The sequence below is a fragment of the Brevundimonas sp. FV1ye28 genome, assembly GCF_058681135.1.
Map to the genome: position 1 here is coordinate 1,745,706 of NZ_CM178731.1, position 226,686 is coordinate 1,972,391.

Annotated in this window: 222 protein-coding genes, 1 pseudogene and 1 riboswitch (2 of these 224 running past the window's edge); of the genes and pseudogenes, 106 read left to right on the forward strand and 117 right to left on the reverse strand. The window is 67.6% G+C overall.

All coding sequences use genetic code 11. The features are described from left to right. Positions 1-548: the 3' portion of an alpha/beta hydrolase family protein gene (locus tag ACW171_RS08605; RefSeq protein ID WP_492092762.1), read on the forward strand. It extends 424 nt beyond the left edge of the window; only the last 548 of its 972 coding nucleotides appear in the window; its start codon lies off the left edge, out of view; its stop codon occupies positions 546-548. A 336-nt stretch (positions 549-884) separates the two neighbouring features. Here ACW171_RS08605 and ACW171_RS08610 read toward each other — a convergent pair whose 3' ends face one another. The 8 genes from ACW171_RS08610 to ACW171_RS08645 all read right to left on the reverse strand — a co-directional run bounded on the left by ACW171_RS08610 (position 885) and on the right by ACW171_RS08645 (position 6,811). Then, the gene (locus tag ACW171_RS08610; protein ID WP_492096609.1) at positions 885-1,139 is read right to left on the reverse strand and encodes a hypothetical protein; all 255 of its coding nucleotides are present in this window, start codon (positions 1,137-1,139) and stop codon (positions 885-887) included. A 170-nt stretch (positions 1,140-1,309) separates the two neighbouring features. Continuing rightward, positions 1,310-1,585, reverse strand: coding sequence for a nucleoid-associated protein GapR (gene gapR / locus ACW171_RS08615; RefSeq protein WP_492092763.1), 276 nt, complete (start codon positions 1,583-1,585; stop codon positions 1,310-1,312). Between the two features lie 149 nt (positions 1,586-1,734). Further along, a complete protein-coding gene (ykgO, locus tag ACW171_RS08620) occupies positions 1,735-1,860 on the reverse strand; it encodes a type B 50S ribosomal protein L36 (RefSeq protein WP_008263184.1) in 126 nt (41 codons plus the stop codon). A gap of 160 nt (positions 1,861-2,020) precedes the next feature. Next, positions 2,021-2,680, reverse strand: a complete 660-nt coding sequence (gene scpB / locus ACW171_RS08625; protein WP_492092764.1) for an SMC-Scp complex subunit ScpB — start codon at positions 2,678-2,680, stop codon at positions 2,021-2,023. Continuing rightward, the gene (locus ACW171_RS08630) at positions 2,677-3,495 is read right to left on the reverse strand and encodes a segregation and condensation protein A (protein ID WP_492092765.1); all 819 of its coding nucleotides are present in this window, start codon (positions 3,493-3,495) and stop codon (positions 2,677-2,679) included. The genes scpB and ACW171_RS08630 overlap by 4 nt, the downstream gene beginning before the upstream one ends. Before the next feature lie 243 nt (positions 3,496-3,738). After that, complete coding sequence (gene nagZ, locus ACW171_RS08635) at positions 3,739-4,788, reverse strand: beta-N-acetylhexosaminidase (RefSeq protein ID WP_492092766.1); 1,050 nt, start codon at positions 4,786-4,788, stop codon at positions 3,739-3,741. Positions 4,789-4,792: 4 nt separating this feature from the next. Continuing rightward, positions 4,793-5,551, reverse strand: a complete 759-nt coding sequence (locus ACW171_RS08640) for an SPOR domain-containing protein (protein ID WP_492092767.1) — start codon at positions 5,549-5,551, stop codon at positions 4,793-4,795. 78 nt (positions 5,552-5,629) lie between these two features. Beyond that, positions 5,630-6,811 carry a deoxyguanosinetriphosphate triphosphohydrolase gene (locus tag ACW171_RS08645; RefSeq protein ID WP_492092768.1) on the reverse strand — a complete coding sequence of 394 codons (1,182 nt, stop codon included), beginning with the start codon at positions 6,809-6,811 and terminating at the stop codon, positions 5,630-5,632. A 59-nt stretch (positions 6,812-6,870) separates the two neighbouring features. On the opposite strand from ACW171_RS08645, the gene erpA reads away from it, so the two are divergent. Further along, the gene (gene erpA / locus ACW171_RS08650; protein WP_492092769.1) at positions 6,871-7,251 is read left to right on the forward strand and encodes an iron-sulfur cluster insertion protein ErpA; all 381 of its coding nucleotides are present in this window, start codon (positions 6,871-6,873) and stop codon (positions 7,249-7,251) included. Here erpA and ACW171_RS08655 read toward each other — a convergent pair. From ACW171_RS08655 to ACW171_RS08665, 3 genes are all read right to left on the reverse strand, one after another. After that, positions 7,248-8,006 (reverse strand): 3-oxoacyl-ACP reductase, encoded by a 759-nt coding sequence (locus ACW171_RS08655; protein WP_492092770.1) that lies wholly within the window; start codon positions 8,004-8,006, stop codon positions 7,248-7,250. The two genes, erpA and ACW171_RS08655, sit on opposite strands and share 4 nt — an antisense overlap. Positions 8,007-8,013: 7 nt before the next feature. Beyond that, entirely contained in the window at positions 8,014-9,348 is a 1,335-nt protein-coding gene (locus ACW171_RS08660; protein WP_492092771.1) for a dihydroorotase, read from the reverse strand. A gap of 135 nt (positions 9,349-9,483) precedes the next feature. Continuing rightward, positions 9,484-10,473: a glycosyltransferase family 9 protein gene (locus ACW171_RS08665; RefSeq protein WP_492092772.1), complete on the reverse strand. Its 990-nt coding sequence runs from the start codon at positions 10,471-10,473 to the stop codon at positions 9,484-9,486. 83 nt (positions 10,474-10,556) lie between these two features. Here ACW171_RS08665 and ygfZ point away from each other — a divergent pair, with 83 nt between their 5' ends. The 4 genes from ygfZ (at position 10,557) to rnhB (ending at position 13,781) form a co-directional block, all read left to right on the forward strand. Beyond that, on the forward strand, positions 10,557-11,336 hold the full coding sequence (gene ygfZ, locus ACW171_RS08670; protein WP_492092773.1) for a CAF17-like 4Fe-4S cluster assembly/insertion protein YgfZ: 780 nt from the start codon (positions 10,557-10,559) through the stop codon (positions 11,334-11,336). A gap of 145 nt (positions 11,337-11,481) precedes the next feature. Further along, positions 11,482-12,456: a ferritin-like domain-containing protein gene (locus ACW171_RS08675; protein WP_492092774.1), complete on the forward strand. Its 975-nt coding sequence runs from the start codon at positions 11,482-11,484 to the stop codon at positions 12,454-12,456. A gap of 79 nt (positions 12,457-12,535) precedes the next feature. After that, positions 12,536-13,141 carry a DNA-3-methyladenine glycosylase I gene (locus ACW171_RS08680; RefSeq protein WP_492092775.1) on the forward strand — a complete coding sequence of 202 codons (606 nt, stop codon included), beginning with the start codon at positions 12,536-12,538 and terminating at the stop codon, positions 13,139-13,141. 1 nt (position 13,142) lies between these two features. Then, on the forward strand, positions 13,143-13,781 hold the full coding sequence (rnhB, locus tag ACW171_RS08685; protein WP_492092776.1) for a ribonuclease HII: 639 nt from the start codon (positions 13,143-13,145) through the stop codon (positions 13,779-13,781). Here rnhB and ACW171_RS08690 read toward each other — a convergent pair. From ACW171_RS08690 to ACW171_RS08705, 4 genes are all read right to left on the reverse strand, one after another. Next, positions 13,778-14,059, reverse strand: coding sequence for a hypothetical protein (locus ACW171_RS08690; protein ID WP_492092777.1), 282 nt, complete (start codon positions 14,057-14,059; stop codon positions 13,778-13,780). The two genes, rnhB and ACW171_RS08690, sit on opposite strands and share 4 nt — an antisense overlap. Before the next feature lie 56 nt (positions 14,060-14,115). Then, the gene (locus ACW171_RS08695; protein WP_492092778.1) at positions 14,116-15,150 is read right to left on the reverse strand and encodes a DNA adenine methylase; all 1,035 of its coding nucleotides are present in this window, start codon (positions 15,148-15,150) and stop codon (positions 14,116-14,118) included. 165 nt (positions 15,151-15,315) lie between these two features. Next, positions 15,316-16,749 (reverse strand): pyruvate kinase, encoded by a 1,434-nt coding sequence (pyk, locus tag ACW171_RS08700; RefSeq protein WP_492092779.1) that lies wholly within the window; start codon positions 16,747-16,749, stop codon positions 15,316-15,318. 102 nt (positions 16,750-16,851) lie between these two features. Next, positions 16,852-18,549 carry an alkaline phosphatase family protein gene (locus ACW171_RS08705; protein ID WP_492092780.1) on the reverse strand — a complete coding sequence of 566 codons (1,698 nt, stop codon included), beginning with the start codon at positions 18,547-18,549 and terminating at the stop codon, positions 16,852-16,854. 125 nt (positions 18,550-18,674) lie between these two features. Between ACW171_RS08705 and ACW171_RS08710 the strand changes: the two genes are divergently transcribed. After that, positions 18,675-19,109 carry a c-type cytochrome gene (locus tag ACW171_RS08710; protein WP_492092781.1) on the forward strand — a complete coding sequence of 145 codons (435 nt, stop codon included), beginning with the start codon at positions 18,675-18,677 and terminating at the stop codon, positions 19,107-19,109. A 161-nt stretch (positions 19,110-19,270) separates the two neighbouring features. Here the strand turns inward: ACW171_RS08710 and ACW171_RS08715 are convergent, their stop codons facing one another. The 4 genes from ACW171_RS08715 to ACW171_RS08730 all read right to left on the reverse strand — a co-directional run bounded on the left by ACW171_RS08715 (position 19,271) and on the right by ACW171_RS08730 (position 24,378). Then, positions 19,271-20,779, reverse strand: a complete 1,509-nt coding sequence (locus ACW171_RS08715; RefSeq protein WP_492092782.1) for a UxaA family hydrolase — start codon at positions 20,777-20,779, stop codon at positions 19,271-19,273. 34 nt (positions 20,780-20,813) lie between these two features. After that, positions 20,814-21,995, reverse strand: a complete 1,182-nt coding sequence (locus ACW171_RS08720) for a TMEM43 family protein (RefSeq protein ID WP_492092783.1) — start codon at positions 21,993-21,995, stop codon at positions 20,814-20,816. Between the two features lie 104 nt (positions 21,996-22,099). After that, a complete protein-coding gene (locus ACW171_RS08725) occupies positions 22,100-23,068 on the reverse strand; it encodes an NAD-dependent epimerase/dehydratase family protein (protein ID WP_492092784.1) in 969 nt (322 codons plus the stop codon). Between the two features lie 5 nt (positions 23,069-23,073). After that, entirely contained in the window at positions 23,074-24,378 is a 1,305-nt protein-coding gene (locus tag ACW171_RS08730) for a UDP-glucose dehydrogenase family protein (protein ID WP_492092785.1), read from the reverse strand. A 131-nt stretch (positions 24,379-24,509) separates the two neighbouring features. Here ACW171_RS08730 and ACW171_RS08735 point away from each other — a divergent pair, with 131 nt between their 5' ends. Further along, entirely contained in the window at positions 24,510-25,376 is an 867-nt protein-coding gene (locus ACW171_RS08735) for a WecB/TagA/CpsF family glycosyltransferase (protein ID WP_492092786.1), read from the forward strand. On the opposite strand, the gene ACW171_RS08740 is transcribed toward ACW171_RS08735, so the two are convergent. The 5 genes from ACW171_RS08740 to ACW171_RS08760 form a co-directional block, all read right to left on the reverse strand. Continuing rightward, positions 25,373-26,182, reverse strand: coding sequence for a metallophosphoesterase family protein (locus ACW171_RS08740; protein WP_492092787.1), 810 nt, complete (start codon positions 26,180-26,182; stop codon positions 25,373-25,375). The genes ACW171_RS08735 and ACW171_RS08740 overlap by 4 nt on opposite strands. 31 nt (positions 26,183-26,213) lie before the next feature. Continuing rightward, on the reverse strand, positions 26,214-28,517 hold the full coding sequence (locus ACW171_RS08745) for a glycoside hydrolase family 3 N-terminal domain-containing protein (RefSeq protein WP_492092788.1): 2,304 nt from the start codon (positions 28,515-28,517) through the stop codon (positions 26,214-26,216). Positions 28,518-28,660: 143 nt separating this feature from the next. After that, complete coding sequence (locus ACW171_RS08750) at positions 28,661-29,821, reverse strand: glutathionylspermidine synthase family protein (protein ID WP_492092789.1); 1,161 nt, start codon at positions 29,819-29,821, stop codon at positions 28,661-28,663. A gap of 11 nt (positions 29,822-29,832) precedes the next feature. Continuing rightward, the gene (locus ACW171_RS08755) at positions 29,833-30,573 is read right to left on the reverse strand and encodes a PspA/IM30 family protein (protein WP_492092790.1); all 741 of its coding nucleotides are present in this window, start codon (positions 30,571-30,573) and stop codon (positions 29,833-29,835) included. A 17-nt stretch (positions 30,574-30,590) separates the two neighbouring features. Then, positions 30,591-31,028, reverse strand: a complete 438-nt coding sequence (locus ACW171_RS08760) for a YjfI family protein (protein WP_492092791.1) — start codon at positions 31,026-31,028, stop codon at positions 30,591-30,593. Between the two features lie 378 nt (positions 31,029-31,406). On the opposite strand from ACW171_RS08760, the gene ACW171_RS08765 reads away from it, so the two are divergent. The 3 genes from ACW171_RS08765 to ACW171_RS08775 are packed head-to-tail and all read left to right on the forward strand — an operon-like array spanning position 31,407 to position 33,139. Continuing rightward, a complete protein-coding gene (locus tag ACW171_RS08765; protein WP_492092792.1) occupies positions 31,407-32,069 on the forward strand; it encodes a YjfK family protein in 663 nt (220 codons plus the stop codon). Positions 32,070-32,099: 30 nt separating this feature from the next. Further along, a complete protein-coding gene (locus ACW171_RS08770; protein ID WP_492092793.1) occupies positions 32,100-32,510 on the forward strand; it encodes a DUF350 domain-containing protein in 411 nt (136 codons plus the stop codon). An 8-nt stretch (positions 32,511-32,518) separates the two neighbouring features. After that, on the forward strand, positions 32,519-33,139 hold the full coding sequence (locus ACW171_RS08775) for a DUF1190 domain-containing protein (protein WP_492092794.1): 621 nt from the start codon (positions 32,519-32,521) through the stop codon (positions 33,137-33,139). A 75-nt stretch (positions 33,140-33,214) separates the two neighbouring features. Here the strand turns inward: ACW171_RS08775 and ACW171_RS08780 are convergent, their stop codons facing one another. The 13 genes from ACW171_RS08780 to ACW171_RS08840 all read right to left on the reverse strand — a co-directional run bounded on the left by ACW171_RS08780 (position 33,215) and on the right by ACW171_RS08840 (position 47,392). Then, on the reverse strand, positions 33,215-34,723 hold the full coding sequence (locus ACW171_RS08780; RefSeq protein ID WP_492092795.1) for an MFS transporter: 1,509 nt from the start codon (positions 34,721-34,723) through the stop codon (positions 33,215-33,217). 211 nt (positions 34,724-34,934) lie between these two features. After that, positions 34,935-35,621, reverse strand: coding sequence for a TorF family putative porin (locus tag ACW171_RS08785; RefSeq protein WP_492092796.1), 687 nt, complete (start codon positions 35,619-35,621; stop codon positions 34,935-34,937). Between the two features lie 80 nt (positions 35,622-35,701). After that, complete coding sequence (locus ACW171_RS08790) at positions 35,702-37,147, reverse strand: ammonium transporter (RefSeq protein ID WP_492092797.1); 1,446 nt, start codon at positions 37,145-37,147, stop codon at positions 35,702-35,704. Between the two features lie 192 nt (positions 37,148-37,339). Continuing rightward, positions 37,340-38,440: a 3-isopropylmalate dehydrogenase gene (gene leuB, locus ACW171_RS08795; protein ID WP_492092798.1), complete on the reverse strand. Its 1,101-nt coding sequence runs from the start codon at positions 38,438-38,440 to the stop codon at positions 37,340-37,342. Beyond that, positions 38,440-39,045 carry a 3-isopropylmalate dehydratase small subunit gene (gene leuD / locus ACW171_RS08800; protein ID WP_492092799.1) on the reverse strand — a complete coding sequence of 202 codons (606 nt, stop codon included), beginning with the start codon at positions 39,043-39,045 and terminating at the stop codon, positions 38,440-38,442. Before leuD ends, leuB begins: the two co-directional genes overlap by 1 nt. Continuing rightward, positions 39,038-40,447, reverse strand: coding sequence for a 3-isopropylmalate dehydratase large subunit (gene leuC / locus ACW171_RS08805; protein ID WP_492092800.1), 1,410 nt, complete (start codon positions 40,445-40,447; stop codon positions 39,038-39,040). The genes leuD and leuC overlap by 8 nt, the downstream gene beginning before the upstream one ends. Next, positions 40,434-41,669 carry a 2-isopropylmalate synthase gene (locus ACW171_RS08810; protein ID WP_492092801.1) on the reverse strand — a complete coding sequence of 412 codons (1,236 nt, stop codon included), beginning with the start codon at positions 41,667-41,669 and terminating at the stop codon, positions 40,434-40,436. Before ACW171_RS08810 ends, leuC begins: the two co-directional genes overlap by 14 nt. Beyond that, complete coding sequence (locus ACW171_RS08815) at positions 41,666-41,932, reverse strand: ACT domain-containing protein (protein WP_492092802.1); 267 nt, start codon at positions 41,930-41,932, stop codon at positions 41,666-41,668. The genes ACW171_RS08810 and ACW171_RS08815 overlap by 4 nt, the downstream gene beginning before the upstream one ends. Continuing rightward, positions 41,932-43,656, reverse strand: coding sequence for an acetolactate synthase 2 catalytic subunit (gene ilvG / locus ACW171_RS08820; protein ID WP_492092803.1), 1,725 nt, complete (start codon positions 43,654-43,656; stop codon positions 41,932-41,934). Before ilvG ends, ACW171_RS08815 begins: the two co-directional genes overlap by 1 nt. Positions 43,657-43,689: 33 nt before the next feature. After that, the gene (gene ilvC / locus ACW171_RS08825) at positions 43,690-44,700 is read right to left on the reverse strand and encodes a ketol-acid reductoisomerase (RefSeq protein WP_492092804.1); all 1,011 of its coding nucleotides are present in this window, start codon (positions 44,698-44,700) and stop codon (positions 43,690-43,692) included. 3 nt (positions 44,701-44,703) lie between these two features. Then, positions 44,704-46,443 (reverse strand): dihydroxy-acid dehydratase, encoded by a 1,740-nt coding sequence (gene ilvD / locus ACW171_RS08830; RefSeq protein WP_492092805.1) that lies wholly within the window; start codon positions 46,441-46,443, stop codon positions 44,704-44,706. Between the two features lie 99 nt (positions 46,444-46,542). Further along, on the reverse strand, positions 46,543-46,695 hold the full coding sequence (locus tag ACW171_RS08835; protein WP_492092806.1) for a hypothetical protein: 153 nt from the start codon (positions 46,693-46,695) through the stop codon (positions 46,543-46,545). 124 nt (positions 46,696-46,819) lie between these two features. Then, positions 46,820-47,392, reverse strand: a complete 573-nt coding sequence (locus ACW171_RS08840; protein ID WP_492092807.1) for a TetR/AcrR family transcriptional regulator — start codon at positions 47,390-47,392, stop codon at positions 46,820-46,822. Between the two features lie 162 nt (positions 47,393-47,554). On the opposite strand from ACW171_RS08840, the gene ACW171_RS08845 reads away from it, so the two are divergent. The 8 genes from ACW171_RS08845 to ACW171_RS08880 all read left to right on the forward strand — a co-directional run bounded on the left by ACW171_RS08845 (position 47,555) and on the right by ACW171_RS08880 (position 64,022). Further along, positions 47,555-48,769, forward strand: a complete 1,215-nt coding sequence (locus tag ACW171_RS08845; RefSeq protein ID WP_492092808.1) for an efflux RND transporter periplasmic adaptor subunit — start codon at positions 47,555-47,557, stop codon at positions 48,767-48,769. A gap of 10 nt (positions 48,770-48,779) precedes the next feature. Then, complete coding sequence (locus tag ACW171_RS08850; protein WP_492092809.1) at positions 48,780-52,052, forward strand: efflux RND transporter permease subunit; 3,273 nt, start codon at positions 48,780-48,782, stop codon at positions 52,050-52,052. Next, on the forward strand, positions 52,049-53,488 hold the full coding sequence (locus ACW171_RS08855) for an efflux transporter outer membrane subunit (protein ID WP_492092810.1): 1,440 nt from the start codon (positions 52,049-52,051) through the stop codon (positions 53,486-53,488). The genes ACW171_RS08850 and ACW171_RS08855 overlap by 4 nt, the downstream gene beginning before the upstream one ends. A 120-nt stretch (positions 53,489-53,608) precedes the next feature. After that, complete coding sequence (locus ACW171_RS08860; RefSeq protein ID WP_492092811.1) at positions 53,609-55,039, forward strand: NAD(P)-dependent oxidoreductase; 1,431 nt, start codon at positions 53,609-53,611, stop codon at positions 55,037-55,039. 159 nt (positions 55,040-55,198) lie between these two features. After that, positions 55,199-59,710 carry a glutamate synthase large subunit gene (gene gltB, locus ACW171_RS08865; protein ID WP_492096610.1) on the forward strand — a complete coding sequence of 1,504 codons (4,512 nt, stop codon included), beginning with the start codon at positions 55,199-55,201 and terminating at the stop codon, positions 59,708-59,710. A 36-nt stretch (positions 59,711-59,746) separates the two neighbouring features. Beyond that, entirely contained in the window at positions 59,747-61,000 is a 1,254-nt protein-coding gene (locus ACW171_RS08870) for an ammonium transporter (RefSeq protein WP_492092812.1), read from the forward strand. Positions 61,001-61,084: 84 nt separating this feature from the next. Further along, positions 61,085-63,565, forward strand: coding sequence for a helicase-related protein (locus tag ACW171_RS08875; RefSeq protein WP_492092813.1), 2,481 nt, complete (start codon positions 61,085-61,087; stop codon positions 63,563-63,565). A 151-nt stretch (positions 63,566-63,716) separates the two neighbouring features. Beyond that, on the forward strand, positions 63,717-64,022 hold the full coding sequence (locus ACW171_RS08880) for an RNA-binding S4 domain-containing protein (RefSeq protein ID WP_492092814.1): 306 nt from the start codon (positions 63,717-63,719) through the stop codon (positions 64,020-64,022). A gap of 6 nt (positions 64,023-64,028) precedes the next feature. Here ACW171_RS08880 and ACW171_RS08885 read toward each other — a convergent pair whose 3' ends face one another. Further along, positions 64,029-64,658, reverse strand: coding sequence for a YceI family protein (locus tag ACW171_RS08885; protein ID WP_492092815.1), 630 nt, complete (start codon positions 64,656-64,658; stop codon positions 64,029-64,031). Between the two features lie 198 nt (positions 64,659-64,856). Here ACW171_RS08885 and fdxA point away from each other — a divergent pair, with 198 nt between their 5' ends. Next, positions 64,857-65,198 (forward strand): ferredoxin FdxA, encoded by a 342-nt coding sequence (gene fdxA, locus ACW171_RS08890; RefSeq protein WP_271085209.1) that lies wholly within the window; start codon positions 64,857-64,859, stop codon positions 65,196-65,198. Between the two features lie 311 nt (positions 65,199-65,509). Then, positions 65,510-66,070 carry a CarD family transcriptional regulator gene (locus ACW171_RS08895; protein ID WP_492092816.1) on the forward strand — a complete coding sequence of 187 codons (561 nt, stop codon included), beginning with the start codon at positions 65,510-65,512 and terminating at the stop codon, positions 66,068-66,070. Between the two features lie 100 nt (positions 66,071-66,170). On the opposite strand, the gene ACW171_RS08900 is transcribed toward ACW171_RS08895, so the two are convergent. Beyond that, positions 66,171-66,638, reverse strand: coding sequence for a DUF3617 domain-containing protein (locus tag ACW171_RS08900; RefSeq protein WP_492092817.1), 468 nt, complete (start codon positions 66,636-66,638; stop codon positions 66,171-66,173). A gap of 228 nt (positions 66,639-66,866) precedes the next feature. On the opposite strand from ACW171_RS08900, the gene rpmB reads away from it, so the two are divergent. From rpmB to ACW171_RS08915, 3 genes are all read left to right on the forward strand, one after another. After that, complete coding sequence (gene rpmB / locus ACW171_RS08905) at positions 66,867-67,163, forward strand: 50S ribosomal protein L28 (RefSeq protein ID WP_492092818.1); 297 nt, start codon at positions 66,867-66,869, stop codon at positions 67,161-67,163. 222 nt (positions 67,164-67,385) lie between these two features. After that, entirely contained in the window at positions 67,386-69,146 is a 1,761-nt protein-coding gene (locus ACW171_RS08910; protein ID WP_492092819.1) for a M1 family metallopeptidase, read from the forward strand. An 8-nt stretch (positions 69,147-69,154) separates the two neighbouring features. Then, entirely contained in the window at positions 69,155-70,864 is a 1,710-nt protein-coding gene (locus ACW171_RS08915; RefSeq protein WP_492092820.1) for a M1 family metallopeptidase, read from the forward strand. Here ACW171_RS08915 and ACW171_RS08920 read toward each other — a convergent pair. Next, positions 70,825-71,643, reverse strand: coding sequence for a transglutaminase-like domain-containing protein (locus tag ACW171_RS08920; RefSeq protein WP_492092821.1), 819 nt, complete (start codon positions 71,641-71,643; stop codon positions 70,825-70,827). The two genes, ACW171_RS08915 and ACW171_RS08920, sit on opposite strands and share 40 nt — an antisense overlap. A 211-nt stretch (positions 71,644-71,854) precedes the next feature. On the opposite strand from ACW171_RS08920, the gene ACW171_RS08925 reads away from it, so the two are divergent. Beyond that, entirely contained in the window at positions 71,855-73,993 is a 2,139-nt protein-coding gene (locus ACW171_RS08925; RefSeq protein WP_492092822.1) for a TonB-dependent receptor domain-containing protein, read from the forward strand. 52 nt (positions 73,994-74,045) lie between these two features. Here the strand turns inward: ACW171_RS08925 and ACW171_RS08930 are convergent, their stop codons facing one another. From ACW171_RS08930 to ACW171_RS08945, 4 genes are all read right to left on the reverse strand, one after another. Next, complete coding sequence (locus tag ACW171_RS08930) at positions 74,046-76,628, reverse strand: TonB-dependent receptor domain-containing protein (RefSeq protein ID WP_492092823.1); 2,583 nt, start codon at positions 76,626-76,628, stop codon at positions 74,046-74,048. Positions 76,629-76,703: 75 nt separating this feature from the next. Next, positions 76,704-77,264: an HNH endonuclease gene (locus ACW171_RS08935; protein WP_298162368.1), complete on the reverse strand. Its 561-nt coding sequence runs from the start codon at positions 77,262-77,264 to the stop codon at positions 76,704-76,706. Positions 77,265-77,384: 120 nt separating this feature from the next. Next, positions 77,385-78,059 carry a trimeric intracellular cation channel family protein gene (locus ACW171_RS08940; RefSeq protein WP_492092824.1) on the reverse strand — a complete coding sequence of 225 codons (675 nt, stop codon included), beginning with the start codon at positions 78,057-78,059 and terminating at the stop codon, positions 77,385-77,387. A gap of 33 nt (positions 78,060-78,092) precedes the next feature. Further along, the gene (locus ACW171_RS08945) at positions 78,093-78,740 is read right to left on the reverse strand and encodes a DNA-3-methyladenine glycosylase family protein (protein ID WP_492092825.1); all 648 of its coding nucleotides are present in this window, start codon (positions 78,738-78,740) and stop codon (positions 78,093-78,095) included. Between the two features lie 135 nt (positions 78,741-78,875). On the opposite strand from ACW171_RS08945, the gene gluQRS reads away from it, so the two are divergent. Both gluQRS and ACW171_RS08955 read left to right on the forward strand, forming a co-directional pair. Further along, positions 78,876-79,721 (forward strand): tRNA glutamyl-Q(34) synthetase GluQRS, encoded by an 846-nt coding sequence (gluQRS, locus tag ACW171_RS08950; protein WP_492092826.1) that lies wholly within the window; start codon positions 78,876-78,878, stop codon positions 79,719-79,721. A 220-nt stretch (positions 79,722-79,941) separates the two neighbouring features. Beyond that, positions 79,942-80,850 (forward strand): DMT family transporter, encoded by a 909-nt coding sequence (locus tag ACW171_RS08955; RefSeq protein WP_492092827.1) that lies wholly within the window; start codon positions 79,942-79,944, stop codon positions 80,848-80,850. Positions 80,851-80,881: 31 nt separating this feature from the next. On the opposite strand, the gene ACW171_RS08960 is transcribed toward ACW171_RS08955, so the two are convergent. Continuing rightward, positions 80,882-81,085 carry a cold-shock protein gene (locus ACW171_RS08960; RefSeq protein ID WP_077356590.1) on the reverse strand — a complete coding sequence of 68 codons (204 nt, stop codon included), beginning with the start codon at positions 81,083-81,085 and terminating at the stop codon, positions 80,882-80,884. A gap of 192 nt (positions 81,086-81,277) precedes the next feature. Beyond that, positions 81,278-82,054 (reverse strand): extensin-like domain-containing protein, encoded by a 777-nt coding sequence (locus tag ACW171_RS08965; protein ID WP_492092828.1) that lies wholly within the window; start codon positions 82,052-82,054, stop codon positions 81,278-81,280. Positions 82,055-82,203: 149 nt separating this feature from the next. Between ACW171_RS08965 and ppk2 the strand changes: the two genes are divergently transcribed. Beyond that, the gene (ppk2, locus tag ACW171_RS08970; RefSeq protein ID WP_492092829.1) at positions 82,204-82,950 is read left to right on the forward strand and encodes a polyphosphate kinase 2; all 747 of its coding nucleotides are present in this window, start codon (positions 82,204-82,206) and stop codon (positions 82,948-82,950) included. Here the strand turns inward: ppk2 and ACW171_RS08975 are convergent. After that, positions 82,947-83,306 carry a hypothetical protein gene (locus ACW171_RS08975; protein ID WP_492092830.1) on the reverse strand — a complete coding sequence of 120 codons (360 nt, stop codon included), beginning with the start codon at positions 83,304-83,306 and terminating at the stop codon, positions 82,947-82,949. The two genes, ppk2 and ACW171_RS08975, sit on opposite strands and share 4 nt — an antisense overlap. Before the next feature lie 114 nt (positions 83,307-83,420). On the opposite strand from ACW171_RS08975, the gene uvrC reads away from it, so the two are divergent. After that, positions 83,421-85,340 (forward strand): excinuclease ABC subunit UvrC, encoded by a 1,920-nt coding sequence (uvrC, locus tag ACW171_RS08980; protein WP_492092831.1) that lies wholly within the window; start codon positions 83,421-83,423, stop codon positions 85,338-85,340. Between the two features lie 35 nt (positions 85,341-85,375). Continuing rightward, positions 85,376-85,684, forward strand: a complete 309-nt coding sequence (locus ACW171_RS08985; protein ID WP_492092832.1) for a YdeI/OmpD-associated family protein — start codon at positions 85,376-85,378, stop codon at positions 85,682-85,684. Between the two features lie 4 nt (positions 85,685-85,688). On the opposite strand, the gene ACW171_RS08990 is transcribed toward ACW171_RS08985, so the two are convergent. Then, positions 85,689-86,060, reverse strand: coding sequence for a PIN domain-containing protein (locus tag ACW171_RS08990; protein WP_492092833.1), 372 nt, complete (start codon positions 86,058-86,060; stop codon positions 85,689-85,691). A 9-nt stretch (positions 86,061-86,069) separates the two neighbouring features. Beyond that, positions 86,070-86,306, reverse strand: a complete 237-nt coding sequence (locus ACW171_RS08995) for an antitoxin (RefSeq protein ID WP_492092834.1) — start codon at positions 86,304-86,306, stop codon at positions 86,070-86,072. A gap of 68 nt (positions 86,307-86,374) precedes the next feature. Here ACW171_RS08995 and ACW171_RS09000 point away from each other — a divergent pair, with 68 nt between their 5' ends. From ACW171_RS09000 to ACW171_RS09020, 5 genes and pseudogenes are all read left to right on the forward strand, one after another. After that, complete coding sequence (locus tag ACW171_RS09000) at positions 86,375-86,998, forward strand: carbonic anhydrase (protein WP_492092835.1); 624 nt, start codon at positions 86,375-86,377, stop codon at positions 86,996-86,998. A 27-nt stretch (positions 86,999-87,025) separates the two neighbouring features. Next, positions 87,026-87,289, forward strand: a complete 264-nt coding sequence (locus ACW171_RS09005; RefSeq protein WP_492092836.1) for a type II toxin-antitoxin system ParD family antitoxin — start codon at positions 87,026-87,028, stop codon at positions 87,287-87,289. Further along, positions 87,286-87,591 carry a type II toxin-antitoxin system RelE/ParE family toxin gene (locus ACW171_RS09010; RefSeq protein ID WP_492092837.1) on the forward strand — a complete coding sequence of 102 codons (306 nt, stop codon included), beginning with the start codon at positions 87,286-87,288 and terminating at the stop codon, positions 87,589-87,591. The genes ACW171_RS09005 and ACW171_RS09010 overlap by 4 nt, the downstream gene beginning before the upstream one ends. Positions 87,592-87,595: 4 nt before the next feature. Next, positions 87,596-88,222: pseudogene (pgsA, locus tag ACW171_RS09015) on the forward strand (CDP-diacylglycerol--glycerol-3-phosphate 3-phosphatidyltransferase); the annotation flags it as partial. Positions 88,223-88,383: 161 nt separating this feature from the next. Then, positions 88,384-89,121: an SIMPL domain-containing protein gene (locus ACW171_RS09020; RefSeq protein WP_492092838.1), complete on the forward strand. Its 738-nt coding sequence runs from the start codon at positions 88,384-88,386 to the stop codon at positions 89,119-89,121. Positions 89,122-89,136: 15 nt separating this feature from the next. Here ACW171_RS09020 and ACW171_RS09025 read toward each other — a convergent pair whose 3' ends face one another. The 3 genes from ACW171_RS09025 to ACW171_RS09035 form a co-directional block, all read right to left on the reverse strand. Beyond that, complete coding sequence (locus ACW171_RS09025; RefSeq protein ID WP_492092839.1) at positions 89,137-91,188, reverse strand: S46 family peptidase; 2,052 nt, start codon at positions 91,186-91,188, stop codon at positions 89,137-89,139. 163 nt (positions 91,189-91,351) lie between these two features. After that, entirely contained in the window at positions 91,352-91,669 is a 318-nt protein-coding gene (locus ACW171_RS09030; RefSeq protein WP_492092840.1) for a GIY-YIG nuclease family protein, read from the reverse strand. Between the two features lie 114 nt (positions 91,670-91,783). Next, positions 91,784-93,862 (reverse strand): S46 family peptidase, encoded by a 2,079-nt coding sequence (locus tag ACW171_RS09035; RefSeq protein ID WP_492092841.1) that lies wholly within the window; start codon positions 93,860-93,862, stop codon positions 91,784-91,786. 214 nt (positions 93,863-94,076) lie between these two features. Between ACW171_RS09035 and ACW171_RS09040 the strand changes: the two genes are divergently transcribed. Genes ACW171_RS09040 through ACW171_RS09050 form a run of 3 tightly spaced genes read left to right on the forward strand, consistent with a single transcriptional unit; the run spans position 94,077 to position 97,071 of the window. Beyond that, on the forward strand, positions 94,077-95,249 hold the full coding sequence (locus tag ACW171_RS09040) for an ABC transporter permease (RefSeq protein ID WP_492092842.1): 1,173 nt from the start codon (positions 94,077-94,079) through the stop codon (positions 95,247-95,249). Continuing rightward, positions 95,246-96,028 (forward strand): ABC transporter ATP-binding protein, encoded by a 783-nt coding sequence (locus tag ACW171_RS09045; protein ID WP_492092843.1) that lies wholly within the window; start codon positions 95,246-95,248, stop codon positions 96,026-96,028. Before ACW171_RS09040 ends, ACW171_RS09045 begins: the two co-directional genes overlap by 4 nt. Positions 96,029-96,048: 20 nt before the next feature. Beyond that, a complete protein-coding gene (locus ACW171_RS09050) occupies positions 96,049-97,071 on the forward strand; it encodes an efflux RND transporter periplasmic adaptor subunit (protein ID WP_492092844.1) in 1,023 nt (340 codons plus the stop codon). Positions 97,072-97,293: 222 nt separating this feature from the next. Here ACW171_RS09050 and ACW171_RS09055 read toward each other — a convergent pair whose 3' ends face one another. Next, positions 97,294-97,446 (reverse strand): hypothetical protein, encoded by a 153-nt coding sequence (locus ACW171_RS09055; RefSeq protein ID WP_492092845.1) that lies wholly within the window; start codon positions 97,444-97,446, stop codon positions 97,294-97,296. Between the two features lie 151 nt (positions 97,447-97,597). Here ACW171_RS09055 and ACW171_RS09060 point away from each other — a divergent pair, with 151 nt between their 5' ends. Together ACW171_RS09060 and ACW171_RS09065 are read left to right on the forward strand one after the other, a co-directional pair. Further along, on the forward strand, positions 97,598-97,813 hold the full coding sequence (locus ACW171_RS09060) for a DUF1289 domain-containing protein (RefSeq protein ID WP_492092846.1): 216 nt from the start codon (positions 97,598-97,600) through the stop codon (positions 97,811-97,813). A gap of 92 nt (positions 97,814-97,905) precedes the next feature. After that, on the forward strand, positions 97,906-98,439 hold the full coding sequence (locus ACW171_RS09065; RefSeq protein WP_492092847.1) for a TIGR02281 family clan AA aspartic protease: 534 nt from the start codon (positions 97,906-97,908) through the stop codon (positions 98,437-98,439). On the opposite strand, the gene ACW171_RS09070 is transcribed toward ACW171_RS09065, so the two are convergent. From ACW171_RS09070 to cysD, 7 genes are all read right to left on the reverse strand, one after another. After that, complete coding sequence (locus ACW171_RS09070; protein ID WP_492092848.1) at positions 98,428-99,411, reverse strand: sensor histidine kinase; 984 nt, start codon at positions 99,409-99,411, stop codon at positions 98,428-98,430. The genes ACW171_RS09065 and ACW171_RS09070 overlap by 12 nt on opposite strands. Positions 99,412-100,030: 619 nt before the next feature. Then, positions 100,031-100,513, reverse strand: coding sequence for a hypothetical protein (locus ACW171_RS09075; protein ID WP_492092849.1), 483 nt, complete (start codon positions 100,511-100,513; stop codon positions 100,031-100,033). Between the two features lie 225 nt (positions 100,514-100,738). Further along, positions 100,739-101,563, reverse strand: a complete 825-nt coding sequence (locus tag ACW171_RS09080) for a sulfite exporter TauE/SafE family protein (RefSeq protein WP_492092850.1) — start codon at positions 101,561-101,563, stop codon at positions 100,739-100,741. A gap of 38 nt (positions 101,564-101,601) precedes the next feature. Continuing rightward, on the reverse strand, positions 101,602-102,279 hold the full coding sequence (locus ACW171_RS09085; protein WP_492092851.1) for a hypothetical protein: 678 nt from the start codon (positions 102,277-102,279) through the stop codon (positions 101,602-101,604). A 46-nt stretch (positions 102,280-102,325) separates the two neighbouring features. Next, positions 102,326-103,336 carry a tRNA dihydrouridine(20/20a) synthase DusA gene (dusA, locus tag ACW171_RS09090; protein ID WP_492092852.1) on the reverse strand — a complete coding sequence of 337 codons (1,011 nt, stop codon included), beginning with the start codon at positions 103,334-103,336 and terminating at the stop codon, positions 102,326-102,328. A gap of 35 nt (positions 103,337-103,371) precedes the next feature. Beyond that, complete coding sequence (cysN, locus tag ACW171_RS09095) at positions 103,372-105,195, reverse strand: sulfate adenylyltransferase subunit CysN (RefSeq protein WP_492092853.1); 1,824 nt, start codon at positions 105,193-105,195, stop codon at positions 103,372-103,374. After that, positions 105,195-106,112: a sulfate adenylyltransferase subunit CysD gene (cysD, locus tag ACW171_RS09100; protein ID WP_492092854.1), complete on the reverse strand. Its 918-nt coding sequence runs from the start codon at positions 106,110-106,112 to the stop codon at positions 105,195-105,197. Before cysD ends, cysN begins: the two co-directional genes overlap by 1 nt. A gap of 374 nt (positions 106,113-106,486) precedes the next feature. Here cysD and thrC point away from each other — a divergent pair, with 374 nt between their 5' ends. Continuing rightward, a complete protein-coding gene (gene thrC, locus ACW171_RS09105) occupies positions 106,487-107,890 on the forward strand; it encodes a threonine synthase (RefSeq protein ID WP_492092855.1) in 1,404 nt (467 codons plus the stop codon). Between the two features lie 195 nt (positions 107,891-108,085). Next, a complete protein-coding gene (locus ACW171_RS09110; RefSeq protein WP_492092856.1) occupies positions 108,086-108,577 on the forward strand; it encodes a phytanoyl-CoA dioxygenase family protein in 492 nt (163 codons plus the stop codon). Here the strand turns inward: ACW171_RS09110 and thrB are convergent. The 3 genes from thrB to ACW171_RS09125 all read right to left on the reverse strand — a co-directional run bounded on the left by thrB (position 108,566) and on the right by ACW171_RS09125 (position 111,494). Next, positions 108,566-109,510 (reverse strand): homoserine kinase, encoded by a 945-nt coding sequence (gene thrB, locus ACW171_RS09115; protein WP_492092857.1) that lies wholly within the window; start codon positions 109,508-109,510, stop codon positions 108,566-108,568. The two genes, ACW171_RS09110 and thrB, sit on opposite strands and share 12 nt — an antisense overlap. A gap of 3 nt (positions 109,511-109,513) precedes the next feature. Next, positions 109,514-111,253: an amino acid kinase family protein gene (locus tag ACW171_RS09120; protein ID WP_492092858.1), complete on the reverse strand. Its 1,740-nt coding sequence runs from the start codon at positions 111,251-111,253 to the stop codon at positions 109,514-109,516. A 106-nt stretch (positions 111,254-111,359) separates the two neighbouring features. Beyond that, positions 111,360-111,494: a hypothetical protein gene (locus tag ACW171_RS09125; RefSeq protein WP_492092859.1), complete on the reverse strand. Its 135-nt coding sequence runs from the start codon at positions 111,492-111,494 to the stop codon at positions 111,360-111,362. A 190-nt stretch (positions 111,495-111,684) separates the two neighbouring features. Next, a riboswitch (SAM riboswitch) is annotated at positions 111,685-111,802 on the forward strand. A 78-nt stretch (positions 111,803-111,880) separates the two neighbouring features. Here ACW171_RS09125 and metX point away from each other — a divergent pair. Together metX and metB are read left to right on the forward strand one after the other, a co-directional pair. Then, positions 111,881-112,915 carry a homoserine O-succinyltransferase MetX gene (gene metX / locus ACW171_RS09130; RefSeq protein ID WP_492092860.1) on the forward strand — a complete coding sequence of 345 codons (1,035 nt, stop codon included), beginning with the start codon at positions 111,881-111,883 and terminating at the stop codon, positions 112,913-112,915. Further along, positions 112,912-114,093 (forward strand): cystathionine gamma-synthase, encoded by a 1,182-nt coding sequence (metB, locus tag ACW171_RS09135; protein WP_492092861.1) that lies wholly within the window; start codon positions 112,912-112,914, stop codon positions 114,091-114,093. Before metX ends, metB begins: the two co-directional genes overlap by 4 nt. 113 nt (positions 114,094-114,206) lie before the next feature. Here the strand turns inward: metB and ACW171_RS09140 are convergent, their stop codons facing one another. Continuing rightward, entirely contained in the window at positions 114,207-114,425 is a 219-nt protein-coding gene (locus tag ACW171_RS09140) for a DUF5961 family protein (protein WP_492092862.1), read from the reverse strand. Between the two features lie 349 nt (positions 114,426-114,774). Beyond that, complete coding sequence (locus ACW171_RS09145; RefSeq protein WP_492092863.1) at positions 114,775-115,629, reverse strand: LD-carboxypeptidase; 855 nt, start codon at positions 115,627-115,629, stop codon at positions 114,775-114,777. Positions 115,630-115,697: 68 nt separating this feature from the next. Between ACW171_RS09145 and ACW171_RS09150 the strand changes: the two genes are divergently transcribed. Then, the gene (locus ACW171_RS09150) at positions 115,698-117,104 is read left to right on the forward strand and encodes a UDP-N-acetylmuramate--L-alanine ligase (RefSeq protein ID WP_492092864.1); all 1,407 of its coding nucleotides are present in this window, start codon (positions 115,698-115,700) and stop codon (positions 117,102-117,104) included. A 72-nt stretch (positions 117,105-117,176) separates the two neighbouring features. Beyond that, positions 117,177-119,198 (forward strand): TonB-dependent receptor, encoded by a 2,022-nt coding sequence (locus ACW171_RS09155; protein ID WP_492092865.1) that lies wholly within the window; start codon positions 117,177-117,179, stop codon positions 119,196-119,198. 174 nt (positions 119,199-119,372) lie between these two features. On the opposite strand, the gene ACW171_RS09160 is transcribed toward ACW171_RS09155, so the two are convergent. The 4 genes from ACW171_RS09160 to ACW171_RS09175 all read right to left on the reverse strand — a co-directional run bounded on the left by ACW171_RS09160 (position 119,373) and on the right by ACW171_RS09175 (position 124,259). Beyond that, on the reverse strand, positions 119,373-120,053 hold the full coding sequence (locus ACW171_RS09160) for a Fe2+-dependent dioxygenase (RefSeq protein WP_492092866.1): 681 nt from the start codon (positions 120,051-120,053) through the stop codon (positions 119,373-119,375). Between the two features lie 25 nt (positions 120,054-120,078). Continuing rightward, positions 120,079-122,346, reverse strand: coding sequence for a TonB-dependent receptor (locus ACW171_RS09165; protein ID WP_492092867.1), 2,268 nt, complete (start codon positions 122,344-122,346; stop codon positions 120,079-120,081). A gap of 147 nt (positions 122,347-122,493) precedes the next feature. Beyond that, entirely contained in the window at positions 122,494-123,555 is a 1,062-nt protein-coding gene (locus ACW171_RS09170) for a phospholipase C/P1 nuclease family protein (RefSeq protein WP_492092868.1), read from the reverse strand. A gap of 29 nt (positions 123,556-123,584) precedes the next feature. After that, entirely contained in the window at positions 123,585-124,259 is a 675-nt protein-coding gene (locus tag ACW171_RS09175; protein WP_492092869.1) for a nitroreductase family protein, read from the reverse strand. Positions 124,260-124,358: 99 nt separating this feature from the next. Here ACW171_RS09175 and ACW171_RS09180 point away from each other — a divergent pair, with 99 nt between their 5' ends. After that, positions 124,359-125,717: a M28 family metallopeptidase gene (locus ACW171_RS09180; RefSeq protein ID WP_492092870.1), complete on the forward strand. Its 1,359-nt coding sequence runs from the start codon at positions 124,359-124,361 to the stop codon at positions 125,715-125,717. Positions 125,718-125,748: 31 nt separating this feature from the next. On the opposite strand, the gene ACW171_RS09185 is transcribed toward ACW171_RS09180, so the two are convergent. Then, a complete protein-coding gene (locus ACW171_RS09185) occupies positions 125,749-126,336 on the reverse strand; it encodes a glutathione S-transferase family protein (RefSeq protein WP_492092871.1) in 588 nt (195 codons plus the stop codon). A 339-nt stretch (positions 126,337-126,675) separates the two neighbouring features. Between ACW171_RS09185 and ACW171_RS09190 the strand changes: the two genes are divergently transcribed. Further along, positions 126,676-127,113 (forward strand): 3D domain-containing protein, encoded by a 438-nt coding sequence (locus ACW171_RS09190; RefSeq protein WP_492092872.1) that lies wholly within the window; start codon positions 126,676-126,678, stop codon positions 127,111-127,113. A gap of 70 nt (positions 127,114-127,183) precedes the next feature. Here the strand turns inward: ACW171_RS09190 and ACW171_RS09195 are convergent, their stop codons facing one another. From ACW171_RS09195 to ACW171_RS09205, 3 genes are read right to left on the reverse strand one after another with little or no spacing between them, the layout of a single operon-like run. Next, the gene (locus tag ACW171_RS09195; protein WP_492092873.1) at positions 127,184-127,504 is read right to left on the reverse strand and encodes an Mpo1-like protein; all 321 of its coding nucleotides are present in this window, start codon (positions 127,502-127,504) and stop codon (positions 127,184-127,186) included. Positions 127,505-127,541: 37 nt separating this feature from the next. Further along, positions 127,542-128,348 (reverse strand): undecaprenyl-diphosphate phosphatase, encoded by an 807-nt coding sequence (locus ACW171_RS09200; RefSeq protein WP_492092874.1) that lies wholly within the window; start codon positions 128,346-128,348, stop codon positions 127,542-127,544. 25 nt (positions 128,349-128,373) lie between these two features. Next, positions 128,374-129,555, reverse strand: a complete 1,182-nt coding sequence (locus tag ACW171_RS09205) for a citrate/2-methylcitrate synthase (protein ID WP_492092875.1) — start codon at positions 129,553-129,555, stop codon at positions 128,374-128,376. Between the two features lie 140 nt (positions 129,556-129,695). Here ACW171_RS09205 and ACW171_RS09210 point away from each other — a divergent pair, with 140 nt between their 5' ends. Beyond that, entirely contained in the window at positions 129,696-130,664 is a 969-nt protein-coding gene (locus tag ACW171_RS09210; RefSeq protein ID WP_492092876.1) for a cation diffusion facilitator family transporter, read from the forward strand. Between the two features lie 36 nt (positions 130,665-130,700). Beyond that, a complete protein-coding gene (gene fzlA, locus ACW171_RS09215; RefSeq protein WP_492092877.1) occupies positions 130,701-131,381 on the forward strand; it encodes an FtsZ-binding protein FzlA in 681 nt (226 codons plus the stop codon). A gap of 122 nt (positions 131,382-131,503) precedes the next feature. On the opposite strand, the gene ACW171_RS09220 is transcribed toward fzlA, so the two are convergent. The 4 genes from ACW171_RS09220 to ACW171_RS09235 form a co-directional block, all read right to left on the reverse strand. Continuing rightward, positions 131,504-131,701, reverse strand: a complete 198-nt coding sequence (locus ACW171_RS09220) for a hypothetical protein (RefSeq protein WP_492092878.1) — start codon at positions 131,699-131,701, stop codon at positions 131,504-131,506. 102 nt (positions 131,702-131,803) lie between these two features. Beyond that, complete coding sequence (locus ACW171_RS09225; protein ID WP_492092879.1) at positions 131,804-132,334, reverse strand: BA14K family protein; 531 nt, start codon at positions 132,332-132,334, stop codon at positions 131,804-131,806. Between the two features lie 55 nt (positions 132,335-132,389). Then, positions 132,390-132,587 carry a hypothetical protein gene (locus ACW171_RS09230; RefSeq protein ID WP_492092880.1) on the reverse strand — a complete coding sequence of 66 codons (198 nt, stop codon included), beginning with the start codon at positions 132,585-132,587 and terminating at the stop codon, positions 132,390-132,392. 9 nt (positions 132,588-132,596) lie between these two features. Beyond that, positions 132,597-133,103, reverse strand: a complete 507-nt coding sequence (locus ACW171_RS09235; protein ID WP_492092881.1) for a hypothetical protein — start codon at positions 133,101-133,103, stop codon at positions 132,597-132,599. Positions 133,104-133,272: 169 nt separating this feature from the next. On the opposite strand from ACW171_RS09235, the gene ACW171_RS09240 reads away from it, so the two are divergent. Further along, entirely contained in the window at positions 133,273-134,475 is a 1,203-nt protein-coding gene (locus ACW171_RS09240) for a threonine ammonia-lyase (RefSeq protein ID WP_492092882.1), read from the forward strand. Beyond that, positions 134,456-134,989, forward strand: coding sequence for a BamJ family beta-barrel-assembly machinery protein (gene bamJ / locus ACW171_RS09245; RefSeq protein WP_492092883.1), 534 nt, complete (start codon positions 134,456-134,458; stop codon positions 134,987-134,989). The genes ACW171_RS09240 and bamJ overlap by 20 nt, the downstream gene beginning before the upstream one ends. An 81-nt stretch (positions 134,990-135,070) precedes the next feature. On the opposite strand, the gene queG is transcribed toward bamJ, so the two are convergent. The 4 genes from queG to rplU form a co-directional block, all read right to left on the reverse strand. Next, on the reverse strand, positions 135,071-136,261 hold the full coding sequence (queG, locus tag ACW171_RS09250) for a tRNA epoxyqueuosine(34) reductase QueG (RefSeq protein WP_492092884.1): 1,191 nt from the start codon (positions 136,259-136,261) through the stop codon (positions 135,071-135,073). Positions 136,262-136,352: 91 nt separating this feature from the next. After that, positions 136,353-136,886 carry a GNAT family N-acetyltransferase gene (locus tag ACW171_RS09255; protein ID WP_492092885.1) on the reverse strand — a complete coding sequence of 178 codons (534 nt, stop codon included), beginning with the start codon at positions 136,884-136,886 and terminating at the stop codon, positions 136,353-136,355. Between the two features lie 165 nt (positions 136,887-137,051). After that, positions 137,052-137,339 carry a 50S ribosomal protein L27 gene (gene rpmA / locus ACW171_RS09260; RefSeq protein ID WP_492092886.1) on the reverse strand — a complete coding sequence of 96 codons (288 nt, stop codon included), beginning with the start codon at positions 137,337-137,339 and terminating at the stop codon, positions 137,052-137,054. Between the two features lie 58 nt (positions 137,340-137,397). Continuing rightward, positions 137,398-137,961, reverse strand: coding sequence for a 50S ribosomal protein L21 (rplU, locus tag ACW171_RS09265; protein WP_492092887.1), 564 nt, complete (start codon positions 137,959-137,961; stop codon positions 137,398-137,400). A gap of 448 nt (positions 137,962-138,409) precedes the next feature. Here rplU and ACW171_RS09270 point away from each other — a divergent pair, with 448 nt between their 5' ends. The 17 genes from ACW171_RS09270 to ACW171_RS09350 all read left to right on the forward strand — a co-directional run bounded on the left by ACW171_RS09270 (position 138,410) and on the right by ACW171_RS09350 (position 156,382). Next, complete coding sequence (locus ACW171_RS09270; protein ID WP_492092888.1) at positions 138,410-140,002, forward strand: hypothetical protein; 1,593 nt, start codon at positions 138,410-138,412, stop codon at positions 140,000-140,002. Between the two features lie 23 nt (positions 140,003-140,025). Further along, a complete protein-coding gene (locus tag ACW171_RS09275) occupies positions 140,026-140,685 on the forward strand; it encodes a hypothetical protein (RefSeq protein ID WP_492092889.1) in 660 nt (219 codons plus the stop codon). A gap of 9 nt (positions 140,686-140,694) precedes the next feature. After that, the gene (locus tag ACW171_RS09280) at positions 140,695-141,657 is read left to right on the forward strand and encodes a cation diffusion facilitator family transporter (protein WP_492092890.1); all 963 of its coding nucleotides are present in this window, start codon (positions 140,695-140,697) and stop codon (positions 141,655-141,657) included. Between the two features lie 60 nt (positions 141,658-141,717). Then, positions 141,718-142,866, forward strand: a complete 1,149-nt coding sequence (locus tag ACW171_RS09285) for a CobW family GTP-binding protein (protein ID WP_492092891.1) — start codon at positions 141,718-141,720, stop codon at positions 142,864-142,866. Positions 142,867-142,881: 15 nt separating this feature from the next. Next, on the forward strand, positions 142,882-143,562 hold the full coding sequence (locus ACW171_RS09290; RefSeq protein WP_492092892.1) for an SDR family NAD(P)-dependent oxidoreductase: 681 nt from the start codon (positions 142,882-142,884) through the stop codon (positions 143,560-143,562). A gap of 63 nt (positions 143,563-143,625) precedes the next feature. Beyond that, positions 143,626-143,817 carry an AbrB/MazE/SpoVT family DNA-binding domain-containing protein gene (locus ACW171_RS09295; protein ID WP_492092893.1) on the forward strand — a complete coding sequence of 64 codons (192 nt, stop codon included), beginning with the start codon at positions 143,626-143,628 and terminating at the stop codon, positions 143,815-143,817. A 150-nt stretch (positions 143,818-143,967) separates the two neighbouring features. Continuing rightward, complete coding sequence (locus ACW171_RS09300) at positions 143,968-144,933, forward strand: WD40 repeat domain-containing protein (protein WP_492092894.1); 966 nt, start codon at positions 143,968-143,970, stop codon at positions 144,931-144,933. 56 nt (positions 144,934-144,989) lie between these two features. Continuing rightward, positions 144,990-145,115: a hypothetical protein gene (locus tag ACW171_RS09305; RefSeq protein WP_492092895.1), complete on the forward strand. Its 126-nt coding sequence runs from the start codon at positions 144,990-144,992 to the stop codon at positions 145,113-145,115. A 13-nt stretch (positions 145,116-145,128) separates the two neighbouring features. Next, positions 145,129-145,836, forward strand: a complete 708-nt coding sequence (mtgA, locus tag ACW171_RS09310) for a monofunctional biosynthetic peptidoglycan transglycosylase (RefSeq protein ID WP_492092896.1) — start codon at positions 145,129-145,131, stop codon at positions 145,834-145,836. 92 nt (positions 145,837-145,928) lie between these two features. After that, positions 145,929-147,593, forward strand: a complete 1,665-nt coding sequence (locus ACW171_RS09315) for a TadE/TadG family type IV pilus assembly protein (RefSeq protein ID WP_492092897.1) — start codon at positions 145,929-145,931, stop codon at positions 147,591-147,593. Continuing rightward, entirely contained in the window at positions 147,590-147,799 is a 210-nt protein-coding gene (locus ACW171_RS09320) for a flagellar basal body rod C-terminal domain-containing protein (RefSeq protein ID WP_492092898.1), read from the forward strand. Before ACW171_RS09315 ends, ACW171_RS09320 begins: the two co-directional genes overlap by 4 nt. 39 nt (positions 147,800-147,838) lie before the next feature. Continuing rightward, positions 147,839-148,330 (forward strand): VOC family protein, encoded by a 492-nt coding sequence (locus ACW171_RS09325; RefSeq protein ID WP_492092899.1) that lies wholly within the window; start codon positions 147,839-147,841, stop codon positions 148,328-148,330. 125 nt (positions 148,331-148,455) lie between these two features. Continuing rightward, complete coding sequence (locus ACW171_RS09330; RefSeq protein ID WP_492092900.1) at positions 148,456-148,803, forward strand: DUF1428 domain-containing protein; 348 nt, start codon at positions 148,456-148,458, stop codon at positions 148,801-148,803. 689 nt (positions 148,804-149,492) lie between these two features. Continuing rightward, a complete protein-coding gene (locus tag ACW171_RS09335; RefSeq protein ID WP_492096611.1) occupies positions 149,493-152,732 on the forward strand; it encodes a TonB-dependent receptor domain-containing protein in 3,240 nt (1,079 codons plus the stop codon). A 223-nt stretch (positions 152,733-152,955) separates the two neighbouring features. After that, positions 152,956-155,118: a TonB-dependent receptor gene (locus tag ACW171_RS09340; RefSeq protein ID WP_492092901.1), complete on the forward strand. Its 2,163-nt coding sequence runs from the start codon at positions 152,956-152,958 to the stop codon at positions 155,116-155,118. A gap of 5 nt (positions 155,119-155,123) precedes the next feature. Beyond that, positions 155,124-156,206 (forward strand): PepSY-associated TM helix domain-containing protein, encoded by a 1,083-nt coding sequence (locus ACW171_RS09345; RefSeq protein WP_492092902.1) that lies wholly within the window; start codon positions 155,124-155,126, stop codon positions 156,204-156,206. Beyond that, a complete protein-coding gene (locus tag ACW171_RS09350; RefSeq protein WP_492092903.1) occupies positions 156,203-156,382 on the forward strand; it encodes a hypothetical protein in 180 nt (59 codons plus the stop codon). The genes ACW171_RS09345 and ACW171_RS09350 overlap by 4 nt, the downstream gene beginning before the upstream one ends. Here the strand turns inward: ACW171_RS09350 and ACW171_RS09355 are convergent. Continuing rightward, entirely contained in the window at positions 156,379-157,833 is a 1,455-nt protein-coding gene (locus ACW171_RS09355; RefSeq protein WP_492092904.1) for an alpha/beta fold hydrolase, read from the reverse strand. The two genes, ACW171_RS09350 and ACW171_RS09355, sit on opposite strands and share 4 nt — an antisense overlap. Positions 157,834-158,048: 215 nt before the next feature. Here ACW171_RS09355 and ACW171_RS09360 point away from each other — a divergent pair, with 215 nt between their 5' ends. Continuing rightward, on the forward strand, positions 158,049-159,392 hold the full coding sequence (locus ACW171_RS09360; RefSeq protein ID WP_492092905.1) for a LytTR family transcriptional regulator DNA-binding domain-containing protein: 1,344 nt from the start codon (positions 158,049-158,051) through the stop codon (positions 159,390-159,392). Positions 159,393-159,410: 18 nt separating this feature from the next. On the opposite strand, the gene ACW171_RS09365 is transcribed toward ACW171_RS09360, so the two are convergent. From ACW171_RS09365 to dnaG, 7 genes are all read right to left on the reverse strand, one after another. Next, entirely contained in the window at positions 159,411-161,558 is a 2,148-nt protein-coding gene (locus tag ACW171_RS09365; protein WP_492092906.1) for an amylo-alpha-1,6-glucosidase, read from the reverse strand. Between the two features lie 109 nt (positions 161,559-161,667). Then, complete coding sequence (locus ACW171_RS09370; RefSeq protein WP_492092907.1) at positions 161,668-162,780, reverse strand: glycosyltransferase family 4 protein; 1,113 nt, start codon at positions 162,778-162,780, stop codon at positions 161,668-161,670. Positions 162,781-162,985: 205 nt separating this feature from the next. Next, positions 162,986-164,011 (reverse strand): DUF2971 domain-containing protein, encoded by a 1,026-nt coding sequence (locus ACW171_RS09375; protein ID WP_492092908.1) that lies wholly within the window; start codon positions 164,009-164,011, stop codon positions 162,986-162,988. Between the two features lie 89 nt (positions 164,012-164,100). Continuing rightward, entirely contained in the window at positions 164,101-164,781 is a 681-nt protein-coding gene (locus ACW171_RS09380) for a hypothetical protein (protein ID WP_492092909.1), read from the reverse strand. A 358-nt stretch (positions 164,782-165,139) separates the two neighbouring features. Next, complete coding sequence (rpoD, locus tag ACW171_RS09385; protein ID WP_492092910.1) at positions 165,140-167,107, reverse strand: RNA polymerase sigma factor RpoD; 1,968 nt, start codon at positions 167,105-167,107, stop codon at positions 165,140-165,142. A 91-nt stretch (positions 167,108-167,198) separates the two neighbouring features. Continuing rightward, the gene (locus ACW171_RS09390) at positions 167,199-167,465 is read right to left on the reverse strand and encodes a hypothetical protein (protein ID WP_492092911.1); all 267 of its coding nucleotides are present in this window, start codon (positions 167,463-167,465) and stop codon (positions 167,199-167,201) included. A 90-nt stretch (positions 167,466-167,555) separates the two neighbouring features. Beyond that, entirely contained in the window at positions 167,556-169,421 is a 1,866-nt protein-coding gene (gene dnaG / locus ACW171_RS09395) for a DNA primase (RefSeq protein WP_492092912.1), read from the reverse strand. A gap of 198 nt (positions 169,422-169,619) precedes the next feature. On the opposite strand from dnaG, the gene ACW171_RS09400 reads away from it, so the two are divergent. Then, positions 169,620-169,886, forward strand: a complete 267-nt coding sequence (locus ACW171_RS09400) for a hypothetical protein (protein ID WP_492092913.1) — start codon at positions 169,620-169,622, stop codon at positions 169,884-169,886. Positions 169,887-170,113: 227 nt separating this feature from the next. Here the strand turns inward: ACW171_RS09400 and ACW171_RS09405 are convergent, their stop codons facing one another. The 3 genes from ACW171_RS09405 to ACW171_RS09415 all read right to left on the reverse strand — a co-directional run bounded on the left by ACW171_RS09405 (position 170,114) and on the right by ACW171_RS09415 (position 173,141). Then, complete coding sequence (locus ACW171_RS09405) at positions 170,114-171,067, reverse strand: hypothetical protein (protein ID WP_492092914.1); 954 nt, start codon at positions 171,065-171,067, stop codon at positions 170,114-170,116. Between the two features lies 1 nt (position 171,068). Then, positions 171,069-172,226, reverse strand: a complete 1,158-nt coding sequence (carA, locus tag ACW171_RS09410) for a glutamine-hydrolyzing carbamoyl-phosphate synthase small subunit (protein ID WP_492092915.1) — start codon at positions 172,224-172,226, stop codon at positions 171,069-171,071. Positions 172,227-172,319: 93 nt separating this feature from the next. Further along, on the reverse strand, positions 172,320-173,141 hold the full coding sequence (locus tag ACW171_RS09415) for an SDR family NAD(P)-dependent oxidoreductase (protein ID WP_492092916.1): 822 nt from the start codon (positions 173,139-173,141) through the stop codon (positions 172,320-172,322). Here ACW171_RS09415 and ACW171_RS09420 point away from each other — a divergent pair. The 5 genes from ACW171_RS09420 (at position 173,140) to ACW171_RS09440 (ending at position 179,011) form a co-directional block, all read left to right on the forward strand. Continuing rightward, positions 173,140-173,835 carry an HAD family hydrolase gene (locus ACW171_RS09420; protein WP_492092917.1) on the forward strand — a complete coding sequence of 232 codons (696 nt, stop codon included), beginning with the start codon at positions 173,140-173,142 and terminating at the stop codon, positions 173,833-173,835. The genes ACW171_RS09415 and ACW171_RS09420 overlap by 2 nt on opposite strands. Before the next feature lie 137 nt (positions 173,836-173,972). After that, positions 173,973-174,275 (forward strand): hypothetical protein, encoded by a 303-nt coding sequence (locus ACW171_RS09425; protein WP_492092918.1) that lies wholly within the window; start codon positions 173,973-173,975, stop codon positions 174,273-174,275. A gap of 12 nt (positions 174,276-174,287) precedes the next feature. Further along, positions 174,288-177,725 carry a carbamoyl-phosphate synthase large subunit gene (gene carB / locus ACW171_RS09430; RefSeq protein ID WP_492092919.1) on the forward strand — a complete coding sequence of 1,146 codons (3,438 nt, stop codon included), beginning with the start codon at positions 174,288-174,290 and terminating at the stop codon, positions 177,723-177,725. Positions 177,726-177,746: 21 nt separating this feature from the next. Next, entirely contained in the window at positions 177,747-178,199 is a 453-nt protein-coding gene (locus ACW171_RS09435; protein ID WP_492092920.1) for a hypothetical protein, read from the forward strand. Between the two features lie 419 nt (positions 178,200-178,618). Next, positions 178,619-179,011, forward strand: coding sequence for a hypothetical protein (locus ACW171_RS09440; RefSeq protein WP_492092921.1), 393 nt, complete (start codon positions 178,619-178,621; stop codon positions 179,009-179,011). A 33-nt stretch (positions 179,012-179,044) separates the two neighbouring features. Here ACW171_RS09440 and ACW171_RS09445 read toward each other — a convergent pair whose 3' ends face one another. The 7 genes from ACW171_RS09445 to ACW171_RS09475 all read right to left on the reverse strand — a co-directional run bounded on the left by ACW171_RS09445 (position 179,045) and on the right by ACW171_RS09475 (position 186,175). Continuing rightward, positions 179,045-180,349 carry a dicarboxylate/amino acid:cation symporter gene (locus ACW171_RS09445; protein WP_492092922.1) on the reverse strand — a complete coding sequence of 435 codons (1,305 nt, stop codon included), beginning with the start codon at positions 180,347-180,349 and terminating at the stop codon, positions 179,045-179,047. 55 nt (positions 180,350-180,404) lie between these two features. Next, a complete protein-coding gene (locus tag ACW171_RS09450; RefSeq protein ID WP_492092923.1) occupies positions 180,405-181,184 on the reverse strand; it encodes a proteasome-type protease in 780 nt (259 codons plus the stop codon). A gap of 88 nt (positions 181,185-181,272) precedes the next feature. After that, positions 181,273-182,115: a transglutaminase family protein gene (locus tag ACW171_RS09455; RefSeq protein WP_492092924.1), complete on the reverse strand. Its 843-nt coding sequence runs from the start codon at positions 182,113-182,115 to the stop codon at positions 181,273-181,275. A gap of 1 nt (position 182,116) precedes the next feature. Further along, positions 182,117-183,055 carry an alpha-E domain-containing protein gene (locus ACW171_RS09460; protein ID WP_492092925.1) on the reverse strand — a complete coding sequence of 313 codons (939 nt, stop codon included), beginning with the start codon at positions 183,053-183,055 and terminating at the stop codon, positions 182,117-182,119. Between the two features lie 144 nt (positions 183,056-183,199). Next, a complete protein-coding gene (locus tag ACW171_RS09465; protein WP_492092926.1) occupies positions 183,200-184,606 on the reverse strand; it encodes a circularly permuted type 2 ATP-grasp protein in 1,407 nt (468 codons plus the stop codon). Between the two features lie 127 nt (positions 184,607-184,733). Further along, complete coding sequence (locus ACW171_RS09470) at positions 184,734-185,270, reverse strand: group I truncated hemoglobin (protein WP_492092927.1); 537 nt, start codon at positions 185,268-185,270, stop codon at positions 184,734-184,736. A gap of 2 nt (positions 185,271-185,272) precedes the next feature. Continuing rightward, the gene (locus ACW171_RS09475; protein ID WP_492092928.1) at positions 185,273-186,175 is read right to left on the reverse strand and encodes a DUF3034 family protein; all 903 of its coding nucleotides are present in this window, start codon (positions 186,173-186,175) and stop codon (positions 185,273-185,275) included. A 175-nt stretch (positions 186,176-186,350) separates the two neighbouring features. Between ACW171_RS09475 and ACW171_RS09480 the strand changes: the two genes are divergently transcribed. The 15 genes from ACW171_RS09480 (at position 186,351) to ACW171_RS09550 (ending at position 201,717) form a co-directional block, all read left to right on the forward strand. Beyond that, positions 186,351-186,965: a cupredoxin domain-containing protein gene (locus ACW171_RS09480; RefSeq protein WP_492092929.1), complete on the forward strand. Its 615-nt coding sequence runs from the start codon at positions 186,351-186,353 to the stop codon at positions 186,963-186,965. Beyond that, positions 186,962-189,274 carry a putative bifunctional diguanylate cyclase/phosphodiesterase gene (locus ACW171_RS09485; protein WP_492092930.1) on the forward strand — a complete coding sequence of 771 codons (2,313 nt, stop codon included), beginning with the start codon at positions 186,962-186,964 and terminating at the stop codon, positions 189,272-189,274. Before ACW171_RS09480 ends, ACW171_RS09485 begins: the two co-directional genes overlap by 4 nt. 54 nt (positions 189,275-189,328) lie before the next feature. Then, positions 189,329-189,661, forward strand: coding sequence for a YerC/YecD family TrpR-related protein (locus ACW171_RS09490; protein WP_492092931.1), 333 nt, complete (start codon positions 189,329-189,331; stop codon positions 189,659-189,661). A gap of 7 nt (positions 189,662-189,668) precedes the next feature. Then, positions 189,669-190,550 (forward strand): ATP phosphoribosyltransferase, encoded by an 882-nt coding sequence (gene hisG, locus ACW171_RS09495; RefSeq protein WP_492092932.1) that lies wholly within the window; start codon positions 189,669-189,671, stop codon positions 190,548-190,550. Further along, complete coding sequence (gene hisD, locus ACW171_RS09500) at positions 190,550-191,857, forward strand: histidinol dehydrogenase (protein ID WP_492092933.1); 1,308 nt, start codon at positions 190,550-190,552, stop codon at positions 191,855-191,857. The genes hisG and hisD overlap by 1 nt, the downstream gene beginning before the upstream one ends. A 148-nt stretch (positions 191,858-192,005) precedes the next feature. Beyond that, positions 192,006-193,433 carry an imidazoleglycerol-phosphate dehydratase HisB gene (gene hisB, locus ACW171_RS09505; RefSeq protein WP_492092934.1) on the forward strand — a complete coding sequence of 476 codons (1,428 nt, stop codon included), beginning with the start codon at positions 192,006-192,008 and terminating at the stop codon, positions 193,431-193,433. A gap of 148 nt (positions 193,434-193,581) precedes the next feature. Beyond that, complete coding sequence (gene hisH / locus ACW171_RS09510; protein ID WP_492092935.1) at positions 193,582-194,178, forward strand: imidazole glycerol phosphate synthase subunit HisH; 597 nt, start codon at positions 193,582-193,584, stop codon at positions 194,176-194,178. Continuing rightward, positions 194,175-194,909, forward strand: coding sequence for a 1-(5-phosphoribosyl)-5-[(5-phosphoribosylamino)methylideneamino]imidazole-4-carboxamide isomerase (hisA, locus tag ACW171_RS09515; RefSeq protein WP_492092936.1), 735 nt, complete (start codon positions 194,175-194,177; stop codon positions 194,907-194,909). The genes hisH and hisA overlap by 4 nt, the downstream gene beginning before the upstream one ends. Then, on the forward strand, positions 194,906-195,673 hold the full coding sequence (hisF, locus tag ACW171_RS09520; RefSeq protein ID WP_492092937.1) for an imidazole glycerol phosphate synthase subunit HisF: 768 nt from the start codon (positions 194,906-194,908) through the stop codon (positions 195,671-195,673). Before hisA ends, hisF begins: the two co-directional genes overlap by 4 nt. Further along, a complete protein-coding gene (hisIE, locus tag ACW171_RS09525; RefSeq protein WP_492092938.1) occupies positions 195,670-196,296 on the forward strand; it encodes a bifunctional phosphoribosyl-AMP cyclohydrolase/phosphoribosyl-ATP diphosphatase HisIE in 627 nt (208 codons plus the stop codon). Before hisF ends, hisIE begins: the two co-directional genes overlap by 4 nt. A gap of 38 nt (positions 196,297-196,334) precedes the next feature. Beyond that, a complete protein-coding gene (gene zwf, locus ACW171_RS09530) occupies positions 196,335-197,792 on the forward strand; it encodes a glucose-6-phosphate dehydrogenase (protein ID WP_492092939.1) in 1,458 nt (485 codons plus the stop codon). After that, on the forward strand, positions 197,789-198,499 hold the full coding sequence (pgl, locus tag ACW171_RS09535) for a 6-phosphogluconolactonase (RefSeq protein WP_492092940.1): 711 nt from the start codon (positions 197,789-197,791) through the stop codon (positions 198,497-198,499). The genes zwf and pgl overlap by 4 nt, the downstream gene beginning before the upstream one ends. After that, positions 198,499-200,373, forward strand: coding sequence for a phosphogluconate dehydratase (gene edd, locus ACW171_RS09540; RefSeq protein WP_492092941.1), 1,875 nt, complete (start codon positions 198,499-198,501; stop codon positions 200,371-200,373). The genes pgl and edd overlap by 1 nt, the downstream gene beginning before the upstream one ends. Further along, a complete protein-coding gene (gene glk / locus ACW171_RS09545) occupies positions 200,370-201,341 on the forward strand; it encodes a glucokinase (RefSeq protein ID WP_492092942.1) in 972 nt (323 codons plus the stop codon). The genes edd and glk overlap by 4 nt, the downstream gene beginning before the upstream one ends. 97 nt (positions 201,342-201,438) lie before the next feature. Then, entirely contained in the window at positions 201,439-201,717 is a 279-nt protein-coding gene (locus ACW171_RS09550) for a hypothetical protein (RefSeq protein ID WP_492092943.1), read from the forward strand. Between the two features lie 63 nt (positions 201,718-201,780). Here the strand turns inward: ACW171_RS09550 and ACW171_RS09555 are convergent, their stop codons facing one another. The 6 genes from ACW171_RS09555 to ACW171_RS09580 form a co-directional block, all read right to left on the reverse strand. Further along, a complete protein-coding gene (locus ACW171_RS09555) occupies positions 201,781-202,590 on the reverse strand; it encodes a DUF1295 domain-containing protein (protein WP_492092944.1) in 810 nt (269 codons plus the stop codon). A gap of 41 nt (positions 202,591-202,631) precedes the next feature. Then, positions 202,632-202,988, reverse strand: a complete 357-nt coding sequence (locus ACW171_RS09560; protein WP_492092945.1) for a hypothetical protein — start codon at positions 202,986-202,988, stop codon at positions 202,632-202,634. 9 nt (positions 202,989-202,997) lie between these two features. After that, a complete protein-coding gene (gene hmgA, locus ACW171_RS09565) occupies positions 202,998-204,296 on the reverse strand; it encodes a homogentisate 1,2-dioxygenase (protein ID WP_492092946.1) in 1,299 nt (432 codons plus the stop codon). Positions 204,297-204,514: 218 nt separating this feature from the next. Then, a complete protein-coding gene (locus ACW171_RS09570; protein ID WP_492092947.1) occupies positions 204,515-205,636 on the reverse strand; it encodes an acyl-CoA dehydrogenase family protein in 1,122 nt (373 codons plus the stop codon). Positions 205,637-205,640: 4 nt separating this feature from the next. After that, positions 205,641-206,834: an acyl-CoA dehydrogenase family protein gene (locus tag ACW171_RS09575; RefSeq protein WP_492092948.1), complete on the reverse strand. Its 1,194-nt coding sequence runs from the start codon at positions 206,832-206,834 to the stop codon at positions 205,641-205,643. A 228-nt stretch (positions 206,835-207,062) separates the two neighbouring features. Continuing rightward, positions 207,063-207,317: an Lrp/AsnC ligand binding domain-containing protein gene (locus tag ACW171_RS09580; RefSeq protein ID WP_309629906.1), complete on the reverse strand. Its 255-nt coding sequence runs from the start codon at positions 207,315-207,317 to the stop codon at positions 207,063-207,065. 45 nt (positions 207,318-207,362) lie between these two features. On the opposite strand from ACW171_RS09580, the gene ACW171_RS09585 reads away from it, so the two are divergent. The 3 genes from ACW171_RS09585 (at position 207,363) to ACW171_RS09595 (ending at position 210,533) form a co-directional block, all read left to right on the forward strand. After that, a complete protein-coding gene (locus tag ACW171_RS09585; RefSeq protein WP_492092949.1) occupies positions 207,363-208,181 on the forward strand; it encodes an alpha/beta hydrolase in 819 nt (272 codons plus the stop codon). Positions 208,182-208,246: 65 nt separating this feature from the next. Further along, positions 208,247-210,109 carry a monovalent cation:proton antiporter-2 (CPA2) family protein gene (locus tag ACW171_RS09590; protein WP_492092950.1) on the forward strand — a complete coding sequence of 621 codons (1,863 nt, stop codon included), beginning with the start codon at positions 208,247-208,249 and terminating at the stop codon, positions 210,107-210,109. Positions 210,110-210,221: 112 nt separating this feature from the next. Next, positions 210,222-210,533 carry a hypothetical protein gene (locus ACW171_RS09595; protein WP_492092951.1) on the forward strand — a complete coding sequence of 104 codons (312 nt, stop codon included), beginning with the start codon at positions 210,222-210,224 and terminating at the stop codon, positions 210,531-210,533. On the opposite strand, the gene ACW171_RS09600 is transcribed toward ACW171_RS09595, so the two are convergent. After that, positions 210,508-211,170: a DUF4126 domain-containing protein gene (locus tag ACW171_RS09600; protein WP_492092952.1), complete on the reverse strand. Its 663-nt coding sequence runs from the start codon at positions 211,168-211,170 to the stop codon at positions 210,508-210,510. The genes ACW171_RS09595 and ACW171_RS09600 overlap by 26 nt on opposite strands. Positions 211,171-211,267: 97 nt before the next feature. Between ACW171_RS09600 and ACW171_RS09605 the strand changes: the two genes are divergently transcribed. After that, positions 211,268-212,257: an SDR family oxidoreductase gene (locus ACW171_RS09605; protein ID WP_492092953.1), complete on the forward strand. Its 990-nt coding sequence runs from the start codon at positions 211,268-211,270 to the stop codon at positions 212,255-212,257. Positions 212,258-212,424: 167 nt separating this feature from the next. Here the strand turns inward: ACW171_RS09605 and ACW171_RS09610 are convergent, their stop codons facing one another. The 7 genes from ACW171_RS09610 to ACW171_RS09640 all read right to left on the reverse strand — a co-directional run bounded on the left by ACW171_RS09610 (position 212,425) and on the right by ACW171_RS09640 (position 216,100). Beyond that, positions 212,425-212,712, reverse strand: coding sequence for a GNAT family N-acetyltransferase (locus tag ACW171_RS09610; protein ID WP_492092954.1), 288 nt, complete (start codon positions 212,710-212,712; stop codon positions 212,425-212,427). A 68-nt stretch (positions 212,713-212,780) separates the two neighbouring features. After that, positions 212,781-213,170, reverse strand: coding sequence for a hypothetical protein (locus ACW171_RS09615; protein ID WP_492092955.1), 390 nt, complete (start codon positions 213,168-213,170; stop codon positions 212,781-212,783). A 9-nt stretch (positions 213,171-213,179) separates the two neighbouring features. Beyond that, on the reverse strand, positions 213,180-213,827 hold the full coding sequence (locus ACW171_RS09620; RefSeq protein ID WP_492092956.1) for a DUF4870 family protein: 648 nt from the start codon (positions 213,825-213,827) through the stop codon (positions 213,180-213,182). A 72-nt stretch (positions 213,828-213,899) separates the two neighbouring features. Next, positions 213,900-214,424, reverse strand: a complete 525-nt coding sequence (locus ACW171_RS09625; protein ID WP_492092957.1) for a 6-pyruvoyl trahydropterin synthase family protein — start codon at positions 214,422-214,424, stop codon at positions 213,900-213,902. Positions 214,425-214,499: 75 nt separating this feature from the next. Continuing rightward, positions 214,500-214,874: a dihydroneopterin aldolase gene (gene folB, locus ACW171_RS09630; RefSeq protein WP_492092958.1), complete on the reverse strand. Its 375-nt coding sequence runs from the start codon at positions 214,872-214,874 to the stop codon at positions 214,500-214,502. 8 nt (positions 214,875-214,882) lie between these two features. After that, complete coding sequence (locus tag ACW171_RS09635; RefSeq protein ID WP_492092959.1) at positions 214,883-215,635, reverse strand: SDR family oxidoreductase; 753 nt, start codon at positions 215,633-215,635, stop codon at positions 214,883-214,885. 120 nt (positions 215,636-215,755) lie between these two features. After that, the gene (locus ACW171_RS09640) at positions 215,756-216,100 is read right to left on the reverse strand and encodes a hypothetical protein (RefSeq protein WP_492092960.1); all 345 of its coding nucleotides are present in this window, start codon (positions 216,098-216,100) and stop codon (positions 215,756-215,758) included. A gap of 54 nt (positions 216,101-216,154) precedes the next feature. Between ACW171_RS09640 and arsC the strand changes: the two genes are divergently transcribed. The 6 genes from arsC to ACW171_RS09670 all read left to right on the forward strand — a co-directional run bounded on the left by arsC (position 216,155) and on the right by ACW171_RS09670 (position 219,955). Beyond that, entirely contained in the window at positions 216,155-216,562 is a 408-nt protein-coding gene (gene arsC / locus ACW171_RS09645) for an arsenate reductase (glutaredoxin) (protein WP_492092961.1), read from the forward strand. Between the two features lie 9 nt (positions 216,563-216,571). Next, positions 216,572-217,042, forward strand: a complete 471-nt coding sequence (locus ACW171_RS09650) for an NUDIX domain-containing protein (RefSeq protein ID WP_492092962.1) — start codon at positions 216,572-216,574, stop codon at positions 217,040-217,042. Between the two features lie 11 nt (positions 217,043-217,053). Next, positions 217,054-217,503, forward strand: a complete 450-nt coding sequence (locus tag ACW171_RS09655; protein ID WP_492092963.1) for a DMT family transporter — start codon at positions 217,054-217,056, stop codon at positions 217,501-217,503. Positions 217,504-217,566: 63 nt separating this feature from the next. Continuing rightward, positions 217,567-218,022, forward strand: coding sequence for a YkgB family protein (locus ACW171_RS09660; protein WP_492092964.1), 456 nt, complete (start codon positions 217,567-217,569; stop codon positions 218,020-218,022). Positions 218,023-218,074: 52 nt separating this feature from the next. Continuing rightward, positions 218,075-219,094, forward strand: a complete 1,020-nt coding sequence (locus ACW171_RS09665; RefSeq protein WP_492092965.1) for a UbiA family prenyltransferase — start codon at positions 218,075-218,077, stop codon at positions 219,092-219,094. A 15-nt stretch (positions 219,095-219,109) separates the two neighbouring features. Then, positions 219,110-219,955 (forward strand): DUF3298 and DUF4163 domain-containing protein, encoded by an 846-nt coding sequence (locus tag ACW171_RS09670; RefSeq protein ID WP_492092966.1) that lies wholly within the window; start codon positions 219,110-219,112, stop codon positions 219,953-219,955. A 4-nt stretch (positions 219,956-219,959) separates the two neighbouring features. Here ACW171_RS09670 and ACW171_RS09675 read toward each other — a convergent pair whose 3' ends face one another. Genes ACW171_RS09675 through ACW171_RS09685 form a run of 3 tightly spaced genes read right to left on the reverse strand, consistent with a single transcriptional unit; the run spans position 219,960 to position 221,548 of the window. Continuing rightward, positions 219,960-220,904, reverse strand: a complete 945-nt coding sequence (locus ACW171_RS09675) for an alpha/beta fold hydrolase (protein ID WP_492092967.1) — start codon at positions 220,902-220,904, stop codon at positions 219,960-219,962. A 45-nt stretch (positions 220,905-220,949) separates the two neighbouring features. Continuing rightward, entirely contained in the window at positions 220,950-221,147 is a 198-nt protein-coding gene (locus ACW171_RS09680) for a helix-turn-helix transcriptional regulator (protein ID WP_492092968.1), read from the reverse strand. Continuing rightward, a complete protein-coding gene (locus ACW171_RS09685) occupies positions 221,147-221,548 on the reverse strand; it encodes a hypothetical protein (protein WP_492092969.1) in 402 nt (133 codons plus the stop codon). The genes ACW171_RS09680 and ACW171_RS09685 overlap by 1 nt, the downstream gene beginning before the upstream one ends. Before the next feature lie 182 nt (positions 221,549-221,730). Between ACW171_RS09685 and ACW171_RS09690 the strand changes: the two genes are divergently transcribed. The 5 genes from ACW171_RS09690 to ACW171_RS09710 all read left to right on the forward strand — a co-directional run bounded on the left by ACW171_RS09690 (position 221,731) and on the right by ACW171_RS09710 (position 226,199). Beyond that, positions 221,731-222,381: a class I SAM-dependent methyltransferase gene (locus tag ACW171_RS09690; protein ID WP_492092970.1), complete on the forward strand. Its 651-nt coding sequence runs from the start codon at positions 221,731-221,733 to the stop codon at positions 222,379-222,381. Between the two features lie 72 nt (positions 222,382-222,453). Beyond that, on the forward strand, positions 222,454-222,795 hold the full coding sequence (locus ACW171_RS09695; RefSeq protein WP_492092971.1) for a hypothetical protein: 342 nt from the start codon (positions 222,454-222,456) through the stop codon (positions 222,793-222,795). Positions 222,796-222,876: 81 nt separating this feature from the next. Beyond that, a complete protein-coding gene (gene ypfJ / locus ACW171_RS09700; protein ID WP_492092972.1) occupies positions 222,877-223,728 on the forward strand; it encodes a KPN_02809 family neutral zinc metallopeptidase in 852 nt (283 codons plus the stop codon). Between the two features lie 57 nt (positions 223,729-223,785). Continuing rightward, entirely contained in the window at positions 223,786-224,940 is a 1,155-nt protein-coding gene (gene proB / locus ACW171_RS09705) for a glutamate 5-kinase (RefSeq protein ID WP_492092973.1), read from the forward strand. Beyond that, complete coding sequence (locus ACW171_RS09710) at positions 224,937-226,199, forward strand: glutamate-5-semialdehyde dehydrogenase (protein ID WP_492092974.1); 1,263 nt, start codon at positions 224,937-224,939, stop codon at positions 226,197-226,199. The genes proB and ACW171_RS09710 overlap by 4 nt, the downstream gene beginning before the upstream one ends. On the opposite strand, the gene ACW171_RS09715 is transcribed toward ACW171_RS09710, so the two are convergent. Further along, positions 226,196-226,686, reverse strand: the 3' portion of a protein-coding gene (locus ACW171_RS09715) for an aspartyl protease family protein (RefSeq protein ID WP_492092975.1). 529 nt of this gene lie beyond the right edge of the window; the window shows 491 of its 1,020 coding nt (coding positions 530-1,020); its start codon lies beyond the right edge, outside the window — the gene reads right to left on this strand; its stop codon occupies positions 226,196-226,198. The two genes, ACW171_RS09710 and ACW171_RS09715, sit on opposite strands and share 4 nt — an antisense overlap.

Genomic DNA, 226,686 nt, shown 5'->3' on the forward strand with positions numbered 1-226,686 from the left:
GCGCCGGGGTGGACATGGACCGCGTCGGTGCGTTCGGCTTCTCGGCCGGCGGCTTCACGGTCCTGGCGACGGCGGGGGGCGAGCCCGACCTGTCGCGACTGGTCGACCACTGCCGCGTCAACAGAGACTTCTATGACTGCCGCTTGATCGGCCAGCACCCGGAAACCCTCCGGAACGGCGCCCTCGCACCAGCCCTGCATCACGACAGCCGCCTGAAGGCCCTCGTCGTGGCCGCCCCCGCGCTGGGGTTCACCTTCACCCGCGATGGCCTCGCCCGTGTGACGCAGCCGATCCTGCTCTGGCAGGCGGGGGACGATCAGATCCTGCCCGCGCCCTTCTATGTCGAACCCGTCCGCGACGCCCTGCCTGTCCTGCCTGACTACCGGCCGGTCGAAGGCGCCGCCCATTTCGATTTCCTGGCTCCGTGCGGACCTGAACTCGCCGCGGCCGCACCCATGATCTGCACGGCGACGCCCGGCTTCCATCGCGCGGCATTCCACGAGGTCTTCAACCGCGAGGTCGTGACCTTCTTTGAACGGAGTCTCTAGACGTCGTGACAGGGCGGCGAGAAGGCCATCCTCTCTCTCGTCGCCCTGTGGTGAGCTCCCAACTGCGGCCTCTAGGAAAACCTGCGCCAAGTAGGATTTTTTTCTCCTTTGGCCCTTGCGCCCACGGCGGTCGTCTCCCACCTGTCGAGCGGGTCTTTGAAAAACGGAGTTGGGCCGGACCGTCGGTTCGGCGCCCGGCCGTCGAAATCCCTCGGGTGACAAAAGCCGGCCGCCGGATCATTGAATTCAAATAATTTTTTGCGCCGAAAAGTCGTAACGTCCGTAATGTCCGTAATGTCACCCAATTTTGCGTCAGGGTGACAAAGCTGGAAAGGCCTACTCTGACGGCGGCGTCTTGCGCCCCCATCGGCGCTTCGGCTCCTCGCCGTTGGCCTTGGCCGTGATCTCTTTCAGCTTGCGGCCCTGCATGGAAGACAGCGCCTGGCCCGGCGCGCCCTTCTCCGGGTCGCCGAACGCCCGGCCATAGGTCTGGATTCGTTCGGAGACGCCCTCGATGAACTCGCCCTCCCAGTCGCTGAGGGCGATTCCGGCCTTGTCGGCGGCCCGCCTGGCGCGCTTGAGGGCGTTCAGCGCCTTGCGGCGCGCGGCCTCCCGCTCGGCCTCGAACGGGCTGACGGGGGCCTTGTCTTTCTTCTGGAAGCCCGAGCCGGGCTTGAGCCCGGTCGAGCGCTTGAGTGAGCCGCCCCCCTCGTTCCGGGGTTGGCTCTTCGGACCGCCCGTGATGGGCGTCCGCTTCAGGATCAGATCTCGCCGAGCGCCGACAGATACAGGTCCAGGATCGCGTCCTCTTCCTGGCGCTTGGCCTTGTCCTGCTTGCGGATGCGGATGACCTTGCGCAGGATCTTGACGTCGTAGCCCTCGCCCTTGGCCTCGGCGAAGACCTCCTTCTGGTCGGCCATGATCGCGGCCTTGTCCTCTTCGAGGCGCTCGATCCGCTCGATGATGGTGCGCAGGCGGCCTTGAGCCGAGGCGTTCAGGACGTCCGAGCTGGCGTCGAAGTTGGCGTCGTCGGCCATGGGAGGTCTCCGGGTAGGCGAATATATAAGAGCGGAACGCTAACCATGCCGGACAGGCTGGCTCAACGCTGGGCACGAAAAAGGTCGCGGACTAAAGCCCGCGACCTGTGGGTAGTTCTGCCGACCGCCGAACGGCCGGAGAAAACCTCTTAGCCCTGCTTCGCCTTGAAGCGCGGGTCCGTCTTGTTGATCACGAAGACGACGCCCTTGCGACGAACGACCTTACAGTCGCGGTGACGGGTCTTGAGCGACTTGAGCGAGCTGCGGACCTTCATGGTCGGAAATCCTTGGTGGCGCTGACGCTCGCCGCTCGGCGGCTCGCTGCTCAGCGCAGGCTAGGGGCAAAACAAAAAGAAAAGCCGCGCGGAAGCCCGGCGGCGGAGGCGTGCGTATAGCCAGACACCCCAATGACGTCAACCCGAGTCGCGCGGGCCTTCAGTCTCCACTGACGAAGTCCTGGGCGAACTCCGGCGCGTCCCCGTCCTCGATCGGGTCCTCTTCGTCCGGTCCGGACCGCGACGGATCCGGCACCTCGAACCCGACCGGCAACGACAGGTCCAACAGCCCTGCCGCCTTCATCTCCGCTGCGCCGGGCAGATCGTACAGGCTGGCCAGCCCGAAATGCTCCAGGAACCGGTCCGCCGTCGCATAGGTCACCGGCCGCCCGGGCGTCCGCCTGCGCCCCCTCAGCCGGACGAAACCCATCTCCAGCAGCAGATCCAGTGTGCCCTTGGAGATCGACACCCCCCGCACGCTCTCGATCTCGGCCCGGGTGACCGGCTGGTGGTAGGCGATGATGGCCAGGGTCTCCAGAGCCGCCTTGGACAGGCGGCGCGGCTCCTCCCGCTCCTCGGTCATCAGGAAGCCGAGGTCTCCCGCAGTCCGGAAGCTCCACCGGTCGGCGACGCAGACCAGCTCCACCCCCCGCCCTTCATAGCGGGCTCGCAGGCCCGCGATGGCCCGCCCCGCGTCGGCGCCCTCCGGCATTCTCCGGGCGATGTCGGCGGCCGAGAGCGGTCCTGCGGCGGCGAACAGCAGGGCCTCGACCCGCCGCTCGATCTCGCCGTCGTCGGGCTCGAATCGCAGATCGGTCACGGCGTCAGCTCCAGAGCCTGGCCCTGCCCGCGCCGCTTCAGCCAGACCGCGTCGAAAGCCTGGTCCTGGCGCACATCCATCGCCCCTTCCTTGACCAGCTCCAGACTGGCCGAGAGGGTCGAGGCGGTCAGGCTGGCCTGGCTGGGCCCCTCCCCGTCCCGGACCGGCGCGACCCGCTCCAGCGGCGTCCACTCGGCCAGCCGGGGCAGGACCTGTCGCAGCCAGTCCCGCGCCTCTTCCAGCGCATAGGCCTCGACCCGCTGGCCCGGATTGTAGTGCCGCGCCTGCTCCCGCCGACGCTGGCCGACATAGGCCGCCATCAGCTCATACAGGCTGGCGTCGATCCGGTCCGACGGGACGATGACCGTCGCCTGGGGGTCGCCGCGGGTGAACACGTCCCGCTTCAGCTGCGGCCGGGCCAGCAGGGCGTCGGACGCCTTCCGCATCGCCTCCAGCTTGTGCAGCCGGAAGGCCAGGGCCGCGGCCATCTCCTCCGCCGGCGGTTCGTCGCCCTTGCCCTTCTCGGTCCGGGGCAACAGCAGCCGCGACTTCAGATAGGCCAGCCATGACGCCATCACGAGATAGTCGGCCGCCATGGCGAAGTTCCGCCGCCGCGCCTCGTGGACGAAGGCCAGGTATTGCTCCGCCAGCTTGGTAATCGACAGCTTAAGCAGATCGACCTTCTGCGTCCGCGCCAGGGCCAGCAGGACATGCAGCGGCCCCTCGTAGCCTTCCAGATCGACCACCAGAACATCGCGCGCATCGACCTCCTCGGCCGCCGTGAAGTCCAGGTTTGGCTGGAAGGCTTCAGACACGTCGCGCTCGCTTCAAAAGCACATATAGCCAACCGAACGTCCCGATCAGGCTTCCGACACCCATCCCATAAGCCAGAGGCGGATCGACAAAGAACACCGACGCTACCAGCATCGAACCTCCGCCGATGGCAGCTCCCCATCTCGCGGCCGTGGCGTCGCCGAGCGGTCGCAGGACCCTGAACAAGCAGGTTACGCCGAACACAGAAAAGACTGTGCCTAGAACGAAGTAAAACAGGACGTCGTTCACGCCTGCGCCTCGCCCACGTCAGGACCTCGCGACGCATCAAGCCGGCCGCCCAGCAAGGCGTCGAACCGATCCCGCGCCTCACGCACGTCGAGCGGCTCCGGCGTATGGACGATGCGCGCCAGCGCCGCCTCGGCCCGCTTCTTCGCCCCGCCCTTCAGCTTGCCGACGCCCTCGGCCACCTGACGCATCTCGGTCATGTCGCCGGTCCAGTGGATGACCAGATCGCAGCCGGCCTTCAGCGACGTCTCGGCGCGCTCGGTGAGCGTCCCCTTGAGGGCGTTCATGCACAGGTCGTCGGACAGCAGCAGCCCGCCGAAACCGAGCTGTTCCCGGATGACCTTGATCGCCTTCTTCGACTGGGTCGCAGGGCGCTTCTTGTCGATCGCCGTGAAGACGATGTGGGCCGTCATCCCGATCGGCATGTCGGACAGGGCCTTGAACGGCGCGAAGTCCCATTGGTCGAGCGCATCCAGACCGGCATGGACCGTCGGCAGCTCCTTGTGGCTGTCGGCGAAGGCGCGGCCGTGGCCCGGCATGTGCTTGATCACCGGCAAGACGCCGCCGGCCAGCAACCCTTCCGCCACCGCCCGGCCCAGCTGGGCCACCGCCGCCGGATCCTGCGCGTAGGCGCGGTCGCCGATGATGTCGTGGGCGCCCGGCGTCGGGACGTCGAGCACGGGCGCGCAATCGATGTTGATGCCGACGGCCTTCAGATCATGGGCCATGAGCCGCCCGCCCAACCGCGCCAGTTCACGCGCCGCCAGCGGATCGTTCGTCGCCTTCAGGAAGGCCTCGCCCGGCGGGTATTTCGACCAGTGCGGCGGCCCCAGACGCTGGACCCTGCCACCCTCCTGATCGACCAGCACCGGCGCGTCCCAGCCCACGGCGTCACGCAGATCTGAGGTCAGTTTCAGGACCTGCGCCGGGCTCTCCACATTCCGACGGAACAGGATGAAGCCCCAGGGCCGGACGTCGGCGAAGAAGGCGCGCTCCTCCGCCGTCAGGATGGGGCCCGAGCAGCCGTAGATGGCGGCGCTGTTGCTCAAGTCCCTATCGCACCAGGCAGTCGCCGCCGCCGCTCTCGATGGCGGAGCAGAAGGCGCGGGCATCCTCGCGGCTGAGGCCCGTGAAGGTCGTGCGGTAGACGGTGGAGCCGTTCGACGCCGTCACTTCCTGGACCCGCTTGGTGGCGTTGCGGGCGAACTGCGGGAAACGGGCGGCGACAGAGGCGTATTCGCGATCGGCGATGGCCGTGGAAGAGAAGGCGCCGATCTGGACCGCGGCGGCTCCGCCGGCGCCGTTTGCGACCGGCCCCGGGGCCGTGGCGACAGGGGCCGTCGGGCGCGCGGGCGCCGGCGTCGCGGGACGCGGGGGCGGCAGGGCCTCGGCGGTCTCGATCGGACGTGGCGCGGGGCGAGGCAGCGGGGTTTCGGGTGGGGCGGTGAACTCGGGCGCCGTCGCCGCGTCCTCGGCCTGATCGTAGAGGCCGACCCCGGCTTCCGGATCGACGGGTTGAGCCTCCAGCGGAGCTTCGACCTTCAACTGGGCGATCGGCGTGCCGACGGCGGGCGGGGCGTCGGTCGAGGAGCGCAGGCCCGAGCGATAGAAGAGGACCACCGCGATGATCAGGACCAGCAACACACCCGCGCTGACGATCAGGGTGACCGGCGGGGCCTTGGCGGGCGGGCCGCGACGCGCGTCGAAACCGCCGCGCTTGAACGGCAGGTCGTCATCGGTCGGGGGCGTATAGGCGCCGCGGTCCCTCTGCCCGTGATCTCTGGGGCGGTTGTCGTTGTCGTCGTAGGACATGGTCTTCGCCTTCTCGGGGTCCGTGCGCGAATCGACGCGTCGGCCTGACAGTCTAACCCCCGCAGCGCTTCTTTCGAATCACAGATCGATTCCGGCGTCGAGGTTGAACAGCTTCCTGTGCTCCGACACGGCGTAGCGGTCCGTCATGCCGGCGATATAGTCGCAGACGGCGCGCGACCGTTTGTGCGGGTCCTGGCTTGCGGCGCGCGCGCCCCACTCGGTCGGCATGACCTCGGGCTCGGCCATGAACAGTTGGAACATCTCGGCCAGGATGCGGCGGGCCTGACTGCGGGTCCGGTTGACGCGGTAGTGGCGATACATCCGTTCGAACAGGAAGCGCCTCAGCACGCCGAGGTCCGCCATCATCGGATCGGAGAACTGGATCAGGGTGCGGCGGGCGGTGCGGACATCCTCCACCGATTGGATCCCGTCATCGGCGAGCCGCCGCTCGGTCTCGGACAGAACGTCGTCGATCATAGCCCCGATCATGCGGCGGACGGCCTCAAGCCGGATCATCCGCTCGTTCAGGTCGGGCCAGTCGCGACGGGTCTGATGCAGGATCGGGCCGATCATCGGCACATCGGCAAGGTCGGTCAGGGTGAACAGGCCGGCCTGGACTCCGTCGTCGACGTCATGATTGTTGTAGGCGATGTCGTCGGCGATGGCGGCGGCCTGGGCTTCGAGCGACGCGAAGCTGTCCAGCCGCAGATCCCAATCCTTGGCGTAGTCGGCGATGGCGCGCCAGGACGGCCGATCCAGCATGTGGCTGACCGGACCGTTGTGCTTGACCACCCCCTCGACGGTCTCCCAGCTGAGGTTCAGCCCGTCGAAGGCCGGATAGCGGGTCTCCAGCTTGGTCACGACGCGGAAGGTCTGGACGTTGTGATCGAAGCCGCCCCACGGCTCCATCTGGGCCTGAAGCTCGTCCTCGCCGGCATGGCCGAAGGGCGGATGGCCCAGGTCGTGCGCCAGGGCGACGGTCTCGGCCAGTTCGCCGTCCAGTCGCAGCGCGTGGGCCAGTGAGCGGGCGATCTGGCTGACCTCGAGGCTATGCGTCAGGCGGGTGCGAAAGTGGTCGCCTTCGTGGGCGACGAAGACCTGGGTCTTCTCCTTCAGGCGGCGGAAGGCGGTTGAATGGATGATCCGGTCGCGGTCGCGGGCGAAGGCGTTGCGGGTGCGGCTCGGCGCCTCGGGGAACAGCCGTCCGCGCGAGTTCGAGGCCAGTTCGGCGTAGGGAGCGCGGGCGTCGGTCTGGCTCAAACGCAAAAGTCCTTGAGCGGCCTTTGCGAACGGGCCTGTCCGGTCTCATATAGGTGGGCATGACCTCCGTCCAACCCGCCCCGCTTGAACTGAAGATCGCCAGGCGCGCGCCCGAGGGCATCGTGCTGGCCGAGAGCGCGGCCAGGCGGCTGGCCAAGCTGAGCGAGGCCGAGGGTCATCCCGTCCTGCTGCGCGTCGCGGTCGAGGGCGGCGGCTGTTCCGGCTTCCAGTACCAGATGGACCTGGTCGAGGCCGGCGAGCCCGATGACCTGCGTATCGAGACCGACGGTCAGGCGGCGCTGGTGGATCCGGTCTCCGTCCCCTTCCTGAAGGGTTCGGAGATCGCCTGGATCGACGAGCTGGCCGGTGCGCAGTTCGTGATCCGCAATCCGAACGCGGCGACCAGCTGCGGCTGCGGCGTCAGCTTCTCGATCCTCTAGTCCCGAACAAGCCCTCCATCGACGACGAGATTCTGGCCGGTCACGGCCCGGCTCCAAGGCGAGGCGAAAAACAGGACGGCGTCGGCGAACTCCTCCGGCGTCGTGACCGAGCGCAGGGGCGTCATGCCGGCGATCAGGTCGAAGACGGCGTCGGGCGTCGCGGCTGAGGCATCAGTGGTCCTAAGCAGACCGCCCGAAACCATGTTCACCGTGATCCCCATCGGCCCCAGGTCGCCCGCCGCCGTGCGGGTCAGGGACAGCAGGGCGGCCTTGGCGGCGGTGTAGTCGTGATAGGGCACGACCGGGTTCTGGAACAGGTTGGTGCCGATGTTCACCACCCGGCCGCCGCCCGCGCGGGTCATGCCGGGGACAGTCGCCTGGATCACGTTCAGGGCACCGCGCACGACGGTCGAGAACTGGCTCTCCATCTCGGCCCAGCCGATGTCGGCCAAAAGCGAGCGGGCGTCGCCGTTGAAGCTGTAATCGAGCGCGTTGTTGATCACGGTGGTGATCGGCGCGCCGAAGGCGGCTTCGGCACGGGCGATCATGGCTTCGACAGCCGGCCTGTCGGCGACATCGGCCTGTATGGCGATGACGCGATCGCCGAGTTCGGCCGCGAGCGCCTCGGCCTTGTCCCCGCTGGCACGCCAGTTGATGACGACGCGAGCTCCCTGCGCGGCGAAGGCGCGGACGACGGCGGCGCCGACGCCCCTCGCCCCGCCGGTGACGAGAACGATCTGATCGGTGAAGTTCATGGGCATCCTAGACCGACAAGGTTTCCTGGAACCGCACCGGGCGGCCGTGGGCCGTGCCGACCAGTTCGCCGTCCGACATGACGACCCGGCCGCGCACGATGGTCTTCATGGGCCAGCCCCTGGCCTCGAAGCCGTCGAAGGGGGTCCAGCCGCAGCGGCTGGCCTGGTCCTCGTGGCAGATGGTGCGGGTGGCCTTGAGGTCGATCAGGGTCAGGTCGGCGTCCCAGCCCTCGGCCATCCGGCCCTTGCCGGCGATGTTGAAGATGCGCTGGGCGCCGGCCGAGGTCAGGTCGATGAACCGCTCCAGCGACAGGCGGCCCTCGGCGACATGGGTCAGCATGACGGCGGCCAGGGTCTGGACACCCGGCATGCCCGAGGGCGAGGCCGGATAGGGCTTGGCCTTCTCCTCCTTCGTGTGCGGGGCGTGGTCGGAGCCGAGGACATCCACGACGCCCTGCTGAATGCCGCGCCACAGGCCGTCGATGTGGGGACGGTTGCGGATCGGCGGGTTCATCTGGGCGTAGCCCTTCAGCCGCTCATAGGCCTCGTCGCCGTCCAGGGTCAGATGCTGGGGCGTGGTCTCGACCGAGGCGATGTCGCGGTGGTCGGCCAGGAACTCGATCTCTTCCGCCGTCGAGACGTGCAGGACGTGGATCCGCTTGCCGACCTCGCGCGCCAGGCGGACTAGGCGGCGGGTGGACAGGATGGCGCTCTCGGCGTCGCGGACGTCGGTGTGGCTGGTCCAGTCGCCGGTGCGGGCCAGTTCGCGGCGTTCGGCCAGCCGATATTCGTCCTCGGAGTGGAAGGTGGCGCGGCGGGAGACGGCGTTCAGAACCTCGCGCACGCCGTCGTCGTCCGCGATCAGAAGGTCGCCGGTCGAGGCGCCCATGAAGACCTTGACCCCGCAGCAGCCCGGCAGACGCTCGAGCTCGCCCAGATGGGCAGAGTTGCCGTGGGTGCCGCCGATGTAGAAGGCGTGGTCGGTCCACATCCGGTCGCGGGCGCGGTTGAGCTTGTCCTCCAGCGTGGCCGGATCGGTGGTGTTGGGGTTGGTGTTCGGCATCTCGAACACGGCGACGACGCCGCCGAGGGCCGCCGCGCGCGAGCCCGTCTCCAGGTCTTCCTTCCACTCCAGGCCCGGCTCGCGGAAGTGGACCTGGGTGTCGATGATGCCGGGGATGACGGTCAGGCCGGAGGCGTCGACGATCTCGCCGGCCGAGGCCTGGCCCAGGTCGCCGATGAAGGCGATCTTGCCGTCGCGGACGCCGACATCGGCCGGGCCGCGCCCGGAGTGGTTGGCGACCTTGCCGCCACGGACGATCAGGTCAAAGGTCTGGGTCATGGGCGGTCCGGTCCGTGAAACACAGCCCGATGCGTCCGAAGCGTCCGAAGCGTTCGGTTGCGGGTGGAGGTGAAAACACCGTCCGAAGCGTCCGAAGCGTTCGAAGCGTCCGGATGATCGGACCCTCTGGCCCCATTATACGTCAGGTTTGGAGGGCGCCTGTTTGTCGGACACAGTTTTTTTCGCGAGCAGCCCCTTGGCGGCGCGCAGCACCCGGTCGGCGGGCAGTCCGAGCATGTGGTGGATGGCCTGGTTCAGGCGCGGATCAACGGCCTTGAACTCGTCCATCGACCGCTCGCCCCGGATCGAGACGCCCTGCCAGGGGCCGACGAGACGGTCGTCCGATGGTCCGAAAACGGCGACGGAGGGCACGCCGGCCGCGACGGCCAGCTGGGTCCAGAGCGAGTCGTTGCCCACGTAGAGCGCCGCGCGCGACAGGGCGGCGGCGGTCTGGAGCCGGGTCAGCTTGCCCTGGAGTTCGATGACGCGGTTGCGGGGGACGGCCAGGCGAATGGTGTGGGCGGCGTCGCGGTCGGCGTCCTCGCCGACGATCATCAGGCGACCGCCGGCCAGCGGGCCGTCGTCGGCGAGAAGAGCCGCCGCGACCTTGGCGAAGCGTTCGGAAGGCCAGCGCTTGCCGATCCAGTCGGCGCCGGGGCCGACCGCCAGAAGCGGGGTAGTGTCGGGACCGATCAGGGCGTCGGCGGCCGCGTGGCTTTCCTCGCCGAAGAAGAGGTGCGGCGCGGGGATGTCGTCGAGCTGGAGGATGCGGGCGGCCTGTTCGACGCAGTGCAGGCCCGGCAGGTCCGCGTCGCGCACGGCCCGCTTCTGGCGCCGCAGCCGCTCGGAGAATTTGGTGCCGCGCATGTCGACGACGAGGCCCCATTTGGTCTCGCGGACCTGGTTCCACAGGGCGATCCAGTCCCAGCGGCCGGTCTTGTCCAGCACGATCAGGCGACGCAGGCGCGGCGTGTCGGCGAACAGGGGGGCGGAAGCGGCGGATCCGACGATGGTGAACTCGGCGTGCGGCACGGCATCGACCAGATGGGCGAGCGCGCCCGAGGACAGGACGGCGGCCTCCGCCTCGGCCTCGGCGATGTAGAGAATGGGAAAGCGGGCAGTCATGGGTGCACCGTATACGGATTCTCTCGTGGCGGGTGTGAGGCGGGGCCCTCCCCTTTTCCACTGTCGCGCCCTATCTGTCCCGCATGACCGAACGCATCGCCCGCCTCGACAGTCGCGCCCTGATCCGGGCGAGCGGACCGGATGCCAAACCCTTCCTGCACAATCTGCTGACCCAGGACGTCGAGACCCTGTCGAAGGGCGACCTGAGGTTCGGAGCCCTGCTGTCGCCGCCGGGACGGCTGTTGTTCGACCTGTTCCTGTGGGGCGAGGATGAGGCGGTGGTGCTGGACGTGGCGGCGGACAGGCGTGACGCCCTGATGCAGCGGCTGTCGATGTACAGGCTGCGCGCCAAGGTCGAGGTTGCGGCGGACGACCGGCCGGTGTTCGCCAGTTGGCCCGGCGTGGCCGAGGGGTTCGTCACCGATCCGCGCACGGCCACGCTGGGCGGGCGTGCGATCGGCGCGGGCCTGGCGACCGCGAGCGAGGACGACTGGAGCGCGCACCGGCTGGCGGTCGGGGTTCCCGATCCGGCCCGCGACGCCGACGAAGGGACCTATCCCATCGAGGCCAACTTCGACCTGCTGAACGGCATAGACTTCGCCAAGGGCTGTTTCGTCGGCCAGGAAACGACTTCGCGCATGAAGCGGCGAGGAGAGATCAAGAAGCGGATGCTGCCGCTGACGTTCGACGGGCCGGCCCCCGAAGCGGGCGCCGAGGTCCTTAACGGAGAGCTCAGGGCGGGCGAGGTGCTGACGGGTCGCGACGAGGCCGCGATGGCCCTGGTTCGGCTTGATCGTCTGGACGGAATTCTGACTGTCGGCGGGCGTACAGTCCAGGTTGGGCGTCCGCCGTTTCTGCCGTGACCCGCTCAAATGAAGTGAAGGCTGAAACTTTCAGCCTCGACTAATCCCCTTAGAAATAAGGAGAATCTGTGTCGCGCGGTGCAACCGTCGCGGCCCTGCCGAGTATCTTCCTGCGGAACGGGCTCTTCGACGCAGGATTTTCAGCATGTCTAAAAACGATCAGATCATGGACGCCCTCGACCAGCGGGTCGAACGTCGCAACGACCGACGCAACTTCTTCAAACTGGGTGGCGGCTTCGCCGTCGGCGCCGTCGGCGGCGCGGTTCTGGGCGCCTGCTCCAGCTCCAGCGACACGGCCGTGGCGCAGAACCCGCCGGCCGGCGCGGTCAATCTCGACGTCGAAATCCTGAACTTCGCGCTGCAGCTCGAGTATCTGGAAGCCCAGTTCTACTCCTATGCAGCCTTCGGAACCGGCCTGCCGCAAAGCTCGTTGGGCGGCGCAGGCACGCAAGGCGCGGTGACCGGCGGACGTCAGGTGAACTTCACCGACCCCCTGGTCCGTCGCTACGCCAACGAAATCGCGGCCGATGAAATCGCCCACGTCAACTTCCTGCGCACCGCCCTGGGCAGCGCCGCCGTGGCCCAACCGGCCATCGACGTCGGCACCAGCCCGACCGGCGCCTTCTCCAACGCCGCCCGCGCCGCCGGTCTGGTCGGACCCGGCCAGGCGTTCGACCCCTATCTGAATGACAACAACTTCCTGCTGGGCGCCTTCATCTTCGAAGACGTCGGCGTCACGGCCTACAAGGGCGCATCGCCCCTGGTGACCTCCAAGGTCTTCCTGGAAGCCGCCGCCGGTCTGCTGGCCGTCGAGGCCTATCACGCCGGTCTGGTCCGCACCGTCCTGACCGCCAAGGGCCTGGAGACGCCGACCCTGGCCATCTCCAACGCTCGCGACAGCCTAGACGGGTCGAGCGACCTCGACCAGGGCATCACCGCGACGGGCACGGGCAATGCCGCGGCGTCCAACATCGTCCCGACCGACCCCAATGGTCTGGCCTACAGCCGCAGCGTCGGACAGGTGTTGAACATCGTCTATCTGAACGCCGTGGCGGGCACGACCGCCGGGGGCTTCTTCCCCGCAGGCCTGAACGGCCCGGCCGCGTTCCGCACGACCTAGATCGCTGTCACGACCAAGGGAGCCCGTCTGTGGAAACGCAGGCGGGCTTTCGCTTGTCCGGAGCGTGGTAGGCTGGGGCATGACCGAATCTCTCGGACGCTGCGCCTGGTGCGGGACCGACCCGCTGTATGTCGAATACCACGACACAGAATGGGGCGTGCCGGAGCATGACGCTCGCGCCCTGTGGGAGAAGCTGGTGCTGGACGGGTTCCAGGCCGGGCTGGCGTGGATCACCATCCTGAGGAAACGCGAGACGCTGAGGGCCGCCTTCGCCGACTTCGATCCCGATGTGGTGGCGAAGTTCGACGATGCAGACCGGGAACGCCTGATGGCCGATCCCGGCATCATCCGCTCGCGCGCCAAGATCGAGGCGGCGATCAAGGGCGCGCGAATTTTCGTCGAGATGCGAGACAACGGCGAGGACTTCTCCGCCTGGCTCTGGTCGTTCGTGGACGGGGCGCCGGTGCAGGGCGAGCGGGTCGGCGGCGACATTCCGACCCAGACGGAGGCGTCGGTCGCCATGGCCAAGGCGCTGAAGAAACGGGGCTTCAACTTCTGCGGCCCGGTGATCGTCTATGCCTTCATGCAGGCGACGGGAATGGTGAACGATCACGTCGCAGGCTGCTTCCGCTGTGAAGAGGTCCGGGCTATGGGCGGGGCCTTCGCCGGGGTGCACGGTGAGTAGAGTGAAGAGTGCCAGGAGACCCGCCAAGGCGTTCCCGACGCTGACGCTCGAGACCCTGCTGGCCCAGCGGGTCGGGGGGCTGGTGTGCGGTGTGGACGAGGCCGGGCGCGGGCCGTGGGCCGGGCCGGTGTCTGCCGGGGCGGTGATCCTGTCGGCGGACGACATTCCCCAAGGCATCGACGATTCCAAGGCATTGACCGCCGGGCGGCGCGAGGCGCTGGCGGTCGAGATCAAGCGCTGCGCCGTCGCCTGGGGCGTCGGGTTCGCGTCGCCGGAAGAGATCGAGGAGTTGAACATCCTGCAGGCCACCGGCCTGGCCATGTGCAGGGCGATCGAGGCGATGAGCGTCCAGCCCAAGGCGGCCCTGGTGGATGGAAACTACCGCTTCAAACTGCCCTGCGACGTCGAGACGGCGGTGGGCGGCGATGGGCTGTCGCTGTCGATCGCGGCGGCCTCGATCCTGGCCAAGACGGCGCGGGACGAGATCATGATCGCCATGGATGCCGAATACCCCGGCTACGGCTTCGCCTCGCACAAGGGGTACAATGCGCCGGTGCATCAGGCGGCGCTGAAGGCCATGGGTCCCTGCCCCATTCACCGGAAGAGCTGGGCGCCGATCAGGGCCTTGCTCGAAGCCTAGACGGCGAGGGCGCCGCCCAGAAACACGCCAAGCAGGGCGGCGAACAGGCCTCCGACCACGACGACGATCCAGCCCGGCATGGGCTCGGCTGCGACCGGCTCGGCGCGATAGGTCGGGGCGATGCCTTCGGCGCGCGACAGGAAGTCATTGGCCAGACGGCTGTCGAACCGGGTCTGGCCCGGAGCGCGCCAGGCGGCGGTCTGGTAGGCGTTCAACGCCCGGCTTCGGGCGTCGCGAATGGCGCCGGGACGCGTGGTGATACCTTGGCCCTGGGTCATGATCAGCTCTTCCATGCCGCTTTAACGACACAATGAGCGCCGCGTTCCCGGAACCGTCAAGCTGCGATCGCGACGGGCCTTTCGGTGACGACGAACAGGTATTCGACGTTGCGCAGACGCCCCACGGCCCCGACCTTCTCGCCCTTGGGGTTATGGATGCCGATGCGGGCGCCGACATAGCGGGGGCGCGGGATCTCGACCACCTGCACATGGCCGCGCGCCGACAGCATCTCCACCAGCTGATCGCGGCTCAGATAGCCCTCGTCGTTGAAGGAGACGATCAGGTTGGGGGCGCGGATGGCCTCGATCACGGATTGCAGCGCCGGGCCGATGCCGGGGCGGGAGTTGAAGGCGCTCTTCCTCGTCTTCACGTCGATCCGCTTGTTGGCGATGCCATAGGTCTCGGGCCGGTCCCACAGGATCAGGCTTTCCCAGACGTGGTAGTTCCCCAGGTAGGAGTGCTGGTTGTAGGGCGGGTCCAGATAGACGAGGTCGCCGTCGAAAGCCGCCGCCGTTTCCAGCGCATCGGCCTGGGTCGCGCGGCAGGGTCCGGCGGCGGCGGCGGGCTGGAGGGCCGGCATGCGGAGTTCCAGGGGCTTGAGCGCCCGCGCGGCCCAGGACTTCATGTAGGCCATCTGCAAACCGGCCGTGGAATCCACCCGGTCGGCGGCCTCCATCAGGCTGACGAGGGCGATGGCCTTGAGTTCGGGTTCGAGCCCCATGGCCTCGATCCGTTCGCGCATCGCGTCGATGCGGGCACCGTTCTCCGGCGTGAAATAGCGGGCGTCCTCGCAGAAGGCCTTTGTGAACCAGCCGGGGGACGCGGGCGTGGCGGAGAGATCGGCGAGGACGGCGGCGGCCTTGTCGGCCCAGACGTTACGGTCGGCCTGGACATAGGCGGTGGCCAGGGCATGGGCGTAGGCGTTGTGGTCGTTGGACCAGACCTGGAAGCCGGCGCCTTTCAGCGCGTGACCGACCCGGGCGGTGCCGGAGAACAGGTCGCAGACGTGGCCTCCGTCAGGCAGCAGGCTGCGGACGGCGGCGGCGATCGGATCCAGCAGGGCCCGCTTGGAGCCGAGGTATTTGATCATCGAGATACGGGCCTTCTCCCCTCGGGGGAGAAGGTGGCTCGCGGAGCGAGACGGATGAGGGGGCTGTGAAATCACATTCCCGTCTGACCCGAGATCACGCCGGCTGAACCAGACCCCTCATCCGAGCGGCTCCGCCGCCCACCTTCTCCCCCGAGGGGAGAAGGGTCACCGCTTCGCCTTCTTGGCCGGAGCATGCGCCAGTCGCAGGAGATTCGCAGCCCCCGGCGCGCCGAAGGGGGTGCCGGCCAGGATCAGGATGCGCTGGCCGGGTTCGGCGAGACCGTAATCCATGGCCGAAACGACCGCGTCCTCGGTGACATCCTCCAGGCTGGTCGGCTCCTTGCCGAGACGGGGCTCCAGACCCCAGACGAGGGCCAGCCTGCGCGCCGTCTCCGGCTTGGGCGTCAGGGCGAGAATGGGCTGGAGCGGGCGTTCGCGGGACATGCGCCGCGCCGTGCCGCCAAGCGTCGTGAAGACGACGATACAGCCCGTCGACTGGGCCTCGCCGGCCTTCCTGGCCGCGGCGACCAGGGCATCGGCGTCGAAACCCTCCATGCCGGCGTGTTCGGCGTCCATCAGGCTGGGCCACAGGGGATCGCTTTCGACCCGCTCCATGATCCGGTTCATGATGCCGACGGATTCCAGCGGATAGTCGCCCGACGCCGTCTCGGCCGACAGCATCAGGGCGTCGGCGCCCTCATAGACCGCGTTTGCGACGTCGGAGGCCTCGGCGCGGGTGGGCGCGGGCGAGGACGTCATGGATTCCAGCATCTGGGTCGCGACGATGACCGGGACGCCGCGCTGGCGGGCGGCGCGGATGATGCGCTTCTGGGCGACGGGGACCTCTTCGGCCGGCATCTCCACGCCCAGGTCTCCGCGCGCGACCATGACGCCGTCGCAGTAGTCGAGGATGCTCTCCAGATCCTCGAGCGCCTGAGGCTTTTCGATCTTGGCCAGACAGGCGGCGCGACCTTTCACGATCGACTTCAGCTCGGCCATGTCCTCCGGCTTCTGCACGAAGCTGAGCGCGACCCAGTCGACGCCGATGCGCAGGGCGAAGTTCAGGTCCTCGCGGTCCTTAGGCGTCAGGGCCGAAACGGGAATGATCGCTTCGGGCACGGCGACGCCCTTGCGGTCGCTGAGTTTCGAGCCGCTCTCGACCGTGACGTCGCACCACTCGTCGGAGCGCTTGCCGACGCGCAGACGAACCCGGCCGTCGTCGAGCAGCAGCAGCATGCCCTCGCGAAGGGCCTTGAAGATTTCGGGGTGAGGCATCTGCACCCGCGTCTCGTCGCCCGGCGTCGGGTCGAGGTCGAAGCGCATCTGATGGCCCGGCTTCACCGAGATCTCGACATTGGCGAAGCGGCCGAGGCGGAGCTTGGGACCCTGGAGGTCGGCCAGCACGCCCAGCGGGCGTTTCAGCGCCAGCTCGGCGCCGCGCACGGCCTTCAGGTTGGCGGCATGATCCTCATGCGAGCCGTGGCTGAAGTTGAGGCGAAAGACATCGACCCCGGCCTCGGCCAGAGCCTTGACCATGCCGGGCGTGCGGCTGGCCGGTCCAAGCGTCGCGACGATGCGCGCGCGGCGTTGTCTGATCATGATTGTCCCGTTGGCCGGTCGCGTTTCCCTGACGCTGTTGTGCCAACGAAACGCGGCGAGGGTAAGGGCGGCTCCCTGCGGGAAACAGGAAGTGAGTCTCTGTTACCGGGTCGAGGCGGGCACCGGGCAGGCGGAAGCATCGAACACGCCCAGATCCATGCAGCGTCCTTCGAGCCCGTCCGGCGTCGCGACACCGATCAGATTGGCCAGGGTCGGGGCGATATCGATGGTGCGAGCGGGGAAGAACCGCTCCTGGCCCGCCGGCAGGTCCGGCGACCAGAAGATGATCGGCACGCCGCGATCATAGTCCCAGGGCGTGCCATGGGTGGACAGGGTGCCGGTGGCGCGGCCGGGCACGGTCGTGGTGTTGGGCCACTGGGCCACGACGATGTCAGGCGAACGGCCCTCGACGGCGCCGAGGCGGTGACGCTCCAGCAGGGTCAGCTCCTGCGGGCTTTGGGTCGGGCGCGGCAGGGGTGAGGCCAGGACCTCCTCGATCGTCCAGGCTCCGGCGACGTTCGCCTCTGCGCGCAGCAGTTCGACGGCGGCGGCGGCGATCTCGTCGCGACGCGGATCGGCCAGTTCCCTGTTGCCCTCGCCGACGACCATGAGACCGGAGCCGCCGTAGGAGATGGGATTCACCGTCAGAGCGAAGCGGCCTTTCAGCGTCGTGTTCAGGCGGCCCAGCAGGGCCGGGTCGCCACGCACGGCGTCATGATAGCCGCGCTCGTGCATCCGCTCGGGGAAGTCGGACCCGCCGTGGTCGGCGGTCAGGACCACGACGACGCCCGGCTGTTGTGCCAGACGGTCGAGGAAGGCGCCCAGCGCCACGTCGAGCCGGTACATCTGTTCGCACATCTCCGGCCCCTGGGTGCCGAAGGAGTGGCCGATCCGGTCGGTGGCCGAGAGGCTGACGCCCAGCATGTCGACGACGCCGCGACGACCCAGGGCCTGGCTGTTCAGAAGCTCGGTCGCCGCCTCCAGGGTCAGTTCGTCCAGCAGGGGGGAGGTGTCGATCTCGAAACCCCGCACCGGCGGCAGGGTCGCGCGGAAGGTCTGGCCGCTGACCGTCCATTCGCCTTCGAGTGCCCGGCATTCCGGCCGGGTGTAGGTCCAGTTCGGGGCCGAGGCGGCGAACCGGGCGTTGATGCGGCGGTTCAGGTCGGCGACCGGGCGAAGCTTGTCTTCAGCGCTTTTGCCCGGCTCGACATAGGTGGTGAAGCCGAAGTCGTCGGTCAGCCAGAAGACGCCGTCGCCGTGGTGGCCTGCCAGATTGATGGCGCCCCGGTCCTTGCCCGAGACGGCATAGACGCGGCTGGTCGGGCTGTCGGCCTTGACCCAGTCGGCCAGGGTCGTGGCACGCAGCTGGCCGGGACCGACCGGACCGTTGTCGGTGTTGCGCCCGTGGGCGAGCGTGTTTTCCGGCGCGGCGAGGCAATAGACTTCTTGACCCGTCGCGCGATCGATCCAGTCATTGGCCGGGATGCCGGTGCTGGCCGGATTCATGCCGGTCAGGATGGTGGAGTGACCCGGGCAGGTCTCGGTCATCGCATGCTGCTGGAAGCCGTTGGCGTAGACGAGGCCGTGGTCCGTCAGGGTGTGCAGGCCGCCGGTGAACCGATCGCGGTACTGGTTATAGAGGTTGGAGCTGAACTGATCGACGACGATGGTCACGATCAGGGTCGGCTTGGTCGGTGCGGCCGTCGCCGGGGTCTGCGCCGAGACCGTCGAGGCCATCACACCGCTCGCCAGAGCGCAGGTCGTGACAAGGGCGGCGAGGCGGACGATCGGTCTGGACATGGTTTCACCGTGGCTCTTCGGGCGCCCGCCTTAGACCGGGTTCGTTACGGCACCAAGACGCTCATCGGCCGCGTTGACAGGATGATCGGCCGGGCCTAGCTCGCGGCTCGACCATGGGGACGCCGATGACCGCCTTGAAAGTCCTGACGCCGGCGCTCGCCGCCCTGACGCTCGCCGCCTGTTCCGGCGAGCCTGCACGGCCGGATAAGCCCGAAACACCCGTCGTCCAGGTCGCCGACGTGTCCCAGCTGACCGGGGACGTGGAGGCGGGGCGCGTCGCCTTCGGCCAGTGCCGCAGCTGTCACACCGTCGAGGCCGGCGTGAACCGGGTGGGGCCCAGCCTGCATGCGATCGTGGGGCGACCGGTCGGGACCGTGGCGGACTATCGCTACTCGACCGCGATGGCGGCGGTGGGCGGCGTCTGGGACGAGCAGCACCTGTATGACTTCCTGGAGAAGCCGCGCGAAGTCGTGTCCGGCACCAAAATGACCTTCCTCGGCATCAAGGACGGCCAGCGACGGGCGGACCTGATCGCCTACCTGAAGACCCAGGCGAACTAGGGTCCGCGTCGCCTTCCCTCTCACCGTGCACCCCGGCGAAGGCCGGGGTCCAGATCACGGATGCGTTTCGCCGGGATAAGGCACCGAGACCGACGCCGCCCGCCAGAGTCAGCCATCTGGACCCCGGCCTTTGCCGGGGTGCACGGGCGATAGACTATGGCCTACATCGTCGCGCCGAGGCGCCAGGGCTGGATCTCGTCCTCGCCGAAGCCGAGGGCTTCGGAGGCCGTGATCTTGCCCGAGGCGGTGGCGAGGATGGTCTCGAAGATCTCGGCGCCGAGGGCGTCGAGCGACATGCCCTCGTCCAGCACCCGGCCGCAGTCGATGTCGATATCGTCGGGCATGCGACGGGCGAGCGCGGAGTTGGTCGCCAGCTTCAGACTGGGGGCCGGCTTGGCGCCGAAGACCGATCCCCGGCCAGTCGTAAAGCAGATCAGGGTGGCCCCGCCCGCGATCTGGCCCGTGGCCGAAACGGGGTCGTAGCCGGGCGTGTCCATGAAGACGAGGCCGTGGGCCGTGACCGGCTCGGCGTATTCATAGACGGCGGAGAGGGGCGCGGAGCCCGCCTTGGCCACGGCGCCCAGCGACTTCTCGAGGATGGTCGTCAGGCCGCCGGCCTTGTTGCCGGCCGAGGGGTTGTTGTCGAGCGAGCCGCCGGTGGTCTCTACGTGCTTTTCCCACCAGGCGATGCGGCGCATCAGCTTGGCGGAAACCTCGGGCGAGGCGCGGCCGGTCAGCAGATGTTCGGCGCCGTAGATCTCGGGGGTTTCCGACAGGATGGCCGTGCCGCCCTGGGCGACGATCAGGTCGACGGCGCAACCCAGCGCCGGGTTGGCGGTCATGCCGGAATAGCCGTCGGAACCGCCGCACTGCAGGCCCACGACCAGTTTCGACACCGGCTGGGGCGTGCGCGTCAGGGAGGCGGCGCGGTCGGCCATTTCCATCATCCGGTCGATGCCGCGCTGGATAGTGGAGGCGGCACCACCCTCGTCCTGAATGGCCATGACGCCGAGATCGGCGGAACCCTCCATGCCCTCGGCCTCCATCAGGCTGGAGATCTGGTTGGTCTCGCAACCGAGCCCCAGCATCAGGACACCGGCGACATTGGGATGGCGCGCATAGCCCGACAGGGTCCGGCGCAGCATGTCCATGGCCTCGCCTTCCGACGCCATGCCGCAGCCCGAGCCGTGGGTGATGGCGACGACGCCGTCGATGGTCGGGTGGCTGTCGCCGAGCCGGGCCTCGACCTCGCGGGCGATGCGGCGGGCGACCATGGCCGAACAGTTCACCGAGGTGACCACCGCCAGATAGTTGCGGGTGCCGACCCGGCCGTCGGCGCGCAGGTAGCCGTCGAAGGTGCGGGGCTCGGCGGGCGCGGCGGAGACGCCAGCGACGACACCGGTGTCAGCGCGGGCCGAAATATCGCCGACGCCGAGGTTGTGGACGTGGACCCAGTCGCCGGGCGCGATGGAGGCGCTCGCCGCGCCGATGACCTGTCCGTACTTGCGGACCTGGCCGCCGACGGCGACGGGCTTGAGTGCGATCTTGTGTCCTGCGGGGACGTCGGTCGTGGCGGTGACGCCCTCGACGGTCTCGCCGGCGGACAGGGGACGGACGGCGACGGCGACGTCGTCATTGGGATGGAGGCGGAGAATGGTCGGGGAGGACATGGCCCTCCCCGCCTAGCATGTCGCGATCAAAACGTCAGGCCGCCGCGGTCTCGGCCGCCAGCTTCTTCTTCGAACGGCCGCGGCCGAACCGGTAGACGGCGAAGGCGATGGCGCCACCGATGGCCAGGATGATGATCGTCGTGATCGGACGGAAGGCGAGCCAGGCCAGGGCGATGGTCACCGTGCCCACGATCAGGCCCAGCACGAAGCCGATCAGTCCCGTCCCCATGCGAACGATGGTGCCGGCCAGGGGCAGGACATCGGCCAGCACGCCGAACGGGGCCAGGATCAGGCCGAAGCCCACCATCAACAGGATCATGCCGACGACGCGGATGATCCAGGCGACGACGTTGTTGGCGTCCTGCGCGGACTGGAACATGTCTCCGGCCGGCACGTCGCCGTCAGCGACAAGCAGGAACTCCGAGCCGTTGCGGGCGCGGTAGTCGAGGAAGTTGTCGCCGTTCTGACGGGCGACGACGCTGATCTCCGACGCCGGCGTGACTTCATAGGAAATGCGCACATCGCCGATGACGGGGACGCGGGCATTCTCGCCCATGAAAACGGTCCCGCCCGAGACCTCGTGCTCCGGAGCTTCGCCGATCGCAGCGGCGATGGACTCGGCCTGATCCGTCAGATTGAGGGGCTGGGCACCACCGACCTGGCCGAGGACGTTCTCTTCCAGCTGATAGTCGCCCAGGGTCGCGTCGGTCGCATAGATCTCGGTGCCCTCGAAGGGCGGGGTCGGGTTCTCGTGACCGGCCGGGGTGTTGAAGGCGCTGGAATCGATGGCGGTCGCGGACCAGACCTTCGTGTAGGTGTAGGTGGTGACCGTCTCTTCGCCGCCGCCCAGCTTGGTGCGGCTCTCTGACTTGGATTCCTCCTGCCACTGGTACATCTCGGCCGTCCGCGCCAGCTTCAGGCCGGTGGCGGAGACGCCGAACTCATTGTCTTCGATCGGCGCGGTCACGGCGGTCTGGCCGGTGACGTGAATCAGCTTCTGATCGTTCGACGGATCGATCGGGGACGCGGGTGCCTCGACCACCGCGCCGGCGCCCTCGGTCAGGCCGCGCGCGACCTTGACGGCGTTGCCCTCGTTCCAGGCCAGGCCCCAGACGCAGGCGAAGATCAGGACGATGCCGACCAGGACGCCGGCGAAGGCCGAGCCGATCCGGCTGAACCAGCCCTGTTTGGTGGTGACGGTGACTTGATCCGGCATGACGCTCCCCCGAGCTCACGGTCGAAACCCGACCGCCAGGGGCGCAGATATAGCACCGCTTGGCCGGTGCGACAGCGAGGCGAAGCTTACAGAAACTGACGGCGCTACAGCCCGCGCCAGCCCCGCCACCAGGTCACGAACCGGCCCAGCCCCTCGGCGAGGGCGACCTTCGGGGCATAGCCGGTCAGGGCGTTCAACTTCGACACATCGGCATAGGTGGCGGTGACGTCGCCGGCCTGCATCGGCCGCATGATCTTGACCGCCTCGCGGCCGAGCGCCGCTTCCAGCGTGGAGATCATGTCCATCAGGCCGACAGGGCTGGAATCACCGATATTGTAGACCTCGTGCCCGCCATGAGGCGGCGGGTTGTCCAGCACGCCGACCACGCCATCGACGATGTCGTCGATATAGGTGAAGTCGCGGGCCATCCTGCCCTCGCCATAGACCTCGATCGGGTCGCCCCGCATGATCTTTTCAGTGAAGCTGAAGTAGGCCATGTCCGGCCGGCCCATCGGTCCGTAGACGGTGAAGAAGCGCAGACCCGACTGGGGGAAGCCGTAGAGCGAGGCGTAGCTCTGGCTCAGCAGTTCGCAGGCCCGTTTGGTGGCGGCGTAGAGGGAGACCGGCGACACGGTCGGGTCATCCTCGCGGAATCCCTCCCCCGCCAGCGGCCGATCACCATAGACCGAGCTGGAGGACGCATAGACCAGATGCTCGACGCCGTTGTGGCGGCAGGCCTCCATGATCGACAGGTGGCCCTGAAGATTGGAGCGCTGATAGGCGAAGGGGTTCTCGATCGAGTAGCGGACCCCGGCCTGGGCCGCGAGATGCACCACCCGCTTCGCGCCAGAAGACCGGACTAGCTCGTGCATGGCCTCCGCATCGGCGATGTCGGCGCGGACCATGCGGAGTGCCGGATAGGCCGCCAGGCGCTCGGCCCGCAGGTCCTTCAGGGCGACGTCATAATAGGCGTTGAACTCGTCCACGCCGATGACGCTCTCGCCCCGCTGCAGCAGACGTTCGGCGACATGCATGCCGACGAAGCCGGCCGCACCGGTGACGATGACGGTCACGCCGCTCAGCCCCGGCCGATGCTGGTGTAGGCGAAGCCGCGCGCGCGCATCTCGGCCGGACGATAGACGTTCCTCAGATCGACGATGACCGGGGCGCGGGCCAGGAGCTTGATCCGGTCCAGATCGAGCGCGCGGAACTGGTCCCACTCGGTCAGGATGACGATGGCGTCGGCACCTTCCGTCGCTGCGTAGGCGTCGTCGCGATAGTCCACGTCGGGCAGAAGCTTTCCGGCCTCGTGCATGCTTTCGGGATCATAGGCCTGAACCTTGACGCCTGCGGCGATCAAGGCGGGGACGATGTCGAGGCTGGGCGCGTCACGCATGTCGTCGGTATTCGGCTTGAAGGCCAGCCCCAGAAGGCCGACCGTCTTGCCCTGCCCCGAGCCGCCGAGAGCCGCGATGACGCGGTCGGCCATGGCCTTCTTGCGCGCATCATTGACCTCGACGGTCGTTTCGATCAGGCGCACCGGCGTACCGTACTGCTGGGCCGTGCGGACCAGGGCGACGGTGTCCTTGGGGAAGCAGGAGCCGCCATAGCCGGGGCCGGCGTTGAGGAATTTCGAGCCGATCCGCCCGTCCAGACCGATGCCCTTGGCCACTTGCTGCACATCGGCGCCGACCTGTTCGCACAGGTCCGCGATCTCGTTGATGAAGGTGATCTTCAGCGCCAGGAAGGCGTTGCCCGCGTACTTGATCAGCTCGGACGTGCGACGGGCGGTGTAGACCACGGGAAAGTCGTTCAGGCTGAGCGGGCGATAGACCTCGGCCATGACCGCCTTGGCGCGTTCGTCCTCGGTGCCGATCACGACGCGGTCGGGACGTTTGAAGTCCTCGATGGCGGCGCCTTCGCGCAGGAACTCGGGGTTGGAAACGACGGCGAAATCGGCGTCCGGATTGACGCGGCGGATGATGGCCTCGACCTCGTCGCCCGTACCGACCGGCACGGTCGACTTGTTGACGATTACGGTGAAGCCTTCGACCAGGCCGGCGATCTCTTCGGCTGCGGCGTAGACGTAGGACAGATCGGCGTGGCCGTCGCCGCGGCGGGTCGGGGTGCCCACGGCGATGAAGACGACATCGGCCGAACGGATGGCCTCGGCACCGTCGAGCGTGAACGACAGGCGACCGGCACGGACGTTCTCGGCGACCAAGGCTTCGAGACCGGGCTCGAAGATCGGAATCTCTCCGGCGTTCAGCCGCTCGATCTTGGAAGGATCCTTGTCGACGCAGACGACCGTATGGCCGAAGTCGGCGAAACAGGCGCCGGACACCAGGCCTACATAGCCGGTGCCAATCATCGTAACGCGCATCGAGTTCTCCCCCAGCGACAGCCGACAAGCTGTAGCTCAGCATATGGTGCGGTGCAAAACGTCACGAATGCACGGCGCGTTAAGCCTGTCCTCTTACCCGATCTTGAGTGTCTTCGCCGCAGGATCGGGCGATGACCGACACGTCGCCCTACCTTTTGCCGGAAGCCGCCGTCGATCGGCGACAGCGGGCGCGCGCGCCGTTCCGCAAGGCGAGACGCCAGCGCGAGCGCGTCCGCCTGCTGGGCCAGACCGTGGATCTGGTGCGTCCCGAAGAGGTTCTGCATCACGTCGAAACCTGGGTCGATGCGCGTCGCAAGGTCGTCATCGCCAACCACAACCTGAACAGCCTGGCCCTGCTGCAAAAGGAGCCGAGGCTTCAGCGGTTCTACGACCGGGCCGATCTGGTGGAGGTCGATTCCACCCCACTGATCTATTTCGCGAAGCTGTTGGGGCTGCAGGGCAAGGCGTTTCATCGCTGCACCTACCTGGACTGGCGCGACCATTTCTGGAGCCTGGTGAACCGCAAGGGCTGGCGCGTCATGTATATCGGCGGCGAACCCGCCGTCGTCGAGCAGGCACGCGAACGCCTGAGCAGCGAGTTTCCCAACGCCGACATCAAGGTCCGCAACGGCTTCTTCGTCGCCACGCCCGGATCGAGCGACAACGCGGCGGTGGTCGCCGAGGTGAAGGCGTTCGACCCGCATATCCTGTTCGTCGGCATGGGCATGCCGCGCCAGGAACTGTGGATCCTCGACAACCTGGACGCCCTTCCCGACTGCGCCGTCTTCTCGGTCGGCGCCGCCTTCGACTATGAGGCCGGAGAGCAGAAGGCTGCACCCCGCTGGATGGGTCCAATGGGCGTCGAGTGGCTGTTCCGCCTCGTCCATGATCCCAGGCGGCTGGCGCGTCGCTATCTGATCGAGCCGTGGAGTCTGAGCCACCTGATCGCGGCCGACCTGCGGACCGCCTTCAAGAGCCGTCTGGCGGGTCGAGCCTAGGCTATCGCCAGGGCGCCGGTCGTGATCGCCACGCGTCCGGCCCGACCGGTCGCCTGAAGCAGGACACGGGTCTCGCCCTCCAGCCGAACGGCCGACAGCACATTGGTGGCATAGGCGCCCGTGTCGACGCCGATGCGGCGCGCGTCGGAATGCACCGCCTCGGTCGGCGTATGGCCATGTACGACCACCTGCTCGAACGGAGCCGGATGGTCGAGGAAAGGCTGGCGGATCCACAACAGGTCTTCCGGCGACTGGGCCGGCAGGGCGATACCGGGCCGGGCACCGGCGTGGGCGAAGAAATAGTCGCCGATCGAGACCGACAGTTCCTGTGACGCCAGAAGGTCGTGATGCGATTCAGGCAGGGCCTCGGCGAGCGCGCGCGACGCCTCCGCCCAGGCCTGGGCGTCGCCCCGCATCGGCGGCGGGTTCACGCCGTAGGAGACCAGGGTGTCGCGCCCGCCGTAGTCGCACCAGGACGGGCCGACCATGGGGTCGTGCAGGAAGGCCTCCATCCGTTCCTCATGGTTGCCCTTGATGAAATGGACTTCCAGCGCCGGGTCGGCCGCCAGGTTGCACAGCTGATTCAGCACGCCCTTGGAATCGAGACCCCGATCCACGTAGTCGCCGAGAAAGACCACGACCTTGCGCGTAGCCTCGGCCGCGTGCAGGTCGGCGCGGAGGGCCTGGATCAGCCGGTCGGCGAGATCGGACCGACCATGGATATCCCCGACCGCCCAGACGACACAGTCAGCGGGCGTGCGAGATGTCCTGCGGGCCGGTCGATTGGGAAACAGGCGAGACAGCATGTGATTCCCATGCCCGCTCGCCTCACCGGGTTCAAGCGGAACGCGGCCCCAGTGTCAGACTCGCCGGCTCGCCCGCCTGGGCCGATGACGTCAGCCACACGTCGAACGCACCGGGCTGGACCGTCGGACGACCGTCGGCCCCGATGTATTCCAGCTGCTCGCGACGCAGGGTGAAGGTCACCGTCTTGGTCTCGCCTGCGGCCAGTTCGACCTTCTTGAAGTCGCGCAGGCGACGGCCCGGCTGGGTCAGGTCGGCGACCCGGTCGCGGATATAGAGCTGCACCGTCTCCTCGACAGAGCGGTCGCCGGTGTTGGCGACCTCGACCGAAAGCTCGACCGCGCCGGACCAGTCCAGGGTGGCCTGCGCCGGGGTCACGTCGCCATGGGTCACCGTCCCGTAGGTCAGGCCGTGGCCGAACGGATAGAGGGCGGTGTTGGTCGTCTCGCGATAGCGGGCGACATACTCCTGCGACGCCAGGGCGTTGTTGGCCGGGCGGCCGGTGATCTTGTGGTCATAGCTGTAGGGTTGCTGACCCGAGCGGTGCGGGAAGCTGACCGGCAGGCGACCAGACGGCGAGGCCTTGCCGAACACGACGTCGGCGACGGCGTGGCCCATCTCTCCGCCCAGGAACCAGGTGACGACGATGGCGCCGGCGTCCTTGATCGGACCGGCCAGTTCCATGGCCCGCCCGTTGCGCAGCAGGACGACGACGGGCTTGCCGGTCGCGGCGACGGCGTCGGCGAGGGCGCGCTGAGGCGCGGGGATGTCGATCTCGGTGCGCGACTGGGCCTCGCCCGACATGCGCGCGCTTTCGCCGATGGCCAGGACGACGACATCGGCCGCCTGGGCCGCAGCGACCGCAGCCTCGATACCGCCGGGGACGCCGGTCTCGACGTCGGAGCCCTTGACCACGGTCAGGGCAGCCTCGTACTTCAGGACGGCGCGGAAGCCGGCCTCCAGAGAAATCCGGCGGGTTTCGTCGCCCCAGATGGTCCAGGGACCGAAGATGTTTTCGACGTCGTCGGCGAAGGGACCGATCAGGGCGATCTTCTGGCCTTCGGTCTTCAGCGGCAGGAGGCTGTCCTCGTTCTTCAGCAGGACGATGGATTTGACCCCGGCCTCGCGGGCCAGGTCGCGGTGTTCGCGCGAGCCGACGACCAGACGTTCCCGTTCCGGGTCGCAGCCGCGATAGGGGTCGTCGAATAGGCCGAGCGCCGCCTTGGTCATCAGGACGCGACGCACCGCCTGATCCACGCGGGCCAGGGGGACGTCGCCCTTCTCGACCAGATCGGGGATGTGTTCGAGGAACAGACCCGAGACCATCGACATGTCCATGCCGGCCATGAGGGCGATGCGTGCCGCGTCGCGCCCGTCGACGGCAAAGCCGTGGGCGATCAGCTCCTGCTCGGCCGTGTAGTCCGAGACGACGAAGCCGGTGAAACCCCATTCGTCCCGCAGAATCTCGGTCAACAGATAGGGGTTGCCGGAGGCCGGCACGCCGTTGAGGTCGTTGAAGGCGGTCATGACCGACAGGGCGCCCGCGTCGAACGCGGCCCGGAACGGCGGCAGGAAGGTCCCGCGCAGCGTCGCCTCTGACATGTCGGTCGTGTTGTATTCCATGCCAGCAATACCGGCGGAATAGGCGGCGAAATGCTTGGGCGTGGCCAGAAGAGCGTCGCGGTCCGCCAGGCCTCTTTCGCCCTGGAAGCCCCGCACGCGGGCGACGGCCAGGACTTCGTTCAGCCAGACGTCCTCGCCCGCGCCCTCGACGCCGCGACCCCAGCGCTGATCGCGCGCCACGTCGACCATGGGGGCGTAGGTCTGATGGATGCCGGAGGCCGCGCCTTCCAGAGCCGCCGCCCGCGCGGTGCGTCGGGCCAGGTCGGCGTCGAAGGCCGATGCCTCGGCCAAGGGCACGGGGAAGACGGTCTTCAGCCCATGGATGATGTCGGCGGCGAACAGGAGCGGGATGCCCAGCCGGCTTTCCTCGACGGCGATCTTCTGGATACGACGGCCCGCCTCGGCGCCCACGCCGTTGAACAGGTTGCCGACGGCGCCGTCGCGAATCATCTGGGTGACGCGCGCGGGGTCGCCCTGGCCGTCCAGCGGGTTCACGTTCATGGGCCGGAAGCGGAACGGATCGCCCAGCAGGTTCAGCTGGCCCGCCTTTTCCTGGATAGTCATGCGGGCGATCAAGGCGTCGACGCGGTTCAGATCCGCCGCCTGTTTGGCCTGAGCGCCACGGGGGGCCGCCACCATGGCTGCGCCCAGCGTCGCCAGTCCGGCGGCTGCGGCCAGGATGGAACGGCGGTCGGTCGCACGCATGTCGATCATGGTCTGCTCTTCACTCATGGCCCATCCCATAAGGGGTCATAGGGACGAAGTCAGGTCGCGACATGCATCATCGACGCATCGTCAGACCCTCGGTGGAGAGCCTTGTAACCGGTTACGCGGCTGCGTGCATCTCCCGATGCGGATCAATCGCGAATGAAATGGGGAACGAACTGCGACGTGTTGCGGGTGATCCGCCCGTGGTCTTCGCGCACCGACATGCCCGCCGCCTCCTCGCCCACGACCCAGGAGCCGATGATGGCGTGGCGGCCGTCGAAGACCGGCGGGGCGTGGATGGCCTGAAGGATGGCGCGCCCGTCGTAGCCGCCGTCATCGCCGCGTTCCGTGCCGGACGGCTCCACGATCGAGATGTTGTCGCCCTCGCGCGAGAACAGGGGCTTGCGCACATGGGCCGACGACAGGGCCGAGGCCTTGGGGTCGTCCTCGAAATAGGCCTCGAGCAGGTTCGGGTGCCCCGCGTGCCGTTCCCACAGCAGCGGCAGGATACCCTTGTTGGACAGAAGCGACTTCCACGCCGGCTCCAGCACAAGCACATCGGCGCTCGGCAGAGGCTGGGCGTAGTCGTCACGCAGCATCTGTTCCCAGGGGTATAGTTTGAACATGGCCTGGATCAGCCAGTTCTCCTCGTCCACGAACCGACCGTCGGCGTTCAGGCCGATGTCGCCGATGGCCACGAACTTGGGGTCCAGCCCCGCCTGTTTCGCCAGATCCTCGAGATAGAGGACCGTCTGGCGATCCTCGATGAAGTCCCGGACCGACGAGAAATGCACGAAACCTCCATCGGGGAAGATGGAGCGGAAGCGCGCGACCAGCTTCTCGTGCAGGCTGTTGAACTGGTCGGCGTCGGCCGGGATCGAGCCGTCCGCCATCCGGTCCTCCAGCCAAAGCCACTGGAAGGCTCCGCTCTCGTAGATCGAGGTCGGGGTGTCGGCGTTGTATTCGTAGAGCTTGGCCGGACCCGTCCCGTCGTAGGCGAAATCGAAACGGCCATAGAGGGAGGGATCGCCCCGCTTCCAGCTGTCGGCGACGTAGTCGCGGAGCGTTTCCGGGATGTCGAGCTGCGCCATCAGCCGCTCGGACTTCACCGCCTCATCGACCAGGTCGAGACACATCTGGTGCAGTTCGGCGGTCGGGGTTTCGATCCCCTCCTCCACCTCCTGAAGGGTCAGGGCGTAGGCGACGTCGTCGGTCCAGTAGGGTTCGCCCGACATATGGTGCCAGGTGAAGCCGAGGCTGTCGGCCTTGGCCTGCCAGTCGGGACGTTCGGGAAGGATGAGGCGTTGCATGGTCGCGGCGTTCAGGCCGGATCTTTGTCCGGCGTGGCCTGCCCGATGCGCGGCGTGACCACGGTCACGTCCGACTGCGTCAGGCGCGCCAGCACGTCGTCGGCCGACGAATGCCCGGGCAGGATGCCCGCCTCCTTCAGCTTGGCGTCGAGGTCGGCACCTGTGCGCTTGTCCTCGAACTCCTGACCGACGCGCAGGCGTTCTTCCTGAACGGCCTGGCGCTGCTTGATGCGCTGCAGGCTGTCGGCGGCCGAACCGATGCGCGAGTGGGCGCCGGCCGATTGCAGGGCGACCGAGGTCTGGGCGCGCTGCACCGACTCGTTGACCTTCACGATGTCGATCTCGCGACGCAGGGTCTCGATCTTCTGGTCAGTCGAGGCGATGGCCTGGCGCAGGCGCGTCTCGGCGGCCTTCATGTTCTCGATGACCGGCTCGCGCTCGCTGATCTGGGATTCCAGCTCGGCGATACGGCCGGCGACTTCGCGAGCGAGGTCGGTCTTGCCCTGGCCCAGGGCGGCGCGGGTCGAGCTTTCGTACTTGCCGATCTGGTCGCGGAACGAGGCCATCTCGTTTTCGGCCATGCGACGGCGAGCCACGAGGCCGGCGAGGTCGTCGCGAGCCTTGCCTTGGGCGGTGTCGGCGTCGCGGATTTCCTGATCGAGGATCTTCAGCGCGTTCTGGTCGACGACGCCTTGCGCGGCGTCATGGGCCGTGCCGCGGAACAGGGCGGAGAGTTTGGACAGCATAGACATGGTTCTCGGTCTCCGGTTCAGGCGGCGAAGTTATCGCGAAGTTCGGTCGCGTCGATGGCGTTCTCGGCCAGGGTGCGCAGTTCGATCAGTATGGTCTGCAAGGTCGTCTTGGACGACAGCTCTCCCATCAGCTCATAGACGTCCTGGTCGCCGACGGTGGTGATGGCGAAGTTCGACAGGGGCACCACGCGCTGGGCCTTCAGCAGGAACTCGTTGAAGCGGGCGGTGTCGGACTGTTCCGCGACCGGCCACAGCAGGACTGAACAGACGATCTGGGCGCCGCCGACCGACAGGTAGATCGGCAGGTCGCCATACTCGTGCATGGTCGCCAGCAGGACGGGGTCGGCCCCCTCCAGCACGCGCAGGGTCATTTCCCCCTCGCGGATCAGGGTCGAGGCGTCCAGTGCCGCCTTGATGGCGAGGACGGTCCAGGCGGTTTCGATAACGGCGTCCATGTGGGGGTCGGCTCCGGTTGACGAAGAAGAAGTGGTGCGATGACGGCGGGGCGCAAGCTGGGTCTTCAGTAAAGCGGGACCGCGCGTCGAGTCGGTGACGATGGCGTGCACGGCGGCGCGCACATCGTCGCGGCAGCCCTGGGGAACCCAGAACTCCAGCTTGACCTGGCCGGCATCACGACGCGCCTTTCGCCAGGCACGGATGCGATCCGTACCAGTAGCGTTGGGCCCAGAAGCGTTGGGGCCTGACGCAGGCGGGGGAATGTCGGCGACGTCCGTCATGTTTCATGTAACGCGTAACATGAACGGTTGACGTGCGACAAGCGGGATGCGAATTTCACTCGTGGTCGCGACCCTCGCGGCGTAAAGACATGGATCATGTTCAAGCGTCTCTTCGGCGGAAAGCCTGCGGCGGAACCCGTCAATCGACTGGCGGTGGTGCGCAACATCACCCTGGGCCGGACGGTGTCGCTGGACCCGTTGGCCTGGCGACGGCTGCAGCCCGAGACGGTGTTCACCCTGGACCGCGATGCGCTGGAGATCACGGCGCAGGGGACGATCACCCTGGACAGCGGCCAGACCGTGCATCGCTTCTACACCGAAGACCACGTCATGCTTCAGGCCATGAGCGACGACCCGACGGGCGCCGAGGCCTACGACTTCTCTCTCTTCATTCCGTGGACCAGCGCCTATCCGCCTGGTCCGCGCGAGCGCCGCACCTGGACCGACCGTCTGTCCGAACCCGTATTCGACGGGACGCCGGAAGACCTGCCCTCCTACCCCCGCTTCTGGTTCGCCGAGAGCGATGCGCGTCAGCCGCCGGTGACGATGTGGGAATCGATCTGGGACGACCGCACCGCGACCGTTCCCTATGGCCGGATCTTCCAGACCTGCATGCTGTATGCGCGCGAGCTGTCCGGCGGGCGCGAGATGATGCTGGCCCTGGAAATGGAGCCGGAGAAGGCGCCCGGAAAGTCCGCTGACATCAGCCACGAAATCATGGTCGGCATCCCCCTGGAAGTCGGCGAGTTCACGGCGTGAGCCGCTCCGCAACGAAGGAATAGAGACACGATGGATTGGTTCGCATTCCAGACGGGGGCCACGGCCTTCGTCATCGCGTTCGCTCTGGCGGGCGTCTTCACCGTGGCCTTCAAGCTGATCTATCAGTGGGTCACGCCCTATCATGAGCGGACCCTGATCCGGGACGGCAATCCCGCGGCGGCCATCGCCCTCGGCGGCGCCCTGATCGGTTATGTCCTGCCCCTGGCCTCGGCCCTGTCGCACACCGTCAGCCTGATGGAGTTCGCCGCCTGGGCGACCCTGGCCGGCGTGATCCAGATCGTGGTCTTCGTGATCGTGTCGAAGCTCGCGTTCAAGAACCTGGCCGAGCGGATCGAGCAAGGCGAGATCGCCTCCTCCATCTACCTCGCTTCGATTTCCATCTGCGTCGGCTTGCTGAACGCCGCCTGCATGACGACGTGAGGGAGACGATGACCGATACCCCCTCCCCCGCCGCGCCCGAGACCACGACCATCCGCCGGATGAAGCGGTCCAGAACGCTGCAGATCACCAGCCTGATGGCGACGGCCTCCTTCTCGCTCGCCGCCTGTGGTGCGCCCCAGGTCGCCGTGCCCGATCCGGAACCGGCGCTGGCCTACACCTCGCTGGACGAGTGCAAGGCGGCCAACGACATCTCCGACACCGAGTGCGATGCGGCCGAGGCCAATGCGCGGACCCAAGCCGAACAGACTGCGCCGCGCTATGCGACCCAATCGGAATGCGAAGGCGCCTGGGGTCCGGATCAATGCCGGCCGAACGGATCGGGCGGGTCGTTCTTCACGCCGCTGCTGACCGGTTTCGTCATCGGCCAGCTGCTGAACGGCGGCGGCTATCGCGGCGGCGGTGCCCTGTACCGCGACCGGGACGGCAACTACCAGAACGGCTACGGTGGCGGCTATCTGAGCCGCGACTATCGCACGGGCCGTCAGGTCGCCAACGGGCGCGACTACGGGACCGATGTCGCGCGTCAGGCCCCGAGCCGGGTGCAGAGCCGCACCACCGTCGTCTCGCGCGGCGGCTTCGGCGGCGGCGGGCGGGGCTACGGGGGGTAAGCACCCTTTCGGCTAGCGCATCGCTGTCGCCCTACGAGCCTCAAGCCCTCTCCCACCGGGAGAGGGCTTTTTGCGTCAGTGCCCGCTCGTCGTCGGCGCGGCGCCGATGGCATGGACCTTGGCGCGCGAGGCGGCCACCGCGAACACCACCAGCAGGATGTAGCCGACCAGGGGTACATAGAAGGCCGGGTTGATCGTGCCCGCCGTGTCCGCGACCTGTCCCGCCAGCAACGGCAGGATCGCCCCACCGATGATACCGAAGACGAGAAGTCCCGACGTAGCGGACGCCGGGGCCGAGGATCGCTCCAGGGTCAGTGTGAAGATGGCCGGGAACATGATGGAGTTGAACAGGCCGATAGCCAGTGCGGCGAAGGCGGCCGTCGCTCCACCGGTCTGGGTCACCACAGCGCAGAGCACGGCGGCCAGGGTGGTGAACACGATCAGCAGGGTGGCGGCCGGAATGCGGGTCAGTAGCGCGCTGCCCGCGAAACGACCCATCAGAGCGCCCGCCCAGTAGAGGGCGACCAGACGACCCGCATCGGCCGGCGACAGGCTGAGGATGTTCCCGGCTTCGAGGAAGTTGGTCATCAGGCTGCCGATGGCGACCTCGGACCCGACGTAGATGAAGATGCCGATGGCGCCGAAGACCGCCCAACGCGACTTCAGGGCCGCGAACGGCGACGCGCCCTTTTCGGTCGAGACCGTGGCGGCCGAGAGCTTGGACCGGATCATCCAGATGAAGCCGCCCAGGAGGGCGAAGAAGACGGCCAGGCCGATGAAGACGGTGTCGATATTGGCCAGGGTCTGGGCGCGGAGCGCCGGATCCAGAGCGGCGGGCGGCGCTTCGACCGGGGCGGCGGGCGCAATCGAGGGCGCCAGGCCGCCGATGTAGTTGTGCAGGAAGATCAGCCAGCCGACCGCCAGACCGATGGCGGCGCCGAGCGGTATCCAGGCCTTCAGGTCACGACGCAGACCGCCCAGAAGCGCGCCGGCCACGATGCCGAAGACCACGCCGAGCCCCAGAAGGATCAAGGCGCTGAACGAACCGAGCGCCGTCACCCCGCCCGCGACGAAGATGCCGCCCGACAGCATGACCGTCGCGCCGAGCAACGGCCCGACGACGGTGCCGAGCGAGTTGAACGCCTGGGACAGGACCAGCCGGAAGTGAGAGCCCTTCTCCGATCCGAGCGCGGCGGCAAGCGGGTTCGCGGCCACCTGCAACAGGGTCACCCCGCCGCCGATCACGAACAGGGCCACGAGCACGCCGGGATAGAAGTCGAGAATGGTCGACAGCGGCACGATCAGGGCGCCCAGCACCATGACGCCGAGCGCGCCCACGATGGACCTGGCATAGCCCAGCCGCGCCAGGACGAAGGCGGCGGGAAGAGCGAAGACGCCATAGGCCGTGAACCAGGCGAACTGGGTCAGCAGGGCCTCGGTGAAACTCAACTCGAACACGCCGCGCACCGCTGCGACCAGCGGGTCGATCAGAGAGGTCGCGAACCCCCAGGCGAAGAACAAGGTCGTGACATAGGCGAACGCCAGGTTCGTGCCCTTTGCCGGCGTTGTCGTGGTGTCTGTCATTCTGGCCTCGTTTCCCGTCGGACGTGGATCGCCCGTAACGACTTATCGCGCATGGGTCACGCGGATCGTTGGCCGCGTCCAGCCCCAACAGCGACAGCGTAACCAAAAGTGGCCTGAACGGGGCGGACCGACATAGCCATGCCTGCATCCGCACATCCAAACGCCGCCCCGGATCGCTCCGGGACGGCGCCTGTTGCGAACGACCGCCGGACTAGAAGGCGAGCTTCAGGGTGGCGTTGACGCGGCCGTCATAGAGAGGCGCGTTGTCGACGTCGGTGTCGTGGTAGCGGACGTCGAAGGCCAGGTTGTCGGTCAGGGCATAGGCCGCGCCGACGTTCCAGGTGATGTAGTCGCCGGTCACGTCCAGCCATTGCTTGCCGACGGCGCCGGAAATCGTGACCTTGTCGATCGGGGTGACGGCGGCATTGGCCTCCAGATAGGTCGCGGTCTCGTCCACGCCGAAGAAGTCGGGCGAATAGTAGACGGCGACGCCGGCGGTCAGCGGGCCGATCGCGCGAGAGGCGGCCGCCTTGTATTCCACGTAGTCATAGTCGCCGGCCGAAGGGGCGTCGGTGTAGAAATAGCCGATCACGCCGAAGTCCAGGGCGTAGCCGGCGGCCTCGACGCGATAGCCGCCGTAGGTGTCGATCTCGGCGGAGGTGTCGTCGCCGAAATCGACCTGCGAGGCCCAGCCGCCGACATAGAAGCCGCCGTAGGTGGCGTCGACACCGCCCGAGAGCGCGAAGTTCTCGTTCGACTGGCTGGCGCCGCGGAAGACGTAGTCGCTGGTGGCGGCGGCGTTGAAGGCGACGTCCCATTCTTGCGCCGAGGCCGCACCGGCCATGGCCAGGGTGGCAATTGCGGCGGCCAGGGCCGCGCAGGAAGCTTGCAGTCTCATCTCGATATCCCCGTTTATTCTGTTTGATTGTCAGATTTGGCCGCCGGGCGCGAGGAGAGCCGCGCCCGACGTACCGATCGTCAGTGTTCCAGGGCTTCGCCGTGGAGGGTGGTGTCGAGCCCTTCGGCTTCCTGGGCATCCGTCACGCGCAGACCGGTCGTGAACTTGCAGATGATCAGGATGATGAAGGTGCCGACCGCCGAGTAGGCGATGGTCCAGGCCAGGCCAAGGGCCTGGGTCGGGATATTGGCGCCTTCGCCCAGGCTATTGATCGCGGTCGAGGCGAACACGCCGGTCAGCAGGGCGCCGATCAGACCGCCCGCACCGTGGATGCCGAAGGCGTCCAGGCTGTCGTCGTAGCGGAGCAGTTTCTTGATCCACACCGAAGAGATGTAGCAGACCGGTCCGGCGATCAGGCCGATGATGACCGCGCCCTTGGGATCGACGAAACCGGCGGCCGGGGTGATGGCGACCAGGCCGGCGACGACGCCCGACAGCATGCCGATCAGCGAGACCTTCTTCTTCTCGATGACCTCGATCAGCTTCCAGGTCAGGGCGGCGGCGGCGGCGGCCAGGATGGTATTCAGCAGAGCCACGCCCATCAGGTCGTTGGCGGCGCCCGCCGAACCGGCGTTGAAGCCGATCCAGCCCACCAGCAGCAGCGAGGCGCCGATCATGGTCAGGACGGGGTTGTGAGCGACGATCGGCTCGGCGCCGTAGCCCTTACGGCGACCCAGGAAGATGGCGCAGACCAGACCGGCCACGCCCGAGTTGACGTGAACGACCGCGCCGCCGGCGAAGTCCAGCACCCCGGCGCCGCCGAGGAAGCCGCCGCCCCAGACCCAGTGGCAGATCGGCGCATAGACCAGCAGCGACCACAGGGCGGTGAAGAGCAGCAGGGCCGAATACTTGAAACGCTCGGCGAAGGCGCCCGTGATCAGGGCGGGCGTGATGATGGCGAAGGTCATCTGGAAGGAGATGAACAGGAACTCAGGGATCCCCGGCAGAAGGCTGTTGGCCGTCTGCAGGGACACCCCGTTCAGGAACAGGGCGTCGAAGCCGCCGACATAGGGCTGGAGCGCCTCGTTCGGGTTGGCGCTGAAGGCGATCGAATAGCCGGCGACGAACCAGACCAGGCTGACGACGGCGAAGACGCCGACCGACTGGGTGATGGTAGCGATGACGTTCTTCTTGCGGACCATGCCGCCATAAAACAGTGCGAGACCCGGCAGGGTCATCAGCAGAACGAGAGCGGTCGAGGTACCCAGCCAGCTGGCGCCGGCCGCGTCGAGCTCGAGTGCGGCCTGGTGAGCCAGAAGCGCCGGAGCAGGCGTTTCAGGAGCGACGGTCTCCTCGACGATTGCGGCGGCTTCGGCGACGGTGTCGGTCACCGGAGCCGAGGCTTCGGCCACTGTCGTGACGGGAGCGGCGGCCTCCTGGGCGAAGGCCCCGCCCGCATAGAATAGCCCGATGGTTAGACAGATAAGGGCCAGAAGCCCCGGTAGACGGTTAAGCACCTGCGACATGAAAGCATCCCCTGTGTGATCTCGCAGTTGCGAAGTGTTTACCGCAATGTCACATCACGCAAGGGGGATATCCGGGTTCGTCGCAATTTTCGTGCCTGTGTCGTGCGTTACACACCCGTCATCGGCAAAATATAACCTTGACCATAGCTGCGGCGCACAATCCTTCTGCGCGCCGCATTCATGACCAAAAGATTAACCCCAGTGCATCTGGACCCGATGAGCGGCAGCCCAGTGGATGGCGCGGATGGCGTCGATGATCGCCTCGGACGCCGCGCGTGTCCCCAAGGCCCCGCCCAAATCGGCGGTTGTGGCGCCCGCCGCCAGGACCGCCGCGACCGCGGCTTCGATCGACGACGCCTCATCCTCCAGGTTCAGGCTGTGACGCAGCATCATCGCGGCCGACAGGATCGTTCCCACCGGGTTGGCCAGGTCCTGGCCCGCGATGTCGGGCGCCGAGCCGTGAATCGGCTCGAACAGGCCCGGACCGCTCTCGCCCAGCGACGCCGACGGCAACAGGCCGATCGAGCCGCCCAGCACCGAAATCTCGTCGGACAGGATGTCGCCGAACATGTTCTCGGTCAGGATGACGTCGTACTCGCGCGGCTTCCGGATCAGGTGCATGGCCATGGAGTCGACCAGGGCGTGCTCAAGCTGGACTTGCGGGAACTCCTCGGCATGGATGCGGGTCACGACCTCGCGCCACAGCCGCGACGTCTCCATGACATTGGCCTTGTCGACCGAGGTCACCTTGCCGCGCCGCTGCAGGGCGGCCTTAAAGGCAGCCCGCGTCACCCGTTCGATCTCTGGCACGGTATAGATGCACAGGTCCGAGGCCATGGTGTCGGTGCGGGTCTTTTCGCCGAAATAGACGCCGCCGGTCAGCTCGCGGAAAACGATCAGATCGACGCCCTCCACGATCTCCTTCTTCAGCGGCGAGCGGTGCGCCAGAACCGGCGAGACCTGCAGCGGACGCAGGTTGGCGAACAGGCCCATGGCCTTGCGGATGCCCAGCAGGCCCTCCTCCGGACGCCGCTTCTGCCCATCCCATTTCGGACCGCCGACCGCGCCCAGCAGCACGCCGTCGGCCGCCAGACAGGCGGCCGTCGTCTCAGGCGGCAGGGGGTCGCCCGTGGCGTCGATGCCGGCGCCGCCGATCAGATGCTCGGAGAAATCGAACCGGTGACCATAGAAGTCGGCGATGACGCCCAGCACATCCCTGGCCGCCGAGATGACCTCCGGCCCGACACCGTCACCGGGCAGCAGGACGATCTTGTAGGTCTGGGTATTCGGCATCACGCGGGCTCCGGCGCCAAGGCTTGTTGAGACTGGGTACGTTCGTAGGCTTCGATGTCAGGCATGTGTTTCTGGAGCCAGCCCAGAGTGTCGACGCCGTCCAGCAGGCACTGGCGGGCGAAGGGCTCGACGGAGAAGGCGACCGGCGCATGGTTGCCCCGGCGCACCTCTCCGGCCTCCAGGTCGATGGTCACGACCTGTTCGGGATTGGCGACCAGATCGTCCCAGGTCGCCTGATCGACGACGACAGGCAGGAAACCGTTCTTGAGCGCGTTCGAGGTGAAGATGTCGGCGATCGAGGTCGAGATCACCGCGCGGAACCCGTAGTCATACAGCGCCCACGGCGCATGCTCGCGCGACGAGCCGCAGCCGAAATTGTCGCCGGCCACGAGGATGCGATGCTCGGCCGGATCGATCCGGTTCAGCACGGCCTCGGGCCGAGCCGACCCGTCGGCCTCATAGCGCCAGTCGTAAAAGGCCTTCTGGCCCAGACCGGTCGTCTCGGTCGTGGTCAGGAACCGCGCCGGTATGATCTGGTCGGTGTCGATATTGGCCTGGGTCAGGACCAGCGTACGAGATGTCAGGACCTTCAACGGTTCAGGCATGCGCGGCCTCCCCCAGATACACACGCGGATCGGTCAGCACCCCGGCGATGGCCGAGGCCGCCGCCGTCGCCGGACTGGCCAGGATGGTGCGGGCACCCTTGCCTTGACGGCCTTCGAAATTTCGGTTCGAGGTCGAGACGGCCAGTTGGCCCGGCGCGACGAAATCCCCGTTCATGGCGATACACATCGAACACCCAGGGATGCGCCACTCTGCGCCCGCCTCGGTGAAGACCGTGTGCAGGCCCTCGGCTTCGGCGTCGCGACGCACGGCCTCCGATCCCGGCACGACCAGCATCCGCACGCCCGCCTTTACCTTGCGGCCACGCAGCACATCGGCGGCGGCGCGCAGGTCTGGCAGACGCCCGTTGGTGCAGGAGCCGATGAAGACCACGTCGACGGCCTGGGTCGTGGTCGTCTCGCCCGCCTCGAAGCCCATATAGGCGAGGGCCTTGCGGTCGCTGTCCGACTTCGGCTCGGGCACGCGGCTGCCGATCGGCGAACCCGCATCCGGCGTGGTGCCCCAGGTCGCCATCGGCCGAATCGCGGCACCGTCGATCACGACCTCGGCGTCGAACGTCGCGCCCGGATCGGTCGCCAGCGTCAGCCATTCGACAGCCGCAACCTCGTAATCGGCGGGCACATGCTTGCGTCCGCGCAGCCAGTCGATGGCCACGGTGTCCGGCGCGATCATGCCCGCCCGCGCGCCCGCCTCGATCGACATGTTGCACAGCGTCATCCGCCCTTCCATGTCGAGCGACCGGACGGCCTCGCCGGCGTACTCGATGACGAAGCCGGTGCCACCTCCGAAGCCCAATTCGGCGATGACGGCCAAGGCCACGTCCTTGCCCGACACGCCCGGCTCCAGCGCGCCGTTCACGGTCACGCGCATGGCCTTGGACTTGCGCTGCAACAGGCACTGGGTCGCCAGAACATGTCCGACCTCCGAGGTGCCGATCCCGAACGCCAGGGCTCCGAAGGCGCCGTGGGTCGCCGTGTGACTGTCGCCGCAGACGACCGTCATGCCCGGCTGGGTCAGGCCCAGCTCCGGCCCCATGACATGGACCACGCCGCGATCGGGCGAACCCCATCCGGCCAGGTCGATGCCGTGACGGGCGCAGTTCTCTTCCAGCCGCGTGACCTGGGACCTGGCCTCGGCCGTCACATAGGGCCGCTCGCCGTCGACGGCCGGCAGGGTCGGGGTCGAATGGTCCAGGGTGGCGAAGGTCTTGTTCGGACGACGGACCTTCAGGCCCCGCGCCTCGATCTCGGTGAAGGCCTGAGGGCTGGTGACCTCATGAACCAGATGCAGGTCGATGTAGAGGACACCCGGCGTCTCGGCCGTTTCCGGCGTGACGACGTGACGGTCCCAGACCTTGTCGAACAGGGTCCTAGGCCGCGACATGCGCTTCCCGTTCGGCGGTCGCCGTGCAGATGGCGATCAGCTCGGCGTCGTTGATCTCGCCGATCTCGTCGGCCCGCGTCTTGAAGGCGGCGAAGGCGTCATTCAACCGGTCGCCGACCAGCGGATAGCCCAGGACCTCGGCCCGCTTCTGGACGGCCGTCCGGCCCGAATGCTTGCCCAGGACGAAGAAGCTGCCCGAGAAACCGACGTCCTCGGGACGCATGATCTCATAGGTGCGGGCGTCGGCGTACATGCCGTGCTGGTGGATGCCCGCCTCGTGGGCGAAGGCATTGATGCCGACGATGGCCTTGTTGCGAACGATGGGCGAGTGGGTGACCTCGCTCAGCATGCGGCTGGTTTCCAGCAGCTTCGTCGTGTCGATGCCGGTCGTGACGCCATAGCGTTCGGCCCGGACCCGCAGGGCCATGACCACCTCTTCCAGGGCGGCGTTGCCGGCGCGCTCGCCGATGCCGTTGATGGTCGATTCGACCTGACGCACGCCCGCCTCGATCGCCGACAGGCTGTTGGCGACGGCCAGGCCCAGGTCGTTGTGGCAGTGGGTGGAGAAGATCACGTTCGGGAAGCTTGGGCGGATCCGGGCGATCAGGAACCGGTACAGGCTGGCGATCTCGTCCGGGGTCGCATAGCCGACCGTGTCCGGCACATTCAGGGTCGAGGCCCCGGCGCCGGCGGCCGCTTCCAGCACCTCGGCCAGGAACTCGGGCTCGGTGCGGATCGCGTCCTCGGCCGAGAACTCGACGTCGTGGAAATGGGTGCGGGCGTATTCGACCGAGCGCACCGCCTGGGCCAGCACCTGGTCGGGCGTCATCCGCAGCTTGGCGGCGCGGTGGATCGGGCTGGTGCCGATGAAGACGTGGCAGCGTCGACGCTTGGTCCCGCGCAGCGCGCGGTAGGACGCGTCGATGTCACCCTCGTTGGCGCGCGACAGGGAGCAGAAGACCGGGCCGGAATCATCCTCGGCCATCTCGCCGACGACCGCGCGGATGCAGTCCTCGTCGCCCGGAGACGCGGCGGCGAAGCCGGCCTCCATGACGTCGACGCCCAAGGCCTTCAGGGTGCGGCCCATGCGGACCTTGTCGTCGGGCGACATGGAGAAGCCCGGCGCCTGTTCGCCGTCGCGCATGGTGGTGTCGAAGACGATGACCCGGTTCGGGTCGCCGATAATCGAGGGTGCTACTCGGTCGATGATGGAGGCGGTCATGCTGCGGCTACGCTCTGATAGGCGAAGGTGGATGGTGCGTATCCGACGCGGGTCGCGCCGATCAGCTTGTCGATCTGGCGGCCCAGGTTCTCGGTGCAGCGTCCCTCGTCACGGCCACGGATCTGCAGCTGGACGCGGCGCATGGCGCCCTCGTCCGACAGGCTCATGCCGTCGATGTGGAAGCCGCGACGCTCCACGAGGCCGATCAGGCGCTGGAGCGAGCCATCGGCCCGGTCGATCTGGATCTGGATGGTGTCGGTCATCACATGTCTCCTTCGAAGCGCGTGTCGTGCATCATTTCGGCGTTGTTCTTGCCCGGCGGGACCAGAGGCCAGACGTTCTCTTTGGGGTCGATCAGGACGTGCATCAGGCACGGACCGGGCGCGGCCAGCAGACGGGCGATGCCGTCGGTGACCTGATCCCGCTGGTCGATCATGAAGGCCTCGATGCCGAAGGCCTGGGCCACGGCGACGAAGTCGGGATTGTCCGACAGATCGACCTCGGAATAGTTCTCGGCGAAGAACAGCTCCTGCCACTGGCGCACCAGGCCCAGCGAAGAGTTGTCCAGCAGCACGATCTTCAGGGCGACGCCGTAGCGGCGCAGGGTCGCCAGCTCCTGGATGTTCATCATGAAGCTGCCGTCGCCCGAGATGGTGACGACGTGAGCGTCGGGTTTGGCCAGCTTGGCGCCCAGACCGGCCGGCAGGCCATAGCCCATGGCGCCCAGACCGCCCGAGGTCAGATGGCTTTCGGGACGGGCGAACTCGCAGTGCTGGGCGACCCACATCTGGTGCTGGCCGACGTCGCAGGCGGCGATGAAGCTGTCGCCGGCTGCCTTGGACAGCTGGTTCAACAGGGCCGGAGCATAGACCCCCTCGCCCGGCGCGTCATAGCGGAAGGCGTTGCGCCTGGCGTTCGAGGTCGAGCGGATGATCCACGGATCGATGGCCAGAGACGCGCTCGCCATCCGGGCGGTCAGGGTCTCGATGCCCGCCTTCAGGTCGCCGACGACCGGGACGTGGACGGCGCGCAGCTTGCCGATCTCGGCCGGATCGATGTCGAAATGGACGACCTTCGCATGCGGAGCGAACTCGTTCAGCTTGCCGGTCGCGCGGTCGTCGAACCGGGCGCCGAAGACGATCAGCAGGTCGCTCTCCTGCACCGCCTCGTTCGCGGCCTTGGTCCCGTGCATGCCCAGCATGCCCAGGAAGCCCGGCGCATCCGTGCGGATCGAACCCAGGGCGTTCAGGGTCGAGACCGAAGGAATGCCGGTGCGCTCTGCGAAGTCGCGCAGAGCCTCGACGGCGCCGGCGATCTTCACCCCGCCGCCGATGTAGATCAGCGGACGCTCGGCGGCGCGGATCAACTGCTCCGCCTCCGCGATCGCGGCGTGATCGATCGGAGCGGTCTCGTTCGGAATGTGGAAGCCGAAGTCCTCCGACGTCGTCCCGACCTGAACGTCCTTGGGCAGATCGACCAGCACCGGACCGGGGCGGCCCGAGCGGGCGACGTGGAAGGCTTCCTCGATCACCGCCGGAACATCGGCCGGGTCGCGAACGACCCACGAATGCTTCACCAGCGGCAGGGTGACGCCCAGGATGTCGATCTCCTGGAAGGCGTCGGTGCCCATCAGGTGGGTGGCGACGTTGCCGGTGATGCAGACCATCGGCACCGAATCCATCATCGCATTGGCGATGCCGGTGATCAGGTTGGTCGCCCCCGGACCCGATGTCGCCATACAGACGCCGACCTTACCCGTAGCCCGGGCATAGGCGTCGGCGGCGAAGGCCGCGCCCTGCTCGTGGCGGACCAGGATGTGCTTCACGCCCGCGCCGGTCAGGGCGTCATAGACCGGCATGATCGCCCCGCCCGGATAGCCGAACACCACATCGACGCCCAGCCGATCCAGGGTCTGGACGAGCAGGCGTGCACCGCTCTGGGGAGCGGTTGCGGCTTTGGCGCTGATGGCGGCGGCGACGGCGGTCATGGCGGTTCTGAGGCTTGTTTTTCTGCAGTTCGACTATGCGGCTTCGGCGGTCTTGGGCGCATGCAGCCAGGCCATCCGCTCGCGCAGGTTCGTGCCGACCGACTCGATCAGCTGCTCGCTGTCGGCCTTGAGCAGGGCGTCGTAGGCGCCCTTGCCGGCCTCGTTCTCGGCGATCCATTCGCGGGCGAAGGTGCCGTCCTGAATCTCGGTCAGGATTTCCTTCATGCGCGCGCGGGTCTCGGCGTTGATCACGCGCGGGCCGGACGAGACGGACCCCCATTTCGCCGTCTCCGAGATGAACTCGTTCATCTTGGTGATGCCGCCTTCGTAGAACAGGTCCACGATCAGCTTCAGCTCGTGCAGGCATTCGAAGTAGGCGATCTCGGGCTGGTAGCCGGCCTCGACCAGGGTGTTGAAGCCGCTGATGACCAGTTCCTTGGCGCCGCCGCACAGGACCGCTTGCTCGCCGAACAGATCCGTTTCGGTCTCTTCGCGGAAGGTGGTTTCCAGCAGGCCGCCGGTCGCGCCGCCGTTGCCCTTGGCGTAGCCCATGGCCCGGTCGCGCGCCTTGCCGGTGACGTCCTTCTCGATGGCGAACAGCGAGGGTACGCCACGACCGCGCTGGAACTCGCGGCGGACCAGATCGCCCGGCCCCTTGGGCGCAACCAGGATGACGTCCATGTCGTCCCGCGGGACCACGCGTCCGTAGATGATCGAAAAGCCGTGGGCGAACAGCAGGGCCGAACCCTTCTTGGCGTTCGGCTCGATGACGGTCTTGTAGACCTCGGCCTGGGCCATGTCGGGCGTCAGGATGGCGATGATGTCGGCGCCCCGGACTGCCTCGATCGGCTCGGCGGTGGCCAGACCATCGGCCTTGGCGTTCTTCCAGCCCTTGCCGCCCTCGCGGACGCCGACGATCACGTCGTGGCCCGAGTCCTTCAGGTTCTGGGCATGGGCGCGACCCTGAGAGCCATAGCCGATGATGGCGATGCGCTGGCCGGTGATGACGCCGGGACGGATGTCGTCGTTGGTGTAGATTTCCATGGCCTAGGCTTCCTGCGTCTGACGAGTTTCCGCACGGACCTGGGCCGGCGGGGGATTGGGAATGGTGACGGCGCCTTGCGCGGCCGAGGCCACCGAAGCGCGGTATTTGGCGAAGACGCCGGTGGCCGCGTTCAGCGGCGGGGCGACATGGCCGGTCCGGCGCGATGCCAGGTCGGCGGCGACGTCGATCCGGCGCGCGGTGACGTCGATGGTGATCCTGTCGCCGTCGCGGATCAGGCCGATCGGCCCGCCCGCCGCCGCTTCCGGCGACACGTGCCCGGCGACGAAGCCGTAGCTGGCGCCCGAGAACCGGCCGTCGGTGATCAGGGCCACATCATGGACGCCCCTGCCCTTCAGCGCCGCCGTGACCTGCAGCATCTCGCGCATGCCCGGACCGCCCTGCGGACCTTCGTAGCGGATGACGATGACGTCGCCCTCGCCGACCGAACCGTCCTGGACGGCGTGGAAGGCGTCTTCTTCCGAGTCGAACACGCAGGCCGGGCCTTCGAACCGGTCGACCTTGTGGCCGGTCAGTTTCAGGACCGCGCCGTCCGGAGCGATGTCGCCATAGATCACGGCATAGGAGCCACGCGGGCTGAAGGGCTCGGCGACGGTCGAGACGACCTGCTGGCCCGGCGTCTCCTCGGCCTCGGCGGCCTCGGCGAACAGGCTGCGGCCCGAGACGGTGGGCGCGTTGACGATCTTGCCGGCCTGGGCCAGCCGCTGGGTCACCAGGCGCGTGCCGCCCGAGGCGAACAGGTGGGACGCCAGGAACCGGCCGCCGGGCTTCAGGTCGCAGATGACCGGCGTCTCTTCGCAGGCCGTGTTGCAGTCCTCGACCCCGAACTCGATCCCCGCCTCGATGGCGATGGCGGTCAGGTGCAGCACCGCATTGGTCGATCCGCCCGAGGCCGAGACGGCGGCGGCGGCGTTCTTCAGCGAGGCGCGGGTGATGTATTTGCGCGCCGTGTCGCCGGCGAAGACCCGCTCGACGATCAACTCGCCACAGCGATGGCCTTGTGCGCCCTTCATCGGATCCACAGCGGGGACGTCGTTCGCGCCCATCGGCGACAGGCCCATGACCGACAGGGCCATAGCCATGGTGTTGGCCGTGAACTGACCGCCGCAGGCCCCGGCGCCCGGACAGGCCGCGCTCTCGACCATCTTCAGCTGTTCGTCGTCGATGGTCCCGGCGCCGCGCGCGCCGATCGCCTCGAACACCTCCTGGATGGAGATCTCCTTGCCGCCGATGACGCCCGGCATGATCGTGCCGCCGTAGTAGACCAGACCCGGGATATCCATCCGAGCCAGCGCCATGGCGGCGGCCGGGATGGTCTTGTCGCAACCGACGATGCAGACGACGCCGTCCAGCTGATGGCCCTGCACCGCCAGTTCGATCGAATCGGCGACGACTTCTCTGCTGATCAGCGAGGCCTTCATGCCCGGCGTGCCCATCGAGATGCCGTCGGTGACGACGATGGTGTTGAAGTCGATCGGATAGCCGCCGGCCGCGACGATGCCGGCGCGCACGTCCTTGGCCAGACGGTCCAGGTGCATGTTGCACGGCGTCACCGACGACCAGGTGTTGACCACCGCGATCATCGGCTTGTCGAAGTCGGCATCCTGCATGCCGGCGGCGCGCAGATAGCTGCGCGCCGCCGCACGGTTGGCTCCAGCGGTTACGACGGCGCTTCTTCGCTGAGGCGAAGGCGCGGTGTCTTCCGGGGTGAAATCTTGCGTCATTGTCTTAAGGCGTTCCGAGAGGGTCCCGGATCGGCGCAACAAAAAACCCGCTTCCTTTCGGGAGCGGGTGGCTGCGGTCGATCCTGATTTTGCTTGGGTTCAGGTCAGTTGCATCCACGCCGCTCCGGAGAGCAGGCCAAGGAGTACGGTGAGAATAAGGGTGGTCAGGGCCGCAGGCGTGAGGGCAGGACGCGTCACGGCGACGGCGCGGGCCGTGCGGCGGATCGGGGTGTTGCGGTACGACTGGCTCACGGCCAACTCCTGGTTACCGCGACATAAAGCCAGAGATCGCTGCGTCGCACAACCCGGTTTGGAAAAAACTTCCAACTTCGGGCACAGCGGGCGTCCTACGGGGCAATTTCCACCGTTCGGCGCTTCAGCCGTCGATCAGACCCTGCAGTATGATGGCGATGCGCGCCTTCATCCGCTCGCATTGGTCCTCGGGCAGGTCGAGACCGCCCGTCAGGTCGCGACCCACGGCGACACCCATCATCAGACCGGCGGCGATACGGACCCTCAAGGCAGCGTCGGGACCACCCACCCATTCGGTGAACGGCTGATAGAAGCCTTCTCGTGAGGCTCGCTGGATGATCTCGGCGGCCTTGGGCGATGTCGCCGAGCGCAGCATGAGCAGCAGCCAGGCCAGCTTGCCTTCCTTAGGCGGGCCATAGACCAGATCGTGCGCCACGCGCTCGCCGAAGCTGGTCCGGTCGCCTTCCATGAGCTCGGCGCCGTTGCCGCAATCGTCGAGGACCGCGCGGAATAAATCTTCCTTGGAGCCGAAGTACCGCGAGATCAGGGCCGGATCGACGCCAACGTCCTTGGCGATGTCGCGCATCCCCACCTGGTCGTAACTCTCGCCGGTGAAACGCTTGCTGGCGGCGTCGAGGATCGCGCCCCGGGTGGCGGCGGCGTTTCTGGGGCGCTGGCTGCAGACGGCGAAACTCAACGTGATCTCCGATAACCCTAAGAACGGTATGGCCATGTCATCGGCTGTTGACAAGCCCGACCGTTCCACACAAATAAGTCATCAGGCGATGACCGGGACCTCCTCCCCCGTGATACTGGTCGCGCCCGACAGGGAATTTGCCCCATCAGGGAGATTGCGCGCATGCGCAGGCTGAAGATCATCGCCGTGTCCGTCCTTGCGACGGGCGCGCTATACGGCTGTTCACAACGTTCGGAAGCGCAGGGGCCACCCCCCGCCGCGCCGGTCACAGTGGCGGTCCCGCTCGCTGAGCGCGTCGTCGACTGGGACGACTTCACCGGCCGGTTCGAGGCCACTTCCTCCGTGGAAGTGCGTGCCCGCGTCGGCGGTTTCATCCAGTCCGTCCACTTCCGCGACGGCGACTATGTCTCGCGCGGCCAACTGCTGTTCACCCTGGACCAGCGTCCGGCGCAGGCCCAACTGGCTGCGGCCCGCGCCACCCTCACCCAGGCCCAGGCTCAGCTGTCACTCGCTCGTACCAACCTGACCCGCTCGGAAGGCCTCTTGGCCAGCCAGGCCGTCAGCCAGGCCGAAGTCGACACCAACTCCGGCGCCGTCCAGACGGCCGAGGCTGCCGTCGCCTCCGCCCAGGCCGCCGTCCGCGCCCGTCAGCTGGAACTTGAGTTCACCCGCGTCACCGCTCCGGCCTCGGGCCGCGTGTCGGACCGCCGCGTCGATCCGGGCAATGTCATCGCCGGCGGCTCGTCGGCCGCAGACGTCCTGACCACCATCGTCTCGTCGTCGCCGATCTACTTCGTCTTCGAAGGCTCCGAGGCTCTGCTGCTGAAGTATCAGCGCGACGCCCGCGCCGGACGCTCGGCCCCGGTCCGCATCCGCCTGCAGGACGAAAGCGCGTTCACCCGTTCGGGCACGCTCGACTTCACCGACAACGCGGTCGACGCCGCCTCGGGCACCATCCGCCTGCGCGCCGTCATCCCGAACGGCGACAACTTCCTGAAGCCCGGCATGTTCGCCCAGGCCCGCGTCGCCGGCGCCGGCGCCTATGACGCCCTGCTGGTCCCGGATTCGGCCATCGGCACCGATCAGGCCCGCCGCGTGGTCTCGGTCGTCGCCCAGGACGGTTCGGTCACCCAGACCCCGGTCCAGCTCGGCCCGCTCGTCGACGGCCTGCGCGTCATCCGTTCGGGCATCCGCCCGACCGACCGCATCATCATCGACGGCCTTCAACGCGCCATGCCCGGAACCAAGGTGGCCCCCACCAACGGCCGCATCCAGCGCCAGACAAGCCAGGAATCCGTCCCGACCACCTATGCGCCTCCGGCCGCGACCGCCACTTCGGCCGCTGCCCTGACGCAGTCCGTCACCGTCGGCGACTGAGACCGAGCGCATGAACATCTCTCGCTTCTTCATCGACCGGCCCATCTTCGCGATGGTCCTGTCGGTGTTCATCACCCTGATCGGGGTCTTCGCCTTCCCGCTGCTGCCGCTCGCGCAGTATCCGGAGATCGCGCCGCCGACGATCACCATCAACACCGCCTATTCCGGCGCCTCGGCCGAGACCCTGGCCGAGACCGTCGCCGCCCCGATCGAGCAGGAGGTCAACGGCGTCGAGGGGATGCTGTACCTGTCCTCGTCCTCGACCTCGGACGGCGCGGTCTCGATCACCGTCACCTTCCAGCCTGGCACGGATCTGGATGCCGCCCAGGTTCTGGTTCAGAACCGTGTGGCCCTGGCCGAACCCCGCCTTCCCGCCGCCGTCCGTCAGGTCGGCGTGATCGTGAACAAGCAGGAATCCGGCTTCCTGATGATCCTGGGCCTGACTTCGCCCGGAAACGTCCTGAATAACGACTACGTCGGCAACTACGCCAACTCGACAATCCGCGACCGCCTGCTGCGCATCGAGGGCGTGGGCAACGTCACCATCTTCGGCGGCGGCAACTATTCCATGCGCGTCTGGATCGACCCGGCCAAGGCTGCGGCTCGCGGCCTGAACGCCTCGGACATCACCACCGCCCTCGCCGGCCAGAACATCCAGGCGGCCGCCGGCTCCATCGGCCAGCCGCCCTTCGCCACCAACGCCTCCGCCTTCCAGCAGCCGATCCAGGTCCAGGGCCGTCTTTCGACCCCGGAAGAGTTCTCCGACATCGTCATCAAGACCGACGCCGAGGGCCGGGTTACCCGCATCCGCGACGTCGCCCGTGTCGAGCTGGGCGCTCAGGACTATGGCATCCAGGGCTATTTCGACGGCGAACGCGGCGTCGGCATCGCCATCGTTCAGCAGCCGGGCGCCAACGCTCTCGGCACCGCCGAACGCGTCATGGCCGAAATCGAGAACATGAAGGCCGATGCCCCCGCCGGCCTGAACATCTCCGTCGCCTACAACCCGACGGAGTTCGTCGAGGCGTCGGTCAAGTCGGTGGAACACACCCTCATCGAGGCGATCATCCTGGTCGTGCTCGTCGTCTTGATCTTCCTGCAGTCGTGGCGCGCGGCCATCATCCCGATCGTCGCCATCCCGATCGCTCTGGTCGCCACCTTCGCGGTCCAGCTGGCGCTCGGCTATTCGATCAACTCCCTGTCGCTGCTGGCCCTGGTGCTCGCGGTCGGGATCGTGGTCGATGACGCCATCGTCGTGGTCGAGAACGTGGAACGCTACATCCGCGAAGGACTGTCGCCGAAAGAGGCCGCCTACAAGTCCATGCAGGAGGTCTCCGGCGCCCTGATCGCCATCGGTCTGGTGCTGGTCTCTGTCTTCATCCCGACCATGTTCGTGCCGGGCATCCCGGGCATCTTCTACCGTCAGTTCGCCGTGACCATCGCCGCCGCCTCCGTGGTGTCGCTGTTCGTGTCCCTGACCCTGTCGCCCGCCATGGCCGCCTTGTTGCTGAAGCCGCACGCGCACCACGACGACGCCGCCAAACGTCCGACCACCCTGCTCGGCAAGGCCAAATACTATGGCGGCTGGGCCGGTCGTAAGTTCAACGAAGGCTTCGACTGGCTTTCGGGCAAATATGGTCGTCTGACCGCACGCCTGGTGCGCACCGTCATGCTGGTCCTGATCGTCTACGCCGGCCTGCTGGGCCTCACCGCCTGGCGCCTGATCGACACCCCGTCGGGCTTCATTCCCGAACAGGATCAAGGCTTCCTGATCGGCGTCGTCCAGCTTCCGGCCGGTTCCTCGCTCGAACGCACCAACGCAGTCATGCAGCAGGCGCGCGAGATCATCGAAGGCACCGAGGGCGTGGAGGGCACCGTGGCCTTCGCCGGCCTCGACGGCACCAGCTTCTCGTTCGGTTCCAACGCGGCGACCCTGTTCATTCGCCTCAACGACTACAGCGACCGCACGTCGCGTGACACGACCGCCGCAGCCTTGGCCGGAGCCATCACCGGCGCCGCGCAAGGGATCCAGAACGCCAACATCTTCGTCATCGCGCCTCCGGCCATTCAGGGTCTGGGCACCGGCAACGGTTTCGCCATGATGATCCAGGACACGTCCGGCGCGGGCTATGGCGCCCTCGAAGGCGCGACCTTCGCGATGATGGGGGCCGCGGCCCAGGCGCCGACCGAGGTCACGCAGGTCTTCTCGACCTACAACACCGCCTCGCCGCGCGTCGAAGCCGACGTCGATCGCGACCGCGCCCTGATGATGGGGGTCCAGCCCTCCGACGTGTTCAACACGATGGGCATCTATCTGGGCTCTTCCTACGTCAACGACTTCAACATGCTGGGCCGCACCTTCCGGGTGACGGCGCAGGCGGAGCCGGCCTATCGCGACGACATGGCCGATATCGCCAACCTGAAGGTCCGTTCGTCCTCCGGCGCCATGGTGCCGCTGGGCTCGGTGGCGACCCTGCGCGAAAGCGCCGGACCGTCGCGGATCGTGCGCTACAACCTGTTCCCCGCTGCCGAACTGCAGGGCCAGGGTGCGGCGGGCGTCTCGTCCGGTCAGGCCCTGGGCATCATGGAGAACATGGCGGCCCAGGCCCTGCCGCCGGGCTTCTCCTACGAGTGGACCGGCCTGGCCTATCAGGAGAAACAGGCGGCGGGCGGTGCGACGATCATCTTCGTGGTCGCCGTGGCCCTGGTCTTCCTGGTGCTGGCCGCTCAGTACGAGGCGTTCACGCTTCCCCTGGCGGTGATCCTGATCGTGCCGATGTGTCTGCTCGCGGCGATGCTGGGGGTGAACGCCCTCGGCCTCGACAACAACATCCTGGTCCAGGTCGGACTGGTGGTGCTGATCGCCCTGGCGGCCAAGAACGCCATCCTGATCGTCGAGTTCGCCAAGCAGAACGAGGAAGAAGAGGGCATGGATCGCTGGGACGCCGCCGTCCACGCGGCCCAGACGCGCCTTCGCCCGATCCTGATGACCTCCTTCGCCTTCATCCTGGGGGTTCTGCCCCTGGTGCTGGCGGACGGGGCCGGCGCCGAGATGCGTCGTTCCCTGGGGGCCGCCGTCTTCTTCGGCATGATCGGGGTGACTGTCTTCGGTCTGCTGTTCACGCCGGTCTTCTACGTGATCTGCCGGGGCCTCGCCGCGAAGATCCCGCAGCGGGACGGCAAGCCCAGCCAGACCCCGACGACCGGTTCGCCCTCGGACGAAGCCATCCACTCACAGCCCACGCAGGCGCTCGCAGCGCCGCGCTCGGGAGACGCCGCATGACCCTCCGCCTCACCCCCCTCCTGACCGCCTGCGCTGCTGCCGCCCTGTTGGCAGCGTGCGCGGTCGGGCCGAGGGCGCCCGACGCCTCTCCCCCCCCCCTCGCGTCGGGCGCCTTCGTAAGTTCGCCGCTCGGGTCCGCCAACGGCGCGACCTCGACGGCGGAGGCCCGCAGCGACTGGTGGCGGCTCTATGCCGACCCGACGCTGGACGGCCTGGTCGAACAGGCCTTCGCGCAGAACAACGAGCTGGAAGCCGCCGTCGCCAATCTGCGCGCCGTCCGGGCCAGCCTGTCGGAAGCGCGCTCCGGCCTGTTCCCCACGACCAACACCTCGGCCTCGGCCCAGCGCAGCCAGGCCTCGTCCGCGACCACGGTCGGCCTGCCAGCCGGTCAGGACGCGCCGGAGATCGACGTCTATGACGTGGGCCTCGACGCCTCCTACGAGATCGATCTGTTCGGCCGGGTCGCCTCGACCATCCGCGCCGCCCGCGCCGACGTCGACGCTCAGGCCGCCGCCCTCGACGTGATCCGCGTCAGCGTGGCCGCCGAAACCGCCCGCGCCTATGCCGACGCCTGCTCGGCCAACGCCCAGATCGCGGTCGCCGAGCGCACCCTCGGTCTGCAACAGAACACCGCCGACCTGACCCAGCGCCTGCTGGAGGGCGGCGCCGGCACCGGTCTCGACACCTCGCGGGCCCAGGCCCAGCTGGCCTCCACCCGGGCCCAGCTGCCCAGCCTGCGCGCCCAGCGCGACGGCGCCCTCTATCGTCTCGCCACCCTGACCGGCGTCACGCCGGCCGAGGCCTCCCAGGCCGCGCGATCCTGCATGCGTCCGCCGCAACTCAGCCAGCCGATCCCGACCGGCGACGGCGCGGCCCTTCTGGCCCGTCGTCCCGACGTCCGTCAGGCGGAGCGCGCCCTCGCCGGCGCCGCCGCCCGGGTCAACGTCGCAACCGCATCGCTCTTCCCCACCATCTCGCTGGGCGGATCGATCGGCTCGACGGCGCTGGACGCTTCGGACCTGAGCGACGACACCTCGTATCGGTTCTCCTTCGGTCCGCTGATCAGCTGGAGCTTCCCCAATATCCTGGCGACCCGCGCCCGGATCGAGGCCGCGGACGCCCGCACCGATGCGGCCCTGGCGACCTTCGACCAGACCGTCCTGCTGGCGTTGCAGGAGACGGAAACCGCACTGTCGAGCTACGCCAACGAACTGGACCGCCGCGCGGCCCTGACCGAGGCGCGGGACCAGGCCGCCAACGCCGCACGCCTGGCCCGCCTGCGCTTCGACGCCGGCGCCGACAGCCTGTTCACCGTGCTGGACGCTCAGCGCACCGAAGCCGCCGCCGACGCCGCCCTGGCGCAGTCGGACGCGCTGGTCACCACCTACCAGATCGCCCTGTTCAAGGCGCTGGCAGGCGGCTGGGATCAGGGCTGAGGCGAACAAAACCGCGAACGACTCTCAGACTGGGGTCATTTCATGCTCGTGACGCATGATCTGACCCCGGAATGGGGAAATCATTTGCGCTGACCGCTTGGCATCGCTTTATATGTTGCCATGCAACAGAAAGGCCCACCGCAGCCGCAAGGCTTCGTCGTTCAACCGCGCCGCCTGCCCAAGGCGGAAGCGTCCGTGCGCGTGCAGGATTTCGGCGAGATCATCGTCAAACCCACAACCGAGAACGTCGAGGTCCAGGCCGGACGCTGCACCGACTGCGGCGTGCCCTTCTGTCAGAACGCCTGTCCGCTCCAGAACAATATCCCCGACTGGCTGGGACTGTCGGCCGAAGACGAGATGCGCGAGGCCTGGCGCATCGCCTCGGCCACCTCGACCATGCCCGAGATCTGCGGCCGCATCTGTCCGCAGGACCGGCTGTGCGAGGGCTCCTGCACCCTGAACCAGTCCGGCTGGGAGGCCGTGACCATCGGCTCGGTGGAGGCCTTCATCGGCGACACCGCCTTCGACAACGGTTGGGTCGAGCCGATCCGTCCCCTGCATGAGCGCGGCCAGTCCGTGGGCATCATCGGCGCCGGTCCCGCCGGCATGGCCGCCGCCGATCGCCTGCGCGGACAGGGCTATCAGGTCACCGTCTACGACCGCCACGACCGTCCGGGCGGCCTGCTGACCTACGGCATCCCCGGCTTCAAGCTGGAGAAGCGCGTCGTCCAGCGCCGCGTCGACCGCCTGATCGACGGCGGCGTCCAGTTCGTCACCGACTGCGACGTCGGCACGGACGTGACCCTCGCCGAACTGCGCGAGAAGCATGACGCCGTCCTGCTGGCCATGGGCGTCTATCAGGCCCGCGCGCTCCAGGCACCGGGCGTCGGCCCCGGCTCGACCATCCCGGCGCTGGAATTCCTGATCCACCAGAACCGCCGCGACCTGGGCGAGAGCGACAACGACACCTGGCACCATGCGAAGGGCCGCAACGTCGTCGTCATCGGCGGGGGCGACACGGCCATGGACTGCGTCCGCACCGCCATCCGTCAGGGCGCCGCCTCGGTCACCTGCCTCTACCGTCGCGACCGCGAGAACATGCCGGGCTCGGCCCGCGAAGTGTCCAATGCCGAGGAGGAAGGCGTCGTCTTCGAATGGCTGGGCGCGCCCAAGGCCCTCATGAGCCGCGACGGCTCGACCTCCGCCGTCCGCGCCGCCCGCATGACCCTATCCGAGCCTGAGTTCGGCAAGCGCCGCGACATCGTCGCCGTCCCCGGCGGCGACTTCGACCTGCCTGCGGACATGGTCATCGAGGCCCTCGGCTTCGAGCCGGAAGCCTTCGCCGCCCACCACGACGACCTGTCGGTGACCCAGTGGAACACCGTGGCCGTTGCCCGCTCGGGCTTCGCCACCTCCCTGCCCGGCGTCTATGCGGCGGGTGATGCCGTGCGCGGTGCCTCCCTCGTCGTCTGGGCCGTCCGCGACGGCCAAGACGCCGCCGCCGAGATCGACCGTTACCTCAAGGCTCAAGCCGACACGGTGGCGGCATGATTCATTTCTCTTCCGCTCATCCCCGCGAAAGCGGGGACCCAGTGCTTTGGGCGGTGACTGTCGCCAAGGACCTCCGAAAACCCAATCCCGGACATCGTGCCTCACGAAAGAACTGGGTCCCCGCTTTCGCGGGGATGAGCGGATTGGGAAGTGACTGAAATGACTTGGCTCCAGAAATACGAAACAGACCGCCAGCGCCTGATCGACGCCCACGCCTACCAGCCGTCGTCGGAGAAGGACGCGTGCGGCGTAGGCCTCGTCGCCGCCATCGACGGTGTGCCGCGCCGCGAGGTCGTCGAGCTGGCCATCAAGTCGCTGAAAAACGTTGCCCACCGGGGCGCGGTCGATCCCGACGGCCTGTCGGGCGACGGCGCCGGCCTGATGGTCGAGGCGCCGCAAGCCTTCTTCGCCGAACAGGTCCGCGTCATCGGCCAGACCCTGCGTCCCGGTCCGATCGCCATCGGCCAGATCTTCCTGCCGCGCACCGACCTGGGCGCCCAGGACCGCGCACGCGCCATCGTCGAGACCGAAGTCCTGCGCGCCGGGTTCACCATCTACGGCTGGCGCCAGACCCCGATCGACCTCAGCGTCGTGGGCTCAAAGGCGGATGCCACCCGGCCCGAAATCGAACAGATCATGCTGGCCGTCCCCGCCGACCTGGCCGAAGACGGAGAGGCGCTGGAGCGCGAACTCTATCTGGTCCGCCGCCGCATCGAGAGCGCGGTCGCGGCCGAGAGCGTGCCCGGATTCTACATCTGCTCCTTGTCGGCGCGGTCGCTGATCTACAAGGGCATGGTCCGCGCCGAGCTGCTGGACCAGCTCTATCCCGACCTGCTGGATCCGACTTTTCAGTCCGCCTACGCCATCTTCCACCAGCGCTATTCGACCAACACCTTCCCCGAGTGGCGGCTGGCCCAGCCGTTCCGGATGCTAGCTCACAACGGCGAGATCAACACGCTGAAGGGCAACCTGAACTGGATGCGGTCGCACGAGATCCGCATGACGGCCCAGGCGTTCGGCGACCATGACGAGGCCGTGAAGCCGGTCGTCCAACCAGGCGGCTCCGATAGCGCCGCTCTGGACAACGTCTTCGAGGTCCTGGTCCGCGCTGGCCGTCCGGCGCCCATGGCCAAGGCCCTGCTGATCCCCGAGGCCTGGGCCAAGGACGAGGGCCTGATGAAGCCCGAGCACCGCGCCCTCTACGCCTACTGCAACGCCGTGATGGAGCCATGGGACGGCCCGGCCGCCATCTGCGCCACCGACGGCCGCTGGATCGTCTGCGGCAAGGACCGCAACGGCCTGCGTCCGCTGCGCGCCATGGAGACCCATGACGGCCTGCTGCTGGCCGGTTCCGAAGCGGGCCTCGCCGGACTGCCGGAAAGCCGCATCAAGCGCCGCCTGCCCATCGGCCCCGGCCGCATGATCGTGGCCGATCTCCAGAACGGTGTCCTGCTCGACGAGATCGAGACCATCGACGCCCTGGCCGCCGATCATCCGTACACGGAGTGGCTGGCGAACATGGTCGATCTGGAGCCGATCATCGGCCCCGGACCCGAGCCGCGCGCCGCCACCGGCGAGGTCCTGACCCGCCGTCAGATCGCGGCGGGCTACAGCCGCGAAGATCTCGACATGCTGCTGGATCCGATGATCCGGGACGGCAAGGAGGCGGTCGGCTCGATGGGCGACGACACGCCACCGGCGGTCCTGTCCGCCCTGCCCCGGCCGCTGGCGCACTACTTCCGTCAGAACTTCTCCCAGGTCACCAACCCGCCCATCGATCCGCTGCGTGAAGCGGGGGCCATGAGCCTGAAGACCCGGTTCAAGAACCTCGGCAACATCCTCGCAGAGGAAGAGGCCCAGACCGACGTCTTCGTCCTCGACAGCCCGGTCCTGACCACCGGCATGTTCGACAGGCTGCTCGACGTCGTGGGCGCCGGATCGACCGTGACGATCGACTGTTCCTATCCGATGCCGGCAGAAGGCGACCGGCCCGGCCAGGGCCTGCGGACCGCGCTGGACCGCATCAAGGAAGAGGTCGAAGCCGCCGTCCGCGACGGCTCCAACCTGATCGTCCTGACGGATGACCAGGCCTCCGACACGCGTCTGTCCGTGCCGATGATCCTGGCGACGGCGGGCGCCCACGGCCGCCTGACCGACACCGGCCTGCGCAGCTTCGTCTCCATCGTCGTGCGCTCGTCCGAGGTGCTGGATCCGCACGGCTTCGCCGTCCTCGTCGGCGTAGGCGCCACGGCCGTCAATCCCTGGCTGGCGCAGGAGATGTTCCAGGAACGTCTGGATCGCGGCGCCTATCCGGGCCTGTCGCTGAACCGCGCCTGCCTGAACTACAAGGGCGCGCTCGAGGCCGGCCTGATGAAGACGCTCGCCCGCAAGGGCATCAGCGTCATCTCCGCCTATCGCGGCGGCTGCGAGTTCGAGGTGCTGGGCCTGAGCCGCGCCGTCACGGCCGAGTTCTTCCCCGGCGCCCCGTCGCGCATCTCCGGCATCGGCCTGGCCGGTCTGGAGCGCGCCGCGATCGAGCGCCACACCGCCGCCTGGACCGAGGCCACCCCCTCGCCCGCAGTCGGCGGCTTCTTCCGCATCCGCGCGGGCCAGGAAAGCCACGCCCACGACGCCAAGACCATCCACCTGCTGCAGGACGCCTGCAATCGCGGCGACTACAAGCGCTTCAAGCAGTACTCCGAGGCCGTCCGCGAACAGCCGGATAACGCCCCGCGCGACCTGCTCGACTGGCGCGAAGGCCTGAAGCCGGTCCCTGTCTCCGAGGTCGAAAGCGTCTCGGATATCCGTAAGCGCTTCCTGACCCCCGGCATGTCGCTGGGTGCCCTGTCGCCTGAGGCCCACGGCGTCCTCAACGTCGCCATGAACCGTATCGGCGCCCGCTCGGTCTCGGGCGAAGGCGGCGAGGATCCGGACCGCTACGCCACCCGCCCGGACGGCGACAACATGAACTCGGCGGTCAAGCAGATCGCGTCGGGCCGGTTCGGCGTCACCGCCGAATACCTGAACCAGTGCCGCGAGATCGAGATCAAGGTCGCCCAGGGCGCCAAGCCCGGCGAGGGCGGCCAGCTGCCCGGCTTCAAGGTCACCGAGTTCATCGCCCGGATGCGCCACTCGACGCCCGGCACGACCCTGATCTCGCCGCCGCCGCACCACGACATCTATTCGATCGAGGACCTGGCCCAGCTCATCTACGACCTGAAGTCGATCAATCCCGACTGCCGCGTCACGGTGAAACTGGTCTCCGCCTCGGGCATCGGCGCCATCGCCTCGGGCGTGGCCAAGGCCAAGGCGGACGCCATCCTGATCGCCGGTCACAACGGCGGCACGGGCGCCTCGCCCCAGTCGTCGATCAAGCACGCGGGCCTGCCGTGGGAGATCGGCCTGGCCGAGACCCATCAGGTTCTCAGTCTCAACAACCTGCGCAGCCACGTCGTAGTCCGCGCCGACGGCGGCATGCGGACCGGCCGCGACATCGTCATCGCCGCCATCCTGGGCGCCGAGGAGTTCAACATCGGCACGGCGTCCCTGATCGCCATGGGCTGTCTGATGGTGCGCCAGTGCCATTCCAACACCTGCCCCGTCGGCGTCTGCTCCCAGGACGAACGCCTGCGCGAGAAGTTCACAGGTACGGCCGACAAGGTCGTCAACCTCTTCTCCTTCATCGCCGAGGAGGTCCGCGAATACCTGGCCATGCTGGGCGCGCGGTCGCTGGACGAGATCGTCGGTCGCACCGACCTGCTGCGTCAGGTCCGTCGCGGCGGCACCCATCTGGACGACCTCGACCTCAACCCTCTCCTGGTCCGCGTGGAGGCGGCCGAGAAGAAGATGTGGGCCGAAAAGGGACGCGCCGAGGTTCCGCCGACGCTCGACGCCCGCGTCCTCAACGACGCCTGGGCCTTCCTGGATCGCGGCCAGACGTCGGAGCTGACCTATCCGATCTCCAACGTCATGCGCACCATCGGCGCGGGCGTTTCCTCGGCCATCGTGCGCCGCTGGGGCCCGACCGGCCCGACCGGCGTCCTGACCCTGAAGCTGCAGGGCTCGGCCGGCCAGTCCTTCGGCGCCTTCGCAGCCAAGGGTCTGAAGCTTGAGCTGACCGGCGAGGGCAACGACTATGTCGGCAAAGGCCTGTCCGGCGCCGACATCGTGGTCAAACCCATCGAGTGGCGCGAGAACCAGCCCGCCATCGGCAACACCACCCTCTATGGCGCCACCTCCGGCCGCCTGTTCGTCGCCGGTTCGGCGGGCGAGCGGTTCGCGGTCCGGAACTCCGGCGCCGAGGCCGTGGTCGAGGGCGCCGGCGCCCACGCCTGCGAATACATGACCGGCGGACGCGTCGCGATCCTGGGTCCAGTCGGCTGGAACCTGGCCGCCGGCATGTCGGGCGGGGAGTTGTTCGTACTCGACGAGGCGGGCCGCACGGGTCTGGCGCTCAACGGCGACCTGGCGTCGTTCGCCCCGGTCACTCAGGCGGCCGGCGAACGCCTGAAGACCCTGATCGAAGCCCACCTCGCCGCGACCGGGTCACCGCTTGCCCGCCGTCTGCTGGGGTCGTGGAGTGAGAACCTGAAGCGGTTCGTGCGCATCGTCCCGACCCCGGTGGCCGAGGCCGAGCGCAAGCTTGACCAGGGCGAAGCGGTCCCAGCATGATCCGTCTGTACTGACGTTCCTGAGGCCTCCCCGCCGATGACCCTCGCCGCGCCCACCCTCCTCGCCCATCAGGCGCCGCTCGTCATCGACGGCGCGGCGACGGCCTGGATCCTCGTCTCGACCGCCTTCGTCCTGATGATGACCCTGCCCGGGCTGGCGTTGTTCTACGGCGGCATGGTCAGGAAGAAGAACATCATCGCCACCATCGCGGCCTCGACGGCCTCCCTGATGGTGGTGACCATCCTGTGGTTCATCGCCGGCTACAGCCTGTCGTTCGGCTCATCCGGCCAACTGACCAACGGCTTTATCGGCGGCTTGCAGGCGGTCTTCCTCGACGGCGTGCGGATCAATACGGCCCACAGCCTGGCCCCCGCCCTGCCCGAATATCTCTGGATCGCCTACCAGCTGACCTTCGCCATCATCACCCCGGCCCTGATCGCCGGCGCCTTCGCCGAGCGGATGAAGTTCTCGGCCTCCTTGCTCTTCTTCGCCCTGTGGCACCTGATCGTCTATGCCCCGATCTGCCATCAGGTCTGGGGCGGCGGATATCTCGGGTCCTGGGGCGTGCTCGACTTCGCGGGCGGCGCGGTCGTCCACGTCAATGCGGGCGTCGCAGGCCTCGTCTGCGCCCTCGTGCTGGGCCCGCGCCACGGGTTCGGGCGAGACAATATGGCCCCCGCCAACCTCGCCTACACCGCCATCGGCACGGGCCTGCTGTTCGTCGGCTGGCTGGGCTTCAACGCCGGCAGCGCCTGGGCCGCCGACGGCATCGCCGCCGTCGCCGCGCTCAACACGATCATCGCACCCGCAGCCGCCGCGCTCGGCTGGATGGTCATCGAGTGGATCGACAAGAAGCGTCCGACCCTCTTGGGCCTGTTGTCCGGTATCGTCGGCGGCCTCGTCGCCATCACACCGGCGGCCGGTTTCGTCGATCCCAAGGGCGCCTTCCTGATCGGCCTGATCGGCGGGCCTGCCTGTTACGCCGGCGCGGTCTGGCTCAAGCACGCCCTGAAGTACGACGACAGCCTGGACGCCTTCGGTATCCATGGGGTCGGCGGCATCGTCGGCGCGATCCTGACGGGCGTCTTCGCGACCACGGCCATCAACGGCGTGGCTGAGGGCGCCGACATCGTGAAACAGATCGTCGGCCTGGTCGCCGTCATCGCCTGGAGCGCGATCGGCACCTTCGTGGTCCTGATGGTCTGCAAGTTCACCACCGGCCTGCGCCCGACCAAGGACAGCGAAGTCGAGGGCCTCGACTACTCCCAGCACGGCGAGAGCATTCACTGATCGATCCGTCCCCTCCCCGGGCAGGGGGAAAGACATCCGACGCCGCTTGAGGAACCGTCGGCGAATCGCCACCTTATCCTTACCATGAGCGACCGCCCCACCGGCCTCGCCCCATCCCGCGTCGTCGCGGTGCTGGGGCCTACCAACACCGGCAAGACCCACCTCGCGGTCGAGCGGATGCTGGGCCATGCGTCCGGCATGATCGGCCTGCCGCTGCGTCTCTTGGCGCGCGAGATCTACGAGCGGATCGTCAAGCTGCGGGGCGCCAACGCCGTCGCCCTGATCACCGGCGAGGAAAAGATCATCCCGCCCCGCCCCCACTTCTGGGTCTGCACGGTCGAGGCCATGCCGCTGGAGCGCGAAGTCGAGTTCCTGGCCATCGACGAAATCCAGCTCGCCGCCGACCCCGAGCGAGGCCACGTCTTCACCAGCCGCCTGCTGCACGCGCGCGGCCGGTTCGAGACCATGTTCCTGGGCGCCGCGACCATGGCCCCCCTGATGCGCCGCCTGATCCCCGATCTGGAGATCATCACCCGCGAGCGATTGTCGAATCTGACCTATGCCGGCTCCAAGAAACTGACCCGCCTGCCCCGCCGCAGCGCCATCGTCGCCTTCAGCACCGATCAGGTCTACGCCATCGCCGAACTGATCCGGCGCCAGCGCGGCGGTGCCGCCGTGGTCATGGGTTCGCTCTCGCCCCGCACCCGCAACGCCCAGGTCGGACTGTTCCAGTCGGGCGAGGTCGACTTCCTGGTCGCCACCGACGCCATCGGCATGGGTCTGAACATGGACGTCGACCATGTCGCCTTCGCCGGGATGCGCAAGTTCGACGGCCGCCGCACCCGCTGGCTCCATGCCCACGAGATCGCCCAGATCGCCGGCCGCGCCGGACGCCACATCCGCGACGGCACCTTCGGCGTCACCGGCGAGGCCGAGGAGCTGGACGAAGACCTGGTCGAACAGGTCGTCGAGCACCGCTTCGATCCCATCCAGGCCATCGAGTGGCGGAACGCCCGTCTCGACTTCGACACCCTGCCCGACCTGCTGCGCTCCCTGGTTCAGACGCCGGGCGTCCCCGGCCTTAAGCTGACCGGACAGGCCCTGGACGAAACCCTGCTGCGCCGGGCCATGCAGGACGACGAGGTCAAGCGCATCGGCCGGTCGCGCGGGACCATCATGCGGTTATGGGAAGCCTGCCAGCTGCCCGACTTCCAGAAGACGACGCTGGAGGAGCATGTCCGCCTGTCGCGCGACGTCTTCCACGCCCTGACCGGCAAGCGCGGCCGCCTGACCGACGACTGGTTCGCCCCCCGCTTCGCCGAGGTCGACCGCGACGACGGCCAGATCGACCAGCTCTCGGCCCGGCTCGCGGGCGTCCGCACCCTGTCATACATCGCCAACCGCCCCGACTGGCTGGAGGGGAACAAGGGCTGGCGCGACCGCACCCGCGCGCTCGAGGACCGGCTGTCCGACGTCCTGCACGAACGCCTCACCGCCCGGTTCGTGGATCGCAAGACCACCGCCCTGATGCGCTCCCTCCACGACCGCGAAGGCACGATGGCCGAGGTCGCCGACGACGGGGTCGTCACCGTGGACGGCGAGGCCGTGGGTCATCTGGAGGGCGTCCGGTTCGCCGCCGCCGCCGGAGGTTCGGCCCTGGCCGACCGCACCCTGAAGACCGCCGCCCTCCGCGCCGTCGGCCCCGAGATCGCCCGCCGCCTCGGCAAGCTGGCCTCAGACGCCGACGACGCCTTCTCGGTTACGCCCGAGGGCGATGTCCTGTGGTCCGGCGCACTCGCCGCGAAGGTCACGAACACCGACCCCTTCAGCCCTCGCGTCCGCCTGATCGGCGACCTGGGCCCCCAGGCCGCCCGCGACCGAGCCCAACGCCGTATCGAGGCCTGGCTGGCGGCCGAGGCGGGTCGGGCGTTGCGCGACCTCCGCCGCCTGAAACAGGCCATCGAATCCGGTGCCATCAAGGGCCTGCCGCGCGGCATCGCCTTCCGGCTGCTGGAGGCCGGCGGCGTCATCGACCGCCGCGACGTCGAACGCGACCTCGCCGCCCTCAGCCAGGTCGAGCGCCGCACCATCAAGACCTTCGCCATCCGCGTCGGAACCCATTCCGTCTGGCTACCCGGCGCGCTGAAGCCGCGCGGCCGTGCCCTGTCCCAGGCCTTCGCCGCCGCCGAGCCCTTCCGCGCGAAAGCGGAGGGCCTGACCCTCCTGCCCATTCCCGCCCCGTCGATGCGCGCTTTGTCCGCCTTCGGCGTCCGCCCCGCCGGTCGGTGGGCCGTGCCTGTGGAGGACCTCGAACGCGCCTCCGACCTGCGCCGCGAGAATAAGGGAAACCTCTCCGACGAGGCCCTGAAATCCCTCGGATGGGCCGCCGGCGACGCCAAGGCCATCTGGTCCGCCCTCAAGACGGTCCGCGCCCAGATGCCCGACCGCGAGGGAAAACCCGTCGTGGTTCGTCCCGATTCGCCCTTCGCCAAGCTCGCCGAACTGACGGCGCCTGCCCAGCCTGCCCGCCGTAAGCGCCCGAGGCGGAAGAAGGCCGCGACTTGAGCGCCCACCCACAATGCCGGCTTTGCCGCCTCGGCGAGAGGATTGGCGCTGTTGGCACTTCACCACGGATAATTTTGGCGGTTCGCCAAGCCTGCGATATCGGCAATCAGCCTGACGTTTCCGAATCGGCAATCCCTGCCGTCGGGCTCCGATGAGCGACGACAGCGTCCGCGTGGATATCTGGCTGTGGCGCGCGCGCTTCGTGAAGACGCGGGGGCTGGCCGCCGACCTGGTCGAGCGCGGCGCGGTCCGCCTCACCCATCGCGGCAAGCAGACCCGCCTCGATAAACCCAGCCGATGCGTCCATCCGGGCGACGATCTGACCTTCGCCCAGAACGGCCGCGTCACATCCCTTCGGATAGAGGCCCTGGGCGAACGGCGCGGACCTCCGGCGGAGGCCCGCGCCCTCTACTCTCCCCTCGGGGAGACCGAGCCCGCCTCAAGCGGCGAGCGGTAGGCGTCTTCAGGGCTGTTTGACGAACTCGCCTTCGATGTGAAGCTCGACCTCGTCGCCGATGGCCGGCAGGCCGTAGCTCATGCCGAACTCCGAACGGCGGATGGTGGTCTCGCCGTCGAAGCCGACCTTGTAGGTGTTGCCCATCGACGGGCCGGCCTGGTTGAACTCGACCTCGAGCGTCACCGACCGGGTCACGCCGTGCAGGGTCAGGTCGCCGATCACATCGGCCTCGGTCGGATCTTCACGGTCCACCACGATCGACTTGGCGACGAAGGTCGCGGTCGGGAACTCGGCCGTATTGAAGAAGTCAGGCGTCTGCAGGTGCGCCTTCAGGCCGTCGTCGTTCGGCGCCACGTCGGCCAGCGGCACCGTGGCCGTCAGGGTCGAGTTGGCCGGATTGGAGGGGTCCAGCGTCAGGTCGGCCGACACGTTGATGAACTGGCCGATGTAGGTCGAAAAGCCCAGGTGATTGACCTTCCAAGTGATTTTTCCGTGGCCGGGATCCAGCTTGTAGGTCCCGGCCTGAACCTCGGCGGGGACGCGCGTGGCGGCGGTCTGGGCGGTCACGACCCCGCCGACGAGGCTGAGCGTCAGGGCGCCCGCGACGGCGGTGCGAGCGAGCAGGCGGCGGTTCATCATGGGTGGACTCCGGTTGAGGATAGGGATGGCATAACTGCAATCAGCACTGATGCAAATAAGACGTCTGGTCGCAGACACAAGTGTCGAACACCGTTCAGGGTTCACTTCGGTTGACACCGGACCCCGCCGGGGTCATGTCCCGCACGCTCGCAAGAGCCCTCCCGCTCCCCTCGCAAAGCCGACCTTCGCCCGCCCATGACCTACATCGTCACCGACGCCTGCGTGAAATGTAAGTTCATGGACTGCGTCGAGGTCTGCCCGGTGGACTGCTTCTACGAGGGCGAGAACTTCCTGGTCATCGCGCCCGACGAATGCATCGACTGTGGCGTCTGCGAACCCGAATGCCCGGTCGACGCCATCGTCCCCGACACCGAGGACGAGCCCGACGGCAAGTGGCTGCAGGTCAATGCCGAATACGCCAAGGTCTGGCCGAACATCACGGTCAAGGGCACGCCGCCCGCCGACAAGGAACAGTTCGAGCGCGAGACGGGCAAGTTCGAGAAATATTTCTCACCCAAGCCCGGCAAGGGCTCCTGACGCCTTTCGACCTGCGGCCGAGTTCCGGGTCAGGAATAGCGACGGTTCGTCAACCGGCGCACGCGACGTTTTGAAATTGCCTCGTTTTGTGATATGTTCCTTCACATTGGGTCGGGCGGAATGCGTTTAGGCGCGCCGCCCGCGTTTGCGACAGAACCTCGTCCATGAAGACGAGGTCGGCCAGAGGTTGGGTGATCCGTTTCCACGTTTGACGACTGCATCATTCCGATCGGCGACCCCCGTCGCCGGTCTGGAAGCAATTGTTATTCGCGCCTTCGATGCCCTGCCCCTGCGTCCGGGAAAGGAATGACATGACCACCAAGAGCGTTCTGGAATTCAAGGTTGGCGACGCTGTCGTCTATCCGGCTCACGGCGTCGGCAAGGTCGCCGCAGTCGAAACCCAGGAAGTGGCCGGCATGTCGCTGGAAGTCTATGTCGTGACCTTCGACCACGAGAAGATGACCCTGCGCGTCCCGACCAAGAAGGCCAAGACGGCCGGTCTGCGCACCCTGGCCGCCGAGGACACCGTGTCCAAGGCCCTGACCGTCCTCAAGGGCCGCGCCCGCATCAAGCGCACCATGTGGTCGCGTCGCGCCCAGGAATACGAAGCCAAGATCAACTCGGGCGACCTGATCTCGATCGCCGAAGTGGTCCGCGACCTGCACCGCGCCGACTCGCAGCCGGAACAGTCCTATTCGGAGCGTCAGCTCTATGAATCGGCCCTGGACCGGATGGCGCGCGAAGTCGCCGCCGCCAACCGCATCGACAAGGACGCCGCCGTCCAGCTTCTGTCCAAGTCGCTGAGCGCCAAGAAGGCCGTCATCGCCGCCGCCGAGGCTGCTGAAGCGGAAGAAGAAGCAGAAGCCGCATAATCCCTCGCGGATCACTGCGCGAAAAAGGCCCCGGAGCGATCCGGGGCCTTTTTTTATGCCTCTCTCCCCCTCGCGGGAGGGAGAGCGCCGCAACCTGCCCTCAGAAATACTCGGCGCCGGCCGGGCAGACCGCAGCCACCCGACGCGCTGTGATGCTCGCCGGCAAATAGGGCGTCCCGCGCGCCAGCTGCGCACCCCCGGTGAAGCGGAAGTTTTCCTGCTGGTAGGAGCCGCCGAGCCGCACGTTCACACGACGTCCGCGAGGGTCGGTGCAGGTTCCCTCGAACCGCGCCGTGCCGCCTCCGACCACCCGTGTGGGATAGACGCACTGCCAGCGACGCGTCGACAGACCCCCGAAGAAGCGGTTGATCTCGGAAGGACGCACGCATTTCGTCTCCGTCGACCGGATGCCCACTGCGCTGGTCGTGTATTCCCAGTAGCCCGGCAGGACCTCGGTCGCCGCGGCCTGGGCCTGTGATGGAGACGATGGCGCGGCCAGCAAGATTGCTCCGGCCAATGCAGGAGCGGCGACGGCGACGGCGCGCATCAGGACGGAAGGCAGGGTCATCGTGGATCTCATCCTCGGGACAGTCCCGAACACCTTAAGCATTGAAACGCGGCGTTTGAACGACGCATGAACGCTGGAACCGGAAGAGTCGCTTCGACGCCTCCAAACCCTTGACGTCTCGGGATCGCTTCCTCTATACGGCCCCCTCTCGCGCGGGGGTCCACCTCGCGCGCATTTGTTTCATGCGCCCTCCACGGTTCGGAACGGCGCCACCTCAAGGATCAAACGATGTCGCGTCGTTGCGAACTCACCGGTGTCGGGCCGATGGTCGGCCACTCGGTCAGCCACTCGAACATCAAGACCAAGCGTCGCTTTCTGCCGTCGCTGAAGAAGGTCAAGCTGGCTTCCGAAGCCCTGGGCCAGTCGTACTCGCTGCGTATCTCGAACGCCGCCCTGCGCACCCTGGACTTCAAGGGCGGCCTGGACGCCTTCATCGTCAAGGCCAACGACGAGAAGCTGTCGCTCACGGCCCAGCGCATCAAGCGTCAGATCAAGGCCAAGCTGGCTGAGCAAGCCGCCGCCTAAGTTGTGACGGACCACGAAATCTGAGCGAGGCCGGTGGAAACACCGGCCTTTTTCTTTGCTCCAGATCTCCCCGCGCACCCCGGCGAAGGCCGGGGTCCAGATCACCGATGCCGTCGGCTCGGATCAAAGTCCGGGACTCCGCTCTGAGACTGCCTTTTCCATCTGGACCCCGGCCTTCGCCGGGGTGCACGATGAGGGTGGTTCTGACGAGGGGAGTGGCCCATGGCCCGATCGATTTTGCTGACAGCGAGCCTGACTGTGATTGCATGCCTGCTGGCATCTGGTCCGGCCTTGGCTCAGGACACGCCGGCGCGACAGCCCACCGCCTTCACTCTCGAGACCGACAACCCGCGCTCGCCCGAGCAGGAGGCCGTCCGCTTCGACAAGGCCGATGTCTCCATCAAGATCCTGCCGGAGACCAAGTCGATCGAAGGCGTCTCGGTCCTCGACTTCACCGTCCTGGCCCCCATCCAGCGGCTGGCCGTCGAACTGGACACCCTGTTCACCATCTCGGAGGTCCGGCTGGACGGACAGGTGGTCCCCGCCGATCGCTGGTCCAATCCTGAGGGCCGCCTGACGGTCGAGGTTCCCGCCGGTCTGGCCGAGGGCGCCACCCCGACCCTGACCATCGCCTACGCCGGTGCCCCCCGCGTCGCACCGCGTGCGCCCTGGAACGGCGGCTGGGTCTGGTCGACCGCCCCGACCGGAGAGCCCTGGATCGGCACGGCGGTCCAGCTGAACGGCTGCGACCTGGTCTGGCCCTGCATCGACAACTCCAACGCCGAGCCCGGCCAGCTGGACATGCATGTCACCACCCCGGGCAATGTCTCCGCCCCCGGCCCCGGCGTCTTCACCGGCATGACCGAGAACGCCGACGGCACCAAGACCTGGAGCTGGAGCATCAAGACACCGAACATCTACGCCGGGATGATCAACGTGGGTCCCTACGAGGAGGTCACGGCTCCCTACGAAAGCCGGTTCGGCAACACCATCCCGATGCACTACTGGCACCTGCGTTCGGACGACCCGGCCAAGGTCGCCCGGCTGTTCGCCGAGTTCGCCCCCATGCTCGACTTCTTCGAATCGACCATCGGCCCCTATCCGTTCGGCGAGTCCAAGATGGGGGTGGTCGAGACGCCCTACCTCGGGATGGAACACCAGACGATCAACGCCTACGGCAACGAGTACCGCATCTCGGCCCAGGGCTACGACACCCTGCTGCAGCACGAGTTCGCCCACGAGTGGTTCGCCAACCAGCTGACCAATCGCAACGCCGACGACATGTGGCTGCACGAGGGGCTGGGCACCTATATGCAGCCGCTCTACGCCCGGTTCCTGCACGGCGAGCGCTACATGCAGGCCGAACTGAAGGGGCAGCGCGAGGGCCTGGCGAACCGCTTCGCCGTGGTCTCCCAGACCAACCGCACGGTCAATCAGGTCTATGGCGGCTCCGAAGGTCCCGGCGGCGACATCTACAACAAGGGCTCGCTGATCGCTCACACGCTGCGGATGACGATCGGCGACGAGGACTTCTACGAAGTCATCCGCCGTCTGGTGTACGGACGCCCCGACCCGCGTCCCGGCAACTTCACGCCCCAGCTCAGCTCGACGCGCGAGATGAACGCCATCGTCAAATCGGTCACGGGCCGCGACTACGACTGGTTCTTCGACGCCTATCTGTATCAGGCCGCCCTTCCGGTCCTGAACCAGACGCGCGAGGGCGATCAGCTGACGCTCAGCTGGACCACCGGCGACGGCGGTGCCTTCCCCATGCCGGTCGAGATCGAGGTCGATGGCCAGCTTCAGACCGTGGCGGTCCCGAACGGCGGCGCGACGGTTCCGGTCCCGGCCAAGGCGACCCTGCTGATCGATCCCGAGAACAAGCTGCTGCGCCAGCTGGACGTCATAGACGACCTTCAGGCCTACAACCGTGCCGAACGGGAGCGCGCCGCCGCCGAACGCGCCGCTCGCTCCGCCAACTGAGACCCGACATGCGCACCGCCCTGACCGCCGCCGCCCTCCTTGTGGCGGCGAGCCCCGCCCTCGCCCAGGAGCCGACGGCGCCCCAGTCGACGCCCTTCACCCTGGCGACCGACCAGCCGCGCACGCGCGAGCAACTGGCGGTCCGGTTCGACAAGGCCGACCTGTCCATCAAGGTCATCCCCGACGACAAGGCGATCGACGCGGTCGCCGTGCTGGACTTCACCGCCACCGCCCCGGTCTCGGCCTTGGTGGTCGAGCTGGATACGGTCTTCACGGTGTCCGAGGTGTCGGTTGGCGGTCAGGCCGTGACCGGCTGGACCAATCCCGAGGGGAGGATGACTGTCCCCCTCGTCACCCCGCTCGCTGCGGGCCAGTCGGCGACCCTGACCATCGCCTATTCCGGCCACCCCCGCGTCGCGCCGCGCGCGCCCTGGAACGGCGGCTTCGTCTGGTCGACCGCGCCCGGCGGCGAACCCTGGATCGCCACGGCGGTACAGGGCGAGGGCTGCGACCTGTTTTGGCCCTGTATCGACAGCCCGCTGGCCGAGCCCGGCCGCGTCGATCTGCACATCACCGTCCCGACCGGCCTGTCCGCCCCGTCCAACGGCCGCTTCTTGGGAACCCAGGATCACGGCGACGGCTGGACCACCTGGAACTGGTCGGCGGCCCAGCCCAACACCTATGCCGTCGCCCTCAACATCGGGCCTTACACAGAGCTGAAGACCGACTACCGCAGTCGCTTCGGCAACAGCTTCCCGATGTCCTTCTGGCATCTGAACTCCGACGACCCGGCCCGCGCCGCCGCCCTGTTCGCGGAGTTCCCGCAGCAGATGGACTTCTACGAGGCCACGGTCGGCCCCTTCCCGTTCTCGGACGAGAAGATGGGCGTGGTGGAGACCCCGCACCTGGGCATGGAGCACCAGACCATCAACGCCTACGGCAACAGCTATCGGCTGGACGGCAAGGGCTATGACTGGCTGCTGCAGCACGAACTGGCCCACGAGTGGTTCGGCAATCAGATGACCAACTCGAACGCCGACGACATGTGGCTGCACGAGGGGCTGGGTTCCTACATGCAGCCCCTCTACGGCGCCTGGCTGCACGGCGACCGCTATATGCAGACCGAGCTGGCCGATCAGCAGGCGGGCCTGATCAACCGCTTCCCCGTCGTCTCGGGCGAACTCAAGAGCGAGGGCGAGGTCTATGACGGCCAGGTCGGGCCCGGCAACGACATCTATTCCAAGGGCTCGTTGATCGCCCATTCCCTGCGGATGCTGATCGGCGACGAGGCCTTCTTCCGCTCGGTGACCACCCTGGTCTACGGCCGCCCCGATCCGCGCCCGGGCAATTTCGAGCCCATCTACCGCTCGACGCCCGACTTCCTGCGCATCGTCAACGACGTCACGGGCAAGGACTACAACTGGTTCTTCCGCGGCTACCTCTATCAGGCGGCCCTGCCGGTCCTGAACGAGGCGCGCGAGGGCGAGACCCTGACCCTATCATGGACGACCGGCGACGGCGGCGACTTCCGCATGCCGGTAGAGGTCTCCGTCGATGGCCGGGTCGAAACGGTCGCCATGACCGGAGGTCGCGGCTCCGTTCGCGTCCCGACAGGCGCCCACGTCGTGATCGACCCGCAGAACAAGGTCCTGCGCCGCCTCGACTTCATCGAGACCTATCAGGCGCGCAGAAGGTCCGATCGCGCCTCGACGGAATAGTCCTCCACCGCCTCGGCCGTGATCGACTGAGAGACCATCTCGCAGGTCCCCTGGGTGGACAGGAAGGCGATGTCCGCCGCGTCGCGCCCGCACGCGATCCGCACCAGCCCCTCGATCGGCGCCAGTCCCGTCGGATCGACCAGCCACCAGCCGTTCGACAGCCAGACCTCGAAGATGGCGTGGAAGTCCGGCGGATTCAGCTGGTGCGCATAGGCGCTGACCGCCCGAGCCGGAATCCCCGACGCGCGGCACAGGGTGATGCCCATATGGGTGAAGTCGCGGCACACCCCGGCCCGGTCGATGAAGGTCCGCGCCGCCGTCGTCTCCGAGTCCGACACGCCGCGCTCATAGTCGAGGTTCTCGGTGATCCAGTTCAGGATCGCCAGCACCCGCTCGCCGCCGTTGGTCTCGCCGAACTGGCGCTCGACGAACCGGCCGAATTGGTCCGACGGGCAGTAGCGGCTGGGCCACAGATAGGTCAGCACCTCCGCCGGCAGGTCGTTCCAGTCGTGCTGCGTCACCCCCGGCGGCAGGCCCAGCAGCCGGCCGTTATCAACCACCGCCTCATAGGTCAGCCTGACCTCGTCGGCGAGACGCGCACGCAGCGTACGGGCGCCGAACTCGGTGTCCTCGTCCTCGTGCAGATCCTGAGGCGGCGTGACCGTCAGCCGCTCTTCCAGGATGTCCTGACCCGGCCAGTTCGCGACCTGAATCTTGTAGATCGCATCCGTCGGAGGATCGAAGCGATAGACGAGTTCGGCGCGGACGCGGATTTTCATGGACGACCTAATGTGAGGGGCGAGCCGACAACGCCGCCCAAGGGCGCCCGTTCCAGACCATGCAGAGACCTCTAGCGGCCCTCAGCGGCGGAAGCGAGGCGCTCTGCTGCAAGGCCGCACGGCCAGCGGTGGATTGTCGCGCCCCCGCCGCAAGCCTTGCCTTTCCCAGTTGCGAAATAGATTGAGACGCACTCGCAACTAGGGGATCAAAGTGCGCCACCGTCATCTGTTCGTTTCCACCGTTCTCGCCGCCGGCGCCTTCGCCCTGCCGGCCCTGGCACAGTCGGTCGCCCCCGCCCGCGAAGACGCCGCCGAGGTCGAGGATGTCGTCGTCACCGCCTCCGGGTTCGAACAGCGGATCGAACAGGCCCCTGCCTCCATCAGCCTGATCTCGGGCGAGACCATCCGCAGCCAGCGCGCGGGCTCTATCGCGGAGATCCTGTCCGACGTCCCCGGCGTCGATGTCGGCGCACCCGTCGGCAAGACCGGCGGCCTGACCATCAACATGCGCGGCCTGGGCTCGGACTACACCCTGATCCTGATCGACGGCCGCCGCCAGAACACGGCCGGCAGCGTCACCCCGAACGGCTTCGGCGAAACCTCGACCAGCTTCCTGCCGCCCGTCTCCTCCATCGAACGGATCGAAGTCGTGCGCGGCCCGGTTTCGACCCTCTACGGCTCGGACGCCATCGGCGGCGTGGTCAACATCATCACCAGGAAGGTCAGTGACACCTGGCAGGGTTCGGTCTCCACCAACGCCACGCTGCAGGGTGACGACGAGTTCGGCAACCTCTACGGCGGCGACGTCTACGCCAACGGCCCTCTGGTCGCCGACGTCCTGGGAGCCGCCATTCGTGGCTCCTACCTGACCCGCGAACAGTCGGCCCTGACCTATGAGACCGTCAACGGCGTCACCAGCCCGGTCACCGGCTTTGGCCGCAGCTCGACCGAAAGCGAGATCTGGACCCTGGGCGGCCGCCTCAGCCTGACCCCCAATCCCGACCACGATCTGTGGCTGGACGTCGATGTGTCGCGTCAGTGGTACGACAATGCCAACGGTCAGCTCGGCACAAACACCCTGGCCGGCGGCTATTCCGACGCGCTGGAGTTCAACCGCGATCAGGCGGTCCTGGCCCACAACTGGCGTCTCGGCTTCGGCGAGCTGCAAAGCACCCTCTCCTACGGCCAGACCTCGACCGACGGCCGCATCGTACCGCCGGGCGTCCCGGGCGCCGGCACGGCCCGCACGCTGGAAACCGAGAGTGTCATCTTCGACACCAAGCTGTCCTCGCAGTGGCGCAACCACACCTTCACCCTGGGCGGCCAATATTGGGACGCGACCATGACCGACGGGGTCGCCCCGACGGACTTCGAGTTCACCCAATGGGCCGTATTCGCCGAAGACGAATGGCGCTTTACCGATACGCTCGCCCTGACGCTGGGCGGTCGCTACGACAACCACTCCACCTTCGGCGACCACTTCAGCCCGCGCGCCTATCTGGTCTGGAACGCCAACGCCTACTGGACGGTCAAAGGCGGCGTCAGCCAGGGCTTCAAGACCCCGCGCCTGGAACAGCTGGCCCCCGGCATCAACGGCTTCGGCGGCCAGGGCCGCATCCCGCTCCTGGGTTCGCCCGGCCTGACGCCGGAGACCTCGACGGCCACCGAGGTCGCCGTCTTCTATGACAACCGCGACGACTTCCGCGCCAGTTTCACGATCTTCGACAATCAGTTCGAGGACAAAATCGCCTCGGGCCCGGCCCTGACCAACTGCGCCTTCGGCGTCACTGCCGCCAACTATGCGGCGGGCAACTACAACAAGACGGGCTGCACCGACGTCGGCTTCTTCCCGAGCTCGGCGACCTTCGGCCAGAGCGTCAACATCGACGAGGCCGTGACGCGCGGGGCCGAGGCCGCGGTCCGCTGGGGCTTCGCCACCGACTGGAGCGTCAGCGCCAACTACACCTACACCGAGAGCGAACAGAAGTCGGGCGCCTCGGCCGGCCAGCCTCTGACCGACACGCCCGAACACATGTTCAACGCCCGCCTCGCCTGGCAAACCACCGACCGTCTCTCGACCTGGATCCGGGGCGAGTACCAGTCCGAACGCTACCGGGGCGAAGGCGCCGCCCGCGTCGCGCTCGGCGACTACAAGGCCTTTGAGCTCTTCCACCTCGGCGGCTCGTATGAGGTCAACGACCGGGTCACGCTCAACGCCGTGGTCTACAACGTCTTCGACAAGGACTTCGTGACCCTGATCCCCTATGGCGCGCCCGTCGCCTACGGCACGGAATACGCCAACAACCAGGAGCCGCGCCGCCTCTGGCTCTCGGCACGCGTCGACTTCTAGAGGCTGAAACCAACAGCCCCCGGACCGCGACGGTCCGGGGGCTTTTCGCTGTCTAGAAGGTCCGCTTCAGGCCGACGCTGAACACCCGCCCGCGCGGATCGGCGACGACGGGATCATAGCCCAGGGTGAACTGGGCCAGCGGCGGATCGCGATCCGTGGCATTGACCACCCCCAGCGACAGCTCTAGCGCCTCGCCGATCGACCGGCTATAGAGCAGGTCCAGCGTGGTCTGGCTGGCGATCGTCGTGTCGGTGATGCCGCTGCGATCATTGTTGTAGCCGGCCGTGTAGTGAACCAGCGCCGTCACGCTCTGGACCGCATCGCTCCACCCCAGACCGAACTCGCCACGATCCGCCGGCAGGGACCGGCCGATGTTGGCCAGGTTGGTCGAACCGACGCCCGACACCACGGCCGCGCCCGCCGCCAGCCGCACGTCATAGCGGTCCACATGGGTCCAGTTCGCCGACAGCGTGGCCCGTCCGCCGAACAGATCCCGCCCGTAGCGCGCCGCCAGATCCAGCCCCTCCGTCTCGATCGAGGAGGCATTGATGAAATAGAGCTGCACGAAGGTCAGGGCGCCGCTGGCCGAACGGGTGATGCGGCCTTGAGCCGGCGTGCCCGTCCGCCCCGCCGCCTGATCCGCCGCGGCCTGGTCGAGGATCGCCTGCGCGGCCTCCTTCACCACCAGGTTCTCGTAGTCGAACCGCCAGGCGTCGACGCTGAGCTCCAGCCCCTCGATCGGCTGCCAGACGGCCCCCAGCGTCAGGCTCCGCGACTCTTCCGGCCGCAGGTCCGCGTCACCCGAAGTCAGGGTGTTGACGAACACGAAGGCCCCGCGATCGAAGACCGACGGCTGCGACGCCTGCGCCCCCGTCAGGGCATAGACCGACGGCGCCCGGAACCCCTGGCTCCAGGCCGCGCGCACCGCCAGCGTCTCGGTCGCATCCCACCGCACCGCCACCTTGGGGCTCAACTCGCCCTCATCGCCGTCATAGGTCTCGTAGCGTCCGGCGAACTGCGCCTCCATGCGGCTGCCCAGTTTCAGTCGGGCCTCGGCGAAGGCGGCCAGCGTCTCCTGGTCCCGCTCGAAGTCCGGCGAGAAGCCCGCGGTCAGCAGGTCGCCCGCATTGACCAGATCGCTCCAGTCGTGACGGAAGCTGCGCTTCCGATACTGCCCCCCCATCGCCAGCGACAAAGACCCGCCTGACCAGGCCAGGGCCTCGCCTCCGACCGAGGCATCCAGGGTGACCAGCCCGGCCGCTCCGCGCAGTCCGGTGTAGCCGATCAGACTGTCGATCAGCTCGGCGCTGTTCGCCGTCCCGGTCCCCAGGGCCGCGCTACCGAACGGATTGAAGTATCGGCCGCCCACACCGTTCAGCGCATTCTGCAGCGCGCTGCCGATGGTGTCGGGCTTGTCATAGGCGACATGCTGGCGGCTCGCCGTCGCCGACAGGTCCCAGGTCCATCCGTTCTCGAAATCGCCCGACGCCCCGCCCGCCAGACGCCAGGTCTCATAGGCGAACTCCGCCTGCGACGCCCCGGCCTCCGCGCCCAGGATGCGTCCCCGGAACAGCACCGTCTCGCCGAACGGATTGTCGGGATGGGTCGCCGGCACGCTGAGCGACCGCGCCAGGATCGGCAGGGACGGCGACTGCCGCGCCACCGTCTCGGTCGAGGACCACGCCCCCTGCAGCCAGACGTCGACCGTCCCCACGGCCTTGCGATAGTCCGCGAAGCCCTGCGTCCGCGTCTCCTCCGGCACCAGGTCGAAAAAGTCCGAATAGTCCAAGCGACAGAAGCTGTCCGTCGCGCTGTTGCGATAGGCCTCGGAGAAGGCCGGATTGCCGCACGCCGGATCGGGCGCGAACCCGTTGGTGCTCGGCCGGAAATAGGACCCCGGCTGGCCATAGCTGGTCACCGCCGTCCAGGCCGCCCGGCCGTACCGCCTCGCCTGGGTGAAGTCGCGCTCGTCCGAGCCCAGGGCCGAGCGATGCAGATGCGACGCCGCCAGGGTCAGGTCGCCGCCGAACACCTCCAGCCCGCCGATCGCCTGAACCGTCGTCTGGTCCGACCCGTCGGCTGCGGAATAGTTGACGCTGACCTCCGGCCGCTCGACCCGGCGACGCGTGACGAAGTTCACCACGCCCGCCACCGCGTCCGACCCGTAGATGGCCGAGGCGCCGTCCTTGACCGCCTCGACCCGCTCCAGCGCGATCATGGGGATCAGGGAGTTGATGTCGACATAGGCCGAACCGTCCGTCGCCACGACCGCGCTGTTGGTCCAGCGTTGTCCGTCCACCAGCACCAGGGTCGAACCGAGCCCCAGGTTCCTCAGATTGAACTGGGCCGTGCCGGAGCTTTGCGGCTGGTTCAACTGGTCGATCTGGGCTTCGGAGCCCGAGTTGGCGGTGAACAGGGCCAGCATCCGCGACGCGTCGTCGACGCCCGCCGCCTGAAGCGTCCGCCGATCCAGCACCTCCACCGGGGCGATCCGGTCCGCCCCCGCCAGCCGAGATCCGGTGACGACGACATCCTCGACCTGCTCGGTCGCCTGCTGCGTCTGGGCGTATGCGCCCCCCGCCGTCAGCACGGTTGAAACGCAGGCTCCGGCCAGAAGGCGCGAACGGAAACGCATGAAATCGACCCAGACAGCACGGCCTTGCCGCGGAAGGCCCGCCGTATGACACGACCCGACCCCTGCCTGCCAATGCTAAGGTTCGAGCTCGATGTCCCAGTACAGATAGTCCAGCCAGCTCTGGTGCAGATAATGCGGCGGAAACCGGCGTCCCGCGTCCTGCAGCTGGAAGGCGTTCGGCCGGTGCGGCGCACGGCGTATGGGCATATGCGCCTGCTGCGGCGTCCGCCCGCCCTTCCTCAGGTTACAGGGCGAACAGGCGGCGACGATGTTTTCCCACGTCGTGCGCCCGCCCCGGCTGCGCGGGATCACATGGTCGAACGTCAGCTCGGCCGTGTCGCCGCAGTACTGACAGGTGAAGCCGTCGCGCAGGAAGACGTTGAACCGGGTGAAGGCCGGGCTGCGGTTCTGGTCGACGTAGCTCTTCAGCGCGATGACGCTGGGGATCTGCATCTCCATCGACGGGCTGCGCACCACCTTGTCGTAGACGGAGACCACGTCCACGCGATCTTGATAGACCGCCTTCACCGCCTCTTCCCACGGCCAGAGCGACAGCGGGTAATAGGACAGAGGGCGGAAGTCGGCGTTCAGCACCAGGGCCGGAAAGCCGGACGGCGGCTTGTGAAGGACCTGCATCAGACCCTCCCGCTCACGCCGGAAATCGAGGAAATCGGACTGAAGACGTCTCTCCTTCTCTCTAGTGCAGACAGACTATTCCCGATTCGCACGCACCGCCATGACGACCGTGCAGCGATTTCATGACGCGCCCTTTTTGATGAGCCCGCCAGGGAAGGCCGGCAGGCTCCAGCCCCAGGCCAGGGCCCCGGCCCGGAGCGCGAACCCGATGGGCGCCGCGATCAGGGCCGCCGGCCAGTGCGCCAGTCCCAGCTCCCGCGCCACGACATAGAGGGTCGCCGCCGTCAGGGCTGCCGAGATGGTGATCTCCCGTCGCAGCAGGATCGACGGCTGCCCCGCCAGGATGTCCCGCACGATCCCGCCGAAGCAGGCCGTCAGCGCCCCCATGACGATACAGATCAGCGGCGGCACGCCGAATGCCTCGGCCTTGGCCGCGCCCAGCACGCCGTAAGCCCCAAGCCCGATCGCATCGAGCCAAAGCAGCGCCCGGAACCGCCACTCCCCCGCACCCACCAGCCAGACCGCCAGCGCTCCGGCCAGGCAGACGGCGATGTATCGCCAGTCCTGCACCCAGAAGACGGGCGCCCCGATCAGCAGGTCTCGCAGCGTCCCCCCGCCCACACCGGTGATGGCCCCGAAGAAGGCGAAGGTGACCAGGTCATGCTTCTCGCGCGCGGCGGCCAGCGCCCCCGTCGCCGCGAACACCGCCACACCCGCGAAGTCGAGCGCGCCCAGCACCGTCTCCGGGTGGGCGAGCGCCGGGCTCAGCAGTTCGGGATTCACAAGACCGGTCACGAACTTCCTGTCTTCTGCGCGCGCTGCGCTTGTCTAGTCGAGCGGTGGGTCTAGCACGATCTCGCCCGCCTTCACCCCAAGGTACCACGCCCACAGCAGATGGACGGCCACCGCCCGATGCGGACGCCACATCTCGGCCCGCGCATAGGCGGCCTTCGTATCCGGCCGATGCTCGAGCCGATCAGCCCACTTGATCGCCTCCTGCAAGGCGATATCGCCGCCGGGAAACACATCCGTCCGCCCGTCGCAGATCAGCAGATAGGCCTCCGCCGTCCACAGCCCGACGCCTTTCAGCGAGACCAGCGCAGAGATCGCCGCCTCGTCGTCCAGCGTGGACAGGTGTTCGAGGTCGATCGTCCCGTCTAGCTGAGCCCGGGCGATCCCCTGGCCATAGGTCGCCTTCTGCCGCGACAGCCCCATGCCCCTCAAACTGTCCAGGTCCTGCGCCAGCAAGGTCTCCGGCGTGATCTCCCCCAGCCCCGCCTGCAGCCGCGCCCAGACCGACGCCGCCGAGGCCAGCGACACCTGCTGATCCACGATCATGCGGAACAGGCCGAGAAACCCCCGATCCCCGACGCGCCAGTCGAACACCGGCGTCTGGGCGTGGGCCCGCTCCAGCGCGGGATCGAGACGAACCAGCGCCGCCCGCATTTCGGCGACTTCCTCAGGCGTGAACGGCATGGGTATCCTTCGTCTCGACAGGGGCGGCGGGCGAACCTAGCCTTCCGCCATGCCCAGTCTGAACCAAGTCTTCGCCGGGAACATCCCCGCCGACCGCGGGCCCGATGACCACAGCCGATTTCCGCCGGAACCGGCATGAGCCTCGTCACCCGTTTCGCGCCGTCGCCGACGGGCCTCCTCCATCGCGGCCACGCCTTCTCGGCCCTGACGGCCTGGACGGCGGCCCAGGACGCCGGCGGCCGCTTCCTCCTTCGTATCGAAGATACCGATTTCACCCGCTGCCGCCCCGAGTACGAGGCGGCCGTCCTCCACGACCTGTCCTGGCTGGGCCTCGACTGGAACCAGCCGGTGCGCCGCCAGTCCGAACACCGCCCCGACTATGACGCCGCCCTCGACCGCCTGCGCCAGATGGGCGTCCTCTACCGCTGCTTCCGCACGAGGAAGGAGCTGATGGCGCTCGCCGGCATGGCCCCTCACGCCGACGATCCCGCCGACACCCACGCCTTCGCCGGCGGTCCGCTGTCTCCCGACGAAGAGGCCGAAAAGCTCGCCACCGGCCAGCCCTTCGCCTGGCGCCTGTCCCTCGCCGCCGCCCGCGACCGCCTCGGCGGCTTCGACACCCTGACCTGGATCGAGGAGACCGCCGATCCCGGCCTCAAGACCGCCGCGCCAGAGCGGCTCGGCGACATGGTTCTGGGCCGCAAGGACATCGGTGCCGGCTACGTCATCGCCTCCGTCGTCGACGACGCGCTTCAGGGCGTCACCAATGTCATCCGGGGCGAGGACCTGATCGAGACCACCTCGATCCAGCGCGTCCTCCAGGCCCTGCTGGACCTGCCGACGCCGGTGTATCGGCACCACCGACTGCTGCTGGGGCCGGACGGCAAACGCTACGCCAAGCGGGATGGATCGGTGACGCTGGCGGCCTTGCGAGAAGCGGGGGTCACGGCGGAGGAACTGCGGGCAGAGCTGGGGTTCTGACTTCCCTCTCCCAGCGGGAGAGGGATTGAGCGTCCAAGAGCGCCAGCGATTGGAAACGCGAAAGGGTGAGGGGTTGGCCTGTCAGTCGGCGTGAGCCGTCGCACCGTCACGGCTTCGCCGACTTCCGCGCCAGCCTCTCACCCTTTCGGTTTGCGGATCGCTCCGCTCTCCGAACCTCAAGCCCTCTCCCGTGGGGAGAGGGAAGCGGTTATGCGACATCATGCCTCCCGCTCCCTCACGCCTGATCCCCCTGATCGTCGTGCTGGTTTCCGCCAGCATCCTCGGCCTCGCGCCCATCCTCGTGCGCCTGACCGAGACCGGCCCGGCCGCGGCGGGTTTCTGGCGGCTGTTGTTCGCCCTGCCCCTCCTGCTGATCCTCGTCGGACGCCCCGGCGGCGAAGGCTTCGGGCGGCCGTCGAAATGGATGATCCTGGCCGGCCTGTTCTTCGCGATGGACCTCAGCTTCTGGCACTACGGCATCGTCATGACCTCGGTCGCCAATGCGACGGTACTCTGCAACCTGACGCCTGTCGTCGTCACCCTGGTCGGCTGGCTCGTCTTCAAGGAACGCCCCGCCCGCCTGTTCATCCTGGCCCTCGCCCTGGCCATGGGCGGCGCCTTCGCCATGGCGGCGGGCGCCGCGCCCGGTCAGGGGACCAACCCCATCCTCGGCGACATCTTCTCGGTCTCGGTCGCCCTCTGGTACTCCGGCTATTTCCTGACCGTGAAACAGGCGCGGACCACCGCCGGAGCCCTGCGCGTCACCTTCTGGGCCACGGTCGCCGGCGTGCCGGTCATGGGCGCCGCCGCCCTCCTGCTTGGCGAGGACATGATCCCGGCCACCGTCGCCGGTTGGGCCGCCTGCGTCGCCATGGGCGTGATGCACGTCGCCGGTCAGGGCGGCGTCGCCTGGGCGCTCGGCAAGCTGCCCGCCTCGATCACCGCCGTCACAATCCTGATCCAGCCGATCGTCGCCGCCATCCTCGGCTGGCTGATCTTCGGGGAGACCCTGGCGCCGGTTCAGGCTTTGGGCGGCGCGCTCGTGATGGCCGCCATCGTCCTCGCCCAGTGGTCCAACAGGGCCAAAAGCAAAACGGGCGCGGCTCCCGAAGGAACCGCGCCCGCCTGAGTATCGCTTCAGCGACCCCGATCCGTTCGGATCAGAGAAGCTTCAGGTCCACGGCCGAGGTCTTGCCGCGCTGGGATTCCAGCTCGTAGGACACCTTGGCGTTTTCATCGAGGCCCGTCAGGCCAGCCTTTTGAACGGCCGTGATGTGAACGAACACATCAGCGCCGCCGCTTTCCGGCTGGATGAAGCCGAAGCCTTTCGTGGGGTTGAACCACTTGACCGTACCGGTCGCCATTGTTGCGTCTCCATAAACGCGCTTTTCCAGGCGGACGCCCTTTCAGAGGGGCCCGACAATCCATCTGGACAGCTCGTTCAGTGAAGGAGCGAAACGCAGGTTTGGACCCCACGCGAAATCCGGATTGCGCGGGTGTTTTCCCTCAGGCGCAAAGCCCGGTCAACCGGAAACGATTCGTGCGTCAGGCGAGCCCTATGGACGCGGTGCGGTCACACATAACCCACGAGGGGCTCCATCGAGGTGAAGATGATCCTTGTGCGCATCATTGTAGTCGGGCGTCAGCACCGTGGAGAAGACCCGGCAGGCACCGTCGCGGATGCGTCTCAGAAACCCGGAACCCTCTGTTCCGTTTGAACCTTGTCCGTCCCAGTCGTTCAGAACCGACACCGTCCGACCGTCCGCCATGGTGACCGACGCGACGTCCAGGGCATTGGCGCGCGCATGCTCGCTGGGCCGGTCCTGAACGTCGGTCGAGCCATAGATTCGACGGCAGGAATAGGTGCCCATGTTGTTCACAGAGGCCACCCGCGACCCATAGATCGCCTCCGCCGCGGGCTGAAGAACCTGCCGATCCCAGATCACATAACGGACCGCCAACGGACATTGCATGGTCAGGCCGCCGGGCCGCAGAGGCGTCACCGCCCCGCCCGTGATCGTCACCGCCCCCTGAACCCGGCAGAACTCGCCATCATCCTTGTCCTCGGCGCGCCGGACCTCGACGCCCGCGTCCCGCAATGTCTGCATGCAGGCGTCGGTCGCGCCCTTCACCTGTTCCGGGGGGGCGGCGAACGGGACTTCGAAGTCCGCGACCTTGGCCTCGGTCGCCTGACCGACCGGATGGTCCAGGTTCAGCGGCTTCCACGGCAGGTCCTGCGGCGGCGCAAAGGCGTTCATCAGCGCGAAGGCCGCGCAGACGCCCAGCGTCAGCTCCCACATCAGGTTCCAGAAATCGGCGAAATCGCGCTTCATGCCCCACGACAATGAACGGGAGCGGTGAAGGTAACAATGCGCGCCTCCCTTTATCACCGTGCATTCCGGATCCTGGTTTATCCTCGGGCCGGGATTGCCGGGCCTGGGAGCCGGGGTGCACGGTGCGGGAAGTAACGGAGACGACACCCATGGCCAAAAAAGACAACTACGACGACGCCCTCGAGGCGCTCCAGATCGAACTGGTCGCGACCCAGGCCTGGGCGATCGAGAAAGGCGTCAAGCTGCTGGTCGTGTTCGAAGGCCGCGACACCGCAGGCAAGGACGGCGCGATCAAGCGGATCACCGAATACGCCTCCCCGCGCCAGACCCGCGTCGTCGCCCTGCCCAAACCCACCGAGCGCGAAGCCGGCCAGTGGTATTTCCAGCGCTACGTCCCGCACCTGCCGGCCGCCGGGGAGTTCGTCCTGTTCAATCGCTCCTGGTACAACCGGGCCGGCGTCGAGCCGGTCATGGGCTTCTGCACCCCCGAACAGCACGAACAGTTCCTCGACGACGCGCCCAAGTTCGAGAAGATGCTCACCGCCTCGGGCATCATCCTGATCAAGCTGTGGCTCGACATCTCAAAGGACGAACAGGCCAAACGCCTCGACGCGCGGACGACCGATCCCCTGAAACGCTTCAAGGTCTCATCCCTCGACGCCGAGGCCCAGACCCGCTGGGACGCCTACACCGCCGCCCGCGACCGCATGCTGGCCGAGACCCATTCCAGGGCCGCGCCATGGACCGTCATCTCGACCGACGACAAGAAGACCGCCCGCCTCAACATCATCCGCCACATCCTGCATCGGCTGGATCGGCCGGGAATGAGCGCCCGGAAACCGGACAAGGACGTCGTCTTCCACCCGGACCACGCCCAGGCAAGGCTCAACGATTAGTCGGGGCGGGGCGTGCTCAGATAGGGCGTCGCGGTCGATTCGTTGGCTCGGCGCGTCGCTTCGGCCGCGGTCGTCGCGGGAGCCGGAGCCGCCGGTTCGGGCGACGGGGTCCGGACCGGCTGGGCCTCGACCTCCGCCGTCTCCTCGGCCTCCGGCTCGCTGTCCTCTTCGGGTTCGTCCGCCTTGGCGGCCGGTTCGAGCTGAACCACAGGCGCGGGCGCGTCCTCGTCGATCGGCACGGCGTCGATATAGTCGAGCTCCCCGACCGGCGCGCCCGCCTCCGTCCCGGCCCCGGACTGTTGTCCGCACGCGGCCAGAAGGCCTGACAGGACGACGGCGATGACCAAACGCTGCATTGGAGTGCCCCTCGAAACCGGCAACGCAGGGCCGGTCGCGGTGAAGCTCCTCCATTCTCCGAGGCCGATCAAGCCGCTCTGACAGATCGCCGCCAGACGCCTATATTCCCCGCAATGCCCGCCGACGCCCCGCCCCTTGATTCGCCCGCCTCCGAAGAGGCGATCCCCCTCGTCGCCGCCGACCTGATCCGCGACGAGGCCCGGCGCGCGCCCGACAAGCCGGGCGTCTATCGCATGTACGGCGAGGACGGGACCTGCCTCTATGTCGGCAAGGCCAAGTCGATCAAGAAGCGCATCCTCCAGTATGCGCAGGGGCGGTTCCACACCCAGCGCATCGGCCTGATGGTGTCGCTAACCCGCTCGATGGAGCTGGTGGTCACGGCCTCCGAGACCGAGGCCCTGCTGCTCGAATCCAACTTCATCAAGAAGCTGAAGCCGCGCTTCAACGTCGTCCTGCGCGACGACAAGTCCTTCGCCGAGCTGATGATCCGTAAGGACCACCGCGCGCCTCAGGTCCGCAAGCATCGCGGTTCGCACACCACCGACGGCGAGTATTTCGGCCCCTTCGCCTCGACCTGGGCGGTGAACCGCACGCTGAACACCCTGCAGAAGGCCTTCCTGCTGCGGTCTTGCTCAGACAGCGTCTACGAGACCCGCACCCGCCCCTGCATGCTGCACCAGATCAAACGCTGCTCGGCGCCCTGCACCGGCCTGATCTCGCTCGAGGACTACGGCGACCTCGTCGAGGAGGCTTCGCTGTTCCTGCGCGGCAAGTCGCGCGCCGTCATCGGCCGCCTGTCGCAGGAGATGACCACGGCCGCCGAGGCCATGGACTTCGAACAGGCCGCCCGCGTCCGCGACCGCATCCGCGCCCTCTCGGCCATCTCGATGGAGAATTCCGTCAGCGCCGACAGCGTGGCCGAGGCCGACGTCTTCGCCCTGTTCTCCGAGGCCGGTCAGGCCTGCGTCCAGGTCTTCTTCTATCGCGGCGGCCAGAACTGGGGCGGCCGCGCCTACTTCCCCCGCGTCGACAAGTCCGACACCGACGCCGAGATTCTGTCCGCCTTCCTCGGTCAGTTCTACGAGGACAAGCCGGTCGCCCGCCTGATCCTGTCCAACATCGTGCCGTTCGAGAAGGAACTGCTGGAAGAGGCCTTCTCGATGAAGGCCAAGGAGGCGGACGGCCGCCGCGTCGTCTCGATCGAGCGGCCGATGCGGGGCGACAAGAAATCCCTCGTCGACCACGCCCACACCAACGCCCGCGAGGCGCTCGGCCGCAAGATGGCGGAGGGCTCGGCCCAGGGCAAAATCCTCGCCGAGGTGGTCGAAGCCTTCGGTCTGGAGGGCACGCCCGAGCGGATCGAGGTCTACGACAACGCCCACATTCAGGGGACGAACGCCGTCGGCGGCATGATCGTCGCCGGGCCTGAAGGCTTCCTCAAATCCCAGTACCGCAAGTTCAACATCCGCGGCGTCGACCTCACCCCGGGCGACGACTACGGCATGATGCGTGAGGTCATGCGCCGCCGCTTCTCCCGCCTGGTCAAGGATGAGGAGGAGGGCACGGAAGACGTCGTCCGCCCCGACCTCCTGCTCATCGACGGCGGCGCCGGACAGCTGGCCGAGGTCCAGGCCGTGCTGGCCGATCTCGGTCTGGACGACATCCTCGCCGTCGGCGTGGCCAAGGGGCCGGACCGCGACGCGGGGCTAGAGCGCTTCTTCGTCCCCGGCAAACCGCCCTTCATGCTGCCGCTGAAATCGCCGGCCCTCTATTACATCCAGCGCCTGCGCGACGAGGCCCACCGCTTCGCCAACGGCGCCCACCGCACCCGCCGCTCGATGGACATCAAGAAGAACCCGCTCGACGAGATCGAGGGCGTTGGGCCGGGCCGCAAGAAGGCCCTGCTCCACGCCTTCGGCTCGGCCAAGGGCGTCGGTCGCGCCGCCGTCGTCGACCTGGAGAAGGTCGACGGCATCAACCGCGCCTTGGCCGAACGGATTTACGGCTTCTTCCATCCCGAGCCCCGGCGCTAGGATAGGCCGACGGACCAAGGACCGGGAGACATCGGGTGATCGCACTGGCACAGGGGACGGTCCACCACGTCGGAGCCGATCTGGAATCCGCCCTGCGGTCTGACCCAGAGGTCCTGGCCCGGTGGCAGGGGCTGACGCCGCTGGGCCGCAACGAGTTCATCTGCTGGGTCGAAGACGCCAAACAGGCCAAGACCCGCGAACGTCGCATCGGCCGAACCCGCGAGGAACTGCTGGAGGGCAAGACCCGCCCCTGCTGCTGGGCCGGCTGCATCCACCGCACCGACAAGGCCCCGAGCCGATGGCAGCAGGCCGTGCTGATCGACGCCAAGGGGCGCAAGGGCTGACGGCCTACCACTCCACCAGATCGAGCCCCGGGATGTCGCGGAAGTCGGCGCCGTTCAGTGTGATGATCCCGACGCCCATGACGATGGCCTGGGCAGCGATCATGCGATCCAGCACCTTGCGCCGAGAATAACCGCAGGCCGCGACGATGCGGCCATAAGCGCTGGCTTCCGCCAAACCAAAGGCCCTGACCTCCAGCTGCTCGGTCAAAAACTTCAAGCCGGCCCGTCGGATTTCGGCTTCTGGTCCGATTGTTCCAGCCTCGAGTTCAACGACCGTGATGATGGACACCGCCAGTCGTTCCTCCGTTTCCGAAACACGGCGCCGAATGATCGGATCACCGTCACGCAAAGGTATGACGATGCTGGTGTCCAGCAAGAAAGCCAATCAGAGGCCCTTGCGAATGGGCGCGATGAAGTCCGGGCGTTTCTGGATCGTGGACGGTTTGGGCATGGCGTCGAGTTGCTCGATCATTTCACGGTTCGTCATCCGCTTACGGGTCATCGTAACGACGTCGCCGTTGCGTTCGATCTCAACCTCGACGCCGGGCCCAAAGGTAATCTCTTTGGGCAGCCGCACCGCGTCACTGTTGCCGCTCCGATAGGTCTTGCTGGTCACAGCCATACCCGCCTCCGTGTTGATACACGTATACACGGTTTTACGGCCCATCTCAAACGCCTAGAAGCGACGCCATGTCCGACGATTCCAACGACCCCCTGATCTCCGGCTACCGCCGTTTCCGTGCCGATCATTGGCCCGAAGCGCGTGCAGACTATGAAGCCCTGGCCGCCGGCCAGACGCCGCACACCCTGATCGTCGCCTGTTCCGACAGCCGCGCCGATCCGGCCCTGATCTTCGACGCCGCGCCGGGTCAGCTGTTCGTCGTCCGCAACGTCGCCAACCTCGTCCCCCCCTACGAGCCGGACGGTCTGCTGCACGGCGTCTCCGCTGCGCTCGAGTTCGGGGTCAAGGTGCTGAACGTGCGCCGCATCGTCGTCATGGGCCACGCCCACTGCGGCGGCGTCGCCGCCATGCGCGACGGCGCGCCCGACAGCGTCCAGGACTTCGTCGCCCCCTGGATCGCCCAGGGCACCCCCGTCGTCCGCCACGTCGCCGAGACCGTGGAGGCGGGCGAAGTCGAACAGGCCTCAGAAGAAGCCGTGGTCCGCCTGTCGCTCCGCAACCTGCGCACCTTCCCCTGGATCGCCGAACGCGAGGAAGCCGGAACCCTGGAACTGGTCGGCCTGCATTTCGGCATCGCCGAGGGCATCCTGCGCAAGCTGACCTCGGCGCCGAGGTTTGAACCGCTGGCCTGATATATCAATCCTTGATATGATGTTGGCATGGGAACCAACGTCCATTTGACTCCTGATCTGGAAAACTTCGCCCGCGAACGCGTCAGCTCCGGTGGCTACAACAACGTCAGCGAAGTGGTTCGCGAGGGCCTGCGACTGCTCCAGAACCGCGAAGAGCGCCGGCGGGCCTTCAATGCCTCGTTGATCGAAGCGGTTCGCGAGGCGGAGGAACTCGGCACCTACTCGGCTGACGAAGTGCTCGCGGAAATGGACGCCATCATCGCCGCCGCCGAAGCGAAATCGTCCGGGTGACGCCCGCGCGTCTCTCTCCGAAAGCGAGGCGCGATCTGCTGTTGGCCTCGGCATGGATCGCTGAAGACAGTCCGGCTGCAGCGCGAGATTTCCGAAACTCGGTCGATCGTTCGCTGACGCGCTTGGCCGATTACCCCGAGTCAGGCGTTGTGCGACCAGAGTTGACCGATGAGCCGGTTCGATTCATGCCGATGCGACGTTTTCCATATGTGCTCATCTACGATCCGAACCGCAATCCGCCTCTGGTCGTTCGCATCCTGCATGGCGCGCGCGACCTCGCCGAAATCCTGAGAGACATCTGACCTCATGTCCCCGACCCACCACCTCAACCCGATCCCCAACATCCTGACCGGCCTGCGCCTGGTCGCCGGGGTGGTGATGTTCCTGATCCTGGCGGGCGCGACCGGCGGTGTGCCGATCCTGTCGTCCTATCTGAGCCCGGAGGATCAGTTCGGCCTCTACCGCGCGGCCTTCTACATCTTCGTCGTCGCCGCCTCGACCGACTGGGTCGACGGCTACCTGGCGCGCCGGTGGAACGCCACCAGCCGGTGGGGCGCCATCCTCGATCCCATCGCCGACAAGATCCTCGTCACCGGCGCCATCCTCGGCGTCCTGACTTCGGGCTCCGTGCCCCAGATCGCCATCCCCTGCGGCCTCATCCTGTTCCGCGAATTCGCCGTATCGGCCCTGCGCGAGACCATCGCCGGCCGCGTGACGCTGGAAGTCACTCTGCTGGCCAAGTGGAAGACCACCGTCCAACTCGTCGCCCTCGGCTGCCAGCTGTTCGCCCGCAACTGGGACGGCTTCGGCCTCGACTTCGAGTATCTGCCCTGGTTCCAGCTCTTCGCCGACAGCCTGATCTGGTTCGCCGCCATCGCCACGGTCTGGACCGGCTGGCAGTATTTCGACACCGCCCGCCGCTCGCTGGCCGAGCCGGATGCAGCGCCGGCTCCCGCCCCGGTCAAGCGGACCGCCGCGCCGCGCACGCCCGCGACGATCCACGCCGCCCCGCCCCCGGAAGGCGAGGACCACTCGCTCGATCTGCCCTCGCCCGACGACCAACGGGGCTGACCTTCCCCTTTAGGAGTTCCGCAATGCCGATCTTCCGTCTGACCGTTCTGACGCTCGTCGCCTTTGCGTCCTCTGCCTTTGCCCAGGAGTCCGGCTTCGACGGACCGGTAATCGTGGTGGAGGGGCGCGGCACGGCCGAACGCGTCCCAGACGACTTCTTCATCTCTGGCGAACTCCGCTCCGAAGGGGCCGACCAGCTCGCCGCCCTTCGAGCCATCGCCGCCGCCCAGTCGCGCCTCAGCGAAGGTCTCGGCGACATGGACGGGCTGACCGCCGGACGGCTGCGCACCCAGAATTTCGCCGTGAACCCGATCAGCCGCGACGACTGTTCCGAGACCCGTCGCGACGAAGACGCCTGCGCAATCGGTGCCTATTCCGCCAGCATGCGGTTCACCTTCAAGGGGCGTCCGGTGGACCAGGCGGGCAACGCAGCCTCTCTCGCGTCCGAGCTCGGCGCCATCTCCGTCGGTGTGTCGGGTGTCGAGGTCGAGGACCGGGCCGCCCTGCGCGCGGAAGCTAACCGCCTCGCGGTCGCCGACGCCCGCCGACAGGCGACAACCCTGGCCGAAGCCAGCGGTCAAAGGATCACCGGGATCGTCCGCATTCAGGACCGAAACGCCCGCCTCGACGGCAACGAGTCTGGAAACGTCGAAGACATCGTCGTCACCGGCTCGCGGATCCGGCCCACTGTCGCCATCCCGTTGGCCCAGCCTCCGGTCGAGGTTCAGGCGAACGTGACGGTCGTCTTTTCGGTCGAATAGGAAAGGGCGGGGTCCTCAGCGGACCCCCAGCTCCTCCGCCAGCCGGCCCATGTCATAGACGTCACGCAGGGCCACGGTCACCGCGCCCGTGGTGACGATCACGCTGCGGTTCACATTCCGATCGTAGCCATAGGCGTTGCGCTGGGTCAGCACGGTCGAGTCGAAGTTCGCCCCCAGGATTTCGCCCGCCGCATTGACCACCGGCGATCCTGACGAGCCGCCGATCGTGTCCGACGACAGCGTCATGTTCAGCACCGTGTCGGCGTCGATCCGGTCGCGCGCGGCCAACAGCTTCGGCGCCACGTCGAACGGCGCGGCGCCCGTCGCCCTGTCCCACAGACCGCCGAAGGTCGTGAACGGCCCCCAGCGCTGGCCGGGCACGTCCGAGCCTTCGATCTTGCCGTAGGTCAGGCGCAGCGTCCCGGTCGCATCCGGATAGACGCTGTCGCCATAGGCGGCGAACCGCGCGGCAGCCAGGCGTTCGGCGGCCTGGTCGGTCGGCGCCTGCACCTGCGTTTCCCACGCATCCCGGATCGCGCGGGTCTCGTCCTGGATCGACAGCAGGTACTGGATCATCGGATCGTCCGAGGCCTCGATGGCCGCCAGCCCGCCTTCCCACAGGGCCCGCCGCACGGCCGGATCGGCCAGTTTCGTGCCCTCGACCAGACGCGCCGACAGCTGTTCCGGGCTCTCGCGCCCCAACAGGCCGCGCACGGCCGCATTGTCGACGGTCAGCCATTCGCGGGTCTTGGACAGCCACCATTCCATCCGCACCTGTTCCAGCGCCGGATAGGTCGGCCGCTCGGCGAACAGGGACGACTGCACGCCCGACAGGCGCGCATCGCCGAACTCCGGCAGACGCTCGGCCGAGGGCTTGGCCCGCTCCTGCGCGCCCCGCACCAGGGTCCGCGCCCACGCGAACAGCTGCGATCCGCCCGCCACCGGCGTCGTCCCCATGCCCGTCCCGCCTTCCAGCAGGGCCATGGCCGGATACAGTTCGCGCGCGATCGGCTGGATGGCGGTCAGGTCGTCAAAGATACGGTTGTCGGCCTTCTGCCGGAAGTCGAGCTCGGCCATGGTGCGCGCCGTCATGAAGCCCGGATCGGTCAGTGCCCGCATCCGGCCCAGACCGCGCTTGTAGGTGTTTTCCAGCCCCACGATCGGGTCCATGGCGATGAAGGCGTTCTCCTCGCTCTCCTCCGAGAACCGGATCAGCCGCCCGCGCAGCTCCGACGCGATCAACTGATCCATCGGCAGGACCACGTCGCGCACCGTAAACAGCTGGTCCTGGGTCAACAGGCGCTGGGTCGCACCGGGGCTGCCGGTCACGAAGACGGGCGTCCCCTCGACCGGCGTGTCGGCGTTCCACACGAAGTGGGTCGCGGTCACCGCCGGCGCGTCGTTCTCGTACAGCCGGATGAAGGCCGCATCGATGGCGAAACGCGGGAAGCTGAAATTGTCCAGGTCCCCGCCGAAGGTCGCCGCCCGATCCTCCGGCGCGAAGGCCAGCCGGACGTCGGTGTATTTCTTGTAAATATAGAGCTTGAACTGACCGCCCCGATACAGGGTCACCACCTGGCACCGCTTGTCGGTCGCGTCCCCGCAGGCCTCCTGTTCGATCCGCCCGATCTCGGCGTCGCGCGCCCGGTTGAAGGCCTGACCCGTCAGGCCCGCACCCGCCGCCCGCACCCGCTCCGTCACATCGGAAATATCGGTCAACACCTCGGCAGTCCCGCCGGGGCATTTCAGCTCGTCCTCGCGATTGCGCGGCGTGAACCCGGTCTCGGCGTAGTTCACCGCCTGGGTCGACAGGTTGGCCACGCAGGTCGCCACGCAGTGGTTGTTGGTCATGACCAGGCCTTCGCCCGACACGATCCCGGCCGAGCATCCCCCGAACTTCACCGACGACAGCCGCACCCGATCCAGCCACGCCTGATCGATGTTGGTCCCCAGCGTCTGGTTCGCCCGCGCGATCGGGAAGTTGTCGAACGTCCACATCCCTTCCTCGGCCCGCGCCGTCGAGGCGAGCGAGAGGGCGATGACGGAGGCGGTGAGGAACAGACGCATGGGGGGACTCCAGAAGTTCGGCGACAAGGGAAAGGAGCAGCGCCGTCAGGTCAAGCGCATGGGCCTCTTGTCATCCCAGACGCAGCGAACTTGTCATCCCGGACGCAGCGAAGCGGAGATCCGGGACGGGACACTCAGTTTCCCTCACCGCCCGGACAGCCCCTCAGGGCTGATCCGGGCGCCGTCCGGCGACAAAGGCCCCGTAGAGATCGAGCCACCTCGGATTGTCCGTCTCGACGAGCGCAAACTTCCAAGGCCGCTTCCAGCGCTTCAGCCGCTTCTCTCGCAGGATGGCCTGATCCACATATTGATGCCGCTCGTACCAGACCAACTGGTCGATACCCCGCTCGCGGGTATAGCCGTCGAAACAGCCGCTCTTGTGCTCGTCGACGCGACGGACAAGATCATTGGTCATCCCGACATAGAGCCAGCCGCACGGGCCGTCGGCCAGAATATAGACCCAGTACTCGTGCGTGTGCATGGCAGGCTCCCGGACAATCGCTGCGCGATTTCCGGGAGATCGTCAACGCCGGGTCGAGCGTCCCGGCCCTTCGCTGCGCTTCGGCCGGGATGACAAAAGAAGTACGGTGACCTCCTACTCCACGCCCAGTTCTTCCAGCAGGCGCGGCTGGCGGTACACACTCCGCAGGCTTTCCGTGATCGCGGCCGTCGACACGCTGACCGTCCGGTTCAGTTCGCCGTTGTAGCCATAGGCGCCGCCCAGCGAGTGGATATTGCCGTCGAAGGCCGCACCGATCACTTCGCCACGCGCGTTGATCACGGGCGAGCCGGAGTTGCCGCCGATGATGTCGTTGGTCGAGGCGAAGTTGTAGACGACGTCCTTGTTCACATCGGCCTCGCGCGCCGCGAACTGGTCCGCCAGAACGAAGGGATCCGACCCCGTGGCGCGGTCATACAGGCCGCCCATGCGCGTGAAGGCCGGAACCTCGGTTCCGCGATAGGTCCAACCCTGGACCGACCCGTAGGACAGACGCAGGCTGAAGGTCGCATCCGGATACTGGTTGTCGCCGAAGGCCGCGAACCGGGCCTGAGCCACCTTCTCCGCCGCGCGGGCGGTCGGACCGGACACGGTCGCCTCCCACTGGGCGCGCAGGGCCTGGGCCGCATCGTCGTTCTTCAGGACCAGGTCGATCATCGGATCGCCCGCCGCCGCCAGCTGTTCCGGCGTCATGGCGAACAGCTCGGCCCGACGCGCCGGATCGGCCAGCCCCGTGCCCTCGACCAGCCGTTCGGCCAGGGCTTCTGGGCTCTCGCGACCCAGCAGGCGCTGAACGTCCGCATTGTCGACCGTCAGATACTCGCGGGTCTTCGACAGCCAGAAGGTCAGGTAGATTTCTTCCAGGTCGCCCTCAATGGGGGCCGTGGCGGCCAGACGGCGGCCCAGGCCGGCCAGGTCGGCGTCGGCATAGCCCGCGCGCCGATCGGCCGCCGGCTTGGCCCGCTCCTTGGACGCCCGCACGATGGCGCGCGCATAGGCATACAGCGACGACCGCTGGCCCGCCGCCGCCTCCAGCTGACGATAGGGCACGAACAGTTCGGACGCCTGGCCCTCGATCCGCTCCAGATCGCCCCACGGATCGCCGATGCGTTCGGCCAGGGCCGGGTCGGCGGCGACGCGGGCGCGCAGATCGGCCTCCTGCTGGCGCTTCGTGGCCATGAAGGTCGGATCCAGCAGCGCCTGCTCCTGACCATAGTTGGCCTTGAAGACGTTCTCGACGCTGGCGATCGGATCGACCGAGATCCGCTCCGCTTCTTCGCCGGTGAAGGAATACTGCAGCAGCCGGCCGCGCAGTTCGGAGTTCTGCAGCAGGCCCAGCGGCATGGTCTGATCGCGGATCCGCTCCAGCTGCGACATGGTCAGCAGCCGCGAGGTCGAACCCGGATTGCCGGCCACGAACACCGGCTCGCCCGCCGTCGGGGCTTCGGCGTTCCACACCAGGTGGTTCGGCGTCTCCACCGGCTTGCCGTCCTCGTAGATGCGCAGCAGGCCGAAATCGAGCGCGTAGCGGGGGAAGTTGAAGTTGTCGGGATCGCCGCCGAAGGCCGCGGCCTGGAACTCCGGCGCGAAGGCCAGACGGACGTCCTCGTACTTGCGGAACTTGTACAGGGCATAGCGGCCGCCGCGATAGAAGCTGATCACCTGGCAGGTCAGCTTGACGTCGTCGCCGCAGGATTCCTGCTGGATCGCCTGCTGGGCGGCGCCGCGCGCCTGGACGAAGGCCGAGCCTTCAAGTCCGATCCCGGCTCCCAGCACCCGGTCGGTCACGTCGGTGATCTCGGTCAGTATCTCTGCGGTCTGGCCGGGGCACTGGCGCTCTTCCTCACGCGTGCCGGGCATCCAGCCGTTCTTCACATAGTCGTTCTGGGCGTCCGACAGATCGGCCACGCAGCCGACGACGCAGTGGTGGTTGGTCAGGACCAGGCCTTCCCCCGACACCAGCGACGCCGAGCAACCGCTGATACGCACGGCGGCGCTGCGCACCCGGTCCAGCCAGGCCTGATCGATCTGGATGCCGTAGAGGCTGTTCACCGTCTGGATCGGGAAGTTGTCGAAGGTCCACATCCCCTCCTCGGCCTTGGCCGGACCGGAGGGCATGGCGGCGCAGGCGAGGGCCAGCACGGAGGCGGCGGCGACGAGGGACCGTGACGACATGAAGAGGTTCTCCTGATCCGGATATTCTGTCCGGGGCTGTCTTGTGACGAGCGCTGCGTTTGCGGCGCGCGTTTGCGCGGCATTTCCACGCCCTGCGCCGCTCCCCGTCAAGCGCGGATATCGGGACCGGCGTTTCGCCTTACCCCGATTTAACTTGGAGCGAGCCCGACCGCAGGTCACATAACGTCGCAAGTCAGGGACGAAAAAGACACAAATGTCGCTCGCGCTTTCCACGCTGCTCTTCGAGTGGCGCCGCTACATGGCCGCCGTCATGGCCCTGGCCCTGTCCGGCCTGCTCGTCCTGTCCATGACCGGTGTCTTCATCGGCATCGGCAAGGGTTTCACCGCGACCATCGAACGCTCCTCGGCCGACGTCATCGTCATGCAGCCGGGCGCCAAGTCGCTGATCGGCGGCCCTTCGGGCGTGCCGCGCCGCTTCATCCCCCTGGTCTACAACAACCCTCAGGTCGTCGAGGTCCAGCCGCTGGACGGCGCCGGCGGCTCCTTCCAGTCGATCAAGGACGTCGATCCGACGATGTCCCAGGCCGAGCGCGCCAAGATGGGTGCCCCGCGCCAGCAGTTCGTCCAGGCCTCGATCATCGACACCACGCCCGGCTCCGTGACGATCCCGACCGACTATTCCCAGGAACTGGTCGATGCCCTGCGCCAGCCCTACACCGTCGCCATCGACGAGACCGCCGTCACCAAGCTGGGCGTCAAGCTCGGCGATCGCGCCCTCTACAACGGCCAGACGGTCACCGTCGTCGGCATCACCCGCGGCTATCCCAACATGATGCAGTCCACCGTCATCATGTCGCGCGACACCCTGCGCATGGTGGGCCAGGCCGATACCGGCCCGCGCGTCGGCCCCCTGATGGTCAAGCTGCGCGACCCCACCCAGGCCCAGCGCGTCGCCGCCGAGCTGAACGTCCAGGGCGATGGTCAGTGGAAGGCCTGGACGCGTCAGGAACTGGCCGACGCCAACGCCGGCGCCATGTTCGAGGAAGGCATCCTGGTCATCATCATCGGCGGCTGCGTCGTCCTGGGCACCATCATCGGCGTGGCCATCACCTGGCAGACCCTGCGCGGCGCCATCATGGCCAACATCAAGGAGTTCGCCTCCCTGCGGGCGCTGGGCGTCGGCATGGGTTCGCTGAACCGCATCGTCATGGAGCTCAGCTTCTGGGTCGGCTGCGTCGGCGTCATCGCCGCGATCCTGCTGACCATGGGCTTGCAGGCCCTGGCCCTGGCCGGCGCCGTCATCATCGCCCTGCCGCCCGTGCTGCTTCTGGTCGTCGGCGGCGGTCTGATCATCATCGCCATGGTCTCGGGCGCCCTGTCGCTCGGCATCCTCAAGAACAGCCAACCGGCGGACCTTCTGCGATGATCGACTTCACCCAGGACACCGCCCCCTCCCACACCAAGGTCCACGGCAAGCATGGCGATTTCGCCATCGAGGCCAAGGGTCTGGTCAAGCGCTTCAAGTCCGGCAAGTCCTTCGTTCAGGTGCTGAAGGGCGTGGACTTCGACGCCCGCCACGGCGACCTGACCATGGTCATGGGCCCCTCGGGCTCCGGCAAGTCTACCCTGATCGCGGCCCTGTCCGGCCTGCTGCGTCCCGAAGAAGGCCGCGTCGACGCCCTCGACGTCGACGACCTGTGGAAGCTGTCGCTCGGCAAGATCGACAAGTTCCGCCTCGACCACTGCGGCTTCATCTTCCAGGGCTTCAACCTCTTCCCCGCCCTGACCGCCCTGCAGCAGGTCGAGATCGTGCTCAAGTTCCAGGGCCTGTCGCCCGACAAGGCGAAGAAACGCGCCACCGAGGCCCTGACCGAAGTGGGTCTGGCCCACCGCCTGCATCAGCGCCCCGCCATCCTGTCGGGCGGCGAGAAGCAGCGCGTCGCCATCGCCCGCGCCCTGGCCAAGGATCCCAAGATCCTGTTCGCCGACGAACCGACCTCCGCCCTCGACGGCGAGAACGGCCAGGTCGTCATCCGTCTGCTGCGTCGCGCCGCGACCGAACACGGCGCGGCCGTCATCTGCGTCACCCACGACCCGCGCCTTGAGGCCTGGGCCGACCGGGTCATCAAGATCGAGGACGGCGTCATCGTCTCCGACGAGCGCCACACGCCCAATCCCGACGCGACCCTCGCGTCCCACCACTAAGCCTGCCCGAGGACTTCTCCATGCCCGCCTTCCTGAAGAACAAATGGCTCTGGATCGGCATCGTGCTGATCATCCTGATCGTGGTGGGCTTCACCTTCGTTCAGCAGGGCAATGCCGCCAAGAAGGCCGAGGCCGAGAAGGCCGAAGCCAACAAGGTCGAAAGCCCCTACGCCGCCATCGCCAACGGCAAGATCGACATCGAGGGCGGCATCATCCAGATCGCGGCCCGTCGCGGCGGCATCGTCCGCGAAGTCCTGGTCCAGGAAGGCGATCAGGTCGTCGCCGGCCAGATCCTGGCCCGTCAGGAGGACGACGAATCCCGTCTGGCGCTCCAGACCGCCAACGCCGACCTGGCCTCCGCCCAGAGCCAGCTCAACCTGATCCAGGTCGATATCCGCACCGCTCAGCGCGAGTTCGATCGCCTGCAGAGCCTGGTGGCCACCAACTTCGTCGCCGCCCAGCGCCTCGACCAGGCCCGCGATTCCATCGCCCAGGCCCAGGCCCGCCTCGGCTCGCAGCAGGCCGCCGTTCAGACCGCCCGCGCCCGTCGCGATCAGGCCGCCTACAATGTCGAACTGACCGTGATCCGCTCGCCCGCCGACGGCCGCATCGTCCGCCGCTACGCCAACCCCGGCGCCGGCGCCTCGACCCTGAACGTCTCCAACATGTTCGATCTGGAGCCCAACGCGCCCCGCATCGCCCGCGCCGAGATCGTCGAATCCGACATCCCCAACATCACCTCGGGCCAGGCCGTCGAGGTCACGCCCGAGGGCGACCCGTCCAAGGTCTATATCGGCACCGTCCTTCGCCGCGCCGCCGTCTTCGGCGCCCGCAAGCTGGCCTCTGACGACCCCTCGCAACGCTCCGACGAGCGCGTCGTGGAAGTGGTCGTCACCGTCGGCGACGCGCCTCTTCTGATCGGTCAGCGCGTCCTGGTGAAGTTCATGAAGCCCGGCCAGACCGCCGGCGCCGCCCGCACCCCCACCACCGGCGTCCCCGCGACCCGCTCGATGCAGACGCCGGAGACGAGGGCGGCGAGTTGACGACAAAAGACCCTCTCCCGGCGGGAGAGGGCTTGAGCGCCTGAGAGGCGCAGCCGATCAGAGTTGCGCGAAAGGGTGAGGGGTTGTCCTGTCAGTCGGCGTGAGCCGCCATTCAGTCACGGCTTCGCCGACTTCGACGTCTGCCCCTCACCCTTTCGGCTAAGAACGCATCGCTTCGCTCTGCGAGCCTCAAACCTTCTCCCGCCGGGAGAGGGGATGATTTCAGTCTTTCTTCGCGTACCGGAACGGCACGAAGTTGGACGGGTGGCTGACCACCCGCTCGCTTTGGCGAGGCGGTCGGTTGCCCACCAGCATCCCGCCCCACAGGGCGAAGGACATCATGGCGTGCTGGAGGTTCTTGTCCTTGTCGTTCATCCTGGCGTCTCCTTTCGCTGAACGATGAAAAGAGACGCGTCGTGCTCGCAGGGGTTTTCACCCTCTCAGTCGTTTCGCGTCGTCTTCAATGTGTCACACTGAGCGCGAGATGCAAGTTTTTTAGTCCGGCTTCGGAGTAGTTTTCGCAATGATGTCGTCCGCTGTAGCACCGCCGCCACGCTCCATCGCCACCCCATGCGTGCAGGTCTGCATCGTCGATGGCCCGTCCGGCCTGTGCCTGGGCTGCTACCGCACGCTCCAGGAGATCGGCGGCTGGTCCCGCCTGACCGACGCACAACGCGCTGAAATCATGGCGGAACTCCCCGCCCGCGAGACCAAGATCGACCCGGCCAAGCTGGGCCGCTGACCCCTTAACCCTTCGTCAGCCACGTCGCTTCACCGCATCCCAACACAGCTCATCCACTGTGAGACCTGCCGCAGAAGCGGTCAGTCGCGAAGGTGTCTGCGTTGCGTATCGATATTCAGTCCGCGATCGTCATGACCGTCGCGACCGCCTCCTCGCTCAGCGTCGCCTGGTGGCTGACCCACCAGGAACCCCGCACGGCCGAGGCCGCGGTGATGATCGCGCCCGCCTATGCGCCCGCCCTGCCCCGCGCCGTTCCCGGACAACCGGCCCAGATCGCCCGCGCCGCCGACGGACACTACTGGGCCGAGGCCGACATCGACGGCCGCGCCATCCGCGTTCTGGTCGACACCGGCGCCAGCGTCGTCGCCCTGACCCGCGAAGACGCCCTGCGCCTGGGCCTTCGCCTGACCCCCGCCGACTTCACCCAGACGGTCGAGACCGCCTCCGGCCCGGTCAAGGCCGCCGCCGTCGAGCTTGACCACGTCGCCGTCGCCGGCGCCCGCGTCGACAGCGTCAGCGCGCTGGTCGTCGAAAAGGGCCTGCCCCATTCCCTCCTCGGCATGAGCTACCTCGGCCGCCTCTCCGCCTTCGAAGCCCGCCCGACGGGTCTGACGCTACGGCCGTAAAGCGCGGCTTGGCCAGCACAGCTGGGCCTGGGTGCCAGGGTCTGCCGACCGAAGCGACCATGTTCCGCCCAGCTGTCGCGCGAGCGCCGTAATGATCTTGAGCCCCAGGCTGGCGGGTTCGGCGGGCGCCTTTTCGGAAACGCCCACGCCATCGTCCGCGATGACCAGGGTTCGGACGACACCGTCGTCGCACAGCTCGATGGCGATCTGGCCGGGACGGTCCGGGAAGGCGTGCTCCAATGCGTTGTTCACGCATTCCAGCATGATCAGAACGACCGGCGTGGCTTCCTCGGCCGACAGCGCCACCTCGCCGCTGGAGATGGAGACCACGACATCGTCTCGCGCGGCCGCCTCAAGCGCGTCATCGACGATGGAGCGCGCCAGGGCCTCGAACGCGGTGGCCTGCTGCTCGGCGTCCGCCAGGCTTCTTTGAATGCGGGCGACCAGGCCGGTGCGGGCGGAGGCATCCGCAAGGGCCTTGCGAGCGCCCGGATCGACGGCGGCTCGCGCTTCCAGGCTCAACAGCGCGCTCACCACCTGGATGTTGTTGGACACCCGGTGCTGCACTTCACGCATCAGGATGTCGCGGCTTTCCGCAAGGGCGGCATTGCGCTCGACCTCGCGGGCCAGCCGGCGCGACGCGCCGTCCATGCCGACGATGAAGAAGATGTCGACCGCCGCGACGAAGATGTAGAACCCCAGGGCGACCAGGGTGGCGGCAGCGAGATCGAAGCCCGGCGGGCCGATCCAGAACCACCAGGCGGCCAGGCCGGACAGGGTCGCGGTCAGGATGGCGGGACGCAGACCGGCATAATAGGCCACCAGCACAACGGCCGGGAAGAATGTCAGATAGGGAAAGCCCGGCGGAAACCAGTGGCCCAGGCCATAGCGCACGGCGAAGGCGGCGCCCCATGCGACCAGGGCCAGCAGGTAGCCGCGCCACGCGACGCGTCGGAAGAAATCCTGATCCATGCGATCCCCGGCAAGCGCGCGAAACGCGTCTGCTCGCTCCAACTATCGAAGCGGCTGCGGAGGAAGTCCAGTCGAGAGTCCACAGTGATCGATGCCCGACGCTGGACGGGGCGGAGGACGGGTGTCCGCAACGGATCGAACAACGACATCAACGTCAGGGCGAAAACCAGCCATCGACCGCTAGGCCCCAAAGCAGACCTTTCGAACCGCCGCAATGGGTGGGAAGCGGACCTCCCGTCAGCCCCATCCCCCGTCCAACTCGGCGATGGCTCCGACCCCGAAACCTGCTCCCACTAAGGCAATGAACATCCCTGCCGAAATCAGGGACCACTTAATGTGTTGGCGTTCAGGCTTGCGCTTCCGCGCCAGTGCCCACCAGACCGGTAGGAAATGGGCTGCGCCCACGAACCATGTGACTATCGCTGCGATCCAGATCGCAATGAATGCGTATTCCATGGCTTGAGCGACGGGGGTCATCACCTGTTGTCGGCCATCTCCCTAACGGCTGCAACGGGTCGTTTTGCGATGTAGTCATCCGACCCGAAGCCGGACCTCGGCCTACCGGGCCCTGGCCCGGACGCCTCCAACTTCCGCTATGGGTGGAAAGCGGACATTGGCTTCATGGCCAAGCAGCCTTTGTGGATGGCTCATCCTCTTCGACTTCTTCGCTAAACCGGCCTCGCCTGAGCATCTCGTCCAGCGCAGCCCGCGCGAGTGGCATGATCCGGTCAGGCCAACCAGTAGCTATGAGGTTGGCATTCGACACCCTTTTCGGCATGTCGTGATATGCCTCGTCCAAAGCAGTTTTTACTTTAAAGATGAGAGAGGCTTCATCCGGTGTCAGCGCGCTGTTTGGCGGAACGCCATCGCCAGTGTTGGGCACCCAGTCATAGAAGGCTTGGAAGAATTCTCCTGCCCCTATCTGGCGAACATTCTCGTCGCCTTCTGCCAGCCCGAGCAGTTCTTCCATGATCCTGTTTCGGATGCGTTGGTCTATGATCCGACGTGAAGGGGTCGCTTCCATGAGGTCATTTGGCATCGCAGTTTCAATGTCTGCAATGGGTCGACATCCGTCGTAGCCTGCCAAGAAGAAAGCGGACACTCGATCTCTCTCAGGGTCGCCGAGGGATCGTCGGCGGTCATTGGCTCCACGCCGGAAAGCGGCCCCCGCGCCCCCCGGTCAGGCAAAGGCTTTGACTGCACAATTCCTGCAGTTTTTGTGCAGCAATCGCATAGCCGCCATCACCGAACTCACCGAGTTCTGCAGTCATGGCCTAGCCGACATCACCACGAACTCACCGGTCGGGCGGTAAACTGCAATCCGCGGCTAGAACGCCTTCACCATCACGGAGATCGCGGTCACCAGCATGTAGATCGCGAACACCCGGCGCAGCATCCTCTTGTCCAGCCGGTGTGCCAGTCGCGCGCCATAGGGCGCGACCAGGGTCGTCAGCAGCCCCATCGCAATGGCGGCGGGCACATTGACGTATCCCAGGCTCAGCGGCGGCCGCCCTTCCGCCCCCCAGCCGAACGCCACGAACCCCAGGGTCGCCGCCGATCCGATGGCCAGTCCGAACCCCGACGCGGTCGCCACCGCCTGATGGATCGGCCGCCCGCACAGAGTCATCACCATACCGCCAAGACTGCCGCCGCCGATCCCCATCATGGCCGACAGCAGCCCGACCACGCCGCCGACCCCGCGCCGCCACCATCCGGTCGGCATCTCGCGCCTCAGGGTCACATGCTCGGGCAGCAGCCCCAGTTGCGCCGCCACCAGGATCAGACAGGCGCCATAGACGATGGCGAGCCCCTCCATCGACGTGAACCCCGCGATCGCCGCCCCGATCAGCGCCCCGCCCGCCACCCAGGGCGTCCAGGTCTTGAGGACCTCCTCGTCCACCGCCCCGTGCTTGCGATGCGCCCCCAGCGACCGCCAGCTGGTCGCGACGATGGTCAGAAGGGAGGTGCCGATGGCGACGTGCAGGTTGCCTTCCCCGCCCAGCCCCAGCACTGAAAACGCATAGAAAAGCGCGGGCACCAGCACCGTCCCGCCGCCGACCCCGAACAGGCCGGCGATCAGTCCGCCCGCCAGCCCCGCCGCGAGCACAGCGGCGGCCAGCAGGGCCAGTTCATTCATTGAGAGCGCGGACACAGGCGGGGTCTAGCCCACGCCGCCCCGCTTGTCCGCCTCTAGAAGCGCGCCGTGACGCCCAGTTGCACCACGGGGAAGAAGGCCTTGTCCTCGGCCTCCTCCTGGATGTCGCGGGCTTCCTGTTCCAGCCGCGCGCGGAAGGCCGGATCGTTCGACAGGGTCCCGCCCGAGGCCGACAGCCCGACCTCCGGCGTCTGGCTCCAGGCCACGCCGACGATGCCCCGGAAGCCCCACCGCCCTTCGCGATAGAAGCTGTCGTCATAGCCCACGCCCACGAAAGGCGCGGTGTCCGACAGCTTGATCCGACCGCTCAGCGTCCCGACCTGCTCCGGCGTGAACGTCGCCCCGCCGATCTCGACCGGCGCGTTCGGCCGCCCGTTGAGATTGATCGTCCGGTCCCCCACATAGGCTCCGCCGGAGATGAGCCAGCCATTCAGGAACGGATGCAGATCGACGAACCCCGACACCGTGTCGAAGTCGAACCGACCCGAATAGTCCACGTCCCCGTAAGACTCGTCGAAATCGTACCCCAGCGAATCCACCCCGCCCCGCACTACAAACACTGGACCCAGCGAAAGCTGCACTTCGGCGCCCACCCCCGTCGTCCCGGCGTTCAGGGCGGCCGTGATGGGCGAGCGCGGGTGCCGGCTCTGCGCCTCCGCGACGCCCGCCGTGCAGGCCAGGAAGGACAGGGCGATCAGGGCTGTGCGGGTCATGCCGCCAGCCTTGTACCGGCTACGCTTAACGGAGCGTTGACCCTGTTCAGGCGGCTTCGCGCCGCGCCTCGGCCTCGCGGACGGCATCCACGGCCCGGTCCACCACCTCCAGGCCCGCGCCCGGCCGGATCGCCTCGACCGTCAGGATGCGACGGAAGGCCCGAGCCCCCGGCCGCCCATGCATCAGCCCCAGCATGTGCCGCGTCATGGCATGCAGGCCCCAGCCCTCCTCCAGCCGCGCCGCCAGGTAGGGCTTGTACCGCTCGACCGCCTCGAACGGGTCCACGTCGGCCGTTCCCGCCCCGAACACCCGCCGGTCGACCTGCCCCAGCAGCGCCGGCTCATGATAGGCCGCCCGCCCCAGCATGACGCCGTCCAGTTGCACACCATCCGACGCATCCAGATGCGCCTCCGCCTCGTCCAGCGAGGCGATGCCCCCGTTGATGCAGACGGTCAGCTCCGGCCGCTCCCGCTTCAGCCGCCGCACCAGGGCATAGTCGAGCGGCGGCACGTCCCGGTTCTCCTTGGGCGACAGGCCCTTCAGCCAGGCCTTGCGCGCATGGACGATGAAGGTGGTGACCCCCACGGCCGCAGAGGCGTCCACCGTGGCGAACAGGCTGACGGCCGGCTCCTGGTCGTCCACCCCGATCCGACACTTGACCGTCGCCGGCACGTCCACCGCCTCCCGGATGGCGGCCATGCATTCGGCCACCAGCTCCGGCTCCCGCATCAGACAGGCCCCGAACTGTCCCGACTGCACCCGGTCCGACGGGCAGCCGACGTTCAGATTGACCTCATCATACCCCATGGCCGCCCCGATCCGCGCCGCCTCCGCCAGCTGCACCGGATCGGACCCACCGAGCTGCAAGGCCACCGGATGCTCGACCGCATCGAAGCCCAGCAGCCGCTCGCGGTCGCCGTGGATCACGGCCGGCGCCGTGACCATCTCGGTATAGAGCAGGGCCCTCGTCGACAGGGCGCGGTGAAACGCCCGGCAATGCCGGTCGGTCCAGTCCATCATGGGCGCGACGGACAGTCTGTGGGCGGGATGGGTCATCGTCGGCGACCCCATAGGCGCAAAACCCCCGAAAGTCAGCCCAGCCCCAGCCGCTTGACGATGACCTCGACCGCCTCCACCGCACTGAGGGCCGTGGTGTCGATGACGATCTCGGCGGCTTCGGGCGCCTCATACGGGCTGTCGATCCCGGTGAAGTTCTTCAGGTCGCCCGCCCGCGCCTTGGCGTACAGCCCCTTCACGTCCCGCGCCTCGGCGACCGCCAGAGGCGCATCGACGAACACCTCCAGGAACTCCCCCGGGGTCATCATCTCCCGCGCCATCCGCCGCTCCGCCCGGAACGGAGAGATGAAGGCCGTGATGACGATCAGGCCCGCATCCGCCATCAGCCGCGCCACCTCGGCGACCCGGCGAATGTTCTCGACCCGGTCCTCCTCGGTGAAGCCCAGATCCCGGTTCAGACCGTGACGGACGTTGTCCCCATCCAGCAGATAGGTATGCCGCCCCAGGGCATGCAGCCGCTTGTCCACCAGGTTGGCGATGGTGGATTTGCCGGCCCCGGACAGTCCGGTCAGCCAGACGACGGCGCCGGTCTGGCCCTTCATCGCCGCCCGCGCATCGCGGTCCACGTCGATGGCCTGCCAGTGGATGTTGTCGGCGCGGCGGAGCGCATAGCGGATCATCCCCGCCCCTACCGTCCGGTTGGTGATCCGGTCGATCAGGATGAACCCGCCGAGATCCCGGTTCGTCTCATAGGGTTCGAAGGCGATCGGCCGATCCAGCGACAGATTGCAGACCGCGATGTCGTTGAGCTCCAGCCGCTTGGCCGCCAGCTTCTCCAGCGTGTTGACGTTGACCCGGTGCTTGATCGCCGTGACCTGGGCCGTCGCCGTGCGCGCCCCCACCTTCAGCAGGTAGGACCGGCCGGGCGACAGGGTCTCCTCGTCCATCCAGACGACGGTCGCCTCGAACTGGTCCGCCACCTCGGCCGGGCTGTCCCCCGCCACGATCACGTCGCCGCGCGAGACGTCGATTTCGTCCCCCAGCGTCAGGGTGACCGACTGGCCCGCCGCCGCCTCGGCGAGGTCGCCAGGCAGGACCACGATCCGCGCGATCCGACTCTCGCGCCCGGCGGGCAGAACCCGCACCCGATCGCCGGGCCGCACGGTCCCGGCCGCGATCTGCCCCGCATAGCCGCGAAACTCCGGGCTCGGACGATTGACCCACTGCACCGGCATCCGGAACGGCTGGGCCGCCGCATCGTCGCCGACCTCGACGCCTTCCAGCCACTCCAGCAAGGTCGGCTGATCGAACCCGTCCGGCGACGGCGCCACGACGCCCTCCCCCGTCAGTCCCGACAGGGCGATCGGCGTCACATCATCCAGCCCGATGCTGTCTGCGAAGGCGCGATAGTCCTCCACGATCTCGCCGAACAGGCCCTCGTCCCAACCGACGAGGTCCATCTTGTTGACCGCCAGCACGACCTTCCGGATGCCCAGCAGGGCGCACAGGTACGAATGCCGCCGCGTCTGGACCAGCACCCCCTTCCGCGCATCGATAAGGATCACCGCCGCGTCCGCCGTCGAGGCGCCCGTGACCATGTTGCGCGTGTACTGCTCGTGCCCGGGCGTGTCGGCGACGATGAATTTCCGCCGCTCTGTGGCGAAGAACCGATAGGCCACGTCGATCGTGATCCCCTGTTCCCGCTCGGCCGCCAGCCCGTCGACCAGCAGGGCGAAGTCGATATTCGCCCCTTGCGTCCCGACCCGTTTCGAGTCGGCCTCCAGCGCAGACATCTGGTCGTCGAGGATGGTCTTGGTGTCGTAGAGCAGCCGCCCGATCAGGGTCGACTTGCCGTCGTCGACCGAGCCGCAGGTGATGAAACGCAGCAGGGATTTCATCAAAAATACCCCTCCGCCTTCTTCTTCTCCATCGAGGCGGCCTGGTCGTGATCGATGACCCGACCCTGACGTTCGGAGGTGGTGGAGGCCTTCATCTCGGCGATGATGTCGGCGACCGACGCCGCTTCGCTCTGGACCGCGCCCGTCAGCGGATAGCAGCCCAGGGTCCGGAACCGAACCGACCGCATCGACGGCGTCTCGCCGGGCTTCAACCGCATCCGATCGTCATCGACCAGGATCAGCGCCCCGTCCCGCTCGACCACCGGCCGCTCCGCCGCGAAATACAGCGGCACGACAGGGATCGACTCCTGCTCGATGTATTGCCACACATCCAGCTCGGTCCAGTTCGAGATCGGGAAGACGCGGATGCTCTCCCCCGCCCCGATCCGCGTGTTGTACAGCCGCCAGAGTTCCGGCCTCTGGTTCTTCGGATCCCAGCGATGCCCGGCCGAGCGGAAGGAGAAGATCCGCTCCTTGGCCCGCGACTTCTCCTCGTCGCGCCGGGCCCCGCCGAACGCCGCCTGGAAGCCGTGGTGATCCAGCGCCTGCTTCAGCCCCTCGGTCTTCCATAGGTCGGTGTGCAGCGAGCCATGATCGAACGGATTGATGCCCCGCGACCGCGCGTCCTCGTTGACCCAGATCTTCAGATCGACGTCACCGGCGGCCGCGACCTGGTCACGCAGGGCGTACATGTCCCGGAACTTCCACGTCGTATCGACATGCATCAGGGGGAATGGGATCGGCCCGGGGAAGAAGGCCTTGCGCGCCAGATGCAGCATCACGGCCGAGTCCTTGCCGATCGAATACAGCATCACCGGCCGCTCGATCTCGGCCGCTACCTCCCGCAGGATATGGATGGCCTCGGCCTCCAGCGACTGGAGGTGGGTCAGGCGAGCGGAAGGGTTCGGGTCGGTCACCTGCGTCCGATAGCAACAACCGTGGCGGCGCGCACCCTCTCCCCGTCTCGTCGTCTTCCACGAGCAGGACTGGCAACACTCCGCACAGAAACGGTCGTCTTTATATCTAACGCTCTCCGCGGCGGGGTTATGATGCCGCTGCGGGTATTTGGAAACAGCCCGACCGGCGCTCGGGACGACCCGGACTGGGTTGTCGCTCAGGTCTGATGGTCCCGTATCGAGGGAGATGCAGTGAAAGGTCGGAACGGGCGCCTTGTCGGAGTGGACGCTTCGGACGCTTCGGACGCTTCGGACGGTGTTTTTGAGTCCGGCCGCCGGATTCCAGGCCTGAAAACAGGTGACGCCAAAGGCCGCGCTGACTAACCAGAATAACCATGATCTCCTCCCCCGACCGATACATCTCCACCCGAGGCGACGCTCCTGTCGCGGACTTCGCCGAGGCGCTCCTGCGCGGCATGGCCCCCGACGGCGGCCTCTACATGCCGAACGCCTGGCCGACACTCTCGCCCGACGCCTGGGCGCCCGGACGCAGCTATTCGGGCATGGCCAGACAGACCATGTCGCCCTTCATCGGCGACGCCCTCCCCGCCGGCGCCCTCGACCGCGCGCTCGAGCGTCTGATCGGCGGCTTCGCCCCGGTCGAGGTCACCCCGCTGCGCCGGCTCGAAGACGGCCTCTACATGCTGGAGCTGTTCCACGGCCCCACCGCCGCCTTCAAGGATCTGGCCATGCAGCTGGCCGCGACCCTGTCGTCGGAGGCGCTGAAGGCCTCGGGCGAACGGCTGACGCTGGTCACGGCGACCAGCGGCGACACCGGCGCCGCCGCCGTCGCCGCCTTCGCCAACACCGACCGCGTCCGCCTGATCGTGCTGCATCCGCACGAACGGGTCTCCCCCGTCCAGCGCCGTCAGATGACCACGGTCGATGCGCCCAACGTCCTGAACCTCGCCGTTCGGGGTGACTTCGACGACTGCCAGCGTCTGGTGAAGGGCCTTCTGTCCGACGAGAGCCTGCGCGCCCACGGCCGCTTCTCCAGCGTCAACTCGATCAACTGGGCCCGCCTCGCTGGCCAGATCCCCTACTACGTTTCGGCCGTGTCCCAACTCGCTGCCATGGGCGAGACCCGGGCGCCGGTCTTCGTCGTCCCTACCGGCAATTTCGGCGACGCCTTCGCCGGCATCGCGGCCCAGAAGATGGGTCTGCCGGTCGCCGGCTTCGTCGCCGCCGTGAACCAGAACGACGCCCTCGCCCGCGCCATCAACGACGGCGTCTACGCCAGGAAGGCCGCCGTCGAGACCGCCTCGGTCAGCATGGACGTCCAGGCCCCGTCGAACTTCGAACGCCTGGTGTTCGAGGCCTCCGGGCGTGACGCAGCCGCCACCCGCACCCTCTTCGAGACCTTCGCCGCCGAGGGCACGGTCACCCTGCCCCCCGCACTCCTCGCCGCCGTCCGCGCCCAGGTCTCCGCCGTCTCCGTCGACGAGCCGACCACCCGCGCCGAGATCGCCCACGCCCATGCGACCTGGGGCCAGGTCGTCTGCCCCCACACCGCCGTCGCCCTTTCAGCCGCACGGGGCATCGACCGCTCGCGCGGCCCGGTGATCGCCCTCTCCACCGCCCACCCCGCCAAGTTCGGCAAGGACGTCGCCCCCGTCCTCGGCTTCGATCCCGACCCGCCCAAGGTCATCCGCGACCTCGGCGACCGCGCCGAGCGTTTCGAGGTGATCGAGGCCGATGCGCAGGCTGCCCTGGCGGCCGTGCGCGGCTTCGCGGGCTAGCTTTTGACCAACGCTCCGGATCGCCAGGACTTCATCACGCGCGGCGCGGTTCGGGTTCACAACGGCCTGTCGGAACAAGACCTCCGGGCGATTGAAGCCGCGCTCTCGAACGTCCCCACGGACACGGCAGGCGTCCGGCTGGCTGGCAACCTCGCCTTGCGCGCGCAACTCGCGCCCCAAAAGGGCCCTGCGGTCTTGACCGCCGCCGCGCTGGGCGCCCCGACCTTTCCGGTCCGGGCGGTCCTGTTCGACAAGGGGGCCGAGAACAACTGGGGCCTTGGCTGGCATCAGGACCGAACGATCGTGGTCAAGGGTCGAAGCGACGCCGACGGCTTTGGGCCGTGGTCGATCAAGGCCGGCATGCAGCACGTCACCCCGCCTTTCGAGATTCTCGAGGCCATGGCGACGGTTCGAATCCACCTCGATCCCGTGGATGAAGACAACGCCCCGCTGCTGTTCCTGCCGGGTTCGCACCGGATGGGACGGCTTTCCGAAGCCGATGTGAAGCTGGTCGCCGAGCAGACCCCGGAAAGCACATGTCTTGCCGAGCGTGGCGACATCTGGATTTATTCGACTCCCATCGTCCATGCCTCCCGCCCCGCGACAAAGCCGTCTAGGCGGAGGGTGCTCCAGGTGGATTTCGCCACAACCGCCCTTCGCGGAGGTCTGGATTGGCTAGGCGTATGAGGCCTTCCGCCACCACGCCGCCCGGCGGAAGAAGGCGCCTGGATCCTTGGGCGTCACCAGCTTGGTCGGGTCATGGAAGATGCGGTCGTGCAGCCGGGTCAGGGTGAAGCGGATCGCGGCGGCCTCGCCCAGTCTCGGCAGGGCGGCGGTTTCGGCCCGGTTCAGGGGGCGGACGGCCTCATAGCCCCGCCGGAAGGCTTCGACCGCGCCGGGAATCGGGACGCCGGAACCGTCGAAGCCCCAGGCGCTCAGGGCGATGGCCAGGTCGTAGGCCAGAAGGTCCGTACAGCCGAAATAGAAGTCGATGACCCCCGAAACCTCGCCCCCGTCGAACAGGACATTGTCGGGAAAATAGTCGGCATGGATCGGCCCACGCGGCAAATCCTCCGCCCACGGATCACCCAACCGTGCCAGGGCGGCCTCGACCCCCTCCAGTATCTCGCGATCCTCACCCACCGCCGCCGTCGCCGACCGATCCGCCAGCGCCCTCCACACCACAGGCCCGACCGGATTGGCCCGCTCCACGGGGAAATCCTTCGCCTCCAGATGCAGCCGCGCCAGCATCGCACCCGCCGCCTCGACCTCGTCACCCAAAGGAGCCCGCAGCCAAGCCCCCCGCAACCATTCGATCACCGCCGCCGGCCGCCCGTTCAGCGTCCCGACCCAGTCGCCATTCCTGTCCCGCACCGGCCTCGGTGCCGGAAAGCCCCGCCCGGCCAGATGGTCCGTCAGCCCGAGGCAGAACGGCAGAGAGGCCGCATCCGTCCGTGCCTCAAACAGGGTCAGCACGTGGCGAGCCCCTTCCGTCTCAAGCCGATAGTTGGTGTTCTCCACCCCCTCGGCGATGGGATGCAGCGAGCCGAAGCCTCCCAGCGGATAGTCCGCCAGGAAGGCCCGGGCCTCGTCGTCGGTGACGGGAGTGAAGACGGCCAAGGGCTAGTGGTGTCCCAGCGACGCGTGGCGCGCCCGCACGATGTCGGCGAGGTCCGCCAGCACGCTCTCGGTCGTGGGCCAGCGGCCAGCGCCCCGTCCCTTGCAGGACCACACCCGCCCATCCTCGCCATAGACCTTCAAGCCGTTGCGCTCCCCGTTCAGGCTCTGGAAGAACGGGTCGTCGAGGCCGACGTCAAGCGAAACCGACGCCTTCAGGCCATCGCCGTCGCGCGCGCAGGCGCCGATCTGACGCACCGGGCCGGCGGGCTTGAAGGCGTCGGACAGAACGGCGCAGGGCACATCGGCCTCCGCAGGCGTGCGACCGAAGGCCTCGAAGGCCAGGAGGCGAACCTTCGCGGCCGAGTCGCGGCCTTCCAGATCCGACGACGGGTCCTCTTCCGCGAAGCCTGCGACACGCGCATCGGCCAGGGCATCGGCGAAGTCGGCGCCGGCCTGGAGCCGCGTCAGCATGAAGTTGACCGTGCCGTTCAGCACCGCCTCGAAGCCCTTCACCGGCCCCGCCGCCTTGGCCGCGCGCAGGGTCTCGATCATCGGTGCCCCGCCGCCGACCGCCGCCGAATAGGCCAGCTGCGAGCCGTGGGCGCGGGCGGCGTCGGCAAGGCCTGCGGGATCGCGGCTGATCGCCTGTTTGTTGGCGCTGGCGACATCGATGCCGCGCTCCAGCGCCGCCTTGATCAGGTCGTGACCGGCGCCGCCCTCGGACAGGGCCTCGAGCAGGATGTCGGGCTGAAGATCCAGCAGCGCCTCGCGGTCTGCGGTGAACAGTCCGGCCGGAGCCTCGACGTCGCGGGCCTTCGACGGATCGCGGACCAGGACGCCGACGACCTCGAACCTGGCGTCCTTCCGCAGCCGTTGCAACAGGCCGCCGCCGACCACGCCGCAGCCCGCGATCGCGACCTTCAGCGGCGCGTCCGGCACGGACGGTCCCGGAGGTGCGGAGTGGTCGCCGACCACGGTGCAGTCGGCGCGGCCGAGGGCGGCCACCTCGATCTCGACCGCGCGCTCGTGGGCCATGTCGATGGCGTCGTGCTGGACCAGTGTGCCGCCGTGGCGACGCGCATCGTCCCAGCTGGCCCGGCGATAGCGCAGCGGCTTGCCCGAGGCCGAGGCCGGGTCGCGGTCGTAGAGCCCGTCCACATCCTTCACCAGACGCACCCGGCTGAGGCCGAGCTCAGCGGCCAGGAAGACCGCCGTCAGGTCCGACCCTCCGCGCCCCAGCAATACGACCTTGCCGTTGTCCCCCACGGCGCCGAAGCCCGGAACCACCACCACCTGATGGTCCGCCAGCGCCTTCCACAGGGCGTCGCTGCGCAGCGAGACGGGATGCGCGTGCTCCGACGGACCGTCGGCGACGATGCCCAGTTCGCGTACGGACAATGCGGCCGCGTCGAGGCCAATCCGGTCACAGGCGATCGCCACCAGAGCCGCCGCCTTCTCCTCGCCCAGCGCCACATAGCCTGGAAGAAGATCGTTCTCGTGATCGAGGCCGAGGGCGCGGGCGTCGGCCAGAAGCCGGTCGGTGTGTCCTCCGAGCGCCGAGACCACGGCGATGACCTTCCGGCCCGCGCGGACATGGCCGTAGACCTCGGAGGCGACGGCGGGGGCGCAGGATTGGTCCTGGAGGATGGAGGAGCCGAACTTCAGGACCACCACCTCGGCGGCGGGGGAAGGTTCGGCGAGCGGTTTCTCGACGACGGCGAGGCGGGCGTTGGAGTGGGGCATTGGAGGGTTCCGTTCGGGGAGTGGGGTTTGATTTCGGGCAATAGAAAACCCGCCGGGCCGGGGCCGGGCGGGTCTGGGTTGGCTGAGGTGTTTGTCGACCTGCGCGCTAACCTGTTCCCGCCCGCGAGGGGCCGGTGATGGTCATACCGGTGGTGGTCGAAATGAGGGTGACGAGCGTCATCGACCCGCCTGCGAGTGCGGCGGTCGAGGTCGAAACGGCGATGCGGCCGAGACGGGACACGGGCGAAACCTCTGGAAAATCGTTGATCTCAGGGTGTCGGCAACACAGACCGCCGTCAACCCGGTTCGCGCATCTTTTTTGCGCCCGGCCGCTTCCGCGCGCCTTTTCGGTCACGGAGCGTCCGAGAGACCGAGCCATTGAGGTAGAATTTTCCTCTTGACCGGCGCCGCTCGTGGTCGCAACGTAAAGTCACTCATCAAGACCGACCGAGGGATAGGCCCTACGACGTCGGGGCAACCATCGGTTTCCAGCCGAACGGTGCCAACTCCTGCGAGGACCCGTTTCGGCGGTTCCGCGAGAGATGAGTGGAGCGTCGACGAGGCGACGTCTCCACGATCTGTCATCGCATCCGGAGCCTTGCTGGGCGGGACGATGCAGACGACACCATGGCTTTCGACACTCAACAGATCACCGCAGAACCCCTCTGTCGGCCGGCCCCTTCGATTGCTCGCAAGGGCAATGGCGCGGTCGATATCGCGGTGGAGATTCCCGCCGACTTCCGCCTCAAGTCCGGCGAGCGGCTGGGCCAGCGCAAGATCGTCGGGCGGCTGCATGGCCGGGCCGGGGCGCCGCTGGTGGTCGTGGCCGGGGGCATCTCGGCCGGTCGGTTCGTGCACCGGACCGAGACCAACGGCCTGGGCTGGTGGTCGGGCGCGGTGTCGATCCGGGGTCCGATCGACCTGAGCCGCTTCCAGGTCCTGGCCTTCGATTATGCGCCGGAGGCCGCCGACGGCTCGAAGCCCGTCACCATCACCACTCACGATCAGGCCCGGCTGCTGGGGCTGATCCTGGATCAGATCGGCGATCCGACCGTGGCGGCCTTCGTCGGCTGCTCCTACGGCGGCATGATCGGCCTGGCCTTTGCAGAGCTGTTCCCCGAGCGGGTCGAGCAGTTGATCGTGGTCTCCGCCGCCCACCGCGCCCATCCGCAGGCGACGGCCTGGCGCGGCATCCAGCGCCGCATCCTGCAACTGGCCGAGGCGGCCGGGCGGCCGGAGGATGGCGTCGCCCTGGCCCGCGAGCTGGCCATGACCACCTATCGCACGGCCGAGGAGTTCGCCGAGCGGTTCGAGACCGAGGCCCCGACCTCGGCGGGCCAGGCCTATCCCGTCTGCGAATACCTGACCGCGCGCGGCAAGGCCTACCGGACCCACACGACGCCGGCCCGGTGGCTGTCGCTGTCGGACTCGATCGACCGCCACCAGGTCACGCCCGAGGCCATCAGGACGCCCGTGACCCTGGTCGGCTTCACCTCCGACCGGCTGGTGCCGATCGACGACATCCGCGAACTGGCCGCCCGGCTGCCCGCCCTGTTCCGGCTGGTCGAGGCTCCGTCCCTGTACGGCCACGACGCCTTTCTGAAGGAGGACGAGGCGGTCGCCGCCATCCTCCGTTCCGCGCTCAAGGAGATCGACCAATGACCAAGCGCCCGCACGACGTCCGCACCACCTGCGCCCGCTCCGGCGTCGATACGGACACGGCCCACGGATCGGTCATGCCGCCGCTCTATCTGTCCTCGAACTATTCGTTCGCGGGCTTCGAGCAGAAGCGAAAGTACGACTACTCGCGTTCGGGCAATCCGACCCGGGACGTGCTGGCCGAGACCCTGGCCGAGCTGGAAGGAGGGGCGGGCTGTGTGGTCACGGCGACGGGCATGGCGGCGGTCGACCTGCCGCTGTCGCTGCTGGAGCCCGGCGACCTGCTGATCGCACCGCACGACTGCTACGGCGGGACGCACCGCCTGCTGTGCGCCCGCGCGAAGAAGGGACATTTCGAGGTGCTGTGGGTCGATCAGGGCGACACCGTCGCGCTGGAGGCCGCCCTGGCCCTGAACCCCAAGCTCGTTCTGGTCGAGACGCCGTCGAACCCCCTGCTGCGGGTGGTGGACGTGGCCGATATCTGCACCCGCGCCCACCGCGTCGGCGCCAAGGTGGTGGCGGACAATACCTTCCTGTCGCCGGCGTTGCAGCGGCCGATCGAGCTGGGCGCCGACATCGTGGTCCACTCCACGACGAAGTACATCAACGGGCATTCGGATGTCGTTGGAGGCGCGGTGATCGCGGCGGATCCGTCGGACCACGCGGAGCTCGCCTGGTGGGCCAACTGCCTGGGCGTGACCGGGTCACCGTTCGACGCCTATCTGACCCTGCGCGGGGTGCGGACCCTCTTTGCACGGATCGAGCGGCAGCAGACGACGGCAGGACGGGTGGCTGAGTTGCTGGAGGCCCATCCGTCGGTGTCTGCGGTCCACTATCCGGGGCTGAAGTCGCACCCGAACCATGCCCTGGCCGCGCGCCAGCAGCAGGGGCCGGGCGCCATGCTGAGCTTCGAGCTGGCGGGCGGGGTCGATGCGGTCCGTCAGCTGGTCGAGACGCTCGACGTCTTCACCCTGGCAGAGTCGCTGGGCGGGGTGGAAAGCCTGATCGCCCACCCGGCGACCATGACCCACGCCGCCATGACGCCGGAGGCCCGCGTCGTCGCCGGGATCACCGACGGCCTGCTGCGGTTGTCGGTCGGTCTGGAGCACGAGGACGACCTGATCGCCGATCTGGTGCAGGCGCTGGACGCCCTGGCCACGGTGCGGGCGGAGGCGGCCTGATTGGACTCCGGGGACACCGAGTCCAGAGAGTCCAAAACCTGAGACCGGCTCAGAGGAGATCGATCCATTCCGCTGAGGGAAAAGGAATACGTTCTCTTATCCCGAATAGGGCTCTAGGCGCAGGCCTCGACGTCGTCCGCGTGCAGGTGCACGACGAAACAGTGTTCCGGCCCGCCGTCCTCGGCCTGGACGATGACACGCAGGGCGTCGTTCTCGGCCCAGGGCGAGTGGGCCTCGGCGAAATGGAGCGCGGCGTCTTCGAAGCTTCGCGCCTCGAGGATGTGGCAATGGCCGGTTTCGGTGTGGGCGAGATAACGGGCGGCTTGGGGCATCGGGGCTTCCTGGCTGCTGTCCGACCGCTTGAACGCTTCAGTCGCGAAATGGATTCAACCGGCGTTACGCGGGCTGTGGACGACTCACCGCCCAGGCCTGACTAGGGCCCGCCTCCAGATCGTGAAGGCGGGCCCCGTCGGAAATGATGGGGATACGGTTTTCAACCGCCGCGATCGCATCCCCCGATACGACCGTCGCTCCAGCGAGAACGGCTCCGCCCATCGCGCCGACCATGACCGCCCGTGTCCATGTCGGCAGGGTCGGACACCCGTTACGCCCCATCACGGGCATCTGACGCAGACCCGCGTTCGATGTCGACAGGGTTCGCCGGAGACGGGAGCGATAGGGTTAAGACCGTGGCCCGAACGGCACGACCTTGTTGCGGCTGTCATGGGCGATGTCGGCGAGGCCCAGGTAGGGAATGCCGGAGCGTTCGCACCAGTATTTGACGATCTGTTCGCCGGTCAGGCCGAAGTCGGGCTCGTTGACCGTTACGTCGGTGAAACGGCCCGCGCGGATGCCGGCGAGGCGGCGCATCGAGGGCTGGCTGGTCAGGTGGAACATCATCCGGTCGATGCGATAGGCGGCCTCCGACACATCCTCGATCATCAGGACGTGGCCGGTCAGATCGGGCTCCAGCGGGGTGCCCAGAAGCTGGTCGAGGACGGTCAGGTTGAAGGCGACGGCCGGGCGGGGGTCGGCGGCCAGAGACGGTTCCAGCCAGGGCGTCCGGCCCGTGACCAGCCAGGACAGAGCGCCCTCGGCCGTCTGGTCGTTGCGGACCGAATCCGACGCCATCGGACCGTGGGCGACATGGGGGAAGCCCGCCTTGTAGAGGGCGGCCATCAGGCTGCCGGCGTCGGAATAGCCGAGGTAGCGTTTGGCGCGGGCGACGTCGGTCAGACGCGGGATGATGCTTTCGGCCACGCGGCAGGAGCCATAGCCGCCGCGCGCGAACCAGACGGCGTGGATGTGCGGATCGTTGGCGTATTCGACGAAGGCGTCGGCGCGGGTCTGGTCGTCGCCGGCGAAATGGCCGGACTTGGCGAAGCTGTCGGGGTGGAAGAGGACGCGGATCGGCCCGTCCGGATAGTGTTCGGCCATCCAGGCCTCGACCGCCTCGGCGCGGGCGGGGTTGAAGCGCGAACTGACGCAGACGGCGCCGATCTTGAAGCCGTTGGTGAGCTTGGCGAGATCGGTCACGGACGCTCCGGTGGGCAGGCGGACAAAAGACAGTGGCGCGGGGCCCCGAACCTCTGTTCTAAGGCGGAATGGCCAAAGACGTCTCCTATTTCTTCTGCGGTATCGGCGGCTCGGGCATGCTGCCCCTGGCCATGATCGTCCAGGCGCGGGGCGCCGCGATCGAGGGCTCGGACCGGGCGCTCGACCAGGGCCGGACGCCGGAGAAGTTCGACTGGCTGAAGGCGCACGGCGTGACGTTGCATCCGCAGGATGGGTCGGGCGTGCGCGGCGACCAGATCGTTGTCGCGACCGGCGCGGTCGAGGACACGGTGCCGGACATCGGGGCGGCTAAGCGCGTGGGTGCCGAGATCGTCACGCGGCCCCAGTTGCTGAGCCAGATCTTCAACGCGGCACCGACCTCCGTCGGCGTAGCGGGGACCAGCGGCAAGTCGACGATCACGGGGATGATCGCCTGGATTCTGAGTGAGGCGGGCAAGGCACCGACCGTGATGAACGGGGCGGTGATGCGGAATTTCGCCGACGCGGACCATCCGTTCGCCAGCGCCCTGGTGGGCGGCGCCGACCTGTTCGTGGCCGAGGTGGACGAGAGCGACGGATCGATCGCGCGCTATGATCCGACGGTGGCGGTGGTGTCGAACATCTCGCTGGATCACAAGTCGATGGAGGAACTGCGCGACCTGTTCGGCGGCTTCACCGGGCGGGCGCGGACCGCGGTGCTGAACCTCGACAACGTCGAGACGGCGGCACTGGCGCAGACGATGGTCGACGATGGGCGGGCGGAGGCGGTGCTGACCTTCGCGCTCGGGAACGAGGCGGCGGACTATGCGGCGCACGACCTGGCCCCCCTACCCGCCGGCATGACCTTCGATTTGACCGAGCGGTCGAGCGTGACGCGGATAGCGGCGACCCTGAACGTGCCCGGGGCGCACAATGTCGCCAATGCGCTGGCGGCGCTCGGGGCCGTGCGGGCGCTGGGCGTGTCGCTGGAGGAGGCGGTGAAATCGCTGGAGACATTCGCGGGGATCAAAAGGCGGATGGAGGTGGTCGGCACCGCGAACGGGATCACCGTGCTGGACGATTTCGCCCACAACCCGGACAAGATCGCCGCGACGGTGAAGACGCTGCATGCCTTCGACGGGCGGCTGCTGATCCTGTTCCAGCCGCACGGGTTCGGGCCGCTGAAGCTGATGAAGCGGGAGTTCATCGAGACCTTCGCCGGATTGCTGAAGCCCGACGACGTGCTGCTGATGCCCGAACCCGTCTATTACGGCGGCACGACGGATCGCAGCGTGGGGTCGGAAGACATCGCCGCCGGCGTGCGCGCCGAGGGGCGGAATGCGGAAGCCTTGCACGACCGCGCGGCCTGTGGCGACCGGATCGTGGCGCTGGCCAAACCGGGTGACCGTATCATCGTCATGGGGGCGCGGGACGATACGCTGTCGACCTTCGCAGGCGACCTGCTGGGCCGCCTGTGACCTGAAAGCGCAGGCGAAGGAAAGTTCGCTTTGAGCAGGCAACCGTAGCGGTTGCGGAGTATTCGGTCGGGCATGTTCCAAGACGCCCCCGCCGACCTTCCCGACATCGTCGTCACCGCCGCTCGCCTGCCGCCCGCCGCCGGGGACGCCGCCTTCTCGGTGATCCGGCTGGATGAGCGGATCCTCGGTCGGGCGACGCGGATCGACGAGGCCTTGCAGACCGTGCCGGCCGTCAGCCTATTCCGGCGGACGTCGAGCCTGGCGGCCAATCCGACGACCCAGGGGATTTCTCTGAGGGCCATCGCGCCGTCGGGGGCCGGGCGGACGCTGGTGACGCTCGACGGCGTGCCGCTGAACGACCCGTTCGGCGGCTGGGTGCTGTGGTCGCAGGTCGCGCCGGAGAGCCTGTCGGGGCTCGACATCGTTCGCGGCGCCGGGGCCGGGCCATATGGCGCGGGAGCCCTGACCGGCGTGATCCAGCTGCGGGAGCGGGACACCGACGGCGGGGCGCTGGACGTGTCGGGCGGCGAGTATGGGGGTCAGAGACTGGCGGTCGCGACGACACTGAGCGCGGGCCGGTTCGCCCTGACCGGGGCGGTCCAGCGGGAGCTGAGCGATGGCTATGTGCCGGTGCGCGGGCCGGCGGCGGGGGCGGCCGATACGCCGCTGGATCTGGCGACGCTGAGCGGGTCGTTGCGGGCGGACGTGGCGCTGAGCGATGCGACGGCGCTGTCGCTGCGGGCCTCGGCCTATGAGGAGGATCGCGGGTCGGGGCTGGCGGGCGCGCGGTCGTCGGCGACGGGACAGAGTTATTCGGCGACCGTGTCGCGCACGCCTTCGGCCGAGCGGCTGGGCTGGCGGGCGCAGGTGTGGCGGCGGGAGAGCGACTTCGCCAACACCTCGGCGGCGGTGGCGGCCGGGCGTGGATCGACGACCCCGGCGAACAATCAGTTCGCGACCCCGGCCGAGGGCTGGGGCGCCAATCTCGCGTTGCGGCGCGCGGCGGTCGATCTCGGCGGTGGGTTGCTGGAGTGGGAGCTGGGCGCGGACGCCCGCTTCAACGAGGGCGAGACGCGCGAGCTGTTCCGCAACATGGGGGGTGCCTTCACCCGGTCCCGGGTGGCGGGCGGCGAGACGTCTGTGATGGGCGCTTACGGCGAGGCGTCTTGGACGGCGGGGGCGTGGCTGGTCGCGGGCGGCATGCGGCTCGACGGTTGGGAGAACTCGAACGGGCAGCGGATCGAGCGCGATCTGGCGACGGGCCTGCCGACACTGGACGAGAGCGATCCCGAGCGGTCGGGCGAGGTGGTGTCGGCGCGACTGGCGGCGCGGCGTGAGTTGGACGGCGGACTGGCGGCGCGGGCGGCGGCCTATTCCGGGTTCCGGCCGGCGACGCTGAACGAACTGCACCGGCCGTTCCGGGTCGGCAACGATCTGACCGAGGCCAATGCCGGGCTGGTTCCCGAGGAATTGCAGGGTGTCGAAGCCGGACTGGCCTGGGAGGACGATACATCGTCCGTGGGCGGAACGGTCTTCTGGAACCGGATCGAGGACGCCATCGTCAACGTCACCATCGGCGCCGGGCCGGGCACCTTCCCGAGGGCGGGCTTTGTGCCGGCGGGCGGGGTTCTGCGCCAGCGCCAGAACGCGGGAACGATCGAGGCGGTCGGCGTCGAGCTGACGGCGGGGCATCGGATCGGAGATCGGTTGAGGTTCGACGGGGCGCTGTCGTGGACGGATGCGGAGGTCGATGGCGGGACGGCGGCGGCGCAGCTGACGGGGCTGCGCCCTGCCCAGGCGCCGGAGTGGAGCGCATCGGCCGGGGCGGACTGGCGGGTGGTCGATCGGCTGACCCTGGTCGGGCGGGTGCGGTACGAGAGCGCGCGGTTCGAGGACGATCTGAACAGCCGGGTGCTGGACGAGGCCGTCACGATGGATGCGCGGGCCGAGTACGAGGTTCGCACCGGGGTCGTGGCCTATCTGGCGGCCGACAACCTGTTCGACGCCGAGGTCGAGGTGTCGGAGACCGGCGACGGGGTGGCAGGATACGGGCCGCCGAGGACCGTGCGGGCGGGGCTGTCGCTGAGCTGGTAGCTACCCTTAAGCCCTTTCATCCGTGCACCCCGGCGAAGGCCGGGGTCCAGATGGAAGACTGTGCGCGAAGAACAAAAGACCGGTGCGCTATCCCGGCCGTCCGCGTCCGCAATCTGGACCCCGGCCTTCGCCGGGGTGCACGGGGAATTAAAGGATTGGGGGATTTGGGGACCGTCAGACCTCGGACCACCGCCTCAGCAGGTTGTGATAGACGCCGGTCAGTTCGAGGACTGCCTGATCGGTCGGGCCCTTGTCCACGGCGACGCGCTGGGTGGCGATGTCGAGCTGGAACAGGGTCTCGCGGTCCTGATCGTCGGCGATCAGGGACTGGATCCAGAAGAAGCTCGAGACGCGGGCGCCGCGGGTGACGGGGGTCACGTGGTGCAGGCTGCGCGAAGGATACAGCACCATGTCGCCGGCGGGCAGTTTCACCGTCTGAGGACCGTAGGCGGTCTGGATGGTCAGTTCGCCGCCGTCGTAGTCGGAGGGCTCCGACAGGAAGAGGGTCGCCGACAGGTCGGAGCGGATGCGCAGGCCCGACGGGTGGACGCGGATGGCGTTGTCGACATGGGCAGCGAAGGCCTGGCCGCCTTCGTAGCGATTGAACAGGGGCGGAAAAACCGTGTGCGGAAGGGCCGCCGAGACGAACATCGGGTTGGCGGCCAGGGCCTGCTGGATCAGGGCGCCGACCTCGCGGGCGGCGGCGGAGTCCTCGGGCAGCTGGGCGTTGTTCTTGGCACGGGCGGACTGGTGGCCCGAGGTGACGTTGCCGTCGGTCCAGGGGCCGTCGTCGAGGATGGCGCGGAGGCGGGAGACCTCGTCCTTGCTGAAGACGTCGGGGATGTGCAGCAGCAAGGACGAACTCCTCTCCAGCGAGTCTTCAGAAGCGCAGGTTCAGCGCGAGCGTGGCCGAGCGGGCCGGGGCGACGTCGGCGTGGTGAACGCCGTTGGTGCGCAGGATATACTCTTCATCGCCCGCGTTCTGAACGTTCAGTTGCAGGGCGGCGCGATCGGTCAGGTCGTAGGAGGCGAACAGGTCCACGCGGGTGTATTCCGGGGCGAAGACGCGGTTGCCGCCGCCGCCCGCGCCGCCCTGGTTGCCGCCGAAGCTGTCCGACACATAGTAGATCCCGCCGCCCGCCGAGAAGCGGTCCGTCAGGTTGTAGGTCGAGAACACGCTGAACGAATGCTCGGGCGTATTGGCGAGGGGATCGCCGACATTGACGCTGTTGTAGGCGCCGCGAACCAGCTCTGAGTCCATATAAGTGTAGCCGCCGAAGACCTGCCACCGGGGCGTGATATTGCCCGAGGCCGACAGTTCGACACCCTGAACCTCGACCTCGCCCGCCTGTTCGTAGACGCCCGGGGCGACCAGGATGGCGGCGTTCGTGCGCTCGGTGCGGAACAGGGTCGCGCTGAGCATCAGCTGCTGATGGAACAGGTTCGCCTTGGCGCCGATCTCGTAGCTGGCGGTCTCTTCGGGATCGAGGATCTGGGTCGCGAAGTTGCCCTGGCCATTGGCGGGCGCGCCGTTCTGGTCGCCGCTCGAGATGGTCGGCGGCGTCGAGGAGGTGGCGTATGAGGCGTAGACGCTGGTGTTGCGGGTCGGCTTGAAGACCAGGCCGGCTTGGTAGTTGAAGAAGTCCCAGCTGGCCTGACGCGGGGCCGTGCCGGTCGCGCGCGGGTTCTCGACGCTGTAGTCGTCGTATCGGACGCCGAGGTTCACGATCCACTGCTCGCCGATGGAGATCGAGTCGAAGGCATAGAGGCCGGTCGTCTCGGTCAGGGTCGAGGACACCGCGCCCTTCACGATCGTGCCGGTCCAGGGATCGGACGGGTTCGGATCGTATAGAGGCGTGCAGTCGAAGCCGGTCAGGGGCGCCGGGCAAGCCGAGCCCGAGGTGGTGGTGACCGTGTATGAGGCGTTGTTGTTGCGCTCGCGCGTCAGCTCCAGCCCGACGTCGTAGGAATGCGACAGGCCGCCCCAGTTCAGCGTGCCGAAGATGTCGGTGACGTTGGCCAGGGTCCTGGTCGGGTTCCAGCGCGACTTCAGGCCCCGCTTCATCCAGTAGGTCCCGTTGATCAGGGCGACGCCGTTGTTGGTGATATTGCCGCCGTCGCCCGGGTTGGTGACGACATAGTCGCTGAGGGTCTCTGCATAGCGGGTGACGTTGCGGATGGTCAGGGCGTCCGAGACCCGGTGCTGGAAGTCCAGGGTGAAGGCGTCGCTCTCGCTGACCAGATAGTCACGCGCGGTCAGGCCGTAGAAGCTGTCGTAGGGCACATCCAGAATCCCGCTCTCGGTCGTGCGTACGCCGATCTTGGTGAACAGCGGGATGCCGTAGTCGGGCATCTGGTTCAGGGTGAAGTGGTAGTAGCTGGCGGTCAGGCTGGTGTCGGTTCCCAGGCCCACGCCGGCCGAGACCAGGACGCCCCACTTGTCGTAGTCCACGGCCTCGCGGCCGGCGACGTCGGCCTGGGCGCCCATGAGGTTGATCCGCAGGGCCGAGGTCTCGCCGATCCGGGTATTCCAGTCGACCGCGCCACGGGCATAGGAGTCCGTACCGGTGCCCAGCGAGACATTGGTGAACTCTTCCAGGCGCGGACGCTTGGTCGACAGGTTGATCGAGCCGCCGCCCGAACCCCGGCCGGAATAGACCGAGTCCGGCCCCTTGATGACCTCGACCTGTTCCAGGGCGAAGACGTCGCGCTGGCCGCCGCCGGTGTCGCGAATGCCGTCCAGGAAGATGTTGTTGCCCGACGACTGGCCGCGAATGAACGGGCGATCCGACAGGGGCTGGCCGCCTTCACCGGCGCCGAAGGTGATGCCCGGCGAGGTGCGCAGCAGGTCCTGAAGCGAGGTCGCGCCAGTCTGTTCGATAATCTGCTGCGGGATCACGGTGACGGCGCGCGGCGTGTCGATCGGGTCCGAGGTGAACTGTGGCGAGTTGGGCTCGCGCCGCACGCGACGGCCCTCGACGTCGACGGTTTCGAGCGTCGAGGCCTGGGCCTGCTGCGGTTCGGCCACCGGGTCGGACGCCGTCGCCGACGTCGGTTCGGCCGCCAGGGCGGGAACCGCGCACAGCATGCCGGCGGCGGTGGAGGCGCCGAGAAGGGCGCGGAGGGCATTGGCGTTGGGGAGGGACACTGTGGCGATCCGGTGTTGAAACTGAGATGCGATCGCAATAGACAGTTTGTCGCAGGCCGCAAGTGAAATTGCGAACCATTCTCAGTTTTAACGCCGCCACCGGGTCTCAGACGGCCCTACCCTCTCGGAGCAGTGGGTCCCGGTCGGTCAGTCCTCGCCGATCATGGCCAGCCAGGGATCCGCCGTTCCGGCCTCGACCTCGGCCACCTTGACCGCCGGCCAGCCGATCGACTGTTCGCCGGCCGCGCGCCAGGCCAGGGTGATCAGGTCGCGCAGTTCGGCGGCGCCGGCCGCCAGACGCGCATTGGCGAAGGCCGCGCCCGGCGCGAGGACAGAGGCTTCCGCATTGGCCGCGAAGGCGCCGGTCTTCTCCAGCCGATAGAAGGGCACGACCTCGGCCAGGGTGGCGTTGAGATAGGTCGCCATGCGCGCACGCATCTCGAAGCCTTCCAGGTTCGGCGCCGGCATGGCCGCCTCGACCGCGTCGAGCCGCATGTTGCGGCGGATGAAGGCCCCTTCGAAGGCGCCGTGGGTCTGGCGCGAGTTGGTGAAGCCTTCCGGGTTCGGATGGTCGCCCCAGCCGTTGTAGTGGATCGACATGTGGTGCGGCTGGGCGCCGTCGCCGATGTAGTGCGACAGGAAGCCGATATCGCGCAGGATCAGCGCCTCGCGACGCAGACGGTCCTCGCGATACCAGGCGCGCTTGCCGGCGTCCTGTTCGCGCGCCTCGGCGGCGTTCAGCACGCGCCAGGTGGCGAAGTCGCGGCCAAGCTGCTGCCAGGCGTCCATGATGGCATAGGGCAGGTAGCCCGCGTCGTTGACCTCGATGCCCGCGGCCAGAAGCTGGGCGTCGTATTCGCTCTTCAGTTCCGGCAGTTCGGACAGGGTCGGGCCGCGCGCGTTCATGACGTGGCCGTCGTCGTCCAGATCGACGAAGTGGGCGGTGTCGCGCTCGCGGTCGTGCGGCTGGCCGGCGCCCTTGGAGCGGTCGGGCTCGCGCGACAGCTCGCCCACCTCGGCGGCCGCGCCGGGCTCGCGCAGGAAGGCGGGAAGTTCATCCGGCAGGGCGCGCATGGCGGCGACGCCGACGAAGCGGTGGCCGGTCGAGCCCCAGGCGTCGACCTGGGTCGCGGTGAACAGGCCGCCCGCTCCGACGATCAGGGCGGCGGCGGCGACGAGCGCCATGCGTTGGGAGGATGGACGCTTCATGGCAGGGCTCCGGCTGGGATGATCCGCCGTTAAATCCACGCCGCGACGGCGTCCAGCGGCTTCTTGTCCAGCGCCGCCAGCGGCACGGTCGCGCCCGCCGCCGGGTGACCCGCCACCAGCAGCAGGAAGGGCTTCTCGCCCTCGGGCCGGCCGCAGATCTCCGCCAGGAAACTCATGGGCGCGGGCGTATGGGTCAGGGTCGCCAGGCCGGCGTGATGCAGGGCGGCGATCAGGAAGCCGGTGGCGATGCCGACGCTTTCGGGAACGTAGTAGTTCTTCTTGGCATCGCCCGGTCGCGGGCCGCCGCGTTTCTGGCCGAAGACGGCGATCAGGACAGGCGCGACCTCCAGAAAGCTTTTGTCCGGATCGGTGCCCAGGGGCGCCAGGGCGTCCAGCCATTCCTGGGGCGCCTTGGACGCATAGAATTCGCGTTCCTCGGCCTCGGCCGCCGCACGGATACGGGCGCGGGCCTCAGGGCTTTCTATGACCGAGAAGAACCACGGCTGGTGATTGGCGCCCGACGGCGCCGATGCGGCGGTCAGGATCGCCTTTTCCACCACCGTCCGATCCACCGGGCGGTCCGAGAACTCCCTCACGGTCCGGCGTCGGGTCATCAGGTCGTGGAACACGCAGGCCCTGGACAGGCTCTCGGCGTCGGAGACCTCGGCATAGCCGGTCAGCGGTGTCGCGGGATGATCCTTCATGGTCCCGACCCTAGGGCGGGATCGACCGATGTTCCATCCGGCTTGACGGCACGGCGACCCGCCCCCTACGCCTGCGTGCCTGTTCTGTCGGAGCCCGTCATGAAGCGCCTGTCCCTCGCCGCCGTCTCCCTTATCGCCCTGCTGGCGGCGCCGGCGCTCGCGCAGCAGTCAGCGCCGGTGATCGAACAGAACTCGGTCGCGGCCCACATCGGCTTCCTGGCCGGCGAGGAGCTTCAGGGTCGGGGCAGCGCCACGCGGGACGAGGCGATCGCGGCCGCCTATGTCGCGGCTCAGTTCCGGCTGGCGGGGCTGACCTCGGTTCCGAGCATGGACGGCTTCATCCAGCGCGCTCCGGTGGTGAAGACCACGCCATCGGGCGCCGCCACCCTGACCGTCGGCGGCGTCGCCGTCTCGCAGGGGGCCGACCTGTCGATCCTGTCGGGCGCGACCCGGACGGCGTCCGGCGCCGCCGTCGTGGCGGAAGGGTCGGACGCCGCCGCCATGCCGACCGGCGAGGTCGTCCTGATCGCTCCACCCGAAGGCGCCGGATTCCGTGCCCTGGTCGGCGCGGCCGCCCAGAAGGGCGCCAAACTGATCATTCTTCGCCGGACCGAGGCGCTCGCCGCCCTGGCGGCCGGCGGCGGTCAGGCCCGCACCGCCATTCGCCTGGCCGATGCGCCGGAACGAGGCGGCGCGGTCATCGTCGTCGTCTCGCCCGACGCCTTCGACCGCATGGCTGCCGCAGGCGGCGCGGCCGAGTTCGCCCCAGGCGAGCCGACCGTCGAACAGGGCGTCACCACCAACGCCATCGGCTGGCTGCAGGGGACCGATCCCGACGCCGGCGTCCTGATGATCTCGGCCCACCTGGATCACATCGGCGTTCGGCCGGACCGGGTGGTCATGTACGGCGCCAACGACGACGCATCCGGCACGGTGGCCGTGATCGAACTGGCCAATGCCCTGGCCGCCAGCGGGCCGCACGAGCGCAGCATCCTGTTCGTCGCCTATGGAGCCGAGGAAGCAGGCCTGCTGGGCTCGCGCTATTTCGTCGACCATCCGCCGATACCGCTGGAGGAGATCGCCGCCAACCTGGAGATCGAGATGATCGGCGACCAGGATCCGCAGCTGCCCGCCGGGGTGATGATGATGACCGGGTTCGAGCGGTCGAACTTCGGTGCGGCGCTGAAGGAACGCGGCGCCCTGATCGGACCCGACCCCTATCCGGAACAGAATTTCTTCCAGCGGTCGGATAATTACGCCCTCGCCCTGAAGGGGATCGTCGCCCACACCATCTCAGGCTGGGCCACCATCCCGACCTATCACACGGCCGAGGACACGATCGAGAACCTCAACATCCCCTTCATGACCAACGCCATCCAGTCCCTGGTCGAACCGCTGAAGGCCATGGCCGACGGGGCGTTCATCCCGGAATGGGCTGAGGGTGGACGGCCGGAGTAGATACTTCCCTTCTCCCGTAGGGAGAGAAGGATCAGGTTATTCCGAACGCCGCTTCCACCCGCGCCACCCAGCCCCGGATGTTCGGATAGCCTGCCAGATCGAACCCGCCCTCGTCGGCGACGCGCGTGTAGGCGACCAGCGCGAGATCGGCGAGCGTCGCCCCCTGCCCGCCCGCCAGCCAGTGCGTTTCGGCAAGCGCCGCCTCCATCCGCGCCAGGGCGATGTTCCCGCGCTCGATCAGCCGCGGCTCGACCTCGTCCGCCGTCCGGCCGGCATAGACCCGCTGGAACCGCGCCACAGCGACATAGGGTTCGTGGCTGTATTGTTCCCAGAACAGCCATTCCAGCATCTTCGCCCGTTCCCAGGCGTCGCTCGGAATCCATTCCGTCCCCTCCGCCACATGCAAGAGGATCGCGTTCGACTGGGCCAGGGCGCGGCCGTCCTCGAACACCACGAGCGGGACCTGACCGAATGGATTCAAAAGGAGAAATTCCGGCGTCCGGCTTCCGCCCGACATGATATCGACCTCGACCCAGCGATAATCACGCCGCATGGCGTCGAGCATCCACTTGACCTTCAAGCAGTTACCCGACCGAATATCTCCATGGACAGTAAGCATCGCATTCCAGCAAAGGATTTCTGATCAGCCTATACTGCTATCGCGATTTCCGCCGTTGCCCAAGCCCGGCTCCGCTTGTCTCAGGCAACGGTTGACTGATCCATTCACACTGGGGACGAACGGTCACAGCGGAACGACTGGACACAATTCCGCCCCAGCCCCCAACGATATGCCGACCTGCCGGTACAGTCTTGAGGACCGGTGCCACTACGAGTCTGACCTGTGTTCGATACCCTCGCGGCGTTTGCCATGCTTTGGGCTGCAGCCTTTTCGGCTGGAGATCCGGTACCCTACGAAACGGCCGTCGCGGCCGATCCCGTGGTAGCGATAAGCCCTGAGGTGACGGACGGTTCCAGCGAGGGTTCCGCAGATCTGACCGCCGAACAGGCCGCCCTGATGGCGGCAGACCCCGACTGGAACGCACACGCCAGCCTCTATCATGCAGGCGGCGGCGGCGCGACGGGCAACGATTCGCTCGGCTGCCGTCCGATCCCGATGCGTACCCTGGCCACCGACCCGCGCGTCATTCCCCGTCGCACCAAGCTGTTCATCCGCGAGACGGTCGGCATGCGGATGCAGGACGGCACCATCCACGACGGCTACTGGTATGCCTCGGACACCGGCGGCGCGATCCGCGGCCAGCGCGTCGACCTCTATACAGGCAACGGCCGCGGCTCGATGCAGCCGGTCCTGCGCTTCAATCAGCGGCGCCTGACCATCACCAACGCCGGCCGCTTCGACGGCTGCCCCCCCGCCTGGAACACCGCCTCGAACTGAGGCCTCCTCCAGTCGAACAGACCAAGAGGCGCACGATCGATCGTGCGCCTCTTCTGCGTTCTGGCGCCGACTAGAACCGACGCTTGCCGATGATCGTCTCGAAGAACATGCGCCAGTCGCCCATCAGGCTCCACAGCGGATATTTGAAGGTGGCGGGCCTGTTCTTCTCGAAGAAGAAATGCCCGACCCAGGCGAAACCGTAGCCGATCACCGGCATGGCGACGAACCACCAGGCGCTGACGAAGATCCCCAGCACGGCCGCGACCAGCACCAGGGCCGAGCCGACGATGTGGATGCGGCGGCAGACGCGGTTGGAATGCTCGTGGATGTAATACGGATAGAAGGCTTCGAACGAGGCGAAGCGTTCGCCGTCGGCGGGCATCTGGGTCATGGCGTCAACTTGCCTCCGAAAGCCGGCGGCTGACAAGTCAGGCGCCGACGCCGGCCCACAGCAGGGCCAGACCGAGCGTCCCGATCGCGATCCGCCAGTAGGCGAACGGCGCGAAGCCGTGCTTCGAGATGAAGTTCAGCAGGAACCGCACGACCACCAGCGCCGTCAGGAAGGCCGTGACGAAGCCGACGGCGATCAGGCCCACGTCGGTGAAGTCCAGATCGTTACGGCTCTTGAACAGGTCATAGGCCACCGCCCCGCCCATGGTCGGCAGGGCGAGGAAGAAGGTGAACTCCGCCGCCGACCGCTTGTCGGTGCCCAGCAGAAGACCGCCCGCCACCGTCGCACCCGATCGCGACACACCGGGCACCAGGGCCAGACACTGGAACAGCCCGATCAGCCCATAGACCCGGAACGGATAGGTGTTCACGTCCAGGTATTTGGGGACGGTCTTCATCCGGTCGAGCAGCAGCAGCAGCACGCCGCCCACGATCAGGGCGATGCAGATCACCAGGGGGGTTTCGAACAGGACCTGTTTGATGATGTCGTAGAGGAAGACGCCGGCGAAGGCGGCGGGCAGGAAGGCAATGACAACGCCGATGATAAAATGCCGCGCCTGGGCGTCGTGCGGCCAGCGGGTCGCCAGCTGCCACAGGCGCTGGAAATAGACGCTGATGATGGCCAGGATCGCGCCCAGCTGGATGACGATCTCGAAGGTCTTGCCCTCGCTTTCAAAGCCGATGAAGTGGCCCAGCAGCAGAAGATGGCCCGTGGAGGAGACGGGGATGAACTCCGTCAGTCCCTCGACCAGCCCCAGGATGATCGCCGCAATCCAGTCCGACATGTAGTCCCCGCCCCCAGGTCCGCGCTCAGTCGCCTGCCTGCCTCGGACCGACATAGCGCAGGCGCGCCCGGATAGGCGAGCCGTCGATGATCTGATCCAGCGCATGGGCCATCAGACCGGACAGCCGGCCGATCAGCAGGACGTCGGACGCGCCGTCGCGCGGCAGGTCGAGCCTGCGCGCCATGATCGCGAGCGCCGCCGTGAACCCCGCCCTCTGACCGCTGGCGCCTTCCGCCTCTCGGATGACGGCGGTCAGATCGGCCGGAAGCTCCGCCAGGGCCAGCAGGGCCTCGGCGCGCGGGTCGCCGTGGGCGAAGACATCGCTGCCGAAGCCGGGAATGCCGCCCTCGCTCTCCATCCGCCGCTGGGCCGCGCCCGCCGGATCGCGCCTCGCCTCGACGACATAGGTGATGGCCTGGGCCAGGGTCCGCGCGGTCTGCGAACCCGCCGCCGTGGTCAGGCCGGCGAAGGCCGCGCCTGCCGGAGACGCGCCGCCCGAGGCCGCAGCCCGCGTCGCCAGAACCGCCGCATCCATATCCAGATCGGCCGCCAGGACCAGGGCGCGCCGCAGATGCACGCTGTCCCGCTCCAGCATCTTCCAGCCCCGCGCCAGACGCTGGTGGAAGAACAGGCGCGGGCCAGGCCCGGAGACTGCGTCGACCACCTCGTTCATCGTGGAGGCTGCTTCGGCCTTGAGCGCTTCAGCCGCGCGGCCGGTGGACGACGGGTCCTCCTCCGCACGCCGCGCCAGGGCGGCGAACAATCGCGCCCGGTGCGAGCCGCCGCCCGCTTGGTCCACGCGCACGCCGAGCCCCGCGAACGGATTGACGTCTTCGGCCGCCCACAGCAGACGCGCCGTCTCCTCCAGCGTCGCGTTCTGGGCCCACTGGGCGACGTCGCGGCCGCGGTAATAGAGCCGCCCGTCGGAGATCAGGCTGACCGTCGACTGAATGAGGGCCTCGCCCTTTACCGCCGGCGGCTCGAAAGGGACCACGACACCGGGCGCCTCGCCCGAGCTCGCCCCCTTCAGTCGGGCCACGTCGGCGGCGGCATAGAGGCTGCGGCGGGGATCGGCGGGATCCGGGCGGGCCGTGATCCGGCCCCGGCTGACGTAGGCGTAGAGGGTCTGGGTCTTCACCCCCAGCAGCGTCAGGACCTCGGCCCGGGGGATCCACCGATCCCTCGTCGCATCATCCCGCTCGCTCACGCCAGGCGTCATCGCAAGTCCCCGCACCGTCACGGTTAATCGGCGCTCACCATGGGGCCGTTTGATGACCGCAAGCCTAACGGCGGTTCCTGACGTGTCCTTCCTTGGCAACCGGCAGGCGATAAGCGAAAAGGCGGTTAATGACCTCCCCCGTCACGCCGTCGCCCTCCCCCGATCGAGAACCTGGTCCCAAGGCCGGCCCCTGGGGGTCCGCCGCAACCCTTTCGACGAACCAGATCACCCGCTTGTCGGTCGGGGTCGCCGTCCTGCTGATCGCGCTGAAGGCGTTCGCCCTCGGAGCCTCAGGCTCGGTGTCGATCCTGGCGTCGCTGGTGGATTCGTCGCTGGACCTGATCGCGTCCCTGGCCACCTTCTATGCCGTGCGCTGGGCGGCGGCCCCTGCCGACGCCGACCATCGCTATGGCCACGGCAAGGGTGAGGCCATGGCCGCCCTGGTCCAGGCCGGGCTCGTCTTCGCCTCCGCCGTCTTCATCGGCTGGGAGGCGCTGCAGCGGATCTTCGACCCGCGTCCGGTGACGGGCGGGACCTGGGCGACCGGCGTCGTCGTCATCTCCATTCTCGTGACCGGCCTTCTGGTGTGGCTCCAGACCCGGTCCGTCAAGGCCTCGGGCAGCCTGGCCGTATCGGCCGACCGCGCCCACTACGCCGCCGACCTGGCTTCCAGCCTGGTCGTCCTGATCGGCGTGATCTCCGGCGCCTTCCTGGCCGCGCCGGGCCTGGACGCCGCGGCCGGTCTGGTCGTGGCGGTCTGGCTGTTCTGGGGGGCGTTCGGGATGCTGAAGGGCGCGGGCGACCAGTTGCTGGACCGCGAGGCCTCCGACGCCGACCGCATCGCCCTGACCAACGCCGTCCTGTCCGATCCGCGCGTCGGCGGGGTGCATCAGCTGCGCACCCGGATGTCGGGCGCCCGGCTCATCGCCCAGATGCATATCGATCTGGACCGCACCCTGTCGTTCGAGGCGTCCCACGACATCGTCGTCGCGGCCGAGGATCGGGTGAAGGCCGCCTTCCCCGGCGCCGACGTCCTGATCCACGCCGATCCGCGCGGTCCGGCCACCTCTTCCGTGCCCGCGACGCCCGCACCGTAAACGAGACTTTAACGGCGCGCGGTGCAGGACAGGCCGATGTCGGCGAACGTCCTGTTTCATTTCCCCTTCGATCCCGGCAGCCGCGCCGCGCGTCTGGCCCTGGGCGAAGCGCGCATCGAATGGACCGAGGTCCTGGTGCGGCCCTGGGAAGACGACTGCCCCGTCGGCGACCTGAACCCGTCCGGCATGCCGCCCGTGCTTCAGGTCGAGGGCAAACCCTCGCTGACCCTGTGCGAGGCCGGCGCCATTCTCGGCTGGATCGAGGACAATCAGAAAGGGCCGCTGCTGATGCCCGCCGACGCCGTCGAGCGCGCCGAGGTGCGCCGCCTGACCGCGTGGTTCGACCGCCGCTTCACCGACGAGGTCAACGCCGTCCTGCTGCACGAGCGGATGGAGAAGCCCCTGCTCCGCCTCGGCCCGCCCGAGGCCCGGATGCTGCGCGAGGGCCGCGAGGCGCTGAAGCATCATCTGGCGGTGTTCGAAGCCCTGCTGGCCCGTCGCGACTGGTTCGCCGGCCGTCGCCTGTCGCAGGCAGACATCGTCGCCGCGGCGCATCTGTCGACCCTGGACTATTTCGGCGAGGTGTCCTGGGCCAACTGGCCGGGGCTGAAGACCTGGTACATGAAGATCAAGTCGCGCCCCTGCTTCCGCCCCCTGCTGGCGGACCGGTTCCAGGGCCTGGCTCCGGCACCGCATTACGCGGACCTCGATTTTTAGGTTTCGCCCCTCTCCTCTTGCGAAAGAGGGGAGATCGCGCCCGGCGGAGCAGCCGCCGTCCGCCGCCTCAGCCGTCGGTCTTCGACGGCCACCGTCTCCCGCAAGGGGGAGAGCGATCGAAACTAGCCGCCCGCCAGGCCAGGCCCGAACGCCGCCACGGCCGCGATCACTCCGCCGACCACGGCCGCACAGGCTCCGGCGACGAAGGCGAAGACCGTGCGCGTCTGGCGACGCCGCATGCCGCCGGTGCGGACGCTGCGGATGATGACGAAGGGCGAACGGTCGAAGGCTTCCGAACCGATGATGTTGTGCTGGGACACGGACCTACTCCCCGACTGATTGAGGTCGAGGAAAGCGGGGCTGGTGCGTCCGAAAAAAGGCGAACGGCGTTCAGGCGCGAACCTGTGATCGACTGACCATGGTTATCCGCAGAAGACCAGCCGTCCGGAGTAGGCGCGGTAGTAGCCGCTGTGGGGATCATAGGAGCGATACCGCGAGGCGCAGTAGGAGGATCGGCCCGGATCGCGGCCATTCGAGTAGCCGGCGCCGTAATAGGCCTGCGCCTGCCCGCCGTAGCCCGAGCCGGGATAGACCTGATCCGGACGTCCGTAGGCGCCGTAGTACTGGGTCCCCTGATTGTAGGGCTGATAGACGTAGCCGCCGCCGTCGCGTTCGTGGCCATAGCGGCCGTAGCGATGGCCCGAGCCGTATGAGGTGTAGGACCGGAACGGCCGCTGGTCGCGCCAGCGCGCGTCGCAGTCGTCGCGAGCGCGATCCCAGTAGGCGTCGCAGCGATAGTCGCCTGGCCGATCCCGCTGGCCGTTATAGTCGTAGCCGGTGCGGCCGTAGCTTGAGTGCGACCGGGACTGATCCGGATAGCTCCAGTTCTGGGCGGCAGCCGGGAGGGCGACCGAGGCAGTCAGGAGGGCGGCGGCAACGGTAAGGGCCTTCATGGTTAACGCCTCAGGCTGAGCGGGACCGACCCGCCGGTTGAAAGGAACTCAACACCTACTTTTTGGCAGTCACATCTTTCGGTGCCGATCGCTCGGCATGGCGTCGCTCGATCTCGGTCATCTTGGCATCCATCAATGACACGGGACGCACGATTATGCCCTTCGCCGTCAATCTTTGCGAGATCGACCAGATGACCCAGACGAAGCCGGCGAGGAGGGCGGCGGCGACGAGGATCTGAACCACCTGCGCCACCGCTCCGTCCTACAAGGTGACGTTGGCGGTCGTGCCGGCGCGGGTGACGACGTGGCGCATCAGGACGATGCGGTCGCCGCCGGCGCTGACCGGGGTAATCAGGAACCAGCCGCCGTCCGGCAGGCCGGAGAAGCGGAAGCGCCCGTTCTCGCAGGTGGCCGATCGGACGTAGGAGCGATAGTCGGCATTGGGGTCGGCCACGGTGCGGGCCCGTACCACGGCCTCGGGGACCGCGGCCTGGGCGGTCGATCCGTACAGATTTTGGAACCGGGCGCGGGTGTAGGGGGTGTCGGGCGTCAGGGCGACCGAGCCGGTGCAGGCGAAGCTCTGGCCGTCCCGGCCATAGGCGACGCGACCCTCGATCCCGGCCGTGCCGGCGCGGGTCGACCAGCCGAAATCGGCGGCGCTGAAGGCGGCCGAGGGGACGGGCGCATAGCCGCCGGGGCCGGGAACGGGCGCGCAGGCCGCGAGGGCGGTGGCGGCGAGGACGGTGGCGGAGGCGATACGGATCGACATCGGGCTTCTCTCGAACAGGCACGCGTTACGCCTCAAGGGGTGAGGCACATGACGCCTAACGCGGGCGTAAGGTCAAGGTTGCGGGACCTGACGACGGGCGCCACAAGTCGGCGATAACAGAGCGACCGGCCGTTTCGGACCGCCCGCCGAACTGGTCTACAGGGACCCCATGACAGTCGTATTCGCAGACATCCAGGCGGCGCAGGACCGCATCGCCGGTCAGGTCGATCGCACCCCCGTCCGCCATTCCCGGCGCCTGTCGCAGCTGACCGGGGCCGAGGTCTGGGTCAAATACGACAATCTGCACTTCACCGGCAGCTTCAAGGAACGCGGCGCCCTGAACCGGCTGCTGTCGCTGACGCCGGACGAGATGAAGCGTGGCGTGGTCGCGGCATCGGCCGGCAACCATGCCCAGGCCCTGGCCTATCACGGCGGTCGTCTGGGTGTTCCGGTCACCATCGTGATGCCTGAGGGCACCCCCTTCACCAAGATCGACGGCACCCGCAGCCACGGCGCCAACGTCGTCATCAAGGGCGCCGACTTCACCGGCTCGACGGAAGAGGCCCATCGGCTGAGGGACGAAGAGGGTTTCGTCTTCATCTCCGCCTTCGACGACGAAGGGATCGTGACGGGCCAGGGCGTCTGCGCCATCGAGTTCCTGGAGGACGCGCCGGACCTGGACGCCCTGATCATCCCCATCGGCGGCGGCGGGCTGATCGCCGGCTGTTCGATCGCGGCCAAGGCCATGAAGCCCGACATCCGCATCTTCGGCGTCGAGGCGGCGATGTATCCCTCGTTCAGCGCACGCCGGAAGGGCGAGACGCCCAGATGCGGCGGGGCGACGATCGCTGAGGGCATCGCCATCAAGGCGGTCGGCGACATCCCGTTCGCGCTCGCCGATCCGCTGGTCGAGGACGTGCTGGTCGTCGACGAGGAGGATTTCGAAAAGGCCGTCGCCCTGTTCGCGACCCTTGAGAAGACGGTGGCCGAGGGCGCGGGCGCGGGTGGGCTGGCGGCCCTGTTGCGCTACCCGGAAAAGTTCAGGGGGATGAAGGTCGGGCTGGTCCTGTGCGGCGGCAACATCGACGCCCGGATGCTGGCCGTGGTGCTGAACCGCGAGATGGTGCGGGAGAAGCGGCTGATCGTCTATCGCATCCTAGGCGACGACCGGCCGGGCATGTTGTCGGCCATGGCGGCGGTGATCGGGGGCCTGGGCGGCAACATCATCGACGTCGTCCACAACCGTCTGGCGCTCGACGTTCCGGCAAAGGGCGCGGAGTTCGACATCATGGTCGAAACGCGCGATAGCGCCCATTCCGACGCGATCGGAGAGGCTTTGAAGGACAAGGGTTATGCGCTTCGGATGGGCTAGGGCGGCAGGCGTCGTCGCAATTTCGGTCCTGGCGCTGGCCGGATGCAACCGCGATGCGGCGGGCGGCGCGGACCTGGAAGCCAATGCGCGCGCGGCGGCCTTCTTCATGGAATCGAACGCCAAGGCGGACGGGGTCCAGACCCTGCCGTCGGGCCTGCAGTACAAGGTCGTGCAGTCGGGACCGTCGGGTGCCGCGTCGCCGGACCGCAACGATCTGGTGCGCGTCGACTATGAAGGTGCCCTGACCGACGGGTCGGTGTTCGACTCATCCTTCTCGCGCGGCCAGCCCTATGTGACCACGGCCGAACAGGTCGTCCCCGGCTGGACCGAAGCCCTGCAACGGATGAAGGTCGGCGACGAGTGGACCCTCTATCTGCCGCCCGAGCTGGGCTATGGCGAGCGCGGGCAGGGGGCGGACATCCCGCCGAACTCGGTGCTGGTGTTCCGCATCAAGCTGCTCGACGTGGCGCCCGTGCCGGGCGGCGGACGGGGCGTGGGATTGGCGACGGGGTAGGACGACGTCTTCTCCCTCCCCCTCGGGGGAGGGTCGTCGATGCGGAGCATCGACGGGGTGGGAAGGGCCGGCGATTGAGATTCAGGCGGTGGTTGGCTCGCCTTGCCGTCCCCACCCGGTCTTCGCTGCGCTCCGACCACCCTCCCCCGAGGGGGAGGGAGAGACCATGCGCCACTCTTCTCGAACGCCCTCGTCCTCTTCGCCTGCCAGCCGAGTATCCCGCATCTCCGCGAACGACTGCGCCTCCATCAGCCGCGACAGCGCCCAAACCGCGGCCCCGCGCACCAGCGGCGATCCGTCGTCCAGCCGCCGTTCCGCGCTTTCGACCAGCGCCGCATCCCCGCTGTTCCCCACCGCATAGAGGACGTTCCGCACGAACCGATCCCGGCCGATCCGCTTGATCGGGCTCTTGGAGAACAGCGCCCGGAATGATGCGTCATCCAGCGCCGCCAGATCCGCAAGTCGCGGACTGACCGAGGCCTCGCGCGCCATCAGTTTCGTCTCGCGCGACGCGGCGGCGAACTTGTTCCACGGACAGACCGCCAGGCAGTCGTCGCAGCCATAGATCCGCGATCCGGTCAGCGACCGGAACTCCACCGGCCACGGCCCCGAATGTTCGATCGTCAGATAGGACAGGCACCGCCGCGCATCGAGTTGGAACGGCGCGGGGAAGGCCTTGGTCGGACAGGCGTCGAGGCAGGCGGTGCAGGAGCCGCAGTGTTCGGTCTCGGCCGGATCGGGCTCGATCTCGGCGGCGGTCAGGATGACGCCGAGGAACAGCCAGTTGCCATGATCGCGGCTGAGGACATTGGTGTGCTTGCCCTGCCAGCCCAGGCCGGCGCGCTGGGCCAGGGGCTTTTCCATCAGGGGGGCGGTGTCGACGAAGACCTTCACCTCGGCGTTCAGACGGGCGGCGATCTGGCCGGCCAGGGTTTTCAGCCGGCCCTTGATGACCTCGTGATAGTCGTCGCCGCGTGCGTAGACGGAGATGTAGCCGGCCGAGGTGTCCGCCATCTCGGGCAGGGGATCGGCCTCGGGGCCATAGTTCATGCCCAGCACGATCGCGGTCTTCGCCCCGTCCCACATCGCAGTCGGATGAGCGCGGCGCTCCAGCGTGGTCTCCATCCACCGCATTTCGCCGTGGCGGCCCGCCTCCACGAAATGGGCCAGGCGTTCACCGGCGGACCAGGGCACGGACGCGGATGCGAACCGGCAGGCGTCGAAACCGAGTTCGGCGGCCTTCAGACGGAGGATGTCGCGGAGGTCGGACATGAAGGCGGTCTAGCAGGTCCTTCTCTCCTTGCGGCCTCTCTTCGGATCGCGTGCGACCCATCGTCGACGTGCAAGGGGAGAAGGAAGCTCACTAGGCCAGCCACACCATCATCCGCGTATCGATGTCCGCCTGCCGCGCGCGGCTGAACGCCCGCCGCGTTTCGCCGGTGTAGAGGAAGCCCGCCTTCTCCAGAACACGGCCCGACGCCGGGTTGTCGGCGAAATGACCCGCCACCAGCGCCCGCCGCTTCCAGCGCTTGGACGCCCAGACCAGGGCGCCTTCCAACGCCTCGGTGGCCAGCCCCCGCCCCCAGAACTCGCGTCCGATCCAGTAGCCCGTCTCCGGCACCCGATCCTCGTCCTCGAACAGGCCGATGACGCCCACGGGGCCGTAGTCCTCGTGCTCGATCAGGAAGGTATTGGCCTTGGCCGGGTTCTGGGCCGCGACTGCGATGACGAAATCCTCCGCGTCGCCCTGGCCGAAGGGATGGGGCATCCGCTTGGTCATGCGGGCGATGTCGTGGTCGTTCGCCATGCGGGCGATCGCGGGGATGTCCTGGGCTCCCGGAGCGCGCAGGACCAGGCGCCGGGTCTCGACCACCGGGGAGCTTTCAATGATGCACATAGGCGTTGCCTCGATCAGCGGTCCGCCTCCTTGGAGGGCTCGGGCGGACTTCAAGGCGGGGAACGCAAACGGGGAGCCTGGTGATCCAGACTCCCCGCGGAAAATTTCCCTTGGTCCGGATCGGCTGCTTTTGAGGAGCAACGCGATCCGAAATCCGGTGTCGCGTTACTCGGCGGCGAGCGCCTGTTGCGCGTCGTCATTCGCCGGAATGATCGACACGTAACAACGGCCGTTGGCTTTTTTGGTAAATTTCACGGCGCCGTGCTCGGTGGCGAACAGGGTGTGATCGCGGCCCAGGCCGACGTTGTCGCCCGGGTGGAAGGTGGTGCCGCGCTGACGCACGATGATGTTGCCGGCCAGCACGCGCTCGCCGCCGAACTTCTTCACGCCCAGGCGCTTGGAGTGCGAATCGCGACCGTTACGCGACGAACCACCGGATTTCTTGTGAGCCATCTGAACTCTCTCTTCGATGCGTCAGCGGCCGTAGGACCGTCTGGCGCGCGTCTTGTTTTTAGGCTTCGTCGGTCGAAGCGGCGGTTTCGGTCTTGGCGGCGGCCTTCTTGGCCGGGGCCTTGGCAGGCTTGGCCGAGGTTTCAGCCACGCCGGCTTCGACCTTGGCCGAGGACTTGGAGCCCTTGGCGACGACGGTCTCGGTCGAACCCAGGTCCGACGTGGCCTCGCGCTTGGCCAGGCCACGGGCGCGCAGGTTGATCTCGGCCTTGGTCATCAGGTCGATCTTGCCGTCCCACTTGGCGGTTTCGCCGGCGCCGTCGATGCCGGTGATGCGCAGGACCGATTCCATCTGGCGGTGGCCGTTGGTGCGGCGATAGCCCTGGCGGCGGGTCTTCTTGAAGATCTTGATCTTCTCACCCTTGCGGGTCTCGATCAGGGTCGCGCCGACGAAGGCGCCGTCGATCAGCGGTGCGCCGAGGGTCACGCCCTTGTCGCCGCCCAGCATCAGGACGCTGTCGAATTTCAGTTCCTGGCCAGCATCGCCATCGAGCTTCTCGACGACGATCGTGTCGCCCGGTTGAACCCGGTACTGCTTGCCGCCGGTCTTGATCACCGCGTACATGTTGGAGCCTCAGCGTAACGCAAAAAAGGATGCGCCCGCCGGGTAGACCCCGCGGGCGAAGAGCGGCGACATATACGGAGGGCGGGTCCCGAGTCAACGCGAAAGGGCGGATTGGGGCATGGAAACTGCCGCTGACGTTGGGCTTGACCGTCCCCCCACCACCGTGCACCCCGGCGAAGGCCGGGGTCCAGATCACAGACTGGATGTCTGGATCAGGCGCTGAAAGCCCGCGTCGCCGCGATGTCCGCCATCTGGACCCCGGCCTTCGCCGGGGTGCACGGATACTAGAGACGGGGACCAGAACGATGAGCCAGACCGCCGACCGCCGCGTCGCCGGTCAGGCCCGTCCGGGGTGCCGCTGGATCGGGGAACGCTGTATCACTGACACTGGCATCGCGGTTTCTGTTCGTGCAGGGTCGGCGAACCGGAAGCCTGTCGAGACCTATCCATGCCGAAGCCGCTCGCCGTCGCCGTCGGCCTGTCCCTGGCCTGTTTCACCGTCGACGCCCTGGCCCAGGAGCCACTCACAGCGCGCGTGGTCGCTGCCCGCACTGCCGACGGCATGACGGTCCGTTACACACTGCCCGAACCCAGCACCCGCGTCGTGTTCGAGGACCGCAACATCCTCCGCGACCTCTGGACCGTCACCACGCCCGGCCTGACCCTGGCCGAGGGGGCGATCACCGCCGATCAGCCGTTCGAAGTTTTCGAGATCCGTATCCTTCCCGACGCCGCCGAGGTCGACCGCATCTATATGGGCCTGAGCGCCGCCGGAGACGGTCGCGTCATCTACGGCCCGGGCCTCATGCTGGAGGGAAGACCCACGACCCTCGCTTTCGAGACCCCACCGGGTGAGGCCAGCCTGCCGCAAGACGGCGCCATCGGCGGCTACGCCTGGACCGGCCCCGCCGCCGACGCCGCGACCGAGACGCGCGGCACGGTCGTCGCCGGCGCCAATGTCGCGCCCGAGCTGAAGACGGCGCTGCGCGAAATCTTCTCTGCGTCCATGGCCTTCTACGAAGCCCGGCTCGGCGCCGCCCTGCCCTTCCGCCCCGTCCTGATCGGCAGCGTCGACAGCCCCGGACCGGCGATGTTCCGGGGCGATGTGACCGACACAGGCGTCATCTCAGTCCGCTTCCACGGGGAGGCCTGGCGCGGGGAACTGCCCTCCGTCACCCCCTTCGTCTGGCATGAGGCCTTCCACCTGTGGAACGGCCACGGGGTCGAGAACCGGGACGGCGATGACGCCCCCTGGCTGCATGAGGGCGGGGCCGACTACGCCGCCATCGTCGGCGCGGTCTCCGCCGGCGCGATGAGCCAGGAGATGGGCCGCGAGCGCTTCGCCTACGGCCTGAACGGCTGCCGTCGTATACTGGCGGACAATGACCTGGATCCTGCGCGCCTCAAGTCCGGCAGCGGTCCCTATACCTGCGGCCTCCTGATCCAGTGGCTGGCCGATCTGGAGGCCCGCAAGGCCGGGACCGGCGATGTCTTCACACTGTGGAAGACGCTCCTGGACGCCGCCCGCGTCAGTCCGACCGGCTATGGCGTCGCGGAGTACCGCGCGCTTGTCGGCCCCGACAGCGCCGTCGCCGTCGTGCTGGACGGCCCGGGCGCGACGCGCTGGGACAGTGTCAGGACGCGCCTCTCCGACCTCGGCGTCACGCTCGAAAACCGACCCGACGACCGGACCCTGCGGGGCGCCGCCCTGTTCCATGTCGCTGAGATAAACTGCCGCAGCGGCTCCTATGGCTTCTACGACAACCCCGGCGAGCTGAAGCTGGACGGCGCCGACTGCGGAGTCCTTTCGGGAGAGCCCATCATCGACACGGTCGAGGGTCACGACCCGCAACAGGCCAGCCGTCCCATGTTCGACGCGATCCAGGCCCGCTGCGCCGGCAACCTGCCCGTCCGCTACGTCACGCGCGACGGCCGCACCCTGGAGGCCGCCTGCAACAAGCCGCTGGTGGAGCCGGAGGTCTGGGCCATCGCCGACGCCCCGCCGCTCGCAATCAGCGACGAAACCCCTCGACCGTTATAAAGTAACACGCTATAGGGCGATCAATGTCGCCGCCCGATTTCGAACAGCCGGTTCTCTGGTCCCTTCTGGGGGGCGGATTCGTCGCGGCCTTCCTGCATGCCGCCCTGCCGACCCACTGGCTGCCGTTCGTGCTCGTCGGTCGCGCCCAGCGCTGGAGCCTGTCCAGGAACCTGATGGCCGTGACCGCCGCCGGTCTGGCCCACATCGCCTCGACCGCTGTCGTCGGCTCCCTGATCGTTGCGGCGGGCCTGGCGCTGGACGAGATCGTCGCGGGCCTCCTGCCCCACCTGTCCGCCATCCTCCTGTTCGGCTTCGGCGGCTTCTATCTGATCAAGTCGGTCATCCGCCGCCCCGCCATGGCGGGCGGGCCGCCCCTCGACCTGGCCGAGCCCTCGGTGTCGCACGGCGCCGCCTTCTGGGGCCTCGTGGCCGTCATGGCCCTGTCCCCCGGCGAGGTGCTGCTGCCCATCTATATGTCGTCGGCCCAGGAAGGCGTCGGCGCGCTCGCCCTGCTGACCGGTGTCTTCGCGGTCGGCACCATCCTCGGCATGGCGACCTTCACGACCCTGGCCCGCGCGGGCGCCTCGGTGCTCCGGCTGGAGCGCTGGGCGCGATACGAGGGTGCCATCCTCGGCATCGCCCTGATCGCGATCGGCCTTCTTATCGTGACGCACCAGCACTAGGGTCGCGGCATGGCCTCTCACGACCACGCGCACCACGATCATGACCACCACGGTCACGACCATTCGCATGGCCATGGTCATTCCCACGGGCACCACGGCCACGCCCACGGCCCGGTCGACACCGGCGACTGGCGCTATCTGGTCGGGCTGATCGTCAACCTCGCCTTCGTCGCCTGCGAGTTCGGCGCCGGTCTCTACTCAGGCTCGACCGCCCTGCTCGCCGACGCCGGCCACAATCTGTCCGACGTCCTCGGCCTCGCGATGGCCGGCGGCGCCGCTGTCTTGGCCCGTCGTGCGGCAGGCAAACAACTGACCTACGGCTTCGGCAAGGCGACCATCCTCGCGGCCCTGGCCAACGCCCTGCTGCTCATCTTCGCGTGCGGAGCCATCGCCTTCGAGGCCGTCCAGCGCCTGACCGATCCCGCCCCGGTCCAGTCCGGCGTCGTCATGATCGTCGCCGGCATCGGCTTCGTCATCAACCTGGGCACGGCGCTGCTGTTCATGCGCGACCAGCATTCGGACCTGAACGCACGCGGCGCCTACCTGCACATGATGGCGGACGCAGGCGTGTCGATCGGCGTGGTCATCTCGGGCGCGATCATCATGTTCAGCGGCTGGTCGATCCTCGATCCGATCGTCTCCATCGTCATCGTCGCCGTGATCCTGCTGGGCACCTGGGGCCTGCTGAAGGATTCGGTTGGTCTGGCCATGGACGCCGCCCCCGGCTCGGTCGATGTCTCGGCGGTGGGCGAGGCTCTGTCCGCCCTGCCCGGCGTCTCGGCCGTCCACGACCTGCACGTCTGGAACCTGTCGACCACGACCACCGCCCTGACCGCCCACCTGGTCCACGACCGCGGCGACCCGCGTGCATTGCTGATGGAGGCACAGGCCCTAGCCAGGACTCGGTTCAAGATCGCCCACACGACGCTTCAGCTCGAAACCGACGTGATGCCCGATTGCCCGACCTGCTGATCTCCCTCTCCCGGCGGGAGAGGGTTTCATTCTGACGAACCAGAGACCATCTACCTCGCCATGACCGACACGACCTCCTCCAAGATCCCCGTCACCGTCCTCACCGGCTATCTCGGCGCGGGCAAGACCACCCTGCTCAACCGCATCCTGACCGAGGACCACGGCAAGCGTTACGCCGTCATCGTCAACGAGTTCGGCGAGATCGGCATCGACAATGATCTCGTGGTGGGCGCCGACGAGGATGTGTTCGAGATGAACAACGGCTGCGTCTGCTGCACGGTGCGCGGCGACCTGATCCGCGTCGTCGCCGGCCTGATGAAGCGCCAGAAACCGGGCGCTCCCGCCTTCGACGCCATCATCGTCGAGACCACCGGCCTCGCCGACCCCGGCCCGGTCGCCCAGACCTTCTTCGTCGACGAGGACGTCAAGTCCAAGACCACGCTCGACAGCGTCACCGCCCTGGTCGACGCCAAACACGTCATGGCCCGGCTGGACGACTCGAAAGAGGCCCGCGAACAGGTCGCCTTCGCCGACCGCATCATCCTCAACAAGACCGACCTGGCCTCCGAGGCCGAACTGGTCGCGGTCGAACAGCGCCTGAGGAAGCTGAACCCGCTCGCCCCCATCACTCGGGCGATGCGGGCCAACGTGCCGCTGGATCAGGTCCTGGGCCTGCACGGTTTCGACCTCGAACGCATCCTCGACATCAATCCGGAGTTCGCCAATCCGGCCCACGGCGAGGCCGGCCACGTCCACGACGAACACTGTGGCCACGATCACGATCACCACGGGCACGATCATGACCACGATCATGCGAATCACCGGCACGGCCATGCGGACGGAGCGCACGCTTCGGACGGTTCGGACGGTGTTTCGACGTCCGGCCACGGTCCGCGCGGGCACAATCATGCCGACGACATCAAGGGCATCTCCCTGTCGCTCGACCGCCCGATGAACGGTGTGAAGTTCACTCAGTGGCTCGACAAGCTGCTCGGCGAGCAGGGCCAGAACATCCTGCGCGCCAAGGGCATCATCAATGTCGAGGGCGAGGACAAGCGCCTCGTCTTCCAGGCCGTCCACATGATCCTCGAGGGCGACCTGCAACGCGAATGGGGCGCCGCCGAACACCGCTGGTCCCGCGCCGTCTTCATCGGCCGCGACCTCGACGAAGCGGCGCTGAAGGCCGGCTTCGAATCCTGCGCTGCCTGAACGAGAGAGACTAGAATGACCCAATCCATCCTCATCGTCGGTGCCTCGCGCGGGCTCGGCCTCGGTCTCGTCGCCGAACATCTGAAGCGCGGCTTCGACGTCATCGCCACGGTCCGCAAGGTCGAGGACGAGCCGGCGCTCAAGTCCCTGCCCGGCGCCGAACGACTGACGATCCATCATGCCGACGTGACCTCCGACGCCGACATCGCGCGCCTGGCCGCCGACCTGCCCAAGGACCTCGACGTGGTCTTCGTCAACGCCGGCGTCTCGGGTCCGAAGAGCGTGACCGAGGCCACCGCCGACGAGCTCAACGCCGTCATGCAGACCAACGTCTTCGGCCCCATCCGCCTGGCCCACGCCCTGGCCGGCCATGTCCGCGAACAGACCGGCGTCCTGGCCCTGATGTCCAGCATCATGGGGTCGATCGCCGAGAACACCGGCGGCATGGAGGTCTACCGCGCCACCAAGACCGCCCAGAACGGCTTCGCCCGCTCCCTGTGGCTGGCCGCCGCCAAGGATCGGGGCGTGACCGTCCTGTCCGTCCATCCCGGCTGGGTGAAGACCGACATGGGCGGTGCGGGCGCAGACATCGATGTCGAGACCAGCGTCACCGGCATGGCCGACCAGCTGGCCGCCCACGCCGGCGCCAACGTCCACAAGTTCGTCGACTACAGCGGACGCGAGATCGCGTGGTGATCCGCGCCCGCTTCAGAAGCACCGGGGCTTGAAACGGGTCTCACTGAGGCGCTTGATGCAATGATGACCGCCCTACCGGAAAGCTATGAGTTACTGATCGAAGAGGGCGGCATCGTCACGCTCCCGGACGCCGTGATCCGTCACTTGGGCTGCGAGCCTGGTCTGGAGGTTCAACTGGACTGCGATGTCCGCCCAGATGGTTCAATCGTCATCTTGCCGGTTGCGATGAGCGCGGCCCAAAACGACGGCGCCTGAACCCGCATAGTACCGCTCATCCCCGCGAAAGCGGGGACCCAGTGCTTTTCTAAGGCACAGTGCGCGGGATAGATTTCACAGAAAGATCGGTGGCGAGTATCGCCCACAGAACTGGGTCCCGGCTTTCGCGGGGATGAGCGGAAGAATTAGATGCCCACCTTCACCTTCGACGCCCAGGTCACCTCGGCCCATTTTGAGCGCTCCGGCGCGGTCTTCGCGCTGGGCGACGGCTCCGTGCGATTCGAGGACCGGACTTTCGACGCGGTCCATGACGGCGCAATCCTGTGCGCCGTGGTCCATCCGTCCGGCGACGGCCTCGTCACCGGCGGCGACGACGGCCGTGTGATCTGGAGCCGCAAGGGCGAGGCCGGGGTCCTGGCCACCGCCAAGGGCCAGTGGATCGATTCCATCGCCGCCTCGTCCGAGACGAACCTGATCGCCTTCTCGGCCGGAAAGACCCTGTCGGTCATCGACGCCACCGACGCCGGTTTCCGCCGCGACTTTACGCACGACCGCACCGTTTCGGGTGTCGCCTTCGATCCCAAGGGCCGTCGCATCGCCGCCTCGACCTATGGCGGGGCCTGGCTTTGGTATGCGCGGATCGCCGACCAGAAGCCGACCAAACTGGGCTGGGCCGGGTCGCATACGGGCGTCGCCTTCTCGCCCGACGGCGCCTTCGTCGTCACCATGATGCAGGACGCCCAGCTTCACGGCTGGCGGCTGAAGGACGCCAAGAACATGCGGATGGGCGGCTACCCCTCCAAGATCCGCTCCGTCGGCTTCATGAACAAGGGCCGGCTCCTGGCCACCTCGGGCGCGCAGGGCGCCGTGCTCTGGCCCTTCGACAGCTCGAACGGTCCGATGGGCCGCGAGGCGTCGGAGATCGGCTTCGACGACAGCACCCTGGTCAATCTCGTCGCCACCGCCAATCCGCACGGCGCCCTCGCCGCCGGTCTGGCGGACGGCCGCGTCTGGGTCGCCGATCCGGCCGCGCACGGTCTCAACTTCATCAAGGCCGAGAAGGGCGCCCCCATCGTCGCCCTGGCTCTCAGCCCCGACGCTACCCGCGTCGCCTGGGCCGATGAGGACGGACAGGCGGGCGTCGCCGACATCTGAGCCTCGACACCGTCCCGCGACACGCCCTATCGTCGCGAAGGGAACGGGGGTTCTGGATGAAAATTCGACGGGCAGACGGCACGCCGCGCATGGCCTTCGGCTGCATGGCCGTGGGCATACTGGCCCTGGTCGTGATCGGCGCCTTCGCCGTCATCTTCCTCTGGGACGTGAACGCGCAATAGGCCGGGAGGGACCATGACCGAGAAAGCACCCACGCCGCGCCGAAAGAAGCGCCGCCCCGTCCTGATCGCCCTTCTGGTGCTGGCCGCCCTGCCGATCGGCGGCGTCCTGATCCACGCCCTCGCCCCGCCGCCCCTGACCCTTCTCATGGCGCGCGAGTTCATCGCCGGAAACGGCCTCGACTACCGCTGGCGCTCGCTGGACCAGATCTCGCCCAACCTCGTCGCCTCCGCGATCGCCGCCGAGGACGCCCGCTTCTGCGCTCACGGGGGCTTCGACATGGAGGCCATCCAGAAGGCCCTCGCCGACAACGAGCGCGGCCGGCGGGTCCGCGGCGGCTCCACCATCTCGCAGCAGACGGCCAAGAACGTCTTCCTCTGGCCCGGCCGCGACTGGATCAGGAAAGGCTTGGAGGCCGGCTACACCCTGATGATCGAGACCGTCTGGTCCAAGCGCCGGATCATGGAGGTCTATCTGAACGTCGCCGAGATGGGTCCCGGCATCTACGGCGCAGAGGCCGCCGCCCAGCACTGGTTCGGCAAGTCCGCCGCCGACCTCAGCCCGCGCGAGGCCGCCCGTATCGCCGCCATCCTGCCCTCCCCGCGCCGCTACGACGCGGGCTCTCCCGGCCCCTACGTCCGTCGCCGCGCCTCCCGCGTCCAGGCCAGCGCCCGCGTGGTCAGGAACGAGGGTCTGGCCGCCTGTGTCCTCGGCGAGCGTTAACCACCCGCCTTGGCCGAAACCTTAACCGTCTCGCGCTAGACGACGTCGATTGCGGCCCATCCTCTCCGGGCCGCCGCCAGGATGGGTGGGCCATGACGATCGTGAACCGGATGATGCGGCGAGCGCGCGATGTCGTGCGCGGCTTCGCATCCGACACACGCGGCAATGTCGCCATGATCGCGGCCTTCGTGATCCCGCTGCTGCTGCTGATCACCTTCGGCGGCATCGACATTCACCGCGCCTCGACCGTGAAGGCCAACCTCCAGGACGCCCTGGACGCCGCCACCCTGGCCGCCGCCCGTTCTCAGTATACGGACGACACCAACATCACCCGCATCGGCCTCGCCTCGCTTCAGGCCAACCTCGCCCCCTTCAAGGACATCGCGCTTCAGCCCGGCACGACCTTCAAGCTCAACCCGAACACCGGGGCCGTCGTCGGCGACGCCAAGGTCGATGTCAACGCGATCGTCGGCGCGATCGTCTTGCCCCGCACCGGCGCCGCCACCGCCGGCACGATTCCCGTCAGCGGCCACTCCGAAGTCCTGCGCTCCAACCTCCGCATCGAGGTCGCCCTGGTGATCGACAACACCGGGTCGATGGGTCAGGACAACAAGCTGAAGAACACGCAGGACGCGGCGATCAACCTTCTGAACCGACTGGAGGCCGCCGACGCGCGCTCGATCGAGGAAGACGCCATCAAGGTGTCTCTGGTGCCGTTTTCCCAGACGGTTCGGATCAGCCAGGGCGGCTCGTCTTCACGGCCGAGCTATATGTCGGACGCAGCCGATCACACGGGCGGAACCGGAATCCACGGCATCTTCGACAAGGGTGTCGGTCGCTTCGAGATGCTGAGCCGTCTCGGCACGACCTGGGGCGGATGCGTCGAAGCCCGTGCCCAGCCCTATGACATTCGCGACACCGCTTCCTCCTCCTCCAATCAGGCGACGATGTTCGTTCCCTATTTTGCGCCAGACGAGCCGGACTGGAGGGACTACCGGTACCATTCGACCTGGGTCAACTGGCAGTATGAGGACAACAGCTACCTCGATGATCGCCGCCCCGGATCCGACAGTCGGAACCCCTTCAGGACGGTCGCCGAGCGCACGGACGAGTGGTTCGCACGCGTGAAGAACGTCGATAAATACGTCCGGACCAACGGCCTTAACACCGACTTCGGCCCCAACAAGGGCTGTGACATCGAGCCCGTCATCCGGCTGACCAACGACTATGAGACGCTGCGCAAGGCGGTGGGCAGGATGGTCGCAAGCGGGAATACCAACGTTCCGTTGGGGGCGATGTGGGGCTGGCACACCCTGTCGGATGTCGGCCCATTCGGTGATGGCCGCCGCTACAACGAGGAGCGGCTCCAGAAGATCATCATCATCATGACAGACGGCGAGAATGTCCTGGGTGACACGAACAGTCCCAACGATTCGCCCTACAACGGCCTGGGATACATCTGGCAGGACCGGCTCGGGATAACCTCCGGCAATGCCGCGACCCGGCGCTCGCGGATGGACAATCGCATGGACAATGCGAACGCCAGCGCCGAGGACCTGTGCGGAAACATGAAGGCGGCATCGAAGAATATCGAGGTGTACACCATCGCCGTGCAGGTCGATTCCACGGCCCAGGCGGTCCTGCGCCGCTGCGCCACCGACGACGAGCACTACTACCCTGTCAGCAGTTCCGCCGGGATCGCCGATGCCTTCGACCGGATCGCGGGACGGATCGAAAACCTCAGGATCTCGCGATGATCGCTTCCTCCATCGCTGCCTCCGGCATCGCCGCGGCCACCGCTCGCTTCGAACAGAGCGCCCAGCGCACGGCCCGTGCCCCGCTGGACAACCTCGAGACCGAGATGGTCGAGCGGATCGAGGCCAAGGCCGAGTTCTCCGCCAACATTGCGGTGCTCAGGACCGCCGACGACATGGCCGGCGCCCTGCTGGACATCCTCGCCTGATCGGTCTTTCCTCTGGGTCAAGAAACGCAGGGGAACGCCATGGCCGACAAGATCACGCCCTGCATCTGGTACGACCTCGGCCAGGCTCGCCCGGCGGCCGAATTCTATGTCTCGCTCGGTCTGCCCGACAGCCATGTCGACGCAGCCTTCGACAGCCCCACCGATAACCCCTCGTCAAAGGCCGGCTCCGAGCTGGTGGTCCAGTTCACCCTGGCCGGGCGCGCCTACGTCGGTCTGAACGGCGGGCCGATGTTCCCACAGTCCGAGGCCGTCTCCTTCATGGTCCACACCGACGACCAGGCCGAGACCGATCGTCTGTGGAGCGCCATCGTCGGCAATGGCGGCCAGGAGAGCGAGTGCGGCTGGTGCAAGGACCGCTGGGGCGTCAACTGGCAGATCACGCCGAAGCGGCTGCTGGAGTTCTATTCCGACCCGAACCCCGCCCGCACCAGGGCCGCGTTCGAAGCCATGATGACGATGAAGAAGATCGACATCGCCGCCCTGGAAGCCGCCGCCGACGCCGCCGGCTGACGGCTTCGTACAAGACGCCTGCCCGACGTCCCGACCAATCTCTCGAGCCTACCAACCCGCCAACAGGGGCTCAAGCAGCGAGCGACCGCGTCGCGAGCGGTAGCCCCCTCCGAAGGAGAACGACCATGGCTTACGTTTCCGGCTTCCTGACCCCCGTGAAGGCTGCGGACAAGGACCGCTACATCAAGTCGGCCGAGAAGAGCTGGCCCGTCTTCCAGAAATACGGCGCCCTCGAGCAGGTCGAGACCTGGGGCGTCGATGTCCCCCCCGGCAAGGTCACCGGCTTCGACCTGGCCGTGAAGCTGGAAGAGGGCGAGGTCGTCGTCTTCTCCTGGCTGAAGTGGCCCGACAGGGCGACCGCCGAAGCCTGTTTCGCCACCATGGAAACCGACCCCGCCTGGCAGGACATGGACATGCCGTTCGACGGCAAGCGCATGATGTGGGGCGGGTTCGAACCGATCTTCCAGAGCTGATCGACGCCCCTAGAGCATGATCGTTTGAGGTGGACCCACTGCGTGGGTCCAACCGAGAGCGTGGATCATGATCTCGCTAACACCTGGAGCCTGATTCACGGCATCGGCGGAACCGCGAAGCGATTCCACCTCAGCCGATCAGGCTCTACCGAAGATCTGGCTGACCTCGCCGCGCCTTCGATCGGACCGTCGCCGGGTCTGATCGAAGTCCGGTGCGGGAGCGATTGCGTGCGACGAGGCTTGGGCGCCCGAAGCAGGCAACCTTGGCGACAAGCCAAGATAAAGCCGCGATCGTCATCCGCATCCCAATGCCGAGGGAGCCTGATGGCCAGTGTCCGGTCTCCGACAGAAAAGGCGACGAAAACACCCGGTCAGATGAAAGGTTCCGCGCGAACGACGGTTTGTTTCGTCTTGGTAATAATCAACTCAATCTGCACCAGATAACGTCATTATATTCCATATTTCATTATAGTCACGCTTGACCTGATTACTTGAGAGCGGCTCTTGGCGCGATCCTTTACACGCCCGTCATTCGAAAGTGATCCATGTCCGTTTTGCGCAACCGTCTACTTGCTACTTCGGTCCTATCGACTGCCCTTATCATCGCCGCCCCGGCGTTCGCCCAAACCCCGCCCGCAGCGACGCCTCCGACGTCGACCTCGAGCCAGGAGCCTCTGGCCACGGCTCCGGTGTCCTTGGCCGCCCAGGATGACACTGCCCAGCTCGACGAAATCGTCGTCACCGGTTCGCGGATCCGGCGTGATGCGACGAATGCCCCGACGCCCCTGATTCAGGTCGCGCGCGAGGATCTGCTGTCGACCGGCCAGACGACCGTCATCGACTACCTGGCCACCATCCCGGCCCTGTCCAATTCGGTCGTACCGTCGGACACCACGGGCACCGGCCTCGGCGACGGCGGGCTGTCGTTGCCCAACCTGCGCTCGCTCGGCTCCAACCGGACCCTGACCCTGGTCGATGGTCGCCGCCACGTCGGCTCGTCGGGCGGTCAGCTTTCGGTCGACGTCGACACCATCCCTCGCCTGCTGATCGAGAACATCGAAATCGTCACCGGGGGCGCCTCGTCCGTCTATGGCGCGGACGCCGTATCCGGCGTGCTCAACTTCATCCTTCGCAAGGATTTCGAGGGCCTGGAGATCGACGCCAACTACGGCATGATCAACCAGAATGGTGAGGCCAACCAGCGCATCTCGGCCCTGATCGGCCACAACTTCTTCGACGGTCGACTGAACGTCTACGCCCACGGCGAATACGAGAAGGTCGACGAAGTCACCTCGCTCGACATCGACTGGCTGCGTGACGCGCCGGTCCGCATCGGCACGGATGCCGATCCGACCACGAACCAGTTCGATGGCATCACCGATGCCCGCCTGTTCAGGGGCGTCCGCCGCATGGACCTGCCGCGCTGGGGCCAGACGACCCTCGCCAACGCTCAGCAGCCCAGCCCGACCAGCGACCCGGACGTCCCCTTCGAGGACTGCAGCTTCAGCGGCATCGGTTCGTTCAGCTACAGCCCGAACTGCTACGGCGTCACGCCGGGCAAGACCTTCTGGTACGACGGCACCACCGCCCGTCCGGCCAACTTCGGCACTCGCGTCGGCAATACCGGCAACAACCGCCCTTACAACCTCGGTGACGGTGACGGCGAGAACCCGGCCGAGTTCTCGACCGGCTCGCGCGTGCCCCGTTCGGAAGCGCAACGCTACCAGATCGGCTCGACCTTCCAGGTCACCGATGACATCGAGCTCTACGGCGAAGCGAAGTACATCACCGAAGAGACCTTCGACCTCAGCCAGCCGACCTTCTTCGACATCGATCTGGTCGACTCCTACGGAGCGAGCTCGGCCAACCCGATCTACAGCGTCGCCAACTTCGACCTGCGCTGGACGGACAACGCCTTCCTGCCGCAGAACGTCAAGGACGCGATCCGCAACAACCAGCTGATCGCCTATTCGGCTCCGACGGATACGGCTCCGGGCGCCGCCCTCGGCGCGGTCAACGCGCCCTTGGCTCGCCACAGCCTGTTCGGCCCCGACCGGACCCAGGAGAACACGCGCGAGCTGCAACGTTATGTCGTGGGCCTGCGCGGCTCGCGTGACAGCCTCTGGTTCGTGAACAACCTCGACTGGGACATCGGCTACACCTACGGCGAGGTGGAGGTCGAAAACCGCGAACGCGGCGTGGATTCCCAGCGCTTCGCCCTTGCGGCCGACGCCATCGTCGACACCGCCGGCATCGTCAACGGCCGCCCCGGCGAGGTCGTCTGCCGCGTCCAGGTCCTGAACAAGCAGGGCGTGCCCAACGGCGCCCTCGACCAGGGCCCTGCCGGCCCCGGCGATCTGCGCGACACTCAGTACGGCCGCGACTCGATCAACCAGTGCGTCCCGCTGAACGTCTTCGGCAAGGGCAACCAGACGGCCGAGGCCCTGGCCTATGTCGACGCCGTCATCGGCGTGAAGGAACGCAACGAACAGGAACAGGCGATCGCGTCGGTGTCCGGCCAGTTGTGGGACTTCTGGGGCGCCGGTCCCCTGGGCGTGGCCCTGGGCGCCGAATATCGCCGCGAGGCGACCTCGGCCGTGGGTCGCGATCGTGACACCGCCGGTCGTCCGCTGCTGTTCCTGAACACGGGTCCGGACTTCCCCGAGGCGGAATACACGTCGGAAGAAGTCTTCGCCGAGGTCTCGGTGCCCCTGTTCCGCGACAGCGTGCTGGGCGAATATGCCGAACTCAGCGGCTCGTATCGCTATGCCGACTACTCGACCGTCGGCAACGTGGACGTCTATGGCGTCAACCTGGTCTACCGCCCGATCCCCGACATCGCGTTCAAGACCAGCTACAACACCTCGGTCCGGGTGCCTGACCTGGCGGAGAACTTCGCTCCGAACAGCCAGACCTTCCTGAACGATGTCGTCGATCCCTGCTCCACGGTGAACATCGCCGCGGTCAACGAGGCCGACATCCGTGCAAACCGGATCGCCAACTGCACCACCCTGGCCCAGGCTGCCGGCCTCAACTTCGACTTCGCCGGCGCCACCGCCACCAACACCGACGACTTCCGTCCGAACTACACCTCGGGCATTGCGGGCGTCTCAGGCGGCAACCCCAACCTGCAGCCGGAAGAATCCGACAGCTTCACCTTCTCGACGGTGCTGCGTCCGCGCTTCATCCCGAACTTCTCGCTGGTGCTCGACTATTACGAGATCCGGATCGACCAGGTGATCGCCTCGGTCTCTGCGGCGACGGCGGCAGCCAACTGCGTCAGCGGCGAATCGCTGAACGCAGCGGCCTGTTCCACCATCTTCCGCAACAACCCGGACATCCCGTTCGGCATCGGCGCGCCCGTCAACGATCCGATCGGCGGCTTCATTGAAGGCTCGATCAACTACGCGGCGCTCGAGACGCGCGGTCTGGACTTCACCGGCCGCTATCTGATGGACCTGGAAGAGATGACGGGCCGCAACCTGGGCCAGATCGACTACTCGCTCTCGGGTTCCTGGTTGATCGAACAGAACGAGTTCCTCAACGCCGATGACGCTTCCGATTTCACGGACCTGGCTTCGGGTCTGCAATACCCGCGTGTGCGCTTCAGCTCGTCGCTGACCTACACGCCCAACGAAATCTGGAGCGTGAACTGGACGGCTGACTGGCAGGCCGCCCAGGACATCACTGAACGCCGCGACTTCGTGAACAACGCCGACGCCCGCCTGGTGTCGGAGCTGGATACCGATACCTTCACCCGCCACGACTTCACCGTGCGCTACAATGTCCGCGAGGATCTGTCGGTCCGTGCGGGCGTGGTGAACGCGTTCGACGCGGAGCAGGCGCCCTATCTGGGCACCACCCTCTATTCCAACTTCGACCCTTACGGCCGCCGCTTCTTCATCGGCCTGAACTACCGCCCCTTCTAGGGCTCCATGAGTTGACGCAACTGGGGCGGCTCCACACGGAGCCGCCCCTTTTTTTGCTCCGGGTTCAAGACGGTGGGTTTCGCCTCCCGCGCCCGCCGACGCGAGCAGACCGACGATCCCTGGGTCCGACCGCCGCCAGGGTTGGCGAACGGCGACAAAGCGCCGCTTGTTCGCAAGCGCACAAACCTATATGCGACCGGTTCTCATTCACAGGTCGCTTTTGATGTTCCGTACCCTCGCCCTCTCCACCACCGCCCTCTGCCTGATCGCCGGCGCCGCCCAAGCCCAGACCGCGAACCAGACCCAGGCCGATCGGCTGGACGAGGTCGTGGTCACCGGCTCACAGGTCCGCATCGCCGCCCCCTATGCCGGCGGCCAGGTGGCGCGGGGCGCGCGGGTCGGCCTGTTCGGCACCCTGGGTCAGCTCGACACCCCCTTCGCCGTCACCGCCTACACCGAGGAACTGGCCCGCAACCAGCAGGCCCGCAGCGTCGCCGACGTGCTCCAGAACGACCCGGCCGTGCGCGTCTCCAAGGGCTTCGGCAACTTCCAGGAGCTCTACATCCTGCGCGGCTTCCCGATCTATTCGGACGACATGACCTACAACGGTCTCTACGGCATCCTGCCGCGTCAGTTCGTGGCCGCCGAGTTCCTGGAGCGGGTCGAGGTCTTCCACGGCGCGACGGCCTTCCTGAACGGCGCGGCCCCCGGCGGTTCGGCCATCGGCGGCAGCATCAACCTGACGCCAAAGCGCGCGGGCGATCAGCCCCTGACGCGCGGCACGGTCGGCCTCGAAGGGGGCGGCGAATGGTATGTCGCGGCCGACGTCGCCCGCCGCTTCGGCGCGGACGGTGAATACGGCCTTCGTCTCAACGCCGCCCGCCGCTCGGGCGAGAGCTCCATCGAGGATCAGGAACGCCACCTGGACGTCATCGGCCTGGGGATCGATCGTCGCGGCGACCGCGCCCGCTTCTCGGCCGATTTCGGCTATCAGGACCAGCGCATCGACGCCCCGCGCCCGACCGTGACCCCGACCGGCGCCGTCCCCGCCGCCCCGGACGCGTCGAAGAACTTCGCCCAGCCCTGGACCTATACCGACGAGACCCAGCTGTTCGGCGTCGCCCGTGGCGAGTTCGACTTCAGCGACACCGTCACCGCCTGGGCCGCCGTCGGCGGTCGTCACGGCGAGGAGGCCAACCGTCTGGCCAACCCGACAGCCCAGCCCAATGGCGTGACCTCGGCCTACCGCTTCGACAACGCGCGGGAGGACGACGTCTGGTCCGGCGACGTCGGCATCCGCGCCGAGCTGACCACCGGCGCGATCGATCACCGCATCGTCGCCTCGGCGTCGATGGTCCAGTCGCGCGAGAAGAACGCCTATGCCTTCTCGAACTTCGCCGGCTTCGCCTCGACCCTGACCGATCCGGTCTTCGTCGCCCCGCCGGCCGCCGACTTCTTCGTCGGCGGCGTCCTGTCGGACCCGCGCGAAGTGGGCCGCGTCGACTACGCCAGCCTGGCCTTCGCCGACATGCTCGGCTTCATGGACGGCCGCCTCCTGGTCACCCTCGGCGCCCGCTATCAGGAGATCGAGACCCAGGCCTTCGACTACAACACCGGCGCCCTGCTGACCGAATACACCAGCGACGCCGTCACCCCGGCCCTGGCCGTGGTCTACAAGGCGACGCCCCAGATCTCGCTCTACGCCAACTATGTCGAGGCCCTGATCCCCGGCCAGACGGCCCCGCTCAACACCCCCGGCGGCACCCAGATCACCAACCCCGGCGAGGTCTTGGAACCCTTCACGGGCGAGCAGGTCGAGGTCGGCATGAAGTATGACGTGGGTCGCTTCGGCGGCTCGGTCAGCCTGTTCCGCACCACCCAGCAGAGCGCCTTCATCGAGAACAACCGCTTCGGCGCCAACGGCGAACAGCGCAACCAGGGTGTCGAGATCGCCTTCTTCGGCGAGCCGCGCGAGGGCCTGCGCCTGCTGGGCGGCTGGACCTATCTCGACGCCGAGCTGACCGACACGGCCACCGCCGCCCTGTCCGGCAAGACCCCGATCGGCGCGCCCGAGCTTCAGGGCAACCTCAATGTCGAGTGGGACGTGCCGCAGTTCGCCGGCCTGACCCTGGAAGGCCGCGCCGTCTATACGGGCGAGCAGGAGGTCGACGCACTGAACACGGTTCAGCTCGACAGCTGGACCCGGTTCGATGCCGGCGTCCGTTACGCCTTCGCGGTCTCGGGCCGCGAGCTCACCGCCCGCGCCCGCGTCGAGAACATCGCCGATGAGGATCAATGGGTCGCCGTCGGCGGCTATCCGGGCACCAACTATCTGTCGCTCGGCGCCCCGCGCACCCTGTCGGTCTCGATCTCGGCGGAGTTCTAGACCCGGTGAAGCCGTCGACGATCCGCGCCTGGTCCTGGACGCACAAATGGTCGAGCCTGGTTTCCACGCTCTTCCTGTTGATGCTGTGCGTCACGGGCCTGCCGCTGGTCTTCTCCCATGAGATCGACGAGCTCCTTCTCCAGGACCCCTGGCAGGCGGCAAGCCCGGACGGCCCGAAACTCGACCTCGACCAGGTCCTGACCACGGCGCTCGCCCGCCACCCCGGCGACGTCCCCGCCTTCATGAGCTTCGACGAGGACCGGCCGGTGGTGAACGTCACCTCGGCGCCGCCCGGCTCGACCGCCTATAATTTCCAGCCGATCGACCAGACCTCCGGCGACCCCGCCCCCCTCGTCTCCGGCCACCCGGTGATGGAGTTCATTCTCCAGCTTCACACCGACATGTTCCTGGGTCTGCCCGGCATGCTGTTCCTGGGACTGATGGGTCTGATGCTGGTGGTGGCGGTGGTGTCGGGCGTCGTCCTCTACGCCCCCTTCATGCGCCGCCTGCCGTTCGGGACCTTGCGCGTCGAGAAGGCCGCCCGTACCCGCTGGCTCGACTGGCACAACCTCTTGGGCGCGGTCACCGTCGCCTGGCTTCTGGTCGTCGGGGTGACCGGCATCGTCAACACCCTGGCCACACCCATCCTCGCCGTCTGGAAGCAGGATGCGCTCGCCGAGCTCGCCGCCGCCCACGCGGTGCCTGCGCCCCCGTCGGAGCGCGCCTCTCTGGACGCCGCCGTCGAGCGCGCGAAGCTGGCCCTGCCCGGCATGCAGCTTCAGTTCGTCGCCTTCCCCGGCACGGAATACACGACCGACCACCACTATGCGGTCTTCTTCCACGGCGACACGCCGCTGACGACGCATATGATCACCCCGGCCCTGATCGACATCCGTACCGGCGAACTGGCGGCCGTCGCCCCCATGCCCTGGTATGTGAAGACCCTCAGCCTGTCCCAGCCGCTCCACTTCGGCGACTACGGCGGGTTGGCGCTGAAGATCCTCTGGGCCCTGCTGGACCTCGCGACGATCGTGCTCCTCGGCTCCGGCCTCTATCTATGGCTGGCGAAGAAGAAGCCGCGCCGATGAACAGCCACCACACCCTCTGGATCATTTTTCGCTGGCCGCTGCTGCTCGCCGTTCTCAGCCTGACCGGTCTGGTCGGAGCCCTGCTGACGGACGGCGCATGGGACTGGATCTTCGCCGCCATGATCGCGACCAGCGTGGCCACGGTCGTCTGGGCACGCATGCGAGCGACGTCCTAAGCCACCGCGAACGTCGGCGCAGCCAGGCTCAGCTGCCGGTCTCCCACAGCCTCACCTGCGAAGAACCGCACGAGCATCGACTGCACCTCGGGATGGGATTCCCAGACATTGTGGCCGGCGTTCTCGACGATCACCCGCGACTTCACGCTGAACTGCTCGGCCACCTCGTCCTGTTCCTCCAGCACCGTGCGGCCGTCCAGCGTCCCCGATACCAGCAGGGCCGGAACCCTTGTCTCCAGCGGCGCACGGAAGCCCTCGTCTAGACCGAAGCCCGGTATGGCACCCAGCAGATGCGGCATGGGGAAGTTCAGCGCGTCGCCCAGCACCGCCGTCCGCGCCTCCCGCTCCACCAGGGCCAGCCGCGCCGGCGAAATCCCCGACGCCAGATCCATGGCCACCGGCATCCCCCTCACGCTGAACAAGCCGGCCGGGTCACCGAAGAAGCGCGCCATGCCCGAGGTGTCGCCCGCGTCTAGCGCACGATACAGGCCCGGCAGCAGGGACAGCGTCGGCGGATTGGCGATCAGTCCCCCCGCCAGATACTGCACCCCGAACGCGCCCAGCTTCAGATCGACCGGCCCACCTTCGCCCGGCAGGGTCAGGGTCGCCGGCTCGGCCTCCAACCGCTCGTGCACGCGCCGCATCAGGGCAGGCAGATCCGGCACCGCCGCCCGCGCGACCGGGTCGGCGTCCAGCAACCGGTCCACCCTCGCCAGATAGGCGTCGTTGCACGCCGGCCGTTTCACCGTCTGGTCCTGCCCTTCCAGGCTGGCCAGGGCCACCCGACCGATCCGGTCGCCGTGCCGCTTCAGGATCGACAGTGCCAGATGCGAGCCATAGCTGATGCCCCACAGGTTGATCGCCTCGGCGCCCAGGTGACGCCGCAGGTCTTCCACGTCGTCTGCGCTCTGTTCGGTGGTGTATCCGGTCATGGCCACACCGGCGCGGGTCCAGTCCGCCCAGGCTTGGGTGAACTCGGCGCCGAGACGATCGGTCAGGCCTTCGCGGGTCAGGGCGGGCCAGGGTCCGACCGGCGCGGGCCGCGCGGGGATGGCGTTCGACAACCCCGTTCCCCGCTGGTCGAAGGCGATGACGTCCGCCACCTCGCGCAGCGCCATGAAGATCGGAAAGCGCGGCCCGGTCGCCGCCCCTGTGGCCTCGCCTCCGGGGCCGCCCGCCAGATAGACGATGGGCGGTCCGGGCCGCGCCGCGGTCGAGGCGAACTTCACATAGCCCAGCCGGATCCACCGCGACCTCGGGTCGTTGCGATCCTCCGGCACGTCGAAATAGCCGCGCACGGCTTCGACCTCCTGTCCGCTGCGGGCGGTGAAGCGGAACGGCCCGGCGGGCAAGGTTTCCTGGGCCCACGCCGCGCGAGGCAGGGTCAGGGCGGGAACGGCCAGGCTCGCGGCGGCGAGAAGCGATCGACGGCTCAGGTATAGGTGTTTCATGGCTTCACCTTGCCCGGCTTCGCACGGCCTGTCCGACCGGCTCGGCGAACGGCGCCGCTGGATCGGCGAACGGTGGCGCGCTCCGGTGAACGGCACGGTACAGTCTCGCCATGTGGCGAATCCTGATCATCGCTTGGCTTGTGGCCTGGTCGCCGACCGAAGGGCGGACCCAGCCTTGGCAACCCTCGTCGGCGTGGGAGACCTGTTCCGGCACGATGAGCGCCGACGGCCCGACCTTGCGCGACTGTCGCCCGCTCAGCGGCGTCATCGATCCTCAGGGCCGCGAACTCTGGCTGCGTTCGGCCCTGTCCCGCCCGTCCGGCGACGGGCCTCAGGCCTTCTACATCGGCGGCGTCGCCTCGTCCGAGGTCTGGCTGAACGGACGGCGTCTGGGCGCCAACGGCCGGCCCGGGGCTTCGGCTGAGGCTGAAACGCCGGGTCGTTTCCAGATCGCCTTCCCGATCCCCGACACCGCCTGGCGGGCACAGGACAATGTCGTGGTCGTCCGCATGTCGTCCTTCCACGGGGCCTTGCGTTTGGATCACCCTGTGGGCGACCTGTTCGTCGCGCCCTATCCGCTGCCGTCGTCGACCGCCCTGCTCGCCCTGACCTTCGTCGCGGCCGGCGCCCTGTTCGCCGCCGCCTTCGGCTTCGGGGTGATCCACGGCCTGCGACGAACGACCTCCAGCCTGATCCTGGCCCTGATCGCCGGGGTCGCGGGACTGCAGGCCATACTCGAAAGCCTGCGATCCCTTGTCGCCTATCCCTACCCGGTCCACGCCTGGCGGCTGGTCGGCATCTGGGGCCTGGCCGCCGCCTTCTCGATCCTGCTGGTCACCTATGTGGTCTTGCGATTCTGGCCCAAGGCCCGCCGTCCCGTGATCGGCGTCGCGACGCTCGCCATCGGCCTCAGCGTCTTCGCGCCCGGCTTCGACCTCAAGACCGGCGTCGCCCTGACGACCGGCGTCGCCGTTTCCGCCCTGGTGACGATCGTCGCCGTCTATCGGCGCCGCCCGGCCGCGCGCCTGACCCTGGCCTGGCTCGCCGTCTTCCTGGGAATCGCCGTCGCCTTTCCCGAGTGGCTGGTGGACCTGTCCTACTTCCTCCTGGTGGCGACCTTCATCCTGCCGCTCCTGATGACCGAGGTCGTCCGCCTCGGCCGCGACGACCGCAAGCGCGAGGACGCGCTGACCGTTGCGGCCTCGCATCCCGACTGCCTGACCGTCGCCTCGGCGCGCGGCGTCGAACGCGTTTCGGTGAAGCAGATCGTCGCCGTGATCGGCGCCGACGACTATGTCGAGCTGAGGCTGTCGGGCGGACGCAGCCTGCTGTACGCCGCGCGCCTCGACCGGCTCGAGGCCGAACTTCCACCCCGCTTCTTCCGGGCGCATCGCTCCGCAATCGCTAACGTGGAGCGGGTTCGAGCCATGGAGCGGCACGGCGGCGGCTGGCGTCTGGTCATGGACGAAGGTCCACCCCTGCCGATCAGCCGCGCCCGCGTCAGCGCCGTGCGGGGCAGGATCGACGACGCCGGCGCGCCCGAAGCCGCGCGGACCTGAGCGACCGCGACAGGCCGGTCAGCGCACCGTCGTGACCCGCACGTCGCCGGTCTTGCCGCGCGGCATCAGCACCGTTCCCTCGCCGATCCGCTCGAAGATCAGATCGACGCGCGAGGTCCCGACGGCGAGGTTCGACACCGTCAGTCGATCCACCCCCGTCGGCAGGGTCGGGTTGTTGACCGACACCACCCCCTCCAGCGCATCGACGTCCACGCCGAGCGCCGCCTGGATCATCAGGAAGGCCGATCCCGCCGCCCAGGCCTGGGGCAGGCAGGCGACCGGATAGGCGATCGGCCCCTCGCCCGGCTCCCGCTCGAAGCCGCAGAACAGTTCCGGCAACCGCATGTGGAAATGGCTGGCGGCCGTATAGATCTCGCCCAGGATCATCGACACCGCGGCCCGCTCGCCGTAGCGCGCCATGCCCGCCACCCCCAGGGAGGTGTCATGCGGCCAGACCGAGCCGTTGTGATAGCTCATCGGATTGAACCGAGCCTGCCCCTTGGCCAGGGTCCTTAGGCCCCAGCCGCTGCGGAACTCGCTCGACAGCAGCCGTTGCGTCACCCGCGCCGCCCGCTCCGCCGACGGCAGGCCGGTGAACAGCAGATGGCCCGCGTTCGATCCGATCGACCGGCACTGCTCCCCGTCGCCGTCCAGGGCGATGGCGTAGAAGCCCTCGTCCTCCATCCAAAACTTTTCCTCGACCAGGAAGCGGACCTCGTGGGCCTTCTCCTCCCAGGCCTGCGCCCGTGCATCGCCCAGCCGCGCAGCCAGATCGGCCATCGCCAGCCAGGCCGCATAGGCATAGCCCTGCACCTCCAACAGCGCGATCGGCCCCTTGGGGAACCGCCCGTCGCGGTGGAAGATCGAGTCCTCTGAGTCCTTCCAGCCCTGGTTCGACAGCCCCGTCTCGGCCGCCCGCGCATAGTCGATCAGCCCGTCGCCGTTACTGTCGCCATAGTCCCGCATCCACTCCGTCGCCGCGACCAGATTGGGCCAAAGCGCGCGGATCAGCTCCAGATCGCCGGTCCGCTTCGCATAGGCGCCGGCCAGGGCGACGAACAGACAAGTCGTGTCGACACCGCCGTAATAGAGGCCGAACGGCACCTCGTGCAGGGCGCTCATCTCGCCGCCGCGCGTCTCGTGCATGATCTTGCCGGGTTGGCTGTCGCGGAAGGCCGAGACCTCCGTCGCCTGTCGCGACGCCAGATAGGTCAGCACCCCCCGCGCCAGAGACGGATCGAGCCACAGCATCTGCCAGGCGCTGAGAATCCCGTCCCGCCCGAACGGCGTCGAGAACCACGGCGTCCCCGCGTAAGGATAGGGCCCGGTCGGCAGGTCGGTTGTCAACAGCGCCATGTCCGCCCGCGACTGATCCAGCCACGCGTTGAATAGGGGGCTCCGCGGCCCCCGCAGAGACGCCCCGCGCCGTCGTCGGCGCCGCATCGAAAGCCGGGCCTGCAGCGCGCTGTGCCGCCACCGTGCCGCGTCGGGCGCCTCGCACGCGTCTGCTCCGCACTCGATGTAGAGATCGACCGACTTGCCGGTCGGCAGGCTGAACATGAACTCGGCTCGCGTCCCAGTCAGCCGCGCCGGCGGCTCCGAGAACGACAGGCAGCTGGTCCGGTCCACGCCGTCCAGCCCGGTATAGCGGAACTGCACCCGCCGCCCGTCGTGCGTCGGCGTGTGCAGGGTTCCATGCTTGTCCCGCAGCGTCCCCCGCACCTGGAAGATGTCGGCGAAGTCCGCCCCGAAGTCGAAGGCCAGCGGCAGCAGCACGTCCTCGATGCCGTGGTTCGACATCCGCACCCGCTCGAACATCCGCTGGTCCCACAGGAACCGGCGGCGCTCGATATGCAGCACTCCCGCCGGCGCCGAGCGTCCGCCCATGGGCGGCAGGGGCCGGTTGGTCGAATGGGCGGTGAAGAAGACATTGTCGCGCGACACCCCGGAGCTCAGCCGCGACGGCCGCGCCAGTCCCGCCGTCATCACGAACCGCGACAACAGCCGCGTGTCCCTGTCGAACAGGCCGTCCGCCCCGCCCTTCAGGTCGCCCCAGCCGTCCGCCACCAGGAAGGTGTCGCCGTCCTTCAGCGCCTGAAGCGTCTCCAGCGTGCCGCTGTCACTGACCTCGGCGGCCGTTGTCTGGACCGAATAGGCGTCGTCCATGGGATCTCCGCGAGGCGGCTGAAGGTTGACCTGACCGTCCACCCGGAATGCGGCGCTGACAGGCCGCTTGCCGGTCTAATGTTCGACAACGGCAAGGGTTCAGCCTGGATCACCCGACGGCGAAGGCGCGGTCCTCCTCCAGCGGCCGGATCGGCGTCACCACCTCGTCCAGCACCACCTCCGCGAACGGCTTCCTGGCCAGCAGGTCGCCATAGACATCCAGATACCGCCGCGCCATCGCCGTGGCCGAGAACCTCAGTTCGAACCGCGCCCGGATCGCCTCGCGGTCCAGGCTGGTCGCGCGACCGGCGGCGGCCACGGCCTGTTCCAGCGTGTCCACCAGAAAGCCCGTCGCCCCGTCCTCGATGACCTCGGTCGTCGACCCGCAGCGGAAGGCGACCACCGGCGTCCCGCACGCCATCGCCTCGATCATCACCAGGCCGAACGGCTCGGGCCAGTCGATGGGGAACAGGAGCGCATCGGCCCCGCCCAGGAACTCCGACTTCTGATGGTCCCCGATCTCGCCGATGAACTCGATCAGGGGATTGCCCTCGATCATCGGCTTGATCTTCGTCTCCCAATAGACCTTGTCGGCGGCGTCCACCTTGGCCGCCATCTTCAGCTTCCGACCCAGCTTGGTCGCGATCTCGATGGCCCGGTCCGGCCGCTTCTCGGGCGATATCCGCCCCAGGAAGGCCAGATACCCCTCCGACTTGGGCGAATAGACATACTGTTCGGCCGGCATCCCGTGATGCACCGTCGCCTTCCAGTTCGCAAAGGCCAGCGGCCGGCGCTGATCGTCCGAGATCGACACCAGGCCGAACTCGGGCCACCGCTCATAGACCCCCGCCAGGTCCTTCATGTCCAGCCGCCCGTGCAGGGTCGTCAGCGTCTTGTTCGCGATCCGCTGGAAGAAGGGGAAATGGATCATGTCGGTGTGGAAATGGATGACGTCGAACTCGTCCGCCCGCTTCAGCACTTCCGCCAGCATGGTCATGTGCGAGGCCAGATCGGACTTCAGCGCCGCCGGATCCAGCCGGATCGCCTGATCCCGCACCGGCACCAGCCGCGCCTTGGTCTGGGCATCGGCCGAGGCGAACAGGGTCACATCATGCCCCAGATCGACCAGCGCGTCGGTCAGATGCGCCACCACCCGCTCGGTGCCGCCATAGAGCTTCGGAGGAACGGCCTCGTACAGCGGGGTGACCTGGGCGATCTTCATGATGTCTGTGCTCCGACCCGATCGTCCGGGCCGTAGGGATCAATGATATTGCAGGTGCGAAGTTCCTGTGTCGGGTGGCGGGCATAAGGGTGTCGAGCGACAATCCAATCCGTTGGCCCAGCTTTGCGTATCGCCGATTTTTGGCCTTTCGCTGACGTGCCGAAGGTCTGTTTCAGTCAACGGCTCACCGCCAGGTCACTGCAACCTAGGTACGAAGTGGAATGTTCGAGATCGCAATCTTCGTGTGCGGATCGGGCACACCAGCACGCACAAGCGCCATGTAGAGCGCGTCGAACAGGACCATAGGGTACTGAGTAGGGCCAATTATGATCCGGTTTAGAACATCGGGAAGACTGATCCCTCTTATGCCCAGCGGCTCGTTGTCCTTGAGTGGCAGCTTGTAGAGCCGCTGTGGCACACCGTTGACGGAGCGAAGCTCTCGCTTAATGGCATTATTCGCATTGAAGACGTCGTCGTCGAAACCTTCGCCAGTCGGATCGGCACTATAGGTAATTCGCCACTCGCGCTCCTCCCGGAAGCCAGGATGTTTGCAGGATAGGCTCGACATGTGGATGGACCGCCTCAGTTCCTCTTCGAATAATCCGTTAGGGATCTGGCGAATGGCTTCGATATTGTCGATGATCCTCGAAAGAAGGCGTTCCCATTCAATCCCAAACTCTTGTGGGCCGCCGTAGAACACCGGCGCGGAGTAGGCGTTCAGATCCAACTCCCCAAAGAATGGCTCTTGTTTGAATACTAGGGCGATGCCGCCCGCATTCCCATACGCGCGCCACATCGAAAGCCGTCCAAAGGTATACTCGGAATCGTTGATGACCACCCCTGGGCCGACGTACTCGGGGCCATGTTCTGAGATCGAGATCAGATAAGTGTGCGAGCGTCGGAGCGGGGCGCTCTGGTCGAAATAGGAGGCAATGTCGGCGTGCAGGCCCTTTCGGACGAGGTCCAACACCTGTTCGGAACGATGCCGAGTCTCGTTGTCCTGATACAGGACGTACTTGAAGCACTCTTCGCCATGAGCGATCTCCGACCAATCGTTCATGATGGCGCTGTTTCGCAGCCAGACTTCTGCATTCGAGATAATCGATAAGGCAGCTTCAGCCGAGGTGTAGTGGACGAACTCTCGGCATTCCCGCTGAGCCTTCGCAATCCGAGCTTGGCCGTAGCCATAAACGACCGCGTTAATGAGGGTGATTTGCTCTTCTTCAGTCATCACTCAGTGTTAGCTGTGCAATGATGTCGGCGACAGCGGGCATCACCCCGTGCCCAACGGAACCTTCGCCGCCAAACGGGCGGCCTGACCTACCAACTGCGCGGCGGCCGGATATCCAGCGGCTTCAGCGTCCCGTCTTCCTCCCAATAGTGGCCCGCCCAGCCGCCGCTGACGCCCTGTTCGAAATCATGCCGGGCGATCTCGGGCCCTAGGTTCGCAGCCCGCCAGTGATAGGCCGCGTGGCCGAAGGCGGAGGTGATGCCGTAGCCGGTGTCGCCCAACATGGCCTCGGCGTTCTTCACCGCCATCTCGAGGGAAAGTCTTTCAAGGGCGTCATAGTCGAAGGGATCGGGTTCGGGCTCCTCGTCGTAAGCGGCCGTGGCCTCCAGCGTCTGCGCCAGCCCCTGCACCGCCTTGAGCAGGCTCAGCGCCTCGGCCCCCCGTCCGGCGGCGATCAGGGCGGCGGCATGCCGAATGCCTGCGGCGTTCGCCTCGTCCGGGTCGATGTCGGGCAACGCCTGATGCGGCGCGGCTGCGATAGGGTCGGCGCGGCCGGCCAGACGCAGATCCTCAGCTGCTGCTTCCGTCGCCTCGCCCGCCATCGCGGCCTTCCTGGTCCAGCCCTCGGAATGGGCGCGGTACCTCAGATTGCCGTAACCGACGTCGAACCGTCGCGCGACCGAGGCCGCCGGTTCGCCGGCCAGATAGGCCTCCCTGACCCTGTCCCACACCGCCTGGGACCGCTGCTTGATCTCGCGTCTCTCTGTCATGGACGCACCATGGACCGACGTTACGTCAGAATCGGTCGGAGGCGCTGGCGGGTTTGGTCAGACTGGCGTGGGGGATTGGTCGGTTTGGCGATCCATCTCCCTCTCCCTGCGGGAGAGGGCTTGAACGCCTGAGAGCGTCAGCGATCAGACTTGCGTGAAAGGGTGAGGGGTCGGCGGCCCAGTCGGCGTGAGCCGTCGCACGGACACGGCTCACGCCGACTTCAATGCCAGCCCCTCACCCTTTCGGCTGAAGGCGCATCGCTCCGCTCTGCGAGCCTCAAGCCCTCTCCCACCGGGAGAGGGGAAAGAAAAAAGGCCGCCCCCTTTCGGAAGCGGCCCTGTTGCCTGTTGCCTAACCTCAGCTGTCCAGGAAGCTCCGCAGCTTCCGCGACCGCGAGGGATGCTTCAGCTTGCGCAGGGCCTTGGCCTCGATCTGACGGATGCGTTCGCGGGTGACCGAGAACTGCTGACCGACCTCTTCCAGGGTGTGGTCGGTGTTCATGCCGATGCCGAAGCGCATACGCAGGACGCGTTCCTCGCGCGGCGTCAGGGACGCCAGCACGCGGGTGGTGGTTTCGCGCAGGTTGGACTGGATGGCCGCGTCGATGGGCAGGATCGCGTTCTTGTCCTCGATGAAGTCGCCCAGGTGCGAATCCTCCTCGTCGCCGATCGGGGTCTCGAGGCTGATCGGCTCCTTGGCGATCTTCAGGACCTTGCGGACCTTCTCCAGCGGCATGGCCAGCTTTTCGGCCAGCTCTTCCGGGGTCGGCTCGCGGCCGATCTCGTGCAGCATCTGACGGCTGGTGCGGACGATCTTGTTGATCGTCTCGATCATGTGCACCGGGATGCGGATGGTCCGCGCCTGGTCGGCGATGGACCGCGTGATCGCCTGACGGATCCACCAGGTGGCGTAGGTCGAGAACTTGTAGCCGCGACGGTACTCGAACTTGTCGACCGCCTTCATCAGGCCGATGTTGCCCTCCTGGATCAGGTCCAGGAACTGCAGGCCGCGGTTCGTGTACTTTTTCGCGATGGAGATCACGAGGCGCAGGTTGGCCTCGACCATTTCCTTCTTGGCCTGACGGGCTTCGCGTTCGCCCTTCTGGACGGTCTGGACGATGCGGCGATAGTCGTCGATCGGCAGGCCGGCCTCGGTCGCGACGGCGGCGACGTCTGCGCGGATCGTGGCGATCTGGGTCGACTGGTCGTCGCTGAACTTGGTCCAGCGGACACCCATCTCCTTGACCGTTTCCGACCAGTTGGGGTCGAGCTCGCGGGTGAAATAGGCCTTCAGGAACTCGGGGCGCGAGATACCGTAGCTGTCGGCCATGCGCAGCAGGCGGCCTTCCAGGCCGATCAGCCGCTTGTTGATCGCATACAGCTGCTCGACCAGGGCCTCGATGCGGTTGTTATTCAGCTTCAGCGTCTTCAGCCGGCCCGAGATGGCCGCCGACAGGGTCTCATAGGCCTTCCGGTCCTTGGCGCTCAGGTCCTCGCCCTTCAGGCGCGTATCGACCAGCTTCTCCTGCAGCTTCCTGAACGCGTCGAAGTCCGAAGCGATGGCGTCCAGCGTCTCCATGACCCCGTCGCGCAGCTCCGCCTCCAGCGCCGAGATCGACATCCCTCCGCCGTCGTCGAAGTCTTCGTCCTCCTCATCCTGCTCGGCCTTTTCCGCCTCTGCAGCCTCTGCCGAACCGGGCTCGGGCTCGGGCTTCGGCGGAACGGGCTGGCCGGGGATCGGGGGCTGGGGCTGGTTGTGCGGCAGGGAGGACGGGTTCAGCACGCCGTAGGTGGCGTCCAGGTCGATGACCTCGCGCAGCAGGATGCGGTTGTTGGCCAGCTCGTCGCGCCAGACCATGATGGCCTCGAACGTCAGGGCGCTTTCGCACAGGCCCGAGATCATCGCGTCGCGACCGGCCTCGATCCGCTTGGCGATGGCGATCTCGCCCTCGCGGCTCAGCAGTTCGACCGAGCCCATCTCGCGCAGGTACATGCGCACGGGGTCGTCGGTACGGTCATAGGTCGGCTTGGCATCGCCCTCGGTGACCGAGGTCTCGGCGCGCTCAGCGACTTCACCGCCGGTCGTCTCCGCCGCGTCTTCCTCGGCCTCGACGACATTGACGCCCATTTCGGACAGCATCGCCAGCGTATCTTCGATCGCATCCGGCGTGACTTCTTCGGACGGCAGAACCTTGTTCAGCTCCTCCATCGTCACATAGCCGCGCGCCTTCGCCTGCTTGATGAATTTCTTGACCCCGGCGTCGGTCAGATCGAGCAGCGGCCCATCGGCGGTGGTTGCTTCGGGCTGTTCCTGCGTATCGGTCATTCAGTCAAACTCTCCGGCCTCAGGGCGGGCGGCGCCCCTTGGTAAATTTGCAACAGTCGGTCGGAAAGAGAACGCATAGCGCGCGAGTTCGTTACGAACCCGCCTCATCGTCCCAAATCGTCCCGGTCTTGATGGCTCGGCGCAATCCATCACGCTCCGCCTTCAGACGACTGAAGGCGGATGCGTCGAAGGCATGATCCGCCCCCGACTTCGCTGACGCCAGCGCCGCGTCCAGGCCCGCGACGCGGGTCAGGGCGTCGAAGCCTTGCGACCACCGGACCCTTGCTTCGGCGAGGGGCGCATTCGCGGCCAGGAAAGGCGCGCCGGACTTTGCCGCCGCCTTCTCGACCTCGCGCACTAAAGCATCGTGTCCGGAGGTCGCGAAATGGCGACGCAGCGCCGCAGAGTCAAGCGTCTGCCTTCTCGAAACCAACTAAATGGCCTTCCTCTATTCTCGCCAGTTCGTCCCGGACATAATGGACCGGCGCAGCGCGTCGCGTTCTCCTTTTAGGCGAGCGAAGACCTCTGACCCGGTGCCCTCGCCCAAAGCACTCATCGCTGCTTGGACTTCATTATTCAGCGCAAGCAGGTGAGACATCGCCTCATAAGCCTCTAGCCACACGGCACGGGCTTCTGAAATTTCCATTGTTGCATTCAGAAAGCGTGCTTTTGATTTTGCAGCAGCACGATCAATTTCAGCGAGCAAGTCTTCGAACCCCGCTGAAATAAGTCGGTGACGAAGAACAGCGCTGTTGGACACAGCACCAGAGAAACGCAGCCGAACGAGTTCGTTCGCCAATCCTTCGAGCGATGGGTCGCCGAATCCGTGCTTTGAAATTTCTTCCAGATAGTCGTCTATCCGGTCGGGATCTTCGATCGCCCCGTGGGCTAGCGCGGCTGGTAGTGGCTCGAGAGATCTACTCAGCGCGTGCATAGCCGAAGCGCCCTCCGCGGTTTGGCCGAGCTTCGGCGGCGGGCCCGGCCGCCAGCGTCCGCCAGTGCTAGACTGTGGGTTTCCGACTAATCCTCGCGGCCTAGCAGGGAACAAGGCGTCGAAGCGGTCGAACAGTTCCCGGCGATACTGTTCGGCCAGGTCCTTGTCCTGGATGGCGGCGGCGGCTGCCCGCAGCCGGCCCTTCAGCCCAGCGCGACGCTCGGGCGTATCCAGCGGCTCCGCCTCGGCTTCCCGATGGAAAAGGACCTCGGCGAAGGTCCGGGTCTCCTGCATCGCTTGCCTCAGCGCCGGGACGCCCTTGTCACGCAGGATGTCGTCGGGGTCCTGCCCCCCTTCCAGCAGGGCGAAGCGGAACGACCGGCCGGGCTTCAGTAGCGGCAGGGCGCGTTCGATGGCGCGATAGGCCGCGCGCTGGCCAGCTCCGTCGCCGTCGAAACAGAGGACCGGCTCGGAGGAGACCCGCCACAGCAAGGCCATCTGATCCTCGGTCAGGGCCGTGCCCATCGGCGCCACGGCCGGCAGGCCCGCACGCTGGCAGGCGATCACGTCCATATAGCCCTCGACCACGATCACGGCCTGGGTCGATTTGGATTCCGCACCCAGGATGCGCCGCGCCTCGGGCAGGCCGTAGAGGGTGGCGCCCTTGTGGAAGAGGGGGCTTTCCGGACCGTTCAGATATTTGGCCCGGTCGTCCGGGTTCATGGCCCGACCGCCGAAGCTGACCAGACGCCCGCGCGCATCCAGGATCGGGAACATGAGCCGGTCGCGGAACCGGTCGTAGGGCGCACCGCCCCCTTCGGGCGAGATCAGCATCCCCATCTCGACCAGATCGCCCGGCTTGGCGCCGCGTTGGACCAGGGCCGCCTTCAGCCCCTCGCGGTCGTTCGGCGCATAGCCCAGACCGAAGCGCTCCCACTGATCCTCAGGCAGGCCGCGTCGTTCGAGATACTCGCGCGCCGCCTTGCCGGTGGACCGACGCAGGTTCGCCGCGAACCATTTCTGGGCCAGGTCCATCCAGTCGGAAAGGCCCTGCTTCTTGGCCTCGCGCTCGGCCGCCTGCGGGTCCTCGACCGGCATCTGCATCCCGGCCTCGGCGGCCAGCCGCTCGACGGCTTCGGGAAAGCTCAGCCTCTCCGTCTCCTGCAGGAAGGAGATGACGTCCCCGTGCTTGCCCGAGCTGAAATCGTGGAAGAAGCCCTTGTCGTCGTTGACGAAGAAGGACGGCGACTTCTCCTTTGAGAACGGCGACAGCCCCACCCACTCGCGTCCCTGACGCTTGAGCTTCACCGACCGGCCGATCACGTCGGACGGGCGAAGGCGGGCCTTCAGTTCCTCAAGGAAGCGGTCATCGAAACGCACCCGCCCCCTATAGCGCGCGAGACGGCCAGTGCGCGGTTAACCAATCATTAACCAAGAAGGCGAAACCTCGACCATAACATCATGTTTTGGTTGGACATTTTTCGGTCCAAATACGGAACTATCCACAGACGACAGGGTTAATCCACTGTTACTCCGGCGCAGAAGCACCGCCCCATCCTTTCAGCCAGAGCCGTTCCCATGTTCATCGCCATCGCCCGACCGGCGGTCGAGCCCATTGGACCCGATCCCGTCGCCACCCCCTACGCACCGGTCGTGCACGACCTCAGCCCGCGCGCGCTCCACGCCCGCCTCCTGGCCAACGCCGCCCAGCGCCGCCTGCGCGGGATGGAGCGGAAACAGGCAGACCGACCCGAAGATGCCGACTATTGGCTGCACGCCGCGCCCGTGGCCGTGAAGAAGGCCTGCGCGCTTCGCGAAGAAAAGAGCTTCGCCCCCTTGCCCTGAGGCCCGGCGGCACTGCCATGCCGTGTTTAGGATTTTATTCGGACCGCCCTCTTGCGTCCGGTGATCCGGCGCCCATCTTCGTTGTCGGGTCTTTGACAGTCGAAAAAAGGGTGCGCCGATAGCCGCACATCGTCGTCATGCGAGCCGCGCGGATTTCGTCCGTTTCGTCCGTTTTGTCCGCTTTTTTTCGTCCGGACCGATCGGACGAAACTCCCCATCGGTCTGACTCAGCGCGGCTCGGGCAACCGTCGCAGTATTGAATCCCTCAGTTTTCGCCACCGATGGCCGGCACCCTTGGGCCGAACCCGCTCCCTGACTTCCAGCCCCTGCCCCCAGCGCTCGTGCATGGCGGCGGCGAGATGCGGGTGACGATCATGCTGATGGACGACGGCGCTGATCGAGCCGTCGGGATTGACGACCTGTCCGTCTTCGAGACCCAGGGTGTCGCCGGGCGTCAGGCCGATGGTGGCGACCCGGCCGTAGTTCTCGCGCACCTCGGCCTTCAGCAGGCCCATGTGGATCGCGATGTTGCAGGCCGCCTGATCCGCCCCGAACGCGCCGCCGAACTCCGAACGGGGCACCGCCGCCAGCATCAGGACCATGCGGCAGAAGCGGACGACCTCCGCCCTTGGCCCCATGACCGTGCCGACGCAGATCGCCGGCGCCGGCGCCAGGGCCTCGGCCATCGCCTCGCCGACCAGGGCGCGCAGGTATTTCATGTTGAAGGCGTGATCGCCCAGGCGGTCGCCCTCGACGAAGACCTCCAGGCCCGTCGGCTGCGGGGTGAAGGGGGGCTTCTGGAACAGCACGTCGCGGACGTCGGTGATCAAGACGCTGCGGATATCGGCCCGTTCCGCCAGATAACGATCAAAGGCCGCGAACCGGCCCATGACGGCATGGGGTTCCCACCCGTCGATCCTGGCCGGCGTCAGCATCCGGACCCGGTGCTGGTCGAACAGGGCCCGCACATCGGCCCGATCATCGACCACCAGAGCGATCTGGCCGTCGAACACCGCCCGCAACGATCGCACGAAGGGGGCGATGTCGTGGGCGTCGTAGCCGGTGGCGTAGCCCAGCACCGCATCCACGGTCCCGCCCTCCGCCTCGACCGGTTTCGCCCGCGTTGTCAGCGCCGCGCCCAGCCAGCCCAGATAGGCCGATGACGCGGCCGCCCCGCTCATCTCAGGCCTTCATCAGGTCGCTGAAACGGTCGAACAGATAGAGGCTGTCGGTCGGTCCCGGAGAGGCTTCGGGGTGGTGCTGGACGCTAAACACCGGGCGGTCCTTCAACTGGATGCCGCAGTTGGTGCCGTCGAACAGGCTGACATGGGTCTCCTCGACCGCGTCCGGCAGGCTGTCGCGGTCGACGGTGAAGCCATGGTTCATCGACACGATCTCGACCTTGCCGGTCGTCAGATCCTTCACCGGATGGTTCGCGCCGTGGTGACCCTGATCCATCTTCACGGTCCTGGCGCCCAGGGCCAGCGCCAGCATCTGATGGCCCAGGCAGATGCCGAAGACGGGCTTGCCGCTCTCCACCAGCTTCTTGATCTCGGGCACCGCATACTCGCCCGTCGCCGCCGGATCGCCCGGCCCGTTGGACAGGACGACGCCGTCAGGGCTGCGCGCCAGGATCTCCTCGGCGGTCGTCGTCGCCGGAACGACGGTGATCTTGGCGCCTGTCGAGGCCAGGGCCCGAAGGATGTTTCGCTTCACGCCGTAGTCGACGACCACCACATTCTTGCGGCCCTCGGTCTTCGGGTGACCTTCCGGCCATTCCCACAGGCCCTCGTTCCATTCGAACGCCTGCAGCGTCGAGGCGGGCTTGGCGAGGTCGAGGCCCACCAGCCCCGTCCACTCGCGCGCCTGGACGACCAGGGCGTCGAGGTCGAACCTGCCTTCGGGATCATGGGCGATGACGGCGTGGGGCGCGCCGTGGTCGCGAATCCGCTGGGTCAGGGCGCGGGTGTCGATCCCCGCCAGCCCGACGACGCCGCGGCGCTTCATCCAGACGTCGAAGCTGGCGTCGGAGCGATAGTTGGCCGGGTCGGTCGGCAGGTCGCGGAAGATCGCGCCCCGCGCCGAGGTGTCGGACCCGCCGCCCATCTGTTCGATGTCTTCGACGTTCGTGCCGGTGTTGCCGACATGCGGGAAGGTGAAGGCCAGGATCTGGCTCATGTAGGACGGGTCGGTCAGGATCTCCTGATACCCGGTCATGGCGGTGTTGAAGACCACCTCGCCGAGCGCAGAACCGGCCGCGCCGACCCCTATGCCCTGGAAGATCGTGCCATCGGCAAGAACGAGGACGCCGGTCGCGCCGGGAAGAAGCTGTGCGGTCATGGAGCGCCTCATAGCACCGAATCCCGGCGCTCAAACGGCGGCGTGACTAAAGCGATGCCGTCTCCGGGTCAACGCGCTCGACTGAAGCGTGAGCTAGGCGGGTATTCGCGCCCCGTCCCAGGCGAAGACCCCGCCGCTGTCGGAGGGGGTCAGAGAATTCAGAACCGCCAGCATCCGCTCGGCGGAATAGGCGGGCGTGAACAGCTTTTCCGGCCGCACGCCCCGCTGGAAGGGCTCGCTCAGAGCCGTGTCGACCGTGCCGGGATGCAGCCCGGCCAAGATCGCCAGGGGGTGCGAGCGCGCCATCTCGATCGCGAGGTTCGTCAGGATCATGTTCAGCGCCGCCTTCGACGCCCGATAGCTGTGCCAGCCGCCCAGCCGGTTGTCGCCGATCGACCCCACACGGGCAGACAGGGCCGCGAACTTCGAGGGCCGATCTCGCGGCAGAAGCGGCACGAAATGCTTGGCGATCAGGGCCGGCCCGATGGCATTGATCCGGTAATCGCGCATCAGATGCTCGGCCGTCATGGTCTTGTAGGACCGCTCCGGTTCAAGCCCGCTCTGGAGCACCCCGGTCGCGACGATCACCAGAGTCGGGGCCGGCCCTTCGGCAACGCGCGCAGCCGCGCTGATGATGCTGGCCTCGTCCTCGAGGTCCAGACCGCCCTGTGATCTGGACAGTCGGTGCACCTGGGCGAACCGCCCCTCAGCCTCGATTCGGTCGGCGATGGCGCCGCCGATCCCGCCGGACGCACCGACGATCACAGCCGAGGAGAGCTCACTTGGATCCAGCATGTTTCCGATCAACGACAGACACGCTCCAGGGGCAAGTCCTTCCAGCAGGCGAACCGCGGTCCCGTTGACGTAGGCCGCTCGCCGCGCGAGACGACCGGCGCGCAGTCGGAGCCTGGCCATGACCATCACCACCGTCGGCCTCGATGCCGACGACACCCTCTGGCACAACGAGACGATCTTCCGTTTGACGCACGCTCGCTTCGTGGAGCTTCTGGACGCCCACGGCGACCTTGAGACGATCGAGACCCGCCTCGCCGATGTCGAGCGCCGTAACCTTCGGCTCTACGGCTACGGGGTGAAGGGGTTCACCCTGTCGATGATCGAAACCGCGATGGAGCTGTGCGACGGGGGCGCACCGCCCGAGGTGGTGCGCGAGATCCTGGCCGCCGGTCGCGAGATGCTGGCCCATCCGGTAGAGACCCTGCCCGGCGTCGATGAGGCGCTGGCCGCCCTGTCGGAAAGCTACCGCCTGGTCCTGATCACCAAGGGCGACCTGATGGATCAGGAGCGCAAGGTGGCGGCTTCGGGGCTCGGCGACCTGTTCGCGGCGGTGGAGATCGTCTCGGAGAAGGATCGCGGCACCTACGAGCGCGTCTTCGCCCGGCATGGGACGGGCGCGGACGAGGCCGTGATGGCGGGCAACTCGGTCAAGTCGGACGTCCTGCCGGCCATCAAGGCCGGGGCGTTCGCCGTTCACATTCCGTATCACGTCACCTGGGCGCATGAGATCGCCGAGCCGCCCATCGATCACCCGCGCTTCGGGCTGTTGGAGACGATCGCCGATCTGCCGGGTTGGATCGCGGAACGCGCCTGAAGCGTCACAAGAGGGTTGCTCCCCCGCCCCCCCGTCTTTAGACGGGCCGCTTAGCCGACAACCTGAACCGACCCCGCCGCGCGAGCCCTTCGCCGACGGGCGTTCGCGCGCGAAAGACGACGACCCTGGACGAGGACGTGATCAGCCATGACGAACGGGATGCGATGATCCGCGCGTCCTTGCTGACCCATGGGGATACGGGGGTCACGCCGCGCCATACTTTGTTCTTCTTCTACGGCGAGGGGGACCACGATGACCTCAACGAGGTCGCGCGGCGGGCGGGGTTTCTGACCCGGGGTCAGGACGACGCCACCATTCTTGAAACGACGATGGCGGTGGACGAAGCCAGCTTCGCCCCCGTCAGCGCCATGATGCAATCCTGGGCTGCGGCCTTTCAGCTGGACTACGACGGCTGGGAGTGCGCGGTCGTGACGAACTAGAGGGAGGCTGAGATGCCGAAACGTACGGATATCCAGTCTATTCTAATTATCGGCGCGGGGCCGATCGTGATCGGTCAGGCTTGCGAGTTCGACTATTCCGGAGTCCAGGCGTGCAAGGCGCTGAAGGCCGAGGGATATAGGGTCATCCTGGTCAACTCCAACCCCGCCACGATCATGACCGATCCGGACATGGCCGATGCGACCTATATCGAGCCGATCACGCCGGAGTTCGTCGAGCGGATCATCGCCAAGGAACGGCCCGACGCCCTGTTGCCGACCATGGGCGGGCAGACGGCGCTGAATACGGCGCTGGCGCTGGATGCGAACGGGGTGCTGGAGAAGTATGGCGTCGAGATGATCGGGGCCAAGGCCGAGGTCATCGACAAGGCCGAGGACCGCCAGAAATTCCGCGACGCCATGGACAAGCTGGGCCTGGAATCGCCGAAGTCCAAGGCGGCCCATTCCATGGAAGAGGCGCTGGACGGGCTGGAGTTCGTGGGCCTGCCCGCCGTGATCCGTCCTTCGTTCACGCTCGCCGGCACCGGCGGCGGCATCGCCTTCAACCGCGAGGAGTTCGAGGAGATCGTGCTTCGCGGGCTGGACCTGAGCCCCACCACCGAAGTCCTGATCGAAGAAAGCGTGCTCGGCTGGAAGGAGTACGAGATGGAGGTGGTCCGCGACAAGGCGGACAACTGCATCATCATCTGCTCGATCGAGAACATCGACCCGATGGGCGTGCACACGGGCGACTCGATCACCGTGGCCCCGGCCCTGACCCTGACCGACAAAGAGTACCAGCGCATGCGCACGGGCTCGATCAATGTCCTGCGCGAGATCGGCGTCGAGACCGGCGGATCGAACGTGCAGTGGGCGATCAATCCGGCCGATGGCCGGATGGTGGTGATCGAGATGAATCCGCGCGTGTCGCGCTCCTCGGCCCTGGCGTCCAAGGCCACCGGCTTCCCCATCGCCAAGGTCGCCGCGCGTCTGGCTGTGGGCTACACGCTCGACGAACTGCAAAACGACATCACGAAGGTGACGCCGGCCTCGTTCGAGCCGTCGATCGACTATGTCGTGACCAAGATCCCGCGTTTCGCCTTCGAGAAATACCCGGGCTCGGAGCCCCTGCTGGGCACCTCGATGAAGTCGGTCGGCGAGGTAATGGCCATCGGCCGGACCTTCCAGGAATCGATGCAGAAGGCCCTGCGCGGCCTGGAGACCGGCCTGTCGGGCTTCGACGAGATCGAGATCGACGGCACGGTGGATGTCGAGGACGACGCCTCGGCTCGGGCCGCGGTCGTGCGGGCGCTGGGGATGCCGACCCCGGACCGGATCCGTGTCATCGCCCAGGCCTTCCGCCACGGCCTGTCGGTCGAGGAGGTCAACGCCGCCTGTTCCTACGAGCCGTGGTTCCTGCGCCAGATCGCCGACATCGTGCGGGAGGAAGGGCACATCCGGGTCAAGGGGCTGCCGGGCATGCCGTCCCCCTCCTCCGTGCACCCCGGCGAAGGCCGGGGTCCAGATGGAGGGCTCGATGGTCAGGACAGTGTTCGCGATCTGGATCCCGGCCTTCGCCGGGATGCACGGGGTGAAAATGCTGTGCGGGATGACGATGCGACCGCCTTCCGTCGCCTCAAGGCCAAGGGCTTCTCGGACGCCCGTCTCGCGCAACTGACCGGCACGACGGAGCGCGAGGTTCGGGCCCTGCGACGGTCGTTGAACGTCCGCCCCGTCTTCAAGCGGATCGACACCTGCGCGGCCGAGTTCGCATCGGCCACGGCCTATATGTACTCGACCTATGAGACCGGCGCCCTGGGCCAGATTCCGCTCTGCGAGTCCGAGCCAACCGACAGAAAGAAGGCGGTAATTCTGGGCGGCGGGCCGAACCGGATCGGGCAAGGGATCGAGTTCGATTACTGCTGCTGCCACGCGGCGTTCGCCTTTGCGGACATCGGCGTCGAAAGCATCATGGTCAACTGCAATCCGGAGACGGTGTCGACCGACTACGACACCTCGGATCGCCTGTATTTCGAGCCGCTGACGGCCGAGGACGTGCTGGAGCTGATCGAGGTCGAGCGGTCGAACGGCGAGCTGATCGGCGTCGTGGTGCAGTTCGGCGGCCAGACGCCGCTGAAGCTGGCCCATGCCCTGCACGAGGACGGCATTCCGATCCTGGGCACGTCGCTGGACTCCATCGACCTGGCCGAGGACCGCGAGCGGTTCCAGGTCATGCTGAACGACATCGGCCTGTTGCAGCCGCCGAACGGCCTGGCGCGCTCGGCCGAGGAAGCCGCGCGTGAAGCGGATCGGGTGGGTTATCCCGTGGTGCTGCGTCCCTCCTATGTGCTGGGCGGGCGGGGGATGATGATCGTCCACGACCGCGAGGGGCTGGATCGCTACGTCGGCGAGGCCATGCGGGTGTCGGGCGACGATCCCGTGCTGATCGACCACTATCTGAACCGCGCCACCGAGGTGGACGTCGACGCCCTGTGCGACGACGAGACGGTGTTCGTGGCCGGGGTGCTGGAACATATCGAGGAAGCCGGCGTCCACTCGGGCGACAGCGCCTGTTCGATGCCGCCGTGGTCGCTGAAGCCCGAGACGGTCGCCGAACTGAAGCGCCAGACCGAAGCCATGGCGCGCGCGCTGAAGGTGCGCGGGCTGATGAACGTGCAGTTCGCCATCGAGGAGCCGCATAGCGACAACCCGCGCATCTTCGTGCTGGAAGTGAACCCGCGCGCGTCGCGGACCGCGCCCTTCGTGGCCAAGACCATCGGCCAGCCGGTCGCCGCCATCGCCGCCAAGGTCATGGCCGGGGTGCCGCTGTCGAGCTTCGGGCTGAAGGACGTCCCCTACGACCATATCGCGGTCAAGGAGGCGGTCTTCCCATTCGCCCGCTTCGCCGGGGTCGACACCATCCTGGGGCCCGAGATGCGCTCGACCGGCGAGGTCATGGGCCTGGACTTCAAGCGTCCTGGCGAGACCGACATGGCGCCTGCCTTCGCCCGCGCCTTCGCCAAGTCCCAGATCGGCGGCGGGACCATCCTGCCGACGTCCGGGTGCGCCTTCGTCTCGGTCAAGGATGACGACAAGCCCTTCATCGTCGAGGCGGTGAAACTGTTGCTGGCCCAGGGCTTCGAGGTCATCGCCACCGGCGGGACACACACCTATCTGGAGGCCGCAGGCCTGAAGGTCGGCTATGTGAAGAAGGTGCTGGAAGGCCGTCCGAACATCGTCGACGCCATAAAGAACGGCGACGTCCAGCTGGTCATCAACACCACCGAGGGCAAGCAGTCGCTGCAGGACAGCTTCAGCCTGCGCCGCTCGGCCCTGATGACCAAGGTGCCTTATTACACGACGGCGGCGGGGGCCCTGGCGGCCGCCCAGGCCATCGGGGCGATCCAGGCGGACGATCTGGACGTGAAGCCGATCCAGGCCTTCGCGCATTAAGACCCTGAAGGAGCCGCGAACATGAAACGTCTTTTTGTCGGCATGGCCGTTGCAGGCTTGCTCTGCGGGGCCTCGGCCGCCTCGGCCCAGGACAAGACACTGCCTCCGATCAGCGCGGAGGGTCAGGCGAGCGCGGACAGGCTGATGCAGCCGTTCTTCCACACCCTGCAGGCCGGTGACGCGCCCAAGGCCTATACCGACCTGTTCCGGGGCACGCTTCTGGAACAGAAGACGACCGACATCGCCCAGCTGGCGTCGCAGACGACATTCATCACCACCACCTACGGCGCGATCTCGGGCTGGCAGGTGATCGAGTCCGAGTGCGTCACCGAGGATTTCTGCAAGCTGACCTACATCGTTCGCGCGGCGGAGGGTCCGATCGGCTTCTGGGCCTATCTGTATGAACAGCCCGACGGGAGCTGGAAGCCCAACTACGTCCTGATCGGCACCACGCCCCAGTTCTTCTTCGACTGACCAAGCCCGACCGGAAATAATCGGCGGCGGTGAGGTTTCGTCAGGAAGCGTCACAGGGTCTGGCTCGTTAACCCTGGGTAGGCGTGGCGGCCCGGGCTCTGCTGGAGAACGAAATGTCCGGGCCGTCACGGGGTAGCGCGCACCGCATCCGCCTGTCAGACTGAGACAGCCTCTGTGGGGGCTGACGGCTCGGCTCGATGTAAGCCCGCCCAGGTTTTCGCCGGCCGAGCCGTCTCTCGAATTCTGCGTCCTCTGCAGTGCTGGCCGCCGCCGACCAGTTCGCGACGATTTCCGCCAGGCAATGACCGCAAAAACCGACCCGTTCGGTGAGGTCGGCCATGCAAATTTCCACACAAGACCGCAAACGACGCCATCGCCCTGCGACCGATTTCGACGCAGGCGTGTGCGAGCCTGCGCCCATGGATCATCATCGACTTCGAAAATATCGGGGTCCGGAAACCTGGGCGCGGGTCCGGCAGGCCTATGTGGCGGGAGAATCCGCCCCGTCCGTCGCGCTGCGGTTCGACGTCGGGCTGGCCAATCTCCGGCGGCGCGCGAGGGCCGAGGGCTGGACCCGCAAGAGCCACGCGGCGCTGATCGATCTCAAGCCGATCCGGGGCGGCTGGGAGGATGGGTCGATGGCGCCGGACGTCCGGGTCATGCCCCTGGAGACCCCGCCCATCGACGCGCACGAGGCCCTGGCCGAAACGGTGCGACGGGCGGCCTGGCTTCTGACGTGCGGCCAGACGGCGGAGGCGACCGCCGTGCTGCGCGCCGCGGCGGCGCTGGACAAGTTGAAGTGGCGGGCTTGATCGAACCAGAGCGCCGCAAGGGTTGAGACGCTCTCAGATCCCCGCCGCCGCTTCCGGATCAGCCGCCGCATCGCGGCCTTCGACGATTCGGGCGGCGGCGAGATCGGCGGTGACGTTGCCGACGGTGCGGAAGATGTCGGGAACGACCTCGACCGCCAGCAGGAGGGGCAGGACCTCCAGCGGCACGCCCATGGCCAGGCAGATCGGCGCTATGGAGGCGAAGAAGCTGACCTGACCCGGCAGGCCCACGGTGCCGACGCTGACGGCCAGGGCGGCGAGGCCTCCGGCCAGCATTGTGGCGGTGGTGATCTCCGTCCCCGTCAGCTTGGCGACATAGATGACGACGGCCAGGTTCGCGACCGGAGAGGTGATGCGGAAGACGGCGACGGCCAGGGGCAGGACGAGGCCGGCGGTGGCGGACGAAACGCCGAGCCGGCCCACGGCGCGCTCGACCATGATGGGCAGGCAGGCGAGCGAGGACTGGGTCGAGAAGGCGACGACCTGGGCCGGGGCGGCGCCCTGGGCGAAGCGGGCGAGGCTGATGCGGCCCGCGATGGTGGCGACGACATAGGTCAAAAGGATCAGGCCGATCAGGCTGAGGCAGACCAGGGCGATGTAGTGGCCCAGGACCCCGGCGGCGCCGAGGCCGGCGCGCAGACCGACACCGAAGGCCAGGGTGAAGACGCCGATGGGCGCGACCGCCAGCACCCACTGGACGATGACGATCATGGTGCTGGCCACGGCCTCGAAGAAGAGGGCGACGGGCTGGCGCAGGCGGGCCTCCAGCCTGGTGGTGGCGAAACCGAAGGCGATGGCGAAGACGACGATGGCCAGGATGGCGTCGTCGGCGGCGGCGCGGATGGGGTTGGCGGGAGCCAGGCTGGTCAAGAAGGCGGAGAAGCCTCCGCCGCCGACATTGGCGGCGACGTCCTGGGCCGCCGCAGCGTTGGTGCCGGCCAGAAGGGCGGCGGAGCCCTCGGCGCCGATGGGCCACAGCGCGTGCAGGCCCAGAGACGCGGCGAAGGCGTAGATGGTGGCGCAGACCAGCAGGACGGCGAAGACGATGACCGCCTTGAGCGCCAGCCGGCCGGTCGCGGCCGCGTCGGCGATCGAGGCGATGCCGGTGACCAGAAGGCTGAAGACCAGCGGGATAATGGTCATCCTCAAGGCGTTCAGCCAGAGCTGGCCGAGGCTGTCGATCACCGCCACCGTGCCGACCCCGCCCGGGATGCCGTAGGCCTGGGCCGCCGCGCCCGCCGCGAGCCCTCCGACCAGGGCGATCATCACCCACAGGCTGAGGGAGGTGAACAGGGCGGCGGTACGGGATCGGGTGCTCATGCCGTGACGCTAGCACCGGGCGCGGCGGACGCCAGCGGCAACCGTCGCAGGGCCGTCAGCCGACCACGGAAATACTCGGTCGCATCACCAACGGCTCATCCTCCATCCAGGGCGGGGTCGGCATGTCGCGGTGGGCCTGGGCGAGGGCTTCGGACCAGCGGCGGCCGAGGTCCTTGAAATAGGGGTCGTCGGCCTCGATGCGGCGCTGGTCGCCGTGAAGCAGGTCGCGCGGAATGACGATCATGTCGAACGGCGGACCGACAGCGATGTTCGAACGGATGGTCGAATCGAAGCTGATCAGGCCCAGCTTGACCGCCTCGGCCATCGGGGTGTCGGGACGCAGCGCGCGGTCCAGGATGGGCTTGCCGTATTTGAGCTCGCCGATCTGGAGATACGGCGTGTCCAGCCCGCATTCGATGAAATTGCCGAGCGAATAGATGAGATAGAGGCGCAGCTGGCCGCCCTTGACCTGACCGCCCAGAAGCATGCTGGCGCTGAGGCGCGAGGCGTCCGCCTCCGGCGAGGGCGAGATCTCGGCGCGCACCTGTTGCAGCGCATGACCCAGGATCTGGGCGGCGCGGAACATGCTGGGCACGGTCGCCAGGGTCTCCAGTTCCTCGCTGCCGGGCATCTTGATGCCCTTGGAGACCTGGGCCAGGGCCATCTGGGTCACCGACAGGTTGCCGGCGGTGGCGATCGCGATCACCCGCTCGCCCGGGACTTCGGTGACGTGCAGCTTCTTGTAGGAGGAGATGTTGTCCACGCCGGCGTTCGTGCGGGTGTCGGCGATCATCGCCAGACCCTCTTCCACCATCATGCCGACGCAGTAAGTCATGCAGAAAGTCCGGTCCCTGGACGGGACCTCCTTCGAAACGAAGGTCTGAAGTTAACAGATTCGAACTTCAAGACGAGGTTAACAGCGTTCACGACCAGCCTTGCGACTGCTGTTGCTGCTGGGTCTGTTGCATCTGGCGCACACGAAGGGCGACGCTCATGGTCTCGCGGCCGCCGCCGTAGCTGGTGCCGCGAATGGGCGAGGCGCCCAGCGCGTCAAGGCCGGAAGCCACGCGGACATAGTGTTCGGTCGGGCAGATGCCGTTGGCGGCGTCGAAGCCGACCCAGCCCAGATCCTGAATCCAGGCCTCGGCCCAGGCGTGGGCGGCGTCCTGATGTTCGATCCCGTCGGTGCGGTGCAGGTGGCCGGAGATATAACGCGCGGGGATGCCCATGCGGCGGGCGGCGGCGATGAAGATCTGGGCGTGGTCCTGGCAGACGCCCTGGCGCTGGGCATAGGCGTCGGCGGCGGTGTGGTCGGCGGTCGTCGAGCCGACCATGAAGGCGACCGTGCCGTGGATCGCGCTCATCAACCGATGCAGACGGGCCAGGGTGTCGCCCTCCTCCCCCACCTCGGCGGCGAGCTGACGCAGAGGACCGTCGGCGTGGGTCAGGGGGGTGTCGCGCAGGAAGACAAGCGGCGACAGGCGCTCAGGGCTTCCGCGCAGGACGCCGCCGGTGTTGACGGTGGCGACTTCACCGGTGACCCGGACCATCAGGGTCGTCGTCGGACGCTCGGTGTAGAGGGTATGGACGATGTTGCCGAAGGCGTCTTCGGAGCGGCGCAGATGGGCGTCGACGTCGGTCTCGATGCGCCAGTCGCGGACCTGCTGGCCCTCGGTCGAGCGCGGCGTGAGGCGCAGCACCTGGACGATGAACCGGGCGGCGCGGTCGTAGGAATAGCGGGTTTCGTGGTCGATCCGGATACGCATCTTACACCAGGTACTGGTCGTGGATGGCGCTGGCCAAGGCGTTGTTCTCGCTGAGGAAGGCCAGGATGTATTCGTGCAGGCCGGACTGGAAGATCTCTTCGATATTGGTCTCGTTGAAGCGCGTCAGGCGTGCGGAGGCGAGGCGCTGGGCCGGGCCGCGACGGCCATAGTCGGTGGCGAGACGGTCGAGGTAGGAGACGATCATCCCCTGACAGCTGGCCAGGGATCGGGGCATCTGGCGGTTCAGGACCATCAGATCGGCGACCAGCCAGGGGCGGACGCTCTCGCGATAGACCCAGCGGTAGGCGGTCAGGGCGGAGACTTCCCGCAGCAGGGTGGTCCACTGGAAATAGTCGAGCTGGCCGCCGACGCGTTCGCCGGCCGGGAGCAGCAGATGATATTTCACATCCAGCAGGCGGGCGGTGTTGTCGGCGCGCTCGATGGCCCCGCCCAGTCGCAGGAACCAATAGGCGTCGTTACGGAGCATCGTCCGCGACGAGGCCCCCTCGACGGCGAGGGAGACGCCCTTCACCCACTCCAGATAGCGGATGAAGTCATCGCGTTTCGACGGTTCGCCGAACTCGTTCAGGCCGTTCCAGGCGCCGTTGATGGCCTCCCACAGTTCGATCGTCAGGGCCGTGCGGACCGAGCGCGCGTTGGTGCGGGCGGCGGTGATGCAGGCGCGGATGGACGTGGAGTTGTCCGGCGCGAAGGCCAGGAACTCGCGGACCGACTTCTCGGACGGGGTGCGGCCCGAGGCGGCGAACTGTTTCGACACCCCGGCCGAGGCGATGGCGGAGGCCCATGCGGTGGCGGCGGCCCCGTCGCGGGCCGGGAGCGCGGCAAGGCGCACGGCGGCCTCGAGGATGCGCGCGAGGAAGTCGGCGCGCTCCATGTAGCGGCCGGTCCAGTAAAGGCTTTCTGCGGTGCGGCTCAGCATTGATTGCCGCTCATCCCCGCGAAAGCGGGGACCCAGTTCTGTTGTGAGTCACTAATCTGGATGAAGGCCGCCACTGCCTGACGCGATGATCGCCCAAAGCACTGGGTCCCCGCATTCGCGGGGATGAGCGGAAAGTGGAAAGACCTAATCATCCAGCACCCACGTATCCTTCGTGCCGCCGCCCTGGCTGGAGTTGACGACCAGGGAGCCCTGTTTCAGCGCCACGCGCGTCAGGCCGCCCGGGGCGACGCGGATGCCGGCGGGGCTGGACAGGACGAAGGGGCGCAGGTCGACGTGGCGGGGCGACAGGCCGCCCGCGTTGTCGAGCGTCGGGGCGGTCGAGAGGGCCAGGGTCGGCTGGGCGATGAAGTCGTCGGGGTCGGCGATGAGCTTCTTGCGGAAGTCCTCGATCTCCGCCTTGGTCGAGGCGGGGCCAACCAGCATGCCGTAGCCGCCGGAGCCGCCGACCTCCTTGACGACGAGCTCGGGAAGCTTGTCGAGGACCTCTTTCAGAGCGTCAGGCTCGCGGCAGCGCCAGGTGGGCACATTGCCGAGGATGGGTTCGCCGCCGGAGAAGAACCTGATGATCTCCGGCATGTAGGTGTAGACGGCCTTGTCGTCCGCCACGCCCGTGCCGACGGCGTTGGACAGGGTCACATTGCCCGCCGCATAGGCCGCCATGATGCCGGGTACGCCGACGGTCGAATCCGGGCGGAACATCAGCGGATCCAGCCAGTCGTCGTCGACACGCCGATAGATGACGTCGACGCGCCTGGGCCCCTCGGTCGTGCGCATGAAGACGATGTCGTCGTTGACGAACAGGTCCCCGCCCTCGACCAGCTCGACGCCCAGCTTATCGGCCAGGAACGAGTGTTCGTAGTAGGCCGAGTTGAACGGGCCGGGCGTCAGGACGACGATGTTCGGGTCGCCGCCGGCCTGGTCCGGGGCGCTGGCCCGCAAGGAGGCCAGCAGCATGTCGGTATAGGTCTCGACCGGGCGGATGCGGTGTTCGGCAAACAGGTCGGGGAACAACCGCATCATCATCTCGCGGTTCTCCAGCATGTAGGAGACGCCCGAGGGGGTGCGGCAGTTGTCCTCCAGCACCACGAAGCCGTCCTCGCCCGTGCGGACCAGATCGACGCCGCAGATATGGGTCCAGATGTCGCCCGGAGGCCGGCGGCCCTGCATTTCGGGCCGGTAGTGGGGATTGGTGAAGATCAGTTCGGCCGGGACGACGCCCGCCTTGATACACTCCTGAGGGCCGTAGATGTCCTTCAGGAAGGCGTTGATGGCGCCGACGCGCTGCTTCAGGCCCTTTTCCAGATCGGTCCATTCGGCGGCACCGATGATCCGGGGCACGACATCGAAGGGGATCAGGCGTTCGTTCGACTCGACGTCGCCATAGACGGCGAAGGTCACCCCCATCCGGCGGAAGAACAGCTCCGCCTGACGCGACCGGGCCTGAAGCAGGTCGGCCGGCGCGGTCTCCAGCCAACGGGCAAGGGCCCGGTAGCTGGGGCGGACCTCATCCGATCCGGCATGGCCTGACATTTCGTCGAACGTGACGGTCGCTCCCGCACTTTGGTGGCCACTCAGGGTGAATGGGCAGCGTGGACCGGGCGACAACCGATGCGCAACAGTTTTGTTGCGGTGCAGAATAGGTTTTCCGCGCCGGACGCTAGCGGGTGACGATATCGCGACGCATGGGGGCAAGCTTGGCCAGAAGGCGGTTCTGGGCCGCGAAGGCGACGCCTTCTTCCGACATGGCGATCTGCAGGTTCTCGACCAGGGCGCCCATGTCGGCGGCCTGGATGCCGAGGTCGGCGTGGCTCGAGGCCATGTCGCGGCCTGTGTAGTCGATCGACGCCCCGAGGATATAGCCGAACTGCTCCTTCAGCAGCCGACGGGTGCGGACGTGATCGTGGCCTTCGAAGACGCCGGCGATGCGGGGGTCCGCCAGGTTGCGCGCCATGAAGGTCTCGACGATGCGCGAGATGCCCTCGACGCCATGAAAGGCCTCGAGCATGGCCCCGCCCTCGAAACGCATGGCGTCGGCATTGGCGTTGGAGATGGGATGCGGTTCGACCGCTTCCTCATCCGGGTGCTCGGTCGACATGACGATGGGGGGAAGGACGAAGTCGTCCGTGTCGGCGTCCTGAGCGAAGGCGGGAGCCGACAGCAGAGATGCGGTCGCGGCGAGAAGCAGTATGCGCATGATCAGAACCCGACCTGGAGCGAAATATAGACGCCGCGCTGGTCCTGGAAGGTCGCGATGGACCCCAGGTCGACGTAAGCCGCGGTGACGGACAGATGGCGGTTCAAGGCGTAGGCCGCATAGACGTCGACCCAGTCGTCCTCGCTCGCGAAGCCGAGGTTGTCGGGCTTGGTGCGGTATTCGGCTCCGACGACCACCTTGCGGTTCAGCAGATAACCGACCGAGCCCTCGAACTGGGGCTCCAGATCGTCGTTGCGGTCGCCGCCGAAGCCCAGAAGGCCCGTCTGGTTGGCGTTGGTGTAGCGGACCGCGCCCGAGACCAGCAGGCTGTTGGCGAGGAACAGCTTGGTGGCGGCGACATAGTATTCGGTCCCCTCGTCATCACGGCCGCCGACGGCGCGGACGACGGCGCCCTGGTCGTTGGACTTGTGCTGAATGCCGACCGCGACCTGGGGCAGCCAGGTGTCCTGATCATAGACGGCGTCGCCGATCAGCTTGACCTTCACGCCGACGATGTCCTGGGTGAAGGTGAAGCCCTGGCCGAGGCCAAGCGCGGCGCCCGTGTCGCCGGTATCGAACTCCTGACGCCCGACCGACAGCTCGACCCGATCCCAAAGACCGACGGCCGCGCCCCAGGTGCGCAGTTCGTAGTCGGGGACGTTGACGTAGGTGGCGTGGAGGTTGCCGCCGATGCCGTCCTGGGCGCCGTAGCCGGTCGTGGTCGCCCAGGTCGCCAGACCGCCGCCGCCCGAACCCTCGATGGTGGAGACGCCGCCGGTCAGCAGCAGCTTGCCGCCGGTGCGGCTTTCCGGGATCCAGTCGAAGGCCTGGGCTGAGGCCGCTCCGGGCGCAACGAGGCAGGCGACGACGGCCAGGGCGGCCAGGACGCGGGATGAGTACAGCAAGGGTAGACCTATGGCGGGGAGACGCGTCCTTCCCGTCTAGCCCGCCATGGTTAAGGCTGAGTAAAACGGAAGCCGGCAACCGTGCATAGTGTGCAAGGGTGAAGCATAGTAGAATGCAACCTTTGATTGTGTATTGGTTTACCGGGCTTTCACGCCACCACTCTACAGACGAAGCATGCGCACTCTTCTGATCACGGTCCTGGCTTTCATTTGTAGCCCTGCGTGGGCGGGCGATCTGACCGTCAGTGTCCGCGACACCGCCGGCCGGCCCGTGCGCGACGCCGTGGTGACCGTCAGGCCGAATGCGGGCGTGCCCAGCGGACCGATCCGCTTCAGCTGGCCTCTGCGGATCGTGCAGCAGGACGTGCAGTTCCAGCCCTATGTGCTGATCGCGCCGGTCGGCGGGACCGTGTCCTTCCCCAACCTCGATCGCGTGCGCCACCACGTCTATTCCTTCTCGCGCGGCAACCGGTTCGAGATCGAGCTGTTCGGCCGCGACGTGACGCGAACCCATACCTTCACGACCGCGGGCGTGGCCGCCCTGGGCTGCAATATCCACGATCAGATGCTGGCCTATGTGCGGGTGGTGGACACCCCCTATGCCGGCAAGACCAATGCGGCGGGCGAGGTGACCATTCCGGCCATCCCGGCGGGCGCGGCGCGTCTGGTCGTCTGGCACCCCCAGCTGAACACGCGCGGCAACGAAATGCCCTATACCCTGACCATCGGCGCGGGCGCGGGACGCCAGACGGCGACCGGCGACTTCTCCGCCCGGGCAGCCGTTCGGTGACGATACGGTTCAGAAACCTGAGGACACGTCTGACGGTCCTCTACATGGGGATGTTCGGCGTCGCCCTGATGCTGGTGGCGCTGGCGGTGTTCACGGCCATCACGGGCAGCGCCCGCAGCCTGCTTCGCGACCAACTGACCGCAACGGGCGCCGTCTATGGACAGATCTGGGCCTCGCAGACCGCACAGCTGCGCCAAGGCGCGGCCGTGCTGGCGCAGGATTTCGGATTCCGTGAGGCCATCGCCACCAATGACGAACCCACCGTGCGTTCGGCGCTCGACAATCTGCGAGCCCGGCAAAAGGTGGACGGCGCCCTGATCCTGGGGGTGGACGGCTACGTCACCTCGGCCGGGATCGATCTGGACGAGGCGACCACCGATGGTCTGTGGAAGGGATTGAACGACGGCGACATCGACGCCGGGGTCCTGAGCATCAACGGCCAGCCCTATCAGGCGGTCTCGGCGCCGGTGATGGCGCCTGTGCTGATCGGCTGGGTCGTGTTCGTCGAGCGGCTGGATCAGTCGCAGATGCGCACGCTGGAGGGGCTGTCGGCGATTCCGCTGTCCGCCTCGGTGCTGACGCAGTCGGCCGACGGCTGGCGTGACATGGCCGGACCGACCAGCGGGCTCGGGGCGGGGATCGACCGCGCCAGGGCGGCCGGAGACGACAAGCCGACGACCGCCCGGACGGCCGAAGGCGAGGCCATGGTGCTGGCGCGGCCGCTGCCGAGCTTCGACGCCGCCGCGCCCGCGGTCCTGACGCTGAGCTATCCCATGGCCGAGGCGATGAAGCCGTTCGAGGCCATGTTCTGGGCGCTGGGAGCCATCGCCCTGATCGGTCTGGCCATCCTGATGGCCGGGACCTGGATGCTGTCGCGCGGCCTGACGCGGCCCATCACCGAATTGGACGAGGCCGTGCACCGGCTGCAGAACGGCGAACACGCCGAGGTGGAGGTCACCTCCTCTGATGAGATCGGACGGCTGGCCGCCAGCTTCAACGCCATGGCCGGCGACATCCGCGACCGTGAGCTGCGCCTGACCCATATGGCGCTGCACGATCAGGAGACGGGCCTGCCCAACCGGCTGTGGCTGGAGCGCGAGGCGAGCCGGTCGAACGACGGCTATGTCGTGCTGTTTGGGGTCGACCGGTTCGAGATCGTGCGCAACGCCATCGGCTACGATTCGATGGCGCGGTTGGTCGCAGCCCTGGGTTCGCGACTGTCAGCGGCGGCGGGCGGGGCGCGCGTGGCGAGGGTCGCGGCCGGAGCGGTCGGCCTTATCCTGGACGCCGAAGACGACGCCGAGGCCATCGCACAGGCGACCCTGCTCTGCTCGGTCGCGGATGTGCCCGTCAAGCTGACCGGCGCCACCGTCGATGCGGGGCTTAGCGCGGGCATCAGCCGGTCGCGCGGCGACAACGGCGGCGTGGATTCTGTCGTGGATCGGGCCGGCATCGGTCTGGACCAGGCGCGTGCGGCCCACCGCAAGGCCGCCCTGTTCGACGCCACGGCCTATGGCGATCCGGTCGGAAACCTCAGCCTCATCGGCGAGCTGATGACCGCGCTGGAGACCGCCCAGGTCTGGATGGCCTATCAGCCGAAATACGATCTGCGCGCCGATGCGATCACAGGCGTCGAGGCCCTGATGCGCTGGAACCATCCGCGCCGGGGCTTCGTCTCGCCCGATCTGTTCATCACCATGGCCGAGGAAACGGGCCAGATCCGCGCCCTGACCGAATGGGCCGTGCGCCAGTCGATCGCGGATCAGAAGGTGCTGGCCGAGGCCGGACATGAGGTGATCATGTCGGTCAATATCTCGGGCCGCCTGCTGTCGGACGAAAGCTTCGCGGACTTCGCCCTGGCGGCCGTCGCGGCGTCCGGGGCCGAACTCTGTTTCGAGATCACGGAGACGGCGGTGATCGACAATCCGGAAATGGCGCTCGGCATCATCGAACGGTTCTCGGCGGCGGGCGTTGCGGTGTCGATCGACGACTATGGCTCGGGCCTGTCGTCGCTGGCCTATCTGAAGCGGATCAAGGCGGACGAACTGAAGATCGACAAGGCGTTCGTGATGGGCCTGGACGAAAGCTCGCGCGACGCCCTGCTGGTCAAGTCGACCATCGACCTGGCCCACTCTCTGGGGCTGAAGGTCACCGCCGAGGGCGTGGAGACGCCGACGGCGCTGGCCTTGCTGCGCGGCATGGGGTGCGACAATGCGCAGGGGTATCTGATCGCGAAACCGCTACCGCTGGCGGGGCTGATCGCACGGCTCGAGCAGCCGGCAGTCGAGATGAAGAGCGTGGCGGCTTAGAAAGACGTCCCCGCCCTTGACCGTTCCACTGTTACAGCATAGTGGAACGCGCAGATGTCCGAGATCATCCCCCTCGTGCCCGCGCCGATCGCGCCCGAACGCCAGACGGCGGATCGGGTGGCGCTGCTCGACGCCCTGTTGTCGCTGAAGACGCGGGACGAGCTGGACGCGTTTCTGAACGACCTCTGCACCCCCGCCGAGATGCGCGCCTTTGCCGAGCGCTGGGCCGTAGCACGGCTGCTCGATGAGAAATCAAAGACCTATCGCGAGATCGCGCTGGAGGCGGGCGCCAGCCCGACCACCGTGGTGCGCGTCGCGCGGTTCCTGAAAGAGATGCCGCATCAAGGCTACCGCCTGGTGCTGGACCGAACGAACAAGAAAGCCTGATACCCCGATGAGTACCGTACAGGGGCGACTTCGCATCGCCGTGCAGAAATCCGGCCGTCTGGCCGATCGCAGTCTGGACCTTGTTAGGGATGCGGGGCTGCGCGTCGTGAAGGGCGCCAACGACCTGCTCTACAAGGTCGAGAACTACCCGATCGACCTCTTGCGCGTGCGCGACGACGACATTCCCACATTCGTGGCGGACGGGGTCTGCGACCTCGGCATCGTCGGAGAGAATGTGCTGGAGGAAGGCAAGAATGGCGGGGCCAACGCCTCGGTGATCATGCCGCTGGGGTTCGGCAAATGCACCCTGAAGCTCGCCTGCCCGCCGACGCTGGACTACGCGGGGCCGGCCTCGCTGGAGGGCCAGCGGATCGCGACCTCCTATCCCAAGATCCTGAAGCGTTATCTGGACGAGCGCGGGGTCAAGGCCGAGACCGTCGTCATGCGCGGCGCGGTCGAGGTGGCTCCCCGGCTTAAGCTGGCCGCCGCGATCTGCGATCTGGTGTCCACCGGCGCGACGCTGGAGGCCAACGGCCTGATCGCCAAGGAGACGGTGTTCGAGAGCCAGGCCGTACTGATCCAGTCGCCGGTCGCGCCCGAGCCGGGCCTGCAGCATCTGCTGGATTCGATCATCGAGCGGATGGCGGGCGTGGTGTCGTCGCAGGGCGCGAAATACGTCATGCTCAACGCGCCGCGTTCGGCGCTGGACGAGATCACGGCCATCCTTCCCGGAGCGGGTGCGCCGACGGTCATGCCGCTGATGGGCCGCGACGACGCGGTGGCCGTGCATGCGGTGTGTCAGGAAGCCGTCTTCTGGGAGACGCTGGAGAAGCTGAAGGCGGCGGGCGCCTCGGCGATCCTGGTGCTGCCCATCGAGAAGATGATGTGATGAAGCGCATCGACTGGTCATCGCTGGACTCTGAGGGTCGCATCGACGCCCTCGCCCGCCCCGCCCGGCGCAGCGAGCGCGACGTGCAGGACGTCGTCGCCGGCATCTTCGAACAGGTCGCTATCTCGGGCGGCGCGGCGGTCAAGCAGTTTGCACTCGAGATTGACGGGTTCGCGCCGCGTCGCATCGCCATAACCCCGGAAGCGGTGGCGCAGGCCCGGGACGCCCTTCCGCCCGCCGACACGCGCGCCCTGAGGGTCGCGGCGGAAAACGTTCGCGTCTTCCACCAAGCGACGATCCCGGGGGATTCGGCGCTGATCGAAACCACGCCCGGAGTGACCTCGCGCATCGTGTGGCGGTCGATCGGGGCGGCCGGGATCTATGTACCCGGCGGCACGGCGCCGCTGTTCTCGTCCCTGTTGATGCAGGCCATTCCGGCCCAGGTGGCGGGCGTGACCGAGCGGGTCGTCGTCACGCCGCCCGCCAAGGACGGCGGGGTTCACCCGGCTATGGTTCTGGCGGCGGCGGAGGCGGGGCTGGACGCAATCTGGCTGATCGGCGGGGCCCAGGCCATCGCCGCCCTGACCTATGGCGCCGTACTTGATGACGGCGAAATCCCCGCCTGCGACAAGCTGTTCGGCCCCGGCAACGCCTATGTCGCCGAGGCGAAACGCTATGCGGCGGCCCTGCCCAACGGACCATCGGCGGACATGCCGGCGGGGCCGTCGGAACTGCTGGTCATCGCCGACCGGGACTGCGATCCGGAGCTGGTCGCCGCCGACCTGTTGAGCCAGGCCGAGCACGACGCGGATGCGCAGGTGGTGCTGGTCGCCGACCGGGCCGCGACGATCGACGCCGTGCTGGACGCGGTCGAGGAACAGGTCGCGACCCTGCCTCGCGAGGCCATCGCGCGGGCGTCCCTGGCCGAGGCGCGGGCGGTGCTCGTCGCCGATCTGGATGAGGCGGTGGCGGTGTCGAATCTCTATGGGCCGGAGCATCTGGCCCTGCATGTCGAGAACGCCGAGACGCTGGTTCCGAAGATCCGGGCGGCGGGGGCGGTCTTCGTCGGACGCTGGGCGGCGGAGACGCTGGGTGATTATGCGGCAGGGCCGAGCCATGTCCTGCCGACCGACGGCGGGGCACGGACGCTCGGCGGCATCACCACGGCCAGCTTCATGACTTCGATGTCGGTGCAGACGGTGACCGAGGCCGGGGCCGAACGGCTGGGGCCCATCGCGGCGCGGCTGGCGCGGTTGGAAGGGCTGGAGGCTCACGCACGGGCGGCCGATCTGAGGAGCGTGGGATGAGACTTGCCCTGAAAATCCTCCCCCATCGGGGGAGGTGGCGCGGCGCCTCTTTGCGCCGTGACGGAGGGGGCTCAACCCGGACTCCGTTCTCGCGGCTGGCCCCCTCCACCGCTTCGCGGTCCCCCTCCCCCGACGGGGGAGGAATACGATGAGCCTGCCGGCCCCCTATTCCCCCCTCGTCGCCGGCGGCGAAGGACTTGAGAAATATCCCGGCGAGGCCTCGGCGCTGCGGGCGCGGATGGCGCAGGTCTATGGCGTCGCGACCGACCAGGTGCTGGCGGTGCGCGGGCTGACGCACGGGCTGGAGCTGGTCTGGCGACTGGCGGCGCGCGATGGCCGGTCGGTCGAGGCGCCGGACGCCGAACCCTATGCAGGGCTCAGCCGCATCTATCGCGCCGGTGACGGTGAGCGGGCGGCGGTGGTGATCCGGGCGCTGGGTTCGCCCGAGGCCGTGGCCGAGATGGCCGAACGGGTCGCCCCTGCCCTGCTGGTCGTGGATGAAGGACTGGTGGAATTCGCGGAGGTGCCGTCGGCGGCGACCCTGATCGGGGATCACGCCAATCTGGTCGTGCTGCGGTCGCTGTCGCTGGCCTATGGCTTGGCAGGCGCGCGGGTCGGGGCGGCGCTGGGTCAGGTCGCGACCCTGGCGAAATTGGCCGAGGTGGTCGAGCTCTACGCCCTGCCCGAGCCTCTGGTGCGGCTGGCGATTCAGGCGCTGGATCCCTCGCGCATGATCGAGACGGCCGAGCGGATCGCCGGCGTTCGACGCGAGCGCGAGCGGCTGGTCCGCGAGATCAGCCGGGCCATGGTGGTCGAGAGCGGCGTCGGCCCGATCCTGATGGCGCGGCCGTCTGACATCGAGGCGACCCTGGCCGAGCTGACCAGATACGGCGTGGCGGCGGATCGGTCCGGCGACCGGCTGAGACTGCCCGTGTCGATCAAGGCGGAGGTCAACGACCGGCTGCTGACGGCGCTGGGTCTGACACCGGACAAGTCGCGGCCGCACCGCGTGGGACAGGCTGTGCGCGACACCAAGGAAACGCGCATCGTCTGCGCCGTCGATCTGGACGCGACCGGGCCGATCAGGATCGAGACCGGCGTGGGCTTCTTCGATCACATGCTGGAGCAGGTCGCGGCGCACGGCGGGTTCTCGCTGCGTCTGCAGTGCGAGGGCGACCTGCACACCGATCCGCACCACACGATCGAGGACTCGGCCATCGCGCTGGGCCAGGCGCTGAAACAGGCGCTGGGCGAGCGGCGCGGGATCCAGCGCTACGGGTTCGTCCTGGCGATGGACGAAGCCCAGGCCAATGTCGCCATCGATCTGTCGGGTCGGCCCTATCCGGTGTTCGAGGGGACTTTCGCGACGCCCTTCATCGGCGAGTATCGCACCGACCTGACGGCGCATGTCTTCCGCTCGCTGGCCGAAGCCATGGGGGCGGCGGTGCATATCTCGGTCACCGGCGACGACGACCACCACAAGACCGAGGCCGTGTACAAAGGCTTCGGCCGGGCGCTGAGACAGGCGATCCGGGTCGAGGGTGATGCGGTGCCGAGCACGAAGGGGGTACTCTAGTGTTTTCTTCCGCTCATCCCCGCGAAAGCGGGGACCCAGTTCTGTGGGCGATCGGACAGACCTGGCCCGTCGCTGACATCAATCCCGCGCACCGTGCCTCGCAAAAGCACTGGGTCCCCGCCTTCGCGGGGATGAGCGGTGTTTTCAAATGATCGCCGTCGTTCACCTCGGCGCGGGCAACACCGCGTCCGTGCAGTTCGCGCTGGAGCGGCTGGGCGCCGATGTCGTCGTGACCTCGGACGCCGCCGTGATCGCGGATGCGGAGCGGGTCGTGCTGCCGGGCGTCGGCGCGGCGGGCTATGCGATGGAGCGCATGGGCGCTCTGGGCCTGACCGACATCATCAAGGGGTTCGAGCGGCCGCTGCTCGGCCTGTGCCTGGGACAACAGCTGCTGTTCGCCGAGAGCGAGGAGAACGGCGGGGCGACCATGCTGGGCTTCATTCCCGGGCGCGTCACCCGGATGCCGGTGCGCGCCGACCTGCCGGTGCCGCACATGGGCTGGTCGCAGTTGCGCGGTCTGGCGGAGGATCCGATCCTGGAAGGCGTGGAAGAGGGCGACTATGCCTATTTCGTGCACTCCTATGTCTGTCCGGACACCGATGCGACCATCGCCTGCGCCGACTATGGTGCCGAGGTTCCGGCCATGGTGCGCAGCGGCAATCGCTGGGGCTGTCAGTTTCACCCGGAGCGGTCGGCCAAGGCGGGCGCGCGGATATTGCAGAACTTCCTGGAGGTGACGGCATGATCGTCTATCCCGCGATCGATCTGAGGGGCGGCGTCTGCGTTCGGCTGATGCACGGACGGTTCGACCAGGTCACCGAGTATGATCAGGTCCCGGCCGCAAGGCTGGCGGCCTTCGTCGCCGAGGGCGCGACCTGGGTTCACGTCGTCGATCTGGACGGCGCCGAGGCCGGTCGGGCGATGCAGCATGCGCTCATCGGTGAACTGGCCGGAAGCATCGATGTGAAGATCCAGTCCGGCGGCGGGGTGCGGGACGTCGACGACGTCGAGGCTCTGCTGAGCGCGGGCGTGTCCCGCGTGGTCGTCGGGTCGATGGCGGTGAGCAATCCGGTCGTGGTCGCCAACTGGCTGGAGCGTTTCAGCCCCGACCGCCTGACCTTGGCGTTCGACGTCAAGGTCGGGGCGGACGGGGTTCCGGTCCCGGCGCTGAAGGGCTGGACCGAGGCGGCGGGGATCGATCTGTGGGCGGCGCTGGATCGGTATCCGGCGGGCACGCTGAAGCATGTGCTGATCACCGACGTGGGTCGGGATGGGGCGCTGACGGGGCCGAACCTGGAGCTGCTGGCCGAGGTGGTGCGGCGGCATCCGGAGCTGAAGGTGCAGGCGTCGGGCGGGGTGTCGTCGATCGAGGACATTCTGGCGGCCAAGGCCATCGGTTGCGATGGGGCCATCGTGGGCCGCGCGATCTACGAGGGCCGGTTCACCGCACGACAGGCGATCGAGGCTGTACTGTGACCGCGAGACGCATCATCCCCTGCCTGGACGTCAAGGACGGCCGGGTGGTGAAGGGCGTGCGGTTCGAGGGGCATGTCGACATGGGCGACGCCTCGGAACTGGCCGCCCGCTATCGCGACGAGGGCGCCGACGAACTGGTCTTCTACGACATCACGGCTTCGCCTGAGGGGCGGACGCTGGACTACGGCTGGGTGCGCGATATCGCCAGGCTGCTGGACATTCCGTTCTGCGTCGCTGGCGGCATTCGCTCGGTGGATCAGGCGGCGGCCTGTCTCGACAACGGGGCGGACAAGGTCTCGATCAACTCCCCGGCGCTGGAGCGGCCGGAGCTGATCAGCGAGATGGCCGAGCGGCTGGGGTCGCAGTGCGTGGTGGTCGGGGTCGATAGCCGGCGTGAGGACGGCGACTATGTCGTGCACAAATACACGGGCGATCCCGATGCGCGGCGGCTGGCCGGGCGGCGGACCATGGATTGGATCGTTGAGGCGCAGGAACGCGGCGCCGGCGAGATCGTGCTGAACTGCATCGACCAGGACGGGGTGCGGAAGGGCTATGATACGGCGCAACTGGCCGATGCGCGGTCGCGGCTGACCATCCCGCTGGTGGCCTCGGGCGGGGCGGGGTCGGCGTCGCATTTCCTCGACGTGTTCGACCGGGCGAATGTTTCGGGCGCACTGGCGGCCAGCGTGTTCCATTCAGGCCAGATCGCGGTTCCGGATCTGAAGGCGTTTCTGGCGGCGTCGGGTGTCGAGGTGAGGCAATGACCATCAATCCGGACGATCTCGATTTCGCCAAGGGCGACGGCCTGATCCCCGCCGTGGTGCAGGATGCCGAGACCCTGCAGGTGCTGACACTGGCCTATATGGACCGGGCGGCGCTGGAGGAGACAATCACGTCAGGCGAGGCGACCTTCTTCTCGCGTTCGCGCGGGGGACGGTGGAGGAAGGGCGAGACCTCGGGCAACCGGCTGACGGTCGTCGGCATCACGTCGGACTGCGACGGGGATGCCCTGGTCCTGTCGGTGCGGCCGATGGGGCCGGCCTGTCATCTCGGGACGACGAGCTGTTTCGGTGCGGAGGACGCGCCGGGTCTGGGGCGGATCGCGCGGTTGGAGGCGACCATCGCTGAGCGGGCGAGCGGCGATCCGGAATCGAGCTGGACCGCGAAACTGCTGGCGGAGGGTCCGAAACGGGCGGCGCAGAAGGTCGGCGAGGAGGGTGTCGAGACCGCCCTGGCCGGGGCTGCGGGGCCCGATGAGGAACTTGCGAGCGAGGCCGCGGATTTGATCTATCATCTGCTGGTCCTGTTACGGTCGCGTCAAATGTCGTTTCAGGACGTCCTGGACGTGTTGGCGTCCCGGGCGCGACCGGCCACACACGAAAACTAGTCGAGGGCGTCCTGCCCTCGCGGATATGAGGAGCGGGCATGACGGCTCTGGTGCTGTTCGGCGGCGGCGGCGATCTGGCGATGCGGATGCTGCTGCCCTCGCTCTATTTCCTCGAGCATGACGGCCTGCTGCCCGACGGGCTGAAGATCATCGGCGCAGCGCGGTCGGACGAGACCCGCGACGAATATGTCGGCAAGGTCCGCACCGCCGTCGAGGGCAAGGCCAAGGCGGACAATGCATGGGATGACGCGAGCTGGTCCAGGATGGAGGCGCGGCTCGACTACCTCGCCGTCGACGCGACCTCGGCCGAGAGCCTCAAACCCCTGAAGGACAAGGTCGGGCCGGGCGCCTGCACCAGCTTCCTGGCGGTGTCGCCGTCCCTCTATGCCAAGATCGTCACGGCGATGCGGGCGGCGGGTCTGGCCGAGGCCGACGACAAGGTGGTGCTGGAGAAGCCGGTCGGGCGTGATCTGGACAGCTTCCGCGCCATCGACGACGCGGTGGCCGATGCGTTCAGCGAGCAGCAGGTGTTCCGCATCGACCACTACCTGGGCAAGGAGACGGTTCAGAACCTGATCGCCCTGCGCTTCGGCAACGTCATCTTCGAGCCGCTGTGGAACAACCTCTCCATCGACCACGTCCAGATCACGGTCGGCGAGACGGTCGGGGTCGGCGACCGCTGGCCCTATTACGACGAATACGGCGCCCTGCGTGACATGCTGCAGAACCACATGCTGCAGCTCTTGTGCCTGGTGGCGATGGAGCCGCCAAGCGACCTCGATCCGGACTCGGTGCGAAACGAGAAGGTCAAGGTGCTGCGCTCGCTGCGTCACATCACCGACGAGGACGCCGAACGGGTCACGGTGCGCGGCCAATATGTCTCGGGCACGGTCGAGGGCGAGCGGGTCAAGGGCTATGACGAGGAACGCGGGGCGGATTCGGACACCGAGACCTTCGTCGCCATCCGCGCCGACATCGACAACTGGCGCTGGGCGGGGGTGCCCTTCTTCATGCGGACCGGAAAGCGGCTGCCGGAGAAGCGGACCGAGATCGTCATCCAGTTCAAGCCGGTGCCCCACTCGATCTTCGGCCAGGACGCGCGCGACGAGGAGAGCGCCAACCGGATGATCATCGAGCTGCAGCCCGAGGAAGACATCTCCCTGACGGTGATGAACAAGAAGCCGGGGCTGGACCAGCGGATGCAGCTGCAGCCGATCAAGATGAGCCTGTCCTGGGGCGTGGGCGGTAAGGGCGATGCGCCGCCGCGTCGCCGGATCGCCTATGAGCGGCTGCTGCTGGACGCGCTGAACGGGGATTCGACCCTGTTCGTGCGCCGCGACGAGGCGGAAAAGGCCTGGGAATGGGTCGACGGAGTGTCGCAAGCCTGGGCCGACGGGAACGTGAAGCCGCAGCCCTATCGCGCCGGGACCTGGGGTCCGGATGCGGCGGACATGCTGATGGCGCGCACGGGCCGAGATTGGAACACGCAGGAATGACCGTCGAGATCGAAACCTTTCCCACCGTCGACACCTGGGCCCAGTCCATCGCCGGGCGGATCGAGGAGACGCTGGGCGCCGCGGTGATGGCGAACGGCAAGGCGTTGTTCGCCGGGCCGGGCGGCTCTACGCCGTCGCCGGTCTATGCGCGGTTGGCGCAGGCGGACATCGGCTGGGACAGGATCGCTGTCACCCTGGTGGACGAGCGCTATGTGCCGGAGAGCGATCCGGAATCGAATGCGCGGCTGATCAAGGATGTGCTGCTGCAGGGTTCGGCGGCGAAGGCGACCTTCATCCCGCTCTACACGTCGGCGGTCACTGTGGACCGGGCGGCGGCGGTGGCTGCCCATGCGCTGACGGCGGCCGGCGGGCAGTTCGACTCGGTGCTGCTGGGCATGGGGGAAGACGGGCATATCTGTTCGATGTTCCCGGACAGCCCGACGCTGAAGACCCTGTTGTCGCCGACGCTGAAGCCCACGGTGCTGGGCGTGCCCCATGGACGGGACGGGTCGGCGCCGAGCCTGGAGCGGATTTCGATCAACCTGCCCTATCTGATGTCGGCGGGGCGGGTGATCCTGGGCCTGAAGGGCGCGGCCAAGCGTTCGGTGTTCGAGCGGGAGGCTGAAGGCGATCCAGCCGTGCAGCCGATCGCAGCGATGATCGCCGCAAAGGTCCCGCTGGAAGTCGTTTGGACGGAGGCGAACTGATGGCCCTGCATCCCGTGGTGGCGGAAGTCACCCAACGCATCATCGAACGGTCGCGGGAGACGCGAACCGACTACATCCGCCGGATGGACGCGGCGCGCGATAGCGGCGTCGGCCGGGCCAAGCTGTCCTGCGCCAACTGGGCCCATGCTTTCGCGGGCCAGACCATTGCCGACAAGCTGAAGGTCATGGACGGCAAGACGCCCAACGTCGGCATCGTCACCGCCTACAACGACATGCTGTCGGCGCATCAGCCGTTCGAACGCTTCCCCGAAGTGATCCGCGCCGCGGTGCGCGAGGTCGGAGCCACGGCCCAGGTCGCCGGGGGCACGCCCGCCATGTGCGACGGGGTCACGCAAGGGCGGCCGGGCATGGAACTGAGCCTGTTCAGCCGCGACGTCATCGCCATGTCGGTCGGGGTCGCCCTGACCCACGACGCCTTCGACGCGGCGATGATGCTGGGCGTCTGCGACAAGATCGTGCCGGGGCTGTTCATGGGGGCGCTGGCGTTCGGCCATCTGCCCGTCGTGTTCGCGCCCGCCGGGCCGATGCCGTCGGGCATTCCCAATGCCGAGAAGGCGCGGGTCCGGGCCGAGTATGCGCAGGGCAAGGTCGATCGCCAGACCCTGCTGGAGAGCGAGATCGGCAGCTATCACTCGCCCGGCACATGCACCTTCTACGGTACGGCCAACTCCAACCAGATGATGATGGAGCTGGGCGGGCTGCACATGCCGTCCACCGCCTTCGTCCATCCGGAGACGGGCCTGCGCGACGCCCTCACGGCTGCGGCGGCGAAGCGGGCGGTCGAGCTGTCGGTCAGCGGCGAATGCCGCATGGCCGATGTGGTCGACGAGAAGTCGGTCGTGAACATGATCGTGGCGCTTCTGGCCACCGGCGGATCGACCAACCACGCCATCCACCTGGTCGCCATGGCGCGGGCGGCGGGAGTGCTGATCGACTGGACCGACATGGACCAGCTGTCGTCCGTGACGCCGCTGCTGGCGCGGGTCTATCCGAACGGATCGGCCGACGTGAACGCCTTCCAGGCGGCGGGCGGCGTGGCCTTCGTGGCGCGCGAACTGGCGCAGGCGGGGCATATCCACTCGGACGTGACCACGATCATGGGCCGGGGGATCGAGCATTATTTCAAGGAGCCGGCGATGATCGACGGCGAACTGATCTGGAAAGACGGGGTCGCCGAAAGCCTGGACCGCGACATCCTGCGGCCAGCCTCCGATCCATTCGACGCAGAGGGCGGGCTGCGCCTGGTCCAGGGCAACCTCGGCCGTGCGGTGATCAAGATTTCGGCCGTGAAACCCCAGCACCGGGTGATCGAGGCCAGGGCCCGGGTGTTCGACGCCCAGGAAGACGTGCTGGCCGCCTTCAAGGCGGGCGAGCTGGACGAGGGCTGTGTCATCGTGCTGCGTTTCCAGGGCCCCAAGGCCAACGGCATGCCGGAACTGCATTCCCTGTCGCCCCTGATGAGCGTGCTGCAGGATCGCGGCGTGCCGATCGCCCTCGTCACCGACGGGCGGATGTCGGGCGCCTCTGGCAAGACCCCGGCGGCGATCCATGTGACGCCGGAAGCGCTGGAGGGCGGGCCGCTGGCCTATGTGCTGGACGGCGATCTGGTCCGGGTCGATGCCGAGGCCGGGGTTCTGGCCATCGACGCCGACCTGACCACACGCGAGCGAGCGCGGCCGAACTCGGTGCAGAGCTGGGGCTATGGGCGAGAGCTGTTCGGAGCCTTCCGCTCCGTGGTCTCCTCGGCCGAGCGCGGCGCCTCGGTCTGTTTCGTGGCCGAGCCGAGCGAACGACAACCAGAGATCCGGGATGTCGCGGATCCGAACGTACAAAACAGGGCAGTGGACGCATGAGTGACGGCAAGACGCTTCTGGTCGGCGACGTCGGCGGCACCAACGCCCGCTTCGCCATCGCGACGATGACCGACGGCCAGATCAAACTGGACCACCACGAGAGCTTTCCGGCGGAACAGTATCCGACCTTCCTGAAAGGTGTCGCAGCCTTCGTCGACGGCTGCGAGGTCAAGCCGAGCGGCGGGGTCATCGCAGTGGCCGGACCGGTGACGGACGGCGCCATCGACCTGACCAATTCACCCTGGGCGGTGTCGGAGGCGGAGCTTCAGACCCTGGGCCTGAATCCAGTGCGGCTGATCAACGACTTCGAGGCCCTGGCGTGGGGCGCGCCGGTGGTGCCCGCCGCCGACCTGGCCCATCTGGGCGGCCCGGTCGAGGGCGATCCGCATTCCGCCATTGCGGTGCTGGGCCCAGGCACCGGATTCGGGGTCTCCGCCCTGGCGCGCGATGTCCATGGGATCGAGGTGGCCATGCCGTCAGAGGGCGGACACGCCTGTTTCGCCCCGGGCGATCCGATCGAAGACGAAATTCTGCGCATCCTGCGCCAGCGCTATAGCCGGGTCTCGATCGAGCGTCTGATCTGCGGGCCCGGCCTGTTGAACATGCACCGGGCGTTGGCAGAGATCGACGGGCGCGAGACCCATATCGACGATCCTGCGCAGATCACCGAAGAAGCCCTGGCCGATCCGCGCAGCCATTGCGGCGCGACCCTGGCTCGGTTCTGCGCCATCCTGGGGGCGGTCGCGGGCGACGTGGCCCTGACCATGGGATCGCGCGGCGGGGTCTATATCGCCGGCGGCATCGCGCCGCGCATCCTGCCCTTCCTGAAGGCCAGCCCCTTCCGCGAACGGTTCGAGAGGAAGGGGCGCTTCCAGGAGTATATGGCCGATATTCCGACCTGGGTGATCACCCACAAGCATGCGGCCCTCTTGGGGGCGGCGCGCGTGGCGTTTGCGGAGGCCGAGTAACGGGCCCGGGTAACGGGGGCGAGATTTTTTATCACGGCGGCGTGAACCCTTCCCGGACCGTGGCGTTTCCATGGCTCAACAAGGAAGGGAATTCCCTATGCGTAAACTGATCATCGCCTCCGCCTCGCTGGCTCTGGCCGCCTCGCTCGCCGCCTGCGGTGAATCGGCTGCCGACAAGCAAGCCGAAGTCCAAGCCGACGCTCTGGAGCAGCAAGCCGCCGCCGCTCCGACCGAAGCGCAGGAAACCGCTCTGAACGCCGAAGCCGACCGTATCGAGCAACAGGCCGGCAACGCCGACGGCGGCATGACCACCTCGAACACGCCCAACACCTCGCCTTCGACCGAAGGTGCCATGGCCCCGGCCCCGGCCCAGTAAGACCTTTCGTCCTTCGAAAGACGATCGAGCCCCCGTCGCGAAAGCGGCGGGGGTTTTGGTTGTTCAGGGCTTCTTCTTCGGCGGCATGGGGATGAAGGCGCTCGTGCGCGCGATGTAGTCGGCGTATTTCGGCTTGGTCTTGCCGATGGCCTTTTCCGTGATGCCGATGCCCGACCAGCGCGTCAGGGTGAAGGTCAGGAAGATCGGCCCGACGATCGAGGCGATCCCGATCCAGCCGGTCTCCGCCGCGATCAGCCACAGCCCCCACCAGACGCAGGCGTCGCCGAAATAGTTGGGATGCCGCGTGTAGCGCCACAGGCCCGTGTCCAGCACCTTGCCCTTGTTCGCCGGGTCCTTGCGGAAGGCCGCCAGCTGGGCGTCGCCGATGCTTTCGAAGGCGATGCCGACCACCACGACCAGGGCGCCGATCCAGCCGATCCAGCCCATGGCCGGCGCATGCTCGACCTGACCCATCTGGACCGGCAGGGAGGTCAGCCAACCCAGGAACGCCTGGGGCAGGAAGACGAACAGGAGCGCGGTCTTGGCGAAGCTCCAGCCGTGTTCACGCTCCTGGGTCTCGACGATGTCGGCGTAGCGGCCGTCGATCCCCTTCTCATGCCAGCGGCGCAGAAGGTGCCAGCCGAGCCGGACGGCCCAGACGGCGCAGAGCCACAGCAGCAGGAATTTGCGCGTCTGGTCCCCGTCGGTTTGAACGAAGGTGAAGGCGGCCAGCGCGAGCATGCCGAGCGGCCAGACGCCGTCGATGAAGCTGACGTCCTTCAGCCGCAGCGCCAGCCCCCAGAGGAACAGCATCGCCACGGTGAGCAGAGCCAGATTGAGGCCCAGCAGGGCGGCGAGTTCAGGCAGGGTCATGTGGCAGCAACGCTAGCATGACCCTGTCGGATGCGTCCCTATCAGTCGATGCAGAGGGTCGCGTCTGCCTTGCCGTCCTCCACGCGCGTCGCGCAGCCGAAGCGGTTGGAGGACGGGGCGCACACGCCGGAGGCCGTCGCGCCCGCAGCAACGTCCGAGCCCTCGGGCAGCAGGCAGTCGCCACCGCACTGATCTCCATCGGTGCAGCGTTTGCCGGCGTCGTCATAGGCGATGACGCACTGGACAGATTGGAGACGGCCCACGCGTTGCAGCGTGCCGTTCTGCGCGGCGCAAGCGGCCTCGGCGCTCTGGGTCGGGGCGCCGGCATCGGGCGCCTGTTCGGCCATAGGCGAGCAGGCGGCGGCCATCAGGGCGAGGGCGGCGATCAGGAGGCGCATGGGTAGTCCTTACTTGGGGGAGACGTCGCCCTTGGCGAAGCCGGTCCAGACTTCGTCGTAGTCGAGCTGCATCGTCGGGGTGGTTTGCGCCCATTCCGTGGTGCGGATGGGGAAACGCGTCTCGAACATGAAGGCCAGGGTGTTGTCTATCTTGTGCGGTTGAAGGTTCGCCGACACCGCCTTGTCGTAGGAGGCCTGGTCCGGGCCGTGGCCGCTCATGCAGTTGTGCAGGCTGGCGCCGCCGGGGGCGAAGCCGCCCTCCTTGGCGTCATAGGCACCGGTGACCAGACCCATGAACTCGCTCATGACGTTGCGGTGGAACCAGGGCGGGCGGAAGGTGTCCTCAGCCACCATCCAGCGCGGCGGGAAGATGACGAAGTCGCAGTTGGCCGTCCCGACCGTGTCGCTGGGCGAGGTCAGGACAGTGAAGATCGACGGATCCGGATGGTCGAAGCTGACCGTGTTGATGGTGTTGAACCGCGCCGTGTCCCAGCGATAGGGCGCGTTGTTGCCGTGCCAGGCGACGACGTCCAGCGGCGAATGGTCGAAGGTCGTGACCCACAGGCGGCCGGCGTATTTCTGGACGCATTCGGTCGGACGACTGACGTCCTCGAAGGCCGCGACGGGCGCTTCGAAATCGCGCGGATTGGCCAGGCCGTTGGAGCCGATCGGGCCGAGGTCAGGCAGGCGGAAGGGCGCGCCGTAGTTCTCGCAGACATAGCCGCGAACGGGGCCATCGCATTCGACGCGGAAGCGGACGCCGCGCGGGATGACGACGATGTGGCCGGGCGAGGCTTCGATGCGCCCGAACTCGGTGACGAAGGCGTGGTCGCCCTCTTGAGGCACGATCAGCAATTCGCCGTCGGCGTCGTAGAAGACGCGGTCGGTCATCGACCGATTGGCTGCGTAGAGGTGGATGCCGACGCCGACCTGGGCCTCCACGTCGCCGTTGCCGCCATAGGTGATCAGACCCTCGACCCAGTCGGTCGGGGCGGCCGGGATCGGCAGCGGGTCCCAGCGCATGCGATTGGGGCTGGGCGGGGCGTCGTGGAACGGCCCGGAGCGGATCTGGCCCTGGGCGAAGGGCTGGTAGGCCGGATGCTGGGCCGAGGGGCGCAGGCGGTAGAGCCAGCTGCGGCGGTTCTCGGCGCGCGGGGCGGTGAAGGCGGTGCCGGAAAGCTGTTCGGCGTAGAGGCCCATCGGGGTCTTCTGCGGCGAGTTACGCCCCACCGGCAGGGCGCCGGGGACGGCCTCCGTGGCGAAATGGTTGCCGAAGCCGGTCTGGTAGGTCGCGCTGTTCAGCGTCATGCGTGTCGTCTCCCGTGGTGGGAGGTTTAGCGGGGGACGATGACAGCGTCACCCTCTCCCGGCGGGAGAGGGCTTGAGCACACGGCGGCGCAAGCCGTCGTTCTTGTGCGAAAGGGTGAGGGGCGTGCCCTCACCGGCTAGCGCCAGCCCCTCACCCTTTCGGCTGACGCATCGCTACGCTCTGCGAGCCTCAAGCCCTCTCCCGCCGGGAGAGGGGTCTAATACCCGCCCGCTCTTGCCAGTTTCTCGGCGTGGAAGCCGGCGTCGCCGAGGAGTTCGTTCAGGACGCGGACGCGCTTCATGTAGAGGCCCACATCGTATTCGTCGGTCATGCCGACGCCGCCGTGCATCTGGACCGCTTCCTGGACCGCCAGTTCGGCAACGCGGCCGGCCTTGGCCTTGGCGACGGAGACGGCGAGGTCGGCCTTGGGCGAACCGGCGTCGAGGCGTTGCAAGGCGCCCATGACGGCGGCTTTCGCCAGTTCCAGCTCGGTGAACAGGTGGGCGGCGCGGTGTTGCAGGGCCTGGAACTCGCCGATCAACTTGCCGAACTGCTTGCGGGTCTTGAGGTATTCGATCGTGGTCAGGAAGGCCTGGTCGCCGGCACCCGTCAGGCAGGCGGCGGCGCAGGCGCGGCCGAGGTTCAGCGCGCCTTCGAGGGCCGCCTCGCCCGCGTCCACGTCGCCAATGACGGCGTCGGAATCGACCTGGACGTCGGTCAGGGTGATGCGGGCGGCGTTGTGGGCGTCGACCATGACGGTGCGTTCGATCTCGACGCCCGCCGTCTTCGGGTTGACGAGGAACAGGGTGACGCCGGCGTCGGTCTTCGCCGCAACGATCAGGGCGTCGGCGATGTGGCCGTCGAGGACGAAGCCCTTCGCGCCATTCAGCTTGAAGCCGTTGCCGCTGCGTTCGGCGCTCGTCGCGATTCGCGAGGGCTGGTGTTTCGTACCTTCATCGAGGGCGAGCGACAGGATGGCTTCACCGGCCGCGATCTTCGGCAGCCAGGCGGCCTGCTGAGCGGCGGACGCCGCGTCGATCAGGATACGGGCGGCCAGAATCGAGGAGCCGAAGAAGGGCGACGGGGTCAGGGTGCAGCCGAGGCCTTCGGCCACGATGCCCGCCTCGACCGCGCCGAGGCCGGAGCCGCCGTGTTCCTCGGGGATGATGACGCCGGCGAAACCCATTTCGCCGAAGGCCTTCCACAGGTCGCGCGACACGCCGTCAGCGTCGTTCGAATCCCGCAGTTTGCGGAAGTGGGAGATGGGCGCGTTTTCGTTGAGGAAGCCGTCCGTGGCTTCCTTCAGCATGGTCTGCTCTTCGGTCAGGATCAGGGGCATGGGCTCAGGCTCCCGGCAGCTGCAGCAGGTGTTTGGCGATGATGTTCAGCTGAACCTCCGAGGTTCCGCCCTCGATCGAATTGGCCTTGGTGCGCAGCCAGTCGCGGGCGGCCGTGCCCTTGTGCGAGCGCTCGCTTTCCCACTCCAGGGCGTCGGAGCCGCCGGCGGCCATGGCCAGTTCGTGGCGGCGCTTGTTCAGCTCCGAGCCATAGTATTTCAGCATGGAGGCGATGGCGGGCGAGACCTGTTTGGCCTTCACCTGATCGCCGACCCGCTCCATCGACAGGCGGAAGGCGGCGACGTCGATCTCCAAATCGGCAATCCTGGCGCGCAGCATCGGCTCGTCGAGGCGGCCCGTGTCGTCCAGCCCGATGGAATCCACCGCGACCTGGCTCATGGGCCGGCCCATGTCGCCCATGCCGCCGATCATCGTCCGTTCGTGGGCCAGAAGCGCCTTGGCCACGTCCCAGCCCCGGTTCAGGGTCCCGATCAGGTTTTCCTTCTCGACCCGGACGTCGTCGAAGAAGGTCTCGCAGAAGGGCGACTTGCCGCTGATCAGGGTGATCGGCTTGGTCGTCACCCCCGGCGTCGCCATGTCGAACAGGACGAACGAGATGCCCAGATGCTTGGGTGCCTCAGGGTCGGTCCGGATCAGGCAGAAGATCCAGTCGGCCTTGTCGGCGTAGGAGGTCCAGATCTTCTGACCGTTGATGATCCAGTGGTCGCCACGATCCTCCGCGCGGGTCTGGATGGCGGCCAGGTCGGAACCAGCGCCGGGTTCGGAATAGCCCTGGCACCAGCGGATCTCGCCGCGCACGATCTCGGGCAGGAACCGCTTCTTCTGTTCCTCGGTCCCGAACTGAAGGAGAGCCGGGCCCAGCATCCAGATGCCGAAGGACGACAGGGGCGACTGAGCGTCGATGCGGCGCATCTCCGACGCCAGCACCTTGGCCTGTTCGCGATCGAGACCGCCGCCACCGTATTCCGTAGGCCATTGCGGGGCCGTCCAGCCGCGTGCGGCCATGACGTCCATCCACTGTCTGTGGGCGGGGGTCTTGAAGGTGGCGTTGCGACCGCCCCAGACCCGGTCCTCGTCATTGTCGAGCGGACCGCGACATTCGGCCGGGCAGTTCGCCTCCAGCCAGACGCGCGTCTCCGCGCGGAAGGTTTCCAGATCGGCCCCACCGGATGAAGTCATGGTTCGCTCCCTGACGCCTGTGCCTGCGTCTGTGATCAGTGATTAGCAGGGATTCGAAAGTGACGCAGCGTCATCTCCCTCCCACTTGGGGGAGGTGGTCGGAGCGTAGCGGAGACCGGGTGGGGGCGGCTGGGTGATACGGGTACAGGCCGGTGGGGTTTTGCCTTGCCGTCCCCACCCGGTCGCTTCGCGACCACCCTCCCCCGAGGGGGAGGGAGAGGTTCAGCGTCACTTCGTCGGCAGGAAGGGCGAGAAGGTGATCACCGTGAAGGTGTCGCGGATGTGCGGCCGCGTCTGGACCGACTTGGTGACGAAGGTGCCGATGTCCATCTCCTTGGGCAGCTGGAACTTGGCCAGGAGATCGTACTGGCCCGAGGTGGAGTAGACCTCCGAGACGTATTCGACATTGTCGACCATGTCGGCGGCGACGTCGTTGGCGTGGCCCAGCTCGCATTTGATGAAGACGAAGATGGCGGTCATCATGGTCGTGGGCTCCGGTGTTTGCGGGCTTGAGTAGCGGATGCGGACGTGAGCGATAAGCCCCCCACTTCTTCGGCAGACTGGCTCGAAGCCGAATACAACAACCGCGCGGCCGTGCCGGACCACCCTGTCGTCATGGGGCGGTGGAAGGCGGAGGCAGAGGCCGCGCGGGCGGATCATCCGCCGACCGCCCTGCCGTATGGCCCCGGCGAGCGCCACGTCCTCGATCTGTTCGCGGCGTCCGACGCCCCTATCGTCGTCTTCCTGCACGGCGGCTACTGGCAGGCGCTGGACCGGAGCTGGTTCAGCTGGATCGCGCCGGCCTTCCTGAAGCATGGGATCAGCGTCGCCATCCCTTCCTACGACCTCGCGCCCGATGTGCGGCTGGGGCGGATCGTCGGCCAGATGCGCGATGCGGTGGAGTTGGTTCGCGCCCGAACGGGCAAGCGGCCCGTCGTGTTCGGCCATTCCGCCGGAGGACACGGGGCGGCCTGCATGCTGTCGGAAGCGAGAGCCTCGGCGGCCGTGGCGATCTCGGGCCTGTTCGATCTGGAGCCGCTGGTCCAGACCTCGCTGAACGATGCACTGAGGCTGGATGCTCGGGAGGCGGCGGCTCTATCGCCCGTCCATTGGCCCGCGCCGAACGGATCGACGCCGGGCGGGACGGTGCTGGACTGTATCGTCGGGGCGGCGGAGACGACCGAGTTCGTGCGCCAGTCGCGGGACATGGCGGACCTGTGGGGCGGCAAGGGGGTGGAGACGCGGTTCGAGGCGTTGGCGGGGCTGAACCATTTCACCGTGCTGGACCCTCTGGCCGATCCGGACAGCGACCTGGTCAAGCGGATCGTGGAACTGGCGAAAGCGTAGCCGTCAGGGGTCGCAATCAAGGCCGAGCATCGCCAGTATAGTGGCCTGACCACAACGGAGCGATCATGGCGGACCCGGCAGCAGGCATGAATCTCGGCCACGCGGTGGTCTTGTTGTCGGCCGCCGTCGTCGCGGTGCCGCTGTTCCGCAAGTTCGGCCTGGGATCGGTCCTGGGTTATCTGGCCGCCGGGGTGATCATCGGCCCGTTCGCCCTGGGCATGATCGGGGACGCCGAGGCGATCCTGCATGTCGCCGAGCTGGGCGTGGTCATGTTCCTGTTCATCATCGGGCTGGAGATGCGACCGGCCAAGCTGTGGACGCTGAGGAAGGAGATCTTCGGCCTGGGCGCCGCGCAGGTGATCACCGCCGCCCTTCTCCTGACCGGGACCGCGATGGCGTTCGGGATCCCGGCTGCCGTGGCCTTCGTCGGTGCCTCGGGCTTCGTCCTGTCGTCGACCGCCGTCATCATGCAGACGCTGGATGAGCGGAACGAGATCAACACCCCGCACGGCCAGCGGGCCGTCTCCATCCTGCTGCTGGAAGACCTGGCCATCGTGCCGCTGCTGGCCGTCGTGGCGGTTCTGGGCACGGCGCTGGGCACGGCCGAGAACGGCCCGCCCCTGTGGCAGACGGCCGGGCTGGCCGTCGCGGCGGTCGTCGGCGTGATCCTGGCCGGCAAGTACGCGATCAATCCGATCTTCCGCCAACTCGCCAAGTACGGCGGGCGCGAGGTGATGCTGGCCGCCGCCTTGCTGGTGGTGTGCGGCGCGGCCTGGGCACTGTCGCTGGGCGGCCTGTCGATGGCCATGGGCGCCTTCCTGGCCGGGGTGCTGTTGTCGGATTCGACCTTCCGGCATCAGCTGGAAGCCGACGTCGATCCGTTCCGCTCGATCCTGCTCGGCCTGTTTTTCCTGTCGGTCGGGATGTCGCTCAACCTCGGCGTGGTCGTGACCGACTGGCGCTGGGTCGTCGGCGGCGTCGCCCTGTTCATGGTGGTGAAGGCCGTCGGCATCTACGCCATCGCCCGCCTGTTCCGGTCCTCGCACAACGAGGCGCTGGAGCGGGCGGCCCTGTTCGCGCAAGGGGGCGAGTTCGCCTTCGTCCTGTTCGGGGCGGCCCTGATGGCCGGCCTGTTCGACGTACGGACGGCGGCGATCTTCACCGCCATCGTCATCCTGTCGATGGTGATGACGCCGCTGGTCACGATGGTGGTGTCGCGCTGGTTCCTGAAGGATGCGCAGGTCTCGATCGACGATATGGACGGCGTCGACCGGGCCAGCAACCTGCGCGAGCGGGTCCTGATCATCGGCTTCGGCCGGTTCGCCCAGGTCGTGTCCCAGCCACTGCTGGCGCGCGACGTGGACGTGTCGATCATCGACATGGACGTGGAGATGATCCAGGCCGCCGGAAACTTCGGGTTCAAGGTCTATTACGGCGACGGATCGCGGCTGGACGTCCTCAGGGCATCGGGTGCCGGGACCGCCGAGACCATACTGGTGTGCGTCGACAAGCCCGAAGCGGCGGATCGGATCGTGGAATTGGTCAAGGCCGAGTTCCCCCTGACCAAGCTGTTCGTGCGCGCCTATGACCGCGGCCACTCGATCCGCTTGATCAACGCGGGCGTGGAGTTCCAGATCAGGGAGACCTTCGAAAGCGCCCTGGGCTTCGGCGAACATGTGTTGAAAGACCTGGGCTTCTCCGAGGACGAGGTGCGCGACACCATCCAGGACGTGCGGCGTCGCGACGAGGACATCCTGGCGGTCCAGGTCGCGGGTGGACTGGAGGCCGGACGCGGCATGATGCGCGGCAATGTCGTGACGCCGCAGCCTGCGCCCTACGTGAAGCCGCGTCGCGAAGCCCAGGCCCTGAACGAGGACGCGGCCGAAATGATCGCCGAGGAAGAAGAACGACAGCAGGAACAGGCCTGAGCCCGCCGAACGGTGATGCGTGCGGGTCACACAGTGACGCTATTGTGTACAGGCGCGTTCGAACCAGGAAACTTCACCGTGGCCGGACGTTTCGTGGGGTCAGGAGAACCCCATGCCCAAGACGACCGAAAGCCGCTCCAAGCCTGACCTGCGCCTCGTCGCAGAATCCGAAGTCTATGATCTGATGCGCGGTCCGCAGACGACCGCCGACCGAGTGAAGCAGCTTCAGGCCGAGGCGCGCGCCCTGGCGATCGAACAGGTCGAGGCGCTTGAAAAGGCGCTGAACGACGCGGCGACCCTGGCTGACGAAATCTCCAAGGGCGGCGATGCCTATCCCGTCGGCGCGCGCGAGATCGCCTCGCGTCTGGCCGAAGATCTGCCGGCGAAGGCCGAAACCATCAAGGCGATCGTGTCGCGCCTGTGAGGTCGTCGCGGGCGTAGAGTTTCGCCCGCAGACGGTTCGCCAGACGGAACAACAGGATCGCCAGGACGATCAGCACCACCGGAACGAGGATCGGGGCGAGGAACGCCAGGATCACCGTGAAGAAGGCCAGCACGTCTTCGATGAAGGAGAGGATGGGGTTGCCGACGCCTCCGGTCGTGGCCGTCGAGGTAAGACGCGCTCCCCCTTGCGCAGCATTGAAGGCGAAAGCCGTAGGCGCGCCGACGATGACCCCCGCGATGGCGGCCGTGGTCGGGTCGAGGCCGACGAAGACGCTGCCGGCCGCGACCGCGCCTGCGACCGGGCGGGTGAAGGCGCCCAGCACGTTCAGGCCGTGATCGACGACGGGGATCTTGTCGCCGGTGAACTCCACGACGGCGGCGACGCCCAGCGCCGCGATGGCGGGCCAGTCGGCCAGCCAGCTCATCTGGTCGTTCAAGGCGATGCCGAACAGACCAAAGCGCGCGGCGAGCGCCAGCATCAGCAGAGGCAGAAATGTTCGCAGCCCTGTCGCCGAGGCCAGGCCCAGCCCGAGAAGGGCGGGCAAGACCCAGGTCTGAAGCGGGCCGGCGGCGGCGCCCAGGCTTTGTTGCATCCCCTGAAGATCGATGCCGTCCATCTGGCTCTCCCCTATCCGACACTGGTCGTCGATCAGGATAATACCCGGAACCGCGTCGGGGTCCGCCGGTTTCGAAAGGGACTTTCAGGAGAGCCCCATGACCGATCGCTTCGAACCCCAGGCCGAGACGACCGCAGACCACGAACGCAAGATCCAGGCGGAGATCGACGCCAAGGCTCAACGGGGTGGCGGTGAGGATCAGAACGAGGGCGCGGTCCAGGCCGGCGCACGGACCTATCCGGAGCCGCCCTTCCCTAAACAGCACCAGACCAAGCCGGGTGACGAGGCCGCCCTCGATCCGGCCCCGATGTATGACGCCCCGTTCTGGAAGGGCTCAGGCAAGCTGGACGGCTTCGCCGCCCTGATCACCGGGGCGGATTCCGGCATCGGGCGCGGGGTCGCCGCCCTGTTTGCGCGCGAGGGCTGCGACGTCGCGATCTGTCACCTGGATGAGGACGCCGACGCGGAGACGACGAAGCAGGCGGTGGAGGCCGAGGGGCGCCGCGCCATCGTGCTGAAGGGCGATGTGGCCGATCCGGCCTTCTCCAAGATGGCCGTGGCCGAGACGCTGAAGGCCTTCGGGCGGCTGGATGTCGTGGTGCCCAACGCCGCCTTCCAGGAGCATGTCGAGGCGTTCGAGGATCTGACCTTCGAGCATTTCGACCGGACGCTGAAGACCAACCTCTACGGCTATTTCAACCTGACCCAGGCGGCCGTCCCCCACATGAAGTCGGGCGGGTCGATCGTGATGACAGGGTCGGTGACCGGCATCCTGGGGAACAAGGATCTGCTTGATTATTCGATGACCAAGGGCGGCATCCATGCCTTCGCCCGGTCGCTGGGGACCCATCTGGCGCCGCGCGGCATCCGGGTGAACGTGGTCGCGCCGGGGCCGGTCTGGACGCCGTTGAACCCCGCCGACAAACAGGCGGAGGACGTCGCCCACTTCGGCGAGAAGACCGTGATGAAACGCCCGGCTCAGCCGGAGGAGATCGCGCCCGCCTATGTCTTCCTGGCGTCGCCGCAGATGTCGAGCTTCATCACCGGCGAGGTGCTGCCGATCATCGGCGGGTATGCGGGGGGCTGATGAAGTGTCTCCTCCCTGTTCGCCGCTGGGCGAATGGGGAGGTGGCTCGCAGCGTAGCGGAGAGACGGAGGGGTTCTTTTCGCGCGCACGAAGAACCCCTCCGTCAGCTCGCGAAGAGCTCGCTGCCACCTCCCCATCGCTGCGCGACAGGGAGGAGACTTTGAATGTCAGCCGACCACGTCGGCCTGGTCCTTGTTGCGACGGAACCAGGCGACGGCATAGCCGCAGACGGGCGTCAGGGTCAGTCCTTCGGCGCGGGCGTGATCGACGAGGCTCTGCATGAACTTGCCTGCCGCGCCGGAGCCGCGCAGCTGATCCTCGGCCTCGACATGCAGGATGGCGCGGCGATCGCCCTGAACCGAATAATCGGCCCAGACGCGCCGCATCTGGCCGTCGGCATCGGTGAAGCCCTGCTCGTAGCGCTGCTCGGCCGTGACGTCGCGAAAGTCGGTCATGAAAATCCCCTCGACACTGGGGGTGGAATGCCTTGCGCCGGGGGACCGTTCCGTACGGTGACGTATGCTCAGGCAGGCCTGTCGGACAGCAGGTTCATGATGCCGAGGATGCTCTTCACCGTGAACCAGACGCTGAGCAGGAACCACAGCGCCAGGAACAGCAGCAGGAACGGAATGCCGATGAGGACGATGGAGGCGACCGCCGAGACCGCGATCAAGACCCACAGGGCGATGGTCCACCAGAAGACCGACCAGAACAGCGCGATCTGGGCCTCGATATGCTGGCGAGCCATGCCGGTGGACGAGCCGCGCGCGGCGTAGGCGACGACCAGTCCGACCAGGACCAGGACGTTGGCCGAGGGAATCGACAGGATGTAGAGGCCCCAGGCGATCAGGGCGGCAGGCTTGCCTTGGGATTCATGGCCGCCTTCGAGACGGGGCTGGGGCGCGTCGGACATCAGTCCCTCCTAGAACAACCAGGCTCGGGGCCGCTCGATCGCACGGCCCGCCTTCAGCTTCAGAACGCCGCCGGCGCCCCGAAGGATCAACCACACCGCCAGAACGAACAGGACGAAGACGCCCAGACCCACGGCGATCAGGATCCCGCCGAGCAGGGCGACCACCCCGCCGGCCCACAGGGTGCGCTGCTGGAACATGAAATGGCTGGCCGCCACCTCTCCCTGCGGTCCGGCACGACCGGTGACGGCCAGAAGAGCGATCAGGGCGGACACGCCGAGCGTCGGCACGGCGAACAGGATCAGGGCATAGACCGCATAGATGCCCATGGCGCCGTCGATGGGCGCCGGTTGCTCGCCGCGACGGGCGAAGCCGCCGGCGGGCCGTTCGGGGATCGGGGTTTCGCGCGCCCATTGCGGCGTCGGCGTCGGAGCCGCGGTCTCGGGGACCGGCGTCACGATGGGACCGGACGCCGGGGCGAACAGATCGGCGTCGGACTCAGGCTCCGGCGGCGGCGGGGGGGCAGGCGCAGGCGTGCGCGGACGTCCTTCCAGCGCGGAAGGCGAGGCGAAACCGATCAGGTCGTCGTCATGGTGCTCCGGTTCCGGAGCCGCCTGTCCAGGATTCTGGGGCGCCTTGGGATCGCCGGGCTCGGCCATCGGTGTCCTCGCGTTCATGATGGCGACAATGGCCGGGTGGCCGGTCCGAGGCAAGCCGAACCGAGCGTCACGTTAGGCCGTCAGGTCGTTGATCGACAGATCGGGCCGGTCCATCCAGCTTCCGGCGGCCCAGGCGCGCTCGGCGACGCTGAGATGTTCGCCGACGATGACGGCGTTGGTCGGGGTCTCTTCCAAGGTCAGCTCGACGCAGCGGAAGGGGGAACCGTCGTCCTTGAGGATCGCGTCCAGTTTCCGGCGCAGGGCGATGGCGAAGGCCTCGGTGGTGGGATCGCCGTCGAAGACCATCAGTTGGCGCACGCGCTGGGGCTCATGGGCCTGGAACCAGGCCAGCATGGGATCCGCGGCGTTGAGCTGGAAGGCATGATCCACGGCCTTGTCGATGAAGCCGTGCCAGCGGCCCTTCAGGGTCTCGAAAGAGGCGACATAGTTCGAGCCGCCGAAATCCATCTCGGCGTCCGTGGCCAGGATGACGTGGACGAACTCGTTGTGGCCATGCGGAACCGCACAGCGCGACGCGGCGTCAGCGAGCAGGCGATGGGCCATCGAGAAGCGGCGGGTGAAACGAACCTGGGGCATTGCGCGGCGACATGTCGTGCCGAAAGCCGGCAAAGGCAAGGCTGGAGGCGAATCAGGGCCGCGGACGAGGCGACTTCAGCGTCTGTAGGTGAGCTCGCACCCGGCCCCGTCGGCGGCCTCCAGGGCACCCGGCTTGTCCACGCGGACGGTGACGCCCAACACGCGGGCGTCCTCCAGACAGTGGAGGGCCAGACGTTCGGCAAAGGTCTCGACCAGACCGACGTGCCCCTCGGCGATGATCCGACGGGCCGAGGCGGCAACCGTCTCATAGTTGATGGTGTCCGACAGGCCGTGGACCTCAGCCGGGCCGAGATCCAGCGTCACGTCGATGACCAGGGTCTGGAGCCGGCCGTGCTCGTGGTCGTAGACGCCGATGCCGGCCTCGACCCGCAGGCCCTTGACGAAGACGGTGAGGTTCTCGCGCCGGGCGGCCGAAAGGGACTGGATCACGGCAGGGTTCACTCGGCGATGTCGGGGGTCTGCCAGGCCAGGTGCTGGCCGGCGTCCACGGCGATCATCTGGCCGGTGACCGAGCGGGCGTCAACGAGATAGGCCACGGCCTGGGCGATGTCTTCGGGCGAGGAGCCGTGGCCCAGCGGCATGGCGGCCTGTTCGGCGGCGAATTCCGCCTCCGACTGGTGGATGGAGGCCAGCGTCGGACCGGGGCCGACGCCATTGACGCGGATGCGAGGCGCCAGCGCCTGGGCCAGGGTCCGCGTCGCCCACCACAGGCCGTTGCGCGACAGGGCGTAGGAAAAGAAGCGCGGATCGGGCTTCAGCACCCGCTGATCCAGCAGATTGACGATCGAGGATCCGTCGGGAGCCTGTTCGGCGAAGGCTTCGGCCAGCACGACGGGCGCGCGCAGATTGGTCTCGAGATGCAGGTCCCAGGTCTCGCGCGACAGGTCGCCGACACGGTCGTCCTCGAACACGGAGGCGTTGTTGACTAATACAGATATCGGGCCGAGCGCCTTGGCGGCGGCGGGGATCAGGGCGCGAACCTGGGCCTCGTCGGTCAGGTCGGCGGAGACCACCGCGGCGCGACGACCCAGCGCGCGGACCTCTTCGGCAAGCGCTTGGGCGTCCTCGACGGACTCGCGATGGTGGATGGCGACGTCATGGCCGCGTGCGGCCAGGGCCAGCACGATGGCGCGGCCGATCCGGCGGGCTCCGCCCGTGACGAGCGCCGCGCCGGGGCGGGGTTCAGTCAACCCGACCGAACTCGAAGACGTTGAACGCGCCGAAGACGGCGACGAAGCCGAGGATGATGTAGAGGGCCGTCATGGGAAGCTCCTGTTCTCAGGCCGCAATAACCTTCGGACGCCTTCGGTTCAAGCGAGCTCGGACCAGTCGCGCATCATCCACATGACACCGAGCACGCAGGTCATGGCAGGCGCACAGCCCGCGAGCATGGCCAGACCGTAGCGGCCGCACGCATGAAGCCGCCACCCAAGCATGGGCGCCCCATACAGGCCGGCCACATACAGCAGAAAAACGATGAAATCGGCCGGTCCCGACTCCGCGCCCGCTGGCAGGGTGGCGATCCAGCGGGTCATGACCCCGAACAAGCCGAGCAGAGTGCCGAGTAAGGTCGCGAACATCGAACCGATCAGCCACAGGCCGGCGACCTCCCGGTAGTTTCGCGAATCCAGAAACAGTTTGAGGGTCCGGATCATCACTTCGCTCCACGCGTCTGGACAATAGCGCACGCGCCGAGCAGTGGGGACCCGATGACACCCTTCCCGATCACCATCTTCCACAACCCCGACTGCGGCACGTCGCGCAACGTACTGAGGGCGATCCTGGATCAGGGCTATGAGCCGAAGGTCGTCCTCTATGTCGAGCAGGGCTGGACGGCAGAGCAACTGACCGACCTGATGGCGCGGATGGGCGTATCGGCGCGGGCGATCCTGCGGGAGAAGAAGACGCCGGCCGAGGCGATGGGCCTGCTCGATCCCGCCGTTTCGGACGAGGCGATCCTCGCCGCCATGGTCGAGCATCCGATCCTGGTGAACCGGCCGATCGTCGAGACGCCGCTGGGCGTCGTGATGGCCCGGCCGTCGGAGCGGGTGTTCGAGGTGCTCGATCGGCGGCCTGAGCGGTTCGTCAAGGAGGACGGAGAGGTCATCGTCCTGTAGTTTCGCCGGATGAACTGGCGTGTCCGAATCGAGCCCTTCACCCGGCCGATCTTCTTTTTCGTCTCCCGACTTCAGCGCGGCATGACCCTGGGCGTCCGGTCCGTGGCGGTGGATGCTCAGGGCCGGGTCATGCTTGTCAAACACACCTATCTGGCCGGCTGGTGGCTGCCGGGCGGCGGTGTGGACCGTGGCGAGACGACCGGTGACGCGGCGACACGCGAACTGTTCGAGGAGACGGGTCTGAGGGCGACCACGCGGGGCCGGCTGGTCTCGGTCCATTCCAACGAGCGGTTCTTCAGGGGCGACCATGTGCTGGTCTATCGCTTCGACGCCTTCGAGGCGGGCGAGCTGACCTCTCACGGAGAGATCGCCGAGACCGGCTGGTTCGATCCGCTGGACCTGCCCGAGGACGCACATCGATCGACGCGCGACCGGATGGCCGAGATGTTCGGCGGTGCGCCCGTCGATCCGCGCTGGTAGAGGCTGGGCCTATGAACTTCGCACCCTGGATCGCCATGCTGGCGGTCGTCCTCGCCGGCGGGGCGACCGCGCTTCAGGCCCCCACCAACGCCCGATTGGCGACGGCCGTGGCCAGTCCGGTCAACGCCGCCTTCGTGTCGTTCGCCGTGGGTACGGCCGCGCTCGGCATCCTCGCCGCCATTCTGCACACCCGGCCGGACATGACAGCGGCCAAGGGGCTGCCCTGGTATGCCTGGGTCGGGGGCCTGTACGGCGCGATCTTCGTGGTCGCCGCCACCTGGGCCGTGCCCCGGCTGGGTGTGGCCATGACCATCACCCTGATGGTGGCGGGCCAGTTGATCATCAGCCTGGCGCTGGATCACTTCGGCGCATTCGGCGTCCCGCGCGCCCCGGTCAATCTGGGTCGGATCGCGGGCGTGGCCCTGGTGATCGGCGGCGTCATCCTCGTTCGCCGGAGCTGAGCCTGGCTGTAACCTGATCGGGTCTTGCGGCGAACGGGGGGCAGAACCTCTGCGGAGCCTGCCATGACCCCTTCCCTCTCCCCCGCCCGTCTCGACGGACGCGCCGCCCTGCGGTTCGGCATCGCGCTGATCCTGCTGTGGTTCGGCTATATGAAGTTTCTCCCCTACGAGGCCGAAGGGGTCAGGGGCATCGCGGAAGACTATTGGCTGTTCGGCTGGCTCTATCCGCTGGTCGGTGTCGGCGGCGCGTCGGCGGTCATCGGGGTGCTGGAGGTGACGGCCGGCGGGCTTATCGCCATCGGCGGCCGCTTTCCCTGGGCGGGGCTGATCGGCGCCCTGATGGGCGTCGCCACCTTCGTGGTGACACTGAGCTTCTTCTTCACCGCTCCCGGCATAGGGCAGCACGGCTACGGCTTCCCGGCCCTGGGATCGACAGGTCAGTTCCTGGCCAAGGACGTCGGGCTGCTGGCCATCTGCGTCTATCTATTGCTCGACGCGCGGGATCGACTGGACCTCTGACCTGTCGAAAGGCGACCTGACGCGAGGTGGACGGAGTGCTATCCGTCCGCTCATGTCCGCCCCCCTCCCCGACGCCGGCCGCAACTGGGTCGACGCCCGCGCGCCCGAAGGCCTCAAGCCCTGGCTGAAGCTCGGCCGCTTCGATCGGCCCATCGGCATCTGGCTGTTGCTGCTGCCGGGCTGGCAGGGGATCACGCTTGCGCTGGCCCAGGATCACCGGACGCCTGGTCTTCATGAGCTGTGGCTGTTCGTCGGGTTCGCCATCGGAGCCTGTCTGATGCGGGCGGCGGGGTGCGCCTTCAACGACATCGTCGACCGCGACATCGACCTGAAGGTCGCGCGGACGGCGGCGCGACCGGTCGCCTCGGGGCGGATCAGCGTGCGACAGGCCTGGCGGTTCGTGATCGGGTGCAGTCTGGTCAGCCTGTCGATCCTGCTGACGCTGAACCTGACGGCGGTGCTGCTGGGCGTCGGCTCGCTGGCCCTGGTGGCGGCCTATCCCTTCATGAAGCGAATGACCTGGTGGCCGCAGGCCTGGCTAGGGCTGACGTTCAACTGGGGCGCCCTGATGGGCTATGGCGCGGCGACCGGCGCCCTGTCCTTCCTCGTCTGGGCTGGCGGCCAGTGGAAGGTCATGACCGGCGACTGGATGACCTTCGCCGTCGCGCCCGGCGTCAACGGAGAACTGACCATAGCGGCCATCCTGCTCTATGTCGGCGGGGTGTTCTGGACCCTGGGCTACGACACCATCTACGCGCTTCAGGATATCGAGGACGACGCCATGGTCGGGGTGAAGTCCTCTGCGCGGCGCCTCGGCAAGGGCGTGAAATCCGGGGTCGCCGTCTTTTACGGTCTCGCCGTGGTCAGTGTTCTGCTGGCCGGAGCCGTGGCCGGGCTGGGGCTGCTCTTCTTTCTGAGTTGCGGCGTCTACGCCGGCCATCTCGCCTGGCAGGTGCGCACGTTGAAGCCCGAGAAGGGCGCCCTGGCGCTGAAACTGTTCAAGTCCAACCGCGAGGCGGGACTGATCCTGCTGGCGGCCATCGCCCTCGGCGGGCTAACCTTCGTCCTCTGACCCGGAGATCGCCCCATGACCGCGACCATGACCACGCCGTTCCGCCTCGTCCTCATCGCCGCCGCCGTGTCGGCGACCCTGGCCGGCTGCAACCGCGACAGGGCCGATGAGAAGGCGGCTGCGCCGGTCCCGACGGCGGGTGCGGGCGCCATGGTCACCCCGGCCGACGCCGCCGCCCCCATGGCGTTCGAAGCCAAGTCCCCGTTCGCCGACGTCAGCCTGACCCTGCCGATCGCGATCAAGGCCCAGCCCGACCTGCACGCCCGCCTCTACGCCGCCGCCGTGCGCGACCTGCGCGAGTTCTCCGAAGGCGCCCAGGCCGACCGCACCGAGGCCGGTGGCGACGCTGGGGTCGGTGCCTACAACAAGTCGATCACGATCACGCCCGGCGCCGAGACCGGAAAGCTGTTCAGCCTGATCCGCACCGATTCGGAGTTCACCGGCGGGGCCCACCCGAATGCGTCCTTCACCTCCATCCTGTGGGACAAGGCGCTGAAGCGCGAGGTGGCGGCGGCCGACCTGTTCACCAAGACGGGCGACCTGTCGGCGCTGGACGTCGCCCTGTGCGCCGCGATCAACGCCGAAAAGAGGAAGCGCGATCCGCAGACCCAGACGGTGTCACTGACCGGCGGCGAGATGTGGAAATGCCCGCGCGCCTCGACCGTCCCCTTCGTCCTGGCTACCGGGACGATGCCGGGCAAGGCCGGCGGTCTGGTCTTCCTGATCGGCCCCTATCAGGTCGGTCCCTACTCCGATGGATCGTATGAGGTGACGGTGCCGCAGAGCGCCTTCCGCGCCCTGCTGGCACCCGCCTATGCGGACGAGTTCGCGGGCGAGCCGAAGCCCGCGCCCGCCGCCTGAACGCCTACTTCAGGAAATCATCCACCAGTTCGTCGAACCGGGCGGGTTGATCGGCCATGATAAAGTGGCGGCTGGCGTCGACACGGATCACCTGAACCCCCGGCAGGGCTGCGTATTCCCGCTCCCAAAGCGCCTGGGCCATGGCGGGCGGCGGACCGCCCTCGGGGTCGGTGGCGTAGAGCGCGGTGACCGGCAGAGACATGGCGGCCAGGCCCGGACGGGCGTCGGTGGTCATAACGTCCGTCATGGCGGCGGCGAAGGCGCGGCGGTCGGTGGTCATCGACCATTCGACCATGGCCTCGCGGGTCGCCGGATCACGGGCCAGGCCCGCAGCCGTCTGGACCTGCATGGCGCGGAAGGCAGCCTCGTCGGCGCCGAGGATCCCGGCGGACGCCTGGGCCGCGAAGGGACGTGCGGCCTCTGCGGTGACGGCGGGCCCGAACATGGCGCTGTAGAACGGCAGGGCGTCGACGATCATCAGACGGCCGACGCTGTCGGGGTGTCCCTGGGCCAGCAGCAGGCCGCTGAGCCCGCCCATCGAATGGCCGATGACGGCGGGCTTCTGCAGGCCAGCCTCGGCGATATAGTGGGCGATCTCCTCGACCTCCGGCGCGACGAACGGGCCGTCGCCGTGGGTCCAGGGTTCGCCGGCGAACCCGGCCAGTTGCACCAGATGGACGCGGTGGGTGGCGGCCAGTCGCGTGGCGAGCGGACGCCACACTTCGCGCGACGAGGCCAAGCCAGGGATCAGGATGACGTCGGGGCCTGAACCGATGACCTCGACCGACAGCCGGTCGGAGGCGAACGCGGCCGTCTGGGTCGCAGCGGCGGGCTCGGCGTAAGCCTGGGGGGCGACGAAGACCGTCCCGCCGACCGCGAGTGCGGCGGCTGAAGCCAGAAACAGGGCGCGCAGGGTCGAACGCCCGACGAAGTGGCGGAGGTGCAGCATGTCGATGTCCTTGTCATGTTATCCTGACAAAATGTCAGGTGGGTTTCAGGTGTGAGGGTTGTCGAAGACGTCCTCGACAGCGCGCTCGAACAGGGCGGCGATGCGGTAGGCGAGGTCCAGAGAGGGATCGTGCTTCTCGGTCTCCAGGGCGTTGACGGCCTGGCGGGAGACACCGAGAGCCTGACCCAGCTGTTCCTGGGTCCAGCCCTTCTCCGTACGGAGCAGTTTCAGCCGGTTCTTCATCAGTGGGAGGTCCGGATGAAGGGGGTGGCGATGCCGAAGCAGGCCCAGAAGAGCGGGAAGATCATCCAGTTGGGGATGTGGGGCGCATTGGCGTAGCTCTCGCCGAAGCCCCAGAAGCTGGCGATCGCCATGGCCACGCCGGCCGAGACGATGAAGCGTTTGGCCAGCACGGCGCGCATGAACTCGTCGGAATCGCGCATCAGAACCAGGATCGACCAGATCCAGCCCAGTATGGGTGCGGCGACCGCGGCGGCCAGTCCCCATGCTGCGGGCTTGCCGATGATCTCGTCGAAGATACCGAACATCGCGGCGACGTTGACCGCCACATAGGGAATGGTGAAGGCCATCGTTCGGATGACGTATTTACGGTCGGCGGGCGTGCCGTCTTTCCAGCGGGTCATGTCGTGAGCTCCTGACTTAATGTAAGGCCTACATGACACGTCATTTTTGTCAGGTCAACATGACTTTGTAAGGCCAGCCTGACATAAATTGTTGCCGGAAGATGATCCCGCATCGCGCCACGCCTGCCTTGATCCCCTTATTCGGCTTGATACCTGAACGGCGAAGGCCCTAGGTCCCGCGTGTGACCATCGCCGATCCCGTCGCCTTCATCCTGGCCAACACCCGACTGCAGGCCGTGCCGCATGCGCCGGAGGTTTCGCTGTGGCTGGCGGACGAGATCACGCCGATCTGGAAGCTGACGGAGGAGGAGCTGGGCGAATTGGGCCTGCCGCCGCCGTTCTGGGCCTTCGCCTGGTCGGGCGGACAGGCGCTGGCGCGCTGGGTGCTGGATAATCCCGGGGCGTTCGCCGGCAAGACGGTCGTCGATTTCGCCACCGGCTCCGGCCTGGTCGGGATCGCGGCAATGGAGGCGGGCGCCCGATCCGTTCTGGCCGCCGACATCGATCCCTTCTGCGAGGCCGCCGTTCGGCTGAACGCCGAGGCTAACGGCGTGGCCCTGTCCTTCACAGACCGAAACCTGCTGGACGCCCCTCCGCCCGAGGTCGACGTGATCTGCGCCGGCGACGTCTGCTACGAAAAGCCGATGACCGAGCGCGTCATGGCCTGGCTGAGGCAGGCGCGAGAACAGGGTTCTCAGGTGTTGATCGGAGACCCGCACCGAACCTATTTCCGGACCGAAGGCCTGACCTTCCTCGCCGAATACCAGGTGCCGACGACACGCGAGTTGGAGGATTTCGCCATCAAGCGCTGTTCGGTCTTCTCGCTGGATTGATCGCGGCCACGCTTGGTCGAACCGGCGTCCGGCCCCATCTTCGATCCCATGAAAGCCGCAGCTCTCCTTCTGATGTCCGTCCTCGGCGCCGGATCCGCCTCGGCTCAGGCGTATCATCCGGGCCAGCCCTATATCGGCGACCCCATGGTGGACCGGCTGCGTGATCGCGTGGAGACACAGCGACTGCAATCCGAACAGCAGGCCGCTTTCGCTCGTCAGTACCAGCTCCAGTCCCGACTGACCGAAATGGAAATCCGGGCTCAGCGCCAACACGAGCCCTACATCCCGCTGGTCGATCTCCCGCAGACCCCGGACGCCCGACGGCGCGCGCGCGAAGCGGCGACGGCCCGACGGGAGGCGACGGTCTCCGGCGTGACCCAGATCGACGACTGGCTGGCCCGCCAACCCCGCTGACGAGACCTGCCGATCCGATTGCATCCCTTCCCCTCCGCCCGCGTTCCGGCCTAGCTTGAGCGGGAAATCAGGGAGGCGGCGATGCGGTGGCAGGGCGGACAGCGGGGCGGCGGGATCGAGGATCGCCGCGGAATGGGCGGCGGCGTGGCTGCCGGCGGTGGCATCGGCGTCCTCGTGCTGGCCGCGATCGGCTATTTCGTTTTCGGAATCGATCCGAGCACCACCCAGCAGGTCGCCTCGACCTTCGGTCAGGCCGGAGCCTCGCAGGAGGGACAGCAGGGCACGCCGGAGGATCAGGCCGGGCTGTTCGTCGACATCGTAGGCCGCAACATCAATGACGTCTGGGCGACCAAGCTGGACGGCTATCGGGCCCCGGACAACATCGTCCTCTATGAGCAGGGCACACAGACCGGCTGCGGCTTCGGCCAGTCCGCCATGGGGCCCTTCTATTGCCCGGCCGACCGCCAGGTCTACCTCGACCTCTCCTTCTGGCAGGAGATGGAGACCAAGCTGGGGGCGTCCGGCGCCGATTTCGCCCGCGCCTATGTCCTGGCCCACGAGATCGGCCACCACGTCCAGACCCTGACCGGGGCCTCCGAACAGGTGCAGCGCGCGCAGCAGAGCGCCTCGTCCGAAGCCGAGGGCAACCGCTATTCCGTAGCGCTGGAGCTCCAGGCCGACTGCTACGCCGGAGTCTGGGCCGCCAACGCCGCGGCGGTCTCCGGCGGCGAGGTCGCGGTCGAACAGGGCGATATCGAGGAGGGCCTGCGCACCGCCTCGGCCATCGGCGACGACGCCCTGCAGCGTCGCTCGGGCGGACAGGTCAGCCCGGAAAGCTTCACCCACGGCACCTCGGCCGAGCGTCAGCAATGGCTGCTGCGCGGCTATCAATCCGGCGATCCGGCCGTCTGTGATACGTTCCAGGGCCTCTGATCGCCCAGGCCCGCAAGGCGGCTTGTTGCATCGCAAACGGGGAGTCATGGTCATCCTGTGACCGCCCCTGTCGTGACCCTGCCTGAAGCCGCCTCTGCCGCCGCCAGCCTGCGGACGGCGAAGCGTATCGTGGTGAAGGTCGGCTCCTCGCTTGTCGTGGACGCGAAGGCCCCGGCGACGGTGTGGCTGGCGGGCCTGGCCGCCGATATCGCCGCCTTGCGCGCTCAGGGACGTCAGGTCGTTGTGGTCTCCTCCGGGGCCGTGGCTCTGGGGCGCGGGCGGTTGGGGCTCGAGAAGAATGCCAGACTGGACGAGAAGCAGGCCGCCGCCGCCGTGGGACAGTCCCTGTTGATGCAGGCCTGGGAAGCGGCGCTTGCCGGTGCGGGGTTGATGTCCGGTCAGGTTCTGCTGACCCGAGACGACACGGAACGCCGCCGTCGCTGGCTCAATGCCCGAGCGACGATGGAGGCCCTGCTGAAGCTGGGCGTCGTACCGGTCGTCAATGAGAATGACACCGTCGCCACCGAAGAGATCCGCTACGGCGACAACGACCGGCTGGCGGCGCGGGCGGCGCAGCTGGTGCGAGCGGACCTGCTGATCCTGCTGTCCGATGTCGACGGTCTGTACACGGCCGATCCGCGCCGCGATCCGGCAGCGAGGCATCTGCCGCTCATTGATGATCTCGGCCCCGAGGTGCTGGCCATGGCCGGCGGGGCGAACGCGGAAGCGAACCTCGGCACCGGCGGCATGGCGACCAAGCTGGAGGCGGCGCGGATCGCACGGTCGGCGGGTTGCGCGACAGTGATCGCATCCGGCCTGACGGATCGGCCGCTGAACGCCGTCGCCTCCGGAGCGCGGGCCAGTCTGATCACGGCCACGGCGACGCCCTTGCAGGCCTACAAGTCCTGGATCGCAGGCAGTCTGGAGCAGGCGGGTGCCCTGACGATCGATGATGGGGCGGCGGAGGCCCTGGCCGGGGGACGCAGCCTTCTGGCCTCCGGCGTAAAGGCGGTGGAGGGCCGGTTCGACCGGGGCGACAGCGTCCGCGTGATCGGCGCCGACGGCGGGGTTCTGGGCGTCGGCCTGGCCGCCTATGCCGCCGACGAGATGGAGACAATCCGAGGGCGTCATTCGGGCGAGATCGAGGATCTGGTCGGCTACAAGGGGCCGGGGGTGGCCATTCATCGCGACGACCTGGTGCTGCACGGATGAGTGATCTGGACGCCCGAATGCGGGGGATGGGTGGCCGAGCGCGGGCGGCCGCCGATGCGGTGCGTCTGGCGCCGGCCGAAATGCGGTCGGAGGCCCTGACGGCGATGGCGGCGGCGATCCGGGCGCGGGCCGAAGATATCCTGAGCGCCAACCTCCGAGACATCGACCGGGCCCGGAAGAACGGCATGGCCGAGGCCCAGATCGACCGGCTGACCCTGACGCCGTCGCGGATCGAGGCCATGGCGGCGGCGGTGGACGAGGTGGCGGCCTTTCCCGATCCGCTGGGGGTGGAGACGGCGCGCTGGACCCGACCGAACGGCCTGGATTTCGCACGGGTGAGGACGCCGATCGGGGTCCTGGCCATCATCTATGAGAGCCGGCCCAATGTGACGGCGGATGCGGCGGCCCTGTGCCTGCGGTCCGGCAATGTCGCCATCCTCAGGTGCGGGTCGGACTGTCTGGACAGTTCGCTGGCGATCCATGGGGCGGTCGTCGAGGGATTGGCGGCGGCGGGTTTGCCCGGCGATGCCGTTCAGTTGGTGGACACACCGGATCGGGCCGCGGTCGGGGCGCTGCTGACGGGGCTGGAGGGGACGATCGACCTGCTGATCCCGCGCGGCGGAAAGAGCCTGGTGGCGCGGGTTCAGGCGGAGGCGAGGGTTCCGGTGCTGGGGCATCTGGAGGGGATCAATCACACCTATCTGCACGCCTCGGCCGAGGTCGGGATGGCGCGGGATGTCGTGGTCAACGCCAAGATGCGGCGGGTGTCCGTGTGCGGATCGACGGAGACCCTGCTGGTGGATCGAGGCGCTGCGGAGCGGCTCTTGCCGACGGTGGCGGACGGGTTGATCGCGGCAGGCTGTGCCTTGCGGGGCGATGCGGAGGCCTGTGCGCTGGTCCCCGCGATGACGGCGGCCGGGGATGACGACTGGGGACGGGAGTTTCTGGCGCCGATCCTGGCGGTGAAGGTGGTGGACGATCTGGACGCGGCGGTGGCCCATATCCGACGGTACGGGTCGGGCCATACGGATGCGATCGTAGCCGAGGACGGCGAGGCGGCGACCGAGTTCCTGAACCGCGTCGACAGCGCCATCGTCCTGTGGAACGCCTCGACCCAGTTCGCGGACGGCGGGGAGTTCGGGTTCGGCGGCGAGATCGGTATCTCCACATCGAGGCTGCATGCACGGGGGCCGGTGGGGGCGGAACAGCTGACCAGCTACAAGTATGTGGTGCGCGGGACCGGGCAGACGCGGCCCTAGCGACCGATGGTCAGGTCCAGCGGGCGGGAGGCATGGAGGCGGCCGCCGCCGAGATCCAGCAGCAGTGTCCGACCGGCGAAGGCCTCCATGCCGACCAGGGCGGCGGGGAAGCCCGGCAGGGGAACGTCGGCGTAGATCGGCGTCGGAGCGTCGCGGTAGATCTGATCGCCGATGGTGATCGTCCGAGAGCGGACGATTTGCGACTCGATGGATCCGCCGAGGACGATGCTGGCACCCCGTTCGGACGGGCGGCCGTCCAGAAGGCCCGCGCTTTCGGCCGCCTCGCGGGACAGGGCCAGGAGAGCCGAGGCGCCGGTGTCGACGACCGCCTGGATCGTCGCGCCCTCGACCGTGACCTCGGTGGTCAGGGCGCCGCCCGCCCTGGAGACGGAAATGCCGGCCAGGTCGGGAGACGGCGCATGGCCGTCTCGCGGCAGGAAGCGCATCCGGCGCGCCTCCGTGTCCAGTTCGAGGACGGTCTGGCCGA

Coding starts and splice junctions, on each gene's coding strand:
- gapR (WP_492092763.1), bottom strand. CDS start 1,585: ATGGCCGACGACGCCAACTTCGACGCCAGCTCGGACGTCCTGAACGCC.
- ykgO (WP_008263184.1), bottom strand. CDS start 1,860: ATGAAGGTCCGCAGCTCGCTCAAGTCGCTCAAGACCCGTCACCGCGAC.
- ACW171_RS08640 (WP_492092767.1), bottom strand. CDS start 5,551: ATGTCCTACGACGACAACGACAACCGCCCCAGAGATCACGGGCAGAGG.
- erpA (WP_492092769.1), top strand. CDS start 6,871: ATGACCTCCGTCCAACCCGCCCCGCTTGAACTGAAGATCGCCAGGCGC.
- ACW171_RS08655 (WP_492092770.1), bottom strand. CDS start 8,006: ATGAACTTCACCGATCAGATCGTTCTCGTCACCGGCGGGGCGAGGGGC.
- ACW171_RS08660 (WP_492092771.1), bottom strand. CDS start 9,348: ATGACCCAGACCTTTGACCTGATCGTCCGTGGCGGCAAGGTCGCCAAC.
- ACW171_RS08665 (WP_492092772.1), bottom strand. CDS start 10,473: ATGACTGCCCGCTTTCCCATTCTCTACATCGCCGAGGCCGAGGCGGAG.
- ygfZ (WP_492092773.1), top strand. CDS start 10,557: ATGACCGAACGCATCGCCCGCCTCGACAGTCGCGCCCTGATCCGGGCG.
- ACW171_RS08675 (WP_492092774.1), top strand. CDS start 11,482: ATGTCTAAAAACGATCAGATCATGGACGCCCTCGACCAGCGGGTCGAA.
- ACW171_RS08680 (WP_492092775.1), top strand. CDS start 12,536: ATGACCGAATCTCTCGGACGCTGCGCCTGGTGCGGGACCGACCCGCTG.
- ACW171_RS08690 (WP_492092777.1), bottom strand. CDS start 14,059: ATGACCCAGGGCCAAGGTATCACCACGCGTCCCGGCGCCATTCGCGAC.
- ACW171_RS08695 (WP_492092778.1), bottom strand. CDS start 15,150: ATGATCAAATACCTCGGCTCCAAGCGGGCCCTGCTGGATCCGATCGCC.
- pyk (WP_492092779.1), bottom strand. CDS start 16,749: ATGATCAGACAACGCCGCGCGCGCATCGTCGCGACGCTTGGACCGGCC.
- ACW171_RS08705 (WP_492092780.1), bottom strand. CDS start 18,549: ATGTCCAGACCGATCGTCCGCCTCGCCGCCCTTGTCACGACCTGCGCT.
- ACW171_RS08710 (WP_492092781.1), top strand. CDS start 18,675: ATGACCGCCTTGAAAGTCCTGACGCCGGCGCTCGCCGCCCTGACGCTC.
- ACW171_RS08715 (WP_492092782.1), bottom strand. CDS start 20,779: ATGTCCTCCCCGACCATTCTCCGCCTCCATCCCAATGACGACGTCGCC.
- ACW171_RS08720 (WP_492092783.1), bottom strand. CDS start 21,995: ATGCCGGATCAAGTCACCGTCACCACCAAACAGGGCTGGTTCAGCCGG.
- ACW171_RS08730 (WP_492092785.1), bottom strand. CDS start 24,378: ATGCGCGTTACGATGATTGGCACCGGCTATGTAGGCCTGGTGTCCGGC.
- ACW171_RS08735 (WP_492092786.1), top strand. CDS start 24,510: ATGACCGACACGTCGCCCTACCTTTTGCCGGAAGCCGCCGTCGATCGG.
- ACW171_RS08740 (WP_492092787.1), bottom strand. CDS start 26,182: ATGCTGTCTCGCCTGTTTCCCAATCGACCGGCCCGCAGGACATCTCGC.
- ACW171_RS08745 (WP_492092788.1), bottom strand. CDS start 28,517: ATGATCGACATGCGTGCGACCGACCGCCGTTCCATCCTGGCCGCAGCC.
- ACW171_RS08750 (WP_492092789.1), bottom strand. CDS start 29,821: ATGCAACGCCTCATCCTTCCCGAACGTCCCGACTGGCAGGCCAAGGCC.
- ACW171_RS08755 (WP_492092790.1), bottom strand. CDS start 30,573: ATGTCTATGCTGTCCAAACTCTCCGCCCTGTTCCGCGGCACGGCCCAT.
- ACW171_RS08760 (WP_492092791.1), bottom strand. CDS start 31,028: ATGGACGCCGTTATCGAAACCGCCTGGACCGTCCTCGCCATCAAGGCG.
- ACW171_RS08765 (WP_492092792.1), top strand. CDS start 31,407: ATGTTCAAGCGTCTCTTCGGCGGAAAGCCTGCGGCGGAACCCGTCAAT.
- ACW171_RS08770 (WP_492092793.1), top strand. CDS start 32,100: ATGGATTGGTTCGCATTCCAGACGGGGGCCACGGCCTTCGTCATCGCG.
- ACW171_RS08775 (WP_492092794.1), top strand. CDS start 32,519: ATGACCGATACCCCCTCCCCCGCCGCGCCCGAGACCACGACCATCCGC.
- ACW171_RS08780 (WP_492092795.1), bottom strand. CDS start 34,723: ATGACAGACACCACGACAACGCCGGCAAAGGGCACGAACCTGGCGTTC.
- ACW171_RS08785 (WP_492092796.1), bottom strand. CDS start 35,621: ATGAGACTGCAAGCTTCCTGCGCGGCCCTGGCCGCCGCAATTGCCACC.
- ACW171_RS08790 (WP_492092797.1), bottom strand. CDS start 37,147: ATGTCGCAGGTGCTTAACCGTCTACCGGGGCTTCTGGCCCTTATCTGT.
- leuB (WP_492092798.1), bottom strand. CDS start 38,440: ATGCCGAATACCCAGACCTACAAGATCGTCCTGCTGCCCGGTGACGGT.
- leuD (WP_492092799.1), bottom strand. CDS start 39,045: ATGCCTGAACCGTTGAAGGTCCTGACATCTCGTACGCTGGTCCTGACC.
- leuC (WP_492092800.1), bottom strand. CDS start 40,447: ATGTCGCGGCCTAGGACCCTGTTCGACAAGGTCTGGGACCGTCACGTC.
- ACW171_RS08810 (WP_492092801.1), bottom strand. CDS start 41,669: ATGACCGCCTCCATCATCGACCGAGTAGCACCCTCGATTATCGGCGAC.
- ACW171_RS08815 (WP_492092802.1), bottom strand. CDS start 41,932: ATGACCGACACCATCCAGATCCAGATCGACCGGGCCGATGGCTCGCTC.
- ilvG (WP_492092803.1), bottom strand. CDS start 43,656: ATGACCGCCGTCGCCGCCGCCATCAGCGCCAAAGCCGCAACCGCTCCC.
- ilvC (WP_492092804.1), bottom strand. CDS start 44,700: ATGGAAATCTACACCAACGACGACATCCGTCCCGGCGTCATCACCGGC.
- ilvD (WP_492092805.1), bottom strand. CDS start 46,443: ATGACGCAAGATTTCACCCCGGAAGACACCGCGCCTTCGCCTCAGCGA.
- ACW171_RS08845 (WP_492092808.1), top strand. CDS start 47,555: ATGCGCAGGCTGAAGATCATCGCCGTGTCCGTCCTTGCGACGGGCGCG.
- ACW171_RS08850 (WP_492092809.1), top strand. CDS start 48,780: ATGAACATCTCTCGCTTCTTCATCGACCGGCCCATCTTCGCGATGGTC.
- ACW171_RS08855 (WP_492092810.1), top strand. CDS start 52,049: ATGACCCTCCGCCTCACCCCCCTCCTGACCGCCTGCGCTGCTGCCGCC.
- ACW171_RS08860 (WP_492092811.1), top strand. CDS start 53,609: ATGCAACAGAAAGGCCCACCGCAGCCGCAAGGCTTCGTCGTTCAACCG.
- gltB (WP_492096610.1), top strand. CDS start 55,199: ATGACTTGGCTCCAGAAATACGAAACAGACCGCCAGCGCCTGATCGAC.
- ACW171_RS08870 (WP_492092812.1), top strand. CDS start 59,747: ATGACCCTCGCCGCGCCCACCCTCCTCGCCCATCAGGCGCCGCTCGTC.
- ACW171_RS08875 (WP_492092813.1), top strand. CDS start 61,085: ATGAGCGACCGCCCCACCGGCCTCGCCCCATCCCGCGTCGTCGCGGTG.
- ACW171_RS08880 (WP_492092814.1), top strand. CDS start 63,717: ATGAGCGACGACAGCGTCCGCGTGGATATCTGGCTGTGGCGCGCGCGC.
- ACW171_RS08885 (WP_492092815.1), bottom strand. CDS start 64,658: ATGAACCGCCGCCTGCTCGCTCGCACCGCCGTCGCGGGCGCCCTGACG.
- fdxA (WP_271085209.1), top strand. CDS start 64,857: ATGACCTACATCGTCACCGACGCCTGCGTGAAATGTAAGTTCATGGAC.
- ACW171_RS08895 (WP_492092816.1), top strand. CDS start 65,510: ATGACCACCAAGAGCGTTCTGGAATTCAAGGTTGGCGACGCTGTCGTC.
- ACW171_RS08900 (WP_492092817.1), bottom strand. CDS start 66,638: ATGACCCTGCCTTCCGTCCTGATGCGCGCCGTCGCCGTCGCCGCTCCT.
- rpmB (WP_492092818.1), top strand. CDS start 66,867: ATGTCGCGTCGTTGCGAACTCACCGGTGTCGGGCCGATGGTCGGCCAC.
- ACW171_RS08910 (WP_492092819.1), top strand. CDS start 67,386: ATGGCCCGATCGATTTTGCTGACAGCGAGCCTGACTGTGATTGCATGC.
- ACW171_RS08915 (WP_492092820.1), top strand. CDS start 69,155: ATGCGCACCGCCCTGACCGCCGCCGCCCTCCTTGTGGCGGCGAGCCCC.
- ACW171_RS08920 (WP_492092821.1), bottom strand. CDS start 71,643: ATGAAAATCCGCGTCCGCGCCGAACTCGTCTATCGCTTCGATCCTCCG.
- ACW171_RS08930 (WP_492092823.1), bottom strand. CDS start 76,628: ATGCGTTTCCGTTCGCGCCTTCTGGCCGGAGCCTGCGTTTCAACCGTG.
- ACW171_RS08935 (WP_298162368.1), bottom strand. CDS start 77,264: ATGCAGGTCCTTCACAAGCCGCCGTCCGGCTTTCCGGCCCTGGTGCTG.
- ACW171_RS08945 (WP_492092825.1), bottom strand. CDS start 78,740: ATGCCGTTCACGCCTGAGGAAGTCGCCGAAATGCGGGCGGCGCTGGTT.
- gluQRS (WP_492092826.1), top strand. CDS start 78,876: ATGAGCCTCGTCACCCGTTTCGCGCCGTCGCCGACGGGCCTCCTCCAT.
- ACW171_RS08955 (WP_492092827.1), top strand. CDS start 79,942: ATGCCTCCCGCTCCCTCACGCCTGATCCCCCTGATCGTCGTGCTGGTT.
- ACW171_RS08960 (WP_077356590.1), bottom strand. CDS start 81,085: ATGGCGACCGGTACGGTCAAGTGGTTCAACCCCACGAAAGGCTTCGGC.
- ACW171_RS08965 (WP_492092828.1), bottom strand. CDS start 82,054: ATGAAGCGCGATTTCGCCGATTTCTGGAACCTGATGTGGGAGCTGACG.
- ppk2 (WP_492092829.1), top strand. CDS start 82,204: ATGGCCAAAAAAGACAACTACGACGACGCCCTCGAGGCGCTCCAGATC.
- ACW171_RS08975 (WP_492092830.1), bottom strand. CDS start 83,306: ATGCAGCGTTTGGTCATCGCCGTCGTCCTGTCAGGCCTTCTGGCCGCG.
- uvrC (WP_492092831.1), top strand. CDS start 83,421: ATGCCCGCCGACGCCCCGCCCCTTGATTCGCCCGCCTCCGAAGAGGCG.
- ACW171_RS08995 (WP_492092834.1), bottom strand. CDS start 86,306: ATGGCTGTGACCAGCAAGACCTATCGGAGCGGCAACAGTGACGCGGTG.
- ACW171_RS09000 (WP_492092835.1), top strand. CDS start 86,375: ATGTCCGACGATTCCAACGACCCCCTGATCTCCGGCTACCGCCGTTTC.
- ACW171_RS09005 (WP_492092836.1), top strand. CDS start 87,026: ATGGGAACCAACGTCCATTTGACTCCTGATCTGGAAAACTTCGCCCGC.
- ACW171_RS09020 (WP_492092838.1), top strand. CDS start 88,384: ATGCCGATCTTCCGTCTGACCGTTCTGACGCTCGTCGCCTTTGCGTCC.
- ACW171_RS09025 (WP_492092839.1), bottom strand. CDS start 91,188: ATGCGTCTGTTCCTCACCGCCTCCGTCATCGCCCTCTCGCTCGCCTCG.
- ACW171_RS09030 (WP_492092840.1), bottom strand. CDS start 91,669: ATGCACACGCACGAGTACTGGGTCTATATTCTGGCCGACGGCCCGTGC.
- ACW171_RS09035 (WP_492092841.1), bottom strand. CDS start 93,862: ATGTCGTCACGGTCCCTCGTCGCCGCCGCCTCCGTGCTGGCCCTCGCC.
- ACW171_RS09040 (WP_492092842.1), top strand. CDS start 94,077: ATGTCGCTCGCGCTTTCCACGCTGCTCTTCGAGTGGCGCCGCTACATG.
- ACW171_RS09045 (WP_492092843.1), top strand. CDS start 95,246: ATGATCGACTTCACCCAGGACACCGCCCCCTCCCACACCAAGGTCCAC.
- ACW171_RS09050 (WP_492092844.1), top strand. CDS start 96,049: ATGCCCGCCTTCCTGAAGAACAAATGGCTCTGGATCGGCATCGTGCTG.
- ACW171_RS09055 (WP_492092845.1), bottom strand. CDS start 97,446: ATGAACGACAAGGACAAGAACCTCCAGCACGCCATGATGTCCTTCGCC.
- ACW171_RS09060 (WP_492092846.1), top strand. CDS start 97,598: ATGTCGTCCGCTGTAGCACCGCCGCCACGCTCCATCGCCACCCCATGC.
- ACW171_RS09070 (WP_492092848.1), bottom strand. CDS start 99,411: ATGGATCAGGATTTCTTCCGACGCGTCGCGTGGCGCGGCTACCTGCTG.
- ACW171_RS09085 (WP_492092851.1), bottom strand. CDS start 102,279: ATGACCCGCACAGCCCTGATCGCCCTGTCCTTCCTGGCCTGCACGGCG.
- dusA (WP_492092852.1), bottom strand. CDS start 103,336: ATGACCCATCCCGCCCACAGACTGTCCGTCGCGCCCATGATGGACTGG.
- cysN (WP_492092853.1), bottom strand. CDS start 105,195: ATGAAATCCCTGCTGCGTTTCATCACCTGCGGCTCGGTCGACGACGGC.
- thrC (WP_492092855.1), top strand. CDS start 106,487: ATGATCTCCTCCCCCGACCGATACATCTCCACCCGAGGCGACGCTCCT.
- ACW171_RS09120 (WP_492092858.1), bottom strand. CDS start 111,253: ATGCCCCACTCCAACGCCCGCCTCGCCGTCGTCGAGAAACCGCTCGCC.
- metX (WP_492092860.1), top strand. CDS start 111,881: ATGGCTTTCGACACTCAACAGATCACCGCAGAACCCCTCTGTCGGCCG.
- metB (WP_492092861.1), top strand. CDS start 112,912: ATGACCAAGCGCCCGCACGACGTCCGCACCACCTGCGCCCGCTCCGGC.
- ACW171_RS09140 (WP_492092862.1), bottom strand. CDS start 114,425: ATGCCCCAAGCCGCCCGTTATCTCGCCCACACCGAAACCGGCCATTGC.
- ACW171_RS09150 (WP_492092864.1), top strand. CDS start 115,698: ATGGCCAAAGACGTCTCCTATTTCTTCTGCGGTATCGGCGGCTCGGGC.
- ACW171_RS09155 (WP_492092865.1), top strand. CDS start 117,177: ATGTTCCAAGACGCCCCCGCCGACCTTCCCGACATCGTCGTCACCGCC.
- ACW171_RS09170 (WP_492092868.1), bottom strand. CDS start 123,555: ATGAAGCGTCCATCCTCCCAACGCATGGCGCTCGTCGCCGCCGCCGCC.
- ACW171_RS09175 (WP_492092869.1), bottom strand. CDS start 124,259: ATGAAGGATCATCCCGCGACACCGCTGACCGGCTATGCCGAGGTCTCC.
- ACW171_RS09180 (WP_492092870.1), top strand. CDS start 124,359: ATGAAGCGCCTGTCCCTCGCCGCCGTCTCCCTTATCGCCCTGCTGGCG.
- ACW171_RS09185 (WP_492092871.1), bottom strand. CDS start 126,336: ATGCTTACTGTCCATGGAGATATTCGGTCGGGTAACTGCTTGAAGGTC.
- ACW171_RS09195 (WP_492092873.1), bottom strand. CDS start 127,504: ATGACCCAGATGCCCGCCGACGGCGAACGCTTCGCCTCGTTCGAAGCC.
- ACW171_RS09200 (WP_492092874.1), bottom strand. CDS start 128,348: ATGTCGGACTGGATTGCGGCGATCATCCTGGGGCTGGTCGAGGGACTG.
- ACW171_RS09210 (WP_492092876.1), top strand. CDS start 129,696: ATGACCTCCCCCGTCACGCCGTCGCCCTCCCCCGATCGAGAACCTGGT.
- fzlA (WP_492092877.1), top strand. CDS start 130,701: ATGTCGGCGAACGTCCTGTTTCATTTCCCCTTCGATCCCGGCAGCCGC.
- ACW171_RS09225 (WP_492092879.1), bottom strand. CDS start 132,334: ATGAAGGCCCTTACCGTTGCCGCCGCCCTCCTGACTGCCTCGGTCGCC.
- ACW171_RS09235 (WP_492092881.1), bottom strand. CDS start 133,103: ATGTCGATCCGTATCGCCTCCGCCACCGTCCTCGCCGCCACCGCCCTC.
- ACW171_RS09240 (WP_492092882.1), top strand. CDS start 133,273: ATGACAGTCGTATTCGCAGACATCCAGGCGGCGCAGGACCGCATCGCC.
- bamJ (WP_492092883.1), top strand. CDS start 134,456: ATGCGCTTCGGATGGGCTAGGGCGGCAGGCGTCGTCGCAATTTCGGTC.
- queG (WP_492092884.1), bottom strand. CDS start 136,261: ATGTCCGACCTCCGCGACATCCTCCGTCTGAAGGCCGCCGAACTCGGT.
- ACW171_RS09255 (WP_492092885.1), bottom strand. CDS start 136,886: ATGTGCATCATTGAAAGCTCCCCGGTGGTCGAGACCCGGCGCCTGGTC.
- rpmA (WP_492092886.1), bottom strand. CDS start 137,339: ATGGCTCACAAGAAATCCGGTGGTTCGTCGCGTAACGGTCGCGATTCG.
- rplU (WP_492092887.1), bottom strand. CDS start 137,961: ATGTACGCGGTGATCAAGACCGGCGGCAAGCAGTACCGGGTTCAACCG.
- ACW171_RS09270 (WP_492092888.1), top strand. CDS start 138,410: ATGCCGAAGCCGCTCGCCGTCGCCGTCGGCCTGTCCCTGGCCTGTTTC.
- ACW171_RS09275 (WP_492092889.1), top strand. CDS start 140,026: ATGTCGCCGCCCGATTTCGAACAGCCGGTTCTCTGGTCCCTTCTGGGG.
- ACW171_RS09280 (WP_492092890.1), top strand. CDS start 140,695: ATGGCCTCTCACGACCACGCGCACCACGATCATGACCACCACGGTCAC.
- ACW171_RS09285 (WP_492092891.1), top strand. CDS start 141,718: ATGACCGACACGACCTCCTCCAAGATCCCCGTCACCGTCCTCACCGGC.
- ACW171_RS09290 (WP_492092892.1), top strand. CDS start 142,882: ATGACCCAATCCATCCTCATCGTCGGTGCCTCGCGCGGGCTCGGCCTC.
- ACW171_RS09295 (WP_492092893.1), top strand. CDS start 143,626: ATGACCGCCCTACCGGAAAGCTATGAGTTACTGATCGAAGAGGGCGGC.
- ACW171_RS09300 (WP_492092894.1), top strand. CDS start 143,968: ATGCCCACCTTCACCTTCGACGCCCAGGTCACCTCGGCCCATTTTGAG.
- ACW171_RS09305 (WP_492092895.1), top strand. CDS start 144,990: ATGAAAATTCGACGGGCAGACGGCACGCCGCGCATGGCCTTCGGCTGC.
- mtgA (WP_492092896.1), top strand. CDS start 145,129: ATGACCGAGAAAGCACCCACGCCGCGCCGAAAGAAGCGCCGCCCCGTC.
- ACW171_RS09315 (WP_492092897.1), top strand. CDS start 145,929: ATGACGATCGTGAACCGGATGATGCGGCGAGCGCGCGATGTCGTGCGC.
- ACW171_RS09320 (WP_492092898.1), top strand. CDS start 147,590: ATGATCGCTTCCTCCATCGCTGCCTCCGGCATCGCCGCGGCCACCGCT.
- ACW171_RS09325 (WP_492092899.1), top strand. CDS start 147,839: ATGGCCGACAAGATCACGCCCTGCATCTGGTACGACCTCGGCCAGGCT.
- ACW171_RS09330 (WP_492092900.1), top strand. CDS start 148,456: ATGGCTTACGTTTCCGGCTTCCTGACCCCCGTGAAGGCTGCGGACAAG.
- ACW171_RS09340 (WP_492092901.1), top strand. CDS start 152,956: ATGTTCCGTACCCTCGCCCTCTCCACCACCGCCCTCTGCCTGATCGCC.
- ACW171_RS09350 (WP_492092903.1), top strand. CDS start 156,203: ATGAACAGCCACCACACCCTCTGGATCATTTTTCGCTGGCCGCTGCTG.
- ACW171_RS09355 (WP_492092904.1), bottom strand. CDS start 157,833: ATGAAACACCTATACCTGAGCCGTCGATCGCTTCTCGCCGCCGCGAGC.
- ACW171_RS09360 (WP_492092905.1), top strand. CDS start 158,049: ATGAGCGCCGACGGCCCGACCTTGCGCGACTGTCGCCCGCTCAGCGGC.
- ACW171_RS09365 (WP_492092906.1), bottom strand. CDS start 161,558: ATGGACGACGCCTATTCGGTCCAGACAACGGCCGCCGAGGTCAGTGAC.
- ACW171_RS09370 (WP_492092907.1), bottom strand. CDS start 162,780: ATGAAGATCGCCCAGGTCACCCCGCTGTACGAGGCCGTTCCTCCGAAG.
- ACW171_RS09375 (WP_492092908.1), bottom strand. CDS start 164,011: ATGACTGAAGAAGAGCAAATCACCCTCATTAACGCGGTCGTTTATGGC.
- ACW171_RS09380 (WP_492092909.1), bottom strand. CDS start 164,781: ATGACAGAGAGACGCGAGATCAAGCAGCGGTCCCAGGCGGTGTGGGAC.
- rpoD (WP_492092910.1), bottom strand. CDS start 167,107: ATGACCGATACGCAGGAACAGCCCGAAGCAACCACCGCCGATGGGCCG.
- ACW171_RS09400 (WP_492092913.1), top strand. CDS start 169,620: ATGTTCATCGCCATCGCCCGACCGGCGGTCGAGCCCATTGGACCCGAT.
- ACW171_RS09405 (WP_492092914.1), bottom strand. CDS start 171,067: ATGAGCGGGGCGGCCGCGTCATCGGCCTATCTGGGCTGGCTGGGCGCG.
- carA (WP_492092915.1), bottom strand. CDS start 172,226: ATGACCGCACAGCTTCTTCCCGGCGCGACCGGCGTCCTCGTTCTTGCC.
- ACW171_RS09420 (WP_492092917.1), top strand. CDS start 173,140: ATGACCATCACCACCGTCGGCCTCGATGCCGACGACACCCTCTGGCAC.
- ACW171_RS09415 (WP_492092916.1), bottom strand. CDS start 173,141: ATGGCCAGGCTCCGACTGCGCGCCGGTCGTCTCGCGCGGCGAGCGGCC.
- carB (WP_492092919.1), top strand. CDS start 174,288: ATGCCGAAACGTACGGATATCCAGTCTATTCTAATTATCGGCGCGGGG.
- ACW171_RS09435 (WP_492092920.1), top strand. CDS start 177,747: ATGAAACGTCTTTTTGTCGGCATGGCCGTTGCAGGCTTGCTCTGCGGG.
- ACW171_RS09440 (WP_492092921.1), top strand. CDS start 178,619: ATGGATCATCATCGACTTCGAAAATATCGGGGTCCGGAAACCTGGGCG.
- ACW171_RS09445 (WP_492092922.1), bottom strand. CDS start 180,349: ATGAGCACCCGATCCCGTACCGCCGCCCTGTTCACCTCCCTCAGCCTG.
- ACW171_RS09450 (WP_492092923.1), bottom strand. CDS start 181,184: ATGACTTACTGCGTCGGCATGATGGTGGAAGAGGGTCTGGCGATGATC.
- ACW171_RS09455 (WP_492092924.1), bottom strand. CDS start 182,115: ATGCGTATCCGGATCGACCACGAAACCCGCTATTCCTACGACCGCGCC.
- ACW171_RS09460 (WP_492092925.1), bottom strand. CDS start 183,055: ATGCTGAGCCGCACCGCAGAAAGCCTTTACTGGACCGGCCGCTACATG.
- ACW171_RS09465 (WP_492092926.1), bottom strand. CDS start 184,606: ATGTCAGGCCATGCCGGATCGGATGAGGTCCGCCCCAGCTACCGGGCC.
- ACW171_RS09470 (WP_492092927.1), bottom strand. CDS start 185,270: ATGCGCATACTGCTTCTCGCCGCGACCGCATCTCTGCTGTCGGCTCCC.
- ACW171_RS09480 (WP_492092929.1), top strand. CDS start 186,351: ATGCGCACTCTTCTGATCACGGTCCTGGCTTTCATTTGTAGCCCTGCG.
- ACW171_RS09490 (WP_492092931.1), top strand. CDS start 189,329: ATGTCCGAGATCATCCCCCTCGTGCCCGCGCCGATCGCGCCCGAACGC.
- hisG (WP_492092932.1), top strand. CDS start 189,669: ATGAGTACCGTACAGGGGCGACTTCGCATCGCCGTGCAGAAATCCGGC.
- hisD (WP_492092933.1), top strand. CDS start 190,550: ATGAAGCGCATCGACTGGTCATCGCTGGACTCTGAGGGTCGCATCGAC.
- hisB (WP_492092934.1), top strand. CDS start 192,006: ATGAGCCTGCCGGCCCCCTATTCCCCCCTCGTCGCCGGCGGCGAAGGA.
- hisH (WP_492092935.1), top strand. CDS start 193,582: ATGATCGCCGTCGTTCACCTCGGCGCGGGCAACACCGCGTCCGTGCAG.
- hisA (WP_492092936.1), top strand. CDS start 194,175: ATGATCGTCTATCCCGCGATCGATCTGAGGGGCGGCGTCTGCGTTCGG.
- hisIE (WP_492092938.1), top strand. CDS start 195,670: ATGACCATCAATCCGGACGATCTCGATTTCGCCAAGGGCGACGGCCTG.
- zwf (WP_492092939.1), top strand. CDS start 196,335: ATGACGGCTCTGGTGCTGTTCGGCGGCGGCGGCGATCTGGCGATGCGG.
- pgl (WP_492092940.1), top strand. CDS start 197,789: ATGACCGTCGAGATCGAAACCTTTCCCACCGTCGACACCTGGGCCCAG.
- edd (WP_492092941.1), top strand. CDS start 198,499: ATGGCCCTGCATCCCGTGGTGGCGGAAGTCACCCAACGCATCATCGAA.
- glk (WP_492092942.1), top strand. CDS start 200,370: ATGAGTGACGGCAAGACGCTTCTGGTCGGCGACGTCGGCGGCACCAAC.
- ACW171_RS09550 (WP_492092943.1), top strand. CDS start 201,439: ATGCGTAAACTGATCATCGCCTCCGCCTCGCTGGCTCTGGCCGCCTCG.
- ACW171_RS09555 (WP_492092944.1), bottom strand. CDS start 202,590: ATGACCCTGCCTGAACTCGCCGCCCTGCTGGGCCTCAATCTGGCTCTG.
- ACW171_RS09560 (WP_492092945.1), bottom strand. CDS start 202,988: ATGCGCCTCCTGATCGCCGCCCTCGCCCTGATGGCCGCCGCCTGCTCG.
- hmgA (WP_492092946.1), bottom strand. CDS start 204,296: ATGACGCTGAACAGCGCGACCTACCAGACCGGCTTCGGCAACCATTTC.
- ACW171_RS09570 (WP_492092947.1), bottom strand. CDS start 205,636: ATGCCCCTGATCCTGACCGAAGAGCAGACCATGCTGAAGGAAGCCACG.
- ACW171_RS09575 (WP_492092948.1), bottom strand. CDS start 206,834: ATGACTTCATCCGGTGGGGCCGATCTGGAAACCTTCCGCGCGGAGACG.
- ACW171_RS09580 (WP_309629906.1), bottom strand. CDS start 207,317: ATGATGACCGCCATCTTCGTCTTCATCAAATGCGAGCTGGGCCACGCC.
- ACW171_RS09590 (WP_492092950.1), top strand. CDS start 208,247: ATGGCGGACCCGGCAGCAGGCATGAATCTCGGCCACGCGGTGGTCTTG.
- ACW171_RS09595 (WP_492092951.1), top strand. CDS start 210,222: ATGCCCAAGACGACCGAAAGCCGCTCCAAGCCTGACCTGCGCCTCGTC.
- ACW171_RS09600 (WP_492092952.1), bottom strand. CDS start 211,170: ATGGACGGCATCGATCTTCAGGGGATGCAACAAAGCCTGGGCGCCGCC.
- ACW171_RS09605 (WP_492092953.1), top strand. CDS start 211,268: ATGACCGATCGCTTCGAACCCCAGGCCGAGACGACCGCAGACCACGAA.
- ACW171_RS09610 (WP_492092954.1), bottom strand. CDS start 212,712: ATGACCGACTTTCGCGACGTCACGGCCGAGCAGCGCTACGAGCAGGGC.
- ACW171_RS09615 (WP_492092955.1), bottom strand. CDS start 213,170: ATGTCCGACGCGCCCCAGCCCCGTCTCGAAGGCGGCCATGAATCCCAA.
- ACW171_RS09620 (WP_492092956.1), bottom strand. CDS start 213,827: ATGGCCGAGCCCGGCGATCCCAAGGCGCCCCAGAATCCTGGACAGGCG.
- ACW171_RS09625 (WP_492092957.1), bottom strand. CDS start 214,424: ATGCCCCAGGTTCGTTTCACCCGCCGCTTCTCGATGGCCCATCGCCTG.
- ACW171_RS09640 (WP_492092960.1), bottom strand. CDS start 216,100: ATGATCCGGACCCTCAAACTGTTTCTGGATTCGCGAAACTACCGGGAG.
- arsC (WP_492092961.1), top strand. CDS start 216,155: ATGACACCCTTCCCGATCACCATCTTCCACAACCCCGACTGCGGCACG.
- ACW171_RS09650 (WP_492092962.1), top strand. CDS start 216,572: ATGAACTGGCGTGTCCGAATCGAGCCCTTCACCCGGCCGATCTTCTTT.
- ACW171_RS09655 (WP_492092963.1), top strand. CDS start 217,054: ATGAACTTCGCACCCTGGATCGCCATGCTGGCGGTCGTCCTCGCCGGC.
- ACW171_RS09660 (WP_492092964.1), top strand. CDS start 217,567: ATGACCCCTTCCCTCTCCCCCGCCCGTCTCGACGGACGCGCCGCCCTG.
- ACW171_RS09665 (WP_492092965.1), top strand. CDS start 218,075: ATGTCCGCCCCCCTCCCCGACGCCGGCCGCAACTGGGTCGACGCCCGC.
- ACW171_RS09670 (WP_492092966.1), top strand. CDS start 219,110: ATGACCGCGACCATGACCACGCCGTTCCGCCTCGTCCTCATCGCCGCC.
- ACW171_RS09675 (WP_492092967.1), bottom strand. CDS start 220,904: ATGCTGCACCTCCGCCACTTCGTCGGGCGTTCGACCCTGCGCGCCCTG.
- ACW171_RS09680 (WP_492092968.1), bottom strand. CDS start 221,147: ATGAAGAACCGGCTGAAACTGCTCCGTACGGAGAAGGGCTGGACCCAG.
- ACW171_RS09685 (WP_492092969.1), bottom strand. CDS start 221,548: ATGACCCGCTGGAAAGACGGCACGCCCGCCGACCGTAAATACGTCATC.
- ACW171_RS09695 (WP_492092971.1), top strand. CDS start 222,454: ATGTCCGTCCTCGGCGCCGGATCCGCCTCGGCTCAGGCGTATCATCCG.
- ypfJ (WP_492092972.1), top strand. CDS start 222,877: ATGCGGTGGCAGGGCGGACAGCGGGGCGGCGGGATCGAGGATCGCCGC.
- ACW171_RS09710 (WP_492092974.1), top strand. CDS start 224,937: ATGAGTGATCTGGACGCCCGAATGCGGGGGATGGGTGGCCGAGCGCGG.